This is a genomic window from Paraburkholderia sp. HP33-1 (assembly GCF_021390595.1).
Lineage (GTDB): Bacteria > Pseudomonadota > Gammaproteobacteria > Burkholderiales > Burkholderiaceae > Paraburkholderia.
The window spans coordinates 113,234-343,919 of record NZ_JAJEJR010000002.1 but is presented as its reverse complement, the minus strand read 5'-3'; the positions used below and the strand labels follow the sequence as shown (position 1 = coordinate 343,919).

Genomic DNA, 230,686 nt, shown 5'->3' with positions numbered 1-230,686 from the left:
CATTGGCGTGACCTGATCCTTTTCTACGAGTATTTCCACGGCGATAACGGTGCGGGACTTGGTGCCAGTCACCAGACCGGCTGGACGGGTCTCGTCGCACCTCTGCTGGACCTGTTCGGGCGGATCGACGCTCAAACCGTCCTGGAAAGCGACCGCTGGCGCGTCATGGCGGGCGTCGCCGGGCAACGACTGGGCGAGGAACAGCGGGACGCGATGTGAGGGACGAAAATGTTCCTGAAAGTGTATTCGCCGGAACTCGATCTGACAGGTAGTCGGACAGCCGGCTTCGTTTGCTGAGCATGCGCACGCAATTTCAGAAGCTCAGGACGACGTCATCACTTGAGGCTATTCAGGTCCAATGCGTCGGCGATCGCCTGCAGGCCAGCGTCGTTCGGATGCAGGTTATCGCCACTGTTAAAAGCCGGCAGGAAGGAGGCTGGGTCAGTGGGATCGCTCACGGCGCGAGCCTGGTCCAGCACGGCATCGCAGCCGTTCGATGGGCTCAGCACAAACGCGTTGACCGCTTCGCGTGTAGTTTCGATCGCGGGTGTCCAGAACTGTGTGCCGCGAAACGGCGTCAGCGTGGAGCAGACAATCTTGACGGCGGCCCCATGCGCGCGGGCGATCAACTGCTGAAACGCGGCGATCAGATCCTGCGCGCTGGATGGTGTGTTGGAGTTGAGGTTGTTCACGCCATCGTCGGACACGATGATCCACTTCACTCCCGGCTGGGCCAACGCGTCTCGATCGAAGCGATTGAGGCCCGCTTGGCCCCCGCCATCGGTGAAAAAGTTATTGCCACTGATTCCCTCGTTCAGTACACCGACCGCCATGCCTGCATCGGACAGGCGCACGGCAAGATCGTTCGGCCAGCGGCGATTAGCGTTGCTGGTGGATGCGCCCCCGTCAGTGATCGACGCGCCGAATGCCACCACCGCGCCCGTTGCCTGAGCGTTTTGGACGTCGACGTTCGTCAAGAAATAATATGCCTGACCGGCAGGGTTAGTGGTGAAGCCGGTGAAGCTCGGATCGGTACCGATGTTGCCCGGCGCGACATAGACGTCCTGTAGCGAGCCGTCGTGGCCCGTCGACTGCGGCGACGTTTGGCCGGGCAGATACAGGCTGACGGCAATATCTGCGAGTGGCGGCACGTTGAACGGAACAGGGTCGCTTGCGATTGACGCTCCTGCGGGCAGCGTCACACTTTGTTGGCCTGCGAACGTCACCGTTGTGGTGCTGCTGGCGACAGTAGCGGGACCGCTGTCACGCAGGGCAACATTAACGTTGCCGATCACGACTGGCTGGCTCCCGTAAAGGTTCGACAACTGCACACGCACGGCAGACCCGCCAATGCTGGTGTGCACGATCTGCCGCACGGTCTCGTTGTTGAAGCCCGGTGAATTAGTGACCCATGGTGCGACAGCCCAGGTACCGATCCACGGGATCGATGCCGTGCCATCGGACGCTCCGCCAGAACCGCTCCCCGATGTTGCGGCGGATCCACTCGCCGGTGTTGCGCCGGAACCACTCGCCGGTGTTGCGGCGGAACCACTCGCCGGTGTTGCGCCGGAGCCACTCGCCGGTGTTGCGCCAGAACCACTTGCCGGTGTTGCGCCGGAACCACTTGCCGGTGTTGCGCCGGAACCACTCGCCGGTGTTGCGCCGGAACCACTCGGCGATGTGCCGTCGGAGCCCGCACCCCCACTCGCGCCGGCTCCGCCCGCGCCGCCGCCACCACCACAGGAAAGACAGACCGCCGAGAGAAGCGCGATCAGCGCGTGTCGAGACCACGCGCTAGTACTATCAGCCACTACTTGCAATCGGTGCATAGTGCCTCTCAAAGCGGTCGGCCGAGCACAAGAACGTCAACCTGTACACGAACGAACACTTCGATGCAAGACGCATTTTGTGGACTCGCGAGTCTTCTTACGTCCGACAATTGCCGATGAACGCGCCCGCTGCGGATCAGCTTGCGGACGTCCATTGCCGGGCAAAACCGAAGTTCTCATGTCGGTTTGAGAGAAAGGTCAAACGGCAGAACATGGCCCGACTACAGCCTGTCCTCAAGCGGTCTCCCGGGAAATTCTCGAAGAACCATTTTTGGTTTACGCGCGTCCTGTTTCCCGCCATCAAACTGTTTGCGCCAATACGTTGGCCGCCGCGCAACACTTCTTTCTTTCAATCCGCCCACCCGAAGCCAACAGCCGGCTACCAGCCACTGCCAGCCGCAATGGCACGCTCGATGCATACCCACCGCGCAAGTCAGGCGACTGCCTGCATCGATCGCAGATCGAAGGGAAGCGAGGTGAGTCATGTCGAGTGCACCGATTCAACGTCGGTCAACGAATGGGTACAGCGGCCCGTTCACGCGCGGCAATGCCGCGAATCGCCACCATCCTCGTCATGCGAGCGGATTCGTGCCGTTCGGGTGGCACGCCGCCGGTGTGATCGGCCGTGGACCGAAACAGCTGTGGCCGTACGTTTTGCCCTGGCTGTTCGCGATCCTGACGTTCGTCTTCATCTGTCTCGTCGTGAAGGGCGTGCTGACGCGTCAATTGCTGGTGCCGCCGGTCGAGACACCGCGAACGCTGACCGAACGTGGCTATACGTCGAATTTTCTCGCCGAGCGAATCATGTCGGCGATGAAGGATATCGGACAGGATGCCGAATCGATTCCGCACGACGCGATGCCCGGCAACGACGCGCAGCCGGACATCCAGATTCCCGGGCCGGAGATATCGTATGCAACGACGGTGCGCTTCATCAAAGGCGTCCTCAATCGCAACGATGTCGCTGTGCACGTCGGCATCACCAAGACGAATGACAGCGCCGATTCATACATCGCGCACGTGCAGATAGAAAACGGTCCGTTCAATGCCCGGCAAAGCACGGTGCCATTCGAAGGGCGCGACCTCGATAGGTTCGTGCGCGACATTGCAGTCATGGCGATGCGCCTCGCCGAACCGAACATCCTTGCCAGTCATCTGTTCACGCAGGTGCAAAAGACCAGATGCAAGTACGCGCAATGCGACTATCGCGAGATCGTCGGAATCTATGACGAAGTCCTTGCGCTGCCCGCATCCGAGCAAGCTGAATGGGCGCTCGCGGGAAAGGCATGGTTGCTCGCCACTCAGCGGCGGTCGAAGGAAGCCGAGCAGCAGACCCGCGAAGCCCTGACCCAATACAGGCATTCGGCGGTGCTGCATGCGAGTCTCGGTATTGCGCTCGAGCAGCAGAACCGCATTGACGAAGCACTGAAGGAACTGCGGACCGGCGCGAGCGAAACCTCGCACACCGGAGAAAACCTGAGACTGCTCGGCGATGTGTTGTTGCATGCGAATCACGATCGCGAAGCACTCGACGCGTTCAGAAAAGCCGACGACATGAAGCCCAATACCGTCAACACGCTGCACGACTGGGGCGAAGCGCTCGTCAAAACCGGCCACGACGACGCGGCGATCGACAAGCTCTCGCGCGCCGTCGCCTTGCGTCCCGATCGCGCACCGTCCTATGTGGAATGGGGGCACGCGCTTGAACACAAAGGCGATCTGCGCGAAGCCGCGCGCAAATACGCACGGGCGTTGCAGCTCGACGCCAGCACGCTGAAGCCGCGCGAAATCGATCTCGCGCGCTCGGCGAGCGCATCGCCTGACAACGACGACGCCCTGACATCGAGGCCTGACCCTCACGTCAGACCCGTTTCGAATCCAATGGTGTGGTATCTGCTTCGGGCATCGCTCGCTACGGAACGCGACGCTGGAGGACATGCGATGCAGACGGCGTGAGCCGGGCGCAAGGCAGCCAATCTTCTCCTGGGAGCAGCATGATGGACTGGACCAAGGTAGCGGCGAACATTGGCAGCACCGCCCCGCTTCTCGCCGGGCTCGTGGGGGGTCCTGTCGGCCTCGGCGCGACGGCTGCCGCCGCGATCATCTCGCACGCGCTCGGCACGCCGAGCGATCCGGCCTTCGTGGAACCTGCGTTGAACGACCCCGGCGCGCTCGAAAAGATCCGCCAGGCCGAAAGCGCGAACTCGCTGCAACTGCAGCAGTTGATAATGATGGCCGCGCTGTCGAGCCTCGCGCACGATAGCGACATGGCCGGCCTCGCCACGAACGAAATCTCCAACGCGCGCTCGATGGGCGTCGCCAATCGCGACTGGGTTCCGAAGGTGCTCGCGATGGCGGTCACCACCGGCTTCTTCGGCATTCTGCTGCTGATGGCGTTCCAGCCTCTGCCGGGCACCAACAAGGATCTGGTCAATGTGATCGTCGGCGCGTTGGGGACTGCGTGGATCATCATCATCGGCTATTTCTTCGGCACGTTGGTCGGCTCGATGCGCAAGACCGATCTTCTCGCGAAGCCAGGCGTGCCGATCACGCCGGATAGCGCGTCGACATTGCGCGAACCGGCGCCGCAGTCGGGATCGCCGGCACCGGCGGCGGCCGCGCCGGCGGGCGACGCGTTCCAGCAGTTCGCACCGGGTGCGCAAGGTCCGATCTTCTCGGGCGGTAGCTGAGCCGATGCTGCGTCAACATGCACGCGACCCGCCGCGCTAACCGGCGCGTGCATGTCCGCTTCCAGGCCTCGCTCTTTCGCAAGCGGGCGTTTTGCGCTAAGTTGGCAACGCCGTAGCGCATCATTCAAGCCCGTACGGCGGCATGCCCGCGAAGTCCATCACGTCCCCGAGTGGAGCGATAAAAATGAGTGACGCCGAGCAGAACGCACAGAACGCGCAGAACGATCCGATCGAACACGTCGTGCTGCTGCTGATGGAGAATCACTCGTTCGACCAGATGCTCGGCTGCCTCGACGCCGTGCATGACAAACTGGACGGCGTGCGCAACGCGGCCGGCAAATCGAATGCCGACGGCGAGGGCAACACCTTCTATCCGCGTGCGACGCGCGAGCGGCAGATGAAGGACGATCCGAATCACGAGCACGAGGCCGTGATCGCACAAATCACGGCGGACAACAGCGGCTTCGTGCGTTCGTTCGTGAACGACTATCCGAGGAGCAGCCTCGCCGCGCGGCAAGACGTGATGGGCTATTACCCGCTCGGCTTCCTGCCCGCGCTGCATACGCTGGGCTCGAATTTCACCGTGTGCGACCGGTGGTTCTCGTCACTGCCGGGGCCGACATGGCCCAACCGGTTTTTCGCGCTGACGGGTACGTCGAAAGGCCAGATCGATATGCCTTCGGGGCTCGATGCGCTCAGTCCGCACTGGTACACCGAGCAGGACCAGGACACGATCTTCGATCGCCTGAACGCCGCGCGCAAATCATGGAGCGTCTACTTCTACGACTTCCCCGCGTCGTTGCTGCTGAAGAACCAGCGGCGCGCGGAAAACCTCGCGAATTACCGCTCTTTCGACAAGTTCTTCGAGGACGCAGCGGGACCCGCGAGTCAATTTCCGCAATTCGTGCTGATCGAGCCGAAGTACTTCGGCGAAGCGCAGAACGACGATCATCCGCCGCACAACATCATGAAGGCGGAGAAGCTGATCGCGGATACCTACAATGCGCTGCGCTCGAATCAGGCGCTGTGGGAGCGCACGTTGTTAGTGATCCTCTACGACGAGCATGGCGGCTTCTACGACCACGTTTCGCCGCCCGCCGATGCGCTCGCGCCCGACGAGCACACTGCGAGATTCGATTTCAGGCAACTCGGCGTACGCGTGCCCGCCATCCTGGTGTCGCCCTGGTGCGAAGCCGACGTGTGCGACGAACGATTCGATCATTGCAGCCTGCTGAAGTACCTGTGCGACAAGTGGCAAATGCAACCGCTCGGCAGGCGCACCGAGGCCGCCGCCAACATCGGCGTGGCGATTCGCCGTGACGGCAGCGCGCGAACCGACACGCCGGCGTTTATTCGCGTGACCAATCAATCGCTGATTGCCGAGCACGTCGAACTGGAGCGCAAATCGTCGAACGGCAATCAGCATGGCCTGCATCATTTCGCCGACTTTCTGCACGCGGAACTGGACCGGCTCGCAGCCCAGGCGGTCGAGGCGGCCGCGCAACTCGCGCGCACCGGCAATGCGTGGGTGCACTTCAAGAGCGCGTTGGGCTCGCTGATGATGAGTATCGGCGAGTGGCTCAGCAAGGACTTCTACGACGCACGCGACCAGCGCGATGCTCGTACGAGCCAGGCGTTCACGCGCCTGCGGCAATCGGTCCGCGACGCGACGCCGGGCACGGCGCGAAACGATCCCAAGGCAACGACCTCGCCTGTCAGTCCTGTCTCGCCGGAATAATGCCGCGCCGGGGCCGCACCTAAAAATCTACGCGTTAACCCTGAAAGTTCCGCGTTTTTATATCAAATCTCGCAATAAACATTGCCATAGTCGCGACTTACTCTCTCCAGTCATCCAATTTACACTGTAATCACTGACTACGAACAAGCAAGTTCGCAGCAAGATAAAACCCTGAACTGGAGGTAAGTATCATGAAATCGCTGATCCAAGCTGTTGTCATCGCCGTCGCTATCGCCGCTCCGGTCGCTGCGTTCGCGCAAGCCAACGAGCCCGTGACCCGCGCTCAAGTGCGCGCCGAGCTGGAACAACTGGAAAAGGCCGGCTATCAACCGGGCCACGCCGATCCGCACTACCCGGCTGACATCCAGGCTGCGCAAGCCCGCGTCGACGCGCAAAACGCCGGCCAGGCTGCTACCGGTTTCGGTGGTGCGGTGAGCGGTACGTCGGAAACGAGCCATCCGGCTCCGACGGTCGGCCCGAAGTCGGTCTACTTCGGTCACTAAGCAGTAACAGGCGCAACAGGCAGTTCGGTAAGTCCTGGCGCAGTATCACCACGAGGCGGTACTGCGACATCACACCGCAAACGCTGCGCCCATTGACGCGTCCGCGCGACGCGCCCCACCCCGATTCAAATGAACTGGCCCACGGCCGGGTATCCCCGAGCGTGGGCCAGTTCATATGTGGTTACCTCCGTCATCGGGCTCCCGATGACTTCGCCCAGGCCTACGCGGTCTGGGCGCTTTTTGCGCGGCGCTCCATGTGCGCCGCGATGAATCCTGCGCTGCCGGCGCTCAGTCGCGCGCGATCAGATTGCCGACCTGGCCACGCCCGGTCACGAGGCAACTCGACAGGAAGCTCTCGCTCTGCGCGCTCGCGCCAGCGTCTCCAAAGCCCTTTTTCAACGCATCTGATTTGACGAGCGCCGCGCCCTGGTGGCACGTAATCGTACCGACCTCGCCAGCTTGCGCACGCATCAACGCCCGATCCGCCATCAGATAACCAAGCAAAAGCACCAACGCAATATTGAACGCCTGTCGCATGGATCGTCTCCTTTTCGAAGAGACTAACGCGAAGCGCGAATGCAGTGGCCTGGGGCTTTCCCGATTGTTGAATATTCAATGATCCAGAATAAACCTCGAGCACCGTTTGCGATTCGTAGTGCATTGAAGCGATTCAGATATATTCGATGCGCGTAGTCCATGTGCGTCACCGTAGGCGTTTACGCTTACAGCCGCGCTTCGATCCGCCCGATTCGCTTCTCGATCGCATTGCGCACCAGCGCATTCGACGGCACCAGCAGCAGCGACGACGCGATGATCCGATACACGCTATGGCGCGTCACCTTCGACACTTTCGCCGGATCGAGCCACGCGTCGTTATCCGCGAGCAGCAGCAAGGTGTCGAGGCCGATCAGGATCGGCCACAGGCACGCGAGCCGCAAGCGCACCGCGCTCGCCGGAATCGCGAGCGTATAGTCGAGCGCGGCGCGGAAATGCTCGAGAGTCTTGCGCACAAGCTCGACGAGCAGCGGCCGCGCGCGCATCGAATTGGCCGGTTGCAGCAGATCGCGCGCGCTCAGGCCGTGGCGCTCGAGCATGCTCTGCGGCAGATAGCAGCGGCCGATGCGCAAGTCCTTACCGCAATCGCGCAGCACGTTGGTCATCTGCAATGCCTTACCGAAACGCACGCCGCGGTGCTTCATCGTGTCGGGCGGCTCTTTCAGCGTGCCCGGCATGTGCGCGTAAGTCATCGTCGTCCAGAACTCGCCGACGCAACCCGCGACCAGATAGGTATAGCGATCGAGTTCGTCGTATTCGCGCAGCGCCGCGAGCTGGCCGGAGCGTTCATCGGGGAACGTGCGCAAATCGAATTCCATGCCCTCGGTCAGCGTCGTGACGATCCCGCGCACCGCGTGGCGGTCGGACTCGCTCAGTTGCGCGAGCACGTCGAGTGCGGGGCTCAACGATTCGAGCAGCAGCTTTTCATCGGACTGTGCCTGCTGTCCCGCGACTTCCTCGGCGATGCGCTGGAACGGCGCGCTGTCGACGGCCACGCCATTGACCTGATCGCGCAACGCGAGCAGCAATTCGAGGCGTTGGCCCGGCGCGATCAGCGAGGTGTCGGCAATCGTATCGGCCGCGCGCGCGAGCAGATACGCGAGGCCGATCGGATCGCGCATGCCGATGGGCAGCACGCGCAGCGTCAGATAGAAGGAGCGTGATACGCCTTTCAGGAGCGGGCCCAGAAGAAAGGCCCGGGTCGGATTCGGCATGGGTTGGATCGGTTGGCAAATAGGCGGGTGCAAGCCCGCGGGGATCAGGCGCCGCCGAATTGTACTTGAGACGATCGCGCGATTTATCGAGCGTTTCCAGCGTTCTGCGTTTCTCCGCGGCCTTTTACAGTAGGCCATCGATCGCGCCAAGCCAACACACCGCAGCGCGTCGCAACTTCCGGAGGCTCGTCATGTACAGCAATCGTGGTGCGGTTCCCGCTGGCTTCCTGGGGATCGCGGTGGGCTCGCTGGCGCTCGCCAACCTGTGGCGCGTGGCAATCCGCCTGTGGCATCTGCCCGCCGTCGCGGGCACCGTCGTGACGGTCGCGGCGCTCGCCGTTTGGGTCGTCCTTCTGCTCGCCTACGGGCACAAGTGGTTCACGCGGACCGCCGAGGCGCGCGCGGAACTGGAACATCCAGTGCAGTCCTCGTTTGTCGCGCTTGCGCCGCTTTCGACGCTGCTCGCCGCGCAGTTGCTGCAGCCGTATGCGCATAGGCTCGCGCTGACGCTGTTCGGCATCGCGGCGCTCGGGCAGCTGGCGCTCGGCGTCTATCTGCAGGGAAAGCTGTGGCAAGGCGGCCGCAAGCCCGAAACGACCACGCCGGCGATCTATCTGCCGACGGTCGGAGCGGGTTTCGTCGCGGCGACGACATCGTCGGCGTTCGGCTTTCATCAACTCGGCGAGCTGTTCTTCGGCGGCGGCATGCTGGCATGGCTCGCGCTCGAATCGATGATCCTGCATCGCGCCGCCGTACATGAACCGCTGCCCGAAGCGTTGCGCCCGACCCTCGGCGTGCAACTCGCACCGCCGGTCGTCGGGGGCGTCGCGTATATGAGCCTCACCACCGGCACGCCCGATCTGTTCGCCTACGCGCTGCTCGGCTACGGTCTGTATCAGGCGCTGCTGTTGCTGCGTTTGTTGCCGTGGATTCGCCAACAGGCGTTCGTGCCCGGCTACTGGGCCTTCAGCTTCGGCGTGGCCGCGTTGCCGACGATGGCGCTGCGTCTCGTCGAACGCGGCGCGACGGGTCCGATCGAATTCGCGGCACCGGTTCTGTTCGTGGTGTCGAATGCGATCATTGCGATTCTGGTGGTGAAGACCCTTCAGTTGATCGTGCGAGGCAAACTGATCCCGCCCGTGGCGGCGAGTTCGACGACGGCAGCAGTGGCGGTCAATCAAGTCAACCCGGCCGCGCGAATCGCCCGGGCTCATTAAGCGGCGGGGCACGGCGCCAGTCGATCAGTCAAACTCGTCGACCGAACGCGGCGGCGACGCGAAAAGCGTCCCGCCGCGTTTGCGTTCGTGTCAGAAGCCGTGCAGCGACACGACGATCAACGCCGCGGCGACGATCGCGACCACGTCCTCGATCAACGCCGCCGGCGCGTCGCGCCCGAACATGTTCGCAAGCGAGCTGCGCACCTTCGCGCCGCCGAGCGTGCCAATCACCGCGCCGACGGCGCCGACCACCGCGCCGAGCACCCCGACGATCCAGCCTCCCGCGAGACCACCATGCGCGCCGCTGATCGCCGCGCCGCTCAGCGCGCCGAGCACGATGCGCGCGCCGAACTGGAGCGGCACCTTGCGGCTCGGCGTTTCGGGCAATTGATCCGTGACCAGCTCGATGACCGCCAGCACGGTGAAGATATACGGAGTGGCCGCGAAGCCGAGGAACGCGAGCGGCGTGCCTTGCAGCGGCAGCCATCCCAGACGCGAGGCCCAACTGACGGCGGTGGGGGCGATCATCGCGCGAAGGCCGGCGACGACGCCGATGAGCAAGGCCAGTACATACACGGACATAGCGGACTCCCGATCGAGGGCAATGATGCACGGTTGCACGAGCCGACGGCTTACCTGGACGAACGTCGGCAGAACATGTCGAGCATTCCATCTGGACAGTCAACTTCTCACGACCTACATCGAGGCAATCCGCAGTCGCCATTCACCGTTGCTCACGATTTCCGGCTCTTTGCCGCCGACTCGCTACCGCGCGTCTGGCGCTGCGCCGAGCGGGCGGTTGCCCCCGTCGATGTGGCCCTAGTGTCGCACAATTCGACTGGCGGATTACAGCCGCGAAGTCGGCGAGGCGGGCAGATGATGATAAGTTAGCCGCCTCGCAAGAAAATCTAATATCTGCACCATGCGACCGTATCTCCCGCTGAACGCGTTGCGCGCGTTCGAATCGTCCGCGCGGCATCTGAGCTTCACGCGCGCCGCGCAAGAGCTGAACGTGACCCAGGCCGCGGTCAGCCAGCAGGTCCGCTCGCTGGAAGAGCGGCTCGGCACTGCGCTCTTCAAGCGTTTGCCGCGCGGCCTCGCGATGACCGACGAAGGGCGCGCGCTGCGGCCGGTGCTGTCCGACGCATTCGATCGCATCGAGGCGGTGCTCAAGCAGTTCGACGGCGGCCATTTTCACGAGGTGCTGACGGTCGGCGTAGTCGGCACGTTCGCGGTCGGCTGGCTGATGCCGCGCCTGAAGTCGTTTCGCGACGCGCATCCGTTCGTCGAACTGCGGCTGCTGACCAACAACAACCTCGTCGACCTCGCAACCGAAGGCCTCGATTTCGCGATCCGTTTCGGCGACGGCACGTGGCCCGGCTCGCTCGCCACGAAGCTGCTCGACGCGCCGCTCGCGCTGCTCTGCACGCCCGAGATCGCCGCGCGCCTCGCGCGGCCCGACGATCTGGCGAACGAAACGCTGTTGCGCTCGTACCGCATGGACGACTGGATGAACTGGTTCGCGGCCGCGGGCATCGCGCCACGGCCGGTGCGCGGGCCGGTGTTCGATTCGTCGCGGCTGATGGTGGAGGCGGCGATGCAGGGCGCGGGCATTGCGCTCGCGCCCGCGCTGATGTTCGAACGTGAGATCCATAACGGGCGTCTGGTCCGCCCGTTCGACGTGGAGGTAGAGGCGGGCAGCTACTGGCTGACCTGCCTGAAAGGCAAGCCGATGACACCGGCCATGGTGCTGTTCAGTCAATGGATCGCGAAGGAAGCGGCCACGCCGGGCCGCGCTTGAGTTGCTACGCCGCCGTGCGGCATTGCCGGTTCATCGCGGGCCGCTCGGCTTGCGGCGGGAACACGTTCCACGAGCCGTCGCCGTGGCGGAAGAAGAAGATCGAGAGCAGTCCTTCGGGCTTCAACGCCTGCACGCAGACGTAGCGTTGCCGTTGCGACGCGCGATGGCAGAACCGCACGACGCGCGCAGGCATTGACGGCGTGGGCGCGAGCCATTTGTCGACGACCCAATGCAAGCTGTTTTCCGCGGCAATCATGATGCTCTCCTCGAATCGTCCCGTTGGCGACGCGCCGCGTTCACGCGACTTGCGCGAGTTGTGCCACGCAGTGTTCATTGCTCGTCCCGCTTTCGACGAACGCCTTCACGAGACACAGCAGCGCGCGCATGCCCGTGCGCGGATGACGCAGGCAGCAATGCACCTGCTCGCTGCGGCTTTCGCCGAGCAGACACCACGCGCAGAAGTGTTCGCAGTTGTTGGTCAGCAGGCGATAGCGGTTTTCGCCGAGGCGCGAGCGAGCCCGGCTCACCGCTTCGGCGCCAACGTAGATTGCGCTCGGCGTTGGGCGGATCGACAGCGAATGGCCGGCGGCGAAGCGCGCCAGTTCGACTTCCTCGACCGGCCCGCGATGCGCGGAGCCGGCAAAGCCCGCGTAATGCACGACACGGCCGTTGCCGACATAGATGCCGTGATGTTCGTAGCCGTTGCGTTGCGTGACCAGATGCGAGCCGATCGGCAGATCGATCGTCGATGATGCGGTGTCGCAAGCGGCTGCGGATTGCGGATCGTCGTCGCGGGTGTCGAGCATTTGGGTGTTCATGGCTGGCCTCGTTCGCATTACCAACACTGTTGCGAGAGCTTTTGCATCATCCGGGCCATGTGCCGAAAAGCCCCTGTTTACAGGGCTGACGGCTCGCCGAGCGATTTTCTGAATAGGGAAATGTCAGTACGAGGCCAACAGAAATCGCGCTGATCTGTTGGCGGGCGACACTCATTCGCGCGCCGTGTCGCGCGGTGAATTCGCATCGATGAAGGATGCGTGGGAGGCCGATGAATGTGTTGGGTCCGGCACCTGTTGGAATGCGGGCTTGTTGGGTGCGAGCCGACCCATCGTGTCGGCCGCAATCAGGCCAAACCTGCGCAAGGCGCGCCAGTCAATGCGCTGCGGGCTCCGCGTGCAATCCGCCCCCGATTGGCATGGCCCTTGCACTATCTGGGCAGCGTCCATTCAACCGCGCGCGTTGCACACGCGGCCAACCGGAGAACGACATGTCCTGCATCAAACTGAACGACCTCTCGCTGAACCTCGCGCTCGATCGCAAGGCCATGGCGGCGATTCGTGGCGGCGGCGGCGCGCCGTGGATATATGGCTGGATTCAGCCGTACGTGCCGCAAACGCCGAGCATCGGACCGGTGGTGAATCTGTACGAGGTCTCCAACAACTTCTATGCTAACCAGATGATCAACCAGTTCCAGTCGGTCGACGTGCGCAACGCCGGCTCGAACTCGAACATCAACGTGTCTCCGGACGCACGCAACAGAAACGATATGGTGTAGCCGTTGTGAGCTGCGCGAGCCAATTTCGCTGGACGTCGTCCGCGCGTTCCGATCCCGGACGCGTCCGCGAAATCAACGAAGATGCCTGCCTCGACGAGCCCGAAGCGGGACGCTGGGCCGTTGCCGATGGGATGGGCGGGCACGCGGTGGGCGACCTTGCGAGCCGCACCGTGATTGACGCGTTAACTCAACTGGCGGCGCCGCGTGGCCTCAGAACGCTGATCGCCGATGTCCGCGCGCGGCTGCAAAACGCGAACCGTCAATTGCGTGACGAAGCCGCGCGCCGCCAGGTGCAGCGTATCGGCAGCACCGTGGTCGTGCTGCTCGCATGCGATCGCTTCTGCGGCTACGTATGGGCCGGCGACAGCCGCATCTACCTGTACCGCGCGGGACAGTTACGGCAACTGACGCGCGATCACAGTCAGGTCGAGGAGCTGCGCTCGCTCGGCGTGATCACCGAGGAAGAGGCGCGTCATCATCCCGCGCAGCACATGATCACGCGCGCAGTCGGTGCGACGGATCTGCTCGAACTCGACGACGACGCAATCGAGGTCGCCGACGGCGACGTGTTCCTGTTGTGCAGCGATGGGCTCAGCAACGAACTGAGCAACGACGATATCGCGGACGTGCTGACCTCGGCGCAACGCGAAAACGCGTGTGGAGAACTCGTCGATCTCGCGCTCGCCCGCGGCGGACGTGACAATATCACCGCGGTGGTGGTCGAGGCGCAGGATCCGAATGCATCGGAGAAAACGTTGCTGAATCCGGCGCCCTGATGATCTTCAGGTTGGGGTTCACTCAGCCTTCGTCGTCTTCCTCGTCGCCCTCGTTCGCACCGTATTTCGCGGGCGACGCATTGCGATTGCGGAAGTCCTTCGAATGCAGGCCGTGTTTTTTCAGCAGCATCTGCAAGTGCGAGCGATTCATATCGATGCGCCGCGCCAGCTCGGCGACCGTCCCGCTCACTTCCCGCAGTCCCCGTTCGAGGAACGCTTTTTCGGCGTCGTCGCTCGCGGCCCGCTTCGCATCGCTCAGTGACATCAGATTCGCGACACTGATCGGCTCCTTGCCGCTCGCCTGCGCACCGTCCGGCTGCGCCGCCGCTGAGCCGGGTCCAGCGGGCCGCATATCGAGCGGCAAATGCTCGACGTCGGCCATATCCCCCGCCAGACATGAGATGCGATACATCACGTTGCGCAACTCGCGGATATTGCCCGGATACGCGTAGCTCAACAGATAGTCCCGCAGGCGCGGCGTCAATCTGACCGGCCGCCGTTTCAGCGTGCCCGCCGCTTCGTCGCCGAACCACGCAATCAGCAGCGGAATCTCGTCGCGGCGTTCACGCAGCGGCGGCAGCGTCACGTGAATCACGCTGAGCCGGTAGAACAGATCCTCGCGAAACCGCCCTTCTTCGCTGAGCTTGCGCAGATTGCGATTGGTCGCCGCGACGATGCGCGTATCGACCGCAATCGTCTCGTCGGAGCCGACGCGTTGAATCTCGTGCGCTTCGAGCACGCGCAGCAGCTTGACCTGGCCCGCGAGCGGCAACTCGCCGATTTCATCGAGAAAGATCGTGCCCGTGTGCGCGCTTTCGAATTTTCCCTTCCGGTCGTTCGATGCGCCGGTGAATGCGCCCTTGCGATGCCCGAACAGTTCGGATTCCAGCAGATTGTCCGGAATCGCACCGCAGTTCACTGAAATGAACGGCTTGTCGGCACGCGCGCCATTCGCGTGAATCACTTTCGCCATCAGCTCCTTGCCGGTGCCGCTTTCTCCGTCGATCAGCACCGGCAAATCGGTGGGCGCCGCTTTTTCCGCGATTTCGAGCGATTCGAGCAAACGCGGATTGTCGCCAAACGTCCCCTCGAAAATGAAACTGCGTTCGAGCAGCGCCTTGCGGCGCGCACCACGCGATTGCTCCGCGCTCACCTGCGGTTCGCCCGCGGTGGCCGCCTGCACGAAGCGCTCCTTGTGCGAAAGCTGCATCACTTCGTCGCGCAACGAAGTGGCCTGCCTGAGCAGCTTGTCGATATCCGCGCGCTCGAGCCGCGACGACCAGCGCAGCGTCGAGCGCAGGATCTCGATCCGTTCGATCAGTCCCGCATACGATATCGCGGGACTCGCCTCTTCTATCTGGTCGAGTATCTTCATGATGCGCTCAACTGTTTTTGCACCAGCTGATAGTACATGCCGCCGCGCTGGATCAGCTCCTCGTGACGGCCCTGTTCGACGATCGCGCCTTCATACAGCACCAGAATCTTGTCCGCTCGCATGATCGTGCTGAGACGATGCGCGATGATGACCGCCGTGCGGCCCTTCAGGATGTCGTGCATATTGCCGAGAATATTGCTTTCCGATTGCGAGTCGAGCGCCGACGTCGCCTCGTCGAATACGAGCAGACGCGGATCGTGATACAACGCCCGCGCAATGCACAGCCGCTGGATCTGACCACCCGACAACCCGATGCCGCGCTCGCCGACGATCTGCTCATAGCCGAGCGGCATTTTGCTGATGAAGCCGTGCGCGTCGGCCATTTTCGCGACCTCCTCGATGCGGCGGCGCTCCGGCGCGTCGTCGCCGCTCGCGATGTTCTCGGCAATCGTGCCCGAGAACAGCAGATTGCTTTGCATCACGTAGCCGATCTGCGCGCGGAAGTAAGCCTTGTCGATCACACCGGCGTCATAGCCGTCGATCGTGATCTTGCCTTCGCTCGGCTGATAGAAGCCGACCAGCAGCTTGGCGAGCGTGGTCTTGCCCGACCCGCTGCGCCCGACAATCGCGACCAGTTCACCGGGCTTGATCTCGAAGCTGATGTTTTCCAGCACATAAGCGGAGTCTTCTTCGCCATAGCGGAAATACACGCCTTGCAGGCTGATGTCGCCTTGCAGCTCCGGCAGCATTACGCGGGAGGGCAAATCCTGCGGCTTCTGTTCGGGCTCGATATCGAGCACATCGCCGAGCCGTTCCATCGCGACGCCCGCATCGTTGAGCATGCTCCACAAACCGACGAGGCCCATCAGCGGACTCAATACGCTGCCCATGAACGCATTGAAGGCGATCAACTGGCCGATCGTCAATTCACGGGCGAGTACCAGATTCGCGCCGACCCAAAGAATCGCAATCGTCGTTGCCGCGTTCAGTAGTTGACTGCCGAAGCTGACCATAATATTGAATGCGTGCGCGCGATACTGCAATTCGAGCGCCTTCGCGTATTTCTTTTCCCAGCGCAGCCGCACCGGCCTCTCGATGCCCATGCCCTTGACGGTCTCGACACCCGCGAGGGCTTCCATCAGAAATGACTTCGCCTCGGTCGACGCCGTGAACACCTCGCGCGCGTAGCCCTTGATCTTCGGCGTTGCGATCACGGTGAGCCCCATGATCGGAATCACGAACGCGATCAACACCAGCGTCATCTTCACGTTGTACACGAACATGATCGTGAAGTAGATGAAGATCATCAGCAGATTCAGCGCAGTCGTCACGGTGGATTCAGTCAGGAACGCGCGGATCGTCTGGTTCTCCTGAAAGCGCGCGAAGATATCGCCGGTCTTGCGCTTCGCGAAGAACGAGAACGGCAGCGACAGCGTATGCTTGAAAAACTGCGACATCATCGCGAAGTCCATGTTGCGCACCATGAAGTTCGCCAGATACGCGCGAATCGTCGACATCAACTGCGTGAAGACGTTCGAGATGATCAGCCCGCCGATCAGCATATGCAGCAGACTGACGTTCTGATGCACGATCACGCCGTCCAGAATGTTCTGGATAATCAGCGGTGGAATCACGCCGAGCACCTGGATCACGAAGGTCGCGAGAAACAGATAGCCGAGGATCTTGCGGTACGGCTTCAGATAGCCGACAAAACGTATCCACGGCGAGCGCGCGGCCGATATTTGCAACAGTTGCGCTCCGCCCGTAAATAACAGACAGGTACCGCTCCAGCCCCGTTCGAAGTCCTCGACGCTCAGCTTTCTGAAACCGAGTGCCGGGTCCGCCACCCACACATAGTCTTTCGACAGCCCGTATACGATCACATAGTGGTATCCCTCCCAATGCACGATGAACGGCAGATCGAAGCCGTGCAGCGAATCGAACGTGCATTGCACGCCGCGCGTCGTGAAGCCGAGCGACTCGCCCGCGCGCGCGAGACTGTCAAGCGTCGCACCTTGCGTCGTCACGTTCGCGAGTTCGCGCAGTTTTCCGAGCGTCATCGGAATGCCGTAGTGGCGGCAGATCATCGCGAGACACGCGGCGCCGCAATCCATCTCCTCGGCCTGCTCGACGAGCGCGAAGCGCCGGATGATCTTCTCGCCGAGTTCCGGCTTGCTCTGCAGGTCGAGCATGAGCGGCAGCTTGCGCCGCTGTTCTAGCCGCTTTTGCCGCTGCAATTCACGCTCGCCGTAGCGGATGCGCTCATCGAGTACTTCGCGCAGTTTCGGATTGCGTTCGAGAATGAAATGAACGGTACGCTCGGGGATTACGAGCAACCGCGTGTCGGTGGCCGCGACGACCGATGCCATCTGCTCCTGGCGCATCAGGCACGCCTTCTCGCCGAATATCTCGCCTTCGCCGAGCGTCGCGAGCGTGTAGTCGTGGCCCTCTTCCTGCCGCACAATGCGCACCTGGCCCTGCCGCACCACATAAAGCCGCCTGTCGTCGCGGCTGTCCTGTTTGAGAATCTCCTTGCCGGCGGCCACCCGCTTTGCGCCGACGCTGCGCACGTACTCCTCGAGCTCCGCCTTGTTCAGCTTGCCGCGCAGATCGAACAGTTGCGCGACGAAGCCGCCGGCCGAATTGATCGCGACATAGCTGGCGACGAACGCGAGCGCGGCGGCGTTGCCCGCCATCACCGGTTCGATTGCCGCGCGCGGAATGAACAGCAATTCGGTCCTGGCCGACGCCCGTACCGATGCTTCGTGAACGTACGTGCGCAACATCGCAATGTCGGCGAAGATCTCGCCCGACTTGCGCACGCCCATGCTGGTTTCCTTGCCGTGCTCCTCGATGAAGATACGCACCGTGCCTGAGCGGATCACATAGAGACCGTCGGCCACTTCTCCAGCCGAGCACACCGTTTCGCCAAACGAATAGAACTTCGCCTGCGCGGCTTCGGCGAGCCGCTCGATTTCGTCGCGCGAGAACGGCGACAGGATCTCCACCGAAGCGAGAAATTCGGCGGTGGAGGGTGCGGATGGCGCGGTCTGGGGGGCGTCCATGTATCGGCGAGCCTCGCTTTATCGGGCGCTAGTTGGGCACTAGCGCGCTTCGATCACGTGTTCCTGCGCGCGGGCGATCAACCAGCTTTCGCGCAGCAAACGGCGGATTTCGGTGGCCACGTCGGCATCGAGCGTGGCCGGATACTTGGCCGTCACCGCGAAAATCTCGAAGCATGAGCGGTCGGCCGACGGAAACGGCCCAAGCAGATCGCCCGCTGCCGCATTGAAGATCTTCGCCTCGATATCGGGCTTCAGCGAACCGCGCAGCACCTTCCCGATCACACCGCCCGACTCGCGCGTATCCGCAATCGAATGCTCGCGCGCCATCTCGGCGAAGCTGTCGGGATCATCGTGCAGGTACGAGATCATTTCCTTCGCCTTGCCCTCGCTATCGAGCACGATATGGCTGACTTCGATCGCGTCGAACTTGGGTGAATTCAAGGCGAAGTAATCACGGATCGCCCCGTCGTTGCCGATCTCGTCGAGCATCTTCTCCTGATAGAGCCCGTCGGTAATGAACACCTCGAATTCGTCGAGGCTCACGTGCAGCGCGTCGAGATAGTGATTCATGTCCGCCGCGCGATGCAGCCCGCGTACGCGGCGAAACTGGTCAGCGCGTTGCTGGATTTCGTCGGCAGTGACGGCAACGCCCTGCTTCTTCGCCGCATGGACGGTGAGCTTGTCGCGCACGATCTGCTCGATCAGGCTCTCAAACTGGCCGGTCAGTTTCAGAAGACGAATGAACTCGTCCACGTCCACGACTTCTTCATCGATACGCACTATCGCGGTCATTTGCTCCGCTCCTTTCGTGGATGTTTGATTCGTCCGCTCAACCCGCCACCTCTCTGAACGGATCGAGACCAAGATCGATCAGGCGCCGCTCGCGCACGACGATTTCCGCATTGGCGGTCATGCCGTAACGCAATGGATAGCGCGTGCCGGCCACCTGGTAGTAATCCCTGTCGAGCGTGACGCGGCCCTCGTAGACCGGTTGCTTGTCCTGCACGGACGGCTTCGTGGCCGGCGAGATATACGCGAGCGTTCCGCTGATCAAACCGTAGCGCTGGTAAGGAAACGCGTTGAACTTCAATTTGACCGGCAGTCCTTCGTGCAGAAAAGCCCGGTCATGCTCGGCGATCTCGATCTTCAGCACGGGCCGCGCGTCTTTTGGCGCGATGCCGCCGAGCGGCGCATTCGCCTGAATCTTGTCGCCGCGCTGCGTCGACGTGACGTCAGTGATCACGCCGGAAACCGGCGCGAGAATCAGCAGAAAATTGTCTTTGTCGATGTTCTCGAAACGCACGCGCGCGGCCGCATCGGCTTCGAGGCGCGCGCTTTGCAGTTGCACGCGCAGTTTGTCTTCCGCGTCGGTGATATCGCGCACCGCCGAATCGTATTGCAGTTGCAGGTCGGTGCTCTGCTGGCCGCTCGTCGCAAGTTGGGCATTCGCCTGCGCGTATTCATGGCTCAGGCGGAAATCGAGTTCGGCCAGCTTCGATTGCGCGACCCGGTAGGCGTTGTCCGCTTCGAGCGCGGCCGTGCGCTTCTGCTCGACCTGCAATTCAGCAATGCCGCCGCCGCCCGGCTGCGCGAACAGCCTCGAATAGCGATCCAGTTCCTGATTCGCCGCTTCGCGCACGCGGCGCGCATTGTCGAGCGAGCTGCGCGCTTCGTCGAGCTCGGCCTTCTGCCCTTCGGCAAGCTTCGTCGTGCCTTCGGACACCCGGTTCTCGTGCAAGCGCTCTTCGACATCGAGTTGCGCCTTCAGCGACGCGGCCTTGCGTTCCATCAACGCCTTCTTCTCCGGAAACTGCTTCCACTCGCGTTCAGCGTCTTCGAGTTTCAGTTGCGTCTGTAACGCATTGCTGGCGGCCTCGATCGCGCCGCGCGCATTGAGCCGCGCGAGCACGTCGCCTTTCGACACCGGTTGTCCCTCGGCGATATACAGATCCGCGAGCTCGCCGTCGATCGGCGTATAGATGCGCCGCACTTCTGATTCCGGCGACAACGTGCCAGGCGCGCTGACGATCACATCCGCGCGGCCGACGAACGACCACAGCAAACCCGAGACGACGAGCGCCACCATCGCCCAGATCAGCGCGCGCGCAATCCGCACCGGCTCGGACGTCAGAATCGCGATGCCTTCGACGCTATGATCTTCGAGCGCCTCCGACAACGGTTTAGGGTGAGGGTCGCGTTTCACTCTGATCGCCTCCAATCAACGCGAGCTTCGCTTTCAACAGCCCGGGGTCCAGTACCATGCGCAACTCGGTCAACGAGCGGCGCTGCAAACTCGCCTCGGCTTCGATGTCGGCCAGCAGGCGATCGAAGTCGGCGGGATGATCGGCCTTCAGCTGCGTATAGATGCGCATGCTCTGCCGTGCCGCCGTTTGCGCGTCGGAAAGCAGGCGTGCCTCGTTGCGAAAGCCCGGCGAAATGCCGGCTTCGAGCCGCTGCGTGCCACCGATCGGGCCATTCGCGCGGTACTCCTTCCACAAGCTTTGCGCGCGCAGAAAAAGATCCTGAGCATGCGCGAGCGCCTTGTCATGCAATGCGGCGACGTCTTTCTGTATCGACTGCACGAACCATGCGTCGGCTTGCGGATCGAGGCTCGCGTAGAACGACAGCAGCCGCTCGTCGAAATCCTTCGCCGCGCGCGTTTTCTGCAAATCGTTGTATTGATCGGACAACGCCTTCTTGTGCGCCGCTTCGGCCGCGAGCACGTCGGACCACGGGCTTTCGGGCATCGACTGCAGATCGTTGAGGGCCTGCTGCGCATCCCCGCGCCGCCATGCGGCATCGACCGCGTCCTGACGTCGAACGATGTCCGCCGACGGCAAACGCGTCGCCGCAAGCTGCTGGAACTGGGTCTGAAAAGGCGGTGTGCTGAAGCGCACCGTTTTCATCATCGCGAGCAATGACGTCCATTGACGGCTCAACGCGGCATTCAGCAACGCGGTGTATTGGCGCAAATCGTCACGCACTCGATCGAGCTCGGCGAGCCGCGGATAGCGCTGCGCGTAATCGTCGAGCACGGGTGGCAGCGCGTCGGGTTTGTCGCGCGCGAGTTCGGTATGGATCACGCCATTGAGCCGGTCGATCGCGGCGACGTACACCGAATCGTCGCTTTCGAGCTTGCGCAGATGACTGAGCGTATGCGCGTAGGGCTCCGCAAAAGCGGGCACGTAGCTCGCAATCCGGTCGAGCGCGCGCTGATGACTCGTGGCGTCGTCGTCCCAGCGGTGCAACAGATCGTTGATCGTCGCTTCGTCCGCATACATGCGGATCGGGGCGTCGACACCGCCGCGCGCCGCGACGAAGCGTTCGAGATCGCCGACCCACTGCAATTGGCCGACCAGCGACGCGGCATCGGTGTTATTCGCGCTCGACGCCTTCATCTCATTCAGCAGCGCGTCGGCCCGGTCGAACTGCGTCTTTTGCAGCGCTTCGAGCCAGCCCGGCAATTTCGCTTTCAACAACGCCTCGCTCGCCAGCGCGCTGATCTTCGTGTCCGCCGGATGCGTGGCCAGATAGCCGCGCGCCACCGAGACGGCGCTCGAGTAATCGCCGCTCGCGAGCAGGTTCTTCAGCTCGCGTTCCGATGAACCGTGCAGATAAAGGCCCACGCCAAGCGCGACGACAATCGCGACGCCCGCGCCACCCCACGCCGCTGCGCGCCGCACATTGGTGCGCTCGCCGTCCGCGAACGCCTTGTGCAATTCGCCGGCGACCATCTTCCAGCGGCGCGGCTTGCCCCTTGCGGCGCCTTTGCTGCTGCTTGCATCCGTGCCGTTTTGATTGTTTGCAGCATTTGCGCTAGCCGCGCCTTTCGTCGTCTTCGCGCCATGTGCCGTTCCCGCGCCATCGCGCTTCGCACGCGCTGAGCCCGGCTGCGCCGCCTCATTCACTTCGTCTTCGCGTTGCAGCGCCGGATCGACGCAGAAGATGTCGAGGAACGAATGCGCCGCGCCGACGAAGGTTGTCTTGTCGGCGTCGGCAGCGCTATCGACAGAGGGACGCAGAGAAAGCTGGGTCACGGTGGGCTCGACGTCGGGTGATTTCTGTAGCGACACCCTGTAGACGAAGTGGTCGCCGCCAAATGCAACGACGTCGCCCTCCACGAGCGGCAGCGCCGATTCGTCGAGCCGCGTGCCATTCACGAACGTGCCGTTCGTGCTGCCCAGGTCCTCCACATAGAGTTCGCCGCCCTTCAGAAACAGGTGCGCATGGCGCCGCGAAATGTAATTGACCTGGTGCGGATAACGGTCCTTATAGCGCGAGAAAACCTCGTCCGTTTTGCTGACCAGAAACGGAAAAGCCAGCACGTCAATCGGTTGCAGACCGAGGTCTTCGCGCTGCGGCACCAGCAACAGATTCGTGACTGGAGAAGCGCTTCCACTCGCGACGATACGCGCGCGCGGCTCGACGCCGACGCGATAGCACAGTTCACCGCCGAAGCAGAGTTCATCACCCGCGCGCACACGCGCGGGAGTTTGCCGCACCGCGGTGCCGTTGACGGTCGTGCCGTTCTTGCTGCCGAGATCGGCAACATAAATCGCACCGTGCTCGATGAAAACGCGCGCGTGCCGACGCGAGAGACCCGCAGTCCATTGAGCGGGATAGTCGTTGAACGGCGCTTCGCTGCGGCCGATGGCGAACAGGTTGTCGACGATACGAATGGCGTCGAGCGTGGGGCGCTGCGCGCACGCAACCGGCGACAACACGACATCGAAGGCAGCGTCTACTGTCGCGCGCATTTCAGCAATCGGAGCTTCGCCGGCGGCCATTTTATCTGGATCACTAAGCGTTTACCCGCCGCAGCGAGCACGCGGGGTGAGCGGGACGAAGAACAACGGCGCAACGATGTTGTCGTGAAGAGCCAGGTAAACGCTGACTCCTTAAGGATTGTAAGTCACGCATAGCGAGTGTCAATTTGGATATCGTTGGTTGAAAAGACAGCGGGTAAGCGCTCGGCAGACGAAATGCCCGCGCGCTACGCCAACTCGTGGATTAGCTCAATGCTCCGTTACTTCTCTTTGACCTGCGCTTGCACGTCGATGCTCGGCCAGCCGCCACCGAGCGCTTTATATAGCGTTACCGTGTCGGACAGAATCAATTGGTGGTTTTCCAGCAGCGCCTGTTGCGCCTCCAGCAGGGTCCGCTCGTCTTCGAAAACTTCGAGTTGCGACACGACGCCAAGGCGCAATTGCGACTGGATCTGATCCGCGACGATTTGCAGACGCGCCACCTGCTGCTGCAATTCCGTGTGCTGTGCCTTATGGGCACTCAGATTGACGAGCGCGTTTTCCACTTCCTCGAATGCGCCCATCACGGCCACGCGATATTGCTGCTCGGCGACTTTGGATTGCGCCTCGGTCACCTTCACATGCGCGCGCACGCCCGGATCGAACAACGGAATGTTGATGCTCGGCATCAAGCCGAACGTGAACGACTTCAGCAACTGGTTCAGCGCGTAACTCGCCGTGCCGCCCTGCGCGGTGAGGCCGATGCTCGGCAATTGCGCGAGCTTCGACTGACCAATGAGGTCATAGGCCTCGAGTACCCTGAATTCGGCCGCCACCACGTCTGGACGCCGCGAGAGCAACTGCGCGGGCAACCCATCGGGCACGGCCGGCAATTTCACACGCTCCTGCAAATGGCCCTGCGGCACCTGGAACTCGCCGGCCGGCACGCCGAGCAGCGTACAGAGCGCGTTGTCGGCAACCGCGCGGGAGCGGCGAATTTCATACAGATCATGGGTGAGCCGGTTGATCTCCGCCTGCTGACGCAACACCTGGGTTTGCGGCACGAGTCCGTTGCGCGCCTGGCCTTCGTAGATCGTCAGGATTTGCCGATTGGTGGTGATCGTCTTTTGCTGCTGTTCGATCTGGTCGTCGAATTGCAGGATCTGGAAATAGGTACTGGCCACGTTCGCGACGAGTTCGAGATACCCGGCGCGCCAATCCGCCTCGCTCGCGTGGAATTCGGCCTTTTGCGCCTGCACGCCCTTTTCGACTTTGCCCCAGATGTCGATGTCCCAATTCACCTGCAGCGCGAGGTTGTACGTCTTCGTGAAAGGCTGGCCGGTCGACTTCGTGTAGTCGGCGCCGGCACCGAGGTCTACCGTCGGCAATGCGCCCGCTTGTGTCTCGCTGATTTGCGTGTGCGCGACTTCGATACGCGCGGCCAGCACCCGGATATCGAAGTTGCCGTCGATCGCCTTGTCGATCAGCGTATTCAGATAGGGGTCCTGGAAGCCCGTCCACCAGTCGCGCTCGATCGTCTCCGCAGCCGATACCGGCGCGCCCTTGCTATCCGACCACGATGTCTTGGCTGGTGTGTCCGGGCGTTGATAAGCCGGCATGCTGACGTCGACGCACGCGCTCAACGCCAACGCGCACAGCGTTGCCGCGCCGATGCCGCGCAGCACGCGGGCTATGCCGCGCGGCGCCGTGGTTGCAGCGCAAACCCGCTGGAACTCAGGCGAATCACACGACGAATCGAGCGATGATTCCGGCAGTGCTGACACGTTGTGTCTCCGATGCTATCCGTCTGTTTCGCGCGAGATGCCCGGTTTTCAGGGCGAGCCGTTTCCGCGAGGCTTCAGCAATGAAGCCGTGGAAATGTCGATGCGGGGAACGGCCGATACGCGAAGGATGCGTGGAAAGGACGATTGGATGAGCGGTCTTTTTGAGCGACTCGCCTGTTGCGGGGGCCGCACGCGCGGCCGCTCGGGCCGCGCCTGCACTGCGTCGCTCAGTACACGTAGGACGAGTTGTTCGAGGTGACGTGCGGTTCGATCTTGGTCGTCGTACCCCCGACGAACGCCGAGTTGTTGCCGTTCGCGCTTTGGATGTCCATCTCCGTGTTGATCATCTGCGTCGTGGAGACGTTCTTGATGCTGGTCGGCGAATAGACGTACGAGGAGCTGAAGTACGACGGGAGGAATGGGTAGTAGCCGTTGCCGCCGCGCACGGCGCTCATCGCCTTGCTGTCGAGCTGTTCGGTGTTGGACAGGTCCTTGATCATCAACGTGTTCATGACAAATCTCCTGGAAAGGGAAAGCGCACCGTTGTGCGTCGGGGTTCGAGCAACTTGTCTGCTCGGGCGCTACTGACGCATGGGTCATGCCAGTAGTGCCTCGCTTTCCTCATGGAGATCCTGAACGCCTTATGGCAAGGGTCTGGAAGCCTTCACGAGTCGTTCTGTCGCGAACCGGCCAGAGAAGGACAGTCTTGAATGGTGGATGGCAGCCAACAGTGCGCGCGACATCGTTGGCTGCATGGTGACAGTCAGCGCGCGATCACCGTGATCTTCTTCGAGTACACGGGCGGGTGGTGAGGCATATGCATGTCGTCGCCCAGCAACAGCTGCAGCGTATGCCTGCCGGGTGGCAATTGAATCATCGTTTCCGTTTCGCCCGCGCCGAAATGCAGATGCTGGCGATCGGATGGAATCTCCTGATCCATCGGCGGCAGGTCGGTATCGATCAGAAGATGATGATGCCCGGTGTTCGGGTACTTCACACCTTTCGGCGCTACCCCCATGTAACGCAGCCCGAACCATACGCGAAAGGGCTTATTGGCGGGCACCACCTGGCCATCGTTCGGATAGCCGATATAGACGTACGCGCCGGGCGGCGATGGCGTCGCGTCGGCCCACGCGCGTTGCGGCGCGGCCCATGCCGTCAGTGCCGCCGCGACGAACACGGCGAGCGCAATGATCTTGTTCATGAGGACTCTCCGTTCCGGCTTGACCAGTTCGAACGAACGGATCGCGTTAGTCTTTTAGCACGGTGATGGTGATCTTCTTCGAATACACGGGCGGTACGTGCGGCACGTGCTTGTGGTCGCCGAGGATCAACTGCAGCGTGTGCTTGCCGGGCGGCAACTCGATGCGCGCGTCGGTTTCGCCCGCGCCGAAATGCAGGTGCTGGCGATCCGATGGAATCTCCTGATCGAGCGCAGGCAGATCCGTGTCGATCAGGAGATGATGGTGGCCGGTATTCGGGATCGCGACGCCCTTCGGACACACGCCCATATTGCGCAGCCCCATGCGCACCCACAGCTTGCCGCCGTGAATCACCGCGCCATCCGACGGCCAGATGATGTACTCCTCGGCGCCGGGCGGTGACGGCGTCTGCTCGGCGCGCGCAATGCCGCCGGATCCTATGCCGATGCATACCGCGACGAGCGCCACGCGCCATCCGCCGCGACGCGCTTGCGCCGGATGACGTCTGCCGAAAAGAAAGGAAACACGGGTTCTTCGCATAGCGCACTCTCCTGAACAGGAGTCATGGCTGGGCCCGGCTATCGATGGCCTTCCGGGTGTACGAGCGGCATGTCGACGTCGAATTCAACGGACAGCCACCTAGTTAAAACGACCGTGTGACGCGACTTTGTGAATCAGCTTAGGTCGTAACTTGCTAAAAAGAAACGCAATGCTCGTTAACCGTATGACGCGTTAAGGACTCCCGGACAGTTGCGACGTAAAGCGCGTGCTATCGTTAATGAACAGCACAGGCACCGCAGTGTACGGATGCCTGAATTCTGTCCGGTACAAACAGGATATAAAGATGTGGCGACAATTCCTGCTGGTGTGCATGGTTGGGGCAATCCAGGCGCCGTGGGACAGTGCCGGTGCCGCGACACAACGTGAAAGCATCGCGCCGCGCGCGGCCTGGGTGGCGAGTAATCCGGGGCCGACGGCGCAAACGTCGTTGCTCGTGTCACCCTTTGCTTCCTCGCGCGACGGCACGCCTTCCCGGCGCGTAGCGCTCGTGATTGGAAACGGCGAGTACGGCAATGCCATTAATCCGCTCCGTTCCAACGCGCCGCGCGACGCCAGATCGATCGGCGATGCACTCCGTGCGCGTGGTTTCGAGGTCATCGCGCGCACGAATGCTACGCCGCAGCAAATGCGCGACGCCATCGACGAATTTCAACGACGTTTGCAGAAAGGCGACCTGGCACTGTTCTATTTTGCCGGACACGGTATGCAAATCGGCCGGCAAACCCTGCTTCTGCCGGCGGGGTCCGATGCGCGAGCCGACAGGCCCGCACCGGCATCGCTGCTCCATAGCAGCGTCGATCTGAAGACCGTATTGCATGCGATGCAATCATCTCGCGCAAGCCGCCTGAATCTCGTGATTCTCGATACGTGCCTCGACAATCCATTCACGCCCGCCGCGGTCGCGATCACCAGGCCGGAAATCTCTGCCAACACCGTGATTGCCTATGCAACCGCGCCGGGCAGTTTCGCCGCGGACGGTCCACGCCATGGCGTCTATACCGGCGCTTTGCTGCGGGCATTGCATGATGCCGGCACATCGTCTCAACCGCTCGACGTGTTGTTTCGACACGTTGCCGCTGAAGTACGCGCAGCCACGAGCGGAATGCAGCAACCGTGGCTCTCTGTTGCAGCTCCTTCTGTTTCCGCAAGCGAAACGGCCATCGAGTCGTCCAATATGTCAGACGGTCCCGCCATCACGCCGCGCAGTCGCGGCATCATGCCGAAAGAAAGCGGCGAACAATACGAAATCACCTTCTGGGAGTCGATCAAGGACAGCAACTACCCAGCGGATTACGAGGCTTATCTGAAGGCCTATCCGAATGGCCGTTTCGCGCCACTCGCGCATGCGCGTATCGACCGATTGCGCGCGGCCGCATCGAGTCCCGCGGTGAGTGCCACGCCGGCTGCGCCGCCAGCCGCACCCGCGACGCAGAGCGGTCACGTCGCGCCGCCCGCGCAGCCTGCACAGGTCGCGCGTCCTGCGACGCAAGCCAGCGCGGCGACCCCGGCGCCAGCGCGTCCCACCGCCGCGCCATCCCCAGCGACACCCACCACGGCCGCCGTCGCGCCGCTCGCGGAAAAAGCGGTCGCCCATCCGCCCTCCGCCGGTGAAATCCGCGATTGCGCGGCCTGCCCGATCATGGTCCCGGTACCCGCAGGCTCGTTCGCAATGGGCAGCAATACCGACGATCCCTCGGAAAAACCCGTGCATCACGTGAGCATTGGCGCGCCATTCGCGATCGGCAAATTCCCGGTGACGGTCGAACAATGGAATGTGTGCGTCGCCGCAAACGCCTGCCCGCGGCTGACCCCGGAGAGCAATGGCAACAAGTTCGCACCCGCACGCGATCTCAGCTGGGACGACGCGCAGCAGTACGTCAAATGGCTCACCAGGACGACCGGCAAGCCCTACCGTCTGCCGACCGAAGCCGAATGGGAATTCGCGGACCGCGCCGGCACCACGACCGCTTACTGGTGGGGCGAGCAGATGCGCAAGGGCAACGCCAATTGCAAGGACTGCGGCGACCCGTGGCACAAGGAAGGACCGGAAAGCGTCGGCACGTTCGCCGCAAATCCGCTCGGTTTGTACGATATGAACGGCGGCGTGTGGGAATGGACCGCCGACTGCTGGCACAACTCCTATCAGGGCGCCCCTGTCGACGGTCGCGTGTGGGACACCCCCGGCTGCGAGATGCGCGTGATTCGCGGCGGCTCATGGCGCGAAGGCGGCGACTACATGCTCAGCGCGACGCGTTTCAAATACAGCGCGGGCGTGCGTCAATCGCAGGACGGTTTTCGCGTCGTCAAGGATCTGCGCTAAGGGCGGTTTCACCCGCGAAGCGCATTTCGATCGGGTTCCTAACGGATCACGGCGCGGCGGGCTTGGTCGTAATCGGCGCAAAATCCGCCAACAGGCGATCCTGGCCATATTGACCGCCGATCTGTGTCAGCCGCGTCTCGAGCGCGCGCAGATAATCTGCGCGCGTTTCGCTTTCCGGACGCAGCTTGTCGAACAGCGCGACCGGTGTGATCACCAGCACCACCATCTCGGAGCCGAACGGCTTCGATACGGTCCAGTCGCCCGCACTGCTGCCGATCGTGTACGAACCGTTCGGCTGCATCTGGTTGTCCGGCAAGAGGTGACTTGGCACCATGTGGACGACGTGGCCGTCGAGCTGGTAATAGTCGACGGTCGCAAAGGAATCGAAGGGGGGCGCTTTCAGGTCGACCACTAGCGCGTCATGCTCGGTCAGCAAGCCGCTTCGCGGACGCATCTGCAGCGACGCAACGCGCCCAGCCTGCCAGTTGCGCATCAGGTACGGCGCGAGCGTCCTGGCGACGTCACACTTATCATCGGCGAGGGGCCGCACGTCGAGCGAAACCGTATCGACGCCAGGCAGCGCCGCCAACGTCTCCTTCAGATGCGCGGCACCGTAACGCTGCGACACGAAACCGCGTACCGTCAATGCGTGATCCTGCACCGCACCCGATAAAGCCGAACACGGCACCTGTGCAAGCGTGGGCGCGATCGCGGCAAGGGTCAAGGCGGGCTTCGGCGCAGGAGCGGGCGGCGGCGCGGGTGGCGACGAAACCGGTGGTGTCGGGACTGCCGTTGCGGCCGCACCGCCCGGTGTAGCACTTCCTTCATTCGCGCCCGCCGAAGAGGGCGTCGTCTGCGCGACGCTCGTTGAGGGCGCGACCTCGGACGCCCGACCCGCCCGGTCAACCTGATCACCCTGCGTTCCCGCCGCCGCGGTTTGCGCGGCTTGCCGGCTGGGGCCCGAACGAAACGCGAATACGCCCACCACGGCCGCGCACACGACGGCCAAACCGGCGAGCCCGATCTTCGCGAGCGCGCCCGACTTCTCCGCGCGCGCTTCATTGTCGAACTCGCCGATAAAGCGCACGACGCTCGGCATCCGTGTATTGCGATCGAACGACAACGCGGCGCGCAACGCGCGCCACTGTCGCGTGTCGAGATTCGGCGGACGCTGCGGCTTGAAATCGGCATTGCGCGCCTGGGTGGCCGACAGGCGATCGAACGGATGATGTCCCGTCAGCAGCTCGTACGTGATGCAGCCAAGCGCGTAGATGTCGTCGCGCGGGTCCGGCTCACGATGCTCGATCATCTCCGGGCTCGCGTAGGCGGGCGTCAACGCGCCGAGACTGCCCGGATCGAACACCGTCGCGTCGCTCTCCTCTTCGGGCCGCTGGAATACACGCGCGATGCCAAAGTCGATCACCTTCACTTCGGCATTCGTGGTCAGAAACACGTTCGCGGGCTTGAAATCGCAATGAACGAAGCCGCGCTCATGCGCGTACGCGAGCGCCGCGCACATGCCGCGCACGATCGGCAACGCGGCACGCACCGGCATGCCCTGATAACCGGGCGTGCGCAGCAGCTGGCTCAGCGGTTTGCCGCTCAGGTACTCCATCGTCAGATAGACGATCGGACCGTCGCGGTCGAAGTCGTACACGGTGATGATGTTGCGATGCGCGAGTACCTGCGCCTTGCGCGCTTCGCGCTGCAATGCAACCAGCGAATTCGGATTACCGCGGAACTGGACGTTCAGCACCTTGATGGCGAGATAGGGCTTGCGATCCGACGCTTCGAGCTTGCGCAGATCGAGTGCCTTGTACACGGTGCCCATGCCGCCCACGCCGAGGCACTCTTCGAGCACGAAGCGATTATTCAGCGTATCGCCGATGCCTTTGATGGTCTCGTGCGCGGGGCTTCCGGCAGTACTCGCGGTACCGCCGACGCCCGCGCTACCCGCACTCCCCGCGCTCGACGAGCGCAGCGACGGCACGTCGATCGACGTCTGAACACCGGTTTCCTCTCCGCCCGCCGGGACGTTCGACAGGCGCAGCAGCTCGATGCGCCGCCGCACTTCGAGATAGAGATCTTCCGGTAGCGGCGTCTGACCATGCGCGGCGTACAGCGTCTCCAGCAGCCGCGTCGGACCGAGTTGCTCGGTCGCCAACGCGCTGTCGAGCTGCGCGACAAACTCGTCCCGCGACAGCACGCCGCTCTGGAAGTCGAGAATCACACGCGCAAGGCTAGCCATTTGTGCGAAGCACCGCCGTTGCCGCTGGGCCGTGTCGCATGCGACCGAAGCCACGCGGGTCGATAGAAAACCTGCCGTAACCGGTTCCATGTGCCGTTTCGATACTAGCTCCCGGTCCGCGCTTTCGCAAACCAGGCAAACCAGGCATGAGCCGCGCGCCGCGCCGCAGCCTCGCTGGCGCAATGTCGTGCGCGATCCAACAGGGCGCGCTGCGATGTCGGACAGCCGCCACCGTTCGGAGCGCTGCAGCGCTCGTGGAGCTACCCGGCACGAAGACCGACCCGGGCCCAAAACCCTTATTCGACAAGGTTCCGTCCTTATTCTCAGGACACTTGATCAACACTGGCACACCCTGTGCGTTAGTAATGTCCGAGCAAACCAATTGCTCGAAACCACTCGCAACACTGCGAACACTTCTATCTGGAGACTCACCATGAAAACGCTGATGATCAAAGACCTGTCCGTCACCGAGCAACTCGACAGCAAAGCCATGCAGGCCGTACGTGGCGGCTTCGGCCCGAGCTACTACAGCTACAACTACAGCTCGGTCTATAAGCCGTTCACCAAGACGGACGTCGACACCACGCAACTGATCAGTACCGACCTGAGCCTGCAGAACGCCAACGGCAACAACGTTGCGTTCGCCGAAGGCATCAAGTCGACGTTCAAGCCGTATATCACGTCGAACAACAACAACTTCGCGTAATGTGCGGCGCGGCGAGGCGCCCGCTGGCGCGGGCCGCTCCGCCGCGCGCCATTCATGTCCGCTTTCCGTACTTCTTTGGAGAAACGCCATGTCATCCCTCATGATTCGCGATCTGTCCGGCACCCGCGAACTCGACCGCCGGGCCATGTCCGGGATCGCCGGCGGCACCGGCAGCAAGGTGCCCACCCCCGCGGGCGGTCTCGGCAGCCTTGCCGGCATCGCCAATGTCAACGTCACAGTCAATCAGAATCTGGTTCAGCAGCAAGACGTCCAAGTCGCAGCGCTCAACAACATCGGTGTGATCGGCGCGGGTTTCGTGCCGCTGAAGCTGAACGTCGACCCCACGCTTTGGGGAGCCAACTTCTCCGTCGTGTAAGGCGAGGCGGCAACGGAGGAACGCAGGTTCCTTCACTGCCTCGGCAACACCACGGCCAAGCGCGGCGCGATCGGATTTCCTATACTGATAGTGCGTTGAGACCTCAGTACAACGAACAAGACTCCAAATACCTTCCAAGCGCGGCGGCCGGAATCCGAAAGGGTCCGGCCGCCGGAGCGTTTTTCTGGAGCCGTTATGGCCAAGCTCATCATCAAGGATCTGACCGAGAGCGTCCAACTGGACCGCGAGGCGATGGCCGCGATCGTCGGCGGCGCGCGCGTGGGCGCGCGCTCGAGTCTCGCCGCACCGCTGGTGCCGGCCGCGACGCGCGTCGTCGAATATCCTCCAGGCTTTCCGGCCGCGCATGAGCGTATCGCCGAAGCAGCCTCGCCGCGCAAACGGCAGCGCCGCTAGCTCGGCTCGTCGGGGCGTTTCACCATGACGGCACGCGCACATAGCGCGTGCCGTTTCTGTTTGCGCTTCCGATTGCGTCCTGCACTCCGGGGTTCGGCATGCGCGACGCTGCGCTGCGCCCCAACCAATCGCACGCGACTCGTGGGACCCGCGCGAACACTTCGACTCGTGATCGCAGTCGTTTCCAGTGCGATTCAACGGACCTATAGCGGACATCCTTACCAGGCTTTGCATGGCGGCCCCCGCTCCAGGTTGCGGCTTACGTCCTCTCACATTGGCATGGGCCTTGCGGAAATAGAAGCGGGCGCCGCACGGTGCTCGCCTTTCCAAGTCAAGGAGACATGCCATGAAAGCCACTGTGATCATCAAAGACCTACCGCGTTGCGCGGGGGACCCATCACACGAAAAAGCACTGACCGTCGATCAGATGAAGACGCTGCGCGGCGGCCGCTCGGTCGTCGTCACGGTGGACGGCGGCGGCACGGGTACCGTCGACGATTGGGACATCAACACCGCGATCTTCGAAGGCCGCATTAAAGGAACTTATCTATAGGACGCGCGACGTGCCCGCAATTGGAAAAACGGCACCCTGCTCGTGTTATGTGCGCGACGGGTGCCGTTTTAATTAACCGGCGAATCAGCGGGCAGAAGAGAGTTCGATAGACCAATGCGGCGAGACCCCGATGGGCGGCTTGTGGCCGCGCAGGATCGCCGATCGTGAGGACTGCGGTCCGGACGGTTGTCCCGGACGCGGAGCGTGCCGAACAGGTCGGCATGTCGACCACCGCTTGCTGGAATCGCTCGCGGCAGCTCGGAAACGAAGCGTATCTCCTCAGCTATGTCGCGTTGCTCGATCAGCAGAAGCTCGGCTTCGCGGACGTGGCGCTGCCCGAAGTCACGTTGAATCGGCGCGACGAAGCACGACGGCTTGTCGGTATGAGCCGTCCGCGCTTCGATGCGAGTCAATTCGCGCGGACAGCGTGCAGATTTACACCCGATCACGAATGCGCGTAGATCGAACCGAGGCCGATCACGTTGGAGCCGTCGTTCGCGTCGTCCGCCGCCGCATGCTTCATCTGCGTGCGCGAGCCCGAACCCGAACCGCCGTTCGCGGCGCCACCGTAAGCGGTCGCGTCATGGCCCGCGCTGATACGCGCCTGCGCTGCCTCGATGTTGTTCGGGTATTGCGCGTTGTCGCTCGCGGGGCTGTAGCCGGCCTTTTCCAACTGGACCAGTTCCGCGCGGACTTCAGCCCGGGTAAGAGCCTGTTGCGGCTGCGATTGCCCGAACGAAACGACGGGAGCGGCAACGAGTGCGGCGACGATCAGCGATTGAACGAATTTCATGAGTCTTCTCCGGATATCAAACCACTAGGGATTAAATGATTGAGCGGGACGCGAAGCCATCAACGCAGATACGCTGTCATGTCCCGCCTGATTCACACGCAACGTTGTGAATCAACCTTGCGTGAAGACATTTGAACGCGCCAACGTATCTGCAATGTTTTCGTCACCCCCTGTTTCTGCAAGCGTCTTTGTCCGCGTACGGTGTTGATACATTGCGATACAAAAAAGCGCTTCGAGGCATTTCGGATATCGCATCAAAGCCGCGTGACGTCGAGAATCGCATCCGCAAAGGCTTTCGGTGCTTCCTGCGGCAGGTTGTGGCCGATGCCGCCGCTGATATTGCGGTGCTGATACTTGCCGGTAAACTTCTTCGCGTATGCTGCGGGCTCGGGATGCGCGGCGCCGTTCGCGTCGCCTTCGAGCGTGATGGTCGGCACCGCGATCGTCGGTCCGGTCGCTAGGCGCTTTTCGAGTTCGTCGTATTGCGGCTTGCCCTGCGCGAGCCCCAGACGCCAGCGGTAGTTGTGAATCACCACGGCAACATGGTCCGGGTTATTGAACGATTCGGCGGAGCGCTCGAACGTGGCGTCGTCGAAATTCCATTTCGGCGAGGCGGTATGCCAGATCAGCTTGTTGAAGTCATGACGGTTCGCTTCATAACCCGCGCGGCCACGCTCGGTGGCGAAATAGAACTGATACCACCACGCAAGCTCGGCCTTAGGCGGCAACGGCGCGCGGTTCGCTTCCTGGCTGCCGATCAGATATCCGCTCACCGACACCATCGCCTTCACGCGTTGCGGCCACAACGCGGCGACGATATTCACCGTACGCGCGCCCCAGTCGAAGCCGCCGAGCACGGCCTTGTCGATTTTCAATGCGTCCATCAGGTTGATGAGGTCGACCGCGACCACCGCCTGTTGACCGTTGCGCGGCGTATCCGCCGACAGAAAACGCGTGCCGCCGTAGCCGCGCAGATAAGGCACGATCACGCGATAACCGGCCGCCGCGAGCAACGGCGTCACTTCGGCGAAGCTGTAGGGGTCGTACGGCCAGCCGTGCAGAAGGATGACCACGGGTCCGTTCTGCGGACCCGCTTCCGCGTAGCTGACGTTCAGCGTGCCGGCATTGATCGAACGAATGTTCTCGAACGACGCGATGCGCGTACCCGCTTTCACATTGCCGGCCGTATCGGCCGATTGCGCATGCGCGAGGCCGCTCAGTCCCAATTCGAGCAGGCTGATACCCGCAACGGCCGTTCCGAGAAAGCGACGGCGACGTCCATTAATCTGATCCGACATGGTCATTCTCCTTTCAATCAGGGTGTGATACTGAATTGATCGGGTCCGTTCGCGCGCGAAATCGCGCAGCCGCGCGCGAGACCCGGTTTACCTTTGTCGCAACGCTTGAGATGAATAGTGGCAGCGTAAGCTGGCAGCAGCAAGAGCAACTAAGTTCACGTATCGTTGCTTTACGGGCAACACATTAACCGCAGCCGAGTAAAAACATGCGAGAGATCAATCAGCAACGCCTTCGTTATTTCAACGAGGTGCTCACGCACGGCACCATACGTGGCGCCGCCGAGAGCATCAATACGTCGCCCTCCGTAATTACGCGTCAGATCAAGCTGCTCGAAGACGAACTCGGCGCCGTGCTGTTCGAGCGGCAGCCGCGCGGAGTCAAGCCAACCGAGGCGGCCACGCACCTGCTCGAATTCTGGCGCGGCTATCGTTCGCAGCAGGAGAAGCTCGAAGATCAGTTGCATGCTTTAAAAGGCCTGCAGCGCGGGCAGATCCGGCTTGCGGTCAGCGAAGGCTTCGTCGATACGCTGGTCGACGATGTTCTCGCGCCATTTTGTGCCCAATATCCTGAACTCGAGATCGGCCTGGATATGCTCGCGGTCGATGCGATCCAGGAAGAGGTCGCGGAAAGTCGGGCACACGTCGGGCTCGCGTACAATCCGCCGCCGCATGCCCGGGTCGAATCTCGCGCGAGTTCGCTACAGCCCGTGGTGTTGTTGCTGCGAAGCGACCATCCCCTCGCGAAGCGCAAGAAACCCGCGACGCTCGACGATCTGCGCGCGTGGCCGCTTGCACTGATGCCGCCAACGTTTGGGATCGGTCATGTCGTCAAGATGACGGAGTTGGCGGAAAACGTGTCGATTCGCGCGACGCTGACCACCAACTCATTGAGTGCATTGAAGCGCTTCGTCACGGTCGACAACTTCATGACGCTGATCGGCGAATTCGCCGCTTACCGCGAAATCGCGAGCGGCGAATTGACGACGGTACCCATTGCACATCCGCTTTTTTCCGGCGCGCAGGCCCGTGTGCTCGTCAAAACCGGTCGCCCGCTCGCGCCGGGACCGCTCGAATTGCTGCGGTGGATTCAGGAGCGCATGCCGATGTTCTCCACGTCCAGGGTAAATAAAGGAGCGAGTGCAGCGGGAGCCGCTGCACGCAAACGCAAGACGCGCTAGTCCGGCGTTCGGATACCACTGCATCGACCACCTCGGAAATCGGCACGTCGGGCGATTTGTGTCGCAATGTATCTGCGCAGCATGCAGACACACAACATTGCAAACCCGCCTGATTGCCGACATAAACCAGATACGTGCGGGCGTTCCAATACGGCCATCCCAGCCAACGGAACGCCAATCATGCACAGTACTCTCGAAACCCCGCTCGCCCTGCTCGCCGGGTTGCTGACGATTGCCTCCCCCTGCGTGCTGCCCGTGATGCCGATCCTGCTCGGCACTTCCGTCGAACAACCGAGCCGCACGCGGCCACTCTTTATCGTCGCCGGCTTTATCCTGACTTTCGCGTCATTCGCGCTGCTCCTGGGCGCGGTGTCGAGCACGGTGCATGTCGCGCAACAGGTATTGCGCAATACCGGCATTGCGTTGCTCGCACTGTCCGGACTCCTGCGTATCTGGCCGCGTCCCTACGACTGGCTCGTCGCGCAACTGCAGGGTCCGCTCGATCGCATCAGCGGGATCATTGCGCCGGGCACCCAGCCCGGCACCGGCAATGCAGGCGGCTTCGTACTCGGCATGTCGCTCGGTGCGGTATGGACACCCTGCGCCGGCCCCGTGCTCGCTTCGATCCTCGTCCTCGTCGTGAAGGCGCAGGATCTCGGCTGGTCAACACTGCTGCTCACGCTCTATGCGATCGGCGCGGCGATTCCGATGCTCGTGATCATCTATGGCGGTCATTACGTGACGCGCCATGTACGCGTCGTCGCACGTCACGCTGAACGTCTGCAACAGGTCTTCGGCGTACTCGTGATGCTGACCGCGCTCGCCATCTATCTGCAATACGACGTGCTGCTGTACGCGCGGCTCGCCGGCCTTTTCCCCTCACTCAAAGGAATTTGACATGACTCCCCGATTGAAAAACTTCGCACTGTCCACGGCATTCGCCGCCTGCGCGTTGATCGCGACGAGTACGGCCGCCGTCGCTGCGCAGCAAGAAAGTGGGCCGCCCGCACCCGAGTTGACCGGCATTACGCAATGGCTCAATAGCGAGCCGCTCAAATTGCAGCAGTTGCGCGGCAAGGTGGTACTCGTCGACTTCTGGACCTATAGCTGCATCAATTGCGTCAATACGCTGCCTTACGTGAAAAACTGGAATCAGAAGTACAAGGATCAGGGACTCACGGTAATCGGCGTGCACACGCCCGAGTATCCGTTCGAACGCGACACCGGCAACGTGAAGACCGCGCTCAAACGGCTCGGCATCAGCTATCCGGTTGCACAGGACAACCAGTACGCGACCTGGAACGCGTATAACAATCAGTACTGGCCCGCGTTCTATCTGATCGACAAGAAAGGCGAGATCGTCTATACACACTTCGGAGAAGGCGACTACGCGCAGACCGAAGCGAAGATTCAGGCGCTGCTTGCGCAGAAGAATTGACGAACGGTTTACCGACGCATAGAACGGGAAAGCCCCCTTGCGCCCGAGCAATCCGGCACATGGGGGCTTGCGTTTTAACCGACTGACCAGAAGAGGTAGTTTCGATGCTTGTATTGCGCCAACCGGATTTGCCATCTTCAGTTATGGACGATACTCTTTGCTGGCTTGACTTTCGCGTCGCCAATTGTGAAATGTAGTCAGATGGCGGCTTTCGATGCACGGTGATCTACCTTACGGGTGAGCTATGCCTTCAGGAAAGTACATCGGCAATAAAACAGTCAGTCCTTCGTTTTCCTGTCTTTGTGACAAGTCTCAAGCGCAATATGCAAACCGCCGTATCAGCGCCGACCTGTCACGCCGCGGCTTTGTCACCGGACTCGCGGCCTCGATGCTGAGTCTGGTTCTGCCCGGTCTTGCCAATGCTCAAAGCACCCAACCGCCAGGACCGCCCGCGAAACCGGTGCTATTCACGAACTTTCGTTTGTTCGACGGCAGATCGTCGACATTGCGCGACGGCCTCTATCTGGTTGTCGAGGGCAACAGCATCAGCCAGCTGGGTCAGGGACAGCCCGCTTCGATCGAGGGCAAGACCATCGTCGATTGCGGTGGCAAGGTGATGATGCCCGGACTGATCGACATGCACTGGCATGCGCTGCTCGCGGCGGTGCCGATTCAGGTCATCCTTCAATCCGACATTGCATTGGTCCATCTTGCGGCGAGCGCTGAAGCCGAACGCACGCTATTGCGCGGCTTCACGACGATACGCGATGCGGGCGGTCCATCGTTCGCGCTGAAGCAGGCAATCGATAGCGGCATGATTTCCGGGCCGCGCATCTATCCGTCCGGCGCGATGATCACTACGACCGGCGGCCACGGCGATTTTCGCGCGCTGTCGGAACTGCCACGCACCAGCAATCAGGTCAGTCAAATTGAACGGGATGGCGGCGCCGCGATCGCCGACACCGAAGACGAAGTGCGCTTGCGCGTGCGCGAGCAGTTCATTCAGGGCGCGACGCAGATCAAACTGGTCGGATCCGGTGGCGTATCGACGCCGCGCAGTCCGCTCGACATGCTCACCTTCACCGAAAAGCAGCTGCGCGCGGCGGTCGAAACGGCGGCCGACTGGGGCACCTATATCCTCTCGCATGCGTACACGCCCGAAGCGGTTCAGCGCTCCGTTGCGGCGGGCGTGCAGTGCATCGAGCATGGTCATCTGATGGACGACAAGACCGCGGCGTTGATGGCGAAGAACGGTACGTGGCTGAGCACGCAGCCGTTCGTCAGTGAAGAGGACGTGGGCCCGCTCGCCCCACAGAGCCGCGAAAAGTTTCTTGAAGTGGTTGCGGGCACCGACAACGCTTTCAAACTGGCCCGCAAGCATGGCATCAAGGTCGCATTCGGCTCTGACCTGCTCTTTTCGCAGCTCATCGCCACGCGGCAAGGCACGATGCTCACGCACATGAAGCGTTGGTATAGCCCAGCCGAAGCATTGGGGATGGCAACGGGCACCAATGGCCAACTGCTGGCGTTGTCCGGTCACCGCAATCCGTATCCGCGCAAGCTCGGCGTACTTGAGGAAGGTGCGTACGCCGATCTGCTGCTCGTCGATGGCAATCCGCTCGAGAATCTCGACCTGATCGCAAACCCGGAGCAGAACCTGCGCATCGTGATGAAGGACGGGAAGTTCTACAAGAACACGCTGAAAGCGTAATCAGCAATGCATGCGGGCGCGCAACCTCCCGCGCCCGCATTCGCTACACCGTCACGCTAACTAGCTGTTCCCCTGCAGACGGATGTCGCGCGACGATGCACCGACGTACACCGAGCTGCCCGGCACGTAGAGCCAGCGGTTGTTCGTCGTATCCCACACGCTCTGCATGCGCTGCGTCACGACCACGTGCACACGACGCGATTCGCCGGGATTCAGACCAACCTTGTCCCAGCCGACGAGACGCCGTGGCGGTTCACCCTGATACGGCACGCCGAGGTACACCTGCGGCACTTCCGCGCCGGCGACGCGGCCATCGTTACGCACGTTGAACGACACGTCGATCAGGCCGCCCGGCAGATGCTGGACCGACAGACCCGAGTACGCGAAGTGCGTGTACGACAAGCCGTAGCCGAATTCGAACATCGGTGTGATGTTCTGCGAGTCGTACCAGCGATAGCCCATGTCGAGCTTTTCGGAATAGACCGGGTTCGCCGCGAACGCGCCATTCGTGCCCCACGTTGGTGTGTCCTGGTCGCGCACCGGGAACGTGACAGGCAGCTTGCCGGAAGGATTGACCTTGCCGAACAGCACGTTGGCGATTGCGTTGCCGCCGCCTTCGCCCGGGTACCACGCTTCGACGATGGCCGACACGTTATCCTTCCACGGCATCAGCACCGGGTTGCCGCTTTCGACGACGACGATCGTGTGCGGATTGGCCGCCGCGACCGCTTCGACGAGCGCATCCTGGTTGGTCGGATTCGCGAGTTCCAGACTCGGCTGATCGCCGATGTCCTCACCAGCCGGCTGTGCGACCACCACAATCGCGACATCGGAGTTGGCCGCCAGCGTCGCCGCCTGGGTGATCTGCTGCTGCGTGTAAGCGGCAAACGGCGACTGCTGATCGCTGTTGCCGGCGAACGTCACCGTGGCCTGCGGCGCGAGGGCCTGAATCGCCGAGACGATCGGCGTGGGGAGCTTCAGCCAGGGGTTGGTCCACCAACTGCAGCCCGTCGACGTGCCGAACGTCAGGCCACCGCAACCAGCGAACGCGCCCGTCACCGGATCGCGGGTATTGCCCGAGCCGCCGCCCGTCAGCACCGCTGCGTCGGCGTGGCCGCCGATCACCGCGATACGCGACAACGAGCCAGCGGCGAGCGGCAGCTGATTGTTGGCGTTCTTCAGAAGTACCATCGATTGCTCTTCGACCGACTGCGTGAATGCTCTCGCGGCTGAGAAGTCGATGGTCGCGCCGCCCTTCGGCGGATCGTCCATCACACCCGTGCGGATCATCACGTACAGCTTGCGCTCGACCATGTCGTCGAGGCGCGCGGTCGACACCGAGCCGTTCGCGATCGCCTGCTTGACCAGTGTCGGAGTCAGATAGACGGTCGTACCGACATCTTCTTCCTCGTCGAGACCGGCATTGATCGCGGGTGCCGTGCTATGCGTCGCGCCCCAGTCCGACTGCACCTGACCTTCGAAGTGCCAGTCGTTCTTCAGCACGTCGCTGAGAATGTGCGAATTCTCGCAGGCATAGGTGCCGTTGACCTCGTTGTAGCTGCACATCACGCTGCCAGGCTGCGCGCGACGCGCGGCGATTTCGAACGGCAGCAGATAGATCTCGCGCATCGTGCGCTCGTCGATCTGGCTGTTGCCGCCACCGCGGTTATGTTCCTGCTCGTTGCCCATGTAGTGCTTGATCGTCGCGATGACCTTCTGGCTTTGCGTGCCGTCGGTGCGCGCCGCAAGCATCTCGCCGGCTAGCACGGGATCCTCTCCTTGATACTCGAAGAGCCGGCCGCCGCGCGGCTCACGAGCGAGGTTCGTGCCGCCGCCGAGCCCCATGCCGAAGCCCTGCTGACGCAACTGGATCGCGATCTGCTTGCCGAAGTTCCACGACAGCGCCGGGTCCCAGCTAGCCGCCACTGCGAGCGTCGCCGGGAAGGTCGTCGATGCTTGCGAGGTGCTGCCCGATCCGGTTGCGGAGTCGACCATGTTCAGGTCGGGAATGCCGAGGCGCGGCACGCCCTGAATGTAGCCCGCGCCGCCGCCCGGCACGGCATACATTGCGTACTCGGAATGAATGAACTGCAGCTTTTCGTCGATCGTCATCTTGCTGACGAGCGTTTCCGCGCGCCGATGCGCCGCCGCCGACGCGAATGCGTTCGGCACCGTCGACATGGGCGCGAAGTCGAGCCCGGGAGTGGGGGTTTCCGCGTGCGCAGCAGCGCTCACAGCCGCCGCTATCGCGACGGCCGGCCAAAGTTTCTTCTGCATAGTTGTCTCTCCGAAATTGTGCTTTTCGTTGGGGGCAGCGGAGCGCGTCGGGTGGGTGGGAAGCGGACGCGAAAACAGGCATGCAGCGATGACTGCAAACGTTTGCCTGCTGGAAGAAGAATCGGCGCAACTGGATGGGCTGTAGCGACTCTTCGTGGTGGTTAATGTAGGAATGTAGTCTGACTACAGCATCAGTACTTCTACTAATACATGTAATTTTATGCGTAATGAGGCGTAAGGCTTTTCCGACACAAGCTAATTGAAAGTTGACGAATTAAATTCGCATACCGAATCGGCAATTTCTATCCGAATTTTTATTCATATTCGCGGGTGCGGAAAAATGTACGTGCGATGTGGACCGCTTCGCTGCACCCCAAGCATGGGCCTTTGCGGCGGCGCGTTATCCCAACAACTGCCCTTGCACCTCATCAAGCAGCGCATGCCATACGAGGTCAGCTCGCGCTGGAATTCGGGGCTGGCATATAGGGTGCAATCGCCCTTGCTTACACCGAACTCATCTCAAAAATCGGATTCCCCCGATATTCGGGGGTAGCCGCGATTCATAGACTAAAGGCTCCTCTTACCGGGTTGTGTAGCGCGAACGTGTAACCCTCTGTCTATTGGGTTTCTGCTGTGTTTCAAGCAATGTCATTCATGCCTGCAGCCCCTTTATTCCGACTGCGAGGTATTGCAATGATGCGCTTTCCCTATCTACGTCATACCTGCTCCAGCGCTCACGCCATTTCCTCCAATGTGGGTCATTTGGCGAATGGCCGATTCAAGTCTTCAGCACGTGTCGTTCTGCTATGCGGCATCGTTGCGGTGCTGGGCACGTCGGATTGGGTCGTGGAATCGGACATCGCCAGTCGGCTGAACACATCGAGCGCAACCCAATCGCCGCCGGACCTTGAAGTGACTGTTCCGGTTGTCGACGGGTCTGTTAGCGAAGCCAGAGAAACTCAGCTATCTGACGCTGCGTCGCTTGTCATGCCGGAGGCCGATAGTGTTTCTTACGCGGGGCGGATCGAAGGCACGTTGCGCGACACGCTGGTGCGAGCCAGCGTGCCGGTGGATGTACAGGAACAAATCGCGCGTATTTTTGCCCCTGGGCTCGACCTCGCAGCGCCAGCGAAGAAGGGCGACACCTACCAGGTTCTCTACGGACGCGACGATACGACCACACAGCGCATGCGCCTGACGGCCGTCCAACTCCGGTCAGGCGGCGAGGTCTACGAGGCCGTGTGGTTTATCGCGCCGGGGCACACCAACGGAGACTACTACTCATTCAGTGGACAGCGGCTTTCCGCCAAGCCATTTACGATGCCTCTCGACTACGTTCGGGTCAGTTCGCCATTCGGTTACCGAACCCATCCAGTCAAAGGCAAGTATCACATGCACACGGGCGTGGACTTTGCCGCATCGAAGGGGACACCTGTCGTCGCGGCCGCAGCAGGAACCGTGCGGTTCGTTGGCTTCAAACCCGGATACGGCAACATCGTCGTGCTCAGTCATCCGCGAGGCTATACGACGCACTACGCGCACCTGTCGGCCTTTGCCCGCAATCTGCGCGTCGGCACGTCGGTGACTGAACGACAATCGCTCGGCGCGGTAGGCAGTACCGGCACGGCCACGGGGCCCCACCTGCATTTCGAGGTGCGTGAGCGTGATCAACCGATCGATCCGCTCACGTTGACAAGCCGAACCGGCGCTTCGCCGCTCACGACCAGTCAGCGGATCGCGTTCGAGAGCATGACAAGCCCCCTGCGCGAAAAGCTCGCGGCGTTGCCCGTCGATACTCCGGCGGTCAGGATGGCGTCGAATGCTGAAGTCACACCGAATCCCCGCGCAAACCTGCAGGGATCGCTGGTTTGAGGCACACGGCCATGCGCGCCTTGATGTAGGCCGTAGGCGTTGACCCGTGCCGCGCGCGGGCCTCTTGCCTCGGTATTGACAACAAAAAAATCAGCCTCTAGTTTACTGGACACAGTATCTCTTAAACTGGAACACATGGACATCAATGCCCTGATCGCACGCCGCATCCGGGAACTGCGCGACGCGCAAGGCTGGTCGCTGGATGCACTGGCCGAGCGCAGCAAAGTCAGCCGCTCGAATATCTCGCTGATCGAACGTGGGCAAAGCAGTCCCACCGCAACCGTGCTCGACAAACTCGCGACCGCGTTGAACGTGCCCCTCGCGTCGCTATTCGAGCAGGATGGCGCGCCTGCTGCCGAACCGTCACCGGTCAGTCGCGCGGCCGAGCAGGCGGTGTGGACCGATCCGAACTCCGGTTATGTGCGGCGTCACCTGTCGCCGACCGCGCGCTCGGCGATCCAGTTGGTGGAGGTCAACTTCCCCGCGGGCCAGCGCGTCAGTTACGAAACCGGCGCACGTGACGCAGACATTCATCAACAGGTGTGGATGCTCGACGGCTCGATGGAAATCACGGTCGGCGACACCAGTTGGCGACTCAAGACAGGCGACTGCCTGGCGATGCGGCTCGATAGCCCGATCGTGTTCCGCAACCCCACTCGCAAACGCGCGCGTTATCTCGTTGCGCTGTGCACGGCACCCATCAACGAACGGAGAAACGGATGAGCGATAACGTGACCATACGGCTTGTTGGTGCGAATGAAGCGGCGGCCTGCGCCGAGGCGCTCGCCGACGTGTTGATCGACTGCGTGGAAGGCGGAGCGTCGGTCAGCTTCATGCTGCCGATCTCGCGTGACACCGCGCTCGCGTTCTGGGGCAAGGTCGCGCAAAGCGTGGCACGCGGCGAGCGCGCATTGCTGATCGCCGAAGATCGCAGTGGCGATATCGTCGGCACCGTGCAGTTGATTACCACGCAGCCCGAAAATCAACCGCATCGCGCGGATGTCGCGAAGATGCTCGTGCATAGGAAAGCACGCAGGCGCGGTGTCGGTCATGCGTTGATGCGTGAGATCGATCGGATCGCGCAGGCAGAGAAAAAGTCGGTTCTGGTGCTCGACACCGTGACCGGCGGCGAGGCCGAGCGGCTCTATCAGCGCGCCGGCTGGCAACGCGTGGGCAGCGTACCGAACTACGCGCTGATGCCTGACGGCGCGTTCTGCGGAACGACGTTCTATTGCAAACAGCTTTGATTGAACAGGAAGTGCGCTCCATCCAGGTAGCTGAACATTTCAACTACTTGCCTATAATGCCTGCGTACCGGCACAGGGTATGACGGTCGATAGCGGGGCTATGCTGTGCGCCGCCGGCACCTGGCTCGACCAACACGAAACCACTCAGTGAATTCACACGCCGTCTATACCATTCTCGATCTGATCGGTACCTTCGTGTTCGCGATCAGCGGCGCCGTGGCCGCGCGTCAGCGACGGCTCGACCTGTTCGGCATCGTCGTGATCGCCTTCATGGTCGCGTGCGGCGGCGGCATCGTGCGCGACCTGTGCATCGGCGCGATCCCGCCCGCGGGGCTGTCGAACTGGCGCTATCTGGCCACCGCGCTCGCCGCGTCGGCGGTGACGATTCTCGCGTATCCGCAGGTGCGCCGGCTGCGTCAGCCGGTGCTGTTCTTCGATGCGATCGGACTGGGCCTGTTCGCGGTGTCGGGCGCGCAGAAAACGCTCGTGTATGGCCACAATGCCGAGCTCGCGATTCTGCTCGGCATCGTCAGTGCGGTGGGCGGGGGCGTGATGCGCGACGTCGTGCTCTCGCGCGTGCCCGCGATTCTCGAGCGCGAGATCTATGCATCGGCCGCGCTGTTCGGCGCGGCGGTGCAAGTGGGCTTTTCCTATGCGGGCTGGACGGCCTGGTGGACGCCGTGGGTCGCAACGCTCGCGTGCGTGATGGTGCGGCTCGCGTCGCTGCGCTACCGCTGGCGGCTGCCGGTCTTCCAGGGCAGACACTCGGCCGACACGCGCGACAATTCATAACGGGCCCTGCGCGCTTCAGCTTGCGCTTTGCGAAATCAGCCGCGGCCTGTCTACCCGCCCGCCCCTTCCGGCTCATGCGGCACGAGCCGCGCCTTCGCATGCCGCATCTTTTCCAGCGTCTCGGGCCCGGCCTTCAGCGCGACGCCGATCGCAAGCGCGTCCATGATGCACAGATGCACAAGCCTCGACACGCCCGGCGTGTTCGGATCGATCGGGCTCGCCACGCGCAGCAGCAGCGGAATATCGACGAGCCATGCGAGCCGCGAGCCGACGTTGGTCAGCGCGATCGTCGTCGCGCCGCGCTCCTTCGCGATCTGGATGCTCTCGTTCACTTCGACGCTACGTCCCGAATGCGAGATGGCAAACGCGACGTCCCCGGGCTCCATGAGGCCCGCGTAAAGACGTTGCAAATGACCGTCGGTAAACGCTGCCGCCGCGATGTCGATGCGCAAAAAGCGCAGCGCCGCGTCCTGCGCGACGAGCCCCGAGCCCGAACCCACACCGAAGAAAAACACGCGCCGGGCACTCGCAAGCGCCGCGATCGCACTCTCGACCACGGCCGGATCGAGCGCGCCGCGCGCATGCGTGATGCCGTCGATTGCCGCTTCGCCGACCTTGTCCATCAAGGTCTGCACGTCGTCGCCGCGCGCGACCGCGGTCGACGCATACGGCAGCCCGCCCGCGACGCTCTGCGCGAGCTGCATCTTGAAGTCGCGCAGACCGTGCGCACCGATCGCGCGGCAAAAACGCGTGACGGAAGGCTCGGACACGTCGGCGCGCTGCGCGAGTTCGGTGATGCTCGCGCGCATCGCGAAGTCGACGTCGGCGAGTACCATGTCGGCGACCTTGCGCTCGGCGGGCCGCAGACTTGCGAGTGCGCTGCGGATGTGGGGAATCAAGTTCGGTGCGGACACCCGGTATTCCTTAGGGTCTGTTTACATGTGGATCCGCGTCGCTCGCCGCTCCTCCGGCTCGAATCGGCTTGATTCACGTTCAAGCGGCGCGCGGTTCAGACCAGCCTGCGTCCACTCTCCGTATCGAACAGATGGATGTGTTCGGCCGGCAGTCGCAGCGCGACACGCTGACCGGGCTCGATCTTCGAGCGCTCGCGCGTGGTCACGCACCAGTCGGCGGCGCCTATTTTCCCGTACAAGTGCGTCTCGGCGCCAGTCGGCTCGATCACTTCGACGTCGAGCGCGGCATCCGGTATCTGCGTCGTGATCTCGATGTGCTCGGGCCGCACGCCCAGCGTGACCTTCGCACCGACCACGGCCGACGCGGGCGCGCCTTCGAGCGCGACCTCGGTGCCGTCCGCGAGTTTCAACGCGAGGCCTTGGCCCTGCGTGCGATTGACGATCACGCCCTCGACGAAATTCATCGACGGCGAGCCGAGGAAGCTCGCAACGAACAGATTCGCCGGACGATCGTACAGTTCGAGCGGCCGGCCGATCTGCTCGATACGCCCCGCGTTCATCACGACGATTCGATCGGCCATCGTCATCGCTTCGATCTGATCGTGCGTGACGTAGATCACCGTGTTCTTCAGACGCTGATGCAGCGCCTTGATTTCGGTGCGCATCTGCACGCGCAGCTTCGCGTCGAGATTCGACAGCGGCTCGTCGAACAGGAACAACGACGGCTCGCGCACCACCGCGCGGCCCATCGCGACGCGTTGCCGCTGGCCGCCCGACAGCGCGCGCGGCAAACGGTCCAGATAGCCGCTGAGATTGAGCATCTTCGCGGCAGCGTCGATGCGCGGCTTGAATTTTGCCGAGGACTCCTTGCGAATTCTCGGGCCGAACGCAATGTTGTCGTACACCGACAGATGCGGATACAGCGCGTAGCTCTGGAACACCATCGAGATGTTGCGCTGCTGCGGCGCGAGCGTATTCGCGCGCGTGCCGCCGATCATCAGATCGCCGCCGCTGATTTCCTCGAGCCCGGCCACCATCCGCATCAGCGTGCTCTTGCCGCAGCCAGACGGACCGACCAGCACGACGAACTCGCCGTCGTCGATGTGGAGATCGATGCCGTGCACGACCTGGGTGTCGCCATAGCGTTTGAAGATGCCGCTCAGTTGCACTGCTGCCATGCTGTCCTCATCGTCTTGCTTCGTGTTGTATTGCGGGTGTCGTATCGCACGCGCCGCGCGTCTCAGAACGACTCGAGCGTCAGCTCCTGCGCCATCAGGCGGTTGCCCGCCATCAAGCCGCCGTCGACCGGCAACGCAACGCCGGTGATCACGCGCGCTTGCGGCGACGCGAGGAACAGCACCGCGTCGGCGATGTCCTCAGGCGTCGCGAAGTCGCGCAACGGGTACCACTTCTTCAGTTCCTCGAACACCTGCGGATTCTTGTCGACACGCGCCTTCCACGCCTGCGTTTTCACGGTGCCCGGACACACGATGTTCGCGCGAATGCCGTAGCGACCCAGCTCGAGCGCGAGCGCCTTCGTATAGCTGATAAGGCCCGCCTTCGCCGCGCTATACGCGGGATGACCGAGCGCGGCGAGACCGTTCACCGAACCGATCAGCACGAGCACACCGTGCTGCCGTTCGATCATCGACGCGCGCACCGCCTCGACCGTGTGATACGTGCCGTTCAGATTCAGATGGATGTCGCGCTGCCAGCTCGCGGCGTCGGTGGTCGCGAGCGACGCGCCGAGCGCCGCGCCCGCATTCGCAACCAGCACGTCGACCGGCCCGCGCCCGGCGACCGCCGCGGCCACCGCTTGCTGCACTGCGGTGGCGTCGCCGAGATCGACCGCGACCGACACGACCTTGTCCGCGCCGAGTTGCGCGCCCAGCGATCGCAGTGCGGCAGCGTCGATGTCGAGTGCGAGCACCGTATCGCCCTCCCCGACGAAGCGCTCGCATAACACGCGGCCGATACCGCCGCATGCGCCCGTTACCAACACGACACGATCCATGTGATCCTCGCTCGTTCGCCCGGCCGATTCAGCCGTGTTGCCGTCGCCTTCCGCCACCCGGCCTGCTCCGCCCGTCACGCTGTAAATTTCTTACATGGACAACCGGCGACGGCTGCCGGGTTATCCCGAAGAGTGGGTTTCCATATCATCGCGTAGTGCAGAATACCCCATGCTTTACGGCATCTTATGCACAAAACGGCCCGAGAAAAAATATCGTAGACCCTACGTGACAAGCTATTTTGCGTCATGTAGGATTTTTTCAAACAATTTACCCATGGCGGCCGGCGACGGCAGCAAACCACCCACAGGAGAGAGAAAAATGTCGTTGCATGCCCGTGCTTCCCTCGCGCTAGGCAAAGTCGCCGTGGCGCTCGCGTTTGCAGGTATCGCCGTCTCGGCCCACGCCGAAACGGTCCGCGTGACGGTCGCGCACTACAGCGACGCGACCGCGCCGTACTTCGAGAAAATGGCCCGCAACTTCGAGAAGGCCAACCCCGGCACGACCATCAAGATCGAAGACGTGAACTGGGACACGTTGCAACAGAAGCTGCAAACGGACATCTCAGGCGGCGCCAACGCGGACCTCGCGATCGTCGGCACGCGCTGGCTCCTCGACTTCGTGAAGGACGACGTCGCCGAGCCGCTCGACGGCTATATGGACGCGAACTTCAAGGCCCGCTTCATCGGCCCGTTCCTGGCTCCCGGCCAGATCGGCGGCAAGACCTACGGCCTGCCGATCGCCGCTTCCGCGCGCGCGCTGTATTACAACAAGGACATGCTCGCGAAGGTCGGCTACCCCGACGGCCCGAAGACCTGGAACGACGTGATCGATGCATCGAAGAAGCTGAAGGCGCAAGGCATCGCCGGCTTCGGTCTGCAAGGCAAGGAAATCGAAACCGACGTCTACTATTACTACGCGCTGTGGACGATGGGCGGCGACGTGGTCGGCAAGGACGGCAAGGCCGCGTTCGATTCGCCGGCGGGCGTGAAGGCCGCGACGATGTACAAGCAGATGATCGACCAAGGGCTCACGCAACCGGGCGTCACCGGCTATAGCCGCGAAGACGTGCAGAACCTGTTCAAGCAGGGCCGCGTCGCGATGGTGATCTCCGCGCCGTTCCTCGCCAAGCAGATCAAGAAGGAAGCGCCGAACCTGAAGTACGGCATCGATCCGGTACCGATGGGCACGACGCACGCCACCTACGCGGTCACCGACTCGATCGTGATGTTCAAGAACTCGAAGGTGAAGAAGACCGCGTGGAAGTTCCTCGACTATCTGTTCACGAAGGAACCGCGCGTCGAGTTCACGACGACTGAAGGCTTCCTGCCGACCACGAAGGCCGAAGCGGCGGACCCGGCGTTCAACGATCCGGACGTCAAGGCATTCATCGCGCTGCTGCCCACGGCTCACTTCGCACCGACCGTGACCGGCTGGGAAGACACCGCGAAGGCCGTGACCGATTCGATGCAGGCGGTCTACCTGAGCAAGGCGCAACCGGCTGACGCGTTGAAGACTGCGGCTGCGCAGGCGAACAAGTCGCTCGGTCACTGATACGCGACTTTTGGCAGTAAAGAGTTGAACAGGAAACGCGCGGCGCCGTTACGACGACGTCACGCGCTCCGCCGCGCCACCGGCCCATCGACCCGACACAGCACGATGCACTCTCCCGGCCCATTCCGTCGCGTCCGTCGTTTGAAGGCGGACACGTCTTACGATCAAGCACGCATGAGCCGTTCCGTTTCTCCGCGCGCGCACGCGCCGTGGTTGCTGATCGCGCCGAGCCTCGTGCTCGCGCTGTTCATCATCAGCTATCCGATTTTTAACATCGTGTGGCAATCGCTGCACGAGGTGTCGCGCTTCGGTGCGATCCGCGATTTCACCGGTGTACAGAACTTCATCACCGTGTTCCAGGACCCGGTGTTTCTCGCATCCGTACGCCGCACGATCATCTGGACCGTGTGCGTGGTGGGCGGCACGGTGCTGATCTCAGTGCCTGTCGCGCTGATTCTGAATCAGGACTTTCACGGTCGCGGCATCGCGCGCACGATCGTGATGCTGCCGTGGTCCGTCTCGCTGACGATGACCGCCGTCGTCTGGCGCTGGGCCTTCAACGACGACTACGGCATGGTCAACGTCACGCTGCAGCGGCTCGGCCTGATCGGGGGGCCGATTCATTGGCTCGCCACGCCCGAATTCGCGTTCCCCGTCGAAATCGCAGTCGGCATTCTGGTGTCGATTCCGTTCACGGTGACGATCTTTCTCGGTGGCCTCTCTTCGGTGCCGGGCGATATCTACGAAGCGGCGCGCATCGACGGCGCGAGCGCCTGGCAGCAGTTCCGTCAATTGACGATGCCGCTGTTGCGCCCGTTCATCAACATGGCGATCCTGCTGAACGTGATCTACGTGTTCAACTCGTTTCCGATCATCTGGGTGATGACGCAAGGCGGCCCCGACAACAGCACGCACATTCTCGTCACCTATCTGTACGAACTCGGCTTCCGGCTCGGACGCCCCGGCGAAGCGGCCGCGGTTTCGCTGATCATGCTCGTGATGCTGTTCGTGTTCTCGATCGCTTATCTGCGTCTGCAACGCGCGAAAGAAGGAGTGCCGGCATGAGTCTGAGCGCGAAGACCAAACGCTCGCTGTGGTGCTGGCTCGCGCTGACGCCGCTCGTGATCGTCATACTGTTTCCGTTCGCGGTGATGTTCTTCACCGCGGTCAAGCCGGCCTCGGAGATCTTCGTCTACCCGGCGCGCTGGCTGCCGGTGCAGTGGCAGTGGCGCAACTTCGTCGACATGTGGGACGCGGCCAACTTCGGTGTTGCGCTGCGTAACAGCACGATCATCAGCTTTCTGTCCACCGCGCTCGCACTCGCGGTGAGCCTGCCTGCCGCTTACGCGCTCGCGCGCTTTCCGTTTCGCGGACGCGGCCTGTATCGGCAGTTCCTGCTCGTCACGCAGATGTTGTCACCGATCCTGCTCGTGGTCGGCCTGTTCCGGCTCGCGGCGATGATTCCGTGGGGCGACGGCAACCTGGTCGATTCGAGGATCGGCGTGATCGTGTCTTACGCAGCGTTCAATATCGCGTTCGCGGTGTGGATGCTGTCGTCGTACTTTCAGACCGTGCCGCAGGATCTCGAGGAATCCGCGTGGCTCGAAGGCTGCAGCCGCACACGCGCGGTGTTCAAGGTATTTCTGCCGCTCGCGGTGCCGGCGATCGTCGTGACCGCGATCTTCACGTTCATCAACGCGTGGAACGAGTTCGCGGTCGTCTATACGCTGATCCGCTCGCCGGAGAACAAGACGCTGACGGTGCAGGTGACCGATATGGTGGCGGGCAAGTACGTGGTCGAATGGCATCTGGTGATGGCCGCGACGTTGGGCGCGACGTTGCCGGTTTCGATCGTGTTTGCGTGGTTGCAGCGCTATATGGTGAAGGGGCTCGCGCTGGGGGCGGTGAAGTGAGTTGCCATCGATGCTGCGCGGCCGCGCCGCGCAGTGTTCGTATGCGGGTCGCGCTTTAGTCGGTGCCGCGCACGATGCGCAGATCGCGCTCGACGCCATCGCCCAACGCGGCCAGCGCCTCCTTGTACGCCTCGCTTTCGTAAGCGGCGACGGCCTGCTCGTACGTCGGGAACTCGATCACGACCGTGCGCTCCTTCACGCCCTGCTCGCGCGTCTCGTCCGCCACGCCGCGAACGAGGAACTTGCCGCCCGCAGCCGCCACCGCGGCCGGAGCCAGTTGCGCGTAGGCAGCCAGTTTCTGCGGGTCGTTTGTCTTGCGGTACGACGACACCCAATAACCTTTGCTCATTCGAATCTCCTTGTGTGATGGGACCATGCGGGACAAAAGCGGACCAAACCAGTCGCGGTCTTACATAGTAGCAAAGAGGCGCAGGTCTTCGCGTGGTTCGCTATTGAACGTTTTGTGCACTAGGATTGCTTCTGCACATTTCAGGTGACGGACTATTCAAGGAGACGACGAATGGGCGAACGATACGAGTCGTTGTGTGCGTGCTGTGGCAGTCCCGAGCATCGGGCCATGAGCCGCCGGACTTTCATGAGCCTGCTGGCGGGCAGCGCCGCCGGGCTCGCGATGCCGTCCACGTTCGCGGCGGATACACCTACCGTGCCCGCGATTGCTTATGACTCGATTCCCAATCCCGTACGTTTGCCCAACGGCATGTACTTCGGTGAATGCTCTGGCGTCGCGCTCAATTCGCATGGCCACATCTTCGTGCTTTCGCGCGGCAACTCAACCGGGCCCGCATACGGCGCGGCTGCCGCGCAACTGCTCGAGTTCGCACCCGACGGACGCTTCGTGCGCGAGATCGGCCACAACCTGTATGCGTGGTCGTTCGCGCACGCGGTGAAGGTGGACCGGCACGACAACATCTGGGTCACCGACAAAGGCTCCGACATGGTGATCAAGTTCACGCCGGAAGGACGCGTCGCGATGGTGTTTGGCCGCAAGCAGGATGCGTCGGACGAAGAGACTGCGCCGCTCAAGCATCTGAATCCGCCGCTGCCATCCGAGCCCGGACGCTTTCGTCAGGTGACCGACGTCGCGTGGGACAAGGCGGGCAACACGTATATCAGTGACGGCTATATCAATTCGCGCGTCGCGAAGGTCGATCGCGACGGCAACTGGTTGAAGTCATGGGGAGATCGCGGCACGGGTCCGGGGCAGTTTCATACGCCGCATAGCATCGCGGTCGACGCGAACGACCATGTGTATGTGGCGGATCGCAGCAACCGGCGCATCCAGGTGTTCGATACCGAGGGCACGTTCCTGCGCCAGTTCACGATCGACGTGCCGGTGCCGCCGGACGCGCGTCCCGCAATCGGCAACATGCCGAGCGAAGCGGACCTCGCGGCGGGCACGCTCGCGCCGGGCTCGCCGTGGGCGATCTGCATTTCGCCGGGACCGAAGCAGGTGCTCTATTGCGCCGACGCGTTTCCGGGCCGCATCTACAAGATGACGCTCGACGGCAAAGTGCTCGGCGTACTCGGCAAAGCGGGCAAACAGCCGAAACAGTTCGGCTGGATCCACGAGATGGCGTGTCCTTCGGAGAACGTATTATTTGTTGCCGAGTTGCTGAACTGGCGTATTCAGAAACTGGTTCTGCATGCGTGATGGACAAGGGCCGCCGCATTCGCCTGTGATGCGGATGCGGACCGGCCCCGCCGATGCCAGGCCGTATCAGTCGTAGTGACGATGCTTGTGGTGGTGCCTGTCCGAATGGTAGCCGCGCGAGTAGTCGTTGGCGTACGAGTTCGAGCGCGAGATGTTGCCGCCGAGCGCCGAGCCCGCGCCACCGCCGAGCGCCGCGCCGACGAGGCCACCGGTGCGGCCGCCCATCGCATTGCCGGCCGCGGTGCCCGCTCCGCCACCAAGCGCGCCGCCGATGATCGCGCCGGTACGTTCGCGGCGATTCGACGTGACCGCGCCACCCGCACCGCCGCCCACTGCGCCACCGATCACCGCGCCGGTGCTGCCGCCCACCGCGCCGCCGACTGCCGCGCCGGCCACACCACCGAGCGCGCCGCCGAGCGCGTTGTTCATATCGCCGGCGAGTGCCGGCAACGACGCCGCGGCGCTCAATGCCGCCACGGCAACCATCTGGATGATTTTCTTCGACATATCGGGTCTTTGTTTTAGTGAGACGGCGCCGAGTATAGCGGGGCTTCCGAAGGGTCTTTGTAACCACGACGGTCTGTGGCAGTAAGACGTGTAACAAAATGAATGCGTGGTTGCTCTTGCGGTGAGCGCACAAGCACAAGGGCCGCTCGCGATGAGCGGCCCTCGGTGGTATGGAGACGTTCGAGAAAAATAACTACCGCTTTACCCGCGCCGCTTCTTCTTCAACTCGATCGTCTCGAACAGCTCATAGTCCGGTGTCGGTGTCTGATCCGCGCCCGGCGCATGGTAGTAGTTCATCGTGATCGTAGTGTCGCCACCCGGCTGTCCTGGATCGTAATCGAACACCGCGATACCGTAGCCGGTGCCGGTGTCGCGTTGCGCAGACCAGATCGCGTCTTCGACCGCATCGGCGCTCGCGCGCACGAATGTACCCGCGGTCGTCGACGGCACCGGGCGATTCGGTTTCGTGAAAATGCGCGCCTGCGGCAGACCGGTGCCGGTATCGACGCCATACACGTCGAGCGGCGCGCTCGTGCCGCCGCCACCGAGAATCAGGTGAATCGTGCCGTGGCTCGTATCGAACGTCGATGCGCCCGCCGATACCGCCGACATGATCGGCTTAGGCTGCAACGTATCGACCGGGCGTCCCGTCGCGATGTCGGCGCCCTTGTTGTGATTGCAGCCGCGCACCGGATAGCTGCGCTCGTAGTCGTGATCGTGACCGCACAGCACGAGATCCACGCCGTAGCGATCGAACAGCGGGAGCCACGCTTCGCGAATACCCTTGTCGGAACCGTTGCCGGTCTTCGATGAACTGAGCGCGTCCTGATGCATCTGCACGATGATCCAGTCCACGTCGTGATCGTGCGACGCATGTTGCAGCACCTGTTCGAGCCAGCGCGTCTGCTCACCATTGCTATAGCCGCGCACGTATAGAGACGTGCCCGCCGGAATGGGCGGATTGCCGGTACTTGCGACCGGCGTCAGCGGCGCGGGGCCGGCGACGAACGCGGCGGCATCCTGATAGACGACGTCGTCCGCATCGAGCGAAACGAACAGCACCGAGCCGACGCGAAAGCTGTACCAGCGGCCCGGAAAACGCGTGTGATTATCGGGCAGCACGTAGCGCGACAGATACGACGCGAGCCCCTGCTCACCGTTGTTGAATTCGAGCTCGTGATTGCCGGGACACGGCATCCACGGCCGGTTCGACGCCGACGTCTGGATGTTGTTGCCGAAGTCGCGCCACACATCGGGCTGGTGCATCGGGTTCAGATTCGCATAGCACAAGTCGCCGTTCAACAGATGAAACAGCGGCTGAAAGCGCTCGACCGCCTGCACGGCGAAGCGGCTTTGCGGCGACGACAGCACCCACTTCGTATTCGGGGTCGCGAGATCGCCATAGCTGGTCCAGCGAAATGGCGCGCGGCCGCGCGGTGCGGTGCGAAAACTCGCGGTGAAGGGCTGCGACGCGTTGCTGTCGTTGTCGGCCGTCACTTCGTACTGGTAGCTCGTGTCGGCTTTCAGGTCGCGCACGCGCGCGTGATAGTTGAACACGACCTCGCCGTTGATGCCGTCGGTGTATGTGCCCTGAACCGCGTGAACCGTCTGCTTCGCGCGCTCGGCACCGTCGGTGCCGCTCATGCGAACCTGCGGATTGACCGCGGGCGCGAGCGACGACCACGACACCGTGACTTCGCTGGTCGGGTCGCTACCCCAGGTCAGGTGAATCTGTTCGGGTGTGCCATCGGGTGCGCCGCTCGCCGCGCCGCGCGCGGCCGATGCGAGTGCGCCCGCCGCCGTCGCGAGACCCGATACGCCGGCGAACTTCAGAAACCCGCGACGCGAAACGATGGATGCGCCGTGTTCATCGGCGGGCGTCGCCTTGACGATTTTTCTGTTCGACATGTCCGGTATGGTTGTTCAGGTGGAAGAACGCCCGCGCAAAACATTGCCCCGCGGCGCCGGCGCGGACGGAAAATGACGAACGATCGTAGCCGGACGGCGATGACAGCCCGATGAAAACTTCGAGCGAACAAAGAGGGGAGATGGTCGAATTCGAAACGCTGATAAGAACAAAATGCCGGTTGCATGCGTGCGATTCAATCGCGCGCATTGAAAGAACGCAACTGAGCCTGTCGGGGAGCAATTAAGTCTGCCGGACTCGTGCCAAAGAGCCAATCTATTGACCGATTTCACAATGACCCAAGCCGTGTGACGTTTCAGCCTTGAAATGGCTTACGCCTGCGAAATGTTGGCGGATTCCGAATGGGATTCGAAGGCATCGTGTAGCCAAATCGAAACTATGCTTACAACAATTTCCGTCGTAGAGGCTTGTTGTCTGTCGCCGCCGCATACGTCAAGAGCGTGTCGGCTCTGGCATGGTAAGCGCGATCGGCAGTGGGGCTTTGGCAGACTCAGGCGACTACTCTTCTTCGCGAAAATCGTAGTCGTTATCCGATATTTGTGTAACTCCTAATCCGGTGTTGACTGGTTGCCAGGTACACAATAGTTAGCAGAAGAAAATCCGTCCTGCATTACCAGTTCCCATTTCCCGGTCGATGTTTCAATGCATCCGTTTTGTTGTACGGAGAGCCCTGCTTTGCCGGTGATTATCGAGGAATCTGCCATGACCACGCCCGGATGGTCCAGCCCCTGGTTTCGGCGAGCTCTTCTCGCTTTTTGCATGCTGGCCTCAGCACTGTCTGCAGACGTAGAAGCGCAAGTGGCCAAGATGGAAGTCATTCCGTTTGAATCATTGACCCTGACGGACCAGGAGTTCCTGACCGGACACGAAGACGGTAAGCCGGTGACTATCGCGGGTGAATTGCGCCTGCCACGTGCTGGTAACGAACGATTCCCGCTTGTCATTCTGCTTCACGGGTCATGCGGTCCGTGTGGCCTTGTCCTCGATTGGGAGCAGGAATTTCTCTCGATGGGCGTTGCGACGTTCGTCGTTGACAGCTTCACGAGTCGCGGCATCATCAACATGAATAATGACCAGTCCCAGCTTGGTCGACTCGCGCAGACGGAGGATGCCTACCGCGCCCTCGCGCTGCTGGCGAAGCATCCGCGAATCGACTCCAGCCGCGTGATGCTGATGGGCTTCTCCAGAGGCGCTCAGAGCGCCCTCTACGCTAGCATGATGCGGTTTCAGAAGGCGCACCTCTTGCCGTCAGAGGCCCGCTTTGCTGCCTACGTCGCTTTCTATCCGCCGTGCAACTATTCATACAGAGACGACGATGACATATCAGCGCAACCGGTCCGGGTATTTCAGGGAACCGCGGATGACTACGTCCCCATCGAGGCGTGCCGCACATATATCCAGAGATTGAAGGCAAAAGGAAAGGACGTGCAGCTTATTGAATATCAAGGGGCGGGGCACCTCTTTGATGGGCGGGCATATAAAACCCCTCTGGTACTTCCACAAGCGCAGGCGACGCTGAAGTGCCAGTGGCAGGAAGGGGAAAACGGGCAGCTTTACAACACCGCCACCAGACAGCCTTTCTCGTACAACGACCCTTGCGTCCAACGCGGCGCCACCCTTGCATATAACGAGAAGGCAGCCACCGAGGCGAGGAAGGCGGTTGCCGAGTTTGTTGCAGCAACGCTCAAACCTGTTCATTCTCCGTGACTTCGACGCCGGGTGTGGAAGCTCTCGCTAAACTGTATGGCGCGTTCCGAAATAGTAAAAAGAACCTCTAGTGCCCGATTGATGCAGTCGAGAGCCCGAGCGAAGACCTGCACTGGAAACGGCAACGCCAGATGCGCGTAGATAAGAAGGCGCTCAAAGACCCCATCCATGAAGCTTTCGGACTGAAATTCAAGCGCTTGCTGCGACTACCGCGCAGGCGGCTGCGGATTGTTCGCCGGATTCGTGTCGTACCTCGAAACGCGAAGAATGCCGTTCGTGTCGATCAGCTTCGACAAGCCGGCCTCCAATGGATCGGCGACGTCCTTGTCATAAACTTCGTCGCCATTCACATAGAGCGTGAACGATTGAAGGTACTTTGCTTTCTTCTCCGGGTTCTCGATCGTCTGCCGGGTCCATTGATAAAGCGGGTAGTTCTCGGTGCCCATTCTTTCCGCTTCGCTGACATAGTCTGCGAACGCATCGAACTGGCATTTGAGCATTGCGTGATGCGTTTGCAGAATGGCGCGAAGCGCCGGATGCGCCGCGCACGAAGGGTCCGAGCGCAGCGAGGTCGCCAGTTCCGCCGATGCGGTGATTCGCAGCTGGAATTGCAGGGGAGACGGCATTACCACCTCGATCATGTCGGTAACGGATATCAGAGGTCCGCGGGCTCGGCCTTGTCGGCGACACGCGCGTCGAGCACCGCTTCGCTGCGCTCGATTTCTCCGCTGCACATCGGCTTGCCGAGCAGAAAACCCTGCGCATGCGTGCAACCGCATACGCGCACGAAATTGAGCTGCTCCTGGGTTTCGATGCCCTCGGCCGTGGTCGGCATGCCGATCTCACGCGCGAGCGCGACGATGCCCCGCACCACAGCCGCCGATTCGCGCCCATGCACGGACTCGCGGACGAACGAGCTGTCGATCTTCAGCTTGTCGAACGAGAAGCGCACGAGCGTCGACATCGTCGAAAAGCCGGTGCCGAAATCGTCGAGCGCGAGCCCGATGCCCAATGCGCGCAACCTGGTGATATTGCGGCGGGTCACTTCGTCGTCGTTCAACAGTACCGTTTCCGTGACCTCGAGATTGAGCCGCGTCGGCGGAAGCCTCGTTTTCCGGAGTATCGCCGTCACCGTCGATGCGAACGAATCCTCGCGCAACTGCACCGGCGATACGTTGACGGCAACGATCACCTTGTCGCGCCAGGTCACCGCCTCCGCGCACGATTGCAATAGTGCCCATTCTCCCAATGCCAGGATCAGGCCGGTGCGCTCGGCGGTCGGAATGAACGCGGACGGCGGCAACTCGCCGCGCGTCGGATGCGTCCAGCGAATCAACGCCTCGCGCCCCGCCACCGCACCCGTATTCAGATCGATGATCGGCTGATACTCCATGCGCAAACCGTTGAACGACTTCAGCGCGCCTTCCAGATCGCTGCGCAGCAGGCTCAGGCTTTCATCGGACGCGTGCTTTTCAGCATCGAAAATCGCGAACGCGCTTTTGCCGCTGCGCTTGACGCTATACAACGCACGATCCGCGCAGATCAGCAATTGCTGGCCCGTTTTTGCATGCTCGGGATAGAGCGCGATGCCGACGCTCGCGCCGATATGCACGAGCGCTTCGCTCAGCACGAACGGCCGCGCCAGCGTTCTGACGATGCGATCGGCCAGCACGCGCACGTCGCGAAGCTGCCCGGCGCCGTCCGAGATCGCGACGAACTCGTCGCCCGCCAGCCGCCCAACCTGATCGCCGCTCGGCAGCAGATCCCGCAAACGGGTCGCCGCTTCCTGGAGAATCTGGTCGCCGGCGGCATGGCCGAGACTGTCGTTGATCGCCTTGAAGCCATCAAGGTCGATCAGCAGCACCGCGAACGACTGATCCTGATGCGTCGAACTCTTGCCCGTGCGTTCGAGCAATAGCTCGCTGATACGCGCGCGATTCGGCAAGCCGGTCAGGCTGTCCTGGCGAGCCAGACGATGACTGTTTTCACGCGCGAGCAGCAACGCGACGGTGTCGCGATGACTGCGCAGCGCAACCGTGAAAAAACCGGCCGCGCAAAACGGTACCTGAAATAGCAGCACGAGCTTGCCGTTGCCAGGCGACATCGCCGCGCCGATACTCAGCAAGCCGAGAATAAAGACCATCTGCATTAACGCGAGCCGCGGCGTGCCCGCATTGCGTCCCGCCAATCCGCCGATCACACCGACCGCGCAAACGTTTCCGAGCAGAAAAAGTGTGGGATTTCCGCTGATATTGCAAAGCAATGTGCCGAATCCAAATAGCATGCTCCACAAGAGACTCGCGAAAAGAAACGCGGAAGTCGGCGTGGGCAACCGCTGCGCCGCACGCGTGCGGCATATCCAGATCAGCATAAGCCGCGCCATCAGCAAGGCGACGACCGCGATGCCCCACGCGGCATACAGCGGAATCGGATAAAGGTAGTAGGCGGTCGCGCAAACGCTGATTTCGCAGATCGACGCGAAAATGATCGAGGCGGTTCGTGTAAACAGATTGGCCAGCAGAATCTGCCGGTTTTCCGGGCTCAGGTTCTGCGAGGAGGACACGACCCACTTGAAAAATGGAGACCTGGGTTCTGTAAAAGCCATGACCTGCGCATTTGACGGTTAGTGGGTTCCAATCGGCATGCGAATGGATGGATCGTGCAACGATTACACTCCCGTAAAATATCAGATTAATTCATGCAATGGCGTGAAATGACTTTGCGCGTGATTCCGACGCTGCGGCCGGACAATAAAAAAGAGGAAGAGCGTGGCTCTTCCTCCCTGATGATTGCGGCTGCCCCGGCTTGCCGAGGCGTGATCGTCAGCTTCGCTTAGTCGTACAGCACCGCTGCGATCTTCGGATCGTTGATATTGGTCTTGTCGTACCAGTAGAAACCGGTATCGACCTTCTTCGGCAGCTTCTCGCCATGCAGCGCCTTGACCGCCGAGTCGACCACGCATTTGCCGATACCGACCGGATTCTGCGTAATCGCGCCGGCCATCAGGCCCGACATGATGTTCTCCTTCTGTTCCTTGCCGGAGTCGAAGCCGATCAGCACAAGCTTCTTGCCCGATTCCTTGACGCCGATCGCTGCGCCTTCCGCCGAACCTTCGTTCGCGCCGAAGATGCCTTTCAGGTTCGGATTCGCCTGGATCATTGCCTTGGCGATTTCCGCGGACTTCAGGTGATCGCCGGCGCCATATTGCACGGACACGATCTTGACGCTCGGATGCTTCGACTTCATCTGATTGACGAATCCGTCGCGGCGATCAATCCCGGTGCGGCTAGTCTGGTCGTGCACGATCACGGCGACTTCGCCGGAATTGCCGATCAGTTGGGCCATCTTGTCGGCGGCGAGCGCGGCGGCGGCGAGGTTGTCCGTCGCGCAGGTGGTCAACGGAATGTCGCTGTCGACGCCCGAGTCGAATGCGATCACGGGAATCTTGTCGTTCTGGGCGCGCTTGAGCAAGGGAATGGCTGCCTTGCTGTCGAGCGCAGCAATACCAAGCGCCTGCGGTTTCTTCGCGAGCGCGGCCGACAGCATGTCGATCTGCTTGTCGACCATCGCTTCCGTTTCCGGTCCCTCGAACGTGATCCTGACGCTGTTCGCTTGCGCGGACTGCTCGGCGCCCGATTTGACGGCCTGCCAGAACTGATGCTGGAAGCCCTTCGAAATCAGCGGAATATACGGCTCGTCCGCATACGCGAGACAACTTCCGCCGACGAGCGCACCGACACCAACCACGATACCGATTAGTCTTCTCTTAAACATGGGGCCTCCTCCAATGGATGGGCTAACAAGCCGCTATCGAGCTTTCGAGGGAGCCTTCGCGTGCCCCTCTCTCTCCTGCTTCTGCGTTTGCTGCTTTCCCTGCTTTTGCGTTGCTTCCTTGCTCCCGCGTCAACTTCTCCGGCTGCGCCGCAGGATGTCCGCATACACCGCCAGAATGATGATCAGCCCCGTCACGACGATCTGCCACTCCTGCGCGACCGACATGATGCGCAGTCCGTTGGTCAGCACGCTCATGATGAAAGCGCCGATGATGGTACCGAGGATCGTGCCCGATCCGCCGCTCAATGACGTGCCGCCGATCACGACCGCCGCGATCGCTTCGAGCTCGTAGCCCTGGCCGAGCGCCGGTTGCGCTGAATTTAGGCGCGACGCGATCAGCAGGCCCGCGATGCCGCAGATCGAGCCGCCCACGCCGTAAATCGCGATCTTCCAGCGATCGACATTGACGCCCGAGAGCCGCACCGCTTCCTCATTGCTGCCGAGCGCAAACGTATAGCGGCCGAGTGCGGTGCGATTGAGCGTAATAGAACTGACGATCGCAAGAAAGAACAGGATCAGCACCGCATTCGGAATAGGCACGCTCGGCAGGAAATAGCCGATCAGCGAGTCCTGAGAGATACGGTAGAAGTTCTCGGTATCGGTGAAATAGATCGGCTTGTCCGCCGACACCACGAGCGACAACCCTTTGAGCAGCATCATCATGCCGAGCGTCGCGATGAACGGCGGGATCTTCATTTTCGCGGTCAACGTGCCCGATACCGTGCCGCACACCGCGCCGGTCGCGAGTGCCGCGAGTACGCCGGTCCACATCGGCAAATGCCAGTAGGTAAGAAACACCCCGCAAATGACGGCCGTAAACGTCATCAACGTGCCGACCGACAGATCGATGCCGCCGGTAATGATCACGAAGGTGGCGGCGATAGCCAGCACGCCGTTCACCGCAGTCGCTTGCAGAATGCCGAGGATGTTGTCCATCTGCATGAATGCCGGCGACGCGAAGCTGAAGAAAACCAGCAGCAGGATCAGGCTCGTGAACGCGAGCAGCTTTTGCACCGCGGTCGGCGCGAAGATGCGCGCTTTCAGGCCGGAAGTGCGCCTTTCGCTATCCAGCGTCGCGGTATCCGTTTGCAATGTCATGTCGTAGACCTCTTCAGGTTTGCGCCGTTTTCAGGGTTTCGCGCTGCGTCGCGAGATGCATGATGCGCTCCTGCGTCGCTTCGCTGGCGGAAAGCTCGCCGGTGATGCGGCCTTCGCACATCACGACGATGCGGTCGCTCATGCGCAGGACTTCCGGCAGCTCGGACGAGATCATCACGATCGCCTTGCCTTGCGACGCCAGCGAGCGCAGCAGCTTGTAGATTTCGCTCTTCGCGCCGACGTCGATGCCGCGTGTCGGTTCGTCGAAGAACAGCACATCGCAGTCGCGCTCGAGCCATTTCGCAATCACGATCTTCTGCTGGTTGCCGCCCGAGAGAAGCCGCACCTGCTGCGTCGCGGACGGCGTGCGAATCGCGAGCAGCTTGATGAAGTGCTGCGCTCTTTTGCGAATCTGCCCGCTGCGCAGGAACATATTGAATGACAGGAACTTGCCGAGATCAGACATGACGATGTTCGATTCGACATCCATGCCAGTAGCGAGACCGAAGCGCTTGCGATCTTCGGAGAGGTAGCCGATGCCACGCTTGACCGCATCGCTCGGCTTTTTGATCGACACCCTCATGCCCTTCACGAGAATCTCGCCCGATTCGACCGGATCTGCACCGAACACCGCGCGCGCGACCTCCGTGCGGCCCGCGCCCATCAAGCCGGCGAAGCCGAGTATTTCGCCCTTGCGCAATTCGAAACTCACATCTCGCACGAGCGGACCCGCGACGAGATTTCTCACTTCGAGCGCGAGTTCCCCTTTCTCCGGCGCGCTCTCGACGGGCGTGATATCGCTTAGCGTGCGTCCGACCATCATGCCGATGATCGTCTGGACGCTGGTGCCCTCGGTCGGCACGGTGGCCACGTATTCGCCGTCGCGCATCACCGTGACGCGATCGGTGATCTGCTTCAACTCGTCCATCTTGTGCGAGATATAGACGACGCCGACGCCGCGCTCTTTCAATTGCCGGATGATCCGGAACAACTCGGCGATTTCGGCTTCATTGAGCGCGGACGTGGGCTCGTCCATGATCAGCACGCGCGAATCGAAAGATAGCGCTTTCGCGATCTCGACCATCTGCTGACTCGCCACCGTCAACGTGCCGACCATCGTGCGCGGATCGAGATTCACGTGCATGCGGGCGAGGATCTCGCGAGCCTGCGCATTCAGTTTATCTTCGTCAAGAAAGAGACCGAGACCCTTGCGCGGCTCGCGGCCGATAAAGATGTTCTGCGCGACGCTCAGGTGATTCATCAGTTGCAGTTCCTGATGAATGATGCCGATGCCGACCGCCTGCGCGTCGCGCGGACTTTGAAAATCGACGGGCTTGCCGTCGAAGAAGATTTCGCCGGAATCGCGCGTATAGACGCCGGCGAGAATTTTCATCAGCGTTGATTTGCCCGCGCCGTTCTCGCCCATCAGCGCATGGACTTCGCCGGCCACGAGGTCGAAGCGGACGTCATGAAGCGCTCTTACGCCCGGAAAGCTCTTGCAAAGCCTGTTGACGGAAATGAGTGAGTTCATGTGCTGATCTGCCGACGGCTGCCTATATCACCAACGCCTTGACAATGGTGGTCTTTACGACTTGAACAACGGCTTTCATAACAGCTTTCATTCAAGGCTCGAACAGATCCGGCCTCGCTTTCGCGGAGCGGTGCAATTCTGTGACCACCTGGTCGAGATGATCGTGCATCGCTTTCGCGGCCGCATCGCCGTCGCCGGCGCAAAGGGCCTTGAAGATGCTCTCGTGCTCTTCCAGCGTATGCACGAGCCGTTCTGGACTTGCAAGCAATTGCCTCGCGCGGTCCAGCGCATTGCGCGATACCGCGACGATTTCCTTCACGCGCGGCAGCTTCACCGCGTCGAGCAGAATTTCATGAAAAGCCAGATCGAGCGCGTGAAACGCCAGACGTTCGCCACTTCCAGCCAGAATGCGCTGCTGGTCGAGATTGCTGGCCAATGCATCGAGCGTCGCCCGGTCGTGCATCAGCGCCACGCCGCGCACCGTCTCGACTTCCAGCGCGCTGCGAATGAACAGATGCTGGCGGATGTCGTCGAGCGCGATCGGTTTGACGCGCGTGCCGCGCTGCGGCAAAACCTCCACGAGACCCGCATGCGCAAGCCTCGCCAACGCGGACGACACCGGAAAGCGCGACACGCCCATCCGTTCGCACACGGCCATCTTGTCGATCATCAGGCCGGGTTCCAACGCCAACGTAACAATCGCTTCCCGCAACGCCGCCTCAACCGCGTCGGTCAAGCTACCGCGCTCGCCGCCGCGAATCTTTTGCAGTGCGACATAAGGATTGTCAGCGGCATTCTCCAGTTCGGCTGAGGAATTCACGGAGGCCTTGATTTCGGGAAGACATGCTAGCATGCTAGAAAGTGAATGCCGTGTTGTCAACGCGTACAAATGCCTGGCAATGCCTAGGGATGCCTGGTATCTGGGAACTGCGGGCTTACCCGTACGCGCAGCAGGAAAGCGCACACAGAAAACGTGCGCACGAAACCGATCCGTCTGCGCTTGCAGACCACAAGCCGATAGCCATTGCCCCGGAGGGTGCTCAGATGACTACGATCACAAGGCTGTCCGTTAGGGACATCCGGTTTCCCACCTCACGTTCGCTGGACGGCTCCGACGCGATGAATGCCGCGCCGGACTACTCCGCCACTTACGTCACACTCGAAACCGACACGCCGAATCTCACCGGCCACGGCCTCACGTTTACGATTGGGCGCGGCAACGAAATCTGCGTGACGGCCGTGAATGCACTCACGCCGTTGATCGTCGGCAGAAAGCTCGAAGATATCGCCGCGAATATGGGCGCTTTCTGGCGCTCATTTACTTCGGATAGCCAACTACGCTGGATCGGACCGGACAAAGGCGCGATCCATCTGGCCACCGCGGCGGTCGTCAATGCAGTGTGGGACCTGTGGGCGAAAGCCGTCGGCAAGCCGGTCTGGAAACTGCTGGTCGACATGAGTCCAGAAGAACTCGTGCGCTGCCTCGACTTTCGCTACGTGACCGATGCGATCACGCCGCAGGAAGCACTCGCGATGCTGCACCGGCATGCCAAAACCAAAGGCGAGCGCGAACAGGAAATGCTCGCGAACGGCTATCCGGCCTATACGACATCCGCGGGCTGGCTCGGTTACGACGACGACAAGATTCGCCGCCTGGCGCGCGAAGGTGTCGCGCAGGGGTGGACGCATTTCAAGCAGAAGGTCGGCGGCGATCTGGAAGAAGACGTGCGGCGCGCGCGCATTCTGCGTGAAGAGATCGGCGAGAATCTGAAGCTGATGATGGACGCGAACCAGGTGTGGGACGTCGATGAAGCGATCGCGAACATGCGCCGCCTCGCCGAGTTCGACCCGTGGTGGATCGAGGAACCCACGAGTCCCGACGACATCCTCGGTCATGCGGCGATTCGCCGGCGGCTCAGCCCGATCGGGGTTGCAACCGGCGAGCATTGCCACAATCGCGTGATGTTCAAGCAGCTGCTGCAGGCCGACGCAATCGACTTTTGCCAGATCGACAGTTGCCGGCTCGGCGGACTGAACGAAGTGATCGTCGTGCTGCTGATGGCCGCGAAGTTCGGTGTGCCGGTGTGCCCACATGCCGGCGGCGTCGGTTTGTGCGAGTACGTGCAGCATATTTCTCTGTTCGACTATATCTGTGTGTCGGCGTCGCTGGAGAATCGCGTGCTCGAATACGTCGATCATTTGCACGAGCATTTCGTGGATCCCGTCGTGATTCGCAATGGGCGTTATATGCCGCCGCAAAGAGCCGGGTATAGCATCGAGATGCTGGAGGGGTCATTGGATAGGTACTGGTTTCCGGAAGGGGAGGCGTGGCAGGAATGAAGCTGGATGGTAAGGGTTCTATTTGCGTCGCTTCGGGCGTATAACGGCAGACTTCATTCATGCTGTTATCGCTCGATTCGATGCGTTCCACCCGTCCCTTACCTTCGCTCCTCTCTCTGCGCGCCTTCGAAGCCGCCGCGACCGCATTCTGCTCATGGATGATGCAAACGGCGCGACAGGACTCGTTGGTGTGAACGCATTAGCTTGGCTCATGCGTCGATCAACTCATATCCCGGAGCCGTCATGTCTTTTCCGCTGTCGCCCGCCACCGTTGAAGCGTTACGCGCTCGCACGCCAGGCGTTCGTACCACGACGCACTTCAATCATGCCGGCGGGTCGCTGCCATCCGCTGCCACGCTGGACGCAATCCACGCTCATCTGTCCCGCGAAGCGTCGATCGGGCCAATGGAAGCCGGCGCGGCCGGTAGAGAACACACCGAGCGCGCACGCACGCTCGCCGCGCAACTGCTTAACGCGCAGCCCACCGAGATCGCGTTGACGACGGGTAACTCGCCTGGCTGGGGCGCAGCTTTCGCGGCACTGGGTCCGTGGCACGCGGGACAACGCATTCTCGTTGCTCGGCACGAATGGGGCGGCAATCTCGCGACGATGCGTCATCTGGCGCAGCGCGCGGGCACGTCGATCGAGGTCATTCCGTCCGACGCCAGCGGCAGGGTCGATCCTCGCGCGCTCGAAGCGATGCTCGACGACCGGGTCCGGCTGATCGCGCTGACGTGGCTGCCTGCGAACGGCGGACTGATCAATCCGGCAGCCGCAATCGGTCAGATAGCACGCCGTCACGGTATTCCATACTTCATCGACGCTGCGCAGGCCGTCGGACAGCTTCCGGTCGACGTGATCGAACTCGGCTGCGACGTGCTTGCAGGCGCGGGGCGCAAGGCATTGCGCGGACCGCGCGGCACCGGGTTGTTGTTCATCAGGCAAGACTTTCTGCCCCGCCTGATGCCGGCCTTCGTCGACACGTATTCCGCGCCCCTCGACGCCAACGGCGAACCAGTTCTGCGTGATGATGCCGCGCGTTTCGAATCGTCGGAAGCATCGCTGGCGCTGCATTGCGGCTTGGCGAACGCATTGCACGAGGCACTGGAGATCGGCATCGATAACATCCGCGCGCAGATCGATCGGATCGCGCAGACATTGCGCGAGCAATTGGCCGTGATGCCAGGTGTGTCCGTACTCGACCAGGGTATCGAACGATCCGGGCTTGTGTCGTTCAACGTCACCGGAATGGATGCACTTTCCGTGCGACGCGCGCTGGCGGCGCAAGGCATCACGATCGGCTCGAATGGCGTCGCCTACACGCCATTCGATATGACGAGCCGAGGGCTGACACAGATCGCGCGCGCGTCGGTCAGCTATCTGACCAGCGACGCCGAAATTGATAAATTACTGGCTGGGATACGAACGTTGACGCACTGAGCACTCAATTCGAAGAGAACATTGCGTCAGGCAAATGAATACGCGCGTCTTTTTCAACTCAATCGCCCGCATACGACCATGAACCCGGCCTCATCGCCCCGCCTCGATTTATCTAAGTTTCCGCGCCGCACGCTGCTCGAAGGTGCGACGCCCATTCAGCACCTTGCGCGTCTGAGTGCCCGCCTTGGCGGCGCGGACGTCTATGTCAAACGCGAAGATCTGACCGGGCTGGGCGGCGGCGGCAACAAGTTGCGCAAGCTTGAGTTCCTGATTGGCGAAGCACTCGCGCGTGGCGCGGACACGATCATTACCGTCGGCGCGCGTCAATCGAATCACGCGCGCCTGACGGCGGCGGCGGCGGCGCGCGTCGGACTTCAATGCGAGCTGGTGCTGACGAGGACCGTGCCACGCTCCGACCACGACTATATGGAGAACGGCAACGTGCTGCTCGATGCGCTATTCGATGCACGCGTGCACGATCTTCCCGGCACGGCCAACGCGCTGCAATTCGCCGAAGAACGCGCGAACGAGTTGCGCGCACAGGGCCGTAATGTCTATGTGTGTCCGTTGGGCGGATCGAGTCCGACTGGTTGCCTCGGTTATGCGGACTGCGCCGCTGAAATCGTCGCTCAATCGCACGCGCATGGGCTGGAATTCGATCGCATCGTGGTGCCGAACGGAAGCGGCGGGATGCATGCGGGGCTGGTCGCGGGTTTTGTCGCGCTGGGATTGGATCCGTCGCGGATTGCCGCTTTCACGGTATATGGGAATGCCGGCCATGCGCGCACGGTTACTTTAGATAAAGCGGTTCAGACGGCGCAACTGATCGACCCAAACCTGAGCGTGAGTGATGACGCCATCTCGATCGACGAAGCGCAGCTCGGACCCGGCTACGGTATCCCCACCGATAGCATGCGCGCGGCGGTTCGTCTGATGGCATCGACAGAAGGTCTGTTGCTCGATCCCGTGTATAGCGGCAAAGCATTCGCGGGGCTGGTCGAAAACGTGAGCACCGGGAAGTATCCGGCCGGACAGAAGATTCTGTTTGTGATGAGCGGCGGGCTTCCTGGGCTATTTGCCTATCGGAACGAGTTCTGAGCGATCGAGTTCCGGCTTTCGATCGCGCCTGTCGCTCGCTTCGATCAATTGCGCCCGTGATTCGCGCCGATCAAACCCGCGCCACGCGAAACACCGCAACCGCTTCCTTCATCGACTGCGCCTGGTGTTCGAGCGCACCCGCAGCCGCAGCCGCTTCCTCGACGAGCGCTGCATTCTGCTGCGTCATCTGATCCATCTGGCTGACGGCGAGACCGACCTGCTCGATCCCCGAACTCTGTTCGACCGTCGCCGATGTGATCTCAGACATGATGGCCGCGACGCTGCGCACCGCGCCGACGATTTCGCTCATCGTGGCGCCCGCCTGCCCGACCAGTTCACTGCCGTTGCGCACATCCTCGACCGATGCACCGATCAACTCCTTGATCTCGCGCGCCGCGCCCGCACTCCGTTGCGCGAGCGTCCGGACTTCGCCCGCGACCACGGCGAAGCCGCGACCCTGCTCGCCCGCACGCGCCGATTCGACAGCCGCGTTCAACGCGAGAATATTGGTCTGGAACGCGATGCTGTCGATCATGCCGGTGATCTCGGCAATCTTGTGCGAACTGGTCTGAATCGCGGTCATCGTCTGTACTGCACGCTGGACCACATCGCCGCCGCGTTGCGCGACGTCGGCGGCATTCGATGCGAGCTTGCTGGCTTGAACCGCGTTTTCGGCATTCTGTTTGACCGTCGACGTCAGTTCTTCCATGCTGGCCGCCGTTTCTTCGAGCGACGCCGATTGCTGTTCGGTCCGGCTCGACAGATCCAGGTTGCCTGCTGCGATCTCCTGCGCACCGCCGTAAATCGCCTCACAGCTTTCGCGCACGCTCGACACGGTGCGCGACAGACCCGTCCGCATCCGGCTCATCGAGCCGAACAACTGACCGATTTCGTTGCTGCCCGCTTCGGGAATGCGCACCGTCAGGTCGTTCGACGCAATCCGATCGAGCAGTTTTGCGGCTTCGTCGAGCGGACGCGTCACGAATGCGCGCAGCACGAGATACGTGACGACGATCAGCGCGAGCGCGACGCTCACGCCCACTACAACCATCGTAACGACCCAGTTGTATTCGGTGTTGCCGCTCGCAATCGCGTCGTTCGACATGCTGTTCGACGTGCGCTGGAATTTCTCCAGGTTCGCGGAAAAGACCTGACCCGCCAACGTGACGTCGCGATCGTTGATCGTCGCGAAAGTGGGTATGTCGTTGTTACGCAGCGCGTCCGACGCGCTATGGAGCAGTTTGACGAGTGCGTTCGACGACTCGACCAGTTGCTGCTTCAGGGCATCGTCCTGGCCATCGAAATGCGGCGCGTTGCGGAATGCTTCGGTCTCCTGCTCGGCAAGTCCAAGCGTCTTGGCGGCGCTCTGCAACGCGATATCGCGCGCGGCCGCATCATTGCGTTCCTTCAGCGCCGAATAGGCACGCGACAGTGCAGCCCGTGTGCGCGCAGTGTCCTTATAGGCATCGTTCGAAAGAATTTCCTGTGCCGCGATGACATGCAGACGTTGCGCGCTCGCGTTCGCGCGCCCCAGCGCAAACACGCCTACGATGCCGCCAAACAGGATCATCGTCGCGAAGACCACGAGGACGCAAAGGAGACTGCTTCGAACCGTAATGTTGCGCATAACCCGCCGTCGATTTCAGAAGTTGTACGGTCACTTCATTAACGGCTATGTTTTCTGCATCTTGAGCGGGAAGCATCACATCGACTGATCCAGATCAAGGAGGCACTCGGCGACCCGGCCACGGCGCTCCTACGCTTGACGGGACCGCCCGAGAACGAAAAAACCCGCGCGGCCTAACGCCAACGCGGGTTTCAGGATTCCAGCGGAAAGGTGCCGGAACAAATTTTGGTGCCCAGGGCGGGATTTGAACCCACACGCCTTTCGGCGCTACCCCCTCAAGATAGTGCGTCTACCAATTTCGCCACCTGGGCAGAGGGCCGCAATTGTAGCAGCAAATAAAAATTTTTGAAGCCCCCTCGTGATTTTGTTCGTCGCCCCGCAAAAGTTCGTAAGGTCTGACGCTTGTCAACCGCTTCTCCGGGAAATGCAGCAAATGGTGGACCGCTATGCTCGTACGCTCATGCGCTGGAAGAGCGCCCTCCACGACTAACACACCATGTCACAACGACGCACATCTTCTTCGCGACTTCGGCATCGTCTCCTTCTCGCATCGCTGCTCACGTCGATATCCATACTGCAGGGTTGCGCGACGACGGCGGAGAACCTTGCCGTAGGTGTTGGTCTCGGCGCGGTTGGCACAGTGTCGGCGCTAGGCTGTCTGCTCGCCTGCGACATGGCGAATCCGCGCTGGTGAGGGGTCACACAACGCGCGACGGGCAGTTAGTATTCCACTCTCGACATTGACGATTTTGGAAAACGGAGCCCCTATGCCACAACACCCCCTCCACCTCTACACCGACGCGCAATTCACGAGCCCCTACGTGATGTCCGTCTTCGTCACGCTTCGCGAGAAGGGCTTGCCGTTCGACCTTTCGGCCGTCGATCTCGCGAGCAAGGCGAATCACGCGAGCGACTACGCGGCCCGGTCATTGACGCGACGCGTGCCGACACTGATCCACGAAGACTTTGCGCTATCTGAGTCGTCGGCAATTACCGAGTACCTCGAAGAGACTTTTCCGCAGACGCCGGTCTATCCGCGAGATCGGCATCTGCGCGCGCGGGCGCGTCAAGTGCAGGCCTGGTTGCGCAGCGATCTGTTGCCGATCCGCCAGGAGCGTTCCACCGAAGTCATTTTCTATGGAGCACGCGGTGGCCCCCTTTCCCCCATCGCAGAGGAAGCGGCACAAAAACTCTTCGCCGCCGCCGATGCATTGTTGCCAGACCACTCGCCAAACCTGTTCGGCGAGTGGTGCATCGCCGATACGGACCTCGCATTGATGCTCAATCGCCTTGTACTGAATGGCGACACCGTTCCGCTCAAGCTGAAGGAATACGCCACGCAACAATGGCAGCGCGCCAGCGTGCAGCAATGGGTTCAACTGGAGCGGCCGCCGCTATAAAGTCGGCTGGCGTGGTGGCTGCCCGCCACGCCGAAAGTCCATCGATGGAAACGGCAAAAAGCCGCAAGAGATCTCAGCAGGGAAGCATTAAAAGATGCAGTAAAAGCGAATATTACATTCGCGTTTTATCTGATCTTCCCTGCTCCGCGATTGCGCGATTGCGCGCCCGCTCCCTTTGCCGCCTCGCGCGTACGATGCTGACAACAATCAGCACGATCACAAGCAATGTCAATTCGATCATTGCCGGAATCTGAATGGGATCGTGAAACACGGCGCACCTCCGTCACATGCTTTCGTCATATTACGTCGGGCAGGATGGACCCTGATGTATTGCACCGCACCATTGCAAACTTGTTTCGATTACTAACCGGCTTTTAGCCAGCGCGCAGGAGCCGCCACTGGCAAACCGCCATCAATCTGTCACGCAAAAACTTGCAAGGTTCAGATAGCTGTCCCTAAACAGTTTATTTGGGCTAGAGTACATGAGCGATCACCTGAATCGTGAGCCGTTCCGACAATTCAAAGGTGTTTTCTGCCGCATGTTTTATTGCGTGTACTAAAGAAGCACCTGGACTTCGTTGAAGATATCGCGCCATGCCATATTTTCCCGTCGCCTACTGTGGTCCCGCGGCTGTCCCCGAGAGCTTGTGGCTTCGCTGGAATACGGATCCACCATTGCTCCTCGCGCTCGCGGCCCTCGCATGGATCGTGGCCAGCGGCCGCGCGGCGAATGCACGGGCGGCATGGGTGGCTATCGTGCTGATGGTTATCGTGTTCGTGTCGCCGCTCTGCGCGCTGTCGTCAGCGTTGTTTTCCGCACGCGTCACCCATCACGTCATTCTGATCGCTGCCGTCGCGCCGCTGCTCGCGCTCGCGTTTCCGCTGCCGCGCCTCGTGCATCCGCCGCTCGTGCCTGTAGTCGCCTCGCATGCGGTCATCATCTGGCTGTGGCATGCGCCGGGGCCGTATGCGTGGGGACTATCGACTGTGCCCGGCTACTGGGTGATGCAGTTCACATTGCTTGGCAGTGCCTGGCTCATGTGGCGCAGCATCTTCTCACCGCTTCTGCCGACCGGCCCGGCATTAATCGCGCTCGTCGCGACGATCGGCCATATGGGTCTGCTCGGCGCGTTGATCGTGTTCGCGCCGGTGCCGCTTTACGTCGTGCACTTCGCGACCACCGCCGCTTGGGGGCTCACCCCGCTCGCCGACCAGCAACTCGCCGGACTATTGATGTGGGTACTGGCGATGATCCCGTATCTCGCGGCAGGACTTTCGCTCGTCTGGTCAAGCCTGCGTGTCAGAGAGCCCGCGCTGTGACGACCCTTCTGAAATTCATTCATCTGGCCGCGATCGCGATATGGTCGGGCGGCCTGATCGTCTTGCCGTATCTGTTCTGGCAGCGTCGCGGGCTCGCGGCCGGCACCGAGCTCGATCGGCTGCACCGCATCACGCGGCTCGTGTTCGTCGAACTGACCTCGCCCGCCGCTTTCGTTGCGATTGCGAGCGGCACCGTGCTGATCTTTCTGCAAGCCACCTTCGTCGAATGGTTCACCGCGAAGATGGTGTTCGTCGGCATCATGGCGATGCTGCACGTGCTGGCCGGTCTCGTACTGCACGAGCTTTATCTGCCCGACGGCCGCTTCAGCCGGATCTCGGCGATTGCGCTGACCGTCGCTTATCTGATCGTTATCGTCGCGATCATCTGGATCGTGCTGGCCAAGCCGCACATCGACTCGAACCTGTTCGTCCCGCATCTGTTCGAGCCCGGCGGACTCGGCCGGTGGCTGCATCACTCCTTCGGCGAAACGAGAATTCCCACGCCATGATCGAACACGAGCTTGCCTCCATGCCAGCCGGCGAAGCCCGTCATCACGGAGCTGAGCGCCGACAGAACAAGCCCATGCGGCAGGATCTGGTCGGGGTACAGAAGCCGCACACCCCAGTTCGCACCCGCGAGCGCAACGAGGGTCATCGCGGCGACCGCATGCGACCAGCTCGCCTCCTTCAGACGGATGCCACGCACGAGCAGCAGCTCGGCTGTGCCGACCACGCTCGCGGCCACGCCGCTCCAGAACGCGAAGCCGGCGGCCCACAGGCCGGCGCGGACCCAGAACGGGTCGCCAGTCCACCAGTAGATCACGTCGACGCCCAACGTCGCGACGACGAACGCGATCGGGAAATGCACCATCATCACGTGAATCGGATGGCCGACGAGCGCCACCGCCGAGCCCTTGTCGAGCCGCGACAATTCGAGCAACACCTCGCTTCGCGTCCCGGTTCCAGGATTGCCTTTGTTAGCCATAGTGGTGTGCCCTTGCGTCAAATGCCGGATGGTGCAAACCATCATAGCCGCTTGCGTCGGGTGGTCCAAGCAGGATCGCTCGCGGCGTTGTCCGGCTGCGCCGGGCCGCTTTCGACACTCGAGCCGTCGGGCCCCGCCGCGGCGTCGATCGCCGGCCTGTGGTGGGTGATGCTGGCGGGCGCGGCGATCCTGTTCGCGATGGTGCTCGTGCTGTTCCTGATGACAGTCTTCCGGCCGGGCTGGGGCTCGCAGGTGTCGCCCGCGCGCTGGATCGTGCTCGGCGGTCTCGTGCTGCCCGCGGTGATCCTGATCCCGCTGATCTGCTACGCGCTGTACGCGGGCGAATTGCTGCTGCCGCTGCGCGCGCACGCGCCCGCGCGCATCGAGGCGATCGGGCAGCAATGGCGCTGGACCTTCCGCTATCCGGAGCTCGGCAACGTCGAAACCGAGAACGTGCTGCATCTGCCAGCCGGTACGCCGGTCGATATCACCGTGACCAGCATGGACGTCGTGCACGCTTTCTGGATTCCGCGCTTCGGGGGCAAGATCGACGCGGTGCCGGGCCACCACAACCTGCTGCGCATCGAGGCCGATCAGCCCGGCCAGTACGCCGGACAATGCAACCAGTTTTGCGGCACCGGACACGCGCAGATGCACTTCACCGTAATCGTCGATCGTCCGGAAGATTTTCCGGCCGCAGTCAAAAGCGCCGCCGCCAACGGGGAGGTGAAGAAATGAGTGTGCCCGTCGAGCCGCCATCACAGGGCATCAACGCGCTGCGGCTGCACCGCCAGCTTGCCGCGATCTGGGACTGCGGGCCGGGCCTGAAAAAGCTCGCCGCGGTCAACCATACGATCCTCGGCATGCGCATGATGATCACGTCGTTCGTGTTCTTCGCGATCGCCGGGATTCTCGGCATGCTCACGCGCGTACAGCTCGCGACGCCGCATGCGAACTTCATGGACGTGGAGACCTATAACCAGGTCTTCACGATGCATGGATCGATGATGCTGTTCCTGTTCGCGATCCCGATCGTCGAAAGCTTCGCGGTTTATCTGACGCCGAAGATTCTCGGCACGCGCGACTTCGCGTTTCCGCGCCTGACCGCCTACGGCTACTGGTGCTATCTGTTCGGCGGCACGATCCTGACCGTCTCGCTGATTCTGCACAGCGCGCCCGACGGCGGCTGGTTCATGTACACGCCGCTCAGCTCCAACGTGTACACGCCGGGGTTGAACGCCGACGTCTGGCTGCTCGGCATCACGTTCGTCGAGATTTCGGCGCTGTCGCTCGCGATGGAAATCGTCGTGTCGATCCTGAAGATCCGCGCGCCGGGCATGTCGCTCGACCGCATGCCGATCTTCGCGTGGTACATCCTCGTGACCGCGATGATGATGATCGTCGCGTTTCCGCCGCTGATTCTCGGCTCGATCCTGCTCGAGGTGGAGCGCGCGTTCAACCTGCCGTTCTTCGATCCGACACGCGGCGGCGATCCGCTGCTGTGGCAGCATCTGTTCTGGCTGTTCGGACACCCGGACGTGTACATCATCTTCCTGCCGATGGCCGGCGTGTTGTCGACGATGATCCCGGTGTTCGCGCGACGCCGGCTCATCGGCTATCGCACGATCGTCGTCGCGATCATCGCCCTCGCGTTCCTGAGCTTCGGCATCTGGGTGCACCACATGTTCACGGTGGGCATTCCGCATCTGGCGCTTGCGTTCTTCTCGGCGGGCTCGGCGATCGTCGCGGTGCCCACCGCGATCCAGTTCTTCGCGTGGCTCGCCACGCTGTCGCACGGCCGGCCGCGCTGGGATGTACCGATGCTGTATATCTTCGGCTTCTTCTTCGTGTTCACGTGCGGTGGCCTGACCGGCGTGATGCTCGCGATCGTGCCGTTCGACTGGCAGGCCCACGACACCTACTTCGTCGTCGCGCACATGCACTACGTGGTGGCCGGCGCGCTCGCGTTTCCTATGCTCGCGGCGTTCTATTACTGGCTGCCGCTGCTGACCGGGCGCACGGCCGTGCACAAGCTGTCGGTGCCGGCGTTCTGGCTCGTGTTCATCGGCTTCAACATGACGTTCTTCATGATGCACCTGACCGGCCTGCGCGGCATGCCGCGGCGCGTCTTCACCTATAGCGGCGATGAAGGCTGGAACTGGCTCAATCTGCTGTCGTCGGTGGGCAGCTTCGTGATGACGATCGGCTTCGCTCTCGTCGTGATCGACATCATCGTGCAGTTGCGATTCGGCCGGCGCGTACAGCGAAATCCATGGGACTCGACCACGCTCGAATGGGCGATCCCGATCCCGCCCACCCCCTATGCGTTCGCGTCGATTCCGCACATCGATGCCGAAACCGAAAACGTCCCCCCGGGCCAGCTCGCAACCTCGCTCGCGCGCGGCGAAGGCTACCTCGGCTTCACGCGCAACGGCTGGCAGGAGGCGCTCGGCGTGCATATGACCTCGGGCGAGCCCGAACAGCTGATCGTGCTGCCGAACTCGACCTATCTGCCGCTCGTCACCGCATTGGTGACGGGTGCGGCGGTACTCGCGATGCTGTTCAAGTTCTATCTGCTGTCGGTCGCGTTAGCGTTCGTGACGTTTGGCCTGTTCATCTACGCGGGCCAGAGCGCGGGCCTTGCACGCGATTACGGCGCGCTGCCGGTCGGGCGCGGCGTCAGTGTGCCGCCGCATACCGAGGTGTCCGGCTCGCCGCCGTGGCTGTCGCTCGTCTGCGCGCTCGTCGCGAACGGCACGCTGTTCACGTCGCTGATCTTCGGCACGTTCTACCTGTGGATCGCTGCGCCGAACTGGCCGGCGGCGGTGACGCCGCATCCGAGCCGCCTGTTCGCGCTCATCGCGGTCGTCGCGCTCGCGGTCGCAGCGGCCGCCGCGCATGGCTCGCTGCACGCCGCCGCGGCGGAGCGCAAACCGCACGGCACGATCGGGCTGACTGCCATCGCATTGATCGTCGCGCTCGCCGCCTGCGTGATGCTGATCAACGGTGTGACACCGAACCCGCGCGAGCACGCGCTCGGCGCGACGGCCGCGGCGCTGCTCACGTATATCGCGGTTCACGCGGGCGTCGGGCTGCTGTTCCTGATCAGCAACGTGCTGCGTGTCGGCGCGGGCTTCGTTTCCGCGCGACGCCTGACCGATCTGCGCCTCACGCGACTGTGGCTCGACTACACGTTTGCGACGGGCGTCATCGCACTTGGACTCGTGCTTGCGCTGCCGAGCCTTGTCGCCATGCTGGGAGCCAGACCATGAGTGCGCGTCCGCTTTCGCCACTGCGGTTGTGGTGGCTCGCCGTCGGCTTCACGATCTGGTGTCTCGCGTTCGTGATCCTGTATGCGCTGCATGCGATCGGCTGCGCGTTCGCGTGGCCGGCCGGACCGCTGCGCACGAGTCTCGCGATCATCCTGCTGCTGCATCTGATCGCGATCGGCTGGTTGTGGCGCTATCGCGCCGCAAAGCGCGACCCGGGCCCCGAGCAAATCAGCTCGTTCATGCACACCGTCGTTGTCTGGACCCTGATCGCGGCGCTGGCCGCGACCGTGATCACGTTCGGGCCCGCGCTGCTGCTCACCACCTGCGTCTGAACGTGCACTGAGCGCGAGCCATCCGCCGCCCGCCGGTATGGAGGAGCACTGATGCAGTCTCAAGATCTCGCGCGCAAGGCAATCTGGTCGGCCATCTACCTGCTGTTCATTCTCGCGCCGCTGTTCGCGCTGCTGGCCGGCACGCTGCCGCCCGCGAGCAACTTCGGCACCGAGTTCTCGGTGGCGCTCGGCTACTCCGGCCTCGCGATGATGGGCCTGCAATTCGGCCTCACCGCGCGTTTTCGCCATGTGACCGAGCCATGGGGCGAGGACGTCATCTACCATTTCCATCGACGTGTGTCGCTGCTCGCTGTCAGCCTCGTCGTCGTGCATCCGCTGATCCTGTTCGCGATCCGCTCGGAAAAGCTCGCGATGCCCGATTCGCTGCTCGACGTGCCATGGGGCGCGTGGTTCGCGTTCCTGTCGATCGGCGCGGTCATCGTGCTGGTGATCACCGCGCTATGGCGCAAGCAACTGAAGATCCCTTACGAACTATGGCATCTGTCGCATATCGGGCTCGCGCTCGTTGCGATCTTCGGCGGCGTGCTGCATATGATCGGCTGGGGCTTCTATCTGACCGATCCGCTCAAGCGCACCCTGTGGATCTGCATGACGATCTTCTGGATCGCGCTGCTGCTGTATGTGCGCCTGTTCAAGCCGCTCTTCATGCTCAGGCGTCCCTACCGGATCACGGAAGTGCGCGCCGAACGCGGCGACACCACGACTCTCGTGATGCAGCCCGACGGCCACGCGGGCTTTCGCTTCAAGCCTGGCCAGTTCGGCTGGCTCAACGTGTGGGGCAGCCCATTCAGAATCACCGGACATCCGTTTTCGTTCTCGTCGAGCGCCGAGAACGCGAATGGCCGCGTCGAAATGACGATCCGCAATCTCGGCGATTTCACGAGCACGGTGAAGACGCTCGAGGCGGGCCAGCGCGTGTATCTGGACGGACCCTATGGCGCGTTCACGATCGGCCATCCGACCGACATGCATGTGCTGATCGCGGGCGGCATCGGCATTACGCCGATGATGAGCATGATCCGCACGCTCGCCGATCGCGGCGATCAACGTCCACTCGTGCTACTGTACGGCGGCAAGACGTGGGACTCGCTGACGTTCCGCGAGGAACTCGATGCGCACAAAACGCGGCTCGATCTGCGTATCGTCTATGTGCTGTCGGACCCGCCCGAAGGCTGGAGCGGCGAAACCGGGCGCATCGACGCCGCGATGTTCCGGCGTCATCTGCCGCCCGAATTTGCCGATCACGAGTACTTCATCTGCGGCCCGGACCCGATGATGGACGCGATCGAAACGGCGCTCGCCGAAATGAAGGTGCCGCGCATCCGCTACCATTCCGAGCGCTACAGCTTCGTCTAGGAGAATCGCGATGCGTCGACTGTTGGCCAATCGTCTTGTCGTCGCGACCGGTGTGATCGTCGTGGCGCTGTCGCTTCTGTTCGCGTATCTGCGGGCCGGTTCGCTGCATTAGGAGCGGGCTCGCGGCGCGCTTTTCGCTCGAAGGTTGAATGGATATGCCCTACTTCTTTGGAATTGGTCTTCACGTTTTTGTTGCGATCTTTTTCGCCGTTCACGCGATGCGCAATAACCAGGGCATCTACTGGCTCTTCATTCTGTTTGCTTTTCCGCTGCTCGGCAGCGTCGTGTACTTCTTCGCGATCTATCTGCCGGGCTTGCGCCATACGCGCGGCGCGCGCGTGGCCACGCAGGCGATTACCCAACTCGTCGATCCGAATCGCGCGCTGCGTGAAGCGCGCGCCAATTTCGACCGTGCGCCGACCGTGCAGCATCGGATGCGGCTCGGCGAAGCATTGCTCGCGGCCGGTAATCCACGCGAAGCGCTCGAACACTTCCAGACCGCGGCGAACGGCCCGTTCGCGAACGATCCCGCGCTGCTGCTCGGTCTCGCGCGCTCGCAGTTCGCGCTCGGCGACTCCACGGCCGCCGACGCGACCTTGGCGAAGCTGTTCTCGGTCAATCCGCAGGCGCGCAATCAGGGCGAGCCGGCCCTGCTCTATGCGCGCACGCTGGCCGCGCTGAACGCGCCCGGCGCACGCGCGGCATTCGAACAGGCGCTGACCTGCGCGAACGACGTCGCGCCGCGCTGCCTGTTCGCCGAGTGGCTCGCCGCGCAGCCGGACGATGCCGACCGACGCCGCGCCGGCGCCCTCTATACGGAAATCGTTCAGGATGCCAAACATTGGCCGCGTCAGACGCACGAACACAATCGCGAGTGGCTGCAGCGTGCGCAGGCCGCGTTGGCGTCGGGCGCGGCACGGACGTAAGCAAGCCGAGGAGAACCTCGATGCGACCCGCGACCCGGTGTTTTGCTTCGATGCTGCACGCGACGATGACGGCGATTGCTTTCGGTGCCGGCGGCGCTTCCGCTTCGGCGCAGGCCGCTGGTACGGAAAAGCAGTTCGAATGGCCCGCGTCGTTCGTCGTGCTCGGCAATGGCTATCCGCACGCAGGCGATGCATGCCGGCGGCTCGGCGAGTCCGCTGCGACCGTCAACTATCTCGACCATATGGCGATGCTGGTCGGCTGTCCGGGCTCGAGCGATAGCGCCGCCGTGCGCGCGATCGTCACGCATGAGCGGCATGCGCGCGTCGTCGGCGCAGCGGATGGCGTGACGCTGATTTCGATTTCGACGGAAGGCGGCTTAGCCGGTTCGCAGAAGAGCCACACGCCGGAGAAGCAGTCGCCTATTAGCGCGAGCGGCACTCTACCCTGCGAGCGCGGCAACGGACAGACCAGAACGATGTGCAAGTTCGGCGTCGTGCATCACAGCGATCGGTCGACAACCGTCGTGGTCTACTGGCCCGATGGCGCGACGCGGGCGATCTTCTTCGGCGTCAGCGGCCGGGTGATCGGCACCGCTGCTTCCGCGAGCGATCGGCCGATGCCCGGCGACACGATCACCCGCAAGAATGCCGGCATCAATCTGATTTCTGTTGGCACTGAACGCTACGAAATCGAGGATTCAGTTTTGTCCGGTGGTTGAATTGCGTTGAAGTCGATCGGCGCATGCCATGCGCGGTTGAACGCCTGATTCGCCGCGCGTCACTTTCATTTCCATCCATCGCCTCGCTTTACGTCCTCGCCCTGGATCGACGCGGCGCGCGCCGCGTCGATCACTATATTAGTAATAATTCGGCAGAGCTCATTGCTTATGCGGATTGCTTACGCCCTATGACGGCTCGAATATTTCGTTTTCATGGAATCCGCATACGGGATTACCCTAAGCCGTCAAATCGATATTGTTGACTAATATTATTACCTGCCCGACGTTTGGCGGCGACCCGGCCTGCCGCCTCGCGAGTTATCGGCGAGCCGAACGATTCTTTACCTCTATCCGTACACCTAAGCATTTCCACCCGATCAGAGGTTCCACATGAGGAGGTCATGATGTCCAGAAGAATTGGATTAGTGGCGGTCTGGCTGGTGATGGCCGTCGGACTCGCCGCGTGCAATGGCGACAATAGCGGCGCGTCGACAGCGCCGATTGCGAATGCGGCCACCTCGAACTCAGCAGTGTCCAATAGCGCGTCGCAATCGAATTCCAATGCGTCGGTGGACAACAGCGGGGCGACCACCATTGCGCTACCTTGCGACGCCGCCGCCACGGCCAACACGCCCTGCTCCGCGGCGCACAGCGTGACCCGTCTACTGACGAAGAACTACAACGGCCCACTGTTCCAGATCCGACGCGCGTCCGATAACACGACGCTCGACGTCTATCCGTACACCAACAGCACGCTAAAGGGCGGCGACCGCTCGCTGGTCGGCTCCGCGAATGTGCAGAGCACGCAATCCTTCTGCAACAACACGACCTGCTCCGTCACCTACATCTACGACCAGATCGATCTGGTCGCGCCATTGAAGGGCGGCGCATTCGGCAACGTACCGGCGACACTCGCACTCAACCAGGACGGCACGGAATCACTGAGCGTACAGAACGGCGGCAAAACAACCACCGTGCCGGTCCTCAATGGCTTCGCCACGATCACCCTGCCCGGCACCGCCGGCACCTTGACCGTGCAACTGCAGCAACCACCGACTGCATTGACCACGCAAGCGCCGACGCAGCAACTGACGATTGGCAACGACTTGCCCGCACTTCCCGGCACGCCGGCCACGCTCGCGTTCGTCACGACGAACGGCGTGCAGATTCCGGCGCTCGGCACGTTGGCCGGCCAGGCCTATCGCAATCGCTTCGGCACGGTGAACCAGTCGATCGGCGATAGCGAAATCGCGGAGTACATGGTGGCCGGGGCGCACTACAGCCAATCGTCGACCTGCTGCGGCACCTACGGCAACATGGAAAACAGCGCGAATCCCAGCACCTATTCGCACGGCGAAGTGCAAGGCGAAATGTTCGCGCTCGCGTTCTCGAACGGCAACGCGGCCGTGTTCGGCTATTGCGACGGCGACTCCATCCAGCCGTCGAACGTCAAGGACCCGGTCTGCAATGCGCTCGATACCAACTGGCCGGGCGTCGATGCGGAAGCCGGCGTCTATCTGTACGGCCCGCAGCAGCCGGCGAACGAGAAGTTCGTCACGGTCCTGTCGAAGTACTCGCCCGTCACCGCCTCGAATCTCTTCGTGGTCAAAGGCGGGGCCGCTTCGCAAAGCGTGCTGACGTCGCTATACGATCAGGCGCCGCCTGAAGCGCTGAACTTCGGCAACGACGCGGGCCATGCGTTCAACGGCCAATGGCAGGGTGGTCTGTCGCTCGGCGAAGGCGGCGACGGCAGCGCCGCGCCGATTCAGTTCTTCGAAGGCGCGATCATCACGAAGGCAACGTCCCATACGACCGACAACGCGATCCAATCGAGCATCGCGGGCTTCTACGGCCCGCCGTCCAACGCGGCCGCGTCGACCTGCTACGCGAACAACCTGATCGACTCGCCGCTCAGTCTCGCCACGCCCGATGCATGGTCGCAATCGAACGGCGGCACCGCCGTGCCCGCCACAGACACCTCCGGCGTGAATCGCGGCGCGGCGACGGTCACGAGCACGAACGGTTCGTCCGTGTCGAACATCCACGAAGTGATCCGCGTGCAAGGCGGCCAGTCGTACACGTTCACCGACTACGTGCTCGCCACCACCAACGCGACGGTGTTCCCCGGCGGCTCGATCCAGACCGACGATCCGAGCGGCACCGAGTTCGGCTGGGTGCTGAACACGAATACCGGCGCGATCGTGCGCGGTACGTGGGGCGCGGGACAGGCGACGGCGCTGAGCGCGGTGAAATCCGGCAACTGGTGGAAAGTGACGATGACGCTGACGGCTCCGGCAGGATCGAACAATGCGCAGGTGTTCATCGATCCGCCCACGTCGAACAGCGCAGGCGTGCGCTCGCAGCAGGCCGCTTATCTGAGCGCAACGCATTACTGCCCGAGCCTCGCGATTCTGAGCGGCGCAAAGTCCTGAGCACGATGAGCGCGACGTAGCAACGGATCATTCGTTGACGCGTCGCGCGATTGAAGGCACACTCGCTCACCAAGCAAGCCCTCATGTCCCACACGATTGCGAAGCATCATCATGCGCATGCCCGCGTGGGACTGCCTGTGGAGACTCGCATACGCATACGCCGCTAGACATCATTCGCAGCGCCATGCGCCAGAAAGCCCCGCCCGCAACGACGGGGCTTTTTGTTTTCTACGACCTGATCCGCTCATCGAACGAAGGATTGCCGCCATGCCACAGGAAGCACAGACCCCCGCCGTATCGAAGACCTTTGCCACGCCTATCGAACTGTATCGTGCCCTTGCACGCGTGTGGTCCACCGATACGTCGAGTCCCATTCACGTGTGGTCGGCAACGAATCCGGCGCTGAACCATTGCAGCGTCACGGCGTTGATCGCTCAGGATTACTTCGGTGGAGAAATTCTGACGACGCACACGTCGGGCGGCACGCACTTCTACAACCTGATCGAGGGCAAGCGATGGGATCTGACAATCAGCCAGTTTGCCGAGCCGATTCCGTTCGACGATACTCGGTCAAGTCGTGAGGCGGCCTTTGCGGATACGTCGCGGCAGAAATACGAAATGCTGAAATCGCGGCTCGCGGAAAGCCTGCTGAAATAGACGCCTTTCGATCGCGCGTGGCCGAACCGCACCGATACGCGGCCGGCCACGCGAGCTCACTTCAACGAATCACTTCCTGCTCCCCAGAATGCCCTGCCCGCGCAACGATCACCCGCGCGTTTCGGTGACGAAGATCAGTGCAATCGCCCCAACCACGCACGGGGCCATCATGTAATAAGCGCGTGAGCACATACGTGTAGCGGTTTTCCAGTACCGGCCACCAACAGCCGCTCTGCCAGCGATGAGGTCGGACATTCGAAGGTCAGCTTCGCCCAGTTAAGAACACCGCGCACGGGCATCGTGACTCGCGCGCACGGGATTAAGCGTTGCGTTCCTACAATGTGATTCCCGCCAGTGTGAGCATAACCAGGAAGACGCTGAGCGGAGCAAGGTGGGAAAACTCCCGGTGACGCAAGACGGTCAAAACCGCTGCGGCGATGATGACGGCACCAAAGATCAGGCCCAACCCACGGGTGACGGGAACTGCGATCAAGACGGCATTCGTCATCTCCAGCATACCGGTGGCACGCTGCCACCATCGTGGATACCCCCAGCGGACAAAGTTGTCCTGTGTGGCGGGCGTGCCGATCGCGTTGAACAGCCCCGCACCGAAAAAAGCGACAACGAGAAGCCAGATCGAGAACGTATGTAGCATTTAAGCGACCCACAAGATTTTGGCGAGTGCGCGGGCTCGCGCACTGCGACGGAAACGTAGGAAAGCTGCATGACGCTTCATTCATTGCAAGCGAGCCCACTGCGCGTGGACCTTGCAGCCAAGGGGCGGGCGGTTGAAGAGGCACCGCGTGCTTAGGCGGCCGCCGACGCGTAGGAACGCAACTCCTCGACGATCGAGCGTCGCGACGGACGCCAATCAAGCTCGCGTTTTGCCTTTTCCCCGGAGACGACCTGATCGCAGGTAATCGCGTCGGCGAATGCCCCGAGCGACTGCCGCGCCTCGTCGAGCGGCCATGCCTCTACGCGTCCCTCGGCGCCGGCGGCCTCGCTCGCCGCGCGCGCGATTTCGATAAGTGGTGTCGCCGTTCCGTGAACGCCGTTGAAGACTGAGCTAACCGGCGCCCGTTCAAGCGAGAACGCGTAGAGGTCAGCGAGGTCGTCAGCGTGCACCGTCGACCAGCGGTTTCGCCCGTCACCGACGAAGCGCGCCACGCCGTATTCCTTGGCCGTGCCGTACATCATCATTGTGGCGCCACCCCAGTTGCCGTAAACCCAGCCTGGCCGGATTACGCTCGGGTGAACACCGGCGGTCGCAGCCGCGAGGACCTCGTCCTCAAGCTCCTGGCGCCAGCGCACGAGCTCGACTGGATTCAGCGGGCTATCTTCAGTTGCGGGGGTATCGCCGGTTGATCCGTAGATTAGACAACCGCTTGTATAGACGAAACGCTTGCCCGTACCGCGCAGCGCTTCGATGATCGAGCGCGTCGCAGCTTTGTCATAAGCTGCCGTATTCTGGTCGTTCGGCGAGGCGGCATGTATAACCGCGTCAACGGCACGAGCGGCAGAAGCGACGCTCGCCGAGTCGGCAAGGTCGCCTTGCGTCACCGCAAAGCCCTCGCCGGTCAGCTTGCTCGCACTCATTTCCGAACGGGCGAGTCCCACGACCTCATGGCCGCCCGCCATCAAGCGACGCGCTACAGCTCCCCCGATCAACCCCGTTGCTCCCGTCACCAATACACGCATGTCCGTTACCTCTTCCAATGTCGATGTGGGCAATGGTAGTGGGCTGCGATTCCAAACGGAAATCGTAAGTTCTGATGTACTGATATCGCTTGCACCGATGACGTCAAACCGAGGCGGCGACCTCGGCGATGACGTCTTTCAGCCAACAAGTGGCCGCGTGAGTGTCCGCACGTCGATGCCACATCATCGCAAGCGTCCAACTGGGCAGTTCGATTGGCGGTTGATGTACGGAGATGCCGACCCCAGTCGCTGCGAAGCGCCGAGCGACACGGGAGGCGAGCGTCGCGACGAGATCGGTCTCAGCGATCACGAAGGGTGCGACCAGAAACTGCGGCAAGCTCAGTACCACACGCCGTCCGAGCCCCAGCTTGGCGAGCTCGTGATCGACCAGACTTGAGCGGTCGCCCTCGGGAGATATCAGGAGATGAGGCGCAGCCGTGAAGGCGTCGAGGTTAGCACCGTGCGCAAACGCGGGGTGCTCAGGACGCGCTACGCACGCAAAGTCCTCCTTGAACAGAGGGCGCTTGAGGATGCGTGCCGAAGCTTCGACCGGGAAGCCGATAGCGAGGCTTGCTTCGCCGCTGTCGAGGAGTTCGAGCGCTTCATCCCGACCGAACGTCCCGTGCACGTGCACGTCGACGTGAGGCGCCTCGATGCTAAGGCGTGCCAACAGTGGCGGCAGTAGAACGAAAGCGGCATAGTCGTTCATCGCAATCGTGAACGCGTCACTAGCCGTCGCTGGATCGAAACCGTCGGCCCGTAACGCACCCCGTACAAGTCGGAGCGCGTTGGATATAGGACCTGCAAGATCGTGAGCCCGTGGGGTCGGCTGCATCCCCGACGGCGTCCGCAAGAACAGCTCATCCTCGAACAGCTCACGCAACCGGGTAAGGGCGCCGCTCATCGCCGACTGACTAAGACCGATACGCAGCCCGGCGCGCGTAACGTGACGCTCCGCATAAAGGGCGTCGAACGCTTTCAGAAGATTGAGATCAAAGCCACCGATATCCATGTTATCGAGAATACCTCACTATGATCATCGAAGGCGGCAATCGTTGGGAGATTGGTAGCCCCTCAACCTATGCGTTGCAGACGAGCGCAGAGATGCGCTCGCTGTCGCACATCTCCTCGAAGTGCTCGGGGTGAATGCCGTGTGTGGCGCCGTTGGTAACGTCCTGGTGCGATTCGCGGAAATAGGCAGCGTTTCTCAGCTTGTGCTCGCGCGCGCCGCGCACGAAGCCAGTAGGAGCGTTCGCGGGCGGAAGGGCTCGATCCGGTTTGCCGGGGATAGCGTCCATGTCAATCGATAGCAGGTCAGCGCGCCGGCTCGATGGCTGCAAGCGCTGACGACTACTCACGGAATATGCAAAGGACCTTCGTGCAAATGGCAATCGACGCATCGTTTGCGTCACCCGCATCAAGCCGCCAGAGCAACATCGACGGCGCTCAGGTAATTCCGAAAACCGGCCTCGTGCAGCGCCGTTCGCACCCGCGCGAGTTCGCGCAGCGTCGGTTCGCCCGCAGGGTCCTGCAGGGCAAGCGCGAGCGCACGGCCGCGCGCTGCAAAGAGCTGGGCCCAGGGCAGCGGTTCGCGCTGGGTGTAGTTCTCGAGTTCCTTCACGTAACGCAACATGCCATGCGCATCGCCGGCGGCCAGCATCGCTTCGATGGCGTCGCGGTAAAACCAGAGATGATTATGGCCGACCGCGCCGAGTCGCAGCAGCGCTTCGCCTTCGTCCAGCAACCGCGCACGCTCGACGTTCTCATCCACTGCGCGGCTCAGCGCGCCGAGGGTCTTGGGTCCGCAAAACTGCGTGCCCACCTCGCGCGAGATCGCGATCGACTCGCGAAGTTTCTTCACTGCTTCGCTTCTCGATCCGCTGTCCAGCAACAGCCGCCCGTGCATCTCCAGATTTTGTGCCTCGAAGCGGCGGGCGCCGAGTTGCCTGATCAGCCGAAGTTCCTGCTCCAGATGAACGCGAGCCGCCTGCTCATCGCCTAGTTCCTGGCAGGCGAACACGCCCAGCGTCTCGCACAGCAATTGCGCGCGCGGCTGCCCGATCAACGCGGCAGCGCGTGCCGTGGCGATCGCGTCCTCGCGCGCCTGCCGTGCATCGTTGAGGTAGATCCTGCTGAAGCCCTGCATCGGACGATTCGCAACCTCGATGCTGCCGAACCCGTGCTTGCGGCTCAGCGCCACGCATTCGCTGAAATGGCGAAAAGCGGTTTGCATGCGTCCCTGCGCGTACGCTGCATCCGCCAGGCCGCCGAGCGCGCGAGCCTCCGCCTCCGGGATGCCGAGGCGCCGTGCATAGGTAAGCCCTCGTTCATGCTCGGCGCAGCAGGCGTCGATCCTGCCAAGGGGAAAAAGGATGTTGCCGCGCAGGTGGTGAAGCCTTGCGAGGTCGGCCACCCGGCCGTCGCGTTCCGCTATCGTCTGCGCGGCCGAAAGCAAGGCGAGCGCCTCGTCGAGACCTTCGTTCACCCGCAGGCCTTCCGCGAGCCCGAGCTGACAGTCGCACCGGGCGTCATCGTTGGTGGCAGCCGCGAGCGCCGCGCGGTACGTGGCGATCGATCCCGCAATGTCGCCCAGATCGCGCTGGAGTTCGCCCTTGGCGCAGCTCAGTGCGTGGCGGTCCGCGTCCGTCTGCGCGATCTCGAGGCCCCGGTCGGCCAGCCGCAGCGCAGCCTCGAAACGATGGGCGGCACGTTGCGCGTTCGACGCGGCGAGATAGGCTCCGGGCGCGCGCTCGTCCTCTGCCCGGTCGAGATGCTGCGCGTGCAACGTCGGATCGCTATGTGCGAACCATTCGGCGGCACAGCGATGAAGCTCGCGCCGGCGCGCCCGCAATAGCGTCGCCCATGCGCTCTCCTGGATCAGCGCATGGGCGAACAGGAAATCCTCGCCCTCGGGTAGAACTAGCGCATTGGCGAGCAGGCCGTCGCAGACGTAGTCAGGGTCGTCGATGAGCCGGCGCAGCAACGCGAGGTCGAAACGCTGACCGATGACGGCAGCCGCCTGGAACGCCAGGCGGTCACGCGGCGCCAACCTGTCCATCCGCGCGAGCACGAGGCTTCGGATCGACGCGGGAACGTTGCCGCTGCTGCCTTCCTCGGCATTGCGCAGCAGTTGCTCGAGAAATAGCGGGTTGCCTGCTGCCCGCTCGATGCAGGCGAGCGCGACGCGCTGCGTAGCGTCGATGAAATTGCTCGCGAGGTTGAGTGCCTCATCCTTGCGCAGCGGCCCGAGGTCGATCGTGGCGAACGGGGTGTCGCGGCAGCGTGCGCGCCAGGCTGCATCAATTGGATCGCCTTCCACACGCGAAGTCGTCACGAGCAAGCCCGTCCCATTGACGATGCCTGCCGCGAAAGCCGCAAGATAGCTGAGGGCTTCGCGGTCGGCCCAATGCAGATCTTCGACGACGATCATCGTCGCCGATTGCCCGCAGGCGTCCTCGGCCAGTCGTGCAGCGAGCGTCTGCTTGCCACGCTGGCGCGCACCATGATCCATTGCGTCGTACAGCGCTTGCCACTCGCTGCTTTTGGGCAGATCGAGGAAATCCTGAAGAAACATGAGCTGCTCTTCGCTCACGACACCACGCTCCGCGGCACGCGCGACAGCGGCTTGCCGCGCGTCGGCCGATGCGCTGGCCGACAGCCCGAGCAGGCTGGCGACGATCGCGCGCACCGGGTCCTGCCCCTTGCCAACACCGAAATCGAGCACAAGGCTTTTATGCAGCGTGAAGCCCTGGGTCTGCGCGTAGCGGCGCATTTCCTCGACGAGCCGCGTCTTGCCGATTCCGGCTTCACCTCGTAGATGGAGAACATGGCCGCGGTGCCTCGCCACGCACGCGTGGACGATACCGTGAAATTGCTCGAGTTCGGCTTCGCGGCCGACGAAGCGGCTGCGGCTCGTCTTCACGGGTTCGCTCGCGATGGCAACGAGCCGCCAGGCCCGGACCGGCGTGTCGATGCCCTTGAAGAGCCGCTCGCCGATCGCCTCGCACACAGCGGCCTCGTCGAGCAGGCGTGCTGACTCGTCAGAGATCCAGATCTCGCCGGCGGGTGCGGCGGCCACGAGCCGCGCGGCGAGGTTCACCGGATCGCCGTGCACCGTGTAGTCCTGGGCGTCGGCGCGGCCAAGCGCACCGGCGACCACTTCGCCGCTCGCGATGCCGATGTGTGCCTGCAAAGGCCGCCCCGCCTGCGCGCCAAGCTGCGTCAGCCCGTCGTGGATATCGAGCGCCGCCCGGGCCGCGCGCAGCGTGTCGGTCTCATGCGAGCGCGGCGCGCCGAAAAGCGCCATCACTGCATCGCCGATGTGCTTGTCGATCGTGCCGCCATAAGCGAGGACGACACCGTCGACCAGCGCCATGTAGCGGCCGATTAGCGCGCGCAGGTCTTCGGGATCGAGCGAGCGCGAGAGCGCCGTGTAGCCGCAGAGATCGGCAAACAGGATCGTGACCTGCCTGCGCTCGTCCGCGGGCGCAAGGGTGGCGGCGTCCGTCTGCGGCGGCGCCGATGCGCTCGTTGACGGTTGCGCGGCCGCCGCGGCGGCAAGGATGCGCTTGCGATGGCCAAGCGACTGCACCCCGAGTTCCTTCAGATCAGCATCGCTCAACTGCGCGAGCAGTGATACGTCGATGTCGTTCGCCGCGAATGCGAGCGCGTACTGCTCGAGTCCGAGGCGCTGCAGCCATTGCGCGATGTCCATTTTCGTCGCCTGCATTCGATGCCAACCGGCACACGCGAGTTTGCCGCACCGATTTGGCGCTGGCGCGGCCCGATGCGCAAACGTCAGATGAAACTCGGGCGCACCGCTCGCCGATGCAATCGGCCCTTGGCCGGCATTCAACTCAGCCGATGAATACCCAGTGTAGGTCTGCAACTCCCAGGGCGCATGCTGTTTGACAGCCTTTCGAGGCCCGACGGATACTGGGCGGCGCGTCCCATCTCGCCCTCGCATTCTTCGGGGAATTCACGTGAAGCCGGGCAAGACCATCTCCTACATCCCGCTACGTTCGCGCTTCACGGGCCTGCCTGCCGACGTGGCGGCCGGCGCGGTTTCGATGCTCGTCATGCTGTGCTACGCAATGAGCCTCGGCACGATGATCTTCAGCGCCGATCTTGCCCGCTACGCGATGCTCGGCGTGCCGACCGCGCTCGTCAGCTGCGTCGTCACGGCGCTCGTGATTGCGTTGACGAGCTCGATGCGTTGGAACATCGGCGGTCCTGACAGCAATGCCGCGGCGTTTCTTGCGGGCGTCGCCGCAGGGGTCGGCAGCAGCGTGCGCGCGGACGGCGGCTCCCCCCAGACCCTGATCCTGACCGTGCTGATCGCAATTGCGCTCTGTTCGGTCGTGACGGGCGTCATCCTCTATGCGATCGGCTCGTCGAGGCACAGCCGCTCGTTGCAGTTCCTCCCGTATCCGGTGCTTGGCGGATTCCTCGCCGGAACAGGCTATCTGCTGCTGGCCGGGGCCTTCCGCGTGATGACGGGCGAGGCACTGGACTGGCACATGCTGGCGTTGCTGACGCACATTCACTGGCTGACATGGATTCCCGCGCTCGTCGTGGGTGTGATGACGACAGTCCTGACCCGCGCCTGGCAGCACATTGCCGCGCTACCCCTCACGTTGGGTTTCGGGATCGTGCTTTTCTACGTTCTCCTGCACATTGCCGGTCTCTCGATCGCCGACGCGCGCGAAATGGGGCTGCTTCTGCCGCGCGTCACGCTGCACCTTGCCGGGCTGCCGGAGCTGCACATCGCTGCGCGACTCGGGCAGGGTGGCATCGACTGGCCGGCCGTCGCCGCGCACCTTCCAGAGAGCCTGCTGGTCACGACGGTTTCCGCTGTCACGATCCTGATGAATTCGACGGCGATCGGCGCGGTGACGGGCGAGGAGGTCGATCTCAATCGTGAGATGCGGGCTGCGGGCCTTGCCAATCTCGCGAGCGGGCTGCTGGGTGGAATGGTCGGCTACCAGTCGTTCAATCGCTCGATGCTCAATGCGCGCGTGGGTGCCACGAGCCGGGTGGCCGGCGTGTTCGCGGCGCTCGCTTGCCTTGTCGTACTTGGCACTTCGCCCGATATCGTGGCGCTCTTTCCCGTGCCGGTGCTCGTCGGCCTTCAGCTCTTCATGGGCCTGCGCCTGATCGTGCATTGGCTCGTGGGCGCGTATGCGAAGCTCAGCTGGTACGAGTACCTGCTCGTGCCTGCCATTCTCGGCACCATCGTCGCCTACGGCGTGGTCGTCGGCGTGGCGGTAGGCGTCGTTGCGGCGTGTGTGACGTTCACGCTGCTGTATGGCCGGGTCAGTTGTATACGCATGGAGTTCGATCTGCGCACACGGACGTCCAACGTGGAACGCAGCATCAACGAGAGCCAGTCTTTGCGCGAACTCGGTGCGCAGGTCTGCGGTATGTGCCTGCAAGGGTTCCTGTTCTTCGGCACGGCCAATTCGATTCTGCACCGCCTGCGTGGGCGGCTCGCCGCGAGCCATCCGGTGCCGGTCCGTTTCGTCGTGCTCGATTTCGCGTCGACTCAGGGCATGGACGCGTCGGTATCGATCAGCTTCGTCAAGCTGAGGCAGCTATGCGCAGCGAAGAACGCGGACCTGGTGCTAACCGCGCTGCCGCCGCACTCGCGCGATCTGCTCACGAAGACCGGGACACTCAATCTCCGGATTCATGAATTCGACTCGCTTGACGTCGGTCTGGAGTGGATCGAAGACCAGTTGCTCACGGGGAACTCGCCTGCGACAGGCCACGGCTACGACTTTCACGCGATGCTCACGCCGCATTTCACGGCCAGCGCGTTGAGCACGCTGCTGGCGTGTCTCGAGGTGCATGACCTGCTTGCGGGGCAGGTGCTGTTTCGTCGCGGGGAGCAGGCTGACGCGCTGTATTTCATCGAGCAAGGACGTGTCCAGGTCTCGTTGCCGCTCGACGATGGACGGTCGGTCCGGCTGCGCTCGTTTGGCCCGGGGACGGTTGTCGGTGAAATGGCGGTCTACACGCAGCAACAGCGCAGTGCGGACGTGATCGCCGAGACGCCGACGCGGGTCCGCCGCTTGTCGACAACCGCTCTCATTCGACTCGAACAACAGCATCCAGCGGCCGCGCAACAATTTCATCGGTTTCTCGTCAAGATCATCGCAACTCGACTTGCCGTCGTTGACGAGGCGCTGCGTGCGGCTTTGTAAGCGGTTTGCGCATCGTGGCGGCACTGCATGCACCTCCGCATAGCGAAGATCGAGATCGGCATGTGATCGGTCAGGACGAGACGCTGGCCGGCGTCTTTGGGGCGTTTCCCGATTAGGACTACGCTAGCGCCAAGTGCAACCAGGCTGCTGTAGACGCCGGTGCAGAACAGCTTCTTACTCTGGACCCACGACGATATATGCGAGATGCTCTGCCGATCCTTGTCCGCCATGGCCATTGACACGAGCGGGTACATTGAAACGCACACGCAAAGCCTGATCGTCCCACTTCAACTCGGTATCCGTCGCCGAAGACACTGAACCTGACAGCGCGTCAATAAACCGGACCTTTACGCGGCCCGAAGCAGGCGGAGCCAGCCCGGGCGCATCGACCGTGCGCCAGCCCGGCAGTGCACGCACCTGCATCACGATTTGCCTGTCCGAGTACAGCGCGCTGCCGGATGCATCAGGACCGAACTGCAGTTTCTGTCGAAAGGGCGACAGCACGCCGCCGGCGGTCTGGTTCAACACGATCAGACTCCCCCCCGAAACGTTGTACGTTCTGGCGGGCGGACCTCGGTGCGTAAGACGAAACGGTTCATATCCGTCCCAGTGGTACACCATCGATACGTACTTGTTGGAATCGTCCCAGTTTCGATCGAGCGCCCACACGGCGAGATCGAAGAAATAGCGCGGCAGATAGTGATCGTCGATCATATATCTATCGCCAATCTCCGTTTGCCATAATCCACGTGCGGGACCTTGCTTCACATAACGCTCGTAGAGGTAATCCAGGTCTTTGACCGCAAGGTAATGCGTATCCAGATAGTCCACACAGTCGAGCATCCGCTGGTTGTACCGGGGACTTCTGTACTCCAGCCACTGGCTAAAGGTTTCGAGCCCCCCCTGGTCCGGCCAACCGCCGTAGACGACGTATGCGCCATAGCGGCGGATGATCCGCGCGGCCGGAATGTGGATCTTCTCGACGTAGTCCTGCATCGCACGTTCATAGGGCCCATGCAAGTCGTCCCCGTCGCCAGCACGAGCGGCACCGTGCCAGAACGATGCCTGTGGCGAACCGCCCGAAAGCTTTCCGGCCGCCTCGTTCCATATCTGGAAAAAGCGCAGGTTGTACGGCGGGGCGTGATATTTCCGGACTACAGCTTCGACGTAGCGCTCCCACGCCCTTACATCCACGGGTGCCGATTTTGAATCGCCTGGCACGCTCGCGTTCCACAGGGGTGTGTAGGCAAGTAACAACAATGTATGGATTCCGTTGTTGTTGTTCTGGATGACGATGGGCGGCAGGTCGATTGCGTTATTGTTCTCCGTCTTGTCGACCCGCATCGGGTCCGAACTACCATGGGCTTGCCCTGGACCTACGGGCCCGCGTGCCCAACTTATACCCATTTCCTTCCACATTGCGACGTCGTGGGCGGAGCCGGCCCAGCCATTGGCCCCAATCAGGTCGGTAATCCGTCGCCCTACGGGCCGTGACGCGGACCCGTGCTGCGTCGAAGCTGCGGCGATCGGCGGCCATAGCGGCCTCAGTGTTGTCCAACCGAGCGCCGCCAACATCTGCAGTACAAATCGTCTGTGATATCTGATCATAGGGTGTCTTGAGCTCTCCGTCGATTACGAATCTGCTCCCGGCTAATGCGCCTGATCGAATCTGTTATCGGCCAGAGGACTGATCACGCTTCACGCATTTTCGCGGTCTGCAATGCAGCGCTGCGATTGATATGATCTGCGATGGCTCCTGCAATTCGCGCATTGGAAAACCTGGGACACCAGCCGATCGCCAAAGATTCGTCGGTGGATAGCACGTGCTGAAGTTTCAGCATGAGCAACTGCTTGCGCGCGAGCACTCGATGCCCCGAAGCCCACGACGGACCGCGCAGAGACAGGGACGGTGGGAACAACACCTCCCATGAATAGCAATACGTTGCGACCTCCTTGGCGAAAAGCGGCGAAATGTGTTGCGGCAAGTGCGGAAAACCGACCTGAGCAGTGAAACGCTTCTCTTTAGATCGAGATAAGAACTGACGCTACGCAAAGCATGATGATCAATAGGCTCGACCGATTTTTGATGGCATAGACTATCGGATCGTCATGCATCTGACCGTGGAACGCAACCATCCAGACGCGGCTGATCCAGTACAGGAGCAGCAAAAAGAGAAGCCAAAGCCTGTGGGGATGGCTATACAACACCGTGACGGGGGCAGAATTCATATAAAGCGCAAGAACAACCACCCCGACATACCCTGCCGCGATTCCGAACGTGCGCACAATGCTCATGTCCTCCGTAAGATAACCTCGTCCCGCCGCAGAGTCCTTACCCTCCCGCTGCATTTTGTGGAGTTCCGTATAACGCTTTACCATGGCCAGACTGAGAAAGATCATCACCGAGAACAGGATTAACCAGTCTGACAGCACAACATTGACGGCCGTCCCGCCAGCCACAATACGGATGGTATAAAGCGCGGCCAGCATGAAAACATCTACCAGCATTACGTGCTTCAGGTGAAAGGAATAAACGAGTGTCATCGCGACATAACACGCTAGCACGAGCTGAAACGACAGGGGCAGAAAAATGCCGAGGCTTGCCGATGCTATTAACAGTATGAACATCATGCCAATGCCGCTAGCAAGCGGTAATTCTCCCGACGCAAATGGACGTTTGCACTTTCGACTATGGCGCCTATCCACATCGAGATCGAGCATGTCATTCAAAATGTATACCGACGAGGCACAGAAGCAGAATGACAAGAATGCAATGCCACCGGCCATCAGTGCGTTGACATCCGTGAAGCGATGCGACGCAAGCAGCGGCACAAAGATCAACAGATTTTTCACCCATTGATAGACGCGCATTTCCTTGATGGCGAGCCTGAAAAAAGACCGCTTGTTCTCGAAGATGACCGTGACCTGATTCGCCTTCCGCGCCGCTGCCTGAATGCTTTTCCCTCCGACGACGATCGCTGTACGCGCCTGCCTCCACACAGGCACATCGGCACGAGCGTTGCCGCAATAATCGAAACCCTGTGCACCAAACTCCGCCGTCAAGGCCATGGCCTTGTTTGCGCCGGAGAGGTTAAGCGACTCGTTGCTCGCCATCACGCCTTTGAAGAAGCCGAAATGAGACGCGATCTGCTCGGCAAATCGTTGATCGCCAGCGGTACAGAGATAGAGATCACGCCCGCACGAGCGCTCTTTTTTTAGGAAGTCGACCAGGCGCGCGTTGTATGGCAGCAGTGACACGTCGATTGCGACGCGTGCGGCTATCTGCGCTTTGAGATACCCCTTGCCGCGCAGCAGCCACGCGACACAATACAACAAATAGAGCGGATTTCTCTTGACCAGTGCCACGAACGACTCGATGAGAAGGTCGCTGTGCATCAGTGTGCCGTCCAGATCAACACAAAGAGGGATACCAGCCATGTTGACCTCGATGGGCATGAAATGTCGACCACCCCCCGAATGAGAAGGAAATGCAGTTTTTCGCGTTCACCCGCGGCATCTGACACCATCTTGCGTAACAGGTCGCTTCCTGTAACTTGCATCCCGGTAGCGGCCTTAGGTGGGCTCTCAATGTTTGATAACGAAAAGAACTCCGGTGAGTACAGCATGCCGATGCTGCCACCTAAGAACATCTAACAATGCAAGGGACTTTCTCCCGGTTCGAAGTACAACGCCGCGTAGCACGCCCTCTACCGCGATGAAGGGTGGCTGCGTGATCCGCTCATGAAGATCGTGGTCTCCATGCGCTTCGTCCTTGCTCGATTACACTGCCCTACTGACGACGTGATTAACACCGGATATGTGCGCACCAACGTTGGTGCCGGCCGCTGGCCACCAACAGATCCGCTGGCCCGCAGATAATCGCTCACTATTATTGAAGCCAGCATAGCCGCTGCAGATTCGGACTTACAGAATGACGGCTTAAAACGGGGTGATATTGGCCAATATCGCGGAACACCTTCAACGTCTGAACTTCTGATCGGGCCCAAAGGGGTATCGTCGTGCTGTCCCTTAATTGTGCGACCGCGCAGGATTTGGGAAAGAGGGTAGCGCCGAATAGCGAAATGTCCCCTTGTTCACCGCCGTACAAATGCCCATAATCGACACTATTGGAGACCGCTGTCGATCCTCTTCCGCTCACTACCCAAGAAGCACCCTTCGCTGCCGGCACGAGGTAACACTATGCTCGGCCACATACACCACGTTGTCACGTTGCTGGTCGCAGGTGTCACGAGCGTACATGCGACATGCAATTCAAGCATCATATTCAATCGCAAGCCTCTGCCGTGCGTCGTGTGTCTTGAGCATGATTTGAAGCACTGATCCGCTACCTATGCAATGAGCGGTGCACGCTTCGAACAATCGGGGTTTCTATCAACCTGAGAAGAAGGCCCACTATGTCTACGACGATGAAAGATGCCATCCAGCGTGTGAACTGGACTCAGTTGTGCGATCAGATTGTTGTCTTTGTGTTCGCGTCGTCACTCTATGCTGCAATCCTGTACAACTTCGGCATCACTAGTGGCGTGCTGGTAGCGATCTCCGCATTTGTCGTTGTTGTAGCCGTAGTCATATATGGCTATGTTTCCCATGCTCAATGGCGAACCACAATCGTCTCGATACTATTTATCGCGGTCGTATTGTTTGGCTTTGGCTATCTGCGAGAATTCAGTTACGACGGCTTGAGTTACCACGTCGCGACACCCCTCTTACTGGACCACAATCTGAACGGTTTTGCCAGTTCGCACGCACCTGGCGGCGCGTTCTGGGCGGCGCACTATCCAAAGGCGTTCGAGTATTTTGCATACACGGCCACTGTTCTGACTTCACATTTCAACAGCGGGAAGTCATTTACGCTGTTGCTTAGTGTTCCAGCATGCCTTGCTCTAATGCGATTGCTCCAGTCAGCGGGGATATCTGCCAGGGCCGCGCTGATCGCGTCGGCCACCTGTGTCTACAATCCCGTAGCGCTCGGACAGTTGACCACTTTTTATGTCGATGCGGCTCATTACTACTGCTGGACTATCTTTTCTGTCAATTTGCTCTTTGCGCTAAAAGGCATGCCGTACTCAAGAGTTCAGCTTGGCATCGCGCTCGTGCTTCTGATCGGGTCGAAGATGACAGGACCAATTTTCGCAACCATCTCGATTCTGGTGTTTTTCGTTGTGACATTCATCAGCGGAGAAAAAAGAAACTTCTTTCAGAAACACAAGGGTTTGATCGGACAATTGGCGATCTCGACTTTCGTGGCTGTCGCAGTCATCGGCTATTCGCCATACGTCGAGAACGTCGTCGCCGGCAAGCACATTCTCTACCCCATCCTTGGGAAGGATAGGATCGATCTGGTGGGAGAAAAAACGTACCCGCACTTTTTTGGCATGACCCCGCTGCACAGGCTTTTCCTGTCATATTTCTCGGTGCCAATGAATTGCAGCTCTTGCACCATGGAACCTGTTTTTGTGCCGTCACCCGCGCATCTGCGCGATGCGTTCATTGCGCTGCATACGGCTGACACACGTTTCGGCGGCTTTGGTCCGTTCTTTGGAGCTATGCTAATCGCATGTCTGGCTTCGTTCTTCTGGAGAAGAAAAGGCGCCGATGAAGTTGTAAAGATATATCTGCTCGCAACGCTGGTGATAGTTTTGACGCATCCTCAGTCGTGGTGGGCCCGCTACGTTCCAATGTTTTATGTAGTTCCATTTTTGGTTATCGCGGGTTTCTCAGCGAATCAGAAACTATTTCACGTAGTCGTTGCTTTTGGCATCGCGAACTCGGTTCTCGCCGCCGCTAGCGTGATGGGTTATATCGTCCTGAAGGAGACTCACTACAAAAACGCAGTGGCTTCGGTACGCACGATATGCAAACAAGAGCCAATCGTGTTGTCACCTTCCAAGATGAATTGGGAAGCAGATCTGCGCGACGACCGTCTCGTTGTTGCGACGGAAGGCAGCCCAGCAAACGCCGGGTGTCCCGTGAATTTCGACCAGATGATGGTTATGACGAAGTAGGTGTTTCGTTCGTTCAGCTCGCGTGGGTTCGCTAAGGGAACTACCCCCATGTAATCCGCATGCGAGATCGTTGAAGCGGACATTACGGCAGCACGGCAGCCTGAATAGCGAATTCGGCATGTAAGTCTTCGCGCTGCTGTTCGAGGTCACCACGTCGAATCAGCCGCTCACCCAGGTACTTCCGTGACGCTCACGCATCAACGGTTGTTATGCGCGATCAGATGTCGCGCGTCAGCGGGATGACAACCGCCTGGCCGTGCAGTTTGCCGTCCGCGTCGAGAAGTTGCCACAGCGTGGCTTCCTCGATCATGAAGCGCTGGCCTGACCTGGTGACACGCACGCCCTTGTAGCCCGCCTCGTAGCCCAGCCGCTGTACGCGTGCCAGAAATTGTTGCCGCTCCTCGCGATTCGGGGCCTCGGCTGAGAGTCGGGACGGCAGTCGGGTGATTTCATCCCAGCTGTATCCAAAGCGGCGCTGCGCGGCCTTGTTGCCGTAAATGAAGACCGGGTCGGGATCGGTGTTGTGCGCGAGTACCGCGAACGGGGCACTCTCATAGAGCCATTCGGTCGCTTCGTCCACGGACATGGCCTGCGGCACCAGGGGGCGACCAAGCAGCCGGGCGTAGCTGTCGGCAAGGAGCTGATAGAAAGCTGGATTGCTGTGCAGTGGAATCATCTGAGACATATCGACGGAGATCGTGGGCCTACGCAAGGGGCGAAGGCGCTCACGATACAGCATCCGCAAGCAAAGTTTGCCGGTTTCCTGGCGTCCAGCGGTGGCAGCGAATCAAGCCGCCAGACAATGGATCGTGAATCGCGTCACATTTGTCACTCCCAGCATTCGATGTCTGGCGGCCTAAACTAATTCCTCATCAGCAGCGAGCGATGCCCGGTGAGCGAATCGCCTTCCGGGCCGAACACACAGGACATCGCTCTAACCCGGAGATTGCGATGACGACGACTAAGTCACCTGAGAAGGGTGGGAAAGATGCACAGCCTGCCATGAAGACACCTTCGATTGTGTCGCGGCAAGAGTGGGAGGCTGCGCGCGAGCAGCTTCTCGTCAAGGAGAAAACCTTGACGCGTGCCCGCGACGCGCTGGCCGCCGAGCGACGGCGGATGCCATGGCTTGCCGTGGAAAAAACGTATGCGTTCGACGGGCCCGAGGGCAAAGTCAGCCTGCTCGACCTGTTTGACGGCCGCCGCCAGTTGGTCATCTATCGCGCCTTTTTCGAGCCTGGCGTGCACGGGTGGCCAGAGCATGCGTGCATTGGCTGTTCCCTGGGAGCCGACCAGGTCTCCCACCTCGCCCATTTGCATGCTCGCGACACCACCCTCGTGTACGCCTCCCGCGCGCCGCAAGCCGATATCGCGCGGCTGAAGACCCGGATGGGCTGGGAGATGATCCCTTGGTACACCATCACCGACAGTTTCGACGCCGACTTCGGGGTGGACGAATGGCACGGCCACAACGCGTTCATCCGCGAAGGTGAGCGTGTGTTCCGCACGTACTTCATCAACGGGCGTGGGGACGAGGCGATGGGCACCATCTGGAGCTACCTCGACATGACGGCGCTCGGGCGGCAGGAGACGTGGGAGGATTCGCCGGAGGGCTACCCGCAGAGCCGACCATACAAGTGGTGGAACTGGAACGACACCTACGTCCCCGGCGCCGCTCCCGATCCGAAGTGGGTCGAGGTGTCAGATGCCGGAGAGGCCGCGTTCCGGAAAAGCGACGGCTAGAGTCGGACCAATCATCGATCGCTGTCGCTTATCCGAGTGGCGATGGCAGCCTCGCGATGCTGCCCGGCGCCCTATAACAAGCCCGCGAAATGCGCCAGCACAAACACGAGCGCGCCGCCCGCGATCAGCACCAATGCATTGATGCGCGTCTTCATCACCAGCACAGTCGCGAGGGCCGCAGCCTGCCCATCGCGGCTAGCGCTGGGCCGACACGATTGCAGTCCTTTGCGTCAACTCAAAAGAAGGATTCAAAGAATGCCGGCGAACAGCAGAACCCCGACGGCAGTCATCACCGCACCGGCCGCGCGCGCCAGAACGACGCCTGCTGGCCCGATCTTTTCCAGAAAAACAAACAGCGCTAGCGCCGCCACCCAGACAAGATTCATCACACCTACAACGAACAGGACGCACATCAGCGCCCAGCAACACCCGAGGCAATACGCGCCATGACGCATTCCCATCTGCAGCGCGCCCGTCGCCCCATCGCGCCAGCGAGCCATCAGAAACCCGAGCGGACTTCGACAGTGCTTGAGACATGCTCGCTTGGACGGCGTCAATTGGTACAAGCCTGCGGCGCAAAGAATCGCACCGCCCACCTGTGGGCTTGACGCAGCCAACTCCGGTGACAGCATTGCGGCGTGGTGCAGTGCCCACTGCGCAAGTGTCGCGCATGCGCTGAAGCCAACCCACACGGCCAGGTAACCCAGAGCGAACATGAGAACGACGAACGGCGTCCTGCCTCCGCCGCGCCCGGCATGTGCCCCTGCGAAAAGAAGCAATACGGGCATCGCCGATCCGGCCATCATGCCCACCATCATGACGACCCACATTGCAAACGTGAAAAGAGCTTCGGCTGTCGTCCATGGCGCCGCCATCGACATACCCATCTCCATCATCATTTTGTCGTGTTGTCTTGCCGACAACATCTGATGATCGAGATAGAAGAGAAACGCCCACGACAGCGTCACGACCGCGGCAACGCAACCCAGAATGAGAATGCGCTCGCGCCTTGAGAGGCTCGCGACGGAACCAGGACTGGGTGCGCGAGAAGAGGTAGCCAGCTTACGCACCTTGCCAGGAAAAAGGCGCATATTGACCGTTGTTTTGCCCACTGACGTCATCCCACTCAAAGCCAAGCGCGCGGACGTGACTGTGCGAGGCATGAGCCAGTGTCAGGCAATCGGCGGCTGGATGACCCGTATTGTCCAGACGAAGCGGCTCGGTCGCGTTGGGATTGATGCCCATCGCACCTTCAGCGGCCATGTCGACGAATTGCGGTGACGTCACAGACCACTTCATCCCATTGCGATCGAAGCGAATCGCCGCGGACTCCACCCCGACAAACGATCCAACGAGCGGCGATAGAGCCGCCATCGGTCCGCCTTCCGCGCCGCTGGTAATCGCCGTGATCGCGTCGCGCTGCTCCATGCTGGCCCGCTCATCGACAATAACGCCCACGGACCAGTTCCCCTTTGCCATTTCTTCTGGTGTCAATCCGAGGAGGATGAATCCGAGGCCATCGAGGGAAACCGCTTCGTGCTGGCCGCGGTCGATCTGAAATGCCATGGCAAACGTGCATGAGCCCTTGCTTGGTCTGACTGCCAGCTGTCCGGGCAGGCATGGGCACACAAAATCGCAACTGCACGTCTCGTAATATTGACCGCTGATCTTCCAGGTTGGGGTGGCCATCATCATCTCCCTGTCATCGCAGCGGCATCGCACCAGGCCGCATTGATATGTTGAAGGGCGGAACGGCCCCGCTCGCGTTTGTCCTCGACGGGAACGACGGTGGTGCCAATCCTGCTCAGGTCAGACCGTCGGCAGGCTCCACGTTGAATATAGGCATAAATGGGTGGAAGGCTAGTCATTGTTTTAGCGCTAGCCGTGTCCTGGTTTCGATCGGGTGGGCCCGATCATGTTCGTCGGATTCTTCTGGAATCGTTTACTTGTTTGTCTTGAGTTCACTGAGCTTCCGAACTTGTGTCGTCACGACACACCCGCCTCAATCAGCCATTCAAGCGCACCTTCCCCGCCCGGTGCCCTATAACAAGCCCGCGAAATGCGCCAGCACAAACACCAGCGCGCCGCCCGCGATCAGCACCAATGCATTGATGCGCGTCTTCATCACGAGCACGGTCGCGAGGGCCGCGACGAGCCACGCGATCCAGCCGCCTTCGAGTTCTTTGATGAGCACGTAGACGGCCGCGAGAATCAGCCCCGCGGCCACCGGCCGCAAGCCGGCCTGCAACGCGTTGAGCCAGCGCGCGCCCTCGTGCCTGTTCCACACGTGCACAACGCCGTACATCAGGAATGCGGTCGGCCCGAACAACGCGAGCGTCGCGACGAGCGCGCCGCCGAGGCCGCCGACCTGGTAGCCGATCAGCGTCGCGAGCAGCGAACCGGGACCGGGCGCGAGCCGCGCGATCGCGAAGTCGCTGAGGAATTGCGCATGGGTCATCCAGTGGTGCACGTCGACGACCTGGCGCTGCACTTCGGCGATGATCCCCTGGCCGCCGCCGACGGTGACGATCGACAGCGGCGCGAAAACCGAAAACAGGGCGATGAGAGTTCGAGACACGGCAGAAGCTTTTTCGGAGTTTGACTAACGGCGATCCAAAGCAATCAGGGCTGGCGCCCCTCGCGCAAGTATTCATAGCCGACGCTCAACGCGCCCGCGATCAGCACGGTCCATACGAGCGACACGCGAAACACCGCCGCGGCCGCGAACGTCGCGACCAGCACCAGATAGGGAAACACGCGCCGCGGCAGCCGGCGCGCCGCGGTGATCGCCATCGACAGCGACAGCCCGATCGCGCCGGCCGCGGCGCCGGCGAGCGCGATATGCGTGAGCGGAAACGAGGCGATCGCCGAGAAGAACACGCCGAGCAGGATGATCACGACGGCCGGCGGAAAAATGATGCCGCAGAATCCCGCGACGGCGCCGCGCCAGCCGAGCAGCCGGTAGCCGATCCAGATCGCCAGATTCTTCACGTTGACACCGGGCAGCGCCTGCGACAACGCGAGCCCGTTCAGAAAGTCCTCTTCGCTCATCCAGTGCCGGTCGTGCACGAACTCGCGCATGAACCAGCCGCTCAACCCGCCGCCGAAACTCGTCAGACCGATGCGCGCGAAGATCAGGAAGAGGCCAGGCGGGGTCACTTCGCGCGGCGGCGGTTCGTTGCGCGGCGCATCGTCTTCGGGTGTCGATACCGGGTCGCTGACGTCTTGCCCCAGGGTGCCTTTGGCCAATGCGCCTCCTTATTCGCTTTGATCATGCTGCGCTTGCCGCGCGCCCGGCATGATAGCCGCGGACGTCGCCGAAGGCGAGGAAGCCGAAGCAGGCGCCGACGCCGCCACCGTGGATGCAACGGCCGGATGCCGCGGATCATGCAGCTCATCGGTCGACCATCCGCCGCCCAGATCGCCGAACAACGACGCCGCGTGCAGCAAGCGCGATTCCTGCACGTTCAGCGCGGTCTGCCGCGTGGTCAGCTGTGTCGCTTGCGCGACCGCGACGGTCGTGTAATCGACGGTGCCCGCCTCGTATTCGTTGAACGCGATCTCCGCGCCGCGGTCCGCGTCACGCACCGCCGATTCGAGCACGACCGCCTGGTCGGCGAGAATGCGCAGGCCCGACAGATCGTCCTCGACGTTCTGGAACGCGCCCAGCACCGTGCCGCGATAGTTGGCGACCGCCGAGTCGTAGGCCGCCTTCGCCGCGTCGACGTTGGCGCTGCGCAGGCCGCCGTCGAACAGCGTTTCGGTCGCGCTGCCGCCGAGCGACCAGACGTAGTTCGCGGCCTTCAGCAAACCTGACAGCGGCGACTGCGTGAACCCGGCCACCCCAGACAGCGAGATATCAGGGTAATACGCGGCCACCTCGACGCCGATCGCCGCGTTCTGCGCGGCCATCTTGCGCTCGGCGGCGGCGATGTCGGGCCGGCGTTCGAGCAGCGTCGACGGTACACCGACCGGCACCGACGGCAGCGCCGGCATCGCGGTGCTATGCGTGATCGACAGCTCCTCCGGGTTCTTGCCGACCAGCACCGCAATCGCGTGCGCGTTCTGCGCGCGCGCGACGCCAAGCGCGATCAGATCGGACTTCGCGGTATTCAACTGGCTGCGCGCGGTGATCACGTCGCTCGGCGGAACCGTGCCCGCGCGATCCTGCTCGCTGACGACGTCGAGATAGTGCTGATACGCGACGACCGTATCCTGCAGCAGGTCGATGTTGGCATCGCTGGTGCGCAACTCGATGATCGCGGTCGCGAGCGCGACCTGCTCGGAGAGCGTCGCATTCGCGAGCGTCGCTTCGCTCGATTGCGCGGTTGCGGCGTTTTCCTCGACCGTGCGGCGCACCTGGCCCCACAGGTCCGGCGCCCAGCTTACGGTGCCTTCCAGCGTGCCCGAATTGACGATGCGCGCCGTCGTGCCATTGACGAAGCTTCCCGAATTACTGACCGTACCGCCGCTCGCGCGTTCGCGCGTCGCCGAACCGGTCGCGCCGATGGTCGGAAACAGGGCCGCGTGCGCGGCGCGCACTTCGGCGAGGGCCTGCTGGTAGTTCGCATAGTCCGCGCGCACGGTCTGGTTCGACACCGCGACGAGCGGTTCGAGTTCGTCGATCAACGGATCGTTGAACGCGGTCCACCACGTGCCCTTCGGGCCGGTCGCGTTCGGCTCGGCCTTGGTCCAGCCCGGCAGCTCGGAGTAACCGGCGGGCACGCTGACTTGCGGCCGGTGATAATCCGGGCCGACCATGCAGCCGGCGTTGAACAGCGCCAGCAGCGCGACGGCGAGCGTCGCCACGCGCGGCACCCCCACGCGGGCCGTCGCCAAGCGTTCAGTCGAAATCTTCATCGTCATGCCTTCGTATCCGGTTGTCCCGGCGTCGCGTCGCGGTTCCAGCGCAGCCCCGCGGACCATCTGACCAGCCGTGCACGCAGGCGGTCGAGGTACAGATAAATCACCGGCGTCGTATAGAGCGTAAACATCTGGCTCAGGATCAGCCCGCCCATCACCGTGATACCGAGCGGCTGACGCAGCGAGCCGCCCTGGCCGACGCCGATCGCGAGCGGCACTGCGCCGAGCACGGCCGCGAACGTCGTCATCATGATCGGCCGCAGACGGATCAGCGCGGCCGCGTGGATCGCGTCGCGCGCCGGCATCTTTTCCTGGCGCTGCAACTGGATCGCGACGTCCACCATCATGATGCCGTTCTTCTTGACGATACCGATCAGCAGGATGATGCCGATCATCGCAATCACCGAGAACGGCGTGCCGAAGATCAGCAGCGCGAGCGTCGCGCCGATGCCCGCAGACGGCAGCGTCGAGAGGATCGTCAGCGGGTGGATCGAGCTTTCGTACAGCACGCCGAGCACGATGTAGACGACGCCGAGCGCCGCGACAATCAGCAGCGGCACCACGGTCATCGACTGCGAATAGGCCGCCGCCGCGCCCGCGAATGAGCCGTGGATGCTCGCGGGCATGCCGATTTCGCGGATCGCGTCGTTGATCGCCACGCCCGCCTGACTCAGCGAACCGCCGGCCGGCAGGTTGAACGAGATCGTCGCGGCGACGAGGCCGCTTTGATGGTTCACCTGCGTCGACGTGTGGCTGTTCGAGTACGACGTCAGCACCGAGAGCGGCACCATCGTTTCGGCGGCCGTGCTGTCCGCGCTGCCGGTCGAGCTGCCGCCCTTGCTGTTGGCGATGCTGTTGTTGGTCGCGTTCGACTGCGCATCCGCGTTGCGCGCGTTCGTGTTCGACGACGTGCTAGTGGTGTTCGCGCTCCCCGTGGTCGCTGCCGACACCGTGCCGTGCGGCATCTGCGTCGCGGCCGTGCCGGTCGGATTGCCCGCGGCCGCGCTCAGATAGATCTGGCTCAGCGTCTGCGGATACTGCCAGTACTCAGGCGCGACCTCCATCACGACGAAGTACTGGTTCAGCGGGTTGTAGATCGTCGAGACGGTGCGCTGGCCGAACGCGTCGTAGAGCACGTTGTCGACCTGGTTAGGCTGGAAGCCGTAGCGCGCGGCGGTCGCGCGATTGATCGACAGGTAGGTCTGCAGGCCGTTCTGCTGCAGGTCGGAGTTCACGTCGAGCATCCGTCCGCGCTCCTTCGACAACGCCGCGACGAGCTTCGGCGTCCATGCGAACAGCGCGGTGGAATCGTCGCTCGTCAGCGTGTACTGGTACTCGGCCGCCGATTGCCGCCCGCCGATACGCAGATCCTGCTGCGCCTGCAGAAAGAGCCGCGCGCCCGACACTTCGTCGAGCTTCGGCCGCAGCCGGTTCACGACCTGGGTGGCCGTGGCGTGCCGCTGCGCGAGCGGCTTCAACTCGATGAACACGTTCGCTGTATTGAGCGCGCGTCCGCCGGTAAAGCCCGCGACCGACTGCACCGCCGGATCTCTCTGCACGATCGACTGCAACTGCACGAGCTTCTTCTGCATCGCCGTAAACGAAATGCTCTGGTCGGCGATGATCTGCCCGATCACGATACCCGTGTCCTGCTCGGGAAAGAAGGTGGCGGGCACGAGCTTCAGCAGGAACACGTTGCCGATCAGCAGCACGAACAGCAGCAGAATCACCAGCAGCGAATGATCGAGCACGGCCGTCAACGAGCGCGCGTAGACATCCTTGAAAGCATCGAACTGCCGCTCGATCCACTGCGCCCAGCGCGCTTTCGAATGACCAGCGTCGTTGCGGCTCAGCACGTACGCGCACATCGCGGGCGTGACCGTCAGCGAGATCACCAGCGAAATCAGGATCGCGATCGACAGCGTGATCGCGAACTCATGGAACATCAGCCCGACGATGCCCGGAAACAGGATGATCGGCAGAAACACCGCGATCAGCGACAGGCTCATCGAGATCACCGTGAAGCCGACCTCGCCTGCGCCCTTCAGCGCGGCCTCCTTTGGACTCAACCCCTGCTCCATGTATCGCACGACGTTTTCGAGCACGACGACCGCATCGTCGACAACGAAGCCGGTGCCGATCGTCAGCGCCATCAGCGACAGGTTGTCGATGCTATAGCCGAGCAGATACATCGGCCCGAAGGTACCGACGATCGACAGCGGCAACGCGACCGCCGGTATCAGCGTCGCGCGCGGCGACTGCAGAAAGATGAACACGACGCCGACCACCAGCAGCACCGCGAGGAACAGCGTGCGCTCGGTATCGCTGACCGACGACGTGACCGACTGCGAGCGATCGATCGCGACATCCACATTCACGCTTCTCGGCAACGTCGCTTCGATGGAAGGCAGCACGTTGCGTATCTGCTGCACGGTACTCACGACATTGCTGCCCGGCATCGGATAAACGATCACGAGAATCGCCGACTTGCCGTTGAACAGGCCCGCATTGCGGATGTTTTCATTCGAGTCGCGCACCTGGGCGACGTCGCGCAACTGCACCGGCGCGCCGTTGCGATACGCAACCACCAGATCGCGGTACGGCGCCGCGTGCGTGATCTGATCGTTCGAGGTGACCACGTAGCGCTGATCGCCCACGTCGAGATGGCCCTTCGCGCTATCGGCATTGGCCGCGCTGATCGCCGCGCGCACGTCCTCCATGCCGATGCCGTAGCTATTGAGCTTGCCCGGCTGCAACTCGACACGCACGCTCGGCAACGCGCCGCCGCCGAGCGTGATCTGGCCGACGCCCTGCACCTGCGACAACTGCTGCTGGATCACCGAGTCGGCGGAGTCGTACAACTGCGCCTTCGTCAGCGTGTCGGACGTCAGCGACAGCACCATGATCGGCGCGTCGGCTGGGTTGTACTGGCGGTAGGTCGGATTGCTGCGCAACGTGGTGGGCAGATCGGCGCGCGCGGCCTGGATCGCCGCCTCTACGTCGCGCGCGGCGCCGTTGATGTCGCGCTTCAGGCCGAACTCGACGATGATCATCGACGAGCCGACGTAGCTGATCGAGGTCAGCTCCTCGACGTCGGCGATGGTCGCGAGCCGTCGCTCGAGCGGCTCGGCCACCGTCGACGCCATGATGCTCGGGCTCGCGCCGGCCATGTTCGCCTGCACCACGATCACCGGAAACGCGATGTTCGGCAGCGGCGCGACCGGCATGCGGAAATACGCGAGCGTGCCGGAGATCAGGATCGCGATCGCGAGCAGCGTCGTCGCGACCGGTCGCCGGATGAAGAGCGCGGGGATGTTCACCGCGTGCCCTCCGTGCCACCGTTGCGCTCAGCGCGCTCGGCGCGCCAGCGGTTCACGCGCGTGGCCATGCGGTCGAAGAACAGATAGATCACCGGCGTCGTGAACAGCGTCAGCATCTGGCTCAGCGTCAGACCGCCGATGATCGCGAGACCGAGCGGGCGGCGCAGTTCCGAACCGGTGCCGGTGCCGAGCAGCATCGGCAGTGCGCCGAGCATCGCGGCGAGCGTCGTCATCAGGATCGGCCGGAAGCGCAGCAGCGACGCCTCGAAGATCGCATCGCGCGGCGCCTTGCCGTGATTACGTTCGGCGTCGAGCGCGAAGTCGACCATCATGATCGCGTTCTTCTTGACGATGCCGATCAGGAGCACGATGCCGATGATGCCGATCACGTCGAGATCCATCCCCGCGAGCATCAGCGAGAGCAATGCGCCGATGCCGGCCGACGGCAGCGTCGACAGGATCGTGACCGGATGAATGAAGCTCTCGTACAACACGCCGAGCACGATATACACGGCAACGAGCGCCGCGATCAGCAGGTAGACCTCGCTCGACAGTGAATCCTCGAACGCTGCGGTCGCGCCTTGCAGTGATGACGTGATCGACGGCGGCAGGTCGATCGCCTGTTCGGCCGCATGAATGTCCTTGACCGCCGCGCTCAGCGACGCCCCTTTCGCGAGATTGAACGTGACCGTCACCGATGGGAACTGCGCGAGATGACTGATCACGAGCGGCGCCTTCCTGATCTCGATCTTCGCGATGCCGGACAGCGGCACCTGACCGGTGCTGCTGGTCTGGCTCGGCAGATAGAGATTGCCGATCGACTGCACGGTCGGCATCGTTTCCGGCTTCGCGACCAGAATCACGCGGTACTGGTTCGACTGCTCGAAGATCGTCGAGACGATACGCTGACCGAGCGCGTCATACAGCGCGTTGTCGATCGTCGCGGGCGTGATGCCAAAGCGCGCGGCCAGTTGCCGGTTCACTTCGACGTTCACGCTGAGGCCGTCGCTGTTGAGATCGCTCTGCACGTCCGAAAGCGACGGAACCTGCTTCAGGCGCGCGACGAGTTCCGGCACGTACTTCTGGAACGCCTGCTGGCTCGGTCCGCGCAACACGAAGCTGTACTGGTTCGGCGAGACGGTCGTGTCGAGCGTCAGATCCTGCTCGGGCTGCATGAAGAGCTTCACGCCGGGCACGTGCGCGACTTCCTGCGCGAGCCGCCGCGCGATTTCCTGCGCGTTGTCCGAGCGCTTGTCTTTGTCGCGCAGATTGATCAGGAAGCGGCCGTTGTTCAGCGTCGCATTGGTGCCGTCGATTCCGACGTACGACGTCAGCGACACCACGTCGGGGTCCTTCAGGACCGCGTCAGCGAGCGCGCTTTGACGCTGGACCATCGCCGCATACGAAACCGAGTTGTCGGCGACGCTGATGCCCTGGATCACGCCGACGTCCTGCACCGGAAACAGGCCCTTCGGAATCACCACGTACAGGATGCCGGTCAGCACGACGGTGGCGACCGCGACCATCAGCGTCAGCGTCTGATGATCGAGCACCCACGCGAGGCCGCGCTCATAGGCGGCGAGCGTCTTGTTGAAGAGGCCCTCGCTGATACGCTCGAAGCGGCTCGGATGCCGCTCGGCCTGCGCGCGCAGCATCCGCGCGCACAGCATCGGCACCACCGTCAGCGACACGACCGCCGAAATCACGATCGTGACCGCGAGCGTCACCGCGAACTCGCTGAACAGACGCCCGATCACCCCGCCCATGAACAGCAGCGGAATCAGCACCGCGATCAGCGAAACGGTCAGCGACAGAATCGTGAAGCCGATCTGCCCCGCGCCTTCGAGCGCGGCTTCGAGCGGCGTCATGCCCTCTTCCAGATAGCGCACGATGTTCTCGATCATCACGATCGAGTCGTCGACCACGAAGCCGGTCGCGATGATCAACGCCATCAGCGACAGGTTGTCGATCGAGTAGTTGAGCTGGTACATCACCGCGAGCGTGCCGATCAGCGAGACCGGCACCGAGATGCTCGGGATCACCGTGGCGGGCACATTGCGCAGGAACACGAAGATCACTGCGACGACGAGCACGATCGCGAGGATCAGTTCGAACGCGGCGTCTGCGACCGACGCACGGATCACGCCGGTGCTGTCCGACACCACGGTCACTTTCATGCCGGCCGGCAACGTCGATTCGAGCGTTGGCAGCACCTTCATGATCTGGTTGACCGTCTGGATCACGTTCGCGCCCGGCTGGCGCTGCACGTTCAGCACGATCGCGGGCGAGCCGTTGTACCAGGCGCCACGCTCGACGTCCTGCGCGGCCTGGCTTACGCGCGCGACGTCGCGCATGAGCACTGGCGAGCCGTTCTGGTAGGCGATCACCGTGTCCAGATAGTCCTTTGGATCGGTGATCTGATCGTTGCCGTTGATCGTGTAGTCGAGGTCGGGGCCGTCGAAATTGCCCTTCGGCTGGCTCACGTTCACATAGCTGAGCAGCGTGCGCAGATCGTCGATGTTCAGGCCGTAGGCTGCGAGCTTGTGCGGGTCGGCCTCGACGCGGATCGCGGGCACGTTGCCGCCGCTCGTCGTCACGACGCCGACGCCCGACACTTCCGAGATCTTCGTGCCGAGGCGGTTGTTCGCGACGTCTTCGAGCTGCGTCAGCGACATCGACTTCGACGTGACTGCGAGCGTGAGGATCGGCTGGTCGGCCGGATTGACCTTCGCGTAGGTCGGCGGCGCCGGCAGGCCGGATGGCAGATAGCTGTTCGCGGCGTTGATCGCCTGCTGCACGTTCTGCTCGGCGATGTCGAGGTTCAGCGACAGATCGAACTGCAGCGTGATCACCGACGCCCCGTCAGAGCTGTACGAGGTCATCTGCTGCAGGCCTGGAATCTCGCCGAGCTGCACCTCGAGCGGCGCGGTGACGGTGGTTGCCATCACGGTCGGGCTCGCGCCCGGATAGAAGGTCTGCACCTGAATCGTCGGATAGTCGACGTTCGGCAGCGACGACACCGGCAGCACGCGCATCGCGATCAGACCGACGAGCACGAGCGCGATCATCAGCAGCAGCGTCGCGACCGGGCGAAGAATGAACAGGCGGGAAATGTTCATCGGCGCGGCGGTCCGTTACGACGAAGCGGCTTCGGACGCGGCGGCGGGTACCTTCGCGCCGGGCGCCGCCGCGCCGGAGGCGGCCGCGCCGCTCGCCGCGGCGGCGGCCTTCGGATGCGCCGGCTCGATCTTCGCGCCGTCGTTCAGACGATCCGTGCCGTCCGTCACGACCTGGTTGCCGGCCGCGAGACCCGACACGATCACCGTGTACTTGCCGTCGCTCGGCCCGAGCTTGACCTTGTGCACGGACACCGTGCTATCCGGATTGACCAGATAGACGAAGTCGCCCGGCGCGCCGGACTGCACCGCGGCGGTCGGCACGAGCACCGCGTTCTGCATCGTGTCGACGAGCAGCTTCACGTTGACGAACTCGTTCGGGAACAGCGTTTCGTCGTCGTTCGCGAAGGTCGCGCGCAAGGTAACGGTGCCGGTCGCCGTCGCCATCTGGTTGCTGACCGCGTACAGCGTGCCGGTCGCGATCTCGCGGGAGTTATCGCTCGAATACGCGGTGACCGGCAGCTTCGCGCCGGTGGCGAGACGCTGCACGATCGACGCGAGTGAATCCTGCGGCACCGTGAACTGCACCGTGGTCGGCTTCACGGTCGTGATGACGACGATGCCGGTCGACGACGACGCGGTCACGTAGTTGCCCGGATCGACGAGCCGCAGGCCGACCTTGCCCGCGATCGGCGCGGTGATGCGGCAATACGCGAGGTCGAGATCGAATTGGGCGATGTTGGCGAGGTCGACCTTGACCGCCGCTTCGTCCTGCTGCACGAGGAACTGTTGATCCGCGTAGGTCTGCTGCGCGATCGACTTGCGCTCGTTCAACTGCGTATAGCGCTCGAGATCGGCGCGTGCCTGCGCAAGCGACGCGCGGTCTTTGGCGAGGGTCGCCTCCGCCTGCTGCTTGCTGATCTGATACTGGCGCGGATCGATCTGGGCGAGGAACTGGCCCTTCTGCACCTCCTGGCCTTCGTGATAGCCGACCTCGGTCAGATAGCCGCTCAGCTGCGGCAGAACGGTCACGGTCGCGATCGGCGTGACGGTGCCGAGTTCGCTCAGCGTGACCGGCATCGAGCCGAGCGTCGCCTGCGCCACGGTGACGACGATCGCCGCATTCTCGCGCACAGGCTTCTTGCTCGTCAGCAGATGAACCACCACGAGCGCGACCAGCACGAGCACGATAACCGCGAAGATGATGAGCCCGCGCCGGGAGCGCTTCGGCGGCGGGGACACGGTTTCGCTCATGTGAGTCTCCGGGAACAGATGTCGGTGATCATCTTCGGTTGGCGTGTCGTCCTCTGACGGGACTGCGCAAAAGTGCCATGGTTCACGCGCGTTGTCATCAGTCGAAGTCCTCTGTACGCGTTGTTATCAAGACGTAAGGAAACGGGCGGTGGGTCGGTGCGGGCATGAGTGAATGTAACCGGCTTGCGACGGACTTAAGTTACAGGGGTGCAACATGTTGGCGGGAGGAAGGGTTGGGGCATCGATCGAGCGGCACGTTGGGGGGTGCATACCTGGATAGGTCGAGTTTTGGGCACGGCGGGACATCGCAATATGCGGTAACAGACGACAGCCAATTGAAAAGCGGGCCGACCGTCCAGAATCGTCACAATCGTCCGCTAGCATCCCAAGCCAGCATGGCGCGCGCCGCGACCGCCACGAACACCCTCGAACGTCACCCCGATGTCCATCACCGTCAATTTCCCCGCCGAAGTCCGCGACTGGATCGCTTCCAACCTCACGCGCGGCGTCGCGCCGCAAGCGATCGTCAACGAACTGGTGAGCCGCAACAACGCGGCCGAACTCGCGTCGGCGATGGTCGATGCGGTGTCGACGGCGTTCCTGTACGGCGCGCCGCTGCCCGGCGACAAGCTCGAAGTCGGCGGCGCGCCGATCAGCTACCAGCCCGAGCCGCTGCGTGTGCCCGACGGTCCGCTGATCCAGCTCGGCGAGCGCAAGGTGCGCGTGCTGTCGCGGCTGCAACGGCCGGCCGCCGTGCACCTCGCCAACTTCCTGAGCGGTGATGAATGCGAGCAGCTGATCGCGCTCGCGCAGCCGCGACTTGACCGGTCGACCGTCGTCGATCCGGTGACGGGCCGCAATGTGGTCGCGGGTCATCGCAGCAGTCACGGGACGTTTTTCCGTTTGGGCGAAACGCCGTTGATCGCGCGCATCGAAGCGCGCATCGCCGCGCTGACCGGCACGCCGGTCGAGAACGGCGAAGGCCTGCAAATGCTGCACTACGAGGAAGGCGCGGAGTCGACGCCGCATGTCGACTATCTGATCACCGGCAATGAAGCGAATCGCGAGTCGATTGCGCGCAGTGGTCAGCGCATGGGCACGCTGCTGATGTATCTGAAAGACGTGGAGGGCGGTGGGGAGACGGTGTTTCCGCAGCTTGGGTGGTCAGTTGCGCCGCAGCGCGGGCATGCGCTCTATTTTGAATATGGGAACCGGTACGGGCTGTGCGATCCGAGTTCGCTACACGCGAGCACGCCGCTGCGCGTGGGGGATAAGTGGGTGGCTACCAAGTGGATTCGGACGCGGCGGTTTGTGGCGCGGAATCAGGGGTGAGGGAGTGGGCTGGCGAAGTCGGGTCTGAAAAGCAACTTCAGGCGTCGTCAACAGCAGCTATCGACTTCCGGCATTGTTGCGCTATCTATCCTGGTTCCCCATCCCGTATCCGTAACGGAAAACTCATCAGATATGAACCGTTCAAATTGAGCGCGCGCCTTTAGCATCGGAACAATGTTATCGCGAAAACTAGCAGATCGGTCCGCATACGCAGATGGAGTCAACAGCACTCCAATGAACACTGCCGATAATATTCGAGTCAAAATTCTTTTGTTCAAAATTCAATTTCCAGAGGACCCAATATATTTAACGCCGCTGGAAGAATGGCTGCCTTGTCACTAACGCCGAATTTGCGGGAGCACCGACTCCAGATGCACCACTAGCCGATTGCGTGGGCTCTGTCACATTGACGGAGTGGTTGCGTAACATGATGCGATGACGAAAACGAAATCGCTTTATCACGGCCATTGGTTCCCTTCGATGATCATCAACCATGCGGTGCGGTGGTATTTTCGGTTCCATCCGAGCCTGCGCGAAATTGAAGAATTGCCGTTCGAGCGCGGCGCAATGGTCAGCTACGAGACGATTCGCCGCCGGTGCGAGAAGTTCGGCGCAGGCTTCGCTCAACGGGTGAAAGCGGCGCGACAAGGGCGCCGCCAAACGCTTCTTCAAGCGTGTGTGCGCTCAAACCCGGCGCCACGCAAGATCGTTACCGATCTATTGAACAGCTATCCGGCAGCGAAAGCCGGCATCCCGGAGTTGGCGAACGTGAAGGATGTGTTCGTTAAATCTGCGGCCCGGTTCGACGCGTGGCACGAATTTACCAATGTCACTCAAACTCCGTCGAATGCTTTCTGAGCCACAATGCTTTTTACATCGGCATCGACGAAGCCCGGTAAGTTGACAGTGCCTTCTCACGCGCACAGGAGCGGCATTGCACATTGCACCATCAAAGAGCTCGATTGAGCCTGCGCTCAACGGGGAGGCCCTCGTAGCACTTTGGTGCGCCTTCGTCGAGTGCCTCCAGGTAGTTTTACCCTAATGAAATCCGCATGGGACGACAACATTCTTTTTTATCAGTAGAATGCTGCAATCGCAAAGGTCCGTATTGTTCCGAAACCAGTCTTCAGGCCCACCAGGCCAACGAGCCTCGTTAAAACCGTGATGCCATTAGCACACGTGCTGTCGCGAAGTGACGCGGATAAGCCAAATGCATATTTTGTCTGGCCGATGCAATTCGGAAAGAAGTAGTACGCCGCCCAGAAAGAACGCGCTGCCGTGGCGGCAACAGAAATTCCGATGGCATCGCTTCGTCACCTGGACCAAGGAAACAATTGCCGCTGAGCTGGCCGACCTGCTTGCCTGGGTATCGCACCAGATCAAATCAACTTCTCGTGGTACTTACCTAGCCGCAATACTGTGTATTCCAAAACGCAAATCGATCCGGTAGTGAGCTTCCGCAACTCGCAGGGCGAGCAGGTGCGGGGCACGATCATCAATCTCCAGCGCAAGTCCTTGGTGATGGAGGTCTATAACCCGTACTCGATTGTCCAGGTCAGCGAGGTGCTGAGTGACCTGTCGGTCAAGATGGGCGTGGAACACGCCTATTCGGGCAAGGCGGTCATAGTCAGTGTCGTCAATACCGGCTTGACAGCCATTGTCTCGGTGACGCTGATCGACGAATGGCGGGAACTGAGTGGCGGCATGCTGGAAGCGCGCACGGTGGGGGAAGAAGCCCGCCGCTTCGCGCAGGACTGGACCGAGCGGTTCCAGATCCGCCGTGACTACCAGATCGCGGTCAACCAGATCCGGGCTTTTTTGTCGGACATGTCGCGCTGGGTCGAGCAGGCGGACCTGGCCGACGCCATGCCAAAGGAAGGCAAAAGCCTGCGCGAGGACTTCTTCCTCGAACTGGCATCGCCGCTAATGGAAAGGACCAAGGTCTATTTCGACGAATTCGAAGGCGAGGCGCGGTTGGTCGACGAAGAACTCGCGCCGGCGCACCGTGCCTTTGCCCAGGCTGCGCTCCATCCGCTGCTGCTGCGCTCGCCCTTCGTCTTCCGCACCTTCACGAAGCCGCTGGGTTATGCCGGTGACTACCAGATGGTCAACCAGATGCTCGACGATCCCCGTCAGGGCCCGAGCACGTATTTCCAGATCGTCAACGCGGCCTTTCTGCAGACGGCCGTGGCACGCGCGCACCGCAATCGCATCGAGCTGCTGGTGGACTACCTGACCCGGCTGGCCAATGAGGCTCGCGCCGCACAGCGGCCGTTCCGGGTGCTGAACGTGGGATGCGGCCCGGCTCAGGAGATCCAGCGCTTCATGCAGGAATACGACGAGCCGGAGTGGCTGACGTTCGAACTGCTCGACTTCAGCCAGGAGACACTGGACTGGACGCGCGACCGCCTGGGGTCCATCGCACAGCAAACGGCGTCGCGCATGACCATCAACTACACGCAGGATTCGGTCCACCACCTGCTCAAGCGCCGGATAGATGCCGACGCATCGGACGCCCGCGAGTTCGACGCGGTCTATTGCGCCGGCCTGTTTGACTATCTGTCAGAAAAGGTCTGTGCCCGGCTGAACCAGCATTTCGCCAGCCGCACCAGACTGGGCGGCCGCCTGCTGGTCACCAATGTCCACGCCGACAACCCGGAGCGCTTCAGCATGGAGCACGTGCTGGAGTGGTACCTGATCTATCGCAACGAAGCACAGATGGCCGAAATCATGCCGGAGAACTGCGGCGAGCCCCGTCTGTACACGGACCCGACCGGGGTTAATGTGTTCGCCGAAGTGGTGATCGGCCAGCAACAGGTAGCCTGAGATGACGACATCCCTGGTTGGGCTGCATTCGAACTACCGTGAAGAGTTGCGCGACTACCGGTTGCTGTGCAGCAAGGCTGGCGGCCTGACCGTGATCGTGCTGGTGCTGATGGGCATGGCGATGGACTATGTCTTGTATCCGGCTGACCAGAAGTACTTTGCCATCGTCCGGATGCTGATCAGCGTCGCCATTGGCTTGGCATTGCTCTCGCTTTACACGGAAACAGGCAAACGCCATGTGCAGGTCATCACCTTCTCCTGGCTGCTGCTGCCGCAGGTAATGATCTCCTGGATGATTTATGCCACGCAAGGCGAGCAGTCGCTGTTCTATGCCGGGCTCATGCTGACGATCTTTGCGGTGGGGATCCTGTTCCCCTATGGCTACTCCCAGACGCTGGCATTCGGCGTGGCCACGGTCGCGCTCTACTACATCGCCTGCGTGGCACATCCGGGCGGCATGCAGGACCCTAGCAAGTTTCAGTTTCAGCTAATCCTGATCTTCTTCTGCGCTGTGGCCAGCTCCATCTACACCTACTTCAACGAGAAGGGCCGTTTCCAGCTTTTCCGGCTAAAGGATGAGGTGGCGCAAAAAAATAACCAGCTCGCCCTCATCAATGAAAGGCTCGCGCAGATCAAGGGCCAGTTGCTGCAGCAGGAGAAGATGGCTGCAATCGGTACGTTGTCCGCCGGACTGCTCCACGAGGTCAACAACCCGGTGAACTTCTGCCTCATGGCTGTCGAAATAGCCATGGAGGAATCGCAGGCCAAGGACAGCCCGTCGCTGCAGGAGTGCCTGATGGATGTCAAGCAGGGCATGCAACGCATCCAGCATATCGTGTCGGACCTGAAGACCTTTGCCTACCGCAAGCCCGGTGCGACGGCAGACGACGTACCGTTCCTGTTCGAGAAGGCGCTTGAATCGTCGATCCGACTGAGCGCACACGAGCTGCGCGGCGTGACGGTCACGCGCGAGCTGCCCGGCGACACCCTTGTGCTGGGCGACGAAGCCGCCATTATCGGCGTGCTCATCAACCTGTTCTCGAATGCGGCTCTGGCCATGCACAAGGCCGGCACCGTATCGCGGGAGGTCCATGTCGCGGCGCAATGGCGCGACGACCGACTGCACGTGAATGTGCGCGACAACGGCCCGGGGATTGCCCCGGAGAATCTGGCGCGCGTGTTCGAACCATTCTTCACTACCCGCGAAGTCGGCCAGGGCCTCGGCCTTGGCCTGTCCATCAGCTATGCGGTGGTGGAGCGGCACGGCGGCACACTGTTCGCAGAAAGCCAGTTGGGCCAGTGGACCGCGTTCAACTTTGACCTGCCGCGTGCCGAGTGAGGTCGAGATGAGCGAGACCCAGCAAGCGCGGTCGACCGTCGTCCATGCCGATGATGAGGAGTCGGCCCGCGAGGTGCTGGCATCAGCGAAAACGGCCCCGGTATTGTGCCCGAGGTGAAGCAGCGCTTGCTGGTCGACCCAGTTATCACGAACGCCGGCGTTGGTGGCTCCGGCATGATTTTCTGCAACCGCGTTATGCAGTCCTTTGGCGAGAGTGTCAGGATTGCATCCGCGCCCGGCGCCGGCACGACCGTGACGCTGGAATTCCCAAATTTCAAGAATCGAATGCACAGGAGTTACCAATGAGCAATACGATTGCCAACCAGACGCCGCCCCCGGCGATTCTGTTCGTTGATGACGAAGCCACTGCGGTCAAATACTTCGAGCGCGCCATCGGCTCGATCGCGCCGGTGGTGACGGGCGCCTCCGTGGAGGACGGCAAGGCAATGCTGGATGCCCACGCCGCCAGCCTGGCCGTGCTGGTGTCCGACCAGCGCATGCCGGGTGAACATGGCAACGAACTTCTGCGCTATGCGCGCGAGCGCTATCCCCACATCGTCCGGATCCTGACGACGGCCTATTCGGAGCTAGACCAGACCGTCGAGGCCGTCAATCAAGGCCAGATACATCGCTATATCAAGAAGCCGTGGGACATCACCGCGCTGCGCATGGAGATGAAGCAGGCGCTGGAGCTGGCGGGACTGCGCAAGGAACGCGACCAACTCGTGCGCGAGAAGCTGGGTGTGCTGCAGACGCAGACCGTGGCCACCCGCATCGGCATAGTACATACGCTGTGCGCCAGCCTGATCGGCCCGAGCCGCTTCCAGCCGGTGGAAACCTGGCTGGTCGGCAACGAACTGGCTGGTACGCGCAATGCCGAGCCGGACTGGCAGCGTATGGACTACGCCGACCTTGTGCATGCCGAGAGCGAATGCAGCGGCAGCTTCGGCCACGCGGTCAGCACGAGCCTGATGAAGTTGCGTACGCGGAATGCGGGGCGCAGCGCTGCCAATGCGGTGGAGGTCTTCACTGAAGTCCTCGGCTCGTCAGTAAGCGGCGGTGGCGATGCGCTGGTCTGGACTTCGCCGGCCACGCTGAGCGAGTTCCTTACCCGGCCGGTGGGTCAGGTCGTCTCGGCCGAGCACGCTGACTGGCTGGCCTGCCTGCTTTGGCTGGAAGAAGCCGGCGGCGCCCTGCAGTTTGTGCGTGAAGGTGACGCCATCATCTGCCGCGCCGGCACACGCGCTGCCAGTTTTGCGGCCGACCGCCTGGCAGTCTGGATCGAGCGGTTCTCGGAGCCGGCGTTCGACCAGTCGAAGTAGACGGCCCTCAAGAAGGGCGACGCGGCAGTACGTCTCGACGGCGGGTCACACTGACGTTAAGGCAAGGTGGTGTCAGCCTGGTTTGGCATCCTTCGGTATGGCGAGGGACATCGCCAGTCTGCTACTCCACGCAGGGGGTGCGGTGGAAATCCTGGACTTATTTCTGTCCAGGATTTCTGCAGCAGATCACCGCCTTCATTGATTTGCAGAGGAAATCAAGCTAACCCACCGCCAACCTCAGCGCTGAAAAACCTCATCAGCGACCCAACCCTGATCAGTCAGATGCACGCCCTCACGCAATTGCATCGTCCCCGCCCCTTCGATCACACGCTTGACCATCGGGAACACGCGTTGCGCGTCGGCGTCCTTCGCCCACGGCGCCGGGTCGATCTTGTACGTGTAGATCACCGACGTCACCATCTTGCCGTCCATCTTCATCGGCCGTTCCCATCCGACCACTTTATCCAGCGATAGCGTGGCCGCGCAAAAATCGGCCGGATGCGTGACGCGCGACGTCGCCGTCGCCACTACTTCCGGAATGTGCAGATAGTACTTCTGACCTTCCGGCGTCAGCTGATACTGCCGCGCGGACGCAGTGATCTTCTTGCCGTCCGCATCTACGCGCTCGACCAGCATGTCCTTGCCTTCCACCAGACCGAGCTTTTCGAGAACCGGCATCTGGATCGCGTCGCGCGTGCCGTTGGTGCGGTCTTCGGTCGTCGTGTAGATCGGCCAGTCGTACTTGGCGAGGCACAGATGGCCGCGCTTGCCCAGGTAGTCGTTGATGGTGGCCGTGAAGTTCTCCTGATTCGCGTCCTGACTCTTGTCGTGGCAGCCCGCGAAGAGCGTCAGGGCGATCAGGGAAAGCGTGCCGCCTGCGAGGCGGGCGGCGGTGGAGCGTCGCGTCATGTCGTTGTTGTTCAGGTTGAGTGGCTTGATTGAATGTCTTCAGTTCACGCAGGCGCCGCTCGTCGGCGTCGTGGCAGGCGGCTGATAGCCGTCCGTCAGCGTGTTCAGGAAGCAGACCAGATCCGCGATGTTCTGCTGCGTCAGCTGCGGCGTCGAGTGAACCGGGCGCGCCTGCGCGCCGTCGGCCGCGGTCGTGCCGCCCGCCTTGGTCTGGCCTTGGCCCATCGGCAGTTCTTCGTCGATGTTGCCCTGGTAGGCGGTGGGCAGATCGTTGAACGGCGTAGCCGTCGCGCCGGACGCGGCGCTCGGGAACAGCGCGTAGGACGGGCTCTGGACCATGTTGCTGCTATCGCCGCCGGTACTCGGATACCAGTACTCAGGGTTAGTGTCGCGCGTATTGTAGAAGTTGAGCACCTGCACGAGCGAATGGAACACGCCGTTGTGGAAGAACGCCGTGCGCGTCGCGACGTTGCGCAGCGTAGGCACCTTGAAGCGGCCGCAATACGGATCGGGCACGTTGACGCCGGTGAATGAATCCAGACCCGCGCCGCTCGTCGCGGTACCGGGCGTGTGGATCGTGTTCAGCGGGCCACACAGACCCAGGTCGTAGTACGCGGTGTTGGTGTTGCTCGGGATCGGGTCCGGGTTGTCCGGGATCGACGTGTCGTTACGCGGCACACCGATCGCCTGATACGTGAAGTCGGTCATCAGTCCGACCGAGCCGTTGAAGTTCGCGCCCGCGTAGTGGCAGGCCACGCAGCCGGCGCCCTTGTCGGTGTCGTTGAAGAGTTCGAGACCGCGCAACTCGGCCGCCGTCAGCGCGCCGCCTACCTTGTTGGACTCGTACAGGTCGAACTTGCTCGAATACGGCGCGAAGCTCGGGTCTTCTGTCTCGTATGCCTGGATCGCGAGGCCGATGTCGGTGAACGCGGTGTCGGCATTGGCGAACACGCCCGCGCCGAACGCCTGCTGGAACAGCGATGCATACGACGCGCTCTGCACGACCTTCACGACGTCGGCCGCCGATGCATTGTTCATTTCAAGCGGATTGAGCAGCGGCAACGATACCTGGGTGGCGAGCGTCGTCGCGCGGCCGTCCCACATGAAGCCGCCGCCGGGCGCGCTCTGCGTGATGCCGTCGGGGTTCTCGGCGACGTCGCTGTACGGTGGCGTCATCGACTTGTAGCGCAGCGACGGCACCGCGCGCTGAGCCGCCACCGACGGATCGGAGCCGAGCTGCACGGAGAGGCTGTTGGGCGGCCCGTACGCGTATTGCGGGTTATGGCAGGTCGCGCAGGCCATGTTCTTGTTGCCCGACAGGTTCTTATCGAAGAACAGCTGCTGGCCGACCTGCGCCGCGGCGCTCAGCGTGACCGTCGCGGGCGGCGCGACGCTCGTCGTGCCGCTGCTGCCCGACGACGTCTGGCTCGAGCCGCTGCCACCGCCGCCGCATGCGGTCAATATCAGGGAGAGCGCGCACAGCACGCCCAGAGTAAGTGTTCGCATGACGATGTATTGGTACGTCAGTCCAATTGCCGGACGGTCCTGGCTGGGCCTCGTGCAGGGCCTGGCTAACTGCGCGTACCGCTAAGGCCGCGTGGCAATGGGACGAACGGAATGGAAAACTGCCGGGCCACTCGATACGTGGCCCGGCAGCAAGCGCTTCTCGCATCTGGCCGCGATACAAGGCGGCGAACCGGCTTGTATCGCATGCGGATCGGCTCCTTACTTCGCCGACTTCAACGACCAGATGTTGGTCTGGGTCGCGTCGGGGCCAGGGCCACGCGATGCCAGCGACGTGCTCGTCACGTCGACCGCGTTCAGCTTCTGCGTGTAGGTCGCCGGCGTGATGTACGCGTGGTTCATCGGACGGACCGAATCAAAGTGCGTATCCGCGCTGCCCGCGAGTTCCGGCAGGTTCGCGATGTTCGCCGCGATGAACGATTCCGTGTACTTCGCACGAGCGAGGTACGTGTTCGGCTGCTGCGGGTCGCCAATCTGGAACATGTCCTGCAGCGTGCGCACGAACGAGAAGTGGCTGTACTCGTCGCTGTCCACCACGTTCGGGTTCGCCTGGTTCGTCGCGACACCGAAGATCGAGTTGCCGTGACCATGGTTGCCCTGGTAGTACAGCGTCGTCGTGAGCGGCGTGTACTTGCCGTTCGCATACGACAGCGGTGCCTGGTTCACGTTCGACGTGACCGGGTTCCAGCCGCAGCACGAGGTCGAGCTGCCTTCACCTTCATCGAACATCACGACGATCGCGACCTTGCGGTTCGGGTTGGTCCAGATCGGCGAAGCCTGGATCTTGGCGACCACCTGACGCACGTAGTCGTCGCCGCGCTGCACGATCGCGGTGCTGCCGCCCAGGCACGACGGATCGCCGCTGCTAAAGCCGTGCATGTCGTCACACTGGTCCGGCATGATGAAGTTCAGGTTACCCACGTCGCCGTTCGCGAGGTCGGTGCTGAACTGGTCATAGTTGTAGCCGGTCGGAATCGAATAGGCCTGCGATTGTGCGAGGGCGGTAGCGTCGTACTGCGTACCGAAGATCGTACGGTTGTCGGAGTGGAACTCCGGCAGGTTGCGCACATCCTGATAGGCCATGCCCGGGTGATGCTTGGTCTTGTACAGACCGTTCGGGATGGTGAAAGCGCTGCCGCTGGCGCCAGGGCCAGTGTAGGTAGCGCTGACCGCGGTGTCGGCGATGCTGTCGGAGCGCGGGTCCTGGCCCGGGTTCATCGATTCACTATAAGTGCGCCAGGTCATGCCGGCCTTTGACAGCAGAGTGAACAGGCTTGGCTGGCTCGTTATGTTGTGATTGGCTACCGAGCCAGTCGAGGAGCAGGCCGCGTTCGTGAAGTTCGACAGATGGGTGGCGTCCTGCGGCGGCAGTGCGCCGGTCGCGACGAGCGGTGCGCCGTCCGAAGCGGTACCGCCTGCGAAAGCCACGTCGGTCGGTGCGTTTGCGCCGGTCGTGCCCGCGCCGCAGCCCCACCAGCTGTCGTCGACGATGCCCCAGTCATCCGCGCCGCCGAGTGCCGTGTAGTTCGGCTCGCTCGGGTTGCCGGTCGCGTAGTAGGTCGTGAACTGCGCGTTGCTGCTCAGGAACGTGTTGATATACGGCGCGCTCGACGAACCGAGAATACCCGGCGTACCCGTGACCGCACCCACGCTGTGGTTTTCGAGCATGATCACGAACACGTTGTCGTAACGCGGAATGCCTTCGACGTTGAACGCGGCCTGCTGCGACTGTGCGTACGTGATCGGCGCTTGCGTCTGCGTCGACTTCACGGCAGTCAATGCGGTCACGCCCGATACGCCGACGATCGACGGATCACCGCCCGCCACCGCCAGGTTGTCCGGGTACATGTCGCCGCGATCGAGCTTGGTCGTCGCGTACGTATAGCGGTTCGCGAGCTGGTTGTCTTCGAACAGCACGGCCTGCTGCTCGACGCCCGACAGATTGTTCACGTCGCCGAGCGCGTCGGCGGCGCTCACCGTCACCGACGATGCGCCGAGTGCCGGCACGCTCAAGCGCGACGCGACGTTGGCCTTCTCAGTGGCGTAGCTCGTGCCGTTCGCTTCGACGAGACGCTGCACTTCCGTCGACATCGGGCTGATCACGATGTTCGACGCGCCCTGGTCGGCGATCTGAGCAGCCGAAGCGCGCAGGATCAGGTGGCTCGCGACAGCCGAGCCGCTTGCCGTGTTGGTTGCCTTCGTGCTGATGTCGGCGATCAGCTGACCGCTCGCGCTCGATTGCAGCGAGAAGTGGCCTTTGCTGTCGGTCGTCGTGCTCGCTTCACCCGAATCGCACTTGCCGTTGCCGTTCGTATCGAGGCAGACGGTCACGCCGGCATAGTAGCCCGCGGCGACGGTCGGATTACCGGACGTGCCGCCCGCCACGAAGTTGGAAGCGGTCACGACGCCCGAATACGTCGTGCTCGCCGTGTCGTTGTGATTGGAGCCGCCGCAGGCTGCGAGAACGCAGGCTGCCGCGATTGAAGTGAGAATCAGACTGGCGCGTGGTGCTGAACTGACCGACATTGTGAGTCCCCTGTTGACTTGAATGCGAGTTTTCCGCCCGAATGGAACAGATCCGTGTTTTTTTACGCTGCCGGATTATCGAGCGGCAATGTTCCCCTTTTATGACATGAAAGTTTTAATGAACGTTTCCGTAAGCCCGTCCCCTTGAATGCGAAAGGGTGTATCTCATCGACATGAAATGCCGCGCCGGAATGAGGTGTGCTGCGATGGGATGGGGTTGGCAGACCCGGCGACGTCGGGTCTGCCGTCAATGAGATCGCTGCGACGAATACAGCTTGAAGGGGGGAACGACTGAAGTCGGGACGGCTAGCGCGAGCCTTTGTCAGCAATGCGCTGCTAGCCGTGACGGGCAGCAGCGCGAAGCCAATTCGAGTATCGGCGCATCAGATGCTGCGCCCTGGTAGCAAAGCAATCAGAACTGCTCGATCCACGTGGCGAGGCGATCGGCGGCGAACTCGCTTCGGCGCTGTGCCGGCCGGAACGCGATCGCATTGCCTTCACGTACAGGTCGCAGTGCAACGTCGTTGCCGTCGAGCCACAGAAGGCTCGCCAGCCATGCCGCGTGTCCGTTCGACACCGCGTTGTTGCCTGGCTCCGCGAGTAACTCCGCGAGTGCGGCCGGTTGGTCCCACACGAGACCATCGTCTTCGCGCCGCACGTTGATGCCTGCCTCGGAAAGCGTCCCGGCCAGCACCGTCAGCGCGTCGCTCGCGGTCGAACTGCCGTGGCGATTACGCAGCGTGGCGAGGTGCGCCGCCACCGTATGACCGAACGCGCCGCTGCGGGCACTCTCGGCCGCGATCAGATCGGAGTGGTCCTGCAGCAGCCAGTCCGGCTCGGAGTTCGGCATGTCGGCGAGTGCCGCCGCGGCGAGGTAGGTCTCGACCGGCTGGAAGCACTCGGGCCCGATCAGCGTGGCCGACAGCGTGCGCACCAGACCAACGCGCGTGGCGACGACCTGCTTTTGCAGCACGCACAGCTTCTCGCGCACAAGCGTGTCACGCTCCTTGCGCAGCTCGGCCAATTCGAGCGCCTGCTTCAGTTCCATGCGCAACGCTGTGATGTCCCACGGCTTCTTGATGTAGCGATGGATATGACCCAGGTTGACAGCCTCGACGGTCTGATCGATCTCCGAATACGCGGTCGTCAAGATCCGCACGACATGCGGATAGCGCTCGCTCGCATAGCGCAGCAGCTCGTTGCCGAACTCGCGCGGCATGCGCTGGTCGGAGACGAGGACCCCCACCCGGTCGCCATGCTCGTCGAGCAGCGCCTTGCCCTCTTCCACCGAGCCGCCAGTCAGGACCGGCGCCAGGCTTGCGATGGCACGCTGGAAGTACTTTACGGCGGTAGGTTCGTCATCGACGAAGATGATCGCCGGCGCCAACTCCTCTGTAGCTTTTGCTTGGTTCATCAACAACTCCTGTGCGTTCGACCTTTGATATGAGGGAAATCCAGCACGACGGCGGTGCCTCCCCCCGGCGTGGACTCGATCCTGAGTCCGCCGCCACAGGACTGCATGACACGGTTGCATAGAATCAGGCCCAAACCGTTCCCCCCGGATTTCGCGTGCGTTGTAATCGGGTCCGTCAACAGGCGGTCTTTGATCTCGATCGGAATCCCCGGCCCGTTGTCGCAGATGCAAATACTCGGGTGGGGTTCCGTCGTCACGGTAAAGCGCACCGACGGCGACGGCACATCCGCGAGCGCGCGCAGCGCGTTGGACAACAGCGACGACAGCACGAGCGCCACGCAATTCGGTTGCGTGACCACCGGAAAGTCGCTGTCGACCTCGACCTGCACCCACGAGCGCTGCGCCGTCGTAAACGGATACGTATCGAGCAACGCCGAGATCAGCCCTTGCGCGGTGCTCTCGATGCGTGCCTCGTTGTCCTCCTGTTGCCGGCGCCCGTTGTGGACCGAGCGCCAGAACGACGACACCACCGCCATGCAGTACTGCGCGCTCTCGCGCATCGATTTGGCGGCGCCGAGAATTTCGCCGTCCGCATCGCGCTGCGCGTCCGTGCGATCTTCGATACTGTGCGCGTTCAACGCGATCGCCGCGAGCGGCGTATTCAATTCGTGCGCGAGAAACGCGAGGGTTTCGTCGATGGCAATCAGGCGCTGATTCTGCATCGCGCGTTCGTGGGAGCGCTCGAACGCGAGTTGCAACGTCTCGCGGACCGCCGCCGGCTTCAGCGGCTTTTCGAGAATGCGGAACACCTCGCCGGTGTTGACCGTCTGCAATAGCATCTCGACGTCTGCATAAGCGGTGACCAGAATGCGCACGATGTGCGGATATTCCAGCGCCACCTGGCGCAGCAGGTCACCACCATTGCGCCCCGGCATGCGGAAGTCCGTAACCAGCACCGCGATGCGGGAATTGTCCTGTTCCAGGATCGCGATTGCCTCGTCGCTGCTCGTCGCAAGCAGGACCTCGTAATCCGCACCGACGGTGCGCGCGAAATATTTGCACGCCAACTCTTCGTCATCGACGTAGAGAAGCGTGGGTTGTGTCTGTCGGATGTCATTCATGATGTTTCTCAGAGGGCGGGCGACAGATCGAAACTGAATGCCGCCCAACTTCCCAGCTCGCTCTCAGCGAACAGCAGACCGCCGTGGCGCTCGATCACCGCATAGCTGATCGACAGCCCAAGGCCCAGGCCCTGTCCCACTTCTCGGGTGGTAAAGAACGGCTCGAACACGCGCGGGAGATTCTCCGGCGCGATGCCCGGCCCGTTGTCTTTTACCTTCACATGCAGGCGCTCTTCCGTCCATCTCACGTTGATGTGAATCGTCGGCGCGGGCGTGCCCGCCTTGCGCATTGCCAATACCGCATTCGACAGCAGGTTGATCAGCACACCGATGATGGCCGCCTCGTCGCCCTGCACCAGCGTATCCGCGGGCAACTCACGCGTCACGGTGACGCCGCGCAATTCATGCCCGACGAGCCGGATCGCGGATTCGAGCGCCTTTTCGAACATGAACGGCGTACCCAGCTCCGCCTCGGCACCGGGCTTGCGATACGCGAAAGTCTTCAGATCCGACACGATGTGCTGGATGCGCTGCATGCCCTGCCGCGCGTCGACCAGACATTCCTGCAGTGTCGGCTCCTTCTTCGAGATCGGCTCTTCCAGCGCAACCTCGATTGCCATCAGGCAGAAGTTCACCGGGTTATTCACTTCATGCAGCAGGCCTGCGGCGAGCGTACCGATTGCCGCCATTTTTTCCTGTTGCAGCAGTTTGCCCTTGATGTCGACCAACTGACGATTGATCACTTCGAGCTCGGCGTTCTTCGCGGAGATCTCCGCGTTTTTCTCGGACACTTCGGCCTTCAGACGAAACAGCATGAAGCGCACGCGTTCGTTGAAGAACGTGTAGACGGCACTCGCGGCAGCGGCGAACAGAAGCAGCAGGACATTGACGCTCATCGTGTCGAGCGGCACGCCGCCATGCGGAGGCAGCAGGCAGGCAAGCAGATACAGAAAGCACGATAGCACGCCGAACACGAGGTTTTGCCACAAGCCAAACGGCAACGCAATGCCGGACGCGAAAATCGCCAGGTTCAGGCCCATGTAGTAGGGCGACAGCACACCATCGGTGCGCCAGATCATCCACGAAATCATCACCTGCGGCAGCAGCAGCCACGACAGCGTCAGCCATGAGGCAAGCCGCCGCCCCATGTCGGTATCGAGCAAGGCCACGATACCGCCGATCATCAACGACACGAGCAGACGCGCGAACGCGAAAGACGTTTGATATTGCGGATACTGCGCGTAATCCAATCCCACGCCGAGCAGCACGAGCGCGATGGCAGTGCACGCGCCGCCACGGCTGAACGCGACGCGAAAATCGGCCAGCTCGGTTTGATAGCCGCTCTGCAGGGGACTGATAGTCATGACAGGTATGTCGACACGGTTTCAGAGGATCGTGGCTTCGGCGAACACATTCACCCCGGTCTCGTCGACGTAGAGCTTCTGGTCAGTGGAGTTGGGGGGAAGCAGCGAGCTCATGCCGCTCTCGTTCCGATAGATCAGATACCACTCGAGCAGATGCTCCATTCCGTACTTCTCCGGATTCGCCAAATGGACGTTGGTGACCAGCAGCTGGCCGCCAGCTCGCGTGCGAGCGGCGAAGTAACTCAGAAGGCGCGCGCAGACCTTGTCCGACAGATAGTCGAACAGGCCCGCGCAGTACACCGCGTCGAATTCCCGCGCAGAGGGGTCCGATGAAATCTTACGCTTGAGCAGTTCGTGCACCGACTGATGCACCATGACCACCGATACTTTGTGGCCCGCGGCGCGCGCCGAGCTTTCGATTGCGCCCTTCGTAAACGCCAGCGTTTCCTCGCTGAAGTCGACCAGTTCGAACGACAGCAGCTCCGGATGCGGATATTCACGCACGAAGCGCTGGATCTCGAAAGCGGGGCCGCAACCGACGTTGAGGATGCGGAACGGTCTGCCGGCCGCGCGCGCTGCTTCGGCCTGACGCGTCAGAAAGTCGAACAGCAGCGTGATGCGGTTGCGGTGCGCGGTTGCGACCGCCGCCTGCAGGAACGCGGCATTGACGATCTGGAAATAGGTGGTCGGTCCCTGCTGCGGATCGCTGAGGATCTGGTTGACCATCTCGTAGTCGCCGGCATAGCCGAGCGGCTTCGTGAACGTGCGATAGACAAACGGCGCGCGCAGCAGCAACGGATGCAATGCCGATTGCGCATACGTGCGATGCACTGACGCGATTTCGGCGTCGACGCGTTCGGCCTCTTCCTCGAGGCGGTCGAGGAAGAACTTGATCTTGAGCATGATCGGCGTGGCGAGCTCGTAGAACAGGTCCTCGCGCAGCCTGCCTCCTTCGGTCTTCGGCAAACTCTCGGTCAGATCGACCTGTTCGACCCAGCGCGACACTTCCGACAGGAATGCGCGCATCTCGTTCACGACGATCTGATAGTCGCGCCTGATATTGAAGCGCGCGTCCCAGTCGCTAATAAAGAGTTCTGCTTCTCGTCCGACCGAGTTCGCTTCATTGGGCAGAACGCTAAGCTCGCGCCACTCGTCGAGCAGTGCCAGAGAAACCACCGCGGTGAGACCGGTGTTCACCAGGCTCACCACCACGGCCTTGCCGAAATAGGCATTCCTGGTGCCCATGCGCACGCTCAGCTCGCTTAACACCTCGCTGACCTGCACAATGGAGTAGGGGTTATAGACCTCCATGACCAAAGACTTTCTCTGGAGGTTGATGATCTTCCCACGCACATGCTCGCGCTGAGAGTTACGGAAGCTGACCACCGGGTCGATTTGCGTTTGAGAGTACACGGTACAAGTACCTGAGGAATCCGGGAACGCAGCAGGGTGTTGGAGATGTCCAGCGAATGGCTGCCGCACGCACGACACCAGCGACAAGTCGTGGACGTGCTTCAAACCACAGTTGAGCTGGAAACACTAAAGCCTTTTGCCAGAATGGCTCCAGCGGGTTGCAGTGTAACATCAACACGTCCAATTCTGATCGAGGTTAAATTCGGGATGAAACGTATGCGCAAGTTTTGCTTGCGAGCACGTCCGGGCTTTAGAAAGCCTCTTTCGAAAATAACCATTTGAAACGACTTCGCGACCGCGCCGCGCAATCGCCAATAATTCGTTTCTCGACAAAGACTTGCAGTCGTATTGCCACGCCGGCAAAAGAATCCCCTATTACGGAGTTGCGATACGCGCGCGTCCTGGGCCTATGCCAATTGGATTATCCCGGTTACTCGACTTTGATGCACCGTGCATTCGCCGAATAATTTTTCTTTGTTTTATAGCAATTCACGTCCGGCGCAGCAAACTTATTTCTCTCTGTGCGCGGGCGCGAGTACCGCCCGACCATCGAGCGGCTCGCGCACTCGTCGACTCATTCGTGCAAGATCAAACCTTTCACGGCCTTATCGACGGCTTTCTTCGGTCCGTGCAATGCGAGACCGACGAGGTCGAGATTTGCCGCATCGTCGGCGCGAAAGACCTCGCGGTTCGCGGCGTCATGCCCCGTCGAAAACATCGCGTGCACGTACGGCACGATCCTGAGTTCGCGCGACAGCGCCTGCCGATGCGCGCTCTGCAAACCGGACCGATCGGCGGCGAACACCATCATTGGCTGGCCGAGCATGCGGCCGTAGCGGTGCCCGGCGGCATCCTCGTAGGGCTCGCCCAGAGCTTCGGGCGCCGCGGCCGCGACGCCGGTTGCGAGAAACGCGACCACATTGAGCTTCTGCCAAACCGCGAGATCAGTGCGCACGATCAGCGCCACTTTGGTATCGAACATGTTGACTCCTCGTTGAGCCGCTCATGATCGACGACACGGCGCGCTCAGTCTTGAACGTTTGTGCACACCTGCCGGTAAGCCGTTAGCGTGATCCGGTACGCGCGACGACATCACGCGCACGACCGGGCGATCCATATTCAGTCCCAATCCGTTATTCTTCTGCCAGTCTGGATCTCCCGCACGTCGTCCCGAAGAACAATAACTGCCATGAAATCCGTTTTCCACATACTGGTATCAATTGCAGTATCGACCGTCCTGTCAATGTCGAGCGGCCCCGCCCAGGCGGCCGGCATGCGCGACGAAATCGTTCAGGTGCCGATGAAGGATTGGCTATTCACGGTCAACCTGACGACACGCATTTATGCTCCACCCGGGGATGGCCCGTTCCCGCTCGTCGTGATCAATCACGGCAAGGCTGAAGGCAACCCCGCCATGCAGAAGGACGAGCCGTTCTATTTCCAGGCGCTCGAATTCGTGCGGCGTGGATATGCCGTGTTGGTGCCGACGCGCGAAGGATTCGGCACCTCCGGCGGGGTGTACTTCAAGTCGAATTGCGACGTCGCCAACGGTGCACGGCATTGGGCGAATAGCGTTCAGGCCGCGATCGATTATGCGCGCACGCTTTCTTATGTCGATGCCGCGCACATCGTCGTGATTGGACAATCACAAGGCGGTATTACGTCCGTCGCATTGGGGGAGCGTAATCTGGCAGGCGTCGTCGGCATCGTCAACATCGCCGGCGGCTTAAGAGATGAACACTGTCCGGGATGGGAATCGACATTGGTCCGCGACTATCGCGATTTCGGCAGCAAATCAAAAATTCCCACGCTTTTCCTCTACGGAAATAACGATCGATATTGGGGCAATGGGAAATTGTCGAGGCAATTCTTCGAGGCCTATCACGAAGGCAATCCGAACGCTCAATATGTCGACGAAGGCGTGTTCAGCGAGGGCGATTCACATGTGGTGTTTCATCGGTATAGCGGAGAGAAAATCTGGCTCCCGCCCGTCCGTCAATTTTTCGAGTCGCTCGGTTTAAGCTGGAATCCAAGGTACCTCAGCTGGCGTCAAGGCAATACGGTCGCGCTCGATAACATCGACATCGTGCCGTTTCAGGATCTCAATCCCGCTATCGGCGTTGGCATGGAGATGTTTCTTCGCTCGGATCCGCGTGCCGGACGTGCTCTCGTAATCGCGCCAAATGGCCACTATGGATTCGCAACCGGGAAAGACGCGCAAGCGAAAGCGACAAAGACGTGCGGCGAGAAAGGTGGAGTCGGATGCCAACCATATGCGGTCGACAACGAGTTGGTCTACCACGGGCCGTTTGCAACGGAGCGAAAGACCGCTGACTCCTCCGCTATGAACATTCAATAGAAGAGCAGCTTCGTGCGCGATCGTTTTCATCGCTCACTCCGGGCGCCCTAGCACCGGACGTTTCAGAGGCTGGATGGTCACCATCGCGAGACCCGCTCCAGCGAACGCACACGCCGCAGAGACGAGCGCGACGGCGCGCAGCGCATCGGTGATCGCATCGGCTGTCGCGCGCGCCACGAGTGCCTCGCGCGACGTGTCAGTGGCGCCCGCTGCGGTTCCGGCTTGCGCGGCGGGCTCCAGCAGTTGCCCAGTCTGACGTGCGTCCTGCGGTATATGCAGTTCGTCGAGACGCGCCGATAGCGCCGCGTTATGCGACCACACGAATACGATCCCTAGCACCGCAATCGCCAGCAGGCTCGCCACGCGCGCAACGGCGTTGTTGATGCCGGACGCCACGCCTGTGCGGTCGCTCGGCACCGCGCCCATCACAGTCGTGGTAAGCGGCGCGACAGTGATCGTCATGCCGAGCCCGAGCACGGCGAGCGCAGGGAAGAATCCAGCCCAATAGCTACCTCGTACGAACGGCAGCGCCAGCAACGTGAACCCGACTCCGGCGACGCCCGGGCCAACGGTCAGAAGCGCGCGCGAACCGTAGCGGCTCGTCAGGCCGCCGGTGAAGCGCGACAGCAAACCGATGATGATGGGAACTGGCAACAGCGCCGCACCCGCTTCGGTCGCGGTGAAGCCATGCGCGCGAATCAGCGTGAACGGCAGGAAGAAGAACGCGCCGCCGAGGCCGAAATAAAGTAGTAGCGTGACAAGGTTGGCACCGGTGAAGTCGCGCGAGCGAAACAGATCGAGCGGCACCATGGGGTTGGGACTGTTCGCTTCGATCATCACGAATGCGGCGAGCACGAGCACGCCGGCGCCAATCGCACAAAATACCAGCGGATGCGCGAAGCCGCGCGCCGATGCCTCGGTCAGGCCGAAAGTGAGCCCGGCGAGCCCCGTTGCCGCGCTCAGCGCGCCGGGCCAGTCGATCTGTTCAGGCGCATCGAGCTTGTGGCTGTTGGGCACCGCCGATATGGCGAGCGCGATCGTTAGCGCCGCGAGCGGGACGTTCAGGAAGAAGATCGCGCGCCACGACAACGCGTCGACAAGCCAGCCGCCCGCCACCGGCCCCACTGCCGACGTGATCGCACCGACGCCCGCCCAGGTGCCGATTGCCCGCCCGCGCGCTTCGTCGTCGAATACCGCGCCGATGATCGCGAGACTGCTGGGTACGAGCAGTGCCGCGCCGACGCCTTGAACCGCACGCGCGGCGATCAGCGCAAACGCGTTCGGTGCAAACCCGCACGCGACCGACGCCAGTGTGAAGAGCGCAATGCCCGCGATGAACACCGTGCGCCGGCCGAGCTTGTCGCCCATTGATCCGCCGACCAGCACGAGCGAGCCGAGAAAGAGCAAATACGCGTTGACGACCCACTGCATCGCCGCGACGCTCGCGCCGAGTTCGCTCTGAATGGACGGTAGCGCGACGTTGACGACGGAGCCATCGATGAACGCCATGCTCGAGCCACTGATCGTCGCGGCGAGCGCGAGCCGCTTGCTCCGGCACGGGCGGTCGATTGTGGTGGGCTGCGCGCGGATGACGAGCTCGTCGCACGGGCTCGCCTGCGCGGCGATGAGGTGCGCCGCCTGGCGCTTCCTATCGGGGTGATCCGGGTTGGCCAATCTCGCTCCCCTGCTGATCAATGACTCAAGCCTGTGCGTGCTGGCGAGGCTAGTCAACCCAGGAACAGACAGTTAGTTGCACTACGGCGCAATGACTGATTTCGCCAGGATGCCCGGGCATCGGCTGGTTCCGGGTGTCCGCGCTACCGGGCGGGACGCCAGAGACTTCGCGCGCTCGCGGTTACAGGCGATAATTGGCTGGAAGTCATCGACCTGAAAGGCGGAGAAGGAATGGACAAGCAGGGTTTCACCACTGGTATCGTTCACGGCGACAGAATCGCGGGCACTGAGCACGGCGCCTTGCGTCAGTCAGTTCATACGTCCGTGCAATATGGTTTCGAGCGCGTCGAAGACCTGATCGGCGTGTTCCAGGGCACGAAGAAAGGCGGATTCAATTACGCACGGCAGGGCACCCCCACGACCGCCGCGCTCGAGCGCAAGATCACCAGCCTCGAAGAAGGCGTCGGCACGGTCTGCTTCAGCACCGGCATGGCCGCCATCACCGCGACGTTCCTCACGCTCCTGCGCGCGGGCGATCATCTCGTGTCGAGCCGTTACGTGTTCGGCAACACCAACAGTCTGTTCGGCACGTTGCGGGCGCTCGGCATCGAAGTCACGACCGTCGATGCATGCAACGTCGACGACGTGAAGAACGCAATCCGGCCGAATACGCGCATGGTGTTCGTCGAAACCATTGCGAATCCGGGCACGCAGATTCCCGACCTGCAAGGTATCGGTGACGTGTGCCGTGAGCGCGGCATCGCGTACGTCGTCGATAACACGATCACCTCGCCCGCATTGTTCAAGCCAAAGGCGGTCGGCGCGAGCCTCGTCATCAACTCGTTGACGAAGACCATCGCGGGTCATGGCGCTGCACTCGGCGGCGCAGTGACGGATACGGGCCTGTTCGACTGGAGTGCGTATCCGAGTATCGCCGACGCCTATCGGCGTTCGGCGGCGAAGGAACAGGGGCTTCTGCAGATCCGCAAGAAAGGCCTGCGCGACATGGGTGCGTCATTGTCGTCCGAGCAGGCGCACTCCATCTCGATGGGCGCGGAAACGCTCGCCTTGCGCATGAAGCAAAGCAGCGACAATGCGCTCGCCCTCGCGCAGTTTCTCGAAGGGCACGAAGCAATCGGCAAAGTGTTCTATCCTGGCCTGAAGAGCCATCCGCAATACGAGGTTGCACAGACGCTGTTCAAGGGTGCATCGTGGCTGTTGTCGTTCGAATTGCTTAACGCGGATCGCATGATCGAAGTCGTCAACGCGCTCAAGCTGCCGATCAAGGCGACCGGTCTCGGCGACACGCGCACGCTGATCATTCCCGTCGCGCCGACGATCTTTTTCGAAGCCGGACCGGAAACGCGCAAGGCGATGGGTATTTCCGACGGTATGCTGCGGCTGTCCGCGGGCATCGAGGATATCGAGGACCTGATTGCGGATTTTGCGCAAGCGCTGAAATTCGCGGCGTAGATTTCAGGCTTTTGAAGCTTCGAGCGAGGCTGGTGTGCCGGCCTCGCTCGATAGGCGACGGGGCTACTTCTTGCGCCGTTGACTCATGAGATTCACGATATCGATCGTCGGCGTGCTGGCCGCCAGGCGGGGAATGTCGTCGAGGTGAAACCATCGGCATCTGGATATCTCGTTGCTCGGGCGCGCTTTGGCGCGATTCGAGATTTCGCAGGCGAAAACATGGTGGTGCTTCTGTTTTCCACGGACGTTGAAGAGGTACTTGGCTGACTTCCCGGAAAGTCGCGTTTCTTCCTTGAGTTCCCGAAGCGCCGCGTCAAGGAGATGCTCCCCGCGCTTGAGAATCCCACCGGGCAAAGTCCACTTCGACTGACTACGTGCGACCAGGAGAATTCGCTTACCTCTGCAACAGATGACGGTGGCGCGTTTCTTCAAATCGAACTCCCACTCCGTTCACAGGTAATTTCCGTGGCGCGCTTATTGCGCCAGTCTCTCGGGCAGTACCAGGTACTAGACGTAGCTGGCTATCTTAATACACAAACGCGCGAACTCGTCAATCTTGCGACATCAGAAGAGCGCGTACGCAACACCGGAAAGAGACAATTCATCAAAATGTCATAAACCACCCGGATTTTCCGGCAGTGCTGCGACACCGTGCCATCAAGCGACCGCTCCGGGCTTCTGCCGATCAGCTCGTGAAGGTCAGTGTGCTAAGGTCTGGGTGGAACATTTTTTATCCGACCCGAGGCTGAAATGGATATGGATGGTGACTGGCGCTTGCCGCTGCCGACCGCTCTCTTCAAGATCGACCACCGGCACGCGGGCTTATCACGCTCAAAGACGGGCTCCGTTGCCAGTACCTTCGCATCTCTGGTGAAGCCGGTGGTAGCCGAGACAGTGCGGAGGGCGCGAGAACTCTCCGCGGACGGCGACGCGGAACAGTTTCACCAGCTTCGCGTCGGGTTCAGAAAACTTCGTGCGCTGTATTGGGCGTATTCACCCTACCTTGAAAAAGAAGCAACCGCGCAAGCAATCGAAGGGTTCAAACGTCTCGCCGCAGTGGCCGGGGGAACACGTGACTGGGATATCGCGGGTGACCTGCTGAAAAAAGCTCAGGATACGGACGCGTCGGTCCAAATGCTCGTGGCCGCCGCGCGCGAGAAGCGCGCACAGGCTGTGGTGCATAGCCAGGCGATGATCAGGAGCGACGATGTCGAAGCGTTCCTGAACGATGTCCTGCTTCGCGCGCAAACCACGCTGGAGTCGCATTGCGACCACCTTCCTCTTCGGCCGTTCGCGAGGAGGCGCGTACTTCTTGCGCAGCGAGCACTCCGAAAACGAAGCAGGCGTGCAACGCGCGGCGAAGCCATTCATGAAGAAGATCTGCACGACGTTCGAAAGGCGGGCAAAAAGCTTCGGTACCTGCTCGAGTTTTTTCAACCCGTTATCAAAGGTGGACGCAGTCGCACCCTCAGGGAGTTGACGTCCGTGCAGAACGAGCTGGGCCAGTTCAACGACATTGTCGCAAGCGAGACCCTCATTCGTAGCGCGTCATTCGATGCGGTTCCGCCAGAGGTCGTGCAGAAATCGCTTCAGTGGTTAGAAGAACAGAAGTGCCAACGAATGCGCGCGGCATCACGTCGAGTACGAGCCATTGCCAGTTGAGCGTGGTGCGACCTCGAACGCTGAAGGCAGCAGCCCCACTGAGTTGTCCGCGCGGGCCCGATAGCGGCTGAGATCGGCCGCGACGGTGCAGGCCGTCTTTGCGGCGCAAAGAACATTGGTTCAAGCGCTGTCTTCCATCACTGAACACATACCAGGTATATCCGCCACGGCGATGCGCCATCACTGGCCGATACGCAATTGAAAGATTGTCGTATGGGATTGTATGTTTCGTCATGTGACCGGCAAGAATTGTTCTTATCAGCGCCTCGGAATCGTCATCGTGACGCTCTACGTTCCTTCCTTGTAACACGCGGTAAGCAATTGCGGAGGCACTCGTTCCGCTATGCAAACAAGCAAGGAAGTTAACCATGTCATTGGAGAGCGCCATGAGCCAGCGATCGAGAGCAAGCCTTCAACTACCGCCGATTCCAACCCTATGTGCTGCGATTGCACTAACGTTGGGAACGACGTTCTATTGCGCTGTTGCAGACAGCCAGTCGCAACCCGCAACGGATCCCTCTTCGGCGACAACAACGCCGATCCAGCATGTCATCATTATCGTGGGCGAGAACCGAACGTTCGATCACGTGTTCGGTGCTTATCAACCTCGCGAACACGAGACCGTCTCGAACCTGTTATCCAAGGGCATCATCAAGGCGGATGGCGCGCCCGGACCGAATTTCTGGCTCGCCGCGCAATACACGGCGAAGGCGAACAATCCGTCACGGTTCGAGCCGAGTCCCGGATCGAAGCAACCCTACCCGGTATTGCCGGCGCCGAACACGGGCTCGGCACCGTCCGCTGCGAGCGATGCGAGCCCGCCGCCATTCGCGACATTCGCAGCCGCACAGGCGGCCGAAGGCTACGCCCTCAATCCGCGCGATCTTTATCATTTGACCACGGGGGCAACGGGGCTCCCGAATGACGTGCCCGACGCTCGTTTTGGGTCGAACCTTTACAACTTGCCTAACGGACCTTATCAAATCTCGCGTGTCGGACCGAACTACGACCAGTATATGAATAGCCCCGTGCATCGCTTCTACCAGAACTGGCAGCAGGCTGACTGCAACGTGGGTCATGCGACGTTCGATAATCCGAGCGGTTGCAAAATGGATCTGTTCGCATGGGTCGAGGTCACCGTAGGCGCCGGGAAGAACGGCAATCCGCAACCGGCCAACTTCAGCGATCAGTCGACCAACGAGGGCGCGACGGCCCTGGGGTTCTATAACGTGAACAGCGGCGACATGCCGTATTTCACGGAGCTGGCGCGGCATTTCACCATTAGCGACAACTATCACCAGCCGGTAATGGGCGGTACAGGCGCGAATAGCATCATGATCGGGACGGCCGACGCACTCTATTACACGGACGGCAACGGTAATGCGACAAAGCCGCCTCACAACGAGATCGAGAACCCGCACCCGATGTCAGGCACCAACAACTGGTATACGCAGGACGGATATTCGGGCGGCACGTATAGCAATTGCTCCGACCCGAAACAACCTGGCGTGGGCGCAATTCGTCACTATCTGGGCACACTGCCATATCACCCCGATCCGAATTGTGCGGCCGATACGTACTATCTCCTGAACAATTACAACCCGGGCTACAACGGGGACGGCACCGTCAATACGAGCACATTCACCATTCCTCCCTCTCCTGTGCGGACAATCGCCGAGACCCTGCTCACACGCGGCATCTCATGGAAATACTACGGCGAAGGGTGGACCACGTTTGTGGCCAATTCTCCAACGAGCGTCTACTGTAATATCTGCAATCCGTTTCTGTACGAAACGGCCATCATGACCAACCCGGCGCTGGTCGCGGCGCATCTACAGGACACGCCGAACCTTTATTCCGATATCACGAACGGCTCCCTGCCCGCGGTCTCTTTCGTGAAGCCTGGCGGCTTGCTCGATGGACACCCGGCGTCCTCGAAGTTTGATCTCTACGAGGGCTTTGTCCGCAAGATCATCGATTCCGTTCAGGCGAACCCTAAGCTATGGGCATCTACCGCGATCTTCATTACGACCGACGAGGGAGGCGGCTACTATGACTCCGGCTATATTCAGCCGCTCGACTTCTTCGGCGATGGGCCACGCATTCCGTTGATCGTCGTTTCCCCGTATTCCCGCGGAGGCCACGTCGTACATGAGTATTCGGATCACGTTTCGCTCGTCAAATTCATTGAACGCAACTGGTCGCTGGGACCGATTACCTCGCGCAGTCGCGACAATCTTCCCGATCCCGTTCAACTGTCCTCCAATCCGTACGTCCCCGTCAACGCACCGGCGATCGACGATCTCTTCGGCGCATTTCAGTTCCGGCCCGCCAAACATGGCGAGCCGCACGAGGGAGACAGTGATCCCTTCTAATCGAGTGGGTAACTAATAGGCCCAAAATAAAGGCGGTAGTCATCCTACGCAAGTGGGAGAGCTACCGCCGAATCGCTTCGCGCCAGACGGACGCAATTCTTAGGGCCGTGGGCCGATTAGCTGGTTGGTTAGTCGACGCCCACGAAACGCCTCATGTTTCGATACCCAACGCCGTAATCAGCCGTTCGCGCCTTTCGAGCGCTTGCAGCGAGCGCTTGCCGAGATGTGTCGCCACCAGATTGAGCAACCCTTCGCAGAACACCAGGTGGGCGCCCATGCTGTTACTGAAGAAGCTGCTTTCGTGCGGGATCAAAAATGCGTGGGTCGCGGGCGGCACGAGCGGCGACGCGAGCGTGTCGGTGATCGCGATGACCGATAGTCCGCTCTGCACCGCAGCGACCGCCGCCTCGGCGACACTGCGCGTGTAGGGCGAAACGCTCGTCACGACGACCACATCGCCGGGTTGCAGCTGTGCGAGTCCTTCCGCGACGCCGAGCCCTTGCGCATCGAGAAGCGCGACGTCGGTGCGGATCATGCTCAGGCCGTAGCAGACAAAGCTCGCCAGCGCGCTGAACTGGCGCAATCCGTGGATGCGCACGCGTTTCGCCTCCGCCAGCATGCGGGCGGCACCGCGTAGATCGTCGGGCGAAAGCTGCGAGAGGAAACCTTCGACGTTGATGATGGATTCACGCGCGAGCTGCACGACCGTCTCGACCTCTGGCGAAACGGCGCCGGCATCGGTGGCCGCCGGCCGGTTCTTTCTGCCCGTCACAAGCCGTTCGGCCTGCTGGCTGTAGAAGTGCCGATGCCGTTGCGCGATGCTGTCGCGGAACACGTTCTGGAAGTCCGCAAATCCCGTATAGCCGAGCCGGGTGGAAAGCCGCGTGAGCGTGGATGCATTGACACCGAGCGAAGCCGCGAGGTCGGTGATGGTACGGACGGCAACTTCCTCCGGGCGTTCGAGCAGCTTGGCAAGCACCGTATGCGCCCTGCCGCCGAGCGAAACGTCCGCTTCGTCGCGGCCGATTTTCACCACGAGTTCGCGCAACCCGGCAACGGTACGGGGTGGCACCGATGCCACCTCCATCGTGCCGTCGTGCTCAGTCGTGTGCGGCGGTGTCTGCTTGCTTGTGGCCATTGATCATTCGATACCGGGCGCGACTCCCGGGATGTTCATAAACCTCCCATTCTACGTGAGTCTCCTTGACCGTAATGAGGGCGGTCGCGAGTGTGTTTTCGTCATCGGGATCACGTGGGTCGTCGCGATAGATCGGCAATGAAGCGTCTTCCTGATCGGCCAGAATGGCGAGCGGGTCCGGCATTTCTCCGGTCGTTCGAGTCTGTGCGAGCAGCGTGTCTCCACGCGTTTGCCGATGTTGCGAAGAATCCGTGATGACCTGCGAGAAGTGCGCCATTTCCGGATGAATCGCATGATTCGCATGCAGCGAGGGCTCCGTGATTTCGCGTACTGAGCAGCCATAGGCACTGAACTCGACGCTCAGAAGCGTCGCGTGCGCGCGATGCGCGAGCGTGAGATGAAAGCCACCCGCACGCGGCGCGTCGCGCAGCAACGAGACGGCCATGTCGAGATCCGTCGCATCGAGCACGGCTCTCGTGAGCACCATACGCGGCACGCCGGCGACCACTCGCCGCTGGCGCAAGTTATTGACGGTGACGACGAGCCCTGCATCGGTGACAGCGAACGTATGTCCGGGCAGCGACCCCGGATACACAAACGCAGCGAAGCCCGGACTGCCTTCAATCCGGCACTGCGCAATGGCGCAATCTGAGGAGAAACCGGGATCGCCGTCCTCGTTATGAGCGATCCGCCGCACGCCCGCGTCAGGAGTGTGAGGCAGTTGCAGCGTCGTGCAACCGTCGGGCGACATGGCCCAGACATCACCGCGGCAATTCCAGAGGAAAACGTCTTCGAAGGGCAGGCGCAGACCACGGGCCAATCCCTGCAATTCAGCCCAGACGCGCGGAAAACGCGTCTCGGTGTGCATCGCAAGATCGGCGGCCACGGGGCTGCCACGCCAGCGCATCACGGTAAGCCATGCGTCGGTGTGCAGCAAGTGTCGATGAACCGCCGCCGCGCCGAAGCGCCCCAACGCTTCGCCCGCCTCGAACGGCGAGCCAGAAATTTCGATGAAATCGAGTGAAGACATGAATCCAGTTTATTCGACGTGTTGCAGGAAATCTCGCAGACGCTGATTGGGCGGATTATCCAGCAGTTCAGCCGGAGATCCGTCAACCGCGATCTGTCCATGCTCCATGAAAATGAGCCGTGTGCCTACCCTGCGCGCGAACGCCATCTCGTGGGTAACGACGACCATCGTCATGCCCTCCTCGGCGAGCGACTGCATCACGCGCAGCACTTCCTGGCGCAGTTCGGGATCGAGCGCGGAGGTCGGCTCGTCGAACAACATGAGCTTAGGCCGCACGGCGAGCGCGCGGGCAATCGCTACGCGCTGCTGCTGTCCGCCCGACAGCTCGTTTGCATAGTGACCGACACGCTCGGCCAGCCCCACCTTCGCCAGCAGTTCATGCGCAAGCGCCTCGGCATCCGCCTTCGACATGCCGCGCACCTGGCGCGGTCCGAACGCGACGTTTTCAAGTGCGGTCAGTTGCGGGAACAGGTTGAATTGCTGAAACACCATGCCCGCTTCCTGGCGTATTTCGCGGACTTTCTTCGGTCCCGCCAGCACGCTGATGCCATCGACAACCAGATCGCCGCCGTCAATCTGCTCGAGCGCGTTGATGCAGCGAAGCAACGTCGACTTGCCGGAGCCTGACGGCCCGATCAGCACCACGACTTCGCCCGCGCCGATATTCAGATCGACGCCTTCCAGCACGGTAGTTTTACCGAAGCGCTTCGTGACCTTCTTGAACTGCACCATGTGACCGTTCGTCGTGCTCATAGAATCCGCATCCTTCTCTCCATTCTGCGCAGGCCGTAAGTGAGCGTACCGATCATGCACAGGTAAAGAACGGCGACGGCCGTCCAGATCTCGACCGCGCGGAAGTTCGAGGCCATGATTTCCTGGCCCTGCCGCGTGAGTTCGCCCACACCGATCACGATGAACAGCGACGTGTCTTTCAGGCTCACGATGAACTGGTTGCCGAGCGCGGGCGTCATGCGGCGAATCGCGACGGGCCCTACCACGAAAGCGAGCACACGCCAGACGGGCATGCCCAGCGCGAGGCCTGCTTCCTTGAGCCCGCGCGGCACCGACAGAAATGAGCCGCGAACGATTTCGGCAATGTAGGCGCCGGAGTTGATCACAATCGAGGCGATAGCAGCGGTGAGCGCGTCGACGCGAACACTCAGCAACATCGGCAGCGCGAAGTATATGAACATCACCTGCACCACGATCGGCGTTCCGCGCACGAACTCGACGTACGCGAACGCGATCTTCTGACACAGCGAATTACCATAAGCGCGCATCAAGCCGAACAGCAACCCGACCAGCACGCCGCCCGTCAAGCCCGCGACCGTAATGAGGACCGTCAGCCGCGCGCCCTGCAACAGCGCAGGCAACGCGTCGACTACTATCGAAAAATCGAACTGCATGACCGACCTCCCGCCTGCCCGGTGTTACGACTTGGCCGGTTCGACGCCGAACCACTTCTTGTAGATCTGCGAATAGCGGCCGTCTGCCTTGATCTTCGCGAGGGCAGCGTTGACCTTCGGCACGAGCGGGCTGCCCTTCGGGAACGCAATGCCATACTGCTGCGCCATCATCTGCGGACCGACAGCCTTCACACGGCCTTTGCCTGCGGTGTGGATGTAGTACAGAACGTTCGGCGTGTCATGCATCGCAGCATCGACACGTCCCGTTGCGAGTTCGAGGTAGGCATTGTCGATATTCGGGAACGCGCGCAATTCGGTGCCGTTGAAATTGGCCTTCGCATAGTCTGCGGCCGAGGTGCCCGTCTTGATCGCAAGTGTCTTGCCCTTCAGATCGTCCGGACCCTTGATCGTGCTTGTCGCCGGCACCATCAACATGAAACCGCTGTCGTAGTAGCCGTCCGAGAAGTCGATGACTTTCTTGCGCTCGTCCTTGATCGTGATGCCCGCAAGCGCGACGTCGACGTTATGTGTCTGCAACGCCGGCAGGATGCCGCTGAAGTCCATCGGCTGCAGCTTGTAGTCGATTTTCAGATCCTTGGCGACCTCCTTCCAGAGATCGATGTCGAAGCCGACGTATTGATCACCCTGCTTGAACTCGAATGGCACGAATGCCGTGTCACAGGCAATCAGCAAGGTTTCGCTATGCGCTGCCTGGCTGACGACGGAAACAGCGACGAGTACAGCGGCGGCGAGTTTTGCTGCGAATTTCATGAGCGACCCCTTGTGAAATAAACGGACGAACGTACGCAAATAAATTTGCACAATGACTTTTTACGCAAATCTGTTTGCAGAGTATTGGAGGCCGAAAATTCAATTGCAACCTAGGGTTTTCCCTGGATCTGAATTACACACCCTCCGCTGTCATCCAGCCAGTTCAGCCAGTGCGATCGCACGCCAGCGCAGCGAAATAATCCCTTCGACGCAGGAATAACCGCCGCACCGTCCGCGTTCAATGAACACAACGGTTCTCGACAAGGAGTACGGCCATGAAGTCTCTCCTCACTGTGTTCGGCGTAGTGACATGCGGCGCGGCCATCGCGATTCTCGCGTCGTGCGGTGGCGGTGGGGGTGACAGCGGTGGTGGCAGCTCCAGCTCGAACAGTTCAAGCCCGCCCGCCACGTCGTCGTTCAATGTGACGGCCCTCGTGTCGGACGGCGCAGTGGCCGCCGCGCACGCTGACGCAAACCTGAAAAATCCTTGGGGCGTCGTCTTCAATCCGCAAGGCTTCGTCTGGGTCGCGGACAACGGCACCAATGTCGCGACGCTCTATGACGGCAACGGCGTGCCGCAATCGCTGGTCGTCACGATACCCGCCGGCAAGAACGGTTCGGCATCGCCCACGGGCATCGTCTTCAACGGCACACAAAGCTTCACCGTCAAGGAAAATGGCAAATCCGGCGTCGCTGCATTCATCTTCACGGGCGAAGGCGGCACCATCACCGCATGGGCGCCCGCCGTCGGGCCAACCAACGCGTTCGTCATGTACGACGACGGCGTGGGCGGCGCAGTGTACAAAGGTCTCGCGCTCGCCGCGATGAACGGCAACAACTTCCTTTACGCGACCGACTTCCATAACAACAAGATCGACGTTTTCGATAGCACCTTTACCAAGGTTGCAATGCCAGGCGCTTTCACGGACCCCGCGATTCCGGCCGGATTCGCGCCATTCGGCATTCAGGTGATCGGCTCGAATCTGTTCGTCACCTACGCGATGCAGGACGCGGCCAAGCATGACGACGTCGCGGGCGCGGGACTCGGCATGGTGGATGTCTACGACACAGCGGGCAACCTGAAGCAACGCTTCGCGACGGGTGCCCCGCTAAACGCGCCCTGGGGCATAGCGCAGGCACCCGCTAACTTCGGCTCGATGAGCGGCGCGATACTGATCGGCAATTTCGGCGATGGCACGATCAATGCGTTCAATGCATCGAGCGGTCATTCGATGGGGCCGCTCACTTTACCGAGCGGCGGTACGATCGTCGAACCAGGTGTGTGGGGCATCGCGTTCGGAAACGACCTCAGCAATCAACCTTCCAATACGCTGTTCTTCGCCGCGGGTCCGAATGCCGAAGCCGATGGTGTTTACGGAAGAATCGATCTGAATACGACGTCGAGCGCAGGGACGAATACGGGTTCGGGATCGGGTTCGGGTTCGGGCACCAGCTCCGGCGGAGGGATGAGCATGGGCATGTAGCGCTACACTACGTACAAAGGCCGCCGGCACTACTGCAGGGGCATTGAAGCGCCTGGGGCGTAACTTTGTAAAAGAGAGGACGAGCAAGCAAATGACGCTTTCGACAAGAAAATTTGGTCGTACCGGCTGGAACGTCTCCGAAATCGGTTTTGGGGCATGGGCAATCGGCGGCGCTTGGGGCAGTGTCGCGGAAGACGACGCCAAGGCCGCGCTAAACGCCGCGCTCGATGGCGGTGTCACATTCCTCGACACCGCCGACGTCTACGGCGACGGTCGCTCGGAACGGATCATCCGGGATGTATTGCGGCAACGAGGCGGTGAACGTCCCATTGTCGCCACCAAGCTCGGACGCCGACTCGACCCGCATGTGACGAGCGGCTATCTGAACAAGCGCGAGCTCGAAGGTTTCATCGACCGGAGTCGCGCGAACCTGGGCGTCGATACGCTCGACCTTGTGCAACTGCATTGCCCGCCGACGGAGGTTTATTACCGTCCCGAGGTGTTCGACGCAATGGACGACTTCGTCGCCGCCGGCAAGATCCGCTACTACGGCGTGTCGGTCGAAAAGGTGGAAGAGGCGCTGAAGGCGATCGAATATCCGAATGTGGTTTCGGTGCAGATCATCTACAACATGTTCCGTCAACGTCCCGCCGATCTGTTCTTCAGGCAGGCGCAAAAGAAAGACGTGGCGGTCATCGCGCGGGTACCTCTGGCAAGCGGCATGCTCACGGGCAAGATGTCCGCTGATTCGACTTTCGCGTCGGACGACCATCGTGCGTTCAATCGGCATGGCGAGGCGTTCGACGTCGGTGAGACGTTCTCCGGCGTGCCCTACGACATCGCGTTGAAGGCGGTCGACGAACTGCGCGGCCTCGTACCCGTGGACGCCTCCATGGCGCAACTGGCGCTGCGCTGGATCCTGATGGAGGAGGCCGTCTCCGTCATCATCCCTGGCAGTAAAAACGCGGCCCAGTCGGCGTCAAACGCCTCAGCCGCGAACCTCGCGCCGCTGTCCGATGAGGTCATGCAGCGCGTGCGGGAAATCTATCAGCGCCTTGTAGCGCCTCATGTCCACCAGCGCTGGTAAAGGCCCGGGGTGAATCGACGGGCGCCGGCGAACAAATGGCTGGCGCCCCGGTTCAACGCAATTCGTTGAACTCGACGCGCCCGCCCTTCATCACCAGCGGGATGTGCTCGCCCTTGTCGCTCAGGCAGTTCAAGTCGAGCAACGGAACTCGTCGCTTTGCATACGATGGCCCGGGCCGAGCAGATCGGTGCCGGAGCCCACCTTGACTCCCGCGCACCTGAAAATCCCCAGCGACTTCAAGCCGACGGCGCGCACCACCGTTTCCATCCCGTCTCGCTTCCAGAAAGAGGAGCGCCGTGGCGCGGCGTGCCCCGATACGTGAAATCGCGCATACTCAGACGGCCGACGAATCCGCAGCGAGGACGCAAATGGCCCGACGTCGCGAAGTACTCCGGTGGTTTGGTGCAATTCCTTTGCTGCCCTCGCTATGGCCCGCGGAGTCGTATGCGACAACGGTCGGCACCTCAACGCTGCGACGAGTCAGGCCCGGTGATGCGGGATGGCCGACGAAAGCCGAGTGGATGCACCTCGGCACCACGGTTGACGGCCGATTGTTCAGCCCCGAGTCCCCGCTGAGAGCCTGCAATGAACCTGTGGACCTTCAGCAATGTGACGCGCTCTTCCGTGAACTCAAGAACCCCTATTTCATCGGCGACACACCGGCACTGACACAAACCTGTGGCTGGGTGGGTGCGTGGGAATCGCAACCCAGCGCCTACGTCGTGGCCGCGCAGGAAAGAAGGCACGTGGCGGCGGCGGTCAATTTTGCCCGCGCCCGTAAGCTGCGTCTCGTCGTGCGAGGCGGAGGGCATTCCTATCTTGGCACATCGACCGCGCCGGATTCGCTCATGATCTGGACGCGCGGCATGCGCGATATCGTGGTTCATGATGCGTTCGTGCCGACCGGCTGCGGGCCTGATGCCTCTCCCGTGCAGGCGGTAAGCGTGGGCTCGGGTGCGATCTGGATGCACACCTATGAGGCCGTCACTGGTGCGGCCGGGCGCTATGTCCAGGGAGGCGGATGCGGGACTGTAGGGGTCGCGGGCCTCATTCAGGGAGGCGGCTTCGGGACCTATTCGAAGCAGTTTGGCATCGCGGCGGCCTCGCTGCTCGAGGCCGAGGTCGTGACGGCGGACGGTGCCGTCAGAACCGTCAACGCATGTAGCGAGCCGGAGCTCTTCTGGGCGCTGAAAGGCGGCGGAGGTGGAACCTTTGGCGTGGTCACCCGACTGACGCTGCGCACGCACGATCTGCCGGCGGTCATCGGGTATGTGTCGTCAACGGTCAAAGCGAATTCGGATGCGGCATACAGGCGGCTGGTGACGCGTTTCGTCAGCTTTTACGCCGCCAGTCTGTGCAACGGCCACTGGGGGGAACTCGTCACCTTGCTGCCGGGCAACCGACTGCAAATCGGGATGAATTCTCAGGGCCTCACGCGCGAGGAAGTCGCGCAATTGTGGGAACCGTTCTGGAGTTGGATCAGGCTTCAGGATGACATGACGATGACTGCTCCTGCCATTGTTTCAGGCCCCGGGCGGGCCCGCTGGAACGGAAAGGCTATCGAAAAGGTACTGCCAGGAGTCGTGCTTTTCGACGATCGCCCAGGCGCGCCCAATACCAATTTCTTCTGGCAGGCCAATCTCGCGGAAGCCGGTCATGTGCTTCACGCGTTCGAGTCGCTATGGCTCCCTGCAGCACTGCTGGAAGCCAGTCAGCAGCCGGCGTTAGTCGACGCGCTCGTGGATGCAAGCCGACACTGGACCATCGAGCTGCATTTCCAGAAAGGCCTCGCCGGTGCGCCGTCGAACGTCATAGCGGCCGCAGCGGATACCCCGATGAATGCGGCGGTATTGCGCTCCTTTGCGCTGGCGATCGTTGCGAGCGAGGGGCCACCCGCATTCGACGGGCTGCCTGGACATGAGCCCAACCTGGCCAAGGCGAGGCAGGATGTAGCGCGCATCGCCAAGGCGATGGAGCAGCTTAGAACTGTCGTGCCTGACAATGGTGCCTACGTGGCTGAAAGCAGCTACTTTCAGCGGGATTGGCAGCACGCTTACTGGGGCGACAATTACCCGCGATTGCTGCGGATCAAACAGAAATACGATCCCGACGGACTGTTTTTCGTGCGTCACGGAGTCGGTTCTGAAATGTGGAGCGACGATGGCTTCGTGCGCCGTAACCATCCTTTGCCGGCTATGTAGTCGAGATGAACCTGGCTTCGCCTCGCTAGCGGTCGTCGAGCTCAGAACGCCCGGTCACGCGACCTGCGTCGCATGAGGCGCAATGATGTCGCCGCGTGGACCCGGGCCACCGCCTGGGCCGCCGGGACCTCCGCCCGGACCGCCAGGTCCCCCGGGTCCGCCACCCGGCCCACCGCCAGGAGGCCCCCACATACAGCCACTCAGGGAGGCAGCTAGCACGACACATGCCGCGAGCGTCACGACCTTCTTCATGGTTGCTCGTTCTACCGTTTGTCCGTTGGCATCGGCTACGCACCACTTCGTTCTGCCGGGCCGACAAGACAAACCTTAGCATCATCGTCGGGATCGCGTTCGCTCACCCTCGATGGTCTTGCGAAAGGACTGCGCGCGCGTCGACACGGTCATCGATCCCGACGCCGAGCCGCAACAGATCGAACCGTTCCCAGTGGCTCCCCCGCGCTGACGCGCACTGTAGCCTCGGTATTTCCGGCAACCTGATCAAGGATTGGCCGGCAACAGTCACATTGCCTGACTAGCGAAGGCGACCGCCACCTATGGATCGACTTCTGCAAAATCCCGCGTCTGTGTGACGAGCTCGACCGTCACGTTATTGTTGACTCGCGTTCTTCGACTATCAGGAAGCGAGTCTTGCTGCGGTCGAAGACGTTTTCCTCGTCGGCGGCGACACTGGCCGCTATGGCGGGCTCCATTACGGCCTGAATGCCACGCTCGAAAGCCTGACGATTCTCGAAATAGATCTCCGTAATCACGTCGAAATCCGGCATGACCTGTCCGGCTGAGAGAATCGCGCCCTCCGATTGAATGAAATTACGGCGATAGGCCTTGATCCCCGGCATGAGGTCCAGGATGAGCGGCGCATGGTTCTTCTCGTAGTAGTCGACAAACGCCTCCCGGCTCAGGTCTGTTCGTCGCGTAAGCAAGGCGATTACTTTGAACATGCCTTCTCCCAATTTAATGCCGACATTGCGGCAATCGTGTCTGGGCGCCGAACTTCCTTACGGCTCCAGTCCATCTGTGTCGGCGCATCGCCGCTGGATTGTATGCAGCAGTTGACGCAGCATCTACCGCCTATTGGACTAGTCAGACTGGACTACCCTGGTTCGTCAGAAACCCAGTGGGATGGCGCTGTCCGGCGGTTTTGCGTGGACACGTACTGCCGGCCGGGAAGCGTCATTCACGTGCTGATTATTTAGACAGCGAAATGACCGCCTTCTCCGCTCGCGCTCTCCCGGGCGCTTAAGACGGTGCCTTAGCCTGCGTACCTGCCGATGCAATGGGGGATCGCCGACAAAACATCGCATCGCCGGAACCTTCCAGATTGCATGGCACATGAACCGGGTTCCGGACGGAGTCCACTCTTCATCAGCTCAAGAAACGACGACTGTAAATTCGACCCCTGATTCAAAGTCCAGCGTCGTGGTCGAAAAGCGCGGATTGTCGTCAAGGTAGCGCTTGTATGGCCGAACGATCTCCTCGGCTGTGTACATGTTGTCGGCGAGAACGATAGACCCCGGGCGTAGCAGGCGCTCAATTTGCCTGAATAGATTCAGATAGGCATTGGCCCATACGTCGAGAAACACCATGTCGAAAGTGCCGTCCAGTTCGGAAACGGTCTGGAATACATCGCCCTCCCGCAGGTCAACATAAGCTTCTACGCCCGCCGTTCTGACGTGGTCCCGAAGATGTGCGCACTTAACAGCATCGAGTTCAGTCGCCACAACCATGCCACTGCCCAACGTGCGAAGGGCCTCGGCGAAATACAGCGTGGACACACCGCAGGAACTGCCGAGTTCGAGGATTCGAGCCGGTTTGTGCGAAAGCACCATGTTGCGTAGAAACCTTCCCGTTTCCGCCGACACGGCTAACGATAGAGGAGTGCCTTGCAAGGACTCGAAATCTTCGCTAGATAGCCCGAGCGTTTCGAGAAACCGTCCACGCAATCGAGGTGCGAGCGTTTCGTATTCCTCCGCGAGAGTCAGAAACTCGTCGCTCGATCCTTGGAACTGCGCCCGTGCGCGGGCTATCACTTCCGTCTGGCTCTGTTCGTGAAGCCGCCGCAGAAGAACTGTGGTTGATGAAGCCATGTGCGTTCCTTGATCAGCAAAAACGTGTGAAGCTACGCTGTTCTGGCCAGCTTGATCGCGCGTTCAGGGCACGCCGTCACGCAAAGACCGCACGACCGGCAGGCGTGCGCGTTCGGCGTGTAGGCGACTTTCATTCCATGCACGCGTAGCTTGAGGCGATGCATCAAATCGAGGCTGAGATAATCGACCTCATCGATGCGCCGGATCTCAAACACATTCTCGGGGCAGACCTCCAGGCAATCGCCCTTTCCTTCGCAACGTTTCAGGTCGACGGCTGGCACAATCACGCCCGGTTTCTGTTTGCAGTCGGCTGTTGATTTCTCGCGCATTTTCAGTCCTCAGAGCGCCGAGGGCAGCCCGACCGCCATGCCGTCTGGAAATGCTCGCGTTCTTCGGGCGTCATCGCTTCCCATTTGCGCCAGTGACGCCGTGCGCGCCAGCCGCCGTGTCCGCGGAATCCGCCAAACAGGATGCGGCTCAAAACCAGCAGGCCCAACGCATGTGCGAAGTCGATCGCACGGGCGCCGACGAATAGCGCCGGAATCACCCAATTCCATAGACTCATGACCACCCACCCGAGCACGCCTATGGCGACCACCACAAGCAGCGCTTTACCCACATATCTGATTCGGAAATTCATCCGTCGACTCCTCTAAATATCCAGTTCGTCATAAATGGCCTGCAGTCGGGCGCGCAAATGCAAGACCGCGTAGCGTTTGCGCGCGAGTAGCGTATTGAGCGTCACACCGCTTTCCGCCACCATGTCTTTGAAAGTCCGCCCCTCCAGCTCGTGCGCGATAAATACCTCACGTTGATTCGGCGCCAACTCATTGAGCGCATCCTGCAAGGCCTCGAGCAACAGAGCGCGAGCGTAGAGGGCTTCTGGACCTGCATCGTGCGCCGGTAGGGCGAGGTCGAGGCGATACTCGCTGCTGGCGTCGTCCTCGGTCTCGGATAGATCTGTCAGCGGCTGCTCTTTCTTCTTGCGAAAACGATCGATGATGCGGTTGCGCGCGGCACGGAAAAGCCACGCGCTCGCCTGTTCGATCGGAGCGGGAAGCCGGTAGGCCTGCACAAATTCGTGGAACACATCCTGCAGGATGTCCTCGGCATCTTCCGGGTCGCGTATTCGACGCCGGATAAAATTGACGAGCCTCGTGCGCTCACGCACCACGGTCGCGGTGATGTCGCTGTCTCGGTCGGTCATCGTGTGCGAGGTGGGTGGCGGTTCCATGCGTCTGAAGACGTTTCAGGAGCTCGAATATTGTGGCGAGCGCGAAAAATTTTTTCTTGATTAGCGCGCCCAACCGTTCGCTCCGGGCGGGACCGCACGATCGGTTGATCGGGTAGAGCACGGCAGTAACGCTGCCCGCCATCACGCCCCGCCCATCCCATGCGGGTCGCCTGCTGCTGATCGCTGTCAGGCAGAGATCGGTCAAGCGCAGTGTGTCGGCATTTTCGCTCCGACAGAGCGACCTTGCAAACGCGGGGGAGTTTAGTGAAGCGACGCCATGCGGGTGCGCCGGCAGTTGACAGAATAACCGTGAGGGATGGTGCGATGCCCTGGAATTTCGCGGGCATCGCGAAGCGGACTGCTAACCGTTCAATCGAACGTCAATACCACTCTGCCGTTGACATTTCCGTTCCGCAGGTCGGTCAACACCGTGTTGATGTTGTCGAGCCGCTCGCGCTGGATATGGGCGCGGACCTTGCCGTCCGCGGCGAAGTCTAGCGACTCTTGCAGATCTCGCCGCGTTCCCACGATCGAGCCGCGCACGGTGATGCCGTTCAGTACCGTCGAGAAGATAGGCAGGGGAAAATCGCCCGGCGGCAGGCCGTTAAGTGCAACCGTCCCGCCGCGGCGCACCATGCCGAGGGCCTGCGCGAAGGCGCTGCGAGAGACCGCGGTGACGAGCACGCCATGCGCGCCGCCGATTTCCTTCTGGATGACGGCGGCGGGATCGGCCTTGGATGCGTCGATCGCGAGATGCGCGCCGAGTTCGCGCGCGAGCGCGAGCTTCTCGTCGCTCACGTCGACCGCGACCACGTGAAGTCCCATCGCGATCGCATATTGCACGGCCACGTGGCCGAGACCGCCAATGCCTGAGATCGCCAGCCATTGCCCTGGCCGCGTATCGGTCACGCGAATACCTTTGTAGACCGTAACGCCCGCGCAGAGGATCGGCGCGATTTCGTCGAAGGCGATCTGCTGCGGCAGGTGTCCGACGTAGTTGGGATCGGCAAGCACGTATTCGGCATAGGCGCCGTTCACGGAATAGCCGGTGTTCTGTTGCTTATGACAGAGCGTTTCCCAGCCGCTCTGGCAATGTTCGCAGTAACCGCACGCGGTATAGAGCCACGGCACGCCAACCCGGTCGCCTTCCTTGACGTTCGTGACGCCGCTGCCTGCCGCTGCGACGAAACCCACACCTTCGTGGCCGGGGATGAATGGCAGCGTCGGCTTGACCGGCCAGTCGCCGTCGGCCGCGTGCAGGTCCGTGTGACACACGCCGGACGCCTTGACGCTAACCAGAATCTGCCCCGTCCCCGGCGTAGGTACGGGCACTTCTTCGATACGAAGCGGTTCACCAAAGGCATGCACGACGGCCGCCTTCATCGACTGAGCCATGAGAGTCTCCTGGGGCGTTGGCATTGCTGCCAGTATTCGCGTCGCCCAGCATTGCGACTTGACGTAGATCAATGGAGGTATCGAAACGCACAAGTCCGGCATCGCAAGCGGGCGGATCTGATGCGCAGGCCTGCCGTCGGCGCATCCGACACCCACAGGCTGCTGAGTCCCCGCAGGCGCTTCATCGCATCCGTTGGAAGTGACGTTTGAGAGCGACTAGCGGCCACGCGCGGATGTTCGGAATGGCCGTCGTGCGGTGAGTCGTCGTGTCGCCCGTGAGCGTCTCATGCTGGTCGGCCAGCGGACCAGTCGTCAGATTTTCCCGATCGGCTCATGTGGCTCGGGAAGACCCATTCATCGACAGTACCAGTGTGGAACCGTGCGCTTTGGCACTGCGCGGATTGGGTCTATGATGATAGAACCAGCTTGCGTAGGAGCATACCGTGCCCTCCGATCCATCTGCCAAGCCGAATGACAGGCCTCCTCCCGACCCGGCGCATTCCCCGTCCAGCACGGGCCCCAGGACCGGCGCACAACGGCCGGCAAAACCAGGGAAAGATGACCTTCCCGATGCCGACTCCGCGGAGCCTGTCCCGCACGAGCATCCTCCAATCCGAAGCGACGACAACTGATTTCGCGCCGCCGACGCCGCGAAGTGGAGGAGCGCTTGCGGTTCAAGCAAGGCATATTCCGGTCCGAACCGGACAGGAGCAGATCATGCAGAACGTCCTGGTAGGTTATGACGGGTCGCAATCTGCGCGACAGGCGGTCGCTTTTGCAGTCGATCTCGCGAAGCGTTTTGACGCGCGCCTGCATGTGCTCGTCGTGGCGCGCGCGCCGGACTGGGGCGCCATAGAACTGGAAAGACGCGAGCTGGTCGAGCACGAGTTGCGCCATGCCAACGAAGTCCTCACCGACCTCAAGGCGACGCTCGCCTCCGATGGCGAACATCCCGAGTTCGATCTCATCGTAGGGCAGCCCGCGAAGGAAATCGTACTCTACGCAGAGCAGCACGATATCGATCATCTGGTCGTCGGGCATCGCGGTCGTACGCCGTTCGATCGCTGGCTGATCGGCTCGGTCGCCCGGCAGGTGCTCGCCTATGCACCATGCGCTGTCACGATCGTGCGCGATCCGGCGATGTTCAAAAAACGCCGCGCGAAAGCTGCGCACCAGCCGGCAGACGAAATTCCGTTTGAATGAACGCCGCAACTGGGCAGCAGAAAGAACGCAGTCCCTACCCTGTCCATCGACGCTCCTGGCGACTGCAAGCAGCCTGTGAATCTTGCTTTTCCACATCACGTTCGCATCCTTGCGGGAGATCGGGTAACGCTGGAACTCTCGGTGTACGACCTGACGACGGGAAGAACCAATTTTCGACACAAGGACGAGCGAAGCGGCGGCGCAACGCAAAGAGCGGCATTTCGCCGTCGTTAACGCGGCGGTATGCGAACGTCGGCTGCGGCCTTACCTGCGTCGTGACACTACGGGGATGCCGGTAGTCGACTTACCTCACACAATTCGCATTCAAAGCGGGAATCAGAAAACTTTCGCTGTACAAATCCCGCAATGGGCGTAGCATGAAATCGTTGATTGCCCCACGCCCGTTCCCGGTGCCTCCCCGGCAGCCTTTCCGACAAAATCGGGCAGCTCACTTTCATTGCAGGCCGAATGACCCGGCCCATCGTGTGGAGACTGAATTCTGTCGTTCACACCCCTTCTCCATTCCGCCGCGTCGTGACGCGGCCTGAAAGGTTTTCCATGTCAGGCATTTTCCGTCTCTACCGTGGACTGGAAGTTTATCCACTGGTCTATCCGCATCGAGCCACCGAGCCCGGAAGTGGGCATAACTACGACGAAGGGTTCGACGCTGCCGTACGTATCCAGGAGCCGCGAAGCTCAGAGCAAGTGCCGCGCAGCCGCGTATTCAGGCTTGCGGTGACGAGGCCGTTCCAGAGCGCCGGCGACGCGCGGCGTGCATCGACTGCCTATGCGGAACACCTCATCGACACGTGCGCCCAGGACACGAACGTCCTCGATCTGGAGTTGTGACTCGCGCCTCGCTCTACGCCGGAACCCATCGGTGCACGTCGGCGGCAGCAAACGCAGGCAACATCGGAGACCAGACGCTCCGCAACGATCATGGCCGCGCGGCAAACGAACAAGGAAAGACAATGCGCTTCAATTCAACCCGATTCATCATCGACCCGACGCCACGCAGGGCCGACGGCGAATACATGGCCCATGCCCGCATCAGCACCAACCGTGCGGACGGGAGCGAGCATGACATTCATCTAAGTGGTGATCTTGCGGGCTTCGACGTGCGCGAGGACGCCATTGCCTATGCGAAAAACTGGGCTCAGGAGTGGTTGGACGCGCGCTTTGGCTGAAGGGACTCGCGGCATCGAAGGGCGAGGACTGTGTGGGCAGCGTCGAAACTGATGGGCGTTGTCAGCCGCGCGTATCGATCCAGTCGCGCGCCCATCGGTCGGAATAACCCAGTGCGTCTTCTTCGCTGCTGAAATAGTCGAGCGAATAAAACTCGTAAAGCGCGGGCCCAGAACGGGCATCGGACCGCGTAAGGGTCACGTTCGAGGAAAAACAGCCGTCAGGCAGACAGTGAGCTGACGACCGGACCGCGTAACCGCGGTATTGTCGTGCGACAGAATTTTGCATGATTACCAGTGGAATTAAAATGAATGCAGGACTCCTTTGTCCCGGAGGGGGACGCTGACTCGTTCGGATGCGATAGCAAGTCGGGGATGAATGCAGACTGGGAAGCGCTCCTGGAGCCGAAAAAAGCCGGCCGGTGCGCTTCTGCGACAGGGCGGCGTCCGATGCTTGGGACAGCGGACGCCTGATTGAATTAAAGCGGCTTGATGTTCGATGCCTGAAGGCCCTTCGGGCCACGCTTCGTCTCGAAGCTGACCTTCTGGTTTTCAGTCAACGTCTTGAATCCGTCACCCGAGATTTCCGAAAAATGCGCAAACAGGTCTTCCCCGCCCGCGTCCGGAGTGATGAATCCAAAGCCCTTGCTTTCGTTGAACCACTTGACGATACCGGTATTCATGATGAATCCCTCAAGAAAATATATTGAACATTCCCGTTCCACATGGCGACGGGGAAGCATCAAGAGGGAAAAAGAGGACAACGAATTCCGCGCAAGCGGCGGATATAAGACGGACACCAATTGAACTTCCTGAATACTTCAACGGCGAACGATACGCGTATAACTGGACCGGGTCAACCGCTTTCGCGATACCAAACGTAACAGCACGAATTGCGCGGAATTGGCCCGTCATTGAGTGATAAATGTTGTTACCTAGCAGGGAATCGAGCGTATAGTGGCCGCTCGCCGGTTGCGGCGCTTCGCCTTCTTCGATCGGGAATTCGAACTATATCCAATGCCATCGAGGGTTATCGTACGCACCACGAGAGCAAGAATCGCGGCCCACAAAGAGAACCGATCGGGTCTTTACCCCCTTCATCAGACGGCATTCATCGGCAACGGAATAGAGCAGCGAATACCGTCGCGGACGTCCGGACGATTCACGACGCAAACTCACAACCAGGAAAAGAATTGACTACCGTAACCCCAAAGCTGAACGAACCGGTGGAAGTCGCGTTGCGCCGCTTCCGACGTTCGATCGAGAACACCGGCCTGTTAAAGGAACTGCGGGCAAGGATGGCTTATGAAACACCAACTGCGAAGCGCAAGCGAAAGAAAGCAGCGGCTGTGGCCAGGTTACGAAAGCAGATAAAACGGTCGATGCCGCCGAAGAAAGCGTACTGACCGGAAGCTCGCGGGAGGGCATGCCGACACGCCTGTCTAATGCCCTCCCGAGTTTCGCGCCTCATTCGAGACAAACAGCCGATAGAGCAGCAGATGCGCAACCAACGATGAGTGATGAGCGACTGTTGTCGGCGGGCGGATTCAACCGCCCCACAGGTGTGCCGGCTCGCTGGCTGAGTGATTAGAACTTGGCGATCATACCGACGGCAACCGCAACCTGGCTGCGCGAGGACGACGGCGTGCTGTTCTGACCGTCACCGACCGTCGCGGTAGCGTTGATGACGCTAGTTCCACCCGAGCCCAGCGTCTTACCGCTTGCGCGCGTGTAGCCTTCAACTGAATACAAACCTGTGCGCTTGGACAGCGAGTAGAACTGAGATGCGCTGATCTGGTTGTACCTGGCTGCGTCCGTGATGGTGTTCGCCTTCGTTGCCGCCGTGTAGGCGTAGCCCAGCGCGAGGTCGAGTACTGGGGTTGCCTTCCAGTGCATCACGATGCCACCGGTATTGAAGATCGCCTCGTTGCGGAACAGTCCGGCGGACAGGATGCCCGGAAGGTACTGCACGTTCGAGTAGGACGCAGTGATGTCAAAACCCTGGCTGAACTTGTAGGCGCCGATCACAGCAAAGCGCTGTTGGGCCTTGTTCTGCGCGTAGCCATTGTTGACCGCCGAGAGTCCTTGCTGGGCACCATTGTTATTCGAATCAAGGCCGTCTTGCATCGTGGAGTTAGCGCCCCACACGTTGCCACTCGAATTCGAGTTGTTGCCGCGCTGGAACCCGGTAGCGAACCCGATTGGACCCTGCGCGTACTGAACGCCAGCCGAAATGGACGAACCCGCATTCGTGCTTCCGGCCACGCCGCCCAGCGAATACGAACCGCTTACCGTGAAGCCATAGAGCGTGGGCGAGGTGTACTTCAGCGTGTTGTTGGCACGGAAGGTCGTGTCGAGGCCGTCAATATCACCCGGGTGCGCGCCGGACCAGCCGGTGAGCCACGTGGTCGGGCTGAACGGCGCGAGCAACTGATAGTACGACGTATACTGGCGGCCCGCCGTCAAGGTGCCGTAGCTGTCGTTGGCCATACCAACAAAGGCCTGGCGACTGAACAGTGTATTGCTCGTTTTCAATGCGCCGTTCGTGGCGTTGAAGCCGTTTTCCAACGTAAAGATGGCCTTCGTGCCGCCACCCAGATCTTCGCTACCTTTCAGGCCAAAGCGACTGCCCATCCACACGCCGCTAACCATGCTGACCTGGGAATGACCACCGCTGGTTTTGCCCTTCGACGCCGAACTGCTCAGATAGCTAATCCCCTCATCGACGAGACCATACAGCGTCACGCTGCTTTGTGCAAAAGCCGGCACTGCATTCATCAGCACGGCAGCGGCCACAGCGAGCTTTACCTGGTTATTTTTCTTCATCTTCTATATTTTCCTAGTCATCCTAACAAATTGACCTTCGCATCGCCCGAAGGCTGACGTCGCTATACTGCCGACTCCGAAAACTCCCTTGGTGGGTACGCACCGCACGACGCGCACCCAAATCCCTACATCACGCACTCAAGAACGAGACCGCTTTCCTCGAGACTCATGCAGCAACCGGAATCCCGCCTGTGCAGGCAGGTCTAACGCACTGTGGAAGGAACCCGGCCATCGTCGCAGGCGAGCTCCGCCACCTCCCGCTGACGGCGCTCCTGAATACCGGTCACGATTTCGGCGTACCGACGCTCTGTCAGCGGGTAGAAAATGAACGCAAGCATCGTTAGACCCAGCAGCGACGCCGGTACGAGCGTCAGCGCAGTGTAGATTCCCGACACAGTACCGGCGCTCTGGTTAGCGAGGTTCGGCACATACCCCGAGGCCGCAAGGACGAACGCGGGAATCGCTCCGCCGAGCGCCTGCCCACACTTGCGCGCGAATGAGAAGAACGCGTAACTCATGCCCTCGACACGTTCGCCCGTCATGTACTCCCCGTACTCCACGGTGTCGGACTGCAGCGCGAAGGCCATTGAGGCAGTGAGCATCTGGCCGACGGAGATCACACTGAAGAATGCAAGGATCAGCGAAATGTCCGTGGTGCGAAAGCAATACAGCAGCACGAAGCCGGTGATGTACGCCCCCAGTCCAACCATGAACGCGCCCTTGCGGCCGAAGTGCTTCACAAGCCAGGCGGACAGCGGAACCCCAACGAGCATGCCAAGCAGCTTTCGCGCGACCACGATCTCGATGAGCACTTCGGTGTTCCTGAGCACGTATCGGGCAAAGAAGATGATGGTGGCATTCATCGAGAAATATGCCGCCACGATACAGATTTGCGCTAGACAGATGAACAACAGTGCACGATTCCTGAAAACAGTCCGCAAACTGCTCCCGAGCGTTCGCGTGTCCTTGCGGTATTCAATCGTTTCCTTCGTGCCGGCGAAGCAAACAGCGTACGACACCACGCCGACGAGTCCGAAAATGATCAGGTAACGCGTATATATTGCATGCAGCGACTCTCCGTCTTGAGCCGCGTGGTGATGGATCTGCGGAGCAATTACAACCGCAAGAAAAATCGCGGTCAGAGAGGCCACCACTTCGCGCGACACCCCGAGCATTGCCCTCACCCGAGATTCCTGGCTGATTGCCGTCGACAGTGATCCATATGGAATGCTGACGAATGAAAACAGAAGGCCAAGCAGCCCGTAACTGACGTACGCATACACCAGTTTGAGAGCGTCCGTCCAATGCTGAGGCACTGAAAACACCAGGACATTCGCGACAGCGAGCGGGACCGCACACCAGATCAGGTATGGACGGAAGCGGCCCCATCGCGTGTTGGTGCGATCAACCACGCGTCCCGCCCAGATATCCGCGCCCGCGTCGAAGATCCGGATCAGGAGCAGAAGCGTTCCCACGGCGGCAGCCGGGATGCCCGCCACATCCGTGTAGTAGTTCAGCAGGAACATCGCCCCCATCCCATAGATGAAGTTATTGGCGATTTCACCCGACCCATAAAATGCAACTGTTGCCCAAATTTTTCTGTTCATTGTTCCTGTCTCCTCCCTCAGTAACCGCGTCAGTGCCTGATCAGAACCGCGGCTTTTTGCGCTCCCACTCGGGCTTGAATTTGCGCATCTGTGCAACGTCGTCGCGGCCGCTGGAGCCGCAGCTCAAATACTGCTGATGGAGTTCTTCCAGCGCCTTCCGGTCCAGTTCGACACCAATGCCCGGCAGGTCGCGAACGGCGACGTTACCTTCCCGGATCGGTACCCGGCCACCGACCAGCAACTCTTCCGTGAACCACGGATAGTGCGTGTCGCATGCATAAGTCAGATTCGGCGTCGCGGCTGCGATGTGCGTCATGACCATCAGGCTGATCCCGAGATGGCAGTTGGAATGCATCGACAGGCCGATATCGAACATCTCGCACAGATGCGCAAGTTGCTGGGTTGCGCGTAATCCGCCCCAATAGTGGTGGTCCGACAGGATCACCTGGACACCATTCACGGTGATGTTCCGGCGGAATTCGTCGAAATCCGTCACTACCATGTTGGTAGCAAGCGGCAGTCCGGTCGCAAGATGCAGATCCGCCATACCACCCAGACCCGGGGTGGGATCCTCGTAATAGTCGAGATCGCCTTCGAGCAGTTCCGCCATCCGGCGTGCCGTGTCCTGCGACCAGCCGCCATTGGTATCGAGGCGCAACGGGTGATCGGGAAACGCCTTCCTCAGGGCCTTGATACACGCAACGTCTTCCTCGGGCGTGAGGACGCCCGCCTTGACCTTGATGCTGCGAAATCCATACAGGTCAATCATGCGGCGCGCTTCGCCGACAAGCTGGTCGACGCCCATCACCTCGCCCCACGGATCTTCCCCGGTGTATTCCGGATCAACCGTGCGTACATAGTCAGTGCCGTATTTGAAAAACAGGTAGGCCGAAAATGGCACTTCCTGGCGTACCGCGCCACCGAGCAACTCACAAAGCGGAATACCGAGGTGTCGTGCCTGAAGATCGAGGAATGCGACCTCAAATGCGCCAAAGATCTTCGCGTCTGTCGGGTTGCCGTTCCATGATCCCGGCATGAAGCGGAACCTATCCGAACCGTGATGCGGGGCCTGCGTCCGGGTAAGTTGCCGAAGCGCGTTCAGGTCGAACGGACTTAGTCCCACCAAACTCTCGCGAACCACATTCAGGCGATCGAGCACCATTTGGTCGCCGAAGGTTTCGCCAAGGCCCACGAGGCCATTGTCAGCCTCGACCTCGATGATCGATCGCACCGTATAGGGGGAGTGAAGCCCGCCGCTGTTCAGTAGTGGCGGATTCCTGACGGCGACCGGTGTGACTCTAACCTGCCTGATTTTCAATCGCTGCTCTCTGGGGTAGTTGACTGAGTTGACTCGTGGTCCGACTGGACTCGCGTATTTGGCCGGCTAGGTTAGATCTATCAATATCAAGAGTAAAACGATATATTTCGATCCCATCCATAGAAATATTCGATATATCGAGATGTTGCGCGAACTGAAGACCTTGATAGCTGTGGTGGAACACGGAACCTTCTCGGCGGCTGCGGCACGCATCGGCCTGACCCAGTCAGCAGTCAGCTCACAGATCCAGCGGCTGGAGGAGGAACTTGGCGTCAAACTATTCGACCGGTCCGGGCGAACGCCATGCCTGACAAAGGCGGGTGAGGAAGCGCACGCGCTAGGCGCGGAGATGTTAGGCGTATATGCCCGTTTGCTGAAACAACCCAGCATTGCGGAAAATACCGGCACATTGCGCGTCGGCGCGATCGCATCGGCCCAGGAGTCGGTGCTGGCCCAGCCAGTCGCGGCGTTCCGCGAAGCGTTTCCAGCATGGCGGGTTCAGATCGTGACGGGAGGCGGCCTTATGCTGCTCGGCCAGCTCGATGAGGCTGACATCGACCTTGCAGTGGTCAGCCGACCGCCCTTCACACTACCCGACAATTTCGAATGGCAGCGGTTAGCATTTGAGCCATTTGTGCTGCTCGTACCCGAATCGATGGCCGGAATGCGGTGGCAAACCGCGGTGGAGCGCACGCCCTTCATTCGCCTTGCGCGAAGCTCATTTGGGGGGCAATTGGTGGACCAGTTTCTTTCCCGGGAACGTGTTGTTGTTCAGGACGTCATCGAAATTGTCGACCTGCATGGAATTGCCTCGATGGTCGCCAACGGCGTAGGAGTTGCGCTCGTACCCAGGACGATCGGGTTGCGTGCATGGCCGAACGGGCTGACTGCCCTGGATCTCGGCGCCCAAACGTTCTACCGTGAGATCGGCATCATAAGGAACCTTCGGCACAGCCGCCACCTTGCGATTCAGCGGTTTGTCGACGAGATCATTCGCTTATGGGGAGACGAGCCGGCTATGCCGGTCCGTTGAGAAGTTGTGCTGCTAGTTTCGGTCTGGTGGATTTAGATCATTGCGCTTACACGAAACAGGTTTGCGGTTGTTGTCGACGGATCACCATTTGAGCACTCCAACTCGCTGTACTGAAGACATGAGACGAGAGAAAGGGAATGGCGCTAACGAGCGACTGTTCGAATCTCGTAAGCCGCCGGTGAGATTGTCATTGCCCGAATGACGGTTCGGATAACGGACCTTCGCCCGTCAATCGCCGGAGCTTTTTGGCATTGGCGGGGCATGAAGTTGCGAAGCCCACTACTTACAGTAAAATCGCTGACTCTTAGCCGAGCACCGCGTAGGGTAGACCGCATCGAACCCCGAATTAGGGGCACGGCGGGCATCGGGACCTTCTGGCAGATCAGACGTTCGGTTGATCGAGAGCAAACGGATCGCTGCAATCCGCAGATCGACTTGGGCCGTCAAACGGGGCAAAGCGATGACGAATTGTACTGGCGGGCACAAACGGCCTTCGACGACCGGCTATGAAGCCACGAGGATCCTGCGCGATTATCCGACCTGATCCGCACCCCGTGGAGCCAGATTGACAATCGGGAATTGTTCGACGCATTCCGGGCCAAAACGGAAAACACGATAATGCATGACTTAGGCGAAATCGCCCAATGGCTGAAAAGCCACACTCTTCACCACGTATCTGACGTTCACGCGACACTGCCGGATCCGACCTTCATGTCGAACGGGCGTCAATTCGTTTCGTTCAGTTCGAACAATTATCTGGCGCTGGCGAATCATCCCCGGCTGGTGACTGCCGCCAAGCAGGGGCTGGATCGCTATGGCGTCGGTAACTGCGAGTCGCGCCTTCTGGGCGGCGATCTGGACGTCTATCGCGAACTGGAGGCGCGCCTGGGTGCACTCAAGCACAAAAGCGACGCAGTGCTGTTCGTGACTGGCTACATGACCAATCTCGGCGTGCTTTCGACGCTGGTCAAAGCTTCTACGCTGGCGCGCTTACACGGCTACCGCCCGAAGACTCGCCGCAAATATGCTTACTACTCGGATGAGTTCAATCACATCAGCATTCGGGAAGGCATCCAGATGTCCGGCGCACTGCGCCGCACCTACCGACACTGCGACATGAATCATCTGGAGTCGCTCCTGAAGGCGGGGGACGGCACCACACCAATCATCGTCAGCGACGGCGTGTTCAGCATGGAAGGGACGATTACTCCCTTGCCGGACCTGGTGGCGCTGGCCGAGCGCTATGGCGCCATCCTCTATATCGATGATGCGCATGCTACCGGCGTGCTAGGCGAGCATGGCGGCGGCACCTCGGAACATTTCAGTTGCTACAGCCCCCATATCATCCAGATGGGCACGTTGAGCAAGGCATTTGGCGCCATTGGCGGGTTCGTGGCAGTTGATCGCGAGATGGCTGACGTGATCCGGCTTTCCAGTTCCGCGTATGGTTTTACCTGCCCGCCGCCGCCGGACCAGGCTAGCGCCCTACTGGCCGCCCTCGACCTGATGGCCGAAGAGCCGCAACGGCGGCAAAAACTGTGGGACAACCAGCGCTATTTCATCGAGCGCATACGACCGCTCGGATATCAGCTGCTGTCGACCGAGACGGCAATCGTTCCCGTGCTGATCGGCGACACGGAACTATGCGTACGTTACGTCAACGTACTACGTGAAGAAGGTGTCCATGTCGACTCAGTCCAGTTTCCGGCCGTGCCACTCGGACAAGCACGACTGCGTTTCATGATGAATGCCGGCCATACCAGGGCCCAAATCGATCATGCCATCGCGGTAATGGAAAGCATCGGTGCAAAGGCGGCGTCGTAGCTGTCTCCTTTGATGGCGCCAGCTTCGAATTGCTGATCGGACACTTGTCCGAGCGTTTGATTTAATGGCACTCACGCGGACCATTCGAGTCCGCACCAATCTTTGCTGGTTGCATTGAGCGTTTGCATTTCTTGTGCGGGGAAGCGGGGGTTTCAGCAGCGTTGGATTCAGCAGTGACATCTGCGTGCGGCATAGTCCGGGCCACCTCCTGCCATTCGCGCGCGCTCCGGGACGCATATTCAAACGTCGCCTCTGCCTAAAACAAGAGACGTTCGTCAACTCACGGACACCAAAACGGTGAGGAGACTCCGGATGTGGAGACGCGGAGTGGAGAGCCCAGCGTCCTGCCCCTGACCATCGAATGACCACGTGCCTTCAAAAGTGTGTGTGGCAGCGTACAGACACGACGTAACCCCGAGTTGCGAAATTGCGCTGCGGGCATAGTTCCGTCAGCAAAAGTACTAGCCGAAGCGCGCGACCGCCGTTTTCAAACTTTGGTAGATATCAGCGCCGTAGCCACGCCATTGCCTCGCGCAGCGGCCGAGGTAAAAAAGGTCTTGCACATAGCAACTGGGTCCAAGCTGAGTGGTGCTCCGATTCAGGAGGAAGTGTGCGAATCCGGGTAACTCGCCGTCGCGTTCAGCTACGAGGGCCGTCATGAACTCATAGCGATCAAAGAATCGTGACCACGTCGTGAGAGTTATTTTTTTTGGGGTAATGCGGTATCGCCGTGGCGACTTTAGAAGGCGTTATAACGATCCCAAAGGACTTTCCATCCAGTTTTCCAACCCCCCTACGCCGGACGCCAACTGTGTCCCAGATCTTTGACTGAGTCGGTTGACAACCGGCGGGAAGCTTCTGACACTGAAAACCGTTTCAAAGTGATGCGAAGCGCCAGCGCGCAACCGAAGACCCTGGAAATGCGACGGCCGTGTAACGCACCGGAATCGTTGTGACACGGCGTCAAAGTCTCCCATTAAGGAGAGTGACATGGCATGGATCGAGTCCGACTACTTCGTGACAGGGACGGGCGCCACTGCCATGGCATTCGTCGACACGTTGCTCACCGAGTCGCCAGATGCGCGAGTCGTGATGGTGGATCGCCACCACCGTCCCGGTGGCCATTGGAACGACACCTATCCGTACGTGCGGCTGCACCAGCCGTCCGCCTGGTATGGCGTGGCATCGCGCGAACTGAGTGACTGGTCGCATGAAGCAACGGGCTTCAACGAAGGAATGCTTGGTCTTTCCTCGGGAGCCGAGGTGCTCACGCATTTCGAGCAGGTGATGAAACAGCGCTTCATTCCCTCTGGCCGCGTGCAGTGGTTCCCGAAATGCGATCACTTCGCGAGCGACGGCCGCACACACCGCTTCCGCTCGCTGCTGACCGGCGCCGAGCATGAGGTGCACGCGCGGCGCAAATGGGTGAATGCCACGCATGCGAAAACTGAGGTGCCGTCCACTCACCCGCCAAAATACAGCGTGGCCGCGGGCGTGCAATGCATTCCTTGCAACGGGCTGCCGAAGGTTACGCGGCCTTACTCGTGCTATACCGTCGTCGGCTCCGGCAAGACCGGCATGGACGCGTGCATCTGGCTGATCGAGAACGGTGTACCGCACGAGCGCATCCGCTGGATCATGCCGCGCGACGCCTGGGTGATGGACCGGGCCAACATGCAGCCCGGCCCGACCGGCTGGCGGCGCTATTTCGAGAACAACGTGGTGCAATTCGATGCGATCCGCGACGCACGCGACGTCCCCGACCTGTTCCGGCAACTCGAAGCGGGCGGCGCGCTGATGCGGATCGACCCTGCCATCGAGCCCACGACCTACCGCTGCGCACTCGTTTCGCGCGGCGAGATGGCCCAATTGCGCAAGGTCGGTGAGATCGTTCGGCTCGGCCGCGTGCGCGCGATCGAGCCGACGCGCATCGTACTGGAGAAAGGTGAACTCGCCGCCGATCCTGACACGCTGTACATCGACTGCACTGCCTGCGCGATCCAGCCGGCGCCGGGCGTGCCGGTGTTCCAGGATGAGGCGATCAACCTCCTGATGGTCCGCTGGTGCCAGCCGCTCTTTTCAGGCAGCGTGATCGCCTGGGTCGAAGCGCACCTGGAGAATCCGCAGGAACAGAACGCGATGTGCATGCCCGTGCCCGTGCCCGAACTGCCGATCGATTACCTACGTATGTGGCTGCCGACTCTCGCCAATGCAGCGCGCTGGCAGCAGAACCCCGACCTGAGCGCTTGGCTCAGGCAGTGCCGCCTCAACGGGCAGGTTGTGGTTCTCAAAGGCGTGGAGGTGGACCCTGCCGTGCAGGATCTTCTCAAGGCCGTCGGAGCCAAAGCCTTCGATGCGGCACAGCGCATTCCGCAATTGCTGGCGGCAGCGGAGGCAGCGTGAGCGCCCCCCGCGAGGTGCAGCTCGAAACGCTGCAGGTCGGCGCCATCCGCATGCGCGTCGCGCTGCAAGGCGCTGGGCCGCTCGTGGTGTTTTGCCACGGATTTCCGGAGTCGTGGGTATCCTGGCGCGCGCAAATGGCTGCGGTCGCCGACGCGGGCTACCGCGCCGCTGCGCCGGACATGCGCGGCTACGGCGGTACCGACGCGCCGGCCGACCCTGCACAGTACACGATGCTGCACCACGCAGGCGACATCGTGGAACTGGTCAGGGTACTCGGTGCCGGTTCGGCGGTGATCGTGGGCCACGACTGGGGAGCGCCCGCAGCCTGGAGCAGTGCGCTGCTACGGCCCGATGTCTTCCGCGCCGTCGTCGGCCTGAGCGTACCCTATGTCCCGCCTGCGAAGGTCGACTTGCTGACGGCACTCGAGCAGCAGGGCGTGACGACCTTCTACATGCAGTACTTCCAGCAGGAGGGTGTGGCTGAGGAGGAGCTTCAGGCCGATGTCGCAGCGACCATGCGCCGCGTCACGTTCAGCATGTCGGGCGACGGCCCGGGCCGCATGGTGGCCGGCATCCTCACGCCGGGCGCCGGCCTCCTCGACAACACGGTGGACCCCGACATATTGCCGGATTGGCTTCTTCAGGACGACCTCGAATATGTCGTCGGGGAGTTCCGACGCACCGGCTTCCGTGGCGGATTGAACTGGTACCGCGCGATCCGCAGGAACGCGGAATTGCTCGCCCCCTGGTATGGTTGCCCGATTCGTCAGCCATCGCTCTTCATCGGCGGGTCGCGCGACGATGTACTCAGGTTTCCAGGCATGCAGCAGCGCGTTGCCGCGTTGCCGCAAGTGCTGCCGGGGTTGCGCGGTGCTCACGTGCTCGAAGGCGCGGGCCATTGGCTGCAGCGCGAGCGCGCCCGGGAAGTGAACCGGTTGTTACTCTCCTTCCTGAATGAACTCGACGGGTGACCTACACAATTGCGCGGCACGATGCACCGCGTGGGGCGGTGGTTCGGAAGAGGCCCAGCTCGATTACTCACCGATCAGGTCGCCGCTCGCCGCCGCTACGCATCTGCAGTTGGCTCCGTTCGTCACCGCTTGCCTGCCCGGCGTAAACGTACGGCGAACCGCACTCCTACCGCCGTCCCAAAGGAAGGCTCAAAGCCACGTGCCCCCCTGCCGCTCGCTCGGCTCCTGCGCCAGCGCGTCGAAATCGTGAATCCAGTCGAGGTGATGCAGCATGCTATCGCGCGCACCGAGCCGCGCGTTGCGTTCCTGCGCGGCCGGCCCGTCCGGCAGATGCAGCACGTCCGCGGTGGAGATCGACGCGTACTGCACCTTGCGCGTGCGGCCCCGGCGCAGACGCTCGTAGGCTTCCTGCGCCTCGCGCCAATTGCCCGGGCCGGCCTTGGCCAGCTGTGCGGCCAGCACCACGGCATCCTCGATCGACTGGTTGGCGCCCTGGCCGTGATGCGGCACGAGCGCATGCGCTGCATCGCCGATCAGCGTCACGCGACCCTTGCTCCAGCGGCCGAGCGGAGGACGGTGGAACAGGCCCCAGCGCTGACTGATCGGCACGGCCGTGATCATCTGCACGACGGCCGGATGCCAGTCCTTGAACAGGCGCAGTTGCTCGCCTTCGCTGGACGGCATGACCCAGTCGCGTGACGGCCACGGCGACGGATGACGCTCGACCAGCAGGAAGTTCTGATCGCCCTTGTCGCCGATCGGATAGTGCAGCAGATGGCCGCCGGGTCCGACCCAGAACTGGATCGTCTCCGGATCAGGCAGCAGGTCCATGCGCCCGGCTGGTACCACGCCACGAAAGCCCGAGCAACCTGAATACAGCACGTCGTCGTAGCCGAGCATCCAGCGTCGCGTGATCGAGCGTGCGCCGTCGGCACCGATCACGAGATCGGCATCGACGCGCTGACCGTTGTCGAACGCGAGACTCACGCGATCGGGATGCTGCACGAGATCGACCAGCCGATGACTGAGCTTGATGCGCTCGAGACCGACCGCCTTCGACAGCACCGCCTGCAGATCGGCGCGATGAACGCCCCAGTACGAACCGGCGAACTGCTCGCGATAGCTGGGCGTGCCGCGATGATGTCCAATGACGGCACCGCTGCGTCCGTCACGATAGATGAGCCCGGGTACTTCAGCGCACACGTTTTCAAACGCGGAACGCAGTCCCATGCGCTCATAAAAGCGCGTCGCGTTGGCCGACAGCGCGACGGCCGCGCCCACCTCGCGCAACTCCTCGGTCTGCTCGTAGAGTTGCGCATCGATGCCATGTTCGCGCAGTGCGAGCGCCAGCGTAAGGCCGCCGATGCCGGCGCCGACGATCGCGATCCTTAGATCCATCCCACTCATGAGTGTGTCTCCGATATGCAGGTTTATCGATTCGGGTCGCGGAGGCACGCGCGCTCGGCGCGTTGCATGCGGATACCGTATCGGTATTTTCAGCACTGGACCTTCATTGCTCAATAAGATGAAATGAATCTCCATCATCACTGAAAGGAATGAACTCAAGTCATGCCGAAGTCATGGAACTGAACGATCTCGACCTCAATCTGCTGCTGCTCTTCCAGCGGTTGATGCAGGAGCGGCGTGTGGCAAGCGTCGCCGAGCAGATGAACATGAGCCAGCCGGGCGTCAGCAATGCGCTCGCGAAGCTACGCCGCCTACTGGGTGATCCGCTGTTCGTGCGCGCGCCGGGCGGCGTCGTTCCGACGCCGTTCGCGCTACGTCTTGCGGAGCCGGTCTCGCAGGCGCTCGCCACCTTGCACGCCGCGCTCAATCCGGTGACGGGCTTCGATCCGCTACGGGCGATGCGAACGATGACGATCGGTATGACCGATATCGGCGAAGTCGTGTTTCTGCCCGCGCTGATCGAACGATTGTCACGCATCGCGCCTGGTGTTGCACTGAATACGGTCCGCAATACGAGCGTCAATCTGAGCAACGAGATGGCTGACGGCCGCGTCGATCTGGCGATCGGTTTGCTACCGCAGTTAAAGGGTGGTTTCTATCAACGGCGCCTGTTTGATCAGCGATACGTGTGTCTGTTCAGACGCGGTCATCCGCTCGAAGACGCGGCGTTGACGCTTCCTGCGTGGCGTGGGGCCGAGCATCTGGTAGTGGTGTCGGCCGGCACCGGCCACGGTCAGGTGGATGAGTGGCTGAAGCGGCGCGGCGTGCGGCGTCAGGTGCGGCTGACGGTACCGCACTTCATGAGCGTGGGCTACATCCTGCAACGTACCGATCTGATCGCCACGGTGCCGGAGCGCCTCGCTCTCGAATTGGCCACGCCGTTCTCGCTCAGCATGCGCGCGTTGCCGATGACGCTGCCCGCCGCACCGATTCATTTGCTCTGGCACGAGCGGGTCCAGCACGACGAAGGCAACCGCTGGCTGCGCGAGGTGGTGATCGATCTGTTTGCGGACACGGTGACGAGTGGCCGGCGGACGAAAGACGTGCGAAAAAAATAGTCCTTGCTCGAAGACGTCGATTCGAAGCTTCGCGCGCATCGTGCGCATCGCGTGCGATTCGACTTACTCGAACGCTCCTGTGCGCACCTCGCCGTCGCGCGTGTAGCGGGTGATCAGCACGCCACCGGGTGTGCTCCGCGCGTGTGCCAGTGTGAAGGCGGACGCCAGTGCATCGTCACCGAACAGACGCTTGCCGTGCCCAAGTATGACGGGGTAAATCAGAAGCCGGAGTTCATCCACGAGACCCGCCGCGAGCAATTGACGCACCATGTCGCCACTGCCGAACGTCAATAGATCGGCACCGTCCTGACGTTTTAACGCGCGTATTGCATCGGCGAGCTCGCCCTTCAGCGCATGACTGTTGTGCCAGGCAAGCGTATCGGATCGATGCGTGGCCACGTGCTTGGCGACGTGGTTGAACCGGTCAGCGATGCCGCGGCTGCCTGAATCTGCCGGCACATGCGGCCAATAAGACGCGAATATGTCGTACGTGCAACGCCCTAGCAGCAACTCGAACGGCTGCGCGAGCAGGTCACGCACATTTTCGGAAATGGCTTCGTCGGCGTAAGGGACGATCCAGCCGCCCAGGTGAAAATTGTCACTGGTATCTTCCTTAGGCCCGCCCGGGGATTGAGTGACGCCATCCAGGCTGAGGAACATGGAAACGATGTGCTTGCGCATGATGTGCTCCAGATCGATGAACCCAATCGGTCCATCCATACGACGAACGGGTCGCGTGCGGATCGACAGTCGGTGCAGTCAGCCGACAGGGTACTGCCGCGACGCGACACCTGGCTCAGGGATGAACGACGGGAAGGTACCCGGTGCGAACGGGATTGGCGCAGAATGATTGAACCCACGGGTGCCTGCGCCGCAGGTGTGAAGGTGCGCACCACTCGCCAGCGTATGGTCGGAAGATCGCCCGACACAGTGATGCGGACATAGCAGCCGGCGTAACGTCCGGTCGCCCGTGGCATTCCCGTTCGATGGCCGATGGGTGTTATTGACTGCCGCCTGACATTACAATTGCATTTGCGTATAATTTCGCAAAGCCTTCACTTGGTATCACTGAAAAGCAGAAAAGCAATACGGCAATAAAAAAGCACTCATGTGGACTGCCCACACAGTGCACAAAGACAACATCACTCGAAATATGTCCGTGCCTTCAGCAACAATCGGATTGCGCGATTCCGCGCGATTTTTCACCCAACCGAAAGTGCTCGTCCTCGTAGCGACCGTATGCTGCCTGCTTTGGGGCAGTTCGTACCCGTCAATTAAAATCGGCTACGCTTTACTCGGAATCAAGCAAAACGATATTCCTTCAAAGCTGATCTTCGCGGGCTACCGGTTCGTGCTCGCGGGACTTTTGCTGTTGATACTCGCTGCCTTGTCGAAAAAGCCTGTTTTCGATTTGAATCGCCGCAACAGCGGTCATCTGATGCTATTGGGCTTCTCGCAAACAGCTATTCAATACGTATTCTTCTATGTCGGTCTCGCCTACACGAGCGGCGTTCGCGGTTCAATCCTGAACTCGACGACGACCTTCTTCAGCGTGCTGCTTGCCCATTTCATCTATAAGAACGACAAAGTTTCGCCCCGCAAGGCGCTTGGCTGCCTGCTGGGATTCGTCGGCGTCATGGTCGTGAATTTCGGCGACGGCCTGTTTGAATTTGCGTTCACCTTGCTCGGCGAAGGCTTTATCGTGATTGCCGCGTTCGCGCTCTCTGCCGCGTCGATTTACGGAAAGCGCATTTCGCAGAGCATGGACGTCATGGTCATGACGGGTTATCAACTTGGGTTTGGCGGCGCCGTTCTGCTTGCGGCCGGTTTCGCCGCCGGTGGTTCGCTGCACTCATTCACGCTCGGATCGATGGCCTTGCTCGCCTATCTGGCATTGCTGTCCGCAGTCGCATTTACGTTGTGGAGTCTTCTGCTGAAATATAACCAGGTTGGCAAAGTCACCGTTTTCAATTTCCTGGTGCCCGTGTTCGGCACCGTGCTCTCGGCCATATGTCTGAATGAGAACATCATGGAATTAAAGAATCTCATCGCGCTGGTGTTCGTTTGCGCGGGGATTTGGCTGGTTACGCGGTCGGCGCACGGCAGTGCCGGTTATTCGAAGGCTGGCGCCTTCCTGGGCCGTGGCCGAGGCTGAACTCGGGGGCCGTTTCCGGTAGCGTCGATTCCCTCAAACACTATCCGACGCCACCGGCAACCCCTCCGTCCTCCACCGCAGCATCCCGCCGGCAAGATTCGCGACCTTGCCGAATCCCGCCTTCGTCAGCAACACGCTCGCCTGCGCCGAGCGCACGCCGGAGCGGCACACCGCGACCACCGGCCGCTCGCGATCCAGTTCTTCGAGCCGCGCTGTCAATTGCGAAAGCGGCACCAGTTTGGCGCCCGGCAGATGACCCAAACGATCGATGAACTCCGGCGCCTCCCGCACATCGACGATCTGAAACGCCGCGCCATGCTCGAGCAGCGCCATCGGCTCGATTTCCCATACGCCGCTAAAGCGCAACGTCAATGGCGCCCAATCCGCTGTTTCCGTCGCCACTTCGGCGCCGCCTTCCGGCTGGCCGCAACGCAGGTTAGCGGGCACCGCCACCGCCATCAGCTTCGGATGCGGCAAATTCAGGTTATTCATATGCCCGGTGAAATCGCCGATGTCGACGTCGCCGCCCAGGCGTGGATTGAAGCGCCGCTCTTCGACCACGCTCGTCACCGTGATGCCGCGATAGTCGTGCGCGGGATAAAGCAGACAGTTGTCCGGCAGCGACAAAATCTGCTCGCGCACGGACGCGAACAGCTGCTGCGGACTGCCTTGCTGGAAATCAGTGCGGCCACAGCCACGAATCAGCAGGCTGTCGCCGGTGAAGGCCATGCTTTGATCGTCGAGCACGTAGGTCAGGCAGCCGTTCGTGTGACCAGGTGTTGCGCGCACGGTCAGATGACGCGTGCCGAAGTCGATCCGATCCCCATGCCGCAATGGCCGCGTCACACCTTTCGCTTCGACGACCGCGGCAAGCGCGATCTCGCTGCCGCAACGCTGACGCATGCGCCAGGCGCCGGTCACGTGGTCGGCGTGCACGTGGGTATCGAGCGTCACTAGCAGCCACAGGCCCAGCTCGCGCAGCAGCGCCTGATCACGCGGTACCTGCTCGTAGACGGGGTCGATCAGCAGCGCCTCGCCACTGTCGCCAAGCAGGTACGTATAGGTCGACGAAACCGGATCGAACAGTTGGCGAAAAATCATCTGCATCCCTTAAGAACAAAAGGCACGACGGCCCGCTAGCGGCCGTCGTGCCCTGATTTCAGCCCGGCTGCTTGGTGGTGCGCAGATACGGTTTGATGGTCTTGAAGCCGGGGAACGCCTGTTGCGCCTCTTCGTTGCTGACAGCGGACGTGATGATCACGTCTTCGCCCTGCTTCCAGTTGACCGGCGTCGCGACCTTGTATTTCGCCGTCAATTGAATCGAATCGAGCACGCGCAGGATTTCGTCGAAGTTGCGGCCGGTGGTCATCGGGTAGGTCAGCGTCAGCTTGATCTTCTTGTCGGGATCGATGATGAAAACCGAGCGCACGGTCGCGTTGGTCGCCGCGGTGCGGCCCTCGCTGGTTTCGCCCGCATCAGCTGGCAGCATGTTGTACAGCTTGGCGACCGCGAGATCAGTGTCGCCGATCATCGGGTACTTGACGGCGGCGCCCTGCGTCTCCTCGATGTCCGCGGCCCATTTTTCGTGGTCTTCGACCGGATCGACCGACAGCCCGATCAGCTTCGCATTGCGCTTGGCGAACTCCGGCTCGATTTTCGCCATGTAGCCCAGTTCGGTTGTGCAGACCGGCGTGAAGTCTTTCGGGTGAGAAAACAGGATCACCCATTGGTCGCCGATCCAGTCGTGGAAATCGATGGTGCCTTGCGTGGTCCGAGCGGTGAAGTTGGGTGCGACGTCATTGATACGAAGTGACATATTGCCTTCCTGTGAAGTCGTGGTTAAGCGGAAGACCCGAGCGAGGCCTCTCTGCAACGGTCCAACACGGGCCCGGAAAATCTCGGGGATTGAAAATCACCAGCACAGTGAGACTTTAAATATAGCGCGTTACGCGTGAACCCATGTTGACACCCGTCGAAACCGCTCCGGGCTCGTCATCGCGACACTCGGACAACGGGTTTCGGGGAAGAGCGTTGACCGGCAATCATGGACAATCGACGCGACGGCGTGTGTTCGATGGCGAACAGATTTATCGAGCCCCGATTTGATCAGACCGTTTCGTCATCCAGCGTTCGCTCCGCTAATGCGCTGTCCCGGGCGCCCCCGTCCCGCCATCCACACGCTTGCGCAACCACGCGCCGAATGCATCGTGCACTTCATCATGTTGCAGAGCGAAATCGACAGTTGCCTGCAGATAACCGAGTTTCGTCCCGCAGTCATAGCGTTTGCCGATGAATTCATAGGCGAGCACCTGTTCGCTTTCGAGCATCGAGTGAATTGCGGGCGTCAGTTGAATCTCGCCATTTGCGTCAGGCCGCACCGCGCGCAAATGTTCGAATACCGCCGGCATCAGCACGTAGCGCCCCGCGACGCCGAACGACGACGGCGCCTGTTCCGGCGCTGGCTTTTCGACAATGCTCGACACGCTGATCACATGCTGGTCCCAATGGCGTCCGCCAATCACGCCGTGCGAGCACGCACCCTCCGCTCCGAATTCCTCGACCGCAATCACCGATGAATCGTAATGGCTGAAGATGTGCACCATCTGTTCGAGAACAGGCGGACGACCTTTGAGCAGATCGTCGGCGAGAACAACCGCGAAGGGTTCTTCGCCGATCAGCTTCTGTGCGCACAAAACCGCGTGACCGAGACCGAGCGGCTCGGCCTGGCGGACATAGACGCAACTGACGTTGGGCGGCTTGATGCCGTGCACAAGCTCGGCGAGGCTCTGCAGCCCTCTCGTTCGCAGCACGTGTTCGACTTCGTAGGATTCGTCGAAGTGATCTTCGATCACGCGTTTGCCGCGGCCCGTGACAAAGATCAACTCGGCAATGCCCGCATCAATCGCTTCTTCGACCGCGTATTGAATCAACGGCTTGTCGATGACCGGCAGCATCTCCTTCGGACTCGCCTTGGTGGCCGGCAGAAAGCGCGTGTCGATTCCCGCTACCGGAAACACCGCCTTGTGAACTGCAAGCATGATGACCTCCTCGTCCGGCTGATAGACGGTGCAGCGCGGCCGTAGGGTCTGGCCGGATGCAGCCGGCAGGGTGTCCCGCTTCGGCCGGTCGATGCTGCGCGTCGGATCGGGCGGTACTGAAGCGCTTGCAACAAATGCGACTTCTGTCCGCTCGAAAACATCTGCTGAATCGTCGACATGATGGCACGGTTTGCCGGCGGGGTGCAGACGTCGGCGATCGCCGCGGGTCAGAGTGGGTGGCCACAGCCTGACGTCACGCCTCAGCGCGCATCGCTTGCAACAGGTGTGGGGTAGAACAGGAGCAGCACGACAGTCACGACACTGAAGACTGCGCCCGCGTAAAACGTAGTGGCTGCACCCCAACGTTCCCACAACTGCCCCGCGATGACGCTCGAAGCCAACGTGACGATGCCGCTCAGTAGATTGAAGAAACCAAACCCGGTGCCGCGCAGATGTGGCGGTGCGGTGTGTGCGACCATCGTGGCAAGCAGACCCTGGGTCATCCCCATGTGCAGCCCCCACAGCGCGACTCCCACGAGAACGATGCTCCAGTGTGTGCCGTGTGCGAGGACGACATCGGAGCCGATCAACACGATCAGACCGGCTACCAATAGCCGGGTGTGGCTCATGGTGTCCGCGAGTTTGCCGAACGGATAAGCGGACGCCGCGTAAACGACATTCATCGTGACCATGACAAGCGGCACCAGCGCAATCGCTACGCCACTTCCCATGGCACGCAGAACCAGAAACGCCTCGCTGAACCGCGCCAGCGAGAAAACGGCGCCGATTCCGACCACCCACCAATACTTCAAATCGAGGTCTCTGAGGCTCGCCCAGCGGACAGGATTGTTCCCCTTGGCGGGACGCTCATGGACGGGCTCCTTGACACCAAACGTCAGCAGGCCAACGGCGAGTAGCCCTGGAATGACCGCAATCCAGAAGGCGAGCCGGAAGTTGTCTGCGCCCATCTGCATGATGAGAACCGCCACCAACGGTCCGAGAACTGCCCCAACCGTGTCGAGCGCCTGGCGTAGCCCGAAGGCCGCACCGCGCAGGTGCTGCGGCGTAACATCCGCGACCAGCGCGTCTCGCGGCGCACCCCGGATACCCTTGCCTACACGGTCGATGATGCGCGCCATCACCACGATTCCGAGTGTCGGCGCAATGGCAAAAAGCGGCTTGCTCACTGCGCCCAGAGAGTACCCGGCCACGGCCAGCCATTTACGGTTGCCCAGATAGTCACTGAGCGTGCCCGAAAATACTTTGACGATGGGTGCAGTGGCCTCCGCGATCCCCTCAATGAGGCCGATCGCGCCAGCGGTCGCGCCAAGGGTTGTCAGCAGAAACATCGGCAGCAGGCTGTGGATGATTTCGGATGAGATGTCCATGAACAGACTGACACAACCGAGAACCCACACGTTGCGCGGAATCTGCCCGACAACACTGACTTGCGGTTCGTTCTGCATTCGATATGACCGTCACGCGTTGTCAGCTGTATCCGTTCCGTGCTTGCGAGACATTGCCATTATGACGCCGCAGCATGTCTTCGATCAGCATCCGCTCGAAGTAAGCGAGCTGCTCGGCAAGGGTTCCGCCTTTGCTCGCGTTGCCGCGTGGCGCCAACAGGCTGTCGCCGGTCAGGCCGAGCACGAAGCGGTCCGCGACGTTCCCGCAAAGGCGGCAGCTCGATCCATGCTTGTCAGCTCGACAAAGCCGCCGCCTTGCATCCCGCTCAAGCGGCGCTCAGCCGCGCCAGTTCAGTATCGACCAGCAGCTTCTTCAGTTCCGGCACGCAGGACCCGCAGTTGCCGCCGGCTTTCAGGCACGCGGTAATCTCTGCGGCGGTCTTCAGTCCCTGCTCACGGATCGCCGCGCAGATCGTGTTGCGCCCGACCCCGAAGCACGAACAAACCGTAGGCCCAGTATCGGCGCCTTTGCCGATTGGCTGTCCCAGCAACACGCCGATACGGTCCGCTTCGTCGAGCTTGTCCTTCGCAAACAGACTCGCGAGCCATTCACGCGCCGGTAATTCAGGACGTGCCGAAAGAAAGACGCAGTTCTCGATGCGGTCGTCGACCAGATGAACCGCGCGATAGACGCCTGCCGAGCGGTCCTCGTATTCGAGCCAGTCGTCGTGAGAATCGTCGACGCGAAATAGCGCGCGCGCCCAGGCGCCGCGATCGCCGTGGTCGGCGAGCGGGTTGCGCCCCGCGAGTTCGTAGCGCACGAACTGCGCACCGTGGATGCGCGTCCAGTACGTGAAGCTATCCAGCACCGGAGCTTGCCGGCTCAGTGAGAAGCCGTGCCAGGCGACGTGGAACTTGTCGACCCGAACCGGCGTGTGCTTGAACTCTGGCTCGCCCGAAACCGGATCGACAGATGGATTCACCACGGCGCCCACGCGTGCGTCGGAGGCCACCTGATCGTTCCAGTGGATCGGGACGAACACGCTGCCGCGCGGCATGCCGCCGCCATATTGCACACGCGCGACCATCGCCCCCCAGCGGCTCGATACCCGCGCGAGATCGCCTTCACGCACGCCGCACGCCAGCGCATCCTGCGGATGCATGTCGACAAAGGCCTCCGTGACATGGCCGGCAAGCTTCTCCGACTTGCCCGTTCGCGTCATTGTGTGCCACTGGTCGCGCACGCGGCCGGTGTTCAGCGTCAGCGGATAGTCGTCATCCGGTGCGTTGGCCGGAGCGCGTGGCGGCGTGGCGACGAAGCGCGCCTTACCGTCCGCGTGGCTGAAGCGGCGATCGCCAAAAAGACGCCCGGTGCCTGACGCTGCCGTGTCATGCTTCGCGAGAACCGGCCACTGGACGGGCTGCATCGCAGCGTAACCTTCGGCACCGAGGCCGACGAGGCCGGCCAGGTTGAACGCGCGGCGCACGCCGCCGTCGACGGGTGGGGCGCTCGTTGCGTCGGCGCTCCGGCTATCTTCATTGCGCCATGCGCTGAGCCGCGCGTGCTCATCGAAAATCTCCTGCTGGCTGGCGAACTCGAAGCCCGCATAGCCCATTCGTTGCGCAACGTCGCAGATGATCCGCCAGTCAGCGCGTGCTTCGCCGGGCGCCGGCAGGAACGCGCGCTGCCGCGAAATCCTGCGCTCGGAATTGGTGACGGTGCCGTCCTTTTCTCCCCAGCCGAGCGCCGGCAGCAGGACGTGGGCAAACGCATTGGTATCCGTGTGCTCCACGATGTCGGAGCAGACGACGAGTTCGCAGCGCGTGAGCGCGCGCTTCGCCTGATCGCCGTCGGGCAGGCTCACCACCGGGTTCGTGCCCATGATCCAGACCGCCTTGATGCGGCCTTGCTCGATTGCCTCGAACAACTCGACGGCCTTGAGCCCCGGCCGCGACGCAATGACAGGCGCGCCCCAGAATTGCTGCACCAGTTCGCGATGCTCCGGCTGGTCGAGTTCGAGATGCGCAGCTAGCGTGTTCGCGAGACCGCCGACCTCGCGCCCACCCATCGCATTCGGCTGGCCGGTGAACGAGAACGGCCCCATCCCCGGTTTGCCGATCCGGCCGGTCAGCAGATGGCAATTGATGATGCTGTTGACCTTGTCCGTGCCGGAGGTCGACTGGTTCACGCCCTGCGAGTACACCGTCACCACGCGCTCGGTGCGCGCGAACAGGCGATAGAACTCGAGGAGATCGTGCGGATCGACCTTGCAGGCCCTGGCGCATTGCGCGAGATCGAACCCGCCTGGCGCGCCGGCTGAAGCGGCGCCTAGCGCCTCCGGAAAGCCAGTCGTATGCGCACCGACGAACTGCTCGTCCGTCGCGCCATGTTCCGCGAGAAAGCTGAGCAAGCCGTTGAACAGCCGGACGTCGGTGCCCGCGCTCAGCGGCAGATGCAAGTCGGCCATTTCGCAAGTCGCGGTGTAGCGCGGATCGATCACGACCACCTTCATATCGGGCCGCGCTTCCTTGATCTTGACGATGCGCTGGAACAGGATCGGATGGCACCACGCCGTATTCGAACCGACCAGCACGACCAGATCCGCCAGTTCGAGATCCTCGTAGCACACCGGCACGAGATCTTCGCCAAAGGCCCGCTTATGTCCTGCGACGGACGACGACATGCACAGACGCGAATTGGTGTCGATATTCGCGCTGCCGACATAGCCCTTCATCAGTTTGTTGGCGACGTAGTAGTCCTCGGTCAGCAACTGTCCCGATACGTAAAGCGCGACGGCATCCGGTCCGTGCTGATCGATGATCCGGCGAAAGCCACCGGCAACAGTGTCGAGCGCATCACTCCATGACACATCTCGCAATGCACCGCTCGCGGGTTCGCGCAGCTTCGGATAGAGAAGCCGTCCGTCGAGTCCGATCGTTTCGCCGAGCGCCGAGCCTTTCACGCACAAGCGGCCGAAGTTCGCCGGGTGCAGTTCGTCACCGGCGATTTCATGCCGGCCATCCGGGCGCGCGCTCGCGCGCACGCCGCAACCGACGCCGCAGTATGGACAGGTGGTCCTGACAGCGTCACGGCTGCCGTCAGGCGCGCTGGAAATAGCGATGGGGAAACTCACGTTGGATTCCGCTTCAAGCGGCCTCTCGTTCAGGCGGGCTGCATCTCGCAGAGGGCTTTGCCGAACAGCAGCTGGCTGCGCAGCGAAGAGATGTCGATGCGGTTCTGGATCAGTTCGAAATACCACGCGCCCTCCTTGACGTCGCCATAGAGGACCGCGCCGACCACCCGGTTATCCTCGATCACGAGGCGCTTGTAGACGCCGCGCCGCGGATCGCGCAGCACCAGGTCTTCACTGTCCGGGCCGCCGATGAAGTCGCCGGCGGAATACAGGTCGACGCCGGTGACTTTCAGCTTGGTCGCGGTCGCGCGCTGCACATAACGGCGATGGCCCGCGCCGGCGAGATGCGCGCCGCACACGCGCGCCTGGTCCCAGATCGGCGCGACGAGGCCGAAGGTTGCCGTGCGGTGCTGCACGCACTCGCCGACGGCGTAGACACGCGGATCGTAGGTCTGCAGCGTATCGTCGACGACGATTGCACGTTCGCAGTGCAGGCCGGCCTGTTTCGCGAGTTCGATATTCGGGCGCACGCCGGCCGTCATCACAACCAGGTCCGCGGGAATCTCCGAGCCATCATCGAAACGCACCGCGGTGACGCGATCCGGTCCGACGATTTCAGCGGTAGTGGCCTTCAGCAGGAAACGCAGGCCCTTCTTCTCCAGCGCCTGCTGCAGCAGGACCGACGCGCTCCTGTCGAGCTGGCGCTCCATCAGGCTGTCCATCACATGCACGACCGTCACCGACATGCCCTGGCGCATCAACCCGTTCGCCGCCTCCAGTCCGAGCAGGCCACCGCCGATCACCACTGCGTAACGGTGGCTGCGTGCGGCGGCGAGCATCGTTTCGACATCCTGGATGTCACGAAACGCGATCACACCCGGCAGTTGGTGACCCGGCACCGGAACCAGGAAAGGCTTCGAGCCGGTCGCAATAAGGAGCCGGTCGTAGCCCACCTCGATGCCGCCTTGCGAGCGCACGATGCGGCGCCGGCGATCGATCGACACCACCGGGTCGCCGGCATACAGCCGGATGCCGTTCTCCCGATACCAGTCACGCGCGTTGAGGATGATGTCGTCGACACTCTTCTCGCCCGCAAGCACCGGCGAGAGCAGGATGCGGTTGTAGTTGCCGTATGGTTCGGCGCCGAATACGGTGATGTCATACAGGTCCGGCGCGAGCTTGAGCAGTTCCTCGACAGTGCGCATGCCGGCCATGCCGTTGCCGACCACCACGAGGCGCGGGCGGCCAGGCGCGGCCAACGAGGCGCCTGCCGAGATCAGCGCATCGACTTCGTGCCTCATGCCGCGACCCACACCTTGCCACTCTCGACGCGCACCCGGTACGCGCTGACGGAATGCTCGGGCACCTCCAGGCATTCGCCGGTGCGCAGATCGAAATGATGCTTGTAGATCGGCGAGGCCACCACGATGCGCTCGCCGAGGCTGCCGATCAGTCCGCGCGACAGAACTGCCGCGTGCGAACCAGGATCGAAGTTGTCGATCGCGAACACGCCGCCATCACCGTGCGCGACATGAAAAACCGCAACCTGCTCGCCATTCACCAGCGCGCAGACACCGGTATTCGGAACGATGTCGTCGAGCGCGCACACGGGCATCCAGGATTGTGAAGTCTGATCGTTGCTCATGCTGGGTTCCTCACATCAGGTTGTGGTGAAGGGTCAGGCGGTTTCGACGACTACGGGGATCGGGATCTGCCTCGCTTGCCGCTCTTGCGGCGTCGCGGGGCGAATCTGGCCACGCTCCTCGACGAAGCTCACGTTCTCGTCGAGCTTGTCGCTGTTGACGAAATGACGGAAGCGCTTGCGCGTCTCGGGATCGGTCACCGCCCTCTTCCACTCGCACTCGTAGGTGTCGATCACGTGCTGCATTTCCGCTTCCAGCTCCACAGCAAGTCCCAGCTTGTCGTGCACGACGACGTCGATCAGGTAGTCGAGGCCGCCTTCGAGGTTGTCGCGCCACACGCTGGTGCGTTGCAGACGGTCGGCGGTACGCACGTAGAACATCAGGAAGCGGTCGATGTAGCGCACCAGCGTCTCGCGGTCCAAATCCGACGCGAGCAGTTCGGCGTGACGCGGCTTCATGCCGCCGTTGCCGCACACGTAGAGGTTCCAGCCCTTCTCGGTGGCGATGATGCCGACGTCCTTGCCCTGCGCTTCCGCGCATTCGCGGGTGCAGCCCGACACGCCGAACTTGAGCTTGTGCGGCGAGCGCAAGCCCTTGTAGCGGTTTTCCATCGCAACGGCGAGCCCCACCGAATCGCCGACGCCGTAGCGGCACCACGTCGAGCCGACGCACGACTTCACCGTGCGCAGCGACTTGCCGTACGCGTGACCCGATTCGAAACCGGCGGCGATCAGCTCTTCCCAGATCAGCGGCAGTTGATCGACGCGCGCGCCGAACAGATCGACCCGCTGGCCCCCGGTGATCTTCGTATAGAGGCCGTATTTCTTCGCGACCTGGCCGACGGCGATCAGACCTTCGGGCGTGACTTCGCCGCCCGGCATGCGCGGCACCACCGAATACGTGCCGTCACGCTGGATGTTCGCGAGGTAGTAGTCGTTCGAGTCCTGCAGGCTCGCGTGTTCCTTCTTCAGCACGAACTCGTTCCAGCACGAAGCCAGGATGCCGGCCACCGCCGGCTTGCAGATGTCGCAGCCGAGACCATGGCCATGCTTCGCCAGCAACTCGCCAAAGGTCTTCACGCGCTCGACGCGCACGATGTGATACAGCTCCTGCCGCGAGTACGGGAAGTGCTCGCACAGGTGGTTGTTGACCGCGAGACCCTGCTTCTTCATCTCGGCCTTCATCACCTGCGTGACGAGCGGCACGCAGCCGCCGCACGACGTGCCGGCGGTGGTCGCGCACTTGAGCGCGCCGATGTCGGTCGCGCCCGCGCACACGGCGGCGCAGATTTCGCCTTTGGAAACGTTGTTGCACGAGCAGATCTGCGCGGCCTCGGGCAGCGCGTCGACGCCGAGTCCGGGCCTGGCGTTGCCGTCGCTTTGCGGCAGGATCAGGAATTCCGGTGCTTCGGGCAGCTCGATGCTGTTGAGCATCATCTGCAGCAGCGTGCCGTATTCGGTCGCGTCGCCCACCATCACGGCACCGAGAAGCTGCTTGCCGCACTCGGACACCACCAGCTTCTTGTAGACCTGTTTGCGTTCGTCGCTGAACTGGTACGAGCGGCTGCCCGGCGTCCTGCCGTGCGCATCGCCGATGCTGGCGACGTCCACGCCCATCAGCTTGAGCTTGGTGCTCATGTCCGCGCCGGCGAAGCCCGCGTCGTCGCCGAGCAGATGCTTCGCCGCCACGCGCGCCATGTCATAACCTGGCGCGACGAGCCCGTACACCATGCCGTTCCACGCAGCACATTCGCCGATCGCGTAGATGTCGGGATCGCTGGTGCGGCAGCTCGCATCGATCGCGATGCCCCCGCGCGGACCCAGTTCGAGGCCGCATGCGCGCGCGATCTCGTCGCGCGGACGGATGCCGGCGGAGAACACGATCATGTCGGTGTCGAGATGCGTGCCGTCGGCGAACTGCATGCGGTGCGTGCCCGACTCGCCGTCGACGATCGCGAGCGTATGCTTGCCGGTGTGGACCTGCACGCCCAGTTCCTCGATCTTGCCGCGCAGCATCTGTCCGCCGCCTTCATCGACCTGCACTGCCATCAGACGCGGCGCAAACTCGACGACATGCGCAGCCAGTCCCATGTCGTGCAGCGCCTTCGCGCACTCGAGGCCGAGCAGGCCGCCGCCCACCACGACCCCCGACTTCGCCCGCGCGCCGCATGCCTGCATCGCTTCGAGATCTTCGATGGTGCGATAGACAAAGCAGTCCTGACGATCGCTGCCTGCCATCGGCGGAACGAACGGCGAGGAACCGGTGGCGAGGACGAGTTTGTCGTAAGACAGCGTCTCGCCGGTCGAGAGGCTCACCGTGTGGGCTTCCCGGTCGATCGAGACCGCCTTCGTGTCGAGCCTGAGCAGCACGTTCTCACGCTCGAAGAAGCCCGGCTTGACGAGCGACAGGTCATCCGCGGACTTGCCGGAAAAGAACTCGGACAGGTGCACGCGGTCGTAAGCGGGACGCGGTTCTTCGCACAGCACCGTGATGTGCAGCGCGGCGCGCGAGTCGTCGACCAGACATTCGAGAAGCTTGTGACCCACCATCCCGTGGCCAATCACGACAACGTTCGTGACGGGAGTTTCATCCATTTCCAACGCGGTTCGCGGCATGATTTGTCCGGCAAATAAAAAGGCGTCCCGCGGATGCAATCGCAAGTGCGACTGAATTCGGGGGACGCCGTTGTCCAAAAACCAGTGATCTAAAGAGAGACTTTTTGCTGCATGCTGGCCGGACCGCCGTTGATCCGCAGCATCTTTCACGCAAGCACCATGCCATAGGAGGACAAGCCCGCTGCCGTGGCGCGCCCCGCACGGCTAAACGGCGTTTTGCACCGCGCTTGCGCTCAACGCGCCTTGATGCATTCTGATGCAGCAGAGCGCGATGATGGTGCGGCGCAGCACCTTCTCCGTGCAGCCTGTCCTTGAGTGCCCTGCTTTCACAGACGACGCGCGTCCGCCGCCAGGCATCCGCGCGAGCACGAAAAAGCGCCCATCAATTCGTCACGCCTTGGCTACTGGCGGCGGCCAGCGCGCGCTCGCGCAGCGCCGCTTCGCGCGCCTTGTGCTCGCCGCTGAAGCGCACCGCCAGCGCGCACAGAGCGGACAGCGTGACAAGCACGCCGAGCATCGCGAGTGTCTGCTGGATACTGCCGACGCCCTTCATCAGAAAGCCCGCAGCGACCGCGCCGACATTGCCGCCGGCGCCGATGATGCCGGCCACACCACCCAACGCCTTACGGTCGATGAACGGGACCAGCGCGTAGGTCGCGCCGCAGGCCATGTGGGTGAACAGGCCAAAAACCAGCATGGCGAGCAGGCCCGAGGCAATGCTGTTCGTGTGCGCAAAGCACACGAGGCCGAGACCTTCGCCGACCATCAGCGCGCATAGCAGGGTCGTGCGGACGCCGAGGCCCCGACGCGCAGCCGTCTGGTCCGACAGCCAGCCGCCCAACGCGCGGGCGAACAGTGCGAGCAGCCCGAAGCTGCCGGCGGCGAGGCCCGCCGCCTTCAGCGACAGGTGGAAATGGTCGACGTAATAGATCGCGGCGATGTTGTGAAAAAATACCTCGACGCCGAAGCACGCCGCGTACGTGATGAACAGCATCCACACGCGATAGTTCGCGCAGGCCGCGCGAAAGCTCGCCCAGCCGCCCTTCTTGCCGCCGTCGATGACGATGCCGCGCGCGCGCAGTGCTGCGAAGTTGCCTTGCGGGCAGTCCTGCGTGAAGCGCCAGTAGAACGCGGCCATGACCGGCATCGCGAGCGCCGGAACAAGCAGCGCGAGGCGCCACGCTGACGACTGTTCTATGCCGAGCATGATGGCCGCCGCCAGCAGCAGCGGCACGAGCGCCTGCGCGGCGCCGGCTCCGGTATTGCCCCACCCTGCCGTCGCCGCGTTGGCGGTGCCAACGACATTCGGCGCGAACATCATCGAGGTGTGGTACTGGCTGATGACGAAGCAGGCGCCCACCGCGCCGATGAGCAGGCGGCACAACAGGAAGCTTTCATAGCCGGTGGACAGCGCGGCGCCGAGCACGGGAAACGCGCCCGCCACCAGCAGAGCGGAATAGACCTTGCGCGGCCCATAGCGGTCGCACATCGGACCGATCACTAGGCGCACCAGGATCGTGACGGCGACCGCGGCGATATTGATGTTGGCGACCTGGTCGGCGGACAGCCCGAACTCGCGCTTGATGACCGGCATCAACGGCGCACACGCGAACCACGCGAAGAAGCAGACGAAGAACGCCATCCACGTCAGGTGGAAGGCGCGCATCGGGGGCGTGCGCAGACTGAAAAGGTCTATCCGGATTGCTTTGTTGGCCATCGTCGTTCCACAAACAAAAAAAGCGTCCCGCAGAACCGGTCGGATGACTGGTTCCAGGGGACGCCGTTGTCCAAAGCTCGTTGTCAGGGTGCTGCTATGAACTGCAATGAGGAGGGATCGCCTTTGATCCTTTGCATCAGCAATATGCAAAGGCCATGCCATGCAGGACGAATATTGAGTTTGCGGCCTTTCCGGGGCAAAGACCGCCGTACTACGCGGTGTCTATCTCCGCCGGGACGACTTGTTTTGACGCGCAGACGCACAGCGCTGGTGCATCAGCACTATCTCCAGGCGATGGGGACGAGGCATCGCTGGGTGGAGGCTCTTGCGCGCGACGGACGTCGACCGGCAAATCGTTGTCCTTCGCAAATCGCATCACAAACTCGAATGCATCGGGGCAGATGGACCGCAAGTCGTCCGAAACGAAAAGGCATTTGAGCCCGGAGTCGACCACAGGCATCGCGAGGCGCGTGCAGGCGATATGAATGCCGGGCCGCCGTTCACCGACGAACAGCGTGATGACACCGGTCAGACGCTCGGGCCAGTCGCCCGGCCGGAACGTCTTTTGTGCGTGCGTCATGCCCTTGATCAGGTAACCCTCGATAGGTTCATGTGTTGTCAGCTGTATCCGATCCATGCTTGCGCTACTCGCCTCCTGGTGATTGCCTGTCGACTTCGCTCTCTTCGCCCGGCACGTCACGAGCTGCAATCCTGAGCTGGCGAAGCTTGTGATAGAGCGTCTTCTTCGGCGTGCCCAGTTCGACGCTGGCTTGTGCGACATTGCCGTTATGACGCCGCAGCATGTCTTCGATCAGCATCCGCTCGAAGTAAGCGAGCTGCTCGGCAAGGGTTCCGCCTTTGCTCGCGTTGCCGCCCGGCGCCAACAGGCTGTCGCCGGTCAGGCCGAGCACGAAGCGGTCCGCGACGTTCTGCAATTCGCGCACGTTGCCGCGCCACGGGTGCGTCATCAGTTCTGAGAGCTGCGAGGCGGACACGATGGGCGCGGGCTGTCCAAACCGGCGCGCGGCTGCGAGCACGAAATGCTCGAACAGCAAAGGCACGTCTTCGCGACGTTCCCGCAAAGGCGGCAGCTCGATCTGCGCGACATTCAAACGATAAAGCAGGTCGGAGCGAAAGAGTCCCTCTGTCGAAAGCGCAAGAAGATCCGCCTTCGACGCCGCAACGATCCTGCAATCGACCGGGATCGACTCGTTTGCACCCAGACGCTCGACCGTGCGTTCCTGAAGCACCCGCAGCATCTTGATCTGCAACGACACCGGCATGGTTTCGATTTCGTCGAGAAAGAGCGTCCCGCCATGGGCCCATTCGATCTTGCCGATGCGCTTCCTGATCGCGCCGGTGAATGCTCCGGCTTCATGGCCGAACAACTCGCTCTCGAAGATCTGTTCCGGCAAGCCGCCGCAGTTGAGCGCGACGAAATGCTTGTCACGCCTGCCGCCGAAGTCGTGCAGGCTACGCGCGATCAACTCCTTGCCCGTGCCCGTCTCGCCGGTGATCAGCACCGATACTGAAGTATCGGCGAGACGCAGGATCTTCTTGCGCACTTCGGCCATCGCCTGCGACTTGCCGAGAACCAATGCTTCGATGCCCTGCCAGTTGTCGAGTACGGCTCGCAAGCCTTGCACTTCGAGAGTCAGGCGGCGCTTCTCGACGGCGCGGGCCACCCTGCGTGCGATATGGTCGGACGAGAACGGCTTTTCGATAAAGTCGTAGGCGCCGACCTGCATCGCACCCACTGCCGTCGATATGTCCGCATGCCCGCTGATCAGAACGACGGGGATCTGCGCGTCGATCGCCATCACTTTATCGAGCAGTTGCATGCCGTCGATCCCCGGCATCCTCAGGTCCGATACGATCACGAGCGGCGCACCGGGGGCGACTTCGGTGAGCGCGTCCGCCGCCGACTCGTAAGCGTTTACGCTCAATCCCGCGAGTTCGACGGCCTGTTGGACGCCGAACCGGACGTTCTCATCGTCCTCGACGACGAGGACTCGAATCTCATCTCCCATGTGGTGTCTCCGACTCTGGTCCCATGCAAGACGTTTGCTGCTGCGACGTCACCGATGCAAATTCGATACTGAACTGCGCGCCGCCTTCCTCACGATTGGCGGCGCAGATCTTCGCGCCGAACGCTTCGACGATGCGCGACGTAATCGCGAGACCCAGCCCCAGGCCGTGGCCTCGCGGCTTGGTCGTGACGAACGGTTCGAACAGGTGATCGAGCACTTCCTGCGCAATGCCCGTGCCGCTGTCGGCAATCGAGAAGAGCACACGGCCCTCCTCGCCCGACTTCACTGCTTCGAGCGTGATGACACGCTTGTCCTGGTTGCGCACCGCATCGAGCGCATTGCCGAGCAGATTGACGATCACCTGCTGCAACTGGCTCGCTTCCGCGCACACGGTCGTACCAAGCGGGATCTTCACGTCGAGCTGCACCGCTTCGTCGCGGATCCGCGCTTCGTAGATGAGCCCCGCGTGCGCCACGGCTTCATTGAGCGACACCGCGACACGCTCGACCACCGGCTTGCGCGCAAAAGCCTTCAGCTCTCCGGTCAGCACGGCCATGCTGTCGACGAGCCGCGAAATGCGCTCGAGATTGGCCATCGCGGGCGCCGGCTGATTCCGTTCGAAAAATGTGCGGGCGTTGTCGCAGAGCGTGCGGATCGCGACGAGCGGCTGACTCAACTCGTGCGTGAGGCCCGCTGCCATCTGCCCAAGCACGGCCAGCTTGCCCGCATGCACGACCTCCTGCTGCGATTCGCGCAGGCGCTGCTCGGTTCGTTTGCGCTCGGCGATCTCCTGCTGCATGCGTTCGTTCGCGATCGTCAGCGCCGCCGTCCGTTGCGCGACTGTCATCTCCAGGTCGTCATTGGCGCGGCGCAACGCGTCCTGCGCCTTGAGTTTTTCCGCGATCGTCCGGCGCCGCTGCATTGCGTACAGGACGTAGAGCCCGGCGATCAGGAAACCGCCGGTCACGAAGCCGAGCGCGAGCTGCTGTTGACGGCGCGCGCCGGCGACGTCGAGCAGCACCATGATCGAATCACCCGCCTGCGGGGCCGGCCGCGACATCACGAGATAAGGCGTTGTATGTCCGGAACCGCGCGGGTCCGGAAAGCGCCCGAACCAGGCCGTCGTTCCCCAGTCGCCCACGCGACGGTATCGAAGTGCCTCGACACTGCGGCCCGCGTATTGCCGCGAAGCCTGAATCTCGCGTTGCTGCTGCGCGGTGATGGGCCGCAACGCGGTGAATTTCCATTCCGGCACCGTCGAGATGACGATCACGCCGTTGCCGTCGATCACCATCGCGGCCTCGCCCGGTCTTCGCCACGCCGATTCGAGTTCGTCGACACTGACCTTGACTGCCGCGGCGCCGATTGGCTTGCCGGCCTCGCGCACGGCGCTTGCGAAATACAGCCCAGGGATGCCCGTGTTAGTGCCGATGCCGAAGAAACGACCGGCGCCGTACGCGAGGGCGTCCTTGAAGTAAGGCCGGTACGAGACGTTGGTGCCGACAAAGCTGACTGCCTGATTCCAGTTGCTCGCGGCAATCACGGAACCCTGCAGGTCGATGACGTCCACGGCCACGCTCCCGGCCTCCTGATTCACCGCTTCGAGATAAGTATTGACCGTGTGCACGAGTTCCGGCGCGGCGCGCGGCCCAGCGTTAAGCAGCGCGCGGACGCTGTCCTGGCGGGCGACGATGGCGGGCATCATCTCGAAGCGCCCCAGCTCGCTTTTCAGGCTCGCGCCGTACAGATCGAGCTGATGCGCGCCAGCCTCGGTGAGTTCATCGATTGCGCGATTCCACGCGAAGTGAGCCGTCGCTGCAGCCACGCCGACATACAGCAGAGCCGCGACCGCCCATCCCCACAGCGGTATGCCTCTTATTCTCACTTGATGTTCAACCTCGCGAATCTCCGATGCCCGACGAACCGGAGCGCGTGAGTCCCGCACCCCAGCTGAAGAGCCGGCAGCTTGCGCTGCGCGGCCATTGCGCCGCACCGAATCGCGAGCCGTCATCCGATATGCGCGAGCACGATCAGCGTCAGCGTGACGACGATGGCGCCGCCGATGCGCGTGGCGATCTGCGCGAAGGGCATCAGTTGCATCCGGTTCGCCGCCGTCAGGATCGCGACGTCGCCGGTGCCGCCCTGGCCGCTGTGACATGCATTCACGATCGCTGTGTCGATAGGGTACATCTTTAGCTTGCGAGCAACCAGAAAGCCGGTGCCCATCAGCGTCGCCACCGTCGCGACGATCGTCACGATGTTGGCCAGCGTGAATGCAGCGATCAACTTGTCCCACGGCGTCATCGCGACGCCGATCGCGAACAGCAGCGGATACGTCACAGCGGTCGAAAAGAACTTGTAGACGACGAACGCGCCCTCCTGCAATGGCGGCGAGACCGCGCGCGCCAGTTTGACCAGCACCGCGAGAAACAGCATGGCGACCGGTGCGGGCACACCGAAGAGATTGCGGCACATCAAGCCGAGCAGGTAAAGCGTGATCGCCGTGATACCGGCTGCTGCGATATGCGTCACGTCAACATGGCCGCGAATCTCCTCCTGGACGGGGTCCATTTCGTCCGTCTCGCCCACTTGCAGGCGCCCCTCGCCGGTGAGATGGGGAAATCGCTTACCGAGCATGTCCAGCGCGCCGGAGAAAACAATGGCGGTGAGGCTGCCGAGCATCACGGGCGGCAACACCTGGGCAAACAGATCGCCCTGCGGCAGATGCATGATTTCCGAATAGCCAACCGACAGCGGAATAGCGCCTTCACCGACACCCCCTGCCATGATCGGCACGACGATGTACAGCAGCGTATGGCGAACGCCGAGTCCGAATGCCGAGCCGACTGCAATTCCAACGATGCATGCGGCCATCGAGCCCAGTGCGAGCGGCACGAAGATCTTGAGGAAGCCCTTGATCAGCACGCGCCGGTCCATGCTGAGAATGCTGCCGACGATGATCGACGCGATGAACAGATAAAGGAAGTTGGTCGACTTCGTGAACTCGGTCGTGAGGCCGAGAATCGGCTTTGGCAACAGATGATAGTAAGTGAGAGCGGAAGGCACGAACGTCGCGCAGATCGCAGCCGCGCCGACATTGCGCAGAAGCGGCAGACGCTTGCCCAGCTCGGCGCAGGTGAAGCCGAAGAACGCGAGCACGGCGATCGCCATTGAAATCTCGCCCGGGATCTTGCCCGTCACCGCAAACCCGGTGATCAACGCGAGAAGAATGAAATAGACCGGCAACGGGATGATGCCGATTCTATATTCCATCAGCTTCCACCAGCCTTCGGGCCAGAATCGGGTGGCGTTTTCGGTTCGCTGCGCGGGGGCCGGCCGTGAATGGTCCGACGAGTGTGAAGTTGTCGACAAAGCATGTCTCCTTGATTTGGCGCGGCGGGCTCTTGTAGCGCCATCGCGTTTCGATACGGTGTCCGGCGCGTCGTGGGACTGCGGCCGTTACGAGCTGGGTGTTAGAAGGGTGGAATTGAGCAAACACCGTGCCAAAATGCGACCCCGAGCGATCACAATGCAAATCGTTGATTCAATGCACTTTTTTATGTCGCCGGGTTGAGTGATCGGCCAGGCAATCGGCCCGATCTGAGAGTTCAGAATTCGCGCAGAGAATGAGGCCGAGATTTCAGCCCGTTGCGAAGCGCTGAAGCACCGCATCGCAACGCGATACTGCCGGAGGGGGAATGAAGCTTCAGCGAAAGAATTTTGATCAGGATACCGATGTGATGTCACGTGGCCGCGTCTATCTCCGCAAACTTGACCACGCCAGTCGCTGTCGAAGGAACGCGTTCACTTCCTGAGGGCGTCGCTGGAATCACGACGTTCGATGCGGAACATCGTCAGGGAAGGGATACGGTGCGTGTGGACCCGGCCATTCCAGCGCGGGCGGCCCGCTCAACGCGTCGCAACCGCCGATGCCAAAGAGAACCATTCCTCCGAGCAAAACGGCCGCAACCGCGCGCAGCATCGATCGAGTGTCCATTTCGCACCTCCTGGCACAGCACTCTCTTCCGCTTGGACCTTCAATCACCTCACAGGTTGCGCTGCCCTGGCTTTGCCGGTAGCAGGTCGCATCGATGACGCGGGCATCGTCATGCGCAAGCGGTCGAAAGTCCGGAAACCGCCACAGTCCGCCTGCCGGTCTGCTCGCTCGGAGAATTCAGCGGTTCGGTCATTCGGAACACCGCAACCGCGCCGTCAAGCGCAGCCGCCTGCTCCTCCAGCGACGCCGCGGCAGCCGCGGCCTGTTCGACCAGCGCGGCATTCTGCTGGGTCGCCTCGTCCATCTGCGTCACCGCCCGGTTGATCTGCTCGATGCCCCGCGACTGTTCTTCCGAAGCCACGCTGATTTCGCTCACGATATGGGTCACGTTGCGCGCAGCGCTGACGATCTCCGCCATGGTCGCACCGGCGCGAGTGGCAAGTTCGGATCCATTCTCGACCTTCGCCACCGAACTCACGATCAGTTCCCTGATCTCTTTCGCCGCGGCCGCCGAGCGCTGCGCTAGTGCACGTACTTCGCCTGCCACCACGGCGAATCCACGCCCCTCCTCGCCGGCACGCGCGGCTTCCACGGCGGCATTCAGTGCGAGTATGTTGGTCTGGAAAGCGATGCCTTCGATCGCGCCGATGATGTCGACGATCCTGTTCGACCCCGACGACATGTCCGCGATCACATCGATGACCTGATCGACCACTTCGCCGCCGCGCGCCGCGGTTTGCGAGGCGTTTTCGGCGAGTGTGCTGGCCTGCCGCGCGTTGTCGGCGTTCTGTCTCACCGTCGCGGTCAATTCCTCCATGCTCGATGCGGTCTCCTGGAGCGTCGCGGCCTGCTGTTCGGTGCGCGCCGACAGGTCGGCATTGCCGCTTGCGATCTCGTGCACGCCGTGGGCGATTGCCGCCGTGCCGGACCGAACCTGACTGACGGCGGCAACGAGACTCTCCTGCATGCGGGCAAGCGCGCCCATCAGGCGGCCCATTTCGTTGACGCCCACGCCGGCGATCCGCCCGGTGAGGTCACCCGCCGCAATCCGCTCGAAGTGCTGAATTACCGCGTTGATCGGCCGCACGATCGATGTCGTCACCATAAAGCGCGTGACCAGTCCAAGCATAAGCGCGACAAGTCCGATTGCAGCGAATACCCAGCACAACAGACGAAAATGTTGCTGGGCCGATGTGAAGCGTGCTTCCTGGTGCCGCACCAGCAAGTTCTCCAGCGCGAGTTCGGCGCGTTTATAGTCGCTGAACACCGCGTCGGGCGCCTGACGCTCCGTCGTCCGGAACGTCATGAAATCGTTCTGGTCGAGCGCCGTGATTTCGGGCACAAGCACCTGTTTCATCAACTGCCCGCGCTTTGCGCGCAACGCGTCGGCCAGTTCCTTCTCTGCGTCGCTCGACGCAGGCTGCGTCAGATAAGCCGCCAGCTCACGATCGCTGTCTGCCAACCCGGCATGGACGCGAGCAAGCACCGCGTCGGTGGGCTTTCCCTGCGCAACGAGCGTTTCGTAGGCACCGAGATCGACACGCACCGTCAAAAGCGCTTCGCCGCTCGCGGCGATGTGGCGTAGCGCAACGGTCTCTTCGCTGTACATCTTCTCGAGCGCCGCGTTGGTGGTCTTCAAACCAGCGACAGATATTGCGATCACGAGTATCAACGCGGCGGTGTAGCCGGCGATAGTGACCGTGAGCGCGGTCCGGATAGTTGTATTGCTGAACATGCCTCTCCCTCGCCTGCAGAAACGAAAATGCGGCCGCGGAAAGGTCCGCGGCCGCAAGCTGGAGAACATCAATTGAAACGGATGTGCTGCGAGGCTGTGTTCCCGATCAGAACCGGGTACGCACACCCGTGGTCAGTTCGAGCTGGTTCGTCGCGCCGAACGTGGTGGCAACCGTATAGCCGCCATGCAGCCTCATATAGTCGCCGGCCACATAGACTTCGGTGCGCTTGGACAGGTGATAAAACGCGGACCAGTACAGCGTTTCCTTCCAACCGTTGTGCAAGCCCGAGGTCGGGTCGAAGGCGCCGATGTTCGCGTTCGGAATATCGCCGTCGGCGTTGTACGCGGCATTCTTCACGCGCATCTGCTGATAGCCGAGTTGGTAATCGAGCGGACCCTTCGGCGACAGCTTGAGCGACACGGTCCACGCGTTATCCTGACGCTGACCCAGCGCGCCCTGATTGCCGAGGTAACGGAAGTAACCGGCGTTGGCGCGCAGAATACCGAACGTATAGTTGCCACCGACCGAGAACGACTGGTTCGTGTTGCCCTCGCGGTTCACGTGGCTATAAAAGCCCGACACATTGAACGGGCCGCCGTTATAGCCCAGTGCAGCCTGATAATTAGCGTTGGTGCCGAAGCTCGTCTGGTTGCCGAACGCGTAACCCGCGCTTGCGAAGATGCCGTTGTCAAAGAGCTTCTTCCACGCGACGCCGTTTTCATAACGCGTGCCAGTCGCGCTGGCCGCGTAGAAAATCATCTGCTTGAAGTTGTTCGCGTTCGTCCAGCCGCCCTCTTCCGTCGTCAGGCGCGCGCTGCCATACGGGTCGCCGTAGATCGCCGCTGCATCGCGTGCGATGGTGTTCTGGAAGCCTGCCGTGATCTTGCCGAACGTGTCGTTCTCAACGCCGACCCACGCGTCGCGGTCGAAGAGCTGACCCGGGTCTTCCATTTGACCGTTGGCCACAACGTATTCGCTTTCCAACCGGAAGATGATCTTCGTGCCGCCGCCGATATCCTCAGCGCCCTTCATGCCCCAGCGGCTACCGCTGAACCACGGTTCACCGCCGATACCCATGCCGATGACATGATTGCCGTTCGCGTCCGCGTGCGACTGGTAAGTCGGCACGCTCAGGTCCATCAGGCCGTAGAGCTGAACGCTCGATTGGGCATACGCGCCGCTTGCCCCGAATGCAGTGGCTGCGACCGCTAGCGCAAGGTATCTTGTTTTCAAGTCCGTCTCCTCAAGTTGCTGCGTTGAAATCCTAACTATTCTGATCAGGGCCTTTGCTGCTGGCCGCTCCTGTGACGACCCGTTCGTCATCCCCAGTAGCTCAATCCTAGGCACCCCAATCCTTCACGATCCTTTCCCGTATCTTTTGTACAACTCAGTGAATCCACTGATACGCGATGACGAGCCAACCTGACGGGCGGATTTCGTGGATCGAAGGATTTGACCGGGACACTTTGGAGTCGTGATCCGGCGCCCGGATCACGCATGCTGTTCGTGGCACCGCGTGCAAATTCACCACCGAGACTTTGCATCGCTTGCGCGATTCCGTTGCGGCTTGGGGCCTGACGCGCCAGTCGCCTATTTCGAACTGACAAACTCGTTCGTGTAGGTTTTTGTCAACTCGACATTCTTGCCCTTGACCGATGGGTTGAACGCCGACAGAACCTTGAGTACGGTTGCCGGACCGTCGGCCGGCATCTTTCCGTCTGCCGTGTACATCGGCAAAGAGGCCTTCAGCGCGCTCACGTAGAGCGGCTTGTCTTTCTGATAGTCGTCGGGCATCTTCGCCGCGATTTCCTCAGCGCTGTGCGTGTGGATAAATTGCATCGTGCGCACGAACGCATGGGCGAGCTTCGTGGCTTCCGTCTTGTGCGAATCAGCCCACGCTGCCTGCACGTATAGACTCGATGCGGGATAGGTGCCGCCCAGTGCGGCTCTCGTGCCTTCCACCGAACGCATGTCGACGAGCACTTTCGCGTCGCCGGCTTTCTGCAGCGCCGACACGGTAGGCTCCGTTGTCATACCGGCGTCGATACGGCCTTGTTTGATTGCAGCAATGAAGCTGGCGTCAGCGCCGACTGGCAGCATTGTGTATTCGGTCGACTGGATGCCGTGCTGGCCGGCAAGGTACTGCGTCAGAAAGCTGGTTGACGAACCGAGGCCGGTCACGCCCAGAGTCTTGCCCTTGACGTCGGCCATGGATTTGATCGTGTCGGCCGCCTTGGTAGAGACCATTTCGACCTCGCCCGGCACCTGGCCGAACACGACGATCGCCTTGACATCCTTGCCCTTGGTTTGCAGATCGATCGTGTGATCGTAGAAACCTACGACAGCCTGGACGGCACCCGCCAGCAGTTCGTTTTCAGCATCGACGCCGGCAGGTTGCGACAGCAATTCGACATCGAGTCCTTCGTCCTTGAAGTAGCCGAGCTGCTCGGTCAGGCGCGCAGGCAGATAGATCAGCTTGGTGATGCCGCCGACCATGATGGTGATCTTCTCGCTGCCGGCGGCCATTGCATGCTGCTGAGCGGCAAGGCCGAACAGCAGGCAGCAAGCGCCGGTAATCTGACGAAACGCCTTCAATTTCTGTCGCATCGATAGTCTCCATTGTTGTTGGCAGCGAAGTGCTGCCTCTGTGCATCGACGGACCGATTGTGGAAGCGTGAATCTTTCCTGACGCTTTCAAGACGAAGCTTTGCGTACAAGGGATTTCCATGAGAGGAGTCAGCCCATTTCATCGTGGAAAACCCCCATCAGAAGCCACCCCAGCTGAAAGCATTAAGAAGGTTTTACTTTCCTAGAATCACAGCAACGTCATGGTCGCAATGCAAACCATTCCGGCCGGGAGACCGTTGATGCAGATACTCAATGAGGTGCGTTACACATACGTGTGCGCCGCGTGCGCATACCGTGGCACCGTATTGCGACCGGATGCGTCGCATGCGCGAGCGCTGGCCATCTGCGCCCGATGCGACGGACAGGTGTGGTTGTACGATGCTGACTCAGCAGATGAAGGAAAGGCGTCGGATTCCCCGGGGGCCTTGTAAGAGCGCTTTTGTCGACCGTCACCGCGCTCGCGGCGCTGAAGCAGACGCGCCGCTTTCACGACGAGTCAGCCGATTCGCTCGAAGCGCTCGCCGTCAACAAACCCGAGCACTTCACCGCCTGCGATACCGCCGCAGACAACGTCTGCCTGATCGCGTTCACGTTCAGGCTCGGTGGGCTGTAAACTGGTCGCGCAACTGCAGGATTTCGTGAAAAATAACGTGGCGCCGTATAAATATCCCCGCGTCATCACCTTCGTCGGCGCGCTACCGCGCACCGAAACCGGCAAGCTCAAGCGTTTCGAGTTACGCACGATGACGTAACCCCGATCTTTCATGAGACTGGAGACAGACTGCATGGCCGGCTCTTTTATCGAAGTCGTCGCCCACGATGGCGGCCGTTTCAACGCTTATGTCGCGCGCCCCGCGCAGGGCTCGGGCCCGGGGCTCGTGTTGCTGCAGGAAATCTTCGGCGTCAACGAGACGATGAAGGCGACCGCCGATCGCTATGCCGAAGAAGGTTACGTCGTACTCGTGCCCGATCTGTTCTGGCGCATCAAGCCCGGCATCTCGCTGGGCTACGGCGACGCCGACATCCAACAGGCTCTCGGTTATCTGGGCCAGTTCGATGCTGATCTCGCGGTCAAGGATATCGCCGCCACCGCCGCCACGTTGCGCGAGCTGCCCGAGCAGGCGGGCAAAGTAGGCGTGATCGGCTACTGCCTGGGCGGCAAGCTCGCGTTTCTGAGCGCGGCGCGCACCGACGTCGATTGCGCGGTCAGCTACTACGGCGTGGGTCTCGAAGCCCATCTCGACGAAGTGCCGGCCATCCATTGCCCGATGGTGTTCCACTTCCCCGAAAACGACGCGCTCTGCCCGCCTGAAACGCGCGAGCGCATTAGCGCCACATTGCGCACGCGAGCGCAAATCGAGCAATACGTGTACCCCGGCTGCGATCACGCGTTCGCCGCGCCGCAGCGCAAGCAATATGACAAGCCCGCCGCAATGATGGCGTACTCGCGCACGCTCGCGCTGCTGCGCAAGGTGCTCGGTCCGGTCTACGATCTGAACGCGCTGTGGGAAGCGCATTGCTATCACGAGTTTGCGACACGCGACGTCGACGCGGTGATGCCGACGATGGTCGCCGAGCCCTACGTCAATCACGTACCGACAATGACGGGCGGCGTCGGGCACGACAATCTGAAGCGCTTTTACACGCATCACTTCGTCAACTCGAATCCGCCCGACACGAAGCTGATTCCGATTTCGCGCACGATCGGCTCGGATCGCGTCGTCGATGAGTTCATCTTCAGCTGTACGCATAGCTGCGAGATCGACTGGCTGCTGCCCGGCGTCGCGCCGACCGGCAAGTACTTCGAGGTGCCGATGCTCGCCGTGGTGTGCTTCCGCGGCGACAAGCTTTATAACGAGCACATCTATTGGGATCAGGCTTCAGTGCTCGTGCAGGTGGGGCTGCTCAATCCCGAGGGCTTGCCGGTGGCGGGGATTGAAAGTGCGAGGAAGTTGCTTGATGAGACGTTGCCGTCGAATGAGTTGATGGGGGATAAGTCGAAGGTCTAACAGTGCGCCCAGGATTTCGTAGTTGGGCGCGATATGCGGGGGTGCTAGACTCGAAAGCCCATCGGCGGTAATCGTCACAATCCGCGCAAAAGGGGCCTCCGCATGGCTCATCCCCTCCATGACAAACAGCGCTGGCTCGCGCTCATCGTGCTCTGCCTCGGCGTGCTGATGATCGTGCTCGACACGACCATCGTGAACGTCGCGCTGCCGTCCATCGCAGCCGATCTCGGCTTCAGCCAAACCTCGCTCGTCTGGGTCGTCAATGCATACATGCTGACGTTCGGCGGCTTCCTGCTGCTCGGTGGACGGCTTGGCGATCTGTACGGACACCGCAAGCTGTTTCTCTTCGGCATCACGCTGTTCACGCTCGCTTCCCTCGCCTGCGGCCTCGCGGATTCGCAAGTGCTGCTGGTCGCCGCGCGCGCCGTCCAAGGTCTGGGCGGTGCGATCGTCTCGGCGGTGTCGTTGTCGCTGATCATGAATCTGTTCACTGAATCGGGCGAACGGGCGAAAGCGATGGGCGTATACGGCTTCGTCTGCGCGGGCGGCGGCAGCATCGGCGTGCTGCTCGGCGGACTGCTGACGAACCTGCTGAGCTGGCATTGGATCTTTCTGGTCAATCTGCCGATCGGCATTGCGGTGTACGCGCTGTGCCTCGCGCTGCTGCCCGCCGCGCGCGGACACGCGCACGGCGAACGGCTCGACGTGGCCGGCGCACTCAGCGTGACTGCGTCGCTGATGCTCGCGGTCTATGCGGTCGTCAACGGCAACGAAGCGGGCTGGACTTCGGCGCAAACGCTCGGTCTGCTGTCTGCCGCGCTTGTGCTCCTTGCCGCGTTCCTCGCGATCGAATCGAGAGTCGAGCATCCGTTGATGCCGCTCGGTCTGCTGCGTTTGCGCAATGTCGCGACCGCGAACGTGGTCGGCGTGTTGTGGGCCGCGGCAATGTTCGCGTGGTTCTTTATTTCGGCGCTGTATCTGCAGCGCGTGCTCGGCTATCGGCCGTTGCAGGTCGGGCTCGCGTTTCTGCCCGCGAACCTGATCATGGGACTCTTTTCGCTGGGCCTATCGGCGCGCGTGGTGATGCGCTTCGGGCTGCGTCGACCGCTCGCGGCGGGCCTGCTGGTCGCGGCATGCGGGCTTGCGCTGTTCGCGCGCGCGCCCGTCGACGGCAGCTTCGTGCCCGACGTGTTGCCCGGCATGATCCTGCTCGGCTTCGGCGCGGGCATCGCGTTCAATCCGCTGCTGCTCGCCGCGATGAGCGACGTCGATCCCGCCGATTCGGGCCTCGCGTCGGGCATCGTCAACACGTCGTTCATGATGGGCGGGGCGCTCGGGCTCGCGGTGCTCGCGAGTCTTGCCGCGGCGCGCAGCGAGGCGATGCAGGCGTCATCGAGTGCCGCGGCTGCGCTGAACAGCGGATATCACGTCGCGTTTCTGTCTGGAGCGGTTTTTGCGGCGGTGGCCGGCGTGCTGGGTGGCGTGTTGTTGAGGCCGGGGCAGGCGGTTGGTGCCGCGGGTGTGCATCGTGACGTGGCGGATTCGACTCCGCCCTCAGCCGCCACTGCAAAACCGCAAGCACGATCAAATGCGTGAGTTCGCCGCTGACTATGCTGGCTTCATGCTGACATGAGAGCCGAGATGAATCCGGTTGGAAAAGCGCTCTGGTTTATCGAAAGCCACTTCGCCGGCGAGTTGACGCTCGACGACATCGCCCGTTGCGCATGCGTGTCGCGCTTTCATCTGGCGCGCGCGTTCGAAGCGGCAACCGGGCTTTCGGTCATGCGCTACGTGCGCGCGCGTCGTTTGAGCGTTGCCGCGCAGCGGCTCGCCGGCGGAGCGCCCAACATTCTGGCGCTCGCCATCGATGCCGGTTACGGCTCTCACGAAGCATTCACGCGCGCGTTTCGCGAGCAGTTCGGGCTCACGCCCGATGCGCTGCGCGCGCGGGGTCATCTCGACAACCTGAGCATCGTGGAGCCGATCAAAATGGACGAAACCCTTCTGACTCATCTGGAACCGCCACGTTTCGAAGACGGCAAGCCGTTTCTCATCGCCGGACTGAGCGAACGCTATACGTGCGAGACCAGCAAAGCGATTCCGTCGCAATGGCAGCGCTTTGGCGCCTGGTACGGCAGGGTGCCGGGACAGGTCGGCATGGTGGCTTATGGTGTCAGCTATAACGCCGATGAACTCGGTAACTTCGACTACATGTGCGGCGTCGAAGTCGGCGATTTTTCGGCATTGCCGCCCGAATTGAGCCGTGTACGTATCGCTGCGCAACGGTATGCGGTGTTCAGTCATCGCGAGCATATCTCGGGCATTCGCCGCACGATGAATACGATCTGGAATCAGTGGTTGCCCGCATCAGGGCACGTGCCTGCCGATGCACCGCTTTTCGAACGGTATGGCGAACAGTTCGATCCGGTGACGGGGATGGGTGGAGTCGAAGTCTGGTTGCCGCTGAAGAGTTGATGGCCGATTCGGCGGATGGCCGCTGTGGCCGGCCATCCGCTGGATCGATCACGGAGTGGCATGTCTCTTGTCATGCATCGCATGCACGTCGTCGTATTCCCGCGAAATGTCCTTATTCGTGCGATCGCCCAATTGCATAGCGGCGGCCACGCTAATCACCGCGCACGCGAAGACATACCACGCCACCGCAAAGCCCGAATGGAAGTAAGCGTAGAGCGCAGTCGCAATCAACGGTGCCGGACCGCCGGCAATGACGGAAGCCAACTGGTAACCCATCGACGCACCGCTGTAACGCAGACGCCCCGTGAACGATTCGGCGATCAACGCGGCCTGGGGACCATACATCATCGCATGCGGCACCAGCGAAAGCACGATGGCCACAAAGATCAATATGGGGTTACGGGTGCCGAGCATGAAAAAATACAGAAAACCGAATAGCCCGGCAGCAGCGGCGCCGATCACGTACATGCGTCGCCGTCCGATCAGATCAGACACGTGACCAAAGAACGGAATCGTAAATAATTCCAGCACCGCGGCGGCCAGCACCGCCGTGAGCAACAGGTCGCGTGAAACGCCCAGCCTCATCACGCCATAGGTGAATATAAAGGCCGTGAAAATATAGAAAGGCGCCTGTTCGGCCATGCGCGCAAAGGCCGACAGAAGAATGTCTTTCGGCTGCCGGCGCAATACTTCGCGCATCGGCGCCTTCTCTATCCTGCGCTCAGCGAGCAGCTTCGCGAAAATCGGCGTCTCGAGAATACTCAAGCGAATATAAAGGCCAATCGCAACCAGCACGATACTGAGGAAAAACGGCACCCGCCAGCCCCACGTGAGAAATGCGCTGCCGGAGATCTGGCTTGTGGCCAGCACCGCCAGGTTCGCAATGAACAATCCCGCCGGTACGCCGAACTGCGGCCAGGACGCGACGAAACCTCGATGCTTGTTGGTGCGTGCCCATTCCATCGACATCAGCACCGAGCCGCCCCACTCGCCGCCAACGCCCACGCCCTGAATGAAGCGCAGCACCGTGAGCACGATTGCCCCCCAGATGCCGATCGTCGCGTAGGTCGGAACAAAGCCCACGGCAAACGTCGCGAGTCCCATCAGCAATAGCGTCACGATTAACGTGGCTTTACGCCCGATGCGATCGCCATAGTGGCCGAAAATTGCCGCGCCCACCGGTCGCGCAATAAAGCCGACAGCGTAAATTGTAAAAGCCTGGAGTGTGCCGACGAGCGGGTCCGATTCTGGAAAATACAGCTTCGCGAATACAAGACCTGTGACGATGCTGTACAGGAAGAAGTCATACCATTCGATCGTGGTACCAATCGTGCTGGCGATGACAGCGCGGCGCAACTGGCGCCGAGCCTCCTCATCGGAGAGGGGCATTACCCCTGATTGCGTGGCAGCCATTTGATATCTCCCCAAATGCATACGGAAGGGTGACATCGTTTTTTGACATGTGGGTGTATCGAGTGGTTCCGGTGATGACACGAAGCGCGGACGGCAAAATCGCCTTTGCGGCCTCGGATTGCGCACCCCATCCTCCAATCACACCAACGGAAGATAGATATCCGTCTGCCACTGATCGAGCGGCGTCTCAGGATAAACGCTCAGGTAGTGGAAAAACAGCGGATGGTCCCGCAACTCTGCTCCACTCGAAGGCAGCCAGTCGCGATAGATCGGGTAGATCGTCTCGCCGATGTGGTCGGTCGATCCCGTGTGCCGAACCACCGCGCACCGTCCGCCCGGAATGATGAGTTCGCGCACACCATAGTGATTCGACGCGACGGGTTCGTCGATCTCTCCGCAGATATCGAAGCGGAATGCTCCTGCTGGCACGGTGTCCGGATTGCCGCGCGGAATGCCGAACGTTCTGCTCGACGCCACCGGCGATTGCCCGCTTTGAATACGCCACTCGGCGAACTTGCGCACGCTCTCGTTGACGAGTCCGAGTGGACCACGGTGTTCGAGCGCGGCAACACGGGTTTCAGCAAAATCGACGATTTGCACTTGCATGATCAGCTTCCTCGAAAGATAAGGAACCACAAAATTCGCGCTCCAGATATGCCATGCCGGGTGCCGCCGGAACGCGCTCGGCGCCAGGCCGAAGGCACGCTTGAATGCACGGCTGAAGGCTTCGGGGCTGTCGAAGCCCGCGTCGAGCGCGGCATCGAGCACCGTGCAGGACGCTTGCGAGGCAAGGCGGTGGGCCGCGCGACGCAAGCGCATCAGCTGCACGTAGCGTGCGACGGGTAGACCGACATACGCGGCAAACTGTCGATGAAAATGGAACTTCGAAAAGTTTGCGATGCGGCTTAGCGCGCCGACCGACAGATCGCCCTCGATGTTTGCGTCGATATAGGCGAGGACGGTTTCGAAGCGCTTCGTGTAGGCAGCGGTGGCGTCGGTATGAGCTTGCATGGTCTGGATCGAACGAGTTCCGATAGGGTCGCCGGGATTGGATACATGTTACCTGGCCGCGCTTGCTCGACCTTCAATCGGCTGGTCTGCCGTGCCCGGAGAATTTGCGTAGACTTATCTTCGTTCGCCTCCGCTTGCCGGAATTTTCCACCAATGCCCTCTTCGATCAGCAATTCGCTCCTCTGGATCTTCGACGCATTCGAACGCGATCCGACATATGTGCGCAGGCGGATGTTTGGTAGCGACGCTGCGTATATCGATGGGCTGCTGTGTCTGATTGCCGCCGATCGCAATAAGCCGTGGAATGGGCTGCTCGTCTGCACGTCGCAGGAACGCCATGCTGCTTTAATTGCCGATATGCCTGCGTTGCGACCTCACCCGGTGCTCGGGAAATGGCTTTATGTGCCGCAGGAGGATCCTGCGTTTGAAGACACTGTCGAACAACTGACGGCGCTTGTACTTGAGCGTGATCCGCGTGTGGGGGTCGAGCCCAAGCCGCGAAAGCCGCGTGGTAGGTCTGTGTTGCCGAAGAGTTAAAGCGGTGCAATGCGCTTGATCCCTTCTGTTGAACTATCCCGTTCGTCTAGTCAAGTCACGACCTCTTTCCCAGCGCCACAACCATTTCGCGAACTCGTTTTGTGCAAGTAACGTAATTGCATCGAAAAGAACTTCGCAATGTGTCAAGCAGCATTGGCAAGCTGTGCTGTTATGACTCGCTCTGTGCGATTCCGTACATTACGCCAATGCGTCAATGGTCCCTGAATAGACGTTCACGATATTCTCGATTGCCCCCGCCCCGCGCTACAGATTGTTTACGTTGTTGTCCGAACTACCAAAATTCGCGCTTCGCAAAAGCGTGAACGCACAACTTACAAACGAGTCCGGAGGAGATGACATGAGAACTGACACGTTGTGTTCAACGTGCGCGCTGCTACTTGGCTTGATAACGAGTAGTGTCGCATATGCGACTGATTGGCCGACTTCGGGTAACGGATTGATGAACTCCCGGAATCAGGAAAATGAATCGTCGATCAGTCCGAAGACGGCCGGTTCGCTTCACGAGCTATGGGCAATCAGTACAACCGGAAACGTGACGGCGACCCCTGCCCTCGATGAGGGCTATGCCTATTTCCCGGATTCCGCGGGATATCTTTACAAGGTCGACCGGAAGACCGGCGACATTATCTGGAAGAACCTTGTATCGTCCTATACCGGCATCCCCAACGACTACGCGCGCGCAACGCCCGCTATCTCCGGAAACGCACTGATACTCGGCAATCAGAGCGGCAAGCTGTCGAGCCCACAAGGAGCCCATGTCTTTGCCGTTGACAAGAACACGGGCGCCCTACTTTGGAACACCCGGGTCGACAAGACCACGTATTCAATGGTCACGCAGTCGGCCGTCATCGCGAACGGTACGGCTTTCGTAGGGATCGCATCGAACGAAGAATTGATCGCCGCCTATGTCCCCCCGCCTGCATGGCAGTGGACGTTCCGCGGCAGCGTCGTCGCGCTCGATGTCGCGACCGGCGCAATCAAGTGGCAAACCTACACGATGCCGGAGGGTTATTACGGCGGCTCCGTCTGGGGCAGCACGGGCGCCGTGGACGTTCAGCGCAATACTGTGTTCATGGGCTCCGGCAACAACTGGGCCGTGCCGCAGGCCGTACTTGACTGCCTGAACAATGGTGGCACGCCGACAGCGTGCATCGATCCGAACGACCACTTCGACTCGATCCTTGCGCTAGACATGACCACCGGCGACCTCAAATGGTCCGCACGTGGCTTGCCATACGACACGTGGAATGTTGGCTGCGGTCTCAATGTCCCGGGCGTCTTTACCCTTCCGCCGAATGCCAACTGCCCCAATCCGAAGGGTCCGGATTGGGACTTCGCACAAGGACCGATGCTCTTCGGGGGTAACGGCAACGCTGGCAGACTAGTCGGCGCGGGGCAGAAGAGCGGGATGTTCTGGGCATTCGATGAAGACACAGGCGCTCTGCGTTGGTCCACGCAGGTCGCCCCGGGTGGACTGACAGGCGGTCTCCAGTGGGGATCGGCCAATGATGGCCATTTCATTTATGTTGCGGCATCGAACAGCGGGATGACTGGCTCGGGTACGACGCCTGGCATATGGCAATTGGCACAAGGCGGTGGCACCACCACGTCTGGAGGCTGGGCAGCGCTTAACGTGAATTCCGGCGCAGTAATATGGACTACTCCGGATCCGCTCGGAAGCCGCGCGGAAGCAGCCGTGAGTGTCGCAAATGGCGTGGTCTTCGGATGCAATCTCGACTACGTGAATGGCACGATGTACGCCCTCAATGCTTCCAACGGAAAAACACTGTGGTCATACAATAGCGGCGGTGCGTGCAATGCCGGACCGGCCATTGCGGACGGTGTGGTGTTTTGGGGCTCTGGCTCGACGAACGGACCAGGGCCGCAGAAATTCTTCGCGTTCGGCCTGTAGGAAACCTCAAAGGCCCCGTCCGTCTTTGACGGGGTCTTTGGCGGGGCCTTGGGCTCTTTGCTACGATGTGAGTCTATTCCGGCGCCGGCGCGTTTGGCGCGCGCCGTCAGCCGGCCACGATTCACCCCCGAACACATCGAGCACTAAACCTTGACGATTCACATCCGCCCCGCCACCGCTTCCGACGCCACCCTGATCCTGCGCTTCATCACCGAACTCGCGGTCTACGAGAAAGCCGAGCACGAAGTCGTCGCCGGCGTCAAAGACATCGAAAAGAGCCTGTTTTCCGCGGGCGCGCCCGCGAAAGCGCTGATCTGCGAAATGAACGGCGAGCCCGTCGGTTTTTGCGTGTACTTCTTTTCGTATTCGACGTGGCTTGGCAAACAGGGGCTTTATCTGGAAGACCTGTACGTGTCGCCGGCATCGCGCGGCAGCGGCGCGGGCAAACGGATGCTGCGCCATCTCGCGCAAATCGCCTGCGAAACCGGCTGCGGCCGCTTCGAATGGAGCGTGCTCGACTGGAACGAGCCGGCCATCGGCTTCTACAAGTCGATCGGCGCGAATCCGCAAAGCGAATGGGTGCGTTACCGTCTGGCGGGCGATGCGCTCAAGGCATTCGCCGAAGGCGAAACCGAAGGGAACGCATAAGCCCGTCACTGCGTGGATGCCGGGCGAATCGAACTGCCAGGCGGCAACACGCGAGCCGCCGCCCGGCAAGACATCAAACGAATATCAGGGGATCCTCAATGAGGCGCTTTGCCGTTCGGCGCCGCATCGAGCGGCTTGTGCTGTTCGTCGCCGAGTCCCGGGAAGAACGCGTTCCAGGCGGCGCGCACGCCCTGCGCCGCGGTGGCCTCGGCGCTGATCGACTCGGCCGCGCCCTCGTCGGCTTTCGCCGGATCGGCGGACAGTCCGCGCCAGTGCGTGAACACGAGCAACGGTTTTTCGGTCCACACGCCGTCGCCATATTTCGCAAACGCCGTGTCCCCGCTCGCCAACTGCACCTCGTACCAGCCTTCGCGGACGGGCGTATGGATGCTCAGGTCAAACCACGGGGTCGGTTCGATTTCCTTCATGTCGTCTCCGGTCGGATAGATCGTCATCGATAACCACACTCAACGCATTGTTCGTGCCCATCGCCTGTCGCACGAGCGCCCCGCCCGTCGGGTCGGGCAACCGCGGCACATGCGGGCAAACCAGCACATCGGTACTGCGTATTCGCCGCGCATACGACACGATAGCGCGACATGGACCGGGCGGACAAACGTAGAACTTATATGCCCGGCGTGATACGCCCCTCAGCCGCCATCTCCCACACCAACTCCGCCAGCGCTTTCACCGCAGGACCCAAGCGCTCCGCCTCCGTATTGCCATACCCGATCACGAGCCCGTTCGTCTCAGCCGTCGCCCCCAGCGCGAACCCCGATAGCGCGCGCGGATTGAGCCCCCGCGACTGAGCACGCGCCGCGAGCGCGCGATCGTCGAGGGACGCGGGCAGCCGCAGCGTCAGATGCATGCCGCAATCGCCGCCGAGAATCGTCGCTGCCGGGAAATGCTCGGCCAGCGCCTCGCGCAGCGCCTGCTGGCGCTCGCGGTAAAGCCGCCGCATCCGCCCGAGATGCCGCCCGAACTCGCCGCTTTCGATGAAGTGCGCCAGCGCCAGCTGCTCCAGCCGATGCCCACCGCGCAGCATTTCCTGCAGCGCAACGGCGGCATGCGCGGCAATCGCGCGCGGCAGCACGACGAAACCAATGCGCAAAGCCGGAAACATCGTCTTGCTGAACGAGCCGACGTACAGCACCGGCGCCTCGTCGACGAGGCCCTGCATGCTCGCGATCGGCTCGCCGGTGTGGCGCACCTCGCCGTCGTAATCGTCTTCGATCAGCCACGCGCCGCCGCGCCGCGCCTGCGCGATCAGCGCGAGCCGGCGCGCCACCGACAGCACCGCGCCCGTCGGATACTGATGCGCGGGCGACGTGTAGATCAGCTTCGGCGCACGCGTGGCCCAGGCGTCGGCCGGCACGGCCATGCCTTCGGCGTCGACGGGAATCGGCTGCATGCGCAAGTCACCGGCGTTGAACGCGGCCTTCGCGCCGCGATAGCCGGGGTCCTCGATCCACGCGATATCGCCGGGGTTGGTCAGCAGACGAACGCACAGGTTCAGCGCTTCCTGCGCGCCCTCGGTGATCACGACCTGCGAGCCGTCGCAGCGCACGCCGCGCGCCATTCGCAGATGCGCGGCGATCGCGTCGCGCAGCGCGGGCTCGCCGGTGGGCGGGCCGTAGCCGAGCGCGCGCGGTAGCGCGCGCTCCATGGCCCGTTCGAGCGCGCGCCGCCAAGCGGCAAGCGGGAAACGGTCGAGTGCAGGCGTGCCTGGGGTTAGCGCATACGCGTTGTCGGCGTGATGGTGCGACGCCGCGAACTGCCCGACGCGCGCCGCGTACGCAACCTGCGGCAAGGCCGAAGCCGCCGCCGGGTCGCCACGCGCGGCGGGGCTCGACAGCGGGCTCACGCGCGTGCCCTGGCGATCGGCGATCACATAGCCGACCGCCGCGAGATGCTCGTACGCGATCACTACCGTGTTGCGCGACACGCCCATTTCGGCGGCGAGCAGCCGCGACGACGGCAGCAGCGACCCGGCCGGCAGTCGGCCCGCGAGAATCGCCTGTTGCAGACGTTCGATCAGCTGCTTTTGCAGTGGCGCGGGCCGGGCGACGCCGCTTGCGGCGATGGCGTCCTCAGCATGGACGAGCGGTCCGATGATTTCGATCATGGTGACTGGATCTATCGAATAGGCGTGTCGTGGATCTTTTGAACATACCACGTTTGTCGTATCGTTCCTGCATCGACAGGAGAACAGACATGGAACCCACACGTAACGCCTACGGCCAGCCGATCGGCGCGCCCGTGCCCGGCTGGCACGGCGCGCAGCCGCCGGGCCGCGAGCCGATGACCGGCCGCTATTGCCGGCTCGAAGCGGTCGACGTCGAGCGCCACGCGGCGGACCTCTTCGACGCGTACCGCTCGGCCCCCGATGACCGCGACTGGACCTATCTGGCGATCGGCCCGTTCGACAGCCTTGCGGCCTATCGTGAGCGTCTGACGCAGATGGCGGCATCGAAAGATCCGCTGCACTACACGGTGATCGACCTCGCTACGGCCAAGCCGGTCGGCACGCTTTCGCTGATGCGGATCGATCCCGCCAACGGCGTGATCGAAGTCGGCAACGTTACGTATTCGCCGCGGCTCAAGCGCACGCGCATCGCGACCGATGCGATGTTCGTGCTGCTCGGCGAAGTGTTCGACAAGCTCGGTTATCGACGCTTCGAATGGAAATGCGATTCGCTGAACGAGCCATCGCGCAAGGCCGCGCTTCGCTATGGATTCACATTCGAGGGGATCTTCCGGCAGGCGATCGTCTACCGCGAGCGCAATCGCGACACGGCGTGGCATTCGATCATAGACAGCGAATGGCCGGCGTTGCGCTCGTGTTATCAGCAGTGGCTCGACGCTGGTAATTTCGATGCGAATGGGCAGCAGATCGAGCGGCTCGCCGATCTGATCGCGCAGCGGCGAGCGGCGGACGCGGCCCGGTAACACCGGGGGCGATCGAATCAGCGAGCGCCAACCCCTCCTACGTGATCTCGTACCCACCTTCGTCAGCCAGCGAATTCCGGGCCAAGCGCGACCGACACCGTGCGTGGTAAATTCCAGCGTCGGCAAGAAAACTCCAGGAACGTTCGGGTGACCTGAACGTCTTTGTCCGGTCCACCCGCCACTGGCGATACAAGGTAGATCGATGATCGACGTGAGTCAGCGTATTGTCTGGCAACGCCTCTACATTGCACTGTGGGGCTGCGTCGCGCTGACCGGCTGCATGGTCGGCCCCGACTACCACTCGCCGCCCGCGCCGGCCACCAACACCTTCACCGCCACGCCGCTGCCCGAGCAGACCGCCTCCGCGCCCGGTCCCGCCGGTCTGCCGCAGCGTTTCGCCCCGGCCCAGGACATCCCCGCCGCGTGGTGGACGCTCTTTCATTGCGAGCCGCTCGACACGCTGATCCGCGAGGCCATCGCCAACAGTCCCAACATGGCCTCGGCGCAGGCCGCATTGCGACAAGCCCGCGAAAATTTCAGCGCGCAGGCGGGCGGCACCTTGCTGCCGAGCGTCGACGCGCAACTGAGCGCCACGCGCGAAAAAGTGAACGGCATCGCGTTCGGCCAGCCCGGCCTCATCGAGGAATTCAATCTCTACAACGCGTCGGTCAACGTCTCGTACAAGCTCGACGTGTTCGGCGGCGCGCGGCGCGAACTCGAAGCGCTACACGCGCAGATCGACTATCAGCGCTTCCAGTTGCAGGCCGCCTATCTCGCCATATCGGCAAACATCGTGACCGCCGCCGTCAAGGAGGCGTCGGTGCGCGCGCAGATCGACGCGACCGAGCGGATCGCCGCCGAGGAAGAACAGCAACTGAGCGTGCTCGACCAGCAGTTCGGACTCGGCGGCGTGAGCCGCGCGGCCGTCCTCGCGCAGGAAACGCTGCTCGCGCAGACCCGCGCGACGCTGCCGCCGCTGCACCAGCAGCTCGATCAGGCACGTCATCAGCTTGCGGTGCTGGCCGGCAAGCTGCCTAGCGACACCACGGTGCCCGACTTCACGCTCGACATGTTCTCGCTGCCCGACACGCTGCCCGTGAGCCTGCCGTCGTCGCTGGTACGCCAGCGCCCCGATATCCTCGCCGCCGACGCCACGCTGCATCAGGCGAGCGCGCAGGTCGGCGTCGCGACCGCAGCGATGTATCCGCAGATCACGCTGTCCGCAAGCTACGGCGCCGAGGCGTTGACGCCCGCCGAGGTGCTCAGGGCGGGCAGCACGATCTGGAGCATCGGCGCGGGCCTGCTGCAGCCGGTCTTTCACGGCGGCCAGCTGAGCGCGCAAAAGCGCGCGGCCGAGGCTGCCTACGAGCAGGCCGACGCGCAATACCGCGAGACCGTGCTGCTCGCATTCCAGAACGTCGCGGACACGCTGCGTGCGCTCGAACACGACGCGACCGGCCTCAGGGCGCAGACCGACGCGTCGCGCGCCGCGAGCGATTCGCTCGAACTGACGCGCGGGCAGTATCGCGTCGGCGGCGTGAGTTACCTCGCGCTGCTCGATGCCCAACGCCAGTATCAGCAAACGGTGGTGAGTCTCGCGCAGGCGCAGGCAGCGCGCTACGCCGATACGGCGGCCCTGTTCCAGGCGCTCGGCGGCGGCTGGTGGAATGCCGCCGTGCCCGAGTCCGCCGCTGCGCCGCATTGACCGCGCCCCACGCCGAGCAAGGACGTCACGATGACCGAACGAAAACCGATGACAAAGCGGATGGTGATCATGCTGATCAGCGTCGGCCTGCTGCTCGCCTTGCTGGTCGGCTTCAACCTGTTCCGCGCGCACATGTTCGCGAAGTTCATGGCGGCCAACACCGCGCCGCCCGCGACGGTCTCGGCGGTGGTGGTCCACTATCAGTCGTGGCAGCCGCAGCTCGCGGCAGTCGGCAGCCTGCGCGCGGTGCGCGGCGTCGACGTGACGACCGAAGTCGCGGGCCTCGTGCGCGAGGTCGCGTTCGTGTCGGGGCAGGAAGCGAAAGCCGGGCAGATCCTCGTGCGGCTCAATGCCGACAGCGACGTTGCGCTGCTGCAATCGCTGCAGGCCGCGGCCGAACTCGCGCAGACGGTCTACGAGCGCGACCGCGCGCAGTACGACATCAAGGCGATCGCGAAGGCGCAGCTCGACGCGGACGCTGCCGACCTCAAGGGCAAAAAGGCGCAGGTCGCGCAACAGCAGGCGCTCGTCGACAAGAAGACCATTCGTGCGCCGTTCGCGGGGCGCCTCGGCATCACGACGATCAATCCGGGGCAATACCTGAATCCGGGCGATGCGATCGTCACGCTGCAAGCGATCGATCCGATCTACGCCGACTTCTCGGTGCCGCAACAGCAGCTCGGTCAGCTCGCGATCGGCGCGAGCGTCAGCGTCGATACCAACGCGTACAGCGGACAAACCTTCACCGGCAAGATCCAGTCGGTAAGCCCGAAAGTCGATAGCGCGACGCGCAACGTGCAGATCGAAGCGAGCGTCGACAATCGCGAGCGCAAGCTGCTGCCGGGCATGTACGCGAACGTGAAGATCGACTCGGGCGCCGCGGCACGCTACCTGACGCTGCCGCAAACGGCGATCACCTACAACCCGTACGGCGCGACCGTGTTCATCGTGACGCCCGGCACGCAGCCCAACGCGCAGGGCAAGACGCTGCCCGTCGCGCAACAGGTGTTCGTGACGCCGGGTCCGACGCGCGGCGACCAGGTGGCGATTCTCAAGGGCGTCGGCGACGGTGCGCAGGTCGTGACGAGCGGCCAGATCAAGCTGAAGAACGGCACGCCGCTCATCATCGATAACCGCGTCCAGCCGTCGGACAGTCCGAATCCGGCGCCACAGGAACAGTAAGCGAGGCCGCCCGATCATGTTCACGGACATCTTCATCCGCCGGCCGGTACTCGCTTCGGTCGTGAGCCTGCTGATCCTCGTGCTTGGGCTGCGCGCGCTCGCGGTGCTCAAGGTCAGCCAGTATCCGCAGACCGAGAACGCGGTCGTCACGATCACGACGGCCTACTATGGCGCGAACCCGGACACGATCGCCGGCTTCATCACGCAGCCGCTCGAAGCGGCGATCGCGCAGGCGCAGGGCATCGACTACATGTCATCGACGAGCGTCACGGGCGTCTCGACGATCGTCGCGACGCTGCGCCTGAACTACGACGCGAACCGCGCGCTGACCGAGGTCAACACGCAGATCAGCTCGGTGCGCAACCAGTTGCCGCCGCAGGCGCAGCAGCCGGTGCTCACGGTACAGACCGGGCAGACCACCGACGCGATGTACATGGGCTTCTACAGCAGCGTGCTGCCGAGCAACAACGTCACCGATTACCTGCTGCGTGTGGTCAAGCCAAAGCTCGATTCGATCCAGGGTGTGCAGACCGCCGAAGTGCTCGGCGGCCGCCAGTTCGCCATGCGCGCGTGGCTCGATTCGGCGCGGCTCGCCGCGCATGGCGTCAGCGCGAGCGACGTGTTCACCGCACTTGGCAACAACAACTATCTCGCGACGCTCGGCACGACGAAGGGGCAAATGGTCAGCGTCGACCTGGATGCGGGCACGGACCTGCATACCGTCGACGACTTCAAGCAACTCGTCGTCAAGCAGAGGAACGGCTCGATCGTGCGTCTCGAAGATGTCGCGAACGTCGTGCTCGGCGCCGACAGCTACGACTTCAACGTCGCGTTCAGCGGCAAGCGGTCAGTGTTCATCGGCATTAAGGTCGCGCCGGACGCGAACATTCTCGACGTGGCGAAGCGCGTGAAAACCGTGTTTCCCGATCTGCAGAAGCAGTTTCCGACCGGCATGACGGGGGACATCGTTTATGACGCGACCGACTTCGTCAACACCGCGATCAGGGAAGTGATCAAGACGCTCGTCGAAGCGCTCGTGATCGTCTCCATCGTGATCTTCCTGTTTCTCGGCAGCTTCCGCGCGGTGATCGTGCCGTTGATCGCGATGCCGCTGTCGCTGATCGGCACGTTCTTCGTAATGCAGGTGCTCGGTTATTCGATCAATCTGCTGACGCTGCTAGCGCTCGTGCTCGCGATCGGGCTCGTCGTGGACGACGCGATCATCGTCGTCGAAAACGTCGACCGTCATATGAAGCAGGAAGGCAGGGCGCCGTTCGACGCCGCGTTGATCGCCGCGCGCGAACTCGGCGGGCCGATCCTCGCAATGACCGTCGTGCTGATCGCCGTATACGCGCCGATCGGCTTCCAGGGCGGGCTGACGGGCGCGCTCTTCACCGAGTTCGCGTTCACGCTTGCGGGCGCGGTGACGGTGTCGGGCGTGATCGCGCTCACGTTGTCGCCGATGATGTGCTCGCGCTTCTTCCGCGCCGAGCAGGAGTCGGGGCGCTTCACGCGTTTCGTCGACCGCCAGTTCGAGCGCGTGCATCGCGGCTACGGCCGCCTGTTGCACTCGACGCTCGATACCTGGCCCGTGTTCGTGATCATGGGCGCGCTGTTGCTGTGCGGCACGGTGTATCTGTTCATGACCTCGAAGTCGGAACTCGCGCCGCAGGAAGACCAGGGCGTCGTGCTCTCGCAGGTCATCGGGCCGCCGAACGCGACGATCCAGCAGATGCAGACCTACGCGGATCAGGTGTTCGACGCGTCGAAGACGCTGCCCGAATACGCGCAGATGTTCCAGCTCACGGGCTCGCCGACTGTCAACCAGGGCATCGGCGGCGTGCTGTTCAAGACCTGGGATCAGCGTGGCAAGAACGCGACCGTGCTGCAGCAGGAGTTGCAGCAGAAGTGGAATCAGATCGCGGGCGCGCGCGTCGCGGCGTTCCAGTTTCCGCCCCTGCCCGGATCGCAGGGCCTACCGGTGCAATTCGTGATCAGCACGACAGAGCCGTTTGAAAACCTCAACGAGGTGTCGCAGGCGGTGCTGGAAAAAGCGCGCGAGAGCGGCATGTTCTTTTTCGTCGATAGCGACCTGAAGATCGACAAGCCGGAAGCGGTGCTCGTCGTCGACCGCGACAAGGTGGCCTCGCTCGGACTGTCGCAAAGCGACGTCGGCCAGGCGCTCGGTTCGGCGCTGGGCGGCGGCTACGTCAACTACTTTTCGATTGCCGGGCGTTCGTACAAGGTGATTCCGCAGGTGTTGCAGACCGACCGGCTCAATCCGTCACAGGTGCTCGACTACTATCTGCGCACGCCGGACGGCAGCGTGATTCCGGCGTCGACGGTCGCGCATCTGAAGCGCAGCGTCGTGCCCGAATCGATCAATCACTTCCAGCAGTTGAACTCGGCGACGATCTCCGGCGTGATCGTTCCGGGCGTGTCGCAAGGCCAGGTGCTCGATTTTCTGCGCCAGGCGACCGCGCAGGTCGCGCCGGCCGGCTATTCGGCCGATTACTCGGGCGAGTCGCGCCAGTTCGTGCAGGAGTCGGGCGGCTTCGTCATCACGCTGATGCTCGCGACGATCATCGTGTTCCTCGCGCTCGCGGCGCAATTCGAGAGCTTCCGCGATCCGATCGTGATCCTGATCTCGGTGCCGATGGCGCTGTTCGGCGCGCTGATCTTCATCAACATCGGCCTGACGACGCTGAACATCTACACGCAGGTCGGCCTCGTTACGCTGATGGGGCTCGTCAGCAAGCACGGCATCCTGATCGTGCAGTTCGCCAACGAATTGCAGCGAGCGGGCCGCGCGAAGCGCGCAGCGGTCGAGGAAGCCGCGGGGGTACGGCTGCGCCCGATCCTGATGACGACCGCGGCGATGGTGCTCGGCGTGGTGCCGCTCGTGATCGCGTCGGGCGCAGGCGCCGCGGGCCGCAACGCGATGGGGCTCGTGATCTTCACGGGGATGTCGATCGGCACGCTGTTCACGTTGTTCGTCGTGCCGGCGATGTATATGTTTCTGGCCGCCGATCATCAGCGGCATGCTCAGGCGCCGAAGGCGGACGAGGCGGGACAGGCGGGCTAAGGCCTGGTTGCGTGCAATCGCCGCGTAACGCGGCGCAAGACCCATCGGAGCGAAGCACGATGAAAGCGATCCAGTTCAAATCCTTTGGCAGCCCCGACGTGCTCGAATACGTCGATCTGCCGACGCCGCAGGCCGACGCCGACCATGCGGTCGTGCGGATCATGGCGGCCTCGGTCAATCCGAGCGACGTGAAGAACGTATCCGGCCATTTCGAACACACGGTGCTGCCGCGCACGCCGGGGCGCGACTTCAGCGGCGTGGTGGTGGACGGGCCGGCCGCGTGGCTCGACGCCGAGGTGTGGGGCACCGGCGGCGATATCGGCTTCACGCGCGACGGCACGCACGCCGAATACATTCAGATCCCGATCGCGGCGCTGTCGCGCAAGCCGGTCGCGTTGAGCCACGCCGAGGCGGCGGCGATCGGCGTGAACTTCGTGGTCGCGTGGCTCGGCACGGTCGAATACGCGCAGTTGCAGGCCGCCGAGACCATTGCCGTGCTTGGCGCGGGCGGCGGTGTCGGCGGCGCGGTCGTGCAGATCGCGAAAGCGCGCGGCGCGCGCGTGATCGCGGTCGACCGCCGGCCGCTCGATCCGGCCACGCCCGCGGGCCGCCTGATCGACGCCTACGTGCCGTTCGACGAACACGCGGCCGAACGTGTGCGCGAACTGACCAGCGGCGCGGGCGCGCAAGTCGTCTACGACACGGTCGGCGGCGTGGCGTTCGAAACCGCGCTGAGCCTTGTGAAACGGCGCGGCCGCGTGCTCGAAATCAGCGGGACCGGTAAGCGCCGAGTAGAGTTCGATCTGATCGATTTCTATCACAACGAGACGCAATTGCTCGGCGTCGATAGCGCGAAGCTCGGCGTCGCGGAATCGGCACCGCTGCTGACGGCGCTCGTCGAGGGCTTCGACAACGGCAAGCTGAGCGGCCCGGCGATCGCGCAGGAGTTTGCGCTCGCCAGCGCACGCGAAGCCTACGAGGCGGTCGCCGCCGGCACGCGCGGACGCGTCGTGATCCGCATGCAATAACGTCCGTCTCGCGCGCGACACGCTAAGATTGAGGCCGCCGGGCGCTCGCACCGTCCGGTGATAACGACGAAAGCATTGCCTTGGAGAATCAGATGTCTGAAGAATATGAAGTGCATGGGCCGCACGATCATGCGGTCGAACACGCCGGCCAGGCCGCGCATCATGACGCCGATCCGTTCGCGAGCCGCATGGCCGTGATGACCGCGATCCTCGCGACGATCGGCGCACTGTGCGCGTACCAGAGCGGCAACGCCGAAAACCTCGCGCTGTTCTACAAGAACGAAGCCGCCATCAAGAAGACCGAAGCATCGAACCAGTGGAGCTACTATCAGGCGAAGGGCGAGAAGGAAAACCTCGCCGAACTCGGCGCGGCGCTGTCGGCACCCACTAGCGACGCGCACGCTAAATTCGTCGCCGACGTAGAGAAATACAAGCAGCAGAAGGAGCCGATCCGCGCGAACGCCGAAGCGATCGAAAAACAGGTCGTTGCCGCCGACACGCGCAGCGAAGCGCTGCTGCACGGCCATCATCGCTGGGCCCAGGCGACGCTGCTGATCCAGGTCGCGATTGCGCTGTGCGCGATCACACTGCTCACGCGGAAGAACTGGCTGCGCAATCTGTCGTATGGCGTCGCGGCAGCGGGCATCCTGACCGCGGGCGCGGCGTTTTTCGGGCTATGAGCGCGGTGTTTGCGTTGGATTTCGCCAAAAGCGTTTCAATAGGGAGTGTGTCGTGATCGATGGGTCCGCCGTGGTCGGCGTGTTTTCCGTGTATATCGCGGGCGTTGTGAGTCCTGGCCCGAACTTCGTCGCGGTCGCGCACAAGGCCGCTTCGGCGACGCGTATCGAAGCGCTCGCGATGGTCGCCGGCATCGTGCTCGTCAATCTGTTCTGGGCAAGCTGCGCGATTCTCGGCGTCGGCATCGTGTTCGCCGCGTTTCCGTGGCTCGCACTCGTGATCAGGATCGTGGGCGCGTGTTATCTGCTGTGGTTCGGCGGCCGGCTGATCTTCAACGCGTCGCCGGCGCGGCAGGCGGTGCTCGTCAAGGCACCGGCGGGCGGCTTTCGACAGGCGTTCGCGCAGGGCTTCGCGACCAACATCGCGAATCCGAAGTCGATGGCGTTCTTCGCTGCGGTGTTTTCGTCGGCGGCGCCCGCGCATGTGAGCACCGGCACGTTCGCTGCGATGCTCGGCATGGTGTTCGTCGTCGCGAGCAGCTGGTATGGGTTCGTCGCGCTGGCGTTATCGCACGAGCGAATCGCGTCGGCGTACCGGCGCGGCAAGATGTGGGTCGATCGCGTGTGCGGCGGCTTGATCGTTGCGTTGGGGGTGCGGCAACTGATTCGTTGAGGCGGTGCTCAGAGATGCTCGAGCTTCAGTGCTCGAGCCCGCGCGCACGCGCGAGCAGCAACTCGCGCTCGCGCATGTTGCGCGTCATCGCGGCGGCGCGTTCGAACTCCGCGCGCGCTTCATCGACTCGTCCGAGCTTGACCAGCAGATCGCCACGCACGCTCGGCAGCCAGTGATAATTCATGAGCGCCGAATCGGCGGCGAGCGCCTCGACGATCTCGAGTCCGGCCGCCGGTCCGAACGCCATTCCCACCGCGACCGCGCGATTCAACTCGACCACCGGCGACGGCGCGACCTGCGCCAACGCATCGTAGAGCGCGACGATCTGCGCCCAGTCGGTGTCCTCGGCACGGCGCGCCCGCGCATGACACGCGGCGAGCGCCGCCTGCAACGCGTACGGCCCGCTCGCGCCGCCGAGCGCATGCGCGCTGTCCAACGCAGCGAGACCGCGGCGAATCAGCAGCGGGTCCCAGCGGCTGCGATCCTGATCGAGCAGCAGCACCGGACGGCCCTGCGCATCGGTGCGCGCGTGCGTGCGCGACGCCTGGATCTCCATCAGCGCGACGAGACCGTGGACCTCGCTTTCGTCGCCTACGAGGCCGCTCAACACGCGCCCGAGCCGCAGCGCCTCTTCGCATAGCGCCGGGCGCATCCAGTCGTCGCCGGCCGTCGCCGAATAACCTTCGTTGAAGATCAGATAGATCACCTGCAGCACCGACGCGAGCCGCGCCGCGCGCGCGTCCGCCTGCGGCACCTCGAACGGCACGCGCGCCGCCGACAACGTGCGCTTCGCGCGCACGATCCGTTGTGCGATGGTCGGCTCCGGCACGAAAAACGCGCGCGCGATTTCGTCCGTGGTCAGGCCGCCGAGCAGGCGCAGCGTCAGCGCGACACGCGCATCGGTCGACAGCACCGGATGACAAGCGGTGAAGATGAGCCGCAGCAAATCGTCGCCGATGTCGTCGGCGCGCGCGGCATCGAGCGCATCGACGAAATCGGGGACCATGTGCGCTTCGATCGCGTCGAGATCGTGGCCGAGCTCCTCGCGCTTGCGCGCATGCAGCGCTTCCTGGCGCAGGCGATCGAGCGCGCGGTTTTTCGCGGTCGTCATCAGCCAGGCTCCGGGGTTGTCGGGCACGCCCGCATCCGGCCAGTGTTCGAGCGCGGCCACCAGCGCGTCCTGCGCGAGTTCCTCGGCGAGGCCCACGTCGCGCACGATCCGGGCGACGTGGGCGATGACCTTCGCGGATTCGATCCGCCAGACAGCGTCGATCGCACGATGAGTGGCCTGTAAGGTCACGGCGTTAGCCTTCGCCCGCCGCCGACGGCTGCGCGTTCGGGTCCATGTGCACGATCTCCCTGAGGTGGGCCATGCGATCAGCGGCCATCTACTTCCAGCTTGCGGAAGCGCTCGACTTCCGGCCCCGGCTCGAAGTCGTCGAGTTCGAACAGTTGCCGCACTTCGATTTCGCCGTCGGCGTGCTCGCCGAATGGCGCCGGGAAACGCCGCGCCCATTCCATCGCCTCGTCGCGCGAGCGCACCTGGATCAGCGTGTAGCCGGCGATCAGCTCCTTGGTTTCCGCAAACGGGCCGTCGACGACGATCCGTTTGCCGCCGCCATAGCACACGCGCCAGCCTTTCGAGCTTGGCTGCAGGCCGGACGCGTCGAGCAGCACGCCGGCTTTCGCGAGTTCTTCGTGGTACGCGCCCATCGCCGCGATCAGCGACGGCTCGGGCATTTCGCCGGCTTCGCTCGCGGCCGTGGCCTTGACGATGATCATGAATCGCATGTCGTTGCTCCTTGTTGTCGGCGTTCCGTTGCGAGTGGATTCGCGTGAATCGCTTGGCGGGACCACGCAGGGTCGCTCCCTACTCACACGACGCGCGATGCGCGGCCGGATCGACATGCGCGGCCGCCCCGACATCCCAGGGAAAACACCGAAGCGGATGCGATTGAGTGTCGCGCCTAGATAAAACACGGCCCGAGCTTGCGCACCTCGACCGTGCACCACGCCGCTGCCGGACAGGCCTGCGCGATCGCCACGGCCTCTTCGCGGGTGTCACAGTTCAACAGAAAGAAGCCGCCGATCATTTCCTTCGCCTCGGTGAACGGCCCGTCGACGAGCTTCGGCTGGCCATGGCGAACCTGCACGCGCACTGCGTCGTTGTGCGAAGTCAGCGACTCGACTGCGAGCAGCTTGCCGCGCGCCTTCAGGTCCTCGGCGAAACGCACCATCTGGTCGTAGAGGCCGCGGCCCGCGGCTTCGCCGTGCTCCTCGCGTTGGTCAGTGGGTTCGACGATGAGCAGCATGTAGGACATGGTGTCTCCGATAGGGCTCGGTTGTATGCGCGCGGCGGCATGGCAGCGACGACAGCGACGCCTGGCTTAGGCGGCAAACAGGCAGGCGGACAACAGGTGCCGCCAGTCTAGCAAGCGGCAATCGCAGCAGCAAACGCGCCTCCCCCGCGCAGGTGTGGCGGTTGCGCGCGAATCGACCGACCGTGCGCGACACGTCGGTGCCGCTTTCAAGTATTCTCCGGAGTCCGTCGACGTGCGTGCTGAAACATCCAATTGAGCCGTTCGACGAAAAACGTCATTAAAAAAATCCGAGCAACGGGGAATTCATGCATCGATCGATTGTGCGCACCGGCATCGCAGCCGCCGTCGCCTGCGTCTTTTTTCAACTTGGCGGGTGCGGCAACGGCGGCGATACCGGCACGGGCTCGTCCGGCACGGGGCCGGCGACCACCACGTCGGTGAGCGGCACCGTCGCTGCCGGCAGCGCGCTTGTCGGCGCGAACGTCACGCTGATCGACGCGACCGGCGCGCAAGCCACCGCGACGACCAATGCGCAGGGCGTCTACAGCATCCCGGTGAAGGGCATGACGTTGCCGTTCTTCATCATCGCGACCGACGCGGGCGGCCTTTCCGCACCGCTGTCGTCCGTGCTCGCGAAGCTGCCCACCGGCACCGCGCCGGCCGTCGCCAACGTGACCACGCTCACCACAGCGCTCGCCGCGATGCTGACCGCTTCGGGTAATCCGATCGCGCTTGCTTCCAGCACCACGCTCGCCAAGGTCACGCTGCAATCGGTCCAGCTCGCGACGATCACGCTCGACACGATCCTCGCGAACCTGCTCAAGCAGAATGGACTTCAGAGTTCCGGCTTCGATCCGGTCGGCACCGCGTTCACGCCGAATCACACGGGCGCCGATGCGGTGATCGATTCCGTATCGCTCGTCACGGGGGCCAACGGCGGCCGCACACTGGTCTCGAACGCGGCGCCGGGCACGACCATCGCTCTGAACGACAAAACCGCCCAGGGAGTCGCGCTCGCCGCGCCGCCGGTCGCCGCGAACTATCTGGAACCGCTCGCTTCGCTGCTGAGCGCATGCGCGGCGAACGGCGCATTGAACAACACGTCGTGCTCGCCCGCGATCGACACCGCGTTCAAGGAAAGCGGCTCGACCGATCTCGCGAACGCGCACGGCCTGACCGAGTCGGCGATGACCGGCGCGGTGTTCGGCTCGCCGAAGACGCTCGCGTTTTTCACGAGCAACGGCAAGCAGCTCGCGCTCGTGCAATTGCCGTTCACGCTCGCGAGCGGTACGCCTGGTCTGCTGTACAGCATCGCACAGCCGCTCGCGACGCCGGTCACGTTCGCGAACGGCACGCAGCTTGGCTGGGATCTGATCGGCGATCAGTCGTCGTTCGCGGTGGCGATCATGTCGCACCTTCAGCGCCGCACCTACCTCGATACGCGATTGAACGACGTGAACCGCTACGAGTCGGGGCTCGACATCACGATTCCGACCGCCTCGAACCCGAACGTGTATTCGGCATCGGTGACGGGGCCCGGTCTTGCCGCGCCCGTGTGGCTGATGCCGCGCAGCGCATCGGGCAGCAGCTCGCTCGGTCTCGCCGATAGCGCGTTGAGCGCGCCGCCTCTGACACCCGCGACGACGCTCAGCAACACCTCGCAATACCGCTGGTCGTGGCAGTCGCTGTCGTCGACGGCGAGCTTCACGCCGCCTGCCTCGACGGGCTTCTACGCGGCGCAATCGCTCGATGCGAGCAGCGTGCCGCTCTATTCAACCTACACGGTCACGTTTTACGACATGAACGGCGCGCAGCTCGGCCAGTCGTCGGTCATCAATCCGGGCAGTCCGTTGAATGCGGCAGCGGGCGGTTCGATCCCGTGGCCGACGCTGCTGGTGAACGACGCGACCACGCAGTTTCTGACGCCGGGCACCGCGCTCGCCGGTGTGCAGTACGCGCTAAGCGTCACATGGTCGAGTCTCGTGAACGAAGGATTGAGTCTCGCGTATCCGGTTACGTCGGCAGGGATCGCGGCCACCGCGCAGACGTCGGCGGGTCTCGAGGAAGTGAACGGGTTCGCGGTCGGTCCCGCGAACAATACGACGGTCGGGCAATATCAGGCAACGGTGCACGCGGGCGTCAATTCGGCCGACGTGCAAACTTGCACGAACTGCCCGTTCCCGGCGTTGACGACAGGAGGCTCGCGGCTCATTGAGTTGGGGGGCGGACGGGACGGGACCGCGTACTTCGATATCACGCAGTTCAACGACTAACGATTGAGTGCTCAATCGACTCAAATCATGAGCTGATATTCACCCGTTCCGTGCGGCTCAAACCGCAGCTTCGGCCAGCGCCCGCAGCTGCGCGGAACGCATCAACCCTTCGATCATTTTCGCTTCCGCGCTCGCCAGCTCGCTCAACGAAGCCACCGACAACTGTCCGTCGAAAATCGCTAGCGCCGCGCACAGACGCGCGTAGTCGTCGTCTTCGAGCGACCAGCGGCCGGTCTCGCGCTCGCGCAGGTCGAGCTGCACCATCGCCGCATGCGCGCCTTCAATGCTGGCGCGCGCGTCGGCGCCCAGTCCGGCACGCGCAAGTTCCTGCGACACCAGCAAATGCCGGCTCAGCGTGGTGTGCAGATTGCGCGCGCCGTGGCCGCGATGGAATGCATCGAGCGCGGCGTAGGCCTGTAGGAGCATGGTCTGCGTGACCGGTGCATGCGCGGTGCGGCTCAGAGTCAGGGAACGCATCAACGGGGATAGGGCCGTGTGGCCGTGCTTGCGAACTCGCGATTTGCTCGACATCGATTCAACCTCCTTCTTGCGGCAGCGCGCCCGGACTTCGGCGCGCGACGACGGCCATCGCCGCGCTCACTGATCCGACGCATTTCGCGTCCGACAGTTCACGCTTTACGACGTGCCCGTTCTCCAACCGGATCGAAGAACGCAATGCACCCATATCGGTTCGAAGCCGCCAGAAACAAGAAGCCCGTTTCGTTGCGACGAAAAAAGCCCTGTTCCGCGAGGAACAGGGCTGACAGGATGGAGCAGTCGAGCCGGCGCGTGGATGCCTGCCGACCTATAACCATCTGAACTACAAGGCTATTGCTTACGTGAAACTTCAGTTGCTACTGCAATACACTTTTGCTGCACCTGCAATTTCTACCGCTCGACAGCAACCTTCAAACTGTCGATTCAAATCACTACGTCAATTGCGACTGCGTGCTACGAATTGCTGACTGCTATCAACGGTACGGTTCAAACACGACGAGAGGGGAATCGCGTCGATGGAGTTCGGTGATTTGTCGCTCCATGGAAAACAGTGTAGCTGCGCACCCGCGAATGCAATTGCGCGAAGCGAGGGACTTTGGCCGGTTAATTTGACGAATCGATGTAACAGCCGGGCTTCGTCACATACGACGACGCGAAGTCAGCGCCGCCGGTCAGCTTGTGCATGCTCAAGACCAATTCCACGAAACGGTTGTACGATCGTCTTGGCTTCGCGATCGTAGGCGAGGATGAGACACGGTTTCACATGCGCCTCGCGGCGCACGCGCCGGCGCGCAGCGAAGCTGAACGAATGTCGGATCAAGACTGATATGGAACGAGCCTGGCAATGAACACTGATACGAACTTTCGCGATGCTTCAGCTATTGAGAGCTGGCACGCGCACATCTATTTCGACGCGGCGAGCCGCGACGCCGCCTGGGCGTTTCGCGAGCAGATCGACGCGCATTGGGGCGACAAGCTTCAGATCGGCCGCTTTCACGAACGGCCGGTCGGCCCGCATCCGATGTGGTCGTATCAGCTCGCGTTCGCGCACGCGCAGTTCGCCGACGTGGTCGGCTGGCTCACGCTCAATCACGGCGCGCTCGATGTCTTTGTGCATCCGAATACCGGCGACGCGCTGCGCGACCATCGCGACGCGGCCGTATGGATCGGGCACTCGCACGAACTCGTGTTGAAGGCGCTGCTATAACGGCGACGCGTGCCACATTGACCCAATGCCGTCGGGCTCACATGTTCGTGTAGGCGCTACACCAGCCGCGCGACGCGACCTGTTTGTTGGCGAACAGCGTGCAGCCGCCGTACGCATCCGACGCCTTGCCCTGGAACAGCGAGCAGTTCGCGCACGATTGCCCGGCCGCGAAGTTCGGGAATCTGGCCTTGTCGACCTTCGACGCATCTTCCGTATATCCGACTGCCTGCGCCTGCGGATCGCTCTCGCTCAGCGCGTTAGGAACGGTCGCGGCGAACGCGACGCGCGACAGCGCGAGCGACGAGCCGACGCCCGCGCTCAACAACAGGAAATGGCGGCGCGATGCTTTCATTTTCATTTGCCTCTGGGTGGGGACTGACGACTGCGCTCAATCGAGAAACCGCGCGAAGCGCTCGACCGGTTCGCGCTCGGTGCGCAGCGCATTGACCGGCGCGTTTGGGTCGGCGAAACCGAGCGACATGCCGCACACGAGCTGCTCGTTTTCGGGCAAGCCGAGATATTCGGCAATCAGCCGATGAAACTGGGTGAACGCCGCCTGCGGACAGGTATCGAGGCCGCGTCCGCGCGCGGCCGTCATGATCGCCTGCAGGAACATGCCGTAGTCGAGCCAGCTACCGCGCTCGAGGCTGCGATCGATCGTGAACAGCAGGCCGACGGGTGCATCGAAGAAACGGAAGTTGCGCGAATGCTGTTCGTGCATGCGTGTCTTGTCGCCCTTGCCGATGCCGAGCAAGCCATACATGTCCCAGCCGATTTTGCGGCGCCGGTCGACAAACGGCGACAGCCATTGGCGCGGATAGTACGCGTATTCCTCCTGGTACAGCTCGTCGCGCTGCGGATCGTCGTAGGCGGCGAGCAGGTCGCGCGACAGACGCGCGAGCGCTTCGCCCGTCAGCACGTACACCTTCCACGGCTGCGTGTTGGTGCCCGACGGCGCGCGGCTCGCGGCCTCGAGAATCGCTTCGATGTCGGCGCGCTGCACGGGTGTCGGCAGAAAGGCGCGCACCGAGCGCCGCGTGGTCAGCGCGGTATCGACGGGGTTCGCGGGAGAAGTCATCGGCGGATGGCGGCAGAGCCAGAGAAGTGGGTCTGCGACGATTCTAGCGCGTGCCGGTGAAAGCTTGCGCGCGAGCGCGCAGGCTTCGCCCGATGCGTGGCGCTGCGCGCTTACATCGTCCCCAACACCGCCGCCGCGGCAATCGACCCCACCACCAGCACGAGCCCGACCGTCTTGCGCTTGTTCAGCTCGGTCCACAGCAGCACGCCCGTCAGCGACAGCAGAATCAGACTGCCCGCGAGCGTGTCGATCAGCAGCACCCAGCCGACGCTCAAGCCCACACCCTTGTGCAGGTTCGTCAGCATCGCGAGAAAGGTGTTCGCGCTTCGCTTGACCGTCACCGTGTGATTGCCGACCCAGTATTCGGCCGACGTGTTTTCCTTCGGCGACGCGAAATTCAGCTGCCAATGCTCGGGCTGCGCGACGCTGCGATCGCCCCACGCCACCGGATGCTCGGGCTCCTTCTGCACGCGGCCCGGATTGCCGGCGATCTTCAGCTCGTGCTTGAGCCAGTTCGCGAGCTCGCGCGGCGACTCAGGCGCCGGTTGAGGCAGCGGTACCTGCATCACCGACACCTGCGGCTCGCCGGTCGATACCCTCAGCGGCCCGCCGCGATGATTCAGAAAGAACCCCGTCGTGCCGAACAGCAGACCGAGCGCCGCCCCCCACAGTCCGACCCAGCCATGCACCTTGCGCAACCACTTGATGAAGGTCGCGCGACGCGAGCGCTGCTGGCGCGATTTCAGCTCATCGCTATCGAACCGCCGCGCTTCGTGTGCCTCGTGTTCGCCGGCTGAGGGCGGTTGAATGTCGATGGTGTCCGATACGCTCACGTTTCACTCCAGGTACGCAGCAGATTGTGATAACAACCGACGAGGCTGCGCCGCGCAGTCTCGTCGGCATGGGTGGCATTGAGCCGTTGAATTGCGGTGTCCATGTCGAACAGCAGCGCGCGATGCGTGTCGCTGCGCACGAGGCTCTGCACCCAGAAGAAGCTCGCCACGCGCGCGCCGCGTGTGACCGGTGTGACCTGATGCAGGCTCGTCGCCGGATAGACGATCATGTCGCCGGCCGGCAGCTTCACCTGCTGCACGCCGTAGGTGTCTTCGATCACGAGTTCGCCGCCGTCGTATTCGTCGGGCGCGCTCAGAAACAGCGTCACCGAGACGTCGGTGCGCAGCTTCACGCCGTTCGGCAACACGCGCACCGCGCCATCGACGTGGCTGCCGAACTGCATGCCGCCTTCGTAGCGATTGAAGAGCGGCGGATAAACCTGGTTCGGCAGCACCGCGCTGATGAATAGCGGATTGCGCTCGATCGCAGCGAGAACCACGTCGCCGAGTTCGCGCGCGAGTGTCGAATGTTCGGCGATCTGCTGGTTGCGCTTGACCGGCGCGCCCTGATAGCCGGCGGTCGCGCGACCATCGACCCACGCGTCGCCGGCTTGATCGAGCCGCCCGCGCATGATGCCCAATTGCCCTACGTCGAGTACCTTCGGAATGTGCAGCAGCATGATGTGTCCTTTGCGTCGGCTTGCCGTGCGCAGCGTGTATCAGAAGCGGTAGTTGAAGGTCGCGAGCAGCGTACGGCCGATGCCCGGCACCGAACGTCCGCCGTCCGACGGAATCAGCGCGTCGTAGTAGTACTTGTTGGTCAGGTTCAGCAGGTTCAGGCGCACGTCGTACTTCTTCGCGTGATAGGCCGCGGTCGCGTCCCACCGCGTATAACCCGGCACCTTCACGTAGTTCGTGTTCGACGCATAACGCGGCGACATATAGATCGGACCGCCGCCGATTTCCCAGTGCGGCGTGACCGCATACGTAGTCCAGAAAGTCAGCGTATTGCGCGGCGTGTTGGCCGGCGTGTGGCCCTGGTTGCCGTCGGCCGCCTTCAGGATCGTCGCGTCCATGTACGTGTAGCCGCCGAAGATCTGCCACTTGTCGGTGATGTGCCCCGTCACGCTTGCCTGGAAGCCGTCAACGCGAATGTCGCCGGCCAGCTGGTACTCGGTCGACGACACCTGCGTGCGCGCGTTGTCCTTTTCCTCGCGGAACAACGCCGAGGTCAGCGAGATGTTGCCGCCGAACAGATCCCACTTGCCGCCGATTTCATAGGACTTCGTCGATTCGGGCGCAAGGTTCTGCGTGAGGTTCGTGACCGTCAGCGTTTCGAGCGACGGGTTGAACGACGTGCCGTACGACACGTAGTACGACTGCCAGTCGGTCGGCTGATAGATGACGCCTGTGCGCACGCTCGTGAAGTAGTTGGTCTGGCTCGCGTAAGCCGGCGCGCTGATCGTATTGCGGATCGACGCCGAGAAGCGATCCCAGCGCAGACCGCCGATCAGCTTCCAGTGCGGCGTCAGCGTGATCGTGTCGTTCAGGTAAGCGGCGATTTCGTTCGCGCTCGAATCGGCGTAGTTGCCGACCGTCGTCGTCACGTTCGATGGCGTGCCCATGATCGGCGGATTTAGCATCGGCACGATGGGCAGGTTGTTGCGCGTGTACGCCTGGTTCGTATAGCTGTCGTGGCCCACTTCGACACCGGCGATCAGGTCGTGCCTGATCGGCCCGGTGTTGAATTTGTATTCGAGCATCGTGTCGTTGTAGATCGCGTGATTCTGGATCACGCGGTCGTGACTCTGCAGCTTGATGAACAACTGCGATGGCGACAGCGTCGTGAAGTTGCCGTTGCTCAATGCAGTGCTCGACGACAGCGGCCCGGTCAGCACCGCTTGCGGCGCGGTTTCGCGCGCGTCGGTCATCGAGTGCGAGATCTGCGTCTGGTTCGTCAGCGTGAGGGCATCGGAGAACTTGTGCTTGATCGCCGCGTTGAAGATCTGCACGTCCTGGATCGTGCGGTCGCTGGTCAAGCCGTAGAACGTGTTCTTCGGCACCGGCGCCGGGCGGCCGTTCAGCGCCTGGATGCCGTAGTCGGGCATGTCGTTGTTGCGCTGGATCAGCGCGGACAGCGTGATTTCGGTCGGCGTGCCGATGCCGAAACGCAGTTCTGGTGCGACGCCGAAGTCCTTGTTCTTCATCACGTCGCGCGTCGAACCGAGGCTCTGGCCGAATGCGTTCAGGCGGATCGCCGAGGTGTCGGTCAGCTTGTGGTTCACGTCGACGGTGGAACGGTAACGGTCGTCGGTACCGATCATGCCGGAGACTTCCGCCGAGTCCGTCAGGTTCGCCTTCTTGCTGACCTGGTTGACCACGCCGCCGGTCGAGCCTCGACCGAACAGCATCGACGAAGGACCGTACAGCACTTCGAGCGATTCGAGATCAAACGTGTCGCGGTAGTACTGATTGCGATCGCGAAAGCCGTCCAGATAGATGTCGTTCTGCGCAGTGAAGCCCCGCAGATTGATGTTGTTGCCGATCTGACCGCCTTCGGCCGCGCCGATCGTTACGCCGGGCGCGTTGCGCAGCGCGTCCGTAAACGACGTCGCGCCCTGCGACGCGAGCAGGTCGCGGTTGATCACGGTGACGGTCTGCGGAATGTCGCGCAGCGCGGTTGGCGTTTTCGCGCCGATGGTCGCGCGGTCGGCCTGGAAGTCCTGCTGAGCGGCTTGAGCCTGTACACCGATGGTCGGCAGCGTCTGTGCGTCGCCGGCGGGCGCGTTGTTTTGTGCGTTGTTCTGTGTGCTCGCTGGCGTGCTAGAGGTGGCCAATTGCGGAGCGCTTTGCGCGAGCGCCGGAGTCGCAAAAGGAATGGCAAAAGCGAGCGCTAGCGCTGTCGCGAGCGGCGTGTGATTGAGCATGGAAATCCCGTCAGAAATGCGTCTGTCAAATTCGCATCACTGACGTCGAATTCATGACAAAGCCGCAAATGGCTGGCTGCCGCTCTCCGTTGTGAGAGATGGAGATGACGGGATGGCTGGCTGGGTTTAAATGAGAATCGCTATCATTTCATATCTATTGGAAGTCGGCAATCGCGGTGTGCGTCGGGCACACCGAATCGCAACCCGGTTTATCCTTTTTACAACACTGCCGTTTCATCACTTCGGCAGCGCGTTCCTTTCCCTCTGGAGTCGACCTTATGCAATATCGCCAGTTCGGCCGCACCGGCCTGACCGTTTCGCGCCTGTGTCTCGGCACCATGACCTTCGGCCTGCAAACCGAAGAAGCTGCATCGCACCGCATCCTCGACACGGCCGCGGACGCCGGTGTCAATTTCATCGATACCGCCAACGTCTACCCGCTCGGCGCCGATGACAATCTGGCCGGACGCACCGAGGAGATCGTCGGACGCTGGCTGAAGGGCAAGCGCGAGCGCTTCATCGTCGCAACCAAGGCGGTCGGCAAGATGGGGCCCGCCGCGTGGGATCAGGGCGCGTCGCGCAAGCACCTGCTCGATGCGATCGATGCGTCGCTGCATCGCCTCGGCACCGACTACGTCGACCTGTACCAGCTCCATTCCGACGACGCGAAAACGCCGCTCGACGAAACCCTCGAAGCGCTCGATGTGATCGTGCGCTCGGGCAAGGCGCGTTATATCGGCGTGTCGAACTTTCTCGCGTACCGGCTCGCGCGAGCGTTGGGACGCGCGGATGTGCTGCGCGTCGCGCGTTTCGTGTCGATCCAGCCGCGCTACAACCTGCTGTTTCGCCAGATCGAGCGTGAGCTGCTGCCGTTGGCCGCCGAGGAGCAACTGGCCGTGATGCCGTACAACCCGCTCGCGGGCGGCTTGTTGACCGGCAAGCATCGGCTCGACGCGACGCCCGCCGAAGGACGCTTCACCGAAAGCGTCGGCAAGGCTGGCGCGGTGTATCAGGAGCGCTACTGGCACGAGCGCGAGTTCGACACGATCGAAAAGTTGAAGGCGATCGCCGCGCCGACCGGCGAGTCGCTGGCGA

191 protein-coding genes, 1 tRNA gene and 9 pseudogenes (2 of these 201 cut by a window edge) are annotated in these 230,686 nt (G+C 62.1%); 89 read left to right on the top strand and 112 right to left on the bottom strand.

What is annotated here, in order from left to right; translation table 11 throughout:
• On the top strand, positions 1-219 hold the 3' portion of the coding sequence (locus tag L0U81_RS17575) for an MGH1-like glycoside hydrolase domain-containing protein (RefSeq protein ID WP_233804822.1). Its footprint begins 2,520 nt before the window's first position; 219 of the gene's 2,739 nt are visible here — the last part of the coding sequence; its start codon lies off the left edge, out of view; it ends in the stop codon at positions 217-219.
• Positions 220-335: 116 nt separating this feature from the next.
• Here the strand turns inward: L0U81_RS17575 and L0U81_RS17570 are convergent, their stop codons facing one another.
• Entirely contained in the window at positions 336-1,376 is a 1,041-nt protein-coding gene (locus L0U81_RS17570) for an SGNH/GDSL hydrolase family protein (protein ID WP_233804821.1), read from the bottom strand.
• Between the two features lie 25 nt (positions 1,377-1,401).
• Positions 1,402-1,791 (bottom strand): hypothetical protein, encoded by a 390-nt coding sequence (locus L0U81_RS17565; RefSeq protein WP_233804820.1) that lies wholly within the window; start codon positions 1,789-1,791, stop codon positions 1,402-1,404.
• 521 nt (positions 1,792-2,312) lie between these two features.
• Here L0U81_RS17565 and L0U81_RS17560 point away from each other — a divergent pair.
• From L0U81_RS17560 to L0U81_RS17545, 4 genes are all read left to right on the top strand, one after another.
• The gene (locus L0U81_RS17560) at positions 2,313-3,785 is read left to right on the top strand and encodes a tetratricopeptide repeat protein (protein WP_233804819.1); all 1,473 of its coding nucleotides are present in this window, start codon (positions 2,313-2,315) and stop codon (positions 3,783-3,785) included.
• Positions 3,786-3,826: 41 nt separating this feature from the next.
• Entirely contained in the window at positions 3,827-4,519 is a 693-nt protein-coding gene (locus L0U81_RS17555; RefSeq protein ID WP_233807806.1) for a hypothetical protein, read from the top strand.
• 184 nt (positions 4,520-4,703) lie between these two features.
• The gene (locus L0U81_RS17550; protein WP_233804818.1) at positions 4,704-6,257 is read left to right on the top strand and encodes an alkaline phosphatase family protein; all 1,554 of its coding nucleotides are present in this window, start codon (positions 4,704-4,706) and stop codon (positions 6,255-6,257) included.
• Positions 6,258-6,448: 191 nt separating this feature from the next.
• Complete coding sequence (locus tag L0U81_RS17545; RefSeq protein WP_233804817.1) at positions 6,449-6,760, top strand: DUF4148 domain-containing protein; 312 nt, start codon at positions 6,449-6,451, stop codon at positions 6,758-6,760.
• A 288-nt stretch (positions 6,761-7,048) separates the two neighbouring features.
• Here the strand turns inward: L0U81_RS17545 and L0U81_RS17540 are convergent, their stop codons facing one another.
• Together L0U81_RS17540 and L0U81_RS17535 are read right to left on the bottom strand one after the other, a co-directional pair.
• Positions 7,049-7,297: a hypothetical protein gene (locus L0U81_RS17540; RefSeq protein ID WP_129961873.1), complete on the bottom strand. Its 249-nt coding sequence runs from the start codon at positions 7,295-7,297 to the stop codon at positions 7,049-7,051.
• A gap of 185 nt (positions 7,298-7,482) precedes the next feature.
• On the bottom strand, positions 7,483-8,529 hold the full coding sequence (locus tag L0U81_RS17535; protein WP_233804816.1) for a phytoene/squalene synthase family protein: 1,047 nt from the start codon (positions 8,527-8,529) through the stop codon (positions 7,483-7,485).
• Positions 8,530-8,720: 191 nt separating this feature from the next.
• On the opposite strand from L0U81_RS17535, the gene tehA reads away from it, so the two are divergent.
• On the top strand, positions 8,721-9,746 hold the full coding sequence (gene tehA, locus L0U81_RS17530; RefSeq protein ID WP_233804815.1) for a dicarboxylate transporter/tellurite-resistance protein TehA: 1,026 nt from the start codon (positions 8,721-8,723) through the stop codon (positions 9,744-9,746).
• Between the two features lie 90 nt (positions 9,747-9,836).
• Here tehA and L0U81_RS17525 read toward each other — a convergent pair whose 3' ends face one another.
• Positions 9,837-10,328, bottom strand: coding sequence for a DUF4126 family protein (locus tag L0U81_RS17525; protein WP_233804814.1), 492 nt, complete (start codon positions 10,326-10,328; stop codon positions 9,837-9,839).
• A gap of 340 nt (positions 10,329-10,668) precedes the next feature.
• Between L0U81_RS17525 and L0U81_RS17520 the strand changes: the two genes are divergently transcribed.
• A complete protein-coding gene (locus L0U81_RS17520; RefSeq protein WP_233804813.1) occupies positions 10,669-11,547 on the top strand; it encodes a LysR family transcriptional regulator in 879 nt (292 codons plus the stop codon).
• A 4-nt stretch (positions 11,548-11,551) separates the two neighbouring features.
• Here L0U81_RS17520 and L0U81_RS17515 read toward each other — a convergent pair whose 3' ends face one another.
• Positions 11,552-11,803, bottom strand: a complete 252-nt coding sequence (locus L0U81_RS17515; RefSeq protein ID WP_233804812.1) for a hypothetical protein — start codon at positions 11,801-11,803, stop codon at positions 11,552-11,554.
• Positions 11,804-11,843: 40 nt separating this feature from the next.
• Positions 11,844-12,365 carry a lecithin retinol acyltransferase family protein gene (locus tag L0U81_RS17510; protein WP_233804811.1) on the bottom strand — a complete coding sequence of 174 codons (522 nt, stop codon included), beginning with the start codon at positions 12,363-12,365 and terminating at the stop codon, positions 11,844-11,846.
• A 449-nt stretch (positions 12,366-12,814) separates the two neighbouring features.
• On the opposite strand from L0U81_RS17510, the gene L0U81_RS17505 reads away from it, so the two are divergent.
• Together L0U81_RS17505 and L0U81_RS17500 are read left to right on the top strand one after the other, a co-directional pair.
• Positions 12,815-13,102 carry a hypothetical protein gene (locus tag L0U81_RS17505; RefSeq protein WP_233804810.1) on the top strand — a complete coding sequence of 96 codons (288 nt, stop codon included), beginning with the start codon at positions 12,815-12,817 and terminating at the stop codon, positions 13,100-13,102.
• A 5-nt stretch (positions 13,103-13,107) separates the two neighbouring features.
• Positions 13,108-13,878 (top strand): PP2C family protein-serine/threonine phosphatase, encoded by a 771-nt coding sequence (locus L0U81_RS17500; protein WP_233804809.1) that lies wholly within the window; start codon positions 13,108-13,110, stop codon positions 13,876-13,878.
• A gap of 22 nt (positions 13,879-13,900) precedes the next feature.
• Here L0U81_RS17500 and L0U81_RS17495 read toward each other — a convergent pair whose 3' ends face one another.
• From L0U81_RS17495 to L0U81_RS17455, 9 genes are all read right to left on the bottom strand, one after another.
• Positions 13,901-15,256, bottom strand: coding sequence for a sigma-54 interaction domain-containing protein (locus tag L0U81_RS17495; RefSeq protein WP_233807805.1), 1,356 nt, complete (start codon positions 15,254-15,256; stop codon positions 13,901-13,903).
• On the bottom strand, positions 15,250-18,318 hold the full coding sequence (locus tag L0U81_RS17490) for a peptidase domain-containing ABC transporter (RefSeq protein ID WP_233804808.1): 3,069 nt from the start codon (positions 18,316-18,318) through the stop codon (positions 15,250-15,252). Before L0U81_RS17490 ends, L0U81_RS17495 begins: the two co-directional genes overlap by 7 nt.
• Before the next feature lie 39 nt (positions 18,319-18,357).
• Positions 18,358-19,110 (bottom strand): peptidylprolyl isomerase, encoded by a 753-nt coding sequence (locus L0U81_RS17485; RefSeq protein ID WP_233804807.1) that lies wholly within the window; start codon positions 19,108-19,110, stop codon positions 18,358-18,360.
• 37 nt (positions 19,111-19,147) lie between these two features.
• The gene (locus L0U81_RS17480) at positions 19,148-20,521 is read right to left on the bottom strand and encodes an HlyD family efflux transporter periplasmic adaptor subunit (RefSeq protein ID WP_233804806.1); all 1,374 of its coding nucleotides are present in this window, start codon (positions 20,519-20,521) and stop codon (positions 19,148-19,150) included.
• Complete coding sequence (locus L0U81_RS17475; protein WP_233804805.1) at positions 20,499-23,105, bottom strand: FHA domain-containing protein; 2,607 nt, start codon at positions 23,103-23,105, stop codon at positions 20,499-20,501. The genes L0U81_RS17480 and L0U81_RS17475 overlap by 23 nt, the downstream gene beginning before the upstream one ends.
• Before the next feature lie 239 nt (positions 23,106-23,344).
• Positions 23,345-24,757, bottom strand: coding sequence for an efflux transporter outer membrane subunit (locus L0U81_RS17470; RefSeq protein WP_233807803.1), 1,413 nt, complete (start codon positions 24,755-24,757; stop codon positions 23,345-23,347).
• 317 nt (positions 24,758-25,074) lie between these two features.
• Positions 25,075-25,359, bottom strand: coding sequence for a hypothetical protein (locus tag L0U81_RS17465; RefSeq protein ID WP_233804804.1), 285 nt, complete (start codon positions 25,357-25,359; stop codon positions 25,075-25,077).
• Positions 25,360-25,610: 251 nt separating this feature from the next.
• Entirely contained in the window at positions 25,611-26,051 is a 441-nt protein-coding gene (locus L0U81_RS17460; protein ID WP_233804803.1) for a DUF4399 domain-containing protein, read from the bottom strand.
• A gap of 46 nt (positions 26,052-26,097) precedes the next feature.
• Positions 26,098-26,589: a DUF4399 domain-containing protein gene (locus L0U81_RS17455; protein ID WP_233804802.1), complete on the bottom strand. Its 492-nt coding sequence runs from the start codon at positions 26,587-26,589 to the stop codon at positions 26,098-26,100.
• A gap of 238 nt (positions 26,590-26,827) precedes the next feature.
• Between L0U81_RS17455 and L0U81_RS33830 the strand changes: the two are divergent.
• Positions 26,828-27,724, top strand: a pseudogene (locus L0U81_RS33830) (caspase family protein); the annotation flags it as partial.
• Positions 27,713-28,930, top strand: coding sequence for a formylglycine-generating enzyme family protein (locus L0U81_RS33825; protein WP_442793452.1), 1,218 nt, complete (start codon positions 27,713-27,715; stop codon positions 28,928-28,930). The pseudogene L0U81_RS33830 and the gene L0U81_RS33825, both read left to right, overlap by 12 nt.
• Positions 28,931-28,976: 46 nt before the next feature.
• Here the strand turns inward: L0U81_RS33825 and L0U81_RS17445 are convergent, their stop codons facing one another.
• Positions 28,977-31,178: a serine/threonine protein kinase gene (locus L0U81_RS17445; RefSeq protein ID WP_233804800.1), complete on the bottom strand. Its 2,202-nt coding sequence runs from the start codon at positions 31,176-31,178 to the stop codon at positions 28,977-28,979.
• Between the two features lie 433 nt (positions 31,179-31,611).
• On the opposite strand from L0U81_RS17445, the gene L0U81_RS17440 reads away from it, so the two are divergent.
• The 5 genes and pseudogenes from L0U81_RS17440 to L0U81_RS17420 form a co-directional block, all read left to right on the top strand.
• Positions 31,612-31,884 (top strand): hypothetical protein, encoded by a 273-nt coding sequence (locus L0U81_RS17440; protein ID WP_233804799.1) that lies wholly within the window; start codon positions 31,612-31,614, stop codon positions 31,882-31,884.
• Between the two features lie 88 nt (positions 31,885-31,972).
• Positions 31,973-32,260 carry a hypothetical protein gene (locus L0U81_RS17435; RefSeq protein WP_233804798.1) on the top strand — a complete coding sequence of 96 codons (288 nt, stop codon included), beginning with the start codon at positions 31,973-31,975 and terminating at the stop codon, positions 32,258-32,260.
• Positions 32,261-32,455: 195 nt separating this feature from the next.
• On the top strand, positions 32,456-32,674 hold the full coding sequence (locus tag L0U81_RS17430) for a hypothetical protein (RefSeq protein ID WP_233804797.1): 219 nt from the start codon (positions 32,456-32,458) through the stop codon (positions 32,672-32,674).
• A 346-nt stretch (positions 32,675-33,020) separates the two neighbouring features.
• Entirely contained in the window at positions 33,021-33,227 is a 207-nt protein-coding gene (locus L0U81_RS17425; RefSeq protein ID WP_233804796.1) for a hypothetical protein, read from the top strand.
• 194 nt (positions 33,228-33,421) lie between these two features.
• A pseudogene (locus L0U81_RS17420) lies at positions 33,422-33,592 on the top strand (AsnC family transcriptional regulator); the annotation flags it as partial.
• 80 nt (positions 33,593-33,672) lie between these two features.
• On the opposite strand, the gene L0U81_RS17415 reads toward L0U81_RS17420, so the two are convergent.
• Both L0U81_RS17415 and L0U81_RS17410 read right to left on the bottom strand, forming a co-directional pair.
• On the bottom strand, positions 33,673-34,020 hold the full coding sequence (locus L0U81_RS17415) for a DUF4148 domain-containing protein (protein ID WP_233804795.1): 348 nt from the start codon (positions 34,018-34,020) through the stop codon (positions 33,673-33,675).
• Between the two features lie 254 nt (positions 34,021-34,274).
• Positions 34,275-35,318: an alpha/beta fold hydrolase gene (locus L0U81_RS17410; RefSeq protein ID WP_233804794.1), complete on the bottom strand. Its 1,044-nt coding sequence runs from the start codon at positions 35,316-35,318 to the stop codon at positions 34,275-34,277.
• A 206-nt stretch (positions 35,319-35,524) separates the two neighbouring features.
• On the opposite strand from L0U81_RS17410, the gene L0U81_RS17405 reads away from it, so the two are divergent.
• From L0U81_RS17405 to L0U81_RS17390, 4 genes are all read left to right on the top strand, one after another.
• On the top strand, positions 35,525-36,496 hold the full coding sequence (locus L0U81_RS17405; RefSeq protein ID WP_233804793.1) for a LysR family transcriptional regulator: 972 nt from the start codon (positions 35,525-35,527) through the stop codon (positions 36,494-36,496).
• A gap of 180 nt (positions 36,497-36,676) precedes the next feature.
• Positions 36,677-37,393: a cytochrome c biogenesis CcdA family protein gene (locus tag L0U81_RS17400; RefSeq protein ID WP_233804792.1), complete on the top strand. Its 717-nt coding sequence runs from the start codon at positions 36,677-36,679 to the stop codon at positions 37,391-37,393.
• A gap of 1 nt (position 37,394) precedes the next feature.
• Entirely contained in the window at positions 37,395-37,934 is a 540-nt protein-coding gene (locus L0U81_RS17395; RefSeq protein ID WP_233804791.1) for a thioredoxin family protein, read from the top strand.
• 388 nt (positions 37,935-38,322) lie between these two features.
• A complete protein-coding gene (locus tag L0U81_RS17390) occupies positions 38,323-39,645 on the top strand; it encodes an amidohydrolase family protein (protein ID WP_442793428.1) in 1,323 nt (440 codons plus the stop codon).
• A gap of 60 nt (positions 39,646-39,705) precedes the next feature.
• On the opposite strand, the gene L0U81_RS17385 is transcribed toward L0U81_RS17390, so the two are convergent.
• A complete protein-coding gene (locus L0U81_RS17385) occupies positions 39,706-41,922 on the bottom strand; it encodes a beta-glucosidase family protein (protein ID WP_233804789.1) in 2,217 nt (738 codons plus the stop codon).
• A gap of 693 nt (positions 41,923-42,615) precedes the next feature.
• On the opposite strand from L0U81_RS17385, the gene L0U81_RS17380 reads away from it, so the two are divergent.
• From L0U81_RS17380 to L0U81_RS17365, 4 genes are all read left to right on the top strand, one after another.
• Positions 42,616-43,794, top strand: a complete 1,179-nt coding sequence (locus tag L0U81_RS17380; RefSeq protein ID WP_233804788.1) for a M23 family metallopeptidase — start codon at positions 42,616-42,618, stop codon at positions 43,792-43,794.
• Positions 43,795-43,929: 135 nt separating this feature from the next.
• Positions 43,930-44,517 (top strand): helix-turn-helix domain-containing protein, encoded by a 588-nt coding sequence (locus L0U81_RS17375; RefSeq protein WP_233804787.1) that lies wholly within the window; start codon positions 43,930-43,932, stop codon positions 44,515-44,517.
• Positions 44,514-45,041: a GNAT family N-acetyltransferase gene (locus tag L0U81_RS17370; protein ID WP_233804786.1), complete on the top strand. Its 528-nt coding sequence runs from the start codon at positions 44,514-44,516 to the stop codon at positions 45,039-45,041. The genes L0U81_RS17375 and L0U81_RS17370 overlap by 4 nt, the downstream gene beginning before the upstream one ends.
• Before the next feature lie 147 nt (positions 45,042-45,188).
• Complete coding sequence (locus tag L0U81_RS17365; RefSeq protein ID WP_233804785.1) at positions 45,189-45,833, top strand: trimeric intracellular cation channel family protein; 645 nt, start codon at positions 45,189-45,191, stop codon at positions 45,831-45,833.
• A 50-nt stretch (positions 45,834-45,883) separates the two neighbouring features.
• Here the strand turns inward: L0U81_RS17365 and L0U81_RS17360 are convergent, their stop codons facing one another.
• The 3 genes from L0U81_RS17360 to L0U81_RS17350 form a co-directional block, all read right to left on the bottom strand.
• Positions 45,884-46,747 carry a MurR/RpiR family transcriptional regulator gene (locus L0U81_RS17360; RefSeq protein ID WP_233804784.1) on the bottom strand — a complete coding sequence of 288 codons (864 nt, stop codon included), beginning with the start codon at positions 46,745-46,747 and terminating at the stop codon, positions 45,884-45,886.
• A gap of 95 nt (positions 46,748-46,842) precedes the next feature.
• Positions 46,843-47,925, bottom strand: coding sequence for an ABC transporter ATP-binding protein (locus tag L0U81_RS17355; protein WP_233804783.1), 1,083 nt, complete (start codon positions 47,923-47,925; stop codon positions 46,843-46,845).
• A 62-nt stretch (positions 47,926-47,987) separates the two neighbouring features.
• Positions 47,988-48,761 (bottom strand): SDR family oxidoreductase, encoded by a 774-nt coding sequence (locus L0U81_RS17350; RefSeq protein ID WP_233807799.1) that lies wholly within the window; start codon positions 48,759-48,761, stop codon positions 47,988-47,990.
• Between the two features lie 319 nt (positions 48,762-49,080).
• Between L0U81_RS17350 and L0U81_RS17345 the strand changes: the two genes are divergently transcribed.
• From L0U81_RS17345 to L0U81_RS17335, 3 genes are all read left to right on the top strand, one after another.
• Positions 49,081-50,313, top strand: coding sequence for an ABC transporter substrate-binding protein (locus L0U81_RS17345; RefSeq protein ID WP_233804782.1), 1,233 nt, complete (start codon positions 49,081-49,083; stop codon positions 50,311-50,313).
• Positions 50,314-50,487: 174 nt separating this feature from the next.
• Positions 50,488-51,378: a carbohydrate ABC transporter permease gene (locus L0U81_RS17340; protein ID WP_233804781.1), complete on the top strand. Its 891-nt coding sequence runs from the start codon at positions 50,488-50,490 to the stop codon at positions 51,376-51,378.
• Positions 51,375-52,226, top strand: a complete 852-nt coding sequence (locus L0U81_RS17335; RefSeq protein ID WP_233804780.1) for a carbohydrate ABC transporter permease — start codon at positions 51,375-51,377, stop codon at positions 52,224-52,226. The genes L0U81_RS17340 and L0U81_RS17335 overlap by 4 nt, the downstream gene beginning before the upstream one ends.
• Before the next feature lie 55 nt (positions 52,227-52,281).
• On the opposite strand, the gene L0U81_RS17330 is transcribed toward L0U81_RS17335, so the two are convergent.
• Positions 52,282-52,575 carry a DUF1330 domain-containing protein gene (locus tag L0U81_RS17330; protein ID WP_233804779.1) on the bottom strand — a complete coding sequence of 98 codons (294 nt, stop codon included), beginning with the start codon at positions 52,573-52,575 and terminating at the stop codon, positions 52,282-52,284.
• Between the two features lie 171 nt (positions 52,576-52,746).
• Here L0U81_RS17330 and L0U81_RS17325 point away from each other — a divergent pair, with 171 nt between their 5' ends.
• A complete protein-coding gene (locus tag L0U81_RS17325; RefSeq protein ID WP_326489836.1) occupies positions 52,747-53,898 on the top strand; it encodes a peptidyl-alpha-hydroxyglycine alpha-amidating lyase family protein in 1,152 nt (383 codons plus the stop codon).
• Between the two features lie 66 nt (positions 53,899-53,964).
• Here the strand turns inward: L0U81_RS17325 and L0U81_RS17320 are convergent, their stop codons facing one another.
• From L0U81_RS17320 to L0U81_RS17310, 3 genes are all read right to left on the bottom strand, one after another.
• The gene (locus L0U81_RS17320) at positions 53,965-54,405 is read right to left on the bottom strand and encodes a hypothetical protein (RefSeq protein ID WP_233804777.1); all 441 of its coding nucleotides are present in this window, start codon (positions 54,403-54,405) and stop codon (positions 53,965-53,967) included.
• A gap of 201 nt (positions 54,406-54,606) precedes the next feature.
• Entirely contained in the window at positions 54,607-56,313 is a 1,707-nt protein-coding gene (locus L0U81_RS17315; RefSeq protein WP_233804776.1) for a purple acid phosphatase family protein, read from the bottom strand.
• Complete coding sequence (locus L0U81_RS17310; RefSeq protein ID WP_233804775.1) at positions 56,273-56,521, bottom strand: hypothetical protein; 249 nt, start codon at positions 56,519-56,521, stop codon at positions 56,273-56,275. Before L0U81_RS17310 ends, L0U81_RS17315 begins: the two co-directional genes overlap by 41 nt.
• A 492-nt stretch (positions 56,522-57,013) precedes the next feature.
• Between L0U81_RS17310 and L0U81_RS17305 the strand changes: the two genes are divergently transcribed.
• Positions 57,014-58,039 carry a dienelactone hydrolase family protein gene (locus L0U81_RS17305; protein WP_233807797.1) on the top strand — a complete coding sequence of 342 codons (1,026 nt, stop codon included), beginning with the start codon at positions 57,014-57,016 and terminating at the stop codon, positions 58,037-58,039.
• Positions 58,040-58,245: 206 nt separating this feature from the next.
• Here L0U81_RS17305 and L0U81_RS17300 read toward each other — a convergent pair whose 3' ends face one another.
• Both L0U81_RS17300 and L0U81_RS17295 read right to left on the bottom strand, forming a co-directional pair.
• The gene (locus L0U81_RS17300; RefSeq protein WP_233804774.1) at positions 58,246-58,665 is read right to left on the bottom strand and encodes a hypothetical protein; all 420 of its coding nucleotides are present in this window, start codon (positions 58,663-58,665) and stop codon (positions 58,246-58,248) included.
• Positions 58,666-58,694: 29 nt separating this feature from the next.
• Positions 58,695-60,644, bottom strand: a complete 1,950-nt coding sequence (locus L0U81_RS17295; RefSeq protein WP_233804773.1) for a putative bifunctional diguanylate cyclase/phosphodiesterase — start codon at positions 60,642-60,644, stop codon at positions 58,695-58,697.
• Positions 60,645-60,737: 93 nt separating this feature from the next.
• Here L0U81_RS17295 and L0U81_RS17290 point away from each other — a divergent pair, with 93 nt between their 5' ends.
• On the top strand, positions 60,738-60,875 hold the full coding sequence (locus tag L0U81_RS17290; RefSeq protein ID WP_233804772.1) for a hypothetical protein: 138 nt from the start codon (positions 60,738-60,740) through the stop codon (positions 60,873-60,875).
• On the opposite strand, the gene L0U81_RS17285 is transcribed toward L0U81_RS17290, so the two are convergent.
• The 4 genes from L0U81_RS17285 to L0U81_RS17270 form a co-directional block, all read right to left on the bottom strand.
• A complete protein-coding gene (locus L0U81_RS17285) occupies positions 60,872-61,813 on the bottom strand; it encodes an ABC transporter substrate-binding protein (protein ID WP_233804771.1) in 942 nt (313 codons plus the stop codon). The two genes, L0U81_RS17290 and L0U81_RS17285, sit on opposite strands and share 4 nt — an antisense overlap.
• A 129-nt stretch (positions 61,814-61,942) precedes the next feature.
• A complete protein-coding gene (locus L0U81_RS17280; RefSeq protein ID WP_233804770.1) occupies positions 61,943-62,971 on the bottom strand; it encodes an ABC transporter permease in 1,029 nt (342 codons plus the stop codon).
• A 13-nt stretch (positions 62,972-62,984) separates the two neighbouring features.
• Positions 62,985-64,502 (bottom strand): sugar ABC transporter ATP-binding protein, encoded by a 1,518-nt coding sequence (locus tag L0U81_RS17275; RefSeq protein WP_233804769.1) that lies wholly within the window; start codon positions 64,500-64,502, stop codon positions 62,985-62,987.
• 91 nt (positions 64,503-64,593) lie between these two features.
• Positions 64,594-65,355 carry a GntR family transcriptional regulator gene (locus L0U81_RS17270; protein ID WP_233804768.1) on the bottom strand — a complete coding sequence of 254 codons (762 nt, stop codon included), beginning with the start codon at positions 65,353-65,355 and terminating at the stop codon, positions 64,594-64,596.
• 191 nt (positions 65,356-65,546) lie between these two features.
• Between L0U81_RS17270 and L0U81_RS17265 the strand changes: the two genes are divergently transcribed.
• The 3 genes from L0U81_RS17265 to L0U81_RS17255 all read left to right on the top strand — a co-directional run bounded on the left by L0U81_RS17265 (position 65,547) and on the right by L0U81_RS17255 (position 69,380).
• On the top strand, positions 65,547-66,842 hold the full coding sequence (locus L0U81_RS17265) for an L-fuconate dehydratase (protein WP_233804767.1): 1,296 nt from the start codon (positions 65,547-65,549) through the stop codon (positions 66,840-66,842).
• Positions 66,843-67,085: 243 nt separating this feature from the next.
• On the top strand, positions 67,086-68,282 hold the full coding sequence (locus L0U81_RS17260; protein ID WP_233804766.1) for an aminotransferase class V-fold PLP-dependent enzyme: 1,197 nt from the start codon (positions 67,086-67,088) through the stop codon (positions 68,280-68,282).
• A gap of 78 nt (positions 68,283-68,360) precedes the next feature.
• The gene (locus L0U81_RS17255) at positions 68,361-69,380 is read left to right on the top strand and encodes a D-cysteine desulfhydrase family protein (RefSeq protein WP_233804765.1); all 1,020 of its coding nucleotides are present in this window, start codon (positions 68,361-68,363) and stop codon (positions 69,378-69,380) included.
• 70 nt (positions 69,381-69,450) lie between these two features.
• Here L0U81_RS17255 and L0U81_RS17250 read toward each other — a convergent pair whose 3' ends face one another.
• Both L0U81_RS17250 and L0U81_RS17245 read right to left on the bottom strand, forming a co-directional pair.
• Entirely contained in the window at positions 69,451-71,007 is a 1,557-nt protein-coding gene (locus L0U81_RS17250; protein WP_233804764.1) for a methyl-accepting chemotaxis protein, read from the bottom strand.
• A 226-nt stretch (positions 71,008-71,233) separates the two neighbouring features.
• Positions 71,234-71,318, bottom strand: a tRNA-Leu gene (locus tag L0U81_RS17245).
• Positions 71,319-71,774: 456 nt separating this feature from the next.
• Between L0U81_RS17245 and yfcF the strand changes: the two genes are divergently transcribed.
• From yfcF to L0U81_RS17230, 3 genes are all read left to right on the top strand, one after another.
• Positions 71,775-72,407: a glutathione transferase gene (gene yfcF / locus L0U81_RS17240; protein WP_233804763.1), complete on the top strand. Its 633-nt coding sequence runs from the start codon at positions 71,775-71,777 to the stop codon at positions 72,405-72,407.
• A 594-nt stretch (positions 72,408-73,001) separates the two neighbouring features.
• Positions 73,002-73,727 carry a cytochrome c oxidase assembly protein gene (locus tag L0U81_RS17235; RefSeq protein ID WP_233804762.1) on the top strand — a complete coding sequence of 242 codons (726 nt, stop codon included), beginning with the start codon at positions 73,002-73,004 and terminating at the stop codon, positions 73,725-73,727.
• Complete coding sequence (locus tag L0U81_RS17230; protein WP_233804761.1) at positions 73,724-74,236, top strand: CopD family protein; 513 nt, start codon at positions 73,724-73,726, stop codon at positions 74,234-74,236. Before L0U81_RS17235 ends, L0U81_RS17230 begins: the two co-directional genes overlap by 4 nt.
• On the opposite strand, the gene L0U81_RS17225 is transcribed toward L0U81_RS17230, so the two are convergent.
• Entirely contained in the window at positions 74,200-74,712 is a 513-nt protein-coding gene (locus L0U81_RS17225) for a DUF2231 domain-containing protein (RefSeq protein WP_233804760.1), read from the bottom strand. The genes L0U81_RS17230 and L0U81_RS17225 overlap by 37 nt on opposite strands.
• 60 nt (positions 74,713-74,772) lie before the next feature.
• Between L0U81_RS17225 and coxB the strand changes: the two genes are divergently transcribed.
• From coxB to L0U81_RS17180, 8 genes are all read left to right on the top strand, one after another.
• A complete protein-coding gene (gene coxB / locus L0U81_RS17220) occupies positions 74,773-75,450 on the top strand; it encodes a cytochrome c oxidase subunit II (protein ID WP_233804759.1) in 678 nt (225 codons plus the stop codon).
• Positions 75,447-77,984, top strand: a complete 2,538-nt coding sequence (gene ctaD / locus L0U81_RS17215; protein WP_233804758.1) for a cytochrome c oxidase subunit I — start codon at positions 75,447-75,449, stop codon at positions 77,982-77,984. Before coxB ends, ctaD begins: the two co-directional genes overlap by 4 nt.
• Positions 77,981-78,316, top strand: a complete 336-nt coding sequence (locus L0U81_RS17210; RefSeq protein WP_233804757.1) for a hypothetical protein — start codon at positions 77,981-77,983, stop codon at positions 78,314-78,316. Before ctaD ends, L0U81_RS17210 begins: the two co-directional genes overlap by 4 nt.
• Positions 78,317-78,367: 51 nt before the next feature.
• Positions 78,368-79,693, top strand: a complete 1,326-nt coding sequence (locus tag L0U81_RS17205) for a ferredoxin reductase family protein (RefSeq protein WP_233804756.1) — start codon at positions 78,368-78,370, stop codon at positions 79,691-79,693.
• A gap of 155 nt (positions 79,694-79,848) precedes the next feature.
• Positions 79,849-80,619 carry a tetratricopeptide repeat protein gene (locus tag L0U81_RS17200; protein WP_233807796.1) on the top strand — a complete coding sequence of 257 codons (771 nt, stop codon included), beginning with the start codon at positions 79,849-79,851 and terminating at the stop codon, positions 80,617-80,619.
• Between the two features lie 20 nt (positions 80,620-80,639).
• Positions 80,640-81,338, top strand: a complete 699-nt coding sequence (locus L0U81_RS17195; protein WP_233804755.1) for a hypothetical protein — start codon at positions 80,640-80,642, stop codon at positions 81,336-81,338.
• A gap of 401 nt (positions 81,339-81,739) precedes the next feature.
• Positions 81,740-83,770 carry an arabinofuranosidase catalytic domain-containing protein gene (locus L0U81_RS17185; protein ID WP_267957024.1) on the top strand — a complete coding sequence of 677 codons (2,031 nt, stop codon included), beginning with the start codon at positions 81,740-81,742 and terminating at the stop codon, positions 83,768-83,770.
• A gap of 267 nt (positions 83,771-84,037) precedes the next feature.
• A complete protein-coding gene (locus L0U81_RS17180; protein WP_233804752.1) occupies positions 84,038-84,427 on the top strand; it encodes a YunG family protein in 390 nt (129 codons plus the stop codon).
• Positions 84,428-84,761: 334 nt separating this feature from the next.
• Here the strand turns inward: L0U81_RS17180 and L0U81_RS17175 are convergent, their stop codons facing one another.
• From L0U81_RS17175 to L0U81_RS17155, 5 genes are all read right to left on the bottom strand, one after another.
• On the bottom strand, positions 84,762-85,082 hold the full coding sequence (locus tag L0U81_RS17175) for a DoxX family protein (RefSeq protein WP_233804751.1): 321 nt from the start codon (positions 85,080-85,082) through the stop codon (positions 84,762-84,764).
• Between the two features lie 152 nt (positions 85,083-85,234).
• Positions 85,235-86,125, bottom strand: coding sequence for an NAD-dependent epimerase/dehydratase family protein (locus L0U81_RS17170; RefSeq protein WP_233804750.1), 891 nt, complete (start codon positions 86,123-86,125; stop codon positions 85,235-85,237).
• Between the two features lie 103 nt (positions 86,126-86,228).
• Positions 86,229-87,137, bottom strand: coding sequence for a LysR family transcriptional regulator (locus tag L0U81_RS17165; protein WP_233804749.1), 909 nt, complete (start codon positions 87,135-87,137; stop codon positions 86,229-86,231).
• A 67-nt stretch (positions 87,138-87,204) separates the two neighbouring features.
• A complete protein-coding gene (locus L0U81_RS17160) occupies positions 87,205-87,423 on the bottom strand; it encodes a hypothetical protein (protein WP_233807968.1) in 219 nt (72 codons plus the stop codon).
• A gap of 119 nt (positions 87,424-87,542) precedes the next feature.
• On the bottom strand, positions 87,543-90,839 hold the full coding sequence (locus tag L0U81_RS17155) for an adenylate/guanylate cyclase domain-containing protein (RefSeq protein ID WP_233804748.1): 3,297 nt from the start codon (positions 90,837-90,839) through the stop codon (positions 87,543-87,545).
• 268 nt (positions 90,840-91,107) lie between these two features.
• Between L0U81_RS17155 and L0U81_RS17150 the strand changes: the two genes are divergently transcribed.
• Positions 91,108-93,330: an SLC26A/SulP transporter family protein gene (locus tag L0U81_RS17150; RefSeq protein WP_233804747.1), complete on the top strand. Its 2,223-nt coding sequence runs from the start codon at positions 91,108-91,110 to the stop codon at positions 93,328-93,330.
• Positions 93,331-93,504: 174 nt separating this feature from the next.
• Here the strand turns inward: L0U81_RS17150 and L0U81_RS17145 are convergent, their stop codons facing one another.
• The 3 genes from L0U81_RS17145 to L0U81_RS17135 all read right to left on the bottom strand — a co-directional run bounded on the left by L0U81_RS17145 (position 93,505) and on the right by L0U81_RS17135 (position 96,786).
• Positions 93,505-94,938: a hypothetical protein gene (locus L0U81_RS17145; RefSeq protein WP_442793427.1), complete on the bottom strand. Its 1,434-nt coding sequence runs from the start codon at positions 94,936-94,938 to the stop codon at positions 93,505-93,507.
• Between the two features lie 83 nt (positions 94,939-95,021).
• Positions 95,022-95,171: a hypothetical protein gene (locus tag L0U81_RS17140; protein ID WP_233804746.1), complete on the bottom strand. Its 150-nt coding sequence runs from the start codon at positions 95,169-95,171 to the stop codon at positions 95,022-95,024.
• A 181-nt stretch (positions 95,172-95,352) separates the two neighbouring features.
• Positions 95,353-96,786: a UbiA family prenyltransferase gene (locus tag L0U81_RS17135; protein WP_233804745.1), complete on the bottom strand. Its 1,434-nt coding sequence runs from the start codon at positions 96,784-96,786 to the stop codon at positions 95,353-95,355.
• A gap of 959 nt (positions 96,787-97,745) precedes the next feature.
• Here L0U81_RS17135 and L0U81_RS17130 point away from each other — a divergent pair.
• Positions 97,746-99,356: a hypothetical protein gene (locus tag L0U81_RS17130; protein WP_233804744.1), complete on the top strand. Its 1,611-nt coding sequence runs from the start codon at positions 97,746-97,748 to the stop codon at positions 99,354-99,356.
• A 217-nt stretch (positions 99,357-99,573) separates the two neighbouring features.
• On the opposite strand, the gene L0U81_RS17125 is transcribed toward L0U81_RS17130, so the two are convergent.
• Positions 99,574-100,032: an MEKHLA domain-containing protein gene (locus L0U81_RS17125; protein ID WP_233804743.1), complete on the bottom strand. Its 459-nt coding sequence runs from the start codon at positions 100,030-100,032 to the stop codon at positions 99,574-99,576.
• A gap of 275 nt (positions 100,033-100,307) precedes the next feature.
• On the opposite strand from L0U81_RS17125, the gene L0U81_RS17120 reads away from it, so the two are divergent.
• Positions 100,308-101,099 carry a DUF899 domain-containing protein gene (locus L0U81_RS17120; protein ID WP_233804742.1) on the top strand — a complete coding sequence of 264 codons (792 nt, stop codon included), beginning with the start codon at positions 100,308-100,310 and terminating at the stop codon, positions 101,097-101,099.
• Between the two features lie 71 nt (positions 101,100-101,170).
• Here L0U81_RS17120 and L0U81_RS33820 read toward each other — a convergent pair.
• From L0U81_RS33820 to L0U81_RS17080, 9 genes and pseudogenes are all read right to left on the bottom strand, one after another.
• Positions 101,171-101,278 (bottom strand): annotated as a pseudogene (locus tag L0U81_RS33820) (chromate transporter); the annotation flags it as partial.
• A gap of 69 nt (positions 101,279-101,347) precedes the next feature.
• Positions 101,348-102,211, bottom strand: coding sequence for a DUF2182 domain-containing protein (locus tag L0U81_RS17115; protein ID WP_233804741.1), 864 nt, complete (start codon positions 102,209-102,211; stop codon positions 101,348-101,350).
• A complete protein-coding gene (locus L0U81_RS17110) occupies positions 102,162-102,794 on the bottom strand; it encodes a DUF1326 domain-containing protein (protein ID WP_233804740.1) in 633 nt (210 codons plus the stop codon). Before L0U81_RS17110 ends, L0U81_RS17115 begins: the two co-directional genes overlap by 50 nt.
• 346 nt (positions 102,795-103,140) lie before the next feature.
• Positions 103,141-103,677, bottom strand: coding sequence for a chromate transporter (locus tag L0U81_RS17105; RefSeq protein ID WP_233804739.1), 537 nt, complete (start codon positions 103,675-103,677; stop codon positions 103,141-103,143).
• Between the two features lie 44 nt (positions 103,678-103,721).
• Positions 103,722-104,348: a chromate transporter gene (locus L0U81_RS17100; protein ID WP_233804738.1), complete on the bottom strand. Its 627-nt coding sequence runs from the start codon at positions 104,346-104,348 to the stop codon at positions 103,722-103,724.
• Between the two features lie 9 nt (positions 104,349-104,357).
• Entirely contained in the window at positions 104,358-105,965 is a 1,608-nt protein-coding gene (locus L0U81_RS17095) for an efflux transporter outer membrane subunit (RefSeq protein ID WP_233804737.1), read from the bottom strand.
• Positions 105,962-109,282 carry an efflux RND transporter permease subunit gene (locus tag L0U81_RS17090; RefSeq protein ID WP_233804736.1) on the bottom strand — a complete coding sequence of 1,107 codons (3,321 nt, stop codon included), beginning with the start codon at positions 109,280-109,282 and terminating at the stop codon, positions 105,962-105,964. The genes L0U81_RS17095 and L0U81_RS17090 overlap by 4 nt, the downstream gene beginning before the upstream one ends.
• Positions 109,279-112,401, bottom strand: a complete 3,123-nt coding sequence (locus L0U81_RS17085) for an efflux RND transporter permease subunit (protein ID WP_233804735.1) — start codon at positions 112,399-112,401, stop codon at positions 109,279-109,281. The genes L0U81_RS17090 and L0U81_RS17085 overlap by 4 nt, the downstream gene beginning before the upstream one ends.
• Positions 112,402-112,416: 15 nt before the next feature.
• Positions 112,417-113,652, bottom strand: a complete 1,236-nt coding sequence (locus L0U81_RS17080; protein WP_233804734.1) for an efflux RND transporter periplasmic adaptor subunit — start codon at positions 113,650-113,652, stop codon at positions 112,417-112,419.
• Positions 113,653-114,093: 441 nt separating this feature from the next.
• On the opposite strand from L0U81_RS17080, the gene L0U81_RS17075 reads away from it, so the two are divergent.
• From L0U81_RS17075 to L0U81_RS17050, 6 genes and pseudogenes are all read left to right on the top strand, one after another.
• Positions 114,094-114,984 carry a 2OG-Fe(II) oxygenase gene (locus L0U81_RS17075; RefSeq protein ID WP_233804733.1) on the top strand — a complete coding sequence of 297 codons (891 nt, stop codon included), beginning with the start codon at positions 114,094-114,096 and terminating at the stop codon, positions 114,982-114,984.
• A gap of 435 nt (positions 114,985-115,419) precedes the next feature.
• Positions 115,420-115,785, top strand: a pseudogene (locus L0U81_RS17070) (DDE-type integrase/transposase/recombinase); the annotation flags it as partial.
• A 618-nt stretch (positions 115,786-116,403) separates the two neighbouring features.
• The gene (locus L0U81_RS17065; RefSeq protein ID WP_233804731.1) at positions 116,404-117,810 is read left to right on the top strand and encodes a class I SAM-dependent methyltransferase; all 1,407 of its coding nucleotides are present in this window, start codon (positions 116,404-116,406) and stop codon (positions 117,808-117,810) included.
• A gap of 1 nt (position 117,811) precedes the next feature.
• Entirely contained in the window at positions 117,812-119,149 is a 1,338-nt protein-coding gene (locus L0U81_RS17060) for a sensor histidine kinase (RefSeq protein ID WP_233804730.1), read from the top strand.
• Between the two features lie 81 nt (positions 119,150-119,230).
• Positions 119,231-119,455, top strand: a pseudogene (locus L0U81_RS17055) (ATP-binding protein); the annotation flags it as partial.
• The gene (locus L0U81_RS17050) at positions 119,452-120,471 is read left to right on the top strand and encodes a response regulator (protein ID WP_233804729.1); all 1,020 of its coding nucleotides are present in this window, start codon (positions 119,452-119,454) and stop codon (positions 120,469-120,471) included. The pseudogene L0U81_RS17055 and the gene L0U81_RS17050, both read left to right, overlap by 4 nt.
• Before the next feature lie 237 nt (positions 120,472-120,708).
• Here the strand turns inward: L0U81_RS17050 and L0U81_RS17045 are convergent, their stop codons facing one another.
• From L0U81_RS17045 to L0U81_RS17010, 8 genes are all read right to left on the bottom strand, one after another.
• On the bottom strand, positions 120,709-121,380 hold the full coding sequence (locus L0U81_RS17045; RefSeq protein ID WP_233804728.1) for a hypothetical protein: 672 nt from the start codon (positions 121,378-121,380) through the stop codon (positions 120,709-120,711).
• Positions 121,381-121,419: 39 nt separating this feature from the next.
• Complete coding sequence (locus L0U81_RS17040) at positions 121,420-122,886, bottom strand: cytochrome-c peroxidase (protein ID WP_233804727.1); 1,467 nt, start codon at positions 122,884-122,886, stop codon at positions 121,420-121,422.
• A 219-nt stretch (positions 122,887-123,105) separates the two neighbouring features.
• Positions 123,106-125,430: an alkaline phosphatase family protein gene (locus L0U81_RS17035; protein WP_233804726.1), complete on the bottom strand. Its 2,325-nt coding sequence runs from the start codon at positions 125,428-125,430 to the stop codon at positions 123,106-123,108.
• Between the two features lie 412 nt (positions 125,431-125,842).
• Positions 125,843-126,844: a response regulator gene (locus L0U81_RS17030; protein ID WP_233804725.1), complete on the bottom strand. Its 1,002-nt coding sequence runs from the start codon at positions 126,842-126,844 to the stop codon at positions 125,843-125,845.
• A complete protein-coding gene (locus L0U81_RS17025; RefSeq protein ID WP_233804724.1) occupies positions 126,844-127,965 on the bottom strand; it encodes a hybrid sensor histidine kinase/response regulator in 1,122 nt (373 codons plus the stop codon). The genes L0U81_RS17030 and L0U81_RS17025 overlap by 1 nt, the downstream gene beginning before the upstream one ends.
• Positions 127,966-127,973: 8 nt before the next feature.
• Positions 127,974-129,329: a sensor histidine kinase gene (locus tag L0U81_RS17020; RefSeq protein WP_233804723.1), complete on the bottom strand. Its 1,356-nt coding sequence runs from the start codon at positions 129,327-129,329 to the stop codon at positions 127,974-127,976.
• Positions 129,330-129,350: 21 nt separating this feature from the next.
• The gene (locus L0U81_RS17015) at positions 129,351-130,742 is read right to left on the bottom strand and encodes a class I SAM-dependent methyltransferase (protein ID WP_233804722.1); all 1,392 of its coding nucleotides are present in this window, start codon (positions 130,740-130,742) and stop codon (positions 129,351-129,353) included.
• Between the two features lie 574 nt (positions 130,743-131,316).
• A complete protein-coding gene (locus L0U81_RS17010) occupies positions 131,317-131,724 on the bottom strand; it encodes a DUF2000 domain-containing protein (protein ID WP_233804721.1) in 408 nt (135 codons plus the stop codon).
• Between the two features lie 207 nt (positions 131,725-131,931).
• On the opposite strand from L0U81_RS17010, the gene L0U81_RS17005 reads away from it, so the two are divergent.
• Complete coding sequence (locus L0U81_RS17005; protein WP_233804720.1) at positions 131,932-133,101, top strand: dienelactone hydrolase family protein; 1,170 nt, start codon at positions 131,932-131,934, stop codon at positions 133,099-133,101.
• Between the two features lie 33 nt (positions 133,102-133,134).
• Here L0U81_RS17005 and L0U81_RS17000 read toward each other — a convergent pair whose 3' ends face one another.
• The gene (locus L0U81_RS17000) at positions 133,135-134,775 is read right to left on the bottom strand and encodes an MFS transporter (protein ID WP_233804719.1); all 1,641 of its coding nucleotides are present in this window, start codon (positions 134,773-134,775) and stop codon (positions 133,135-133,137) included.
• A 231-nt stretch (positions 134,776-135,006) separates the two neighbouring features.
• Between L0U81_RS17000 and L0U81_RS16995 the strand changes: the two genes are divergently transcribed.
• A complete protein-coding gene (locus tag L0U81_RS16995) occupies positions 135,007-136,248 on the top strand; it encodes a cystathionine gamma-synthase family protein (protein WP_233804718.1) in 1,242 nt (413 codons plus the stop codon).
• Positions 136,249-136,311: 63 nt separating this feature from the next.
• On the opposite strand, the gene L0U81_RS16990 is transcribed toward L0U81_RS16995, so the two are convergent.
• The gene (locus L0U81_RS16990; RefSeq protein ID WP_233804717.1) at positions 136,312-136,680 is read right to left on the bottom strand and encodes an NUDIX hydrolase; all 369 of its coding nucleotides are present in this window, start codon (positions 136,678-136,680) and stop codon (positions 136,312-136,314) included.
• Between the two features lie 318 nt (positions 136,681-136,998).
• On the opposite strand from L0U81_RS16990, the gene L0U81_RS16985 reads away from it, so the two are divergent.
• Entirely contained in the window at positions 136,999-137,910 is a 912-nt protein-coding gene (locus tag L0U81_RS16985; protein WP_233804716.1) for a CHAD domain-containing protein, read from the top strand.
• Positions 137,911-138,296: 386 nt separating this feature from the next.
• Positions 138,297-140,285 carry an alkaline phosphatase family protein gene (locus L0U81_RS16980; protein WP_233804715.1) on the top strand — a complete coding sequence of 663 codons (1,989 nt, stop codon included), beginning with the start codon at positions 138,297-138,299 and terminating at the stop codon, positions 140,283-140,285.
• 151 nt (positions 140,286-140,436) lie between these two features.
• Here the strand turns inward: L0U81_RS16980 and L0U81_RS16975 are convergent, their stop codons facing one another.
• From L0U81_RS16975 to glnH, 5 genes are read right to left on the bottom strand one after another with little or no spacing between them, the layout of a single operon-like run.
• Positions 140,437-141,423 carry a MurR/RpiR family transcriptional regulator gene (locus L0U81_RS16975; protein ID WP_442793426.1) on the bottom strand — a complete coding sequence of 329 codons (987 nt, stop codon included), beginning with the start codon at positions 141,421-141,423 and terminating at the stop codon, positions 140,437-140,439.
• The gene (locus L0U81_RS16970; protein WP_233804713.1) at positions 141,386-142,453 is read right to left on the bottom strand and encodes a C45 family autoproteolytic acyltransferase/hydolase; all 1,068 of its coding nucleotides are present in this window, start codon (positions 142,451-142,453) and stop codon (positions 141,386-141,388) included. Before L0U81_RS16970 ends, L0U81_RS16975 begins: the two co-directional genes overlap by 38 nt.
• A 9-nt stretch (positions 142,454-142,462) precedes the next feature.
• On the bottom strand, positions 142,463-143,206 hold the full coding sequence (gene glnQ, locus L0U81_RS16965) for a glutamine ABC transporter ATP-binding protein GlnQ (RefSeq protein ID WP_326489834.1): 744 nt from the start codon (positions 143,204-143,206) through the stop codon (positions 142,463-142,465).
• Positions 143,203-143,859 (bottom strand): glutamine ABC transporter permease GlnP, encoded by a 657-nt coding sequence (glnP, locus tag L0U81_RS16960; RefSeq protein ID WP_233804711.1) that lies wholly within the window; start codon positions 143,857-143,859, stop codon positions 143,203-143,205. The genes glnQ and glnP overlap by 4 nt, the downstream gene beginning before the upstream one ends.
• 24 nt (positions 143,860-143,883) lie before the next feature.
• Positions 143,884-144,630: a glutamine ABC transporter substrate-binding protein GlnH gene (glnH, locus tag L0U81_RS16955; RefSeq protein ID WP_233804709.1), complete on the bottom strand. Its 747-nt coding sequence runs from the start codon at positions 144,628-144,630 to the stop codon at positions 143,884-143,886.
• 275 nt (positions 144,631-144,905) lie between these two features.
• On the opposite strand from glnH, the gene L0U81_RS16950 reads away from it, so the two are divergent.
• The 3 genes from L0U81_RS16950 to L0U81_RS16935 all read left to right on the top strand — a co-directional run bounded on the left by L0U81_RS16950 (position 144,906) and on the right by L0U81_RS16935 (position 149,402).
• Positions 144,906-146,114: a TIGR03118 family protein gene (locus L0U81_RS16950; RefSeq protein WP_233804707.1), complete on the top strand. Its 1,209-nt coding sequence runs from the start codon at positions 144,906-144,908 to the stop codon at positions 146,112-146,114.
• A gap of 91 nt (positions 146,115-146,205) precedes the next feature.
• The gene (locus L0U81_RS16945; RefSeq protein ID WP_233804705.1) at positions 146,206-147,201 is read left to right on the top strand and encodes an aldo/keto reductase; all 996 of its coding nucleotides are present in this window, start codon (positions 146,206-146,208) and stop codon (positions 147,199-147,201) included.
• A 521-nt stretch (positions 147,202-147,722) separates the two neighbouring features.
• Positions 147,723-149,402 carry an FAD-binding oxidoreductase gene (locus L0U81_RS16935; protein WP_233804703.1) on the top strand — a complete coding sequence of 560 codons (1,680 nt, stop codon included), beginning with the start codon at positions 147,723-147,725 and terminating at the stop codon, positions 149,400-149,402.
• A 602-nt stretch (positions 149,403-150,004) separates the two neighbouring features.
• Here L0U81_RS16935 and L0U81_RS16930 read toward each other — a convergent pair.
• From L0U81_RS16930 to adhP, 6 genes are all read right to left on the bottom strand, one after another.
• Entirely contained in the window at positions 150,005-150,361 is a 357-nt protein-coding gene (locus tag L0U81_RS16930) for an EthD domain-containing protein (RefSeq protein WP_233804701.1), read from the bottom strand.
• 429 nt (positions 150,362-150,790) lie between these two features.
• Positions 150,791-151,507 (bottom strand): O-methyltransferase, encoded by a 717-nt coding sequence (locus L0U81_RS16925; RefSeq protein ID WP_233804699.1) that lies wholly within the window; start codon positions 151,505-151,507, stop codon positions 150,791-150,793.
• Positions 151,508-151,539: 32 nt separating this feature from the next.
• Positions 151,540-151,836, bottom strand: coding sequence for a 4Fe-4S dicluster domain-containing protein (locus L0U81_RS16920; RefSeq protein WP_233804697.1), 297 nt, complete (start codon positions 151,834-151,836; stop codon positions 151,540-151,542).
• A gap of 2 nt (positions 151,837-151,838) precedes the next feature.
• On the bottom strand, positions 151,839-152,147 hold the full coding sequence (locus L0U81_RS16915) for a hypothetical protein (protein WP_233804695.1): 309 nt from the start codon (positions 152,145-152,147) through the stop codon (positions 151,839-151,841).
• A gap of 12 nt (positions 152,148-152,159) precedes the next feature.
• Positions 152,160-152,741 carry an RNA polymerase sigma factor gene (locus L0U81_RS16910; RefSeq protein ID WP_233804693.1) on the bottom strand — a complete coding sequence of 194 codons (582 nt, stop codon included), beginning with the start codon at positions 152,739-152,741 and terminating at the stop codon, positions 152,160-152,162.
• 369 nt (positions 152,742-153,110) lie between these two features.
• Positions 153,111-154,136 carry an alcohol dehydrogenase AdhP gene (adhP, locus tag L0U81_RS16905; RefSeq protein ID WP_233804691.1) on the bottom strand — a complete coding sequence of 342 codons (1,026 nt, stop codon included), beginning with the start codon at positions 154,134-154,136 and terminating at the stop codon, positions 153,111-153,113.
• A gap of 558 nt (positions 154,137-154,694) precedes the next feature.
• Between adhP and L0U81_RS16900 the strand changes: the two genes are divergently transcribed.
• The 4 genes and pseudogenes from L0U81_RS16900 to L0U81_RS16885 all read left to right on the top strand — a co-directional run bounded on the left by L0U81_RS16900 (position 154,695) and on the right by L0U81_RS16885 (position 156,526).
• On the top strand, positions 154,695-155,339 hold the full coding sequence (locus L0U81_RS16900; protein ID WP_233804689.1) for a universal stress protein: 645 nt from the start codon (positions 154,695-154,697) through the stop codon (positions 155,337-155,339).
• Positions 155,340-155,432: 93 nt separating this feature from the next.
• Positions 155,433-155,573: pseudogene (locus L0U81_RS16895) on the top strand (translation initiation factor IF-1); the annotation flags it as partial.
• A 324-nt stretch (positions 155,574-155,897) separates the two neighbouring features.
• Positions 155,898-156,188, top strand: coding sequence for a hypothetical protein (locus L0U81_RS16890; protein WP_233804687.1), 291 nt, complete (start codon positions 155,898-155,900; stop codon positions 156,186-156,188).
• A 122-nt stretch (positions 156,189-156,310) separates the two neighbouring features.
• Positions 156,311-156,526 carry a hypothetical protein gene (locus L0U81_RS16885; protein WP_233804685.1) on the top strand — a complete coding sequence of 72 codons (216 nt, stop codon included), beginning with the start codon at positions 156,311-156,313 and terminating at the stop codon, positions 156,524-156,526.
• A 61-nt stretch (positions 156,527-156,587) separates the two neighbouring features.
• On the opposite strand, the gene L0U81_RS16880 is transcribed toward L0U81_RS16885, so the two are convergent.
• Positions 156,588-156,812 carry a hypothetical protein gene (locus L0U81_RS16880; protein ID WP_233804683.1) on the bottom strand — a complete coding sequence of 75 codons (225 nt, stop codon included), beginning with the start codon at positions 156,810-156,812 and terminating at the stop codon, positions 156,588-156,590.
• A gap of 190 nt (positions 156,813-157,002) precedes the next feature.
• The gene (locus L0U81_RS16875) at positions 157,003-157,206 is read right to left on the bottom strand and encodes a cold-shock protein (protein WP_233804682.1); all 204 of its coding nucleotides are present in this window, start codon (positions 157,204-157,206) and stop codon (positions 157,003-157,005) included.
• A gap of 510 nt (positions 157,207-157,716) precedes the next feature.
• Here L0U81_RS16875 and rpsU point away from each other — a divergent pair.
• On the top strand, positions 157,717-157,929 hold the full coding sequence (gene rpsU, locus L0U81_RS16870; protein WP_233804680.1) for a 30S ribosomal protein S21: 213 nt from the start codon (positions 157,717-157,719) through the stop codon (positions 157,927-157,929).
• Between the two features lie 181 nt (positions 157,930-158,110).
• Here the strand turns inward: rpsU and L0U81_RS16865 are convergent, their stop codons facing one another.
• The 3 genes from L0U81_RS16865 to L0U81_RS16855 all read right to left on the bottom strand — a co-directional run bounded on the left by L0U81_RS16865 (position 158,111) and on the right by L0U81_RS16855 (position 162,274).
• Positions 158,111-159,349 carry a porin gene (locus tag L0U81_RS16865; RefSeq protein ID WP_233804678.1) on the bottom strand — a complete coding sequence of 413 codons (1,239 nt, stop codon included), beginning with the start codon at positions 159,347-159,349 and terminating at the stop codon, positions 158,111-158,113.
• Between the two features lie 203 nt (positions 159,350-159,552).
• A complete protein-coding gene (locus L0U81_RS16860) occupies positions 159,553-160,956 on the bottom strand; it encodes a glycoside-pentoside-hexuronide (GPH):cation symporter (RefSeq protein ID WP_233804677.1) in 1,404 nt (467 codons plus the stop codon).
• A gap of 40 nt (positions 160,957-160,996) precedes the next feature.
• Positions 160,997-162,274: a glucarate dehydratase family protein gene (locus L0U81_RS16855; RefSeq protein ID WP_233804675.1), complete on the bottom strand. Its 1,278-nt coding sequence runs from the start codon at positions 162,272-162,274 to the stop codon at positions 160,997-160,999.
• Between the two features lie 142 nt (positions 162,275-162,416).
• Between L0U81_RS16855 and L0U81_RS16850 the strand changes: the two genes are divergently transcribed.
• The 4 genes from L0U81_RS16850 (at position 162,417) to L0U81_RS16835 (ending at position 168,505) form a co-directional block, all read left to right on the top strand.
• Entirely contained in the window at positions 162,417-163,307 is an 891-nt protein-coding gene (locus tag L0U81_RS16850) for a LysR family transcriptional regulator (RefSeq protein ID WP_233804673.1), read from the top strand.
• A gap of 579 nt (positions 163,308-163,886) precedes the next feature.
• The gene (locus tag L0U81_RS16845) at positions 163,887-165,131 is read left to right on the top strand and encodes an aminotransferase class I/II-fold pyridoxal phosphate-dependent enzyme (RefSeq protein WP_233804672.1); all 1,245 of its coding nucleotides are present in this window, start codon (positions 163,887-163,889) and stop codon (positions 165,129-165,131) included.
• A 990-nt stretch (positions 165,132-166,121) separates the two neighbouring features.
• A complete protein-coding gene (locus L0U81_RS16840) occupies positions 166,122-167,534 on the top strand; it encodes a hypothetical protein (RefSeq protein WP_233804670.1) in 1,413 nt (470 codons plus the stop codon).
• Entirely contained in the window at positions 167,531-168,505 is a 975-nt protein-coding gene (locus L0U81_RS16835) for an alpha/beta fold hydrolase (protein ID WP_233804668.1), read from the top strand. Before L0U81_RS16840 ends, L0U81_RS16835 begins: the two co-directional genes overlap by 4 nt.
• A gap of 189 nt (positions 168,506-168,694) precedes the next feature.
• Here the strand turns inward: L0U81_RS16835 and L0U81_RS16830 are convergent, their stop codons facing one another.
• Positions 168,695-169,912, bottom strand: a complete 1,218-nt coding sequence (locus tag L0U81_RS16830; RefSeq protein ID WP_233804666.1) for an FAD-dependent monooxygenase — start codon at positions 169,910-169,912, stop codon at positions 168,695-168,697.
• 173 nt (positions 169,913-170,085) lie between these two features.
• Between L0U81_RS16830 and L0U81_RS16825 the strand changes: the two genes are divergently transcribed.
• Entirely contained in the window at positions 170,086-171,030 is a 945-nt protein-coding gene (locus L0U81_RS16825) for a LysR family transcriptional regulator (protein WP_233807788.1), read from the top strand.
• 63 nt (positions 171,031-171,093) lie between these two features.
• Here the strand turns inward: L0U81_RS16825 and L0U81_RS16820 are convergent, their stop codons facing one another.
• Positions 171,094-171,711, bottom strand: a complete 618-nt coding sequence (locus L0U81_RS16820) for a dihydrofolate reductase family protein (RefSeq protein ID WP_233804664.1) — start codon at positions 171,709-171,711, stop codon at positions 171,094-171,096.
• Positions 171,712-172,183: 472 nt separating this feature from the next.
• Between L0U81_RS16820 and L0U81_RS16815 the strand changes: the two genes are divergently transcribed.
• Positions 172,184-173,185, top strand: coding sequence for a DMT family transporter (locus L0U81_RS16815; protein WP_233807786.1), 1,002 nt, complete (start codon positions 172,184-172,186; stop codon positions 173,183-173,185).
• Between the two features lie 33 nt (positions 173,186-173,218).
• On the opposite strand, the gene L0U81_RS16810 is transcribed toward L0U81_RS16815, so the two are convergent.
• From L0U81_RS16810 to L0U81_RS16730, 17 genes and pseudogenes are all read right to left on the bottom strand, one after another.
• On the bottom strand, positions 173,219-174,286 hold the full coding sequence (locus tag L0U81_RS16810) for a rhodanese-like domain-containing protein (RefSeq protein ID WP_233804662.1): 1,068 nt from the start codon (positions 174,284-174,286) through the stop codon (positions 173,219-173,221).
• A gap of 58 nt (positions 174,287-174,344) precedes the next feature.
• Positions 174,345-175,001, bottom strand: coding sequence for a peroxiredoxin (locus L0U81_RS16805; protein ID WP_233804660.1), 657 nt, complete (start codon positions 174,999-175,001; stop codon positions 174,345-174,347).
• 322 nt (positions 175,002-175,323) lie between these two features.
• Entirely contained in the window at positions 175,324-176,223 is a 900-nt protein-coding gene (gene galU / locus L0U81_RS16800; RefSeq protein ID WP_233804659.1) for a UTP--glucose-1-phosphate uridylyltransferase GalU, read from the bottom strand.
• 260 nt (positions 176,224-176,483) lie between these two features.
• The gene (locus tag L0U81_RS16795) at positions 176,484-177,689 is read right to left on the bottom strand and encodes an MFS transporter (protein WP_233804657.1); all 1,206 of its coding nucleotides are present in this window, start codon (positions 177,687-177,689) and stop codon (positions 176,484-176,486) included.
• 40 nt (positions 177,690-177,729) lie between these two features.
• Positions 177,730-177,891, bottom strand: a pseudogene (locus tag L0U81_RS16790) (helix-turn-helix domain-containing protein); the annotation flags it as partial.
• Positions 177,892-177,955: 64 nt separating this feature from the next.
• Positions 177,956-180,763 (bottom strand): molybdopterin-dependent oxidoreductase, encoded by a 2,808-nt coding sequence (locus L0U81_RS16785; protein WP_233804655.1) that lies wholly within the window; start codon positions 180,761-180,763, stop codon positions 177,956-177,958.
• Positions 180,764-180,792: 29 nt separating this feature from the next.
• Complete coding sequence (locus tag L0U81_RS16780; protein ID WP_233804653.1) at positions 180,793-182,064, bottom strand: NAD(P)/FAD-dependent oxidoreductase; 1,272 nt, start codon at positions 182,062-182,064, stop codon at positions 180,793-180,795.
• Positions 182,061-182,408 (bottom strand): nitrite reductase small subunit NirD, encoded by a 348-nt coding sequence (nirD, locus tag L0U81_RS16775; protein ID WP_233804651.1) that lies wholly within the window; start codon positions 182,406-182,408, stop codon positions 182,061-182,063. Before nirD ends, L0U81_RS16780 begins: the two co-directional genes overlap by 4 nt.
• A 33-nt stretch (positions 182,409-182,441) precedes the next feature.
• Positions 182,442-185,000, bottom strand: a complete 2,559-nt coding sequence (gene nirB / locus L0U81_RS16770) for a nitrite reductase large subunit NirB (RefSeq protein WP_233804649.1) — start codon at positions 184,998-185,000, stop codon at positions 182,442-182,444.
• Positions 185,001-185,403: 403 nt separating this feature from the next.
• The gene (locus tag L0U81_RS16765) at positions 185,404-186,738 is read right to left on the bottom strand and encodes an MFS transporter (protein ID WP_233804647.1); all 1,335 of its coding nucleotides are present in this window, start codon (positions 186,736-186,738) and stop codon (positions 185,404-185,406) included.
• A 328-nt stretch (positions 186,739-187,066) separates the two neighbouring features.
• A pseudogene (locus tag L0U81_RS16760) lies at positions 187,067-187,375 on the bottom strand (DUF3579 domain-containing protein); the annotation flags it as partial.
• A 7-nt stretch (positions 187,376-187,382) separates the two neighbouring features.
• A complete protein-coding gene (locus L0U81_RS16755) occupies positions 187,383-188,768 on the bottom strand; it encodes a sigma-54-dependent transcriptional regulator (RefSeq protein WP_233804645.1) in 1,386 nt (461 codons plus the stop codon).
• On the bottom strand, positions 188,758-190,653 hold the full coding sequence (locus tag L0U81_RS16750) for a sensor histidine kinase (RefSeq protein ID WP_233804643.1): 1,896 nt from the start codon (positions 190,651-190,653) through the stop codon (positions 188,758-188,760). Before L0U81_RS16750 ends, L0U81_RS16755 begins: the two co-directional genes overlap by 11 nt.
• A 122-nt stretch (positions 190,654-190,775) precedes the next feature.
• The gene (locus tag L0U81_RS16745) at positions 190,776-192,140 is read right to left on the bottom strand and encodes a 2-hydroxycarboxylate transporter family protein (RefSeq protein ID WP_233804641.1); all 1,365 of its coding nucleotides are present in this window, start codon (positions 192,138-192,140) and stop codon (positions 190,776-190,778) included.
• A gap of 734 nt (positions 192,141-192,874) precedes the next feature.
• A complete protein-coding gene (locus L0U81_RS16740; protein WP_233804639.1) occupies positions 192,875-194,500 on the bottom strand; it encodes a methyl-accepting chemotaxis protein in 1,626 nt (541 codons plus the stop codon).
• 106 nt (positions 194,501-194,606) lie between these two features.
• Positions 194,607-195,734, bottom strand: coding sequence for a porin (locus L0U81_RS16735; RefSeq protein WP_233804638.1), 1,128 nt, complete (start codon positions 195,732-195,734; stop codon positions 194,607-194,609).
• Between the two features lie 357 nt (positions 195,735-196,091).
• Positions 196,092-197,108: an ABC transporter substrate-binding protein gene (locus tag L0U81_RS16730; RefSeq protein ID WP_233804636.1), complete on the bottom strand. Its 1,017-nt coding sequence runs from the start codon at positions 197,106-197,108 to the stop codon at positions 196,092-196,094.
• Positions 197,109-197,568: 460 nt separating this feature from the next.
• Between L0U81_RS16730 and L0U81_RS16725 the strand changes: the two genes are divergently transcribed.
• The 5 genes and pseudogenes from L0U81_RS16725 to L0U81_RS16710 all read left to right on the top strand — a co-directional run bounded on the left by L0U81_RS16725 (position 197,569) and on the right by L0U81_RS16710 (position 201,613).
• Complete coding sequence (locus L0U81_RS16725; protein ID WP_233804634.1) at positions 197,569-197,742, top strand: hypothetical protein; 174 nt, start codon at positions 197,569-197,571, stop codon at positions 197,740-197,742.
• Positions 197,741-197,881: pseudogene (locus L0U81_RS33540) on the top strand (AMP-binding enzyme); the annotation flags it as partial. The gene L0U81_RS16725 and the pseudogene L0U81_RS33540, both read left to right, overlap by 2 nt.
• 33 nt (positions 197,882-197,914) lie before the next feature.
• Entirely contained in the window at positions 197,915-199,138 is a 1,224-nt protein-coding gene (locus L0U81_RS16720; RefSeq protein WP_233804632.1) for a dienelactone hydrolase family protein, read from the top strand.
• A gap of 102 nt (positions 199,139-199,240) precedes the next feature.
• On the top strand, positions 199,241-200,734 hold the full coding sequence (locus L0U81_RS16715) for a DHA2 family efflux MFS transporter permease subunit (protein WP_233804631.1): 1,494 nt from the start codon (positions 199,241-199,243) through the stop codon (positions 200,732-200,734).
• A 45-nt stretch (positions 200,735-200,779) separates the two neighbouring features.
• Positions 200,780-201,613, top strand: a complete 834-nt coding sequence (locus tag L0U81_RS16710) for an AraC family transcriptional regulator (RefSeq protein WP_233804630.1) — start codon at positions 200,780-200,782, stop codon at positions 201,611-201,613.
• Positions 201,614-201,661: 48 nt separating this feature from the next.
• Here the strand turns inward: L0U81_RS16710 and L0U81_RS16705 are convergent, their stop codons facing one another.
• Positions 201,662-203,026 carry an MFS transporter gene (locus L0U81_RS16705; RefSeq protein ID WP_233804628.1) on the bottom strand — a complete coding sequence of 455 codons (1,365 nt, stop codon included), beginning with the start codon at positions 203,024-203,026 and terminating at the stop codon, positions 201,662-201,664.
• A 138-nt stretch (positions 203,027-203,164) separates the two neighbouring features.
• Positions 203,165-204,037 carry an AraC family transcriptional regulator gene (locus tag L0U81_RS16700; protein ID WP_233804626.1) on the bottom strand — a complete coding sequence of 291 codons (873 nt, stop codon included), beginning with the start codon at positions 204,035-204,037 and terminating at the stop codon, positions 203,165-203,167.
• 153 nt (positions 204,038-204,190) lie between these two features.
• On the opposite strand from L0U81_RS16700, the gene L0U81_RS16695 reads away from it, so the two are divergent.
• The 3 genes from L0U81_RS16695 to L0U81_RS16685 all read left to right on the top strand — a co-directional run bounded on the left by L0U81_RS16695 (position 204,191) and on the right by L0U81_RS16685 (position 207,155).
• The gene (locus tag L0U81_RS16695; RefSeq protein WP_233804625.1) at positions 204,191-204,574 is read left to right on the top strand and encodes a hypothetical protein; all 384 of its coding nucleotides are present in this window, start codon (positions 204,191-204,193) and stop codon (positions 204,572-204,574) included.
• Positions 204,575-204,932: 358 nt separating this feature from the next.
• A complete protein-coding gene (locus L0U81_RS16690; RefSeq protein WP_233804623.1) occupies positions 204,933-206,507 on the top strand; it encodes an outer membrane protein assembly factor BamB family protein in 1,575 nt (524 codons plus the stop codon).
• A gap of 150 nt (positions 206,508-206,657) precedes the next feature.
• Complete coding sequence (locus tag L0U81_RS16685) at positions 206,658-207,155, top strand: GNAT family N-acetyltransferase (RefSeq protein ID WP_233804622.1); 498 nt, start codon at positions 206,658-206,660, stop codon at positions 207,153-207,155.
• 95 nt (positions 207,156-207,250) lie between these two features.
• Here L0U81_RS16685 and L0U81_RS16680 read toward each other — a convergent pair whose 3' ends face one another.
• Positions 207,251-207,583, bottom strand: a complete 333-nt coding sequence (locus tag L0U81_RS16680; RefSeq protein ID WP_233804620.1) for a hypothetical protein — start codon at positions 207,581-207,583, stop codon at positions 207,251-207,253.
• 197 nt (positions 207,584-207,780) lie between these two features.
• Entirely contained in the window at positions 207,781-209,280 is a 1,500-nt protein-coding gene (gene pdxR, locus L0U81_RS16675) for a MocR-like pyridoxine biosynthesis transcription factor PdxR (protein WP_233804618.1), read from the bottom strand.
• An 89-nt stretch (positions 209,281-209,369) separates the two neighbouring features.
• Here pdxR and L0U81_RS16670 point away from each other — a divergent pair, with 89 nt between their 5' ends.
• The 7 genes from L0U81_RS16670 to L0U81_RS16640 all read left to right on the top strand — a co-directional run bounded on the left by L0U81_RS16670 (position 209,370) and on the right by L0U81_RS16640 (position 218,454).
• A complete protein-coding gene (locus L0U81_RS16670) occupies positions 209,370-210,104 on the top strand; it encodes a GNAT family N-acetyltransferase (protein ID WP_233804617.1) in 735 nt (244 codons plus the stop codon).
• 202 nt (positions 210,105-210,306) lie between these two features.
• Positions 210,307-211,809 carry an efflux transporter outer membrane subunit gene (locus L0U81_RS16665; RefSeq protein ID WP_233804615.1) on the top strand — a complete coding sequence of 501 codons (1,503 nt, stop codon included), beginning with the start codon at positions 210,307-210,309 and terminating at the stop codon, positions 211,807-211,809.
• Between the two features lie 30 nt (positions 211,810-211,839).
• Positions 211,840-212,991, top strand: a complete 1,152-nt coding sequence (locus L0U81_RS16660) for an efflux RND transporter periplasmic adaptor subunit (protein WP_233804613.1) — start codon at positions 211,840-211,842, stop codon at positions 212,989-212,991.
• Between the two features lie 16 nt (positions 212,992-213,007).
• Positions 213,008-216,076, top strand: coding sequence for an efflux RND transporter permease subunit (locus tag L0U81_RS16655; RefSeq protein ID WP_267957007.1), 3,069 nt, complete (start codon positions 213,008-213,010; stop codon positions 216,074-216,076).
• A 59-nt stretch (positions 216,077-216,135) separates the two neighbouring features.
• Entirely contained in the window at positions 216,136-217,104 is a 969-nt protein-coding gene (locus L0U81_RS16650; RefSeq protein WP_233804612.1) for a quinone oxidoreductase family protein, read from the top strand.
• A 92-nt stretch (positions 217,105-217,196) separates the two neighbouring features.
• Positions 217,197-217,784, top strand: coding sequence for a DUF4337 domain-containing protein (locus tag L0U81_RS16645; RefSeq protein ID WP_233804610.1), 588 nt, complete (start codon positions 217,197-217,199; stop codon positions 217,782-217,784).
• Between the two features lie 52 nt (positions 217,785-217,836).
• The gene (locus tag L0U81_RS16640) at positions 217,837-218,454 is read left to right on the top strand and encodes a LysE family translocator (protein WP_233804609.1); all 618 of its coding nucleotides are present in this window, start codon (positions 217,837-217,839) and stop codon (positions 218,452-218,454) included.
• Positions 218,455-218,479: 25 nt separating this feature from the next.
• On the opposite strand, the gene L0U81_RS16635 is transcribed toward L0U81_RS16640, so the two are convergent.
• The 3 genes from L0U81_RS16635 to L0U81_RS16625 form a co-directional block, all read right to left on the bottom strand.
• The gene (locus L0U81_RS16635) at positions 218,480-219,754 is read right to left on the bottom strand and encodes an RNA polymerase sigma factor (protein ID WP_233804608.1); all 1,275 of its coding nucleotides are present in this window, start codon (positions 219,752-219,754) and stop codon (positions 218,480-218,482) included.
• Positions 219,755-219,831: 77 nt separating this feature from the next.
• Positions 219,832-220,245 carry a YciI family protein gene (locus tag L0U81_RS16630; protein ID WP_233804606.1) on the bottom strand — a complete coding sequence of 138 codons (414 nt, stop codon included), beginning with the start codon at positions 220,243-220,245 and terminating at the stop codon, positions 219,832-219,834.
• A 176-nt stretch (positions 220,246-220,421) separates the two neighbouring features.
• Positions 220,422-220,775, bottom strand: a complete 354-nt coding sequence (locus L0U81_RS16625) for a YciI family protein (RefSeq protein ID WP_233804605.1) — start codon at positions 220,773-220,775, stop codon at positions 220,422-220,424.
• 305 nt (positions 220,776-221,080) lie between these two features.
• Here L0U81_RS16625 and L0U81_RS16620 point away from each other — a divergent pair, with 305 nt between their 5' ends.
• Complete coding sequence (locus tag L0U81_RS16620) at positions 221,081-223,048, top strand: hypothetical protein (RefSeq protein ID WP_233804603.1); 1,968 nt, start codon at positions 221,081-221,083, stop codon at positions 223,046-223,048.
• Positions 223,049-223,105: 57 nt separating this feature from the next.
• Here the strand turns inward: L0U81_RS16620 and L0U81_RS16615 are convergent, their stop codons facing one another.
• Positions 223,106-223,579 (bottom strand): hypothetical protein, encoded by a 474-nt coding sequence (locus tag L0U81_RS16615; protein WP_233804602.1) that lies wholly within the window; start codon positions 223,577-223,579, stop codon positions 223,106-223,108.
• A gap of 811 nt (positions 223,580-224,390) precedes the next feature.
• Between L0U81_RS16615 and L0U81_RS16610 the strand changes: the two genes are divergently transcribed.
• Positions 224,391-224,753 carry a DOPA 4,5-dioxygenase family protein gene (locus tag L0U81_RS16610; RefSeq protein ID WP_233804600.1) on the top strand — a complete coding sequence of 121 codons (363 nt, stop codon included), beginning with the start codon at positions 224,391-224,393 and terminating at the stop codon, positions 224,751-224,753.
• 37 nt (positions 224,754-224,790) lie between these two features.
• Here L0U81_RS16610 and L0U81_RS16605 read toward each other — a convergent pair whose 3' ends face one another.
• The 5 genes from L0U81_RS16605 to L0U81_RS16585 all read right to left on the bottom strand — a co-directional run bounded on the left by L0U81_RS16605 (position 224,791) and on the right by L0U81_RS16585 (position 229,591).
• Positions 224,791-225,105: a high-potential iron-sulfur protein gene (locus tag L0U81_RS16605; RefSeq protein WP_233807782.1), complete on the bottom strand. Its 315-nt coding sequence runs from the start codon at positions 225,103-225,105 to the stop codon at positions 224,791-224,793.
• A 36-nt stretch (positions 225,106-225,141) separates the two neighbouring features.
• Positions 225,142-225,831 carry a nitroreductase gene (locus L0U81_RS16600; protein ID WP_233804599.1) on the bottom strand — a complete coding sequence of 230 codons (690 nt, stop codon included), beginning with the start codon at positions 225,829-225,831 and terminating at the stop codon, positions 225,142-225,144.
• 110 nt (positions 225,832-225,941) lie between these two features.
• Positions 225,942-226,664, bottom strand: coding sequence for a PepSY-associated TM helix domain-containing protein (locus tag L0U81_RS16595; RefSeq protein ID WP_233804598.1), 723 nt, complete (start codon positions 226,662-226,664; stop codon positions 225,942-225,944).
• Positions 226,661-227,344 (bottom strand): Fe2+-dependent dioxygenase, encoded by a 684-nt coding sequence (locus L0U81_RS16590; protein ID WP_233804596.1) that lies wholly within the window; start codon positions 227,342-227,344, stop codon positions 226,661-226,663. Before L0U81_RS16590 ends, L0U81_RS16595 begins: the two co-directional genes overlap by 4 nt.
• A 39-nt stretch (positions 227,345-227,383) precedes the next feature.
• Entirely contained in the window at positions 227,384-229,591 is a 2,208-nt protein-coding gene (locus L0U81_RS16585; RefSeq protein ID WP_233804594.1) for a TonB-dependent receptor, read from the bottom strand.
• Positions 229,592-229,869: 278 nt separating this feature from the next.
• Between L0U81_RS16585 and L0U81_RS16580 the strand changes: the two genes are divergently transcribed.
• Positions 229,870-230,686, top strand: partial view of an aldo/keto reductase gene (locus L0U81_RS16580; protein WP_233804592.1) — the 5' portion only. The gene runs 179 nt beyond the window's last position; 817 of the gene's 996 nt are visible here — the first part of the coding sequence; the start codon lies at positions 229,870-229,872; its stop codon lies beyond the right edge, outside the window.

What these genes read in the sequence shown, in the direction of transcription:
- L0U81_RS17280 (WP_233804770.1), bottom strand. Translation starts at nt 62,971, where the DNA reads ATGACATTGCAAACGGATACCGCGACGCTGGATAGCGAAAGGCGCACT.
- L0U81_RS16655 (WP_267957007.1), top strand. Translation starts at nt 213,008, where the DNA reads ATGTTCACGGACATCTTCATCCGCCGGCCGGTACTCGCTTCGGTCGTG.
- L0U81_RS16645 (WP_233804610.1), top strand. Translation starts at nt 217,197, where the DNA reads ATGTCTGAAGAATATGAAGTGCATGGGCCGCACGATCATGCGGTCGAA.
- L0U81_RS17440 (WP_233804799.1), top strand. Translation starts at nt 31,612, where the DNA reads ATGAAAACGCTGATGATCAAAGACCTGTCCGTCACCGAGCAACTCGAC.
- L0U81_RS17050 (WP_233804729.1), top strand. Translation starts at nt 119,452, where the DNA reads ATGAGCAATACGATTGCCAACCAGACGCCGCCCCCGGCGATTCTGTTC.
- L0U81_RS17045 (WP_233804728.1), bottom strand. Translation starts at nt 121,380, where the DNA reads ATGACGCGACGCTCCACCGCCGCCCGCCTCGCAGGCGGCACGCTTTCC.
- L0U81_RS17380 (WP_233804788.1), top strand. Translation starts at nt 42,616, where the DNA reads ATGATGCGCTTTCCCTATCTACGTCATACCTGCTCCAGCGCTCACGCC.
- L0U81_RS16590 (WP_233804596.1), bottom strand. Translation starts at nt 227,344, where the DNA reads ATGCTGCTGCACATTCCGAAGGTACTCGACGTAGGGCAATTGGGCATC.
- L0U81_RS16805 (WP_233804660.1), bottom strand. Translation starts at nt 175,001, where the DNA reads ATGTCACTTCGTATCAATGACGTCGCACCCAACTTCACCGCTCGGACC.
- L0U81_RS17140 (WP_233804746.1), bottom strand. Translation starts at nt 95,171, where the DNA reads ATGCTGAAACTTCAGCACGTGCTATCCACCGACGAATCTTTGGCGATC.
- L0U81_RS17195 (WP_233804755.1), top strand. Translation starts at nt 80,640, where the DNA reads ATGCGACCCGCGACCCGGTGTTTTGCTTCGATGCTGCACGCGACGATG.
- L0U81_RS17375 (WP_233804787.1), top strand. Translation starts at nt 43,930, where the DNA reads ATGGACATCAATGCCCTGATCGCACGCCGCATCCGGGAACTGCGCGAC.
- L0U81_RS17325 (WP_326489836.1), top strand. Translation starts at nt 52,747, where the DNA reads ATGGGCGAACGATACGAGTCGTTGTGTGCGTGCTGTGGCAGTCCCGAG.
- L0U81_RS17510 (WP_233804811.1), bottom strand. Translation starts at nt 12,365, where the DNA reads ATGAACACCCAAATGCTCGACACCCGCGACGACGATCCGCAATCCGCA.
- L0U81_RS17210 (WP_233804757.1), top strand. Translation starts at nt 77,981, where the DNA reads ATGAGTGCGCGTCCGCTTTCGCCACTGCGGTTGTGGTGGCTCGCCGTC.
- L0U81_RS16915 (WP_233804695.1), bottom strand. Translation starts at nt 152,147, where the DNA reads ATGAATTTCCGAATCAGATATGTGGGTAAAGCGCTGCTTGTGGTGGTC.
- L0U81_RS16810 (WP_233804662.1), bottom strand. Translation starts at nt 174,286, where the DNA reads ATGATTTTTCGCCAACTGTTCGATCCGGTTTCGTCGACCTATACGTAC.
- L0U81_RS16830 (WP_233804666.1), bottom strand. Translation starts at nt 169,912, where the DNA reads ATGAGTGGGATGGATCTAAGGATCGCGATCGTCGGCGCCGGCATCGGC.
- L0U81_RS17315 (WP_233804776.1), bottom strand. Translation starts at nt 56,313, where the DNA reads ATGTCGAACAGAAAAATCGTCAAGGCGACGCCCGCCGATGAACACGGC.
- L0U81_RS16755 (WP_233804645.1), bottom strand. Translation starts at nt 188,768, where the DNA reads ATGGGAGATGAGATTCGAGTCCTCGTCGTCGAGGACGATGAGAACGTC.
- L0U81_RS16715 (WP_233804631.1), top strand. Translation starts at nt 199,241, where the DNA reads ATGGCTCATCCCCTCCATGACAAACAGCGCTGGCTCGCGCTCATCGTG.
- L0U81_RS17300 (WP_233804774.1), bottom strand. Translation starts at nt 58,665, where the DNA reads ATGCCGTCTCCCCTGCAATTCCAGCTGCGAATCACCGCATCGGCGGAA.
- L0U81_RS17515 (WP_233804812.1), bottom strand. Translation starts at nt 11,803, where the DNA reads ATGATTGCCGCGGAAAACAGCTTGCATTGGGTCGTCGACAAATGGCTC.
- L0U81_RS17435 (WP_233804798.1), top strand. Translation starts at nt 31,973, where the DNA reads ATGTCATCCCTCATGATTCGCGATCTGTCCGGCACCCGCGAACTCGAC.
- L0U81_RS17010 (WP_233804721.1), bottom strand. Translation starts at nt 131,724, where the DNA reads ATGTTCGATACCAAAGTGGCGCTGATCGTGCGCACTGATCTCGCGGTT.
- L0U81_RS17310 (WP_233804775.1), bottom strand. Translation starts at nt 56,521, where the DNA reads ATGCGCGCGATTGAATCGCACGCATGCAACCGGCATTTTGTTCTTATC.
- L0U81_RS16670 (WP_233804617.1), top strand. Translation starts at nt 209,370, where the DNA reads ATGGAACCCACACGTAACGCCTACGGCCAGCCGATCGGCGCGCCCGTG.
- L0U81_RS16925 (WP_233804699.1), bottom strand. Translation starts at nt 151,507, where the DNA reads ATGGCTTCATCAACCACAGTTCTTCTGCGGCGGCTTCACGAACAGAGC.
- glnQ (WP_326489834.1), bottom strand. Translation starts at nt 143,206, where the DNA reads ATGAGCACGACGAACGGTCACATGGTGCAGTTCAAGAAGGTCACGAAG.
- L0U81_RS17460 (WP_233804803.1), bottom strand. Translation starts at nt 26,051, where the DNA reads ATGAACAAGATCATTGCGCTCGCCGTGTTCGTCGCGGCGGCACTGACG.
- L0U81_RS17250 (WP_233804764.1), bottom strand. Translation starts at nt 71,007, where the DNA reads ATGCGCAACATTACGGTTCGAAGCAGTCTCCTTTGCGTCCTCGTGGTC.
- L0U81_RS16980 (WP_233804715.1), top strand. Translation starts at nt 138,297, where the DNA reads ATGAGCCAGCGATCGAGAGCAAGCCTTCAACTACCGCCGATTCCAACC.
- L0U81_RS17235 (WP_233804762.1), top strand. Translation starts at nt 73,002, where the DNA reads ATGCCATATTTTCCCGTCGCCTACTGTGGTCCCGCGGCTGTCCCCGAG.
- L0U81_RS16885 (WP_233804685.1), top strand. Translation starts at nt 156,311, where the DNA reads ATGCGCTTCAATTCAACCCGATTCATCATCGACCCGACGCCACGCAGG.
- L0U81_RS16900 (WP_233804689.1), top strand. Translation starts at nt 154,695, where the DNA reads ATGACCTTCCCGATGCCGACTCCGCGGAGCCTGTCCCGCACGAGCATC.
- L0U81_RS16720 (WP_233804632.1), top strand. Translation starts at nt 197,915, where the DNA reads ATGGCCGGCTCTTTTATCGAAGTCGTCGCCCACGATGGCGGCCGTTTC.
- L0U81_RS16600 (WP_233804599.1), bottom strand. Translation starts at nt 225,831, where the DNA reads ATGACTTCTCCCGCGAACCCCGTCGATACCGCGCTGACCACGCGGCGC.
- L0U81_RS17275 (WP_233804769.1), bottom strand. Translation starts at nt 64,502, where the DNA reads ATGAACTCACTCATTTCCGTCAACAGGCTTTGCAAGAGCTTTCCGGGC.
- L0U81_RS16920 (WP_233804697.1), bottom strand. Translation starts at nt 151,836, where the DNA reads ATGCGCGAGAAATCAACAGCCGACTGCAAACAGAAACCGGGCGTGATT.
- L0U81_RS17255 (WP_233804765.1), top strand. Translation starts at nt 68,361, where the DNA reads ATGAACCCGGCCTCATCGCCCCGCCTCGATTTATCTAAGTTTCCGCGC.
- L0U81_RS17535 (WP_233804816.1), bottom strand. Translation starts at nt 8,529, where the DNA reads ATGCCGAATCCGACCCGGGCCTTTCTTCTGGGCCCGCTCCTGAAAGGC.
- L0U81_RS16995 (WP_233804718.1), top strand. Translation starts at nt 135,007, where the DNA reads ATGGACAAGCAGGGTTTCACCACTGGTATCGTTCACGGCGACAGAATC.
- L0U81_RS17225 (WP_233804760.1), bottom strand. Translation starts at nt 74,712, where the DNA reads ATGGCTAACAAAGGCAATCCTGGAACCGGGACGCGAAGCGAGGTGTTG.
- L0U81_RS17170 (WP_233804750.1), bottom strand. Translation starts at nt 86,125, where the DNA reads ATGCGTGTATTGGTGACGGGAGCAACGGGGTTGATCGGGGGAGCTGTA.
- L0U81_RS16665 (WP_233804615.1), top strand. Translation starts at nt 210,307, where the DNA reads ATGATCGACGTGAGTCAGCGTATTGTCTGGCAACGCCTCTACATTGCA.
- L0U81_RS16950 (WP_233804707.1), top strand. Translation starts at nt 144,906, where the DNA reads ATGAAGTCTCTCCTCACTGTGTTCGGCGTAGTGACATGCGGCGCGGCC.
- L0U81_RS16975 (WP_442793426.1), bottom strand. Translation starts at nt 141,423, where the DNA reads ATGGCCACAAGCAAGCAGACACCGCCGCACACGACTGAGCACGACGGC.
- L0U81_RS17155 (WP_233804748.1), bottom strand. Translation starts at nt 90,839, where the DNA reads ATGGACATCGCGCAATGGCTGCAGCGCCTCGGACTCGAGCAGTACGCG.
- L0U81_RS17165 (WP_233804749.1), bottom strand. Translation starts at nt 87,137, where the DNA reads ATGGATATCGGTGGCTTTGATCTCAATCTTCTGAAAGCGTTCGACGCC.
- L0U81_RS16620 (WP_233804603.1), top strand. Translation starts at nt 221,081, where the DNA reads ATGCATCGATCGATTGTGCGCACCGGCATCGCAGCCGCCGTCGCCTGC.
- L0U81_RS17080 (WP_233804734.1), bottom strand. Translation starts at nt 113,652, where the DNA reads ATGAGCGAAACCGTGTCCCCGCCGCCGAAGCGCTCCCGGCGCGGGCTC.
- L0U81_RS16880 (WP_233804683.1), bottom strand. Translation starts at nt 156,812, where the DNA reads ATGCAAAATTCTGTCGCACGACAATACCGCGGTTACGCGGTCCGGTCG.
- L0U81_RS17025 (WP_233804724.1), bottom strand. Translation starts at nt 127,965, where the DNA reads ATGAATGACATCCGACAGACACAACCCACGCTTCTCTACGTCGATGAC.
- yfcF (WP_233804763.1), top strand. Translation starts at nt 71,775, where the DNA reads ATGCCACAACACCCCCTCCACCTCTACACCGACGCGCAATTCACGAGC.
- L0U81_RS16820 (WP_233804664.1), bottom strand. Translation starts at nt 171,711, where the DNA reads ATGCGCAAGCACATCGTTTCCATGTTCCTCAGCCTGGATGGCGTCACT.
- glnH (WP_233804709.1), bottom strand. Translation starts at nt 144,630, where the DNA reads ATGAAATTCGCAGCAAAACTCGCCGCCGCTGTACTCGTCGCTGTTTCC.
- L0U81_RS17490 (WP_233804808.1), bottom strand. Translation starts at nt 18,318, where the DNA reads ATGGACGCCCCCCAGACCGCGCCATCCGCACCCTCCACCGCCGAATTT.
- L0U81_RS16780 (WP_233804653.1), bottom strand. Translation starts at nt 182,064, where the DNA reads ATGAGGCACGAAGTCGATGCGCTGATCTCGGCAGGCGCCTCGTTGGCC.
- L0U81_RS16585 (WP_233804594.1), bottom strand. Translation starts at nt 229,591, where the DNA reads ATGCTCAATCACACGCCGCTCGCGACAGCGCTAGCGCTCGCTTTTGCC.
- glnP (WP_233804711.1), bottom strand. Translation starts at nt 143,859, where the DNA reads ATGCAGTTCGATTTTTCGATAGTAGTCGACGCGTTGCCTGCGCTGTTG.
- L0U81_RS17130 (WP_233804744.1), top strand. Translation starts at nt 97,746, where the DNA reads ATGTCTACGACGATGAAAGATGCCATCCAGCGTGTGAACTGGACTCAG.
- L0U81_RS17260 (WP_233804766.1), top strand. Translation starts at nt 67,086, where the DNA reads ATGTCTTTTCCGCTGTCGCCCGCCACCGTTGAAGCGTTACGCGCTCGC.
- L0U81_RS17180 (WP_233804752.1), top strand. Translation starts at nt 84,038, where the DNA reads ATGCCACAGGAAGCACAGACCCCCGCCGTATCGAAGACCTTTGCCACG.
- L0U81_RS17270 (WP_233804768.1), bottom strand. Translation starts at nt 65,355, where the DNA reads ATGCTAGCATGTCTTCCCGAAATCAAGGCCTCCGTGAATTCCTCAGCC.
- adhP (WP_233804691.1), bottom strand. Translation starts at nt 154,136, where the DNA reads ATGGCTCAGTCGATGAAGGCGGCCGTCGTGCATGCCTTTGGTGAACCG.
- L0U81_RS17030 (WP_233804725.1), bottom strand. Translation starts at nt 126,844, where the DNA reads ATGAACCAAGCAAAAGCTACAGAGGAGTTGGCGCCGGCGATCATCTTC.
- L0U81_RS17295 (WP_233804773.1), bottom strand. Translation starts at nt 60,644, where the DNA reads ATGGCTTTTACAGAACCCAGGTCTCCATTTTTCAAGTGGGTCGTGTCC.
- L0U81_RS16930 (WP_233804701.1), bottom strand. Translation starts at nt 150,361, where the DNA reads ATGTTCAAAGTAATCGCCTTGCTTACGCGACGAACAGACCTGAGCCGG.
- L0U81_RS17095 (WP_233804737.1), bottom strand. Translation starts at nt 105,965, where the DNA reads ATGACGATGAAGATTTCGACTGAACGCTTGGCGACGGCCCGCGTGGGG.
- L0U81_RS17040 (WP_233804727.1), bottom strand. Translation starts at nt 122,886, where the DNA reads ATGCGAACACTTACTCTGGGCGTGCTGTGCGCGCTCTCCCTGATATTG.
- L0U81_RS16705 (WP_233804628.1), bottom strand. Translation starts at nt 203,026, where the DNA reads ATGGCTGCCACGCAATCAGGGGTAATGCCCCTCTCCGATGAGGAGGCT.
- galU (WP_233804659.1), bottom strand. Translation starts at nt 176,223, where the DNA reads ATGCTTGCAGTTCACAAGGCGGTGTTTCCGGTAGCGGGAATCGACACG.
- L0U81_RS16945 (WP_233804705.1), top strand. Translation starts at nt 146,206, where the DNA reads ATGACGCTTTCGACAAGAAAATTTGGTCGTACCGGCTGGAACGTCTCC.
- L0U81_RS17290 (WP_233804772.1), top strand. Translation starts at nt 60,738, where the DNA reads ATGCAATGGCGTGAAATGACTTTGCGCGTGATTCCGACGCTGCGGCCG.
- L0U81_RS17350 (WP_233807799.1), bottom strand. Translation starts at nt 48,761, where the DNA reads ATGGATCGTGTCGTGTTGGTAACGGGCGCATGCGGCGGTATCGGCCGC.
- L0U81_RS17410 (WP_233804794.1), bottom strand. Translation starts at nt 35,318, where the DNA reads ATGTCGGATCAGATTAATGGACGTCGCCGTCGCTTTCTCGGAACGGCC.
- L0U81_RS16630 (WP_233804606.1), bottom strand. Translation starts at nt 220,245, where the DNA reads ATGCGATTCATGATCATCGTCAAGGCCACGGCCGCGAGCGAAGCCGGC.
- nirD (WP_233804651.1), bottom strand. Translation starts at nt 182,408, where the DNA reads ATGAGCAACGATCAGACTTCACAATCCTGGATGCCCGTGTGCGCGCTC.
- L0U81_RS16610 (WP_233804600.1), top strand. Translation starts at nt 224,391, where the DNA reads ATGAACACTGATACGAACTTTCGCGATGCTTCAGCTATTGAGAGCTGG.
- L0U81_RS17400 (WP_233804792.1), top strand. Translation starts at nt 36,677, where the DNA reads ATGCACAGTACTCTCGAAACCCCGCTCGCCCTGCTCGCCGGGTTGCTG.
- L0U81_RS16605 (WP_233807782.1), bottom strand. Translation starts at nt 225,105, where the DNA reads ATGAAAGCATCGCGCCGCCATTTCCTGTTGTTGAGCGCGGGCGTCGGC.
- L0U81_RS16875 (WP_233804682.1), bottom strand. Translation starts at nt 157,206, where the DNA reads ATGAATACCGGTATCGTCAAGTGGTTCAACGAAAGCAAGGGCTTTGGA.
- L0U81_RS17035 (WP_233804726.1), bottom strand. Translation starts at nt 125,430, where the DNA reads ATGTCGGTCAGTTCAGCACCACGCGCCAGTCTGATTCTCACTTCAATC.
- L0U81_RS17455 (WP_233804802.1), bottom strand. Translation starts at nt 26,589, where the DNA reads ATGCGAAGAACCCGTGTTTCCTTTCTTTTCGGCAGACGTCATCCGGCG.
- L0U81_RS16625 (WP_233804605.1), bottom strand. Translation starts at nt 220,775, where the DNA reads ATGTCCTACATGCTGCTCATCGTCGAACCCACTGACCAACGCGAGGAG.
- L0U81_RS16970 (WP_233804713.1), bottom strand. Translation starts at nt 142,453, where the DNA reads ATGTCTTCACTCGATTTCATCGAAATTTCTGGCTCGCCGTTCGAGGCG.
- L0U81_RS16680 (WP_233804620.1), bottom strand. Translation starts at nt 207,583, where the DNA reads ATGAAGGAAATCGAACCGACCCCGTGGTTTGACCTGAGCATCCATACG.
- L0U81_RS16615 (WP_233804602.1), bottom strand. Translation starts at nt 223,579, where the DNA reads ATGTCGAGCAAATCGCGAGTTCGCAAGCACGGCCACACGGCCCTATCC.
- L0U81_RS17555 (WP_233807806.1), top strand. Translation starts at nt 3,827, where the DNA reads ATGGACTGGACCAAGGTAGCGGCGAACATTGGCAGCACCGCCCCGCTT.
- L0U81_RS17445 (WP_233804800.1), bottom strand. Translation starts at nt 31,178, where the DNA reads ATGGCTAGCCTTGCGCGTGTGATTCTCGACTTCCAGAGCGGCGTGCTG.
- L0U81_RS17385 (WP_233804789.1), bottom strand. Translation starts at nt 41,922, where the DNA reads ATGCAGAAGAAACTTTGGCCGGCCGTCGCGATAGCGGCGGCTGTGAGC.
- L0U81_RS33825 (WP_442793452.1), top strand. Translation starts at nt 27,713, where the DNA reads ATGCAGCAACCGTGGCTCTCTGTTGCAGCTCCTTCTGTTTCCGCAAGC.
- L0U81_RS17185 (WP_267957024.1), top strand. Translation starts at nt 81,740, where the DNA reads ATGATGTCCAGAAGAATTGGATTAGTGGCGGTCTGGCTGGTGATGGCC.
- L0U81_RS17405 (WP_233804793.1), top strand. Translation starts at nt 35,525, where the DNA reads ATGCGAGAGATCAATCAGCAACGCCTTCGTTATTTCAACGAGGTGCTC.
- tehA (WP_233804815.1), top strand. Translation starts at nt 8,721, where the DNA reads ATGTACAGCAATCGTGGTGCGGTTCCCGCTGGCTTCCTGGGGATCGCG.
- L0U81_RS17545 (WP_233804817.1), top strand. Translation starts at nt 6,449, where the DNA reads ATGAAATCGCTGATCCAAGCTGTTGTCATCGCCGTCGCTATCGCCGCT.
- L0U81_RS16660 (WP_233804613.1), top strand. Translation starts at nt 211,840, where the DNA reads ATGACCGAACGAAAACCGATGACAAAGCGGATGGTGATCATGCTGATC.
- L0U81_RS17175 (WP_233804751.1), bottom strand. Translation starts at nt 85,082, where the DNA reads ATGCTACATACGTTCTCGATCTGGCTTCTCGTTGTCGCTTTTTTCGGT.
- L0U81_RS17200 (WP_233807796.1), top strand. Translation starts at nt 79,849, where the DNA reads ATGCCCTACTTCTTTGGAATTGGTCTTCACGTTTTTGTTGCGATCTTT.
- L0U81_RS17135 (WP_233804745.1), bottom strand. Translation starts at nt 96,786, where the DNA reads ATGCCCATCGAGGTCAACATGGCTGGTATCCCTCTTTGTGTTGATCTG.
- L0U81_RS17475 (WP_233804805.1), bottom strand. Translation starts at nt 23,105, where the DNA reads ATGGCCGCCGGCGAAGCTCCGATTGCTGAAATGCGCGCGACAGTAGAC.
- L0U81_RS17345 (WP_233804782.1), top strand. Translation starts at nt 49,081, where the DNA reads ATGTCGTTGCATGCCCGTGCTTCCCTCGCGCTAGGCAAAGTCGCCGTG.
- L0U81_RS17340 (WP_233804781.1), top strand. Translation starts at nt 50,488, where the DNA reads ATGAGCCGTTCCGTTTCTCCGCGCGCGCACGCGCCGTGGTTGCTGATC.
- L0U81_RS17075 (WP_233804733.1), top strand. Translation starts at nt 114,094, where the DNA reads ATGTCCATCACCGTCAATTTCCCCGCCGAAGTCCGCGACTGGATCGCT.
- L0U81_RS16690 (WP_233804623.1), top strand. Translation starts at nt 204,933, where the DNA reads ATGAGAACTGACACGTTGTGTTCAACGTGCGCGCTGCTACTTGGCTTG.
- L0U81_RS16850 (WP_233804673.1), top strand. Translation starts at nt 162,417, where the DNA reads ATGTTGCGCGAACTGAAGACCTTGATAGCTGTGGTGGAACACGGAACC.
- L0U81_RS17505 (WP_233804810.1), top strand. Translation starts at nt 12,815, where the DNA reads ATGTCCTGCATCAAACTGAACGACCTCTCGCTGAACCTCGCGCTCGAT.
- L0U81_RS16700 (WP_233804626.1), bottom strand. Translation starts at nt 204,037, where the DNA reads ATGCAAGCTCATACCGACGCCACCGCTGCCTACACGAAGCGCTTCGAA.
- L0U81_RS17285 (WP_233804771.1), bottom strand. Translation starts at nt 61,813, where the DNA reads ATGTTTAAGAGAAGACTAATCGGTATCGTGGTTGGTGTCGGTGCGCTC.
- L0U81_RS17560 (WP_233804819.1), top strand. Translation starts at nt 2,313, where the DNA reads ATGTCGAGTGCACCGATTCAACGTCGGTCAACGAATGGGTACAGCGGC.
- L0U81_RS17060 (WP_233804730.1), top strand. Translation starts at nt 117,812, where the DNA reads ATGACGACATCCCTGGTTGGGCTGCATTCGAACTACCGTGAAGAGTTG.
- L0U81_RS17465 (WP_233804804.1), bottom strand. Translation starts at nt 25,359, where the DNA reads ATGAACACGTTGATGATCAAGGACCTGTCCAACACCGAACAGCTCGAC.
- pdxR (WP_233804618.1), bottom strand. Translation starts at nt 209,280, where the DNA reads ATGATCGAAATCATCGGACCGCTCGTCCATGCTGAGGACGCCATCGCC.
- L0U81_RS17330 (WP_233804779.1), bottom strand. Translation starts at nt 52,575, where the DNA reads ATGAGCAAAGGTTATTGGGTGTCGTCGTACCGCAAGACAAACGACCCG.
- L0U81_RS17205 (WP_233804756.1), top strand. Translation starts at nt 78,368, where the DNA reads ATGCAGTCTCAAGATCTCGCGCGCAAGGCAATCTGGTCGGCCATCTAC.
- L0U81_RS17335 (WP_233804780.1), top strand. Translation starts at nt 51,375, where the DNA reads ATGAGTCTGAGCGCGAAGACCAAACGCTCGCTGTGGTGCTGGCTCGCG.
- L0U81_RS16765 (WP_233804647.1), bottom strand. Translation starts at nt 186,738, where the DNA reads ATGGCCAACAAAGCAATCCGGATAGACCTTTTCAGTCTGCGCACGCCC.
- L0U81_RS16695 (WP_233804625.1), top strand. Translation starts at nt 204,191, where the DNA reads ATGCCCTCTTCGATCAGCAATTCGCTCCTCTGGATCTTCGACGCATTC.
- L0U81_RS16815 (WP_233807786.1), top strand. Translation starts at nt 172,184, where the DNA reads ATGTCCGTGCCTTCAGCAACAATCGGATTGCGCGATTCCGCGCGATTT.
- L0U81_RS17120 (WP_233804742.1), top strand. Translation starts at nt 100,308, where the DNA reads ATGACGACGACTAAGTCACCTGAGAAGGGTGGGAAAGATGCACAGCCT.
- L0U81_RS17430 (WP_233804797.1), top strand. Translation starts at nt 32,456, where the DNA reads ATGGCCAAGCTCATCATCAAGGATCTGACCGAGAGCGTCCAACTGGAC.
- L0U81_RS16650 (WP_233804612.1), top strand. Translation starts at nt 216,136, where the DNA reads ATGAAAGCGATCCAGTTCAAATCCTTTGGCAGCCCCGACGTGCTCGAA.
- L0U81_RS17395 (WP_233804791.1), top strand. Translation starts at nt 37,395, where the DNA reads ATGACTCCCCGATTGAAAAACTTCGCACTGTCCACGGCATTCGCCGCC.
- L0U81_RS16985 (WP_233804716.1), top strand. Translation starts at nt 136,999, where the DNA reads ATGGATATGGATGGTGACTGGCGCTTGCCGCTGCCGACCGCTCTCTTC.
- L0U81_RS17540 (WP_129961873.1), bottom strand. Translation starts at nt 7,297, where the DNA reads ATGCGACAGGCGTTCAATATTGCGTTGGTGCTTTTGCTTGGTTATCTG.
- L0U81_RS17125 (WP_233804743.1), bottom strand. Translation starts at nt 100,032, where the DNA reads ATGATTCCACTGCACAGCAATCCAGCTTTCTATCAGCTCCTTGCCGAC.
- ctaD (WP_233804758.1), top strand. Translation starts at nt 75,447, where the DNA reads ATGAGTGTGCCCGTCGAGCCGCCATCACAGGGCATCAACGCGCTGCGG.
- L0U81_RS17085 (WP_233804735.1), bottom strand. Translation starts at nt 112,401, where the DNA reads ATGAACATTTCCCGCCTGTTCATTCTTCGCCCGGTCGCGACGCTGCTG.
- L0U81_RS17020 (WP_233804723.1), bottom strand. Translation starts at nt 129,329, where the DNA reads ATGACTATCAGTCCCCTGCAGAGCGGCTATCAAACCGAGCTGGCCGAT.
- L0U81_RS16740 (WP_233804639.1), bottom strand. Translation starts at nt 194,500, where the DNA reads ATGTTCAGCAATACAACTATCCGGACCGCGCTCACGGTCACTATCGCC.
- L0U81_RS16890 (WP_233804687.1), top strand. Translation starts at nt 155,898, where the DNA reads ATGTCAGGCATTTTCCGTCTCTACCGTGGACTGGAAGTTTATCCACTG.
- L0U81_RS16910 (WP_233804693.1), bottom strand. Translation starts at nt 152,741, where the DNA reads ATGGAACCGCCACCCACCTCGCACACGATGACCGACCGAGACAGCGAC.
- L0U81_RS16840 (WP_233804670.1), top strand. Translation starts at nt 166,122, where the DNA reads ATGGCATGGATCGAGTCCGACTACTTCGTGACAGGGACGGGCGCCACT.
- L0U81_RS16865 (WP_233804678.1), bottom strand. Translation starts at nt 159,349, where the DNA reads ATGAAGAAAAATAACCAGGTAAAGCTCGCTGTGGCCGCTGCCGTGCTG.
- L0U81_RS17265 (WP_233804767.1), top strand. Translation starts at nt 65,547, where the DNA reads ATGACTACGATCACAAGGCTGTCCGTTAGGGACATCCGGTTTCCCACC.
- L0U81_RS16730 (WP_233804636.1), bottom strand. Translation starts at nt 197,108, where the DNA reads ATGCGACAGAAATTGAAGGCGTTTCGTCAGATTACCGGCGCTTGCTGC.
- L0U81_RS16825 (WP_233807788.1), top strand. Translation starts at nt 170,086, where the DNA reads ATGGAACTGAACGATCTCGACCTCAATCTGCTGCTGCTCTTCCAGCGG.
- L0U81_RS16710 (WP_233804630.1), top strand. Translation starts at nt 200,780, where the DNA reads ATGAATCCGGTTGGAAAAGCGCTCTGGTTTATCGAAAGCCACTTCGCC.
- L0U81_RS16795 (WP_233804657.1), bottom strand. Translation starts at nt 177,689, where the DNA reads ATGCAGAACGAACCGCAAGTCAGTGTTGTCGGGCAGATTCCGCGCAAC.
- L0U81_RS17425 (WP_233804796.1), top strand. Translation starts at nt 33,021, where the DNA reads ATGAAAGCCACTGTGATCATCAAAGACCTACCGCGTTGCGCGGGGGAC.
- L0U81_RS17390 (WP_442793428.1), top strand. Translation starts at nt 38,323, where the DNA reads ATGCTGAGTCTGGTTCTGCCCGGTCTTGCCAATGCTCAAAGCACCCAA.
- L0U81_RS17525 (WP_233804814.1), bottom strand. Translation starts at nt 10,328, where the DNA reads ATGTCCGTGTATGTACTGGCCTTGCTCATCGGCGTCGTCGCCGGCCTT.
- L0U81_RS16860 (WP_233804677.1), bottom strand. Translation starts at nt 160,956, where the DNA reads ATGAACAGAAAAATTTGGGCAACAGTTGCATTTTATGGGTCGGGTGAA.
- L0U81_RS17550 (WP_233804818.1), top strand. Translation starts at nt 4,704, where the DNA reads ATGAGTGACGCCGAGCAGAACGCACAGAACGCGCAGAACGATCCGATC.
- L0U81_RS17355 (WP_233804783.1), bottom strand. Translation starts at nt 47,925, where the DNA reads ATGGCAGCAGTGCAACTGAGCGGCATCTTCAAACGCTATGGCGACACC.
- L0U81_RS17160 (WP_233807968.1), bottom strand. Translation starts at nt 87,423, where the DNA reads ATGGACGCTATCCCCGGCAAACCGGATCGAGCCCTTCCGCCCGCGAAC.
- L0U81_RS16935 (WP_233804703.1), top strand. Translation starts at nt 147,723, where the DNA reads ATGCACCTCGGCACCACGGTTGACGGCCGATTGTTCAGCCCCGAGTCC.
- L0U81_RS17145 (WP_442793427.1), bottom strand. Translation starts at nt 94,938, where the DNA reads ATGATCAGATATCACAGACGATTTGTACTGCAGATGTTGGCGGCGCTC.
- L0U81_RS17415 (WP_233804795.1), bottom strand. Translation starts at nt 34,020, where the DNA reads ATGAAATTCGTTCAATCGCTGATCGTCGCCGCACTCGTTGCCGCTCCC.
- L0U81_RS17110 (WP_233804740.1), bottom strand. Translation starts at nt 102,794, where the DNA reads ATGATGATGGCCACCCCAACCTGGAAGATCAGCGGTCAATATTACGAG.
- nirB (WP_233804649.1), bottom strand. Translation starts at nt 185,000, where the DNA reads ATGGATGAAACTCCCGTCACGAACGTTGTCGTGATTGGCCACGGGATG.
- L0U81_RS17005 (WP_233804720.1), top strand. Translation starts at nt 131,932, where the DNA reads ATGAAATCCGTTTTCCACATACTGGTATCAATTGCAGTATCGACCGTC.
- L0U81_RS17370 (WP_233804786.1), top strand. Translation starts at nt 44,514, where the DNA reads ATGAGCGATAACGTGACCATACGGCTTGTTGGTGCGAATGAAGCGGCG.
- L0U81_RS17520 (WP_233804813.1), top strand. Translation starts at nt 10,669, where the DNA reads ATGCGACCGTATCTCCCGCTGAACGCGTTGCGCGCGTTCGAATCGTCC.
- L0U81_RS17485 (WP_233804807.1), bottom strand. Translation starts at nt 19,110, where the DNA reads ATGACCGCGATAGTGCGTATCGATGAAGAAGTCGTGGACGTGGACGAG.
- L0U81_RS17320 (WP_233804777.1), bottom strand. Translation starts at nt 54,405, where the DNA reads ATGTCGAAGAAAATCATCCAGATGGTTGCCGTGGCGGCATTGAGCGCC.